This window comes from Vibrio sp. OPT24, from assembly GCF_015163545.1.
Taxonomy (GTDB): Bacteria; Pseudomonadota; Gammaproteobacteria; order Enterobacterales; family Vibrionaceae; genus Vibrio; species Vibrio cyclitrophicus.
On record NZ_JADDYI010000048.1, the window covers coordinates 518,353 to 707,863 of the forward strand.

The window sequence follows — 189,511 nt, forward strand, 5'->3', positions numbered from 1 at the left end:
GATATCCTTTCTGGCAAGAAGACAATTACTATTCGCGATGAATCTGAGCGCGACTACCAACCAGGTAGCGTTGTGGAAGTATCAACGCTAGAGCAGGGACGTGTATTCTGTAATCTTAAGATTGTTAGCGTTGAACCAATTCTGTTTGATGACTTAGGTGAGTTCCATGCTCAGCAAGAGAATATGACGCTGCAAGTACTGAAAGATGTGATTCAAGATATCTACCCAGGCATTTCTCAGCTGTACGTAGTCTCTTACGAGTTGGTAGCTTAAGCCTTGTTGGATTGGATTGACTAGCTAGGGATGGCGATTGATGAGTAATAACCAGCAGACACTGCTTCAGCTTTACTGTCGCGAACAACAAGACCAGACGTTACTGGCTAAGCATGACTTAGATAGTGATTTGAGCGAGAGTGCCGATTATTTAAAGTGGTGCGAGAGCAAAAGAAACTTTGTTGAAGAAGATGTCTTAGGGCAGACTTGGGTAAAAAGTTGTCCAGCAGGGTACATTACTGAGGTGCACTTTCATTTTGATGGTAGTTTAACGGAATATCGTTTGTTTGACCGATTTGAAACCCAAGGTCATTGGCAGTTAAGAGACGGTTTGTTACACGTCGAGATTCTGAAGGGTGAGAACCACTACCAGTTTGCTGTTGTGGCTCGCGCTGACCTTAATATCCACTCTGCGGTTGAGTATAAGAACGGTGAGTTGCATTCTTACTTGAAGCTGGTTCAAGTTGAACGCTAAACGTTTAGCGATGATTCGTTTTATGAACATATGAAAAAGCCAACAGTGATGTTGGCTTTGTTGTTTTCAATTCGACTGAGTAGTTTAAGTTATTAAGTTATTAAGTTATTAAGTTATTAAGTTATTAAGTTATTAAGTTATTAAGCTTCGAAGTTCGCCAATCGAGTATAAAGCTCGTTGCCTTGATCTTGTTTTGCACATACCGTCAATAGGTCTTCAATAAAGTACTTCAGTGCACGCGCTTCAATTCGACGAATGCCTTGTTGCTGCTCTTCAGTCAGATAACCGTAGATAGTTGCCGCTCCGAAGTCACCAAAGATCATCTGACCTTGCTCGTTAACTAAAGTGTTGTGTGCGTATAGATCACCATGACAAACTTTATTGGTATGAAGGTGTTCAAACACATCAATCATCTGTTCTGTAATACTATTGATCTGAGCAATTGAAAGCTCGAAGCCTTCGTTGAACGTATCGCGAGTGCAGCTTTCAAGAGTAGGCGGCAAACCTAGGTTGTAGTAGTTGCTCGGGATAAGCTCCATCACCAATGCTAGGTAGTTCTCTTCATCAACTTGAGCGATAGACTTCACTAGATTGCTATGATGACCAGCTTGAAGGCACGCTTCGAGTTCATCGTGTGGGTAACCGTCGCTTGTTACTTCGCCTTTGAATACTTTAACCGCCACTTCTTGTGGGAAATTAAAGTCACCATTTAACCAGTTAGCATGAGAAATCACACCAGACGCACCTTGGCCCAGCACTTGATTGAGTGAGTAGCATTGCGAGCTTACGGCAGGCACGCTATCTAAGCTGCTCGGATGTTTGCAAAACGGGTTACCCGAAAACGCTAACCAAGCCAGTTTTGGTAGCTTGATAAGGAACTCTGGGAATTCAGTCAGTTGGTTTGCAGACAGACGAACCAGTTCAAGGTTTGATAGGTTTTCCATGCTTTCTGGTAAAACGCGAATCTTGTTGCCTGCCAATGCCAGTTTCTGTAGTCGCGGTCTTTCACCTAGCGAGCTAGGCAGAACCTCGATCTCATTGTCGGTCAGGATTAACCAACGTAGTTGAATCGGCAGAGACTGCTCGCTAACGATTTTGATTTGGTTGGTTTTGAAGCCAACCATTTCGAGCTTAGGAAGTGACCCCAGAACATCAGGCAGGTGCGTGAACAGGTTATTCGACGCGAAGATAATACGCAGGTTAGTCAGCTGTGATAACTCTTCTGGTAGATCTGACAGCTGATTGCCTGAAAGGTCTAGGATCTCAAGAGAATCTGCAAGCTCGATGATTTCTAAAGGAAACTCGGTGAGGCCTTCTGACAGTTGTAAGCGCTTAATACCGTTTAGTTGCCCTGATTTTAATTGTTCTAGAGTATGCAAACCTTAGCCTTATGAATAGATGTTCGAGGCGCGTAGTTTACTTGTCTCAATCAAGAAAGGCGAGCACCGGAACGATGCTCGCTTAACTAAACTAAGTGAACGAATTTACGAAGGTTAAAGTCGTATATGGTTTTGGCTGACACCGACCTCCTCAACAAAGTCGCTGTCATGACTCACCAAGATAAATGCGCCTTGGTATTCACGTAAAGCGGACGCCAATATTTGCTTTGAGTCGATGTCTAGGTGGTTGTCCGGTTCATCGAGTAATAGAAGCGGGGAGTCTTGCTTGTGGCTAACGATCAACATCGCCAGCTTCATTTTTTCACCACCACTTAAATGTGCCACTTTTCGGTATACGGAGTCTCGCCTAAACCCGATGCCAGCTAACAAGGTGCGTGCGTCACTTTCTGTCATGCCGCAGCTATGTGTCACCAGGCAATCGAACATGGTATCGTTGGTGTCCAGCAGTCCAAAGTGTTGATCCAAGTATACTGTGGTTCCTAAGCGTTTAATGTAGCCTGTATAGTTCGAGTGTTGCCCATGAATGGCCTTTAACAGCGTCGACTTTCCACACCCATTAGCACCGGTTAAAGAAGACCGTTCCCCTTGCGATAGAGAGAAACTAATTGGTGCACCAGAGCCGTAAACAAGGCGGCAGTTTTCAACGGTTAACAAAGAACTCTTTTTACTGATATTGCTCTGCTGCAGATACAAAGTTTGCGGTTTTAACCGCTCCTTCTGCCCTTTAAGCGACTGAAGTTTATGTTGGTTTTGGTCAATGAGGTTCCTTTGGTTTGTCGCCAGTGCGGCTTGGCTTTGACCTGCTTTATCTTTCATTGCATCCAATAATATCTTGGATTGACTACCTGACTTTCTTAGTCGGTTACCCTGAGACTCACGTTGTTGTGCTTTTTCCTTGTTAGTCTGAGCTTGGCGCTCGAGTCGCTTTTTCTCCGATTGATGATGCGCGATCTGCTTGTCTAGCGCTTCGCTTTGGCTAGAAATTTGTTTGTAGTAATCGTCGTAATTTCCTTTATAGAAACGTAGGCCCAAGCTGCTTAAGTGGTAGATCCCCTCCATATGTTTTAATAAGCTTCGATCATGGCTAACAATAAGTACTTTGCCTGCAAACAACTGGCATTGTTCGAGTACCCAGTTGCGACCGTCACTGTCCAAGTGGTTTGAAGGCTCATCGAGAATTAGTATCTCGTGGTTTGATGTGAATAATTGATGAAGCTGTAACAGGGCGAGTTGCCCGCCACTCAGAGAGCAACAAAGCGTGTTCAAATCACTAATTATTTTCAATGTAGCGAGAAGCTGCTTAGTACGGGCGACTAAATCCCAATCATCGCCAATGATATTGAAGTGCTGAATTTCGCAGCTACCTTGTTCTATGGCGTGTAATGCGCCTAACTTTTTGGTGATCCCCAAGAAGTCAGCGATGGTGATGTTTGTATCCAGTAGCGCTGATGGCAACTGAGAGTAAAAACCAATCGAACCTTGGCGCGAAACATTGCCTGATGTTGGCTGTATTTGCCCGAGCAGTAACGAAAGCAGTAGTGACTTCCCAGCTCCATTTCTGCCGACTAGGCCGGTGAGGCGAGTGCTCAAATTAAAGGTGATGTCTTTGAATAACCATTCACCAGTATCAAGCTGGAATGAGAGATTGTTGGCTAATATAATAGGCATGTAAATACCTCCCTTTACGTGTAAACGAGTAAAAGGGGTGAGGCGCTTTTCTGGATAGACTCCTACGTGGGATTCTATGTCTAGATCGCCAAAGACGTTACTTAAGTAGGATGACAGCAAAAGATAGAGATTATCTTGCTGAAATGTTCTCTTTATTCAAGATACTGATCTTAAAGAGGTTGGCCTTAAATCGACGGCTCTTCAATAGCTTGATTTTTCAAGAAATAGGTGACGAAGTAACGCCCACTAACCCCCGAGTGTCCAAATGATTTTTATAAAAATAAATCGGATGTCAGGATGTTAGTACTTCATTATGGCGTTATTCTCTTTTGAAATGATGGGGTGATGTTACTGAAAGAACGTACTCTGGGTCAATATGGTGACGTGATTAAAATGTATCCAAATAATTAAAGCGCCTGTGTGGCGCTTTAATTAATTTGGTGACGCTTTAATTACTTGATAGCGGAGTATCTAGAGATCAGAAGGGCTATTGTATTTGCCCACCAACGGCTCGCCAACACATATCAAAGCTATCGTTGATGTACTTCGATGTTTTCTCTGGCGGAGATTCGCTCTGCTCAATGAGCCAGTTTGCACAAATCAAAAAGTGGCTATGGATGAAGTGCCTAACAAGATCAATGTTTAATGACATCAATTCACCGTCTTCTTGTCCTTTCAAAATGATCTCGTCTAACGATGCGAACATCTGTGAAACAATGACTTCTCGAGTTTGAGTCGTTGGGTCGAAATGAACATTGGTGAAGAACTTCATCGCAACTGGATTCTCTAGTGCCCATTCAATCCCTGTTATCCACATGAACTTAAAGGCTTGGTAGCGATCTTGTTCTGCTATACCTGTGTGTGGTTGAAGGGTCGAGAACAGTTCTAGCTTCAAATCGCGAAACAATTCGTCTATCAATAGAGATTTGTTTTCGAAGTGGTGAAACAGCGTTGCTTTCGCTACACCGGCTGTTTTCGCTATTTGTCCGGTAGATGTGCCCTCTAACCCTTGTTGAGAGAAGAGAAGGAGCGCTGCATCTAAGATTTTTTGTCTTTTCGTAATCATCTATTAAGTACTTTGAACAGAAGCTTTTTAATTGGGTTGTTGTAAGGAGGGTGCATTAACTTGGTGAAGTTAATTTTTCCTCTACTTAGAACGGTTTTGGCATGGCTAAAGGTCTTGAAGCCTTCAATGCCGTGGTAGTGTCCCATGCCTGAAGGGCCAATGCCACCGAACGGCGCATCTTCTGCAGCCACGTGTACTAGAGAGTCGTTAATACAAACACCGCCAGAATGCGTGTTCGATAAGAACTGATCTTGGATCTGTTTATCATGACTCATCAGGTACAGAGCAAGTGGACGTTCTCTGGTTGTGATGTAGTTAATCGCTTCTTCAATAGAATCATAAGGCACGATAGGCAGAACAGGGCCAAACAACTCTTCTTGCATTGCGATCATATCTTCGTTCACTTCTGTTAGAAGGTGTGGCGTCATTCTGTGGTTCACATCGTCCTGTGCTTGCTCGGTTACCGTGTGAATAACCGCGCCTTTAGATTGAGCATCTGCAATTACACCCTTCAAACGATTGTATTGGCGCATATCGATCACTGAGGTTAAATCTTTGCTCTCGATACCGTCTTTATATAGCTTGTGGAAGTAACGCTTATAAGCCGTAATGAATGCATCGACTTTTTCTCGTGGTAATAGGATGTAATCGGGAGCTACACAAATCTGACCTGCGTTTAAGCTTTTTGCAAACAGGATGCGTTCAACAGCGTCAGCCACATCAAAGTCAGGGGCGATAATCGTTGGAGACTTGCCGCCTAATTCCAAAGTGACAGGCGTTAAGTTGTCGGCTGCCGCTCTCATTACGTGCTTACCCACAGAGGTCGAGCCGGTAAATAGGATATGGTCAAACGGCAGTTGGCTAAATTTAGCAGAAACGTCAGCTTCGCCTTCGATAATTGCGACCTGATCTTCATTAAAGCCTTCAGCCAGCATGGCTTTTAAAACACGGTTGGTCGCAGGAGTAAACTCAGACATCTTGAGCATCGCAGTGTTACCCGCCGCTAACGCCGTGATCAGAGGCCCTAAAGAGAGCATGACAGGAAAGTTCCAAGGCACAATGATGCCGATAACGCCAACAGGTTGATAATGCACAGTTATCTTAGCCGGTGTTAGCATCAAACCTGCTTTACGGCGCGATGGCTTTAACCATTTCTTAAGATTCTTATCACTGTAATTAATTTGGTGAAGAGAAGGGGTAATATCAGCGATCAAGCTATCGTGTTTTGCGCGATGACCATAATCTTCAGACACTGCGTTAATCAATTGCTCTTGGTTGCGTATTAGTAATGCTTTTAAGGTGGAGAGATTTTTTCTTCTCTGCTCAAGCGTAGGATTAACATTATTGCGGTAGTGATCTTTTTGTCGGTTGAAGATCTGATCCATGTCGTTAATGCTCGACGGGTTTGGTTCAAAGTCTAGATTATGGCTCATAGTATCTCCTAAATTCGAAAGCTGACCGATTGGTTGGTCAGTTAAATCTACGCGAAGATTTCGACGTTTACAAGAGATGAACGGAAAAAGCTCAATATTTGAGCGGTCACAACGTTGAAGCGAGCGGTTTTTAGTTGGAAAAACGAGGTACTAATGGGTACAGAATCATAGGGTATATGCAGTGCTGGTGATAATGGGAGCTCTGACTGAGAAGTGCTGATATTTGTCATGACCTTGACTTAACCTCACTTATTTTTCGAAAAACTTGATGTATAACTAGCATTTTTTGCACCTAAATTTTTGTGGGAAAGTGCTTGAGTTGTGATGCATTTCAGCCTGTTTTCTAGCCTAAAACCTTGTAATTCCTTACTTGTCACTTTAAGTCGGATCGTCGATAAAAAAATGTAATCGTAACCACAAATATCAATGGTTGGACTCACTCTTAATAATATCGGTTAATGCAGCCAACAAATCGTTTTTGAGCGTTTTTTGTTGGGTTATACCTCGCTATTCCAAAGAGGTATCTTCTGTCGATGGCCCTATAGTGTGAGGTCTCTAGAATTGGAAAATTCGGTTAATTTGGAACGCATCCGTGCTGAGTATAATGTAAAGCACTGGAGCCAAGGTTTTTATGGAATTGATGATAACGGCGAGGTGTATGTTTCACCGAGCGAAACCGATCATCAAGTTCCGCTTAGTCAGATCGTAAAACAGTTAGAGCAGCGAAATATTGGTTTGCCTGCTCTTGTGCGTTTTCCTCAAATAGTGCATCAACGTGTGCACAATATCTGTAACGCATTTAACCAAGCGATCGACGAATATCAGTACGACAACCGTTACCTGCTTGTTTACCCGATTAAAGTGAACCAGCAGAAAGAAGTGGTTGATGAGATCTTAGCGAGCCAAGCTCAATTAGAGCAGAAGCAATTGGGCCTAGAAGCGGGTAGCAAGCCTGAACTATTAGCGGTATTGGCGCTGGCTCAAAAAGCGAGCTCGGTGATTGTGTGTAATGGTTACAAAGACAGAGAATACATCCGTCTTGCGCTGATTGGCGAAAAGCTAGGTCATAAAGTATTTATCGTTCTAGAGAAGCTATCAGAACTTGATCTTGTTCTTTCTGAAGCGAAAGCGCTTGGCGTGAAACCTCGTTTAGGTTTGCGTATTCGTCTTGCTTCTCAAGGTGCAGGTAAATGGCAAGCAAGTGGTGGCGAAAAGTCGAAGTTTGGATTGTCTGCATCACAAGTATTGACCGTTATTGAACGTTTAAAAGCAGAAGACCAACTCGATGTTCTCGAGTTAGTGCATTTCCATCTTGGCTCACAAATGGCCAATATTCGTGATGTGCGAAATGGCGTGAGTGAAGCGGCGCGTTTCTATTGTGAACTGCGCGATATCGGGGCTCAATTGAAGTACCTCGATGTGGGTGGCGGTTTGGCGGTTGATTACGACGGCACACGCAGCCAGTCTTCAAACTCAATGAACTACGGCTTGCTTGAGTACGCTCGAAACATTGTGATGACAGTCGGGGACATTTGTAAGCTCTACAATCAGCCACAACCTGTGATTATTTCGGAATCTGGTCGTTCGTTGACTGCGCATCACGCTGTGCTTGTGACTAATGTGATCGGTACAGAAAGCTATTTTCCGGAAGATATGGCGGCTCCAGAAGCTGACGCACCAATGTTGCTACACAACATGTGGAAGAATTTCTTAGAACTAGATGCAGGCAACGATGACCGAGCGTTGATCGAGATCTATAACGACACTCAGAGTGATATCGCAGAAGCGCACAACCAGTTTGCAACAGGCATGCTGAATCTTCAGCACCGTGCTTGGGCAGAGCAGATGTCTTTGCGTATTAACTACGAACTTAGCTCTCGTATGAGCACTAAGAACCGTTACCACCGTCCTATTTTGGATGAGCTGAGCGAGCGTTTAGCCGACAAGTTCTTTGTTAACTTCTCGTTGTTCCAATCGTTGCCAGATGCTTGGGGTATCGATCAGGTATTCCCTGTGTTGCCTCTAAGTGGTTTGGATAATGCGGACGAGCGACGCGCTGTTGTATTGGATATCACCTGTGATTCTGACGGTACGATTGATCAGTACGTTGACGGTCAAGGTATTGAAACGACTCTGCCAGTTCCTGCATGGAACCCAGATGAACCATACCTGATGGGCTTTTTCTTAGTAGGCGCATACCAAGAGATCTTGGGTGATATGCATAACCTATTTGGTGATACCCACAGTGTCGTGGTGAATGTTGATGAAAGTGGTCAAGCGAATATCGACTACATCAATGAAGGCGATACGGTTGAAGACATGATGCGTTATGTTCACATCGATACGGATCTGATTCGTCAGAACTACAAAGATTTGGTCACGGCGAAAGTACCAGATCAAGAGCAACAAAGCGTACTTGAAGAGTTAGAGCAAGGCTTGATGGGTTACACCTATCTTGAGGATTTTTAATGAACGATCTATTTACTAAACCAGATTACTCGCTGTACTCCAATGCAATGACGTTTATGCGTCGTCCATTGGTGCAAAATCCAATCGACAATGATGCTGATGTGGTTGTGCTGGGCGCGCCGTTAGATATGGCTACGTCGGGTCGACCGGGGGCTCGTATGGGGCCTGATGCGATTCGTCGTGCGTCGGTGAACTTGGCGTGGGAAGGCAAAAAATTCCCTTGGGACTTCAATGTATTTGAACATACTTCAGTGATTGATGCTGGCGACCTTGTGTTTGATTGTGGTGATGCAGAAGACCTAACTCAACGTTTGGAAGCGGCGGCTGATGCGATTCTAAGCAGTGGTAAAACTCTGTTAGGTTTAGGTGGCGATCACTTCATTACACTGCCTTTACTTAGAGCATACGGCAAGAAGTACGGTGAGATGGCTTTGATTCACTTCGACGCGCACACTGACACTTACAGTCAGGGCAGTCGTTACGATCACGGCACTATGTTCTACCATGCGCCAAATGAAGGTTTAATTTCGCCTGAACATTCAGTGCAAATTGGTATTCGTACAGAGTACAAGCAGGAAGGCCACGGCTTTAACGTTATTAACGCGATGCAAGCGAACGACATGAGCGTGGACGAGATCATTGCTCAAGTGAAAGGCATTGTCGGTGATAAGCCAGTTTACCTAACGTTTGATATCGATTGTCTGGATCCTGCTTTTGCCCCAGGTACAGGTACTCCGGTATGCGGCGGTTTGAATTCAGATAAAGTTTTGAAAATCATCCGAGGCCTGCAAGGCATCAATATGGTTGGTATGGACGTTGTAGAAGTTTCTCCAGCGTATGACCAAAGCGAGATTACAGCATTAGCTGGTGCGACGATTGCTCTCGAGCTGCTTTACGTTTGGACGGCGAGCCGCTTAACAAAATGACACTAGTGGTTAGTTGTATTTGTTAGCTAACCGAACGTGTCACCTATTTATTCAGAAGCCCATCAGGTTGAACCTGATGGGCTTTTGTTTTTAAGAGAACTAAAATCAAAGGTTTAGGGCTGTGAAAATCGTCTTGCCGTTTCCGTGAACTAATGTGCCGATAGCTACGTAACATACAAGCTATAGCATGGCTTTTGAGCGAAAATTCATCACCTTGATCTTGAGTAATGTCTCAAAGCTGGGACTTACCTCGCTTTACTAACGATGGATAGCTCACCTCAACTAATACCCTGTATTCGTTAATGATTTATCAATTTGATTACTGTATATATTTATAAAATGAAAAGGTGCAATTACATTGTGAAATCACTTGTATATTAATCGGCATCCTACTAACTTTTAGCTAGTCTTTTTAAGCTTTCAAAGAAAGCTTAAATATTAGAAAAGACGTCTCTTAGCACAGACATGGCATTTTTTATGGGGAAGACTAGGCTTAAGAGTAAGTAAACTATAATAAAACAGGTGAAATACATCTCTCCAAGGGTGGTTTGGACATAAGAACGAATTGTCATTGAAAAGAGCTAAGTATGAGTTTGATTAAAACCTGAAATTGCTATTACAAATAATTTTCACAGCTCTGAAGAACAGTGCTTTGTGACAACGGGGGATGTATGGATATTGAAGTTTCGCGCCAGGCTGCAGTAGTTGAAGCTATGAGTGGTGATGTTGTCGTAGTTAAGCCTGACGGCAGTGCAAGAAAGGTTTCAGTTGGCGATACTATCCGTGCAAATGAGATCGTTATTACTTCGAACGGATCGGAAGTTCTATTAGGTGTTCAAAACGCTGCTATTCCAGTTGGCGAGAATTGTGTCGGTTGTGTTGATAATAATGTTGCGTGGGCAGAGGTACCAATTGCCGGTGAGGTTAATTTCGATTCAGAGCAAGCGGACGCCGGAACCTTTACCGACGATGACCTTGCTGCTATCCAAGACGCAATTTTAGGTGGTGCCGACCCAACTCAAATATTAGAGGCAACGGCGGCTGGTGGCGGGCTGGGTTCTGCAAATGCTGGCTTCGTGACCATAGATTACAACTATACGCAAACTCAACCGACAACTTTTTTTGAAACCACAGGGCTAGACGACGAAGTTACAGAAGAACCTCGCGAAGAGTTCCGATCGATAACCCGCTCATCTGGCGGTCAATCAATCAGTGGAGTGCTCACTGAAGGTTCCATTTCTGATAATACCTATCCCCAGTCTATTACATCTACAGAGACGATAATTGCCGGCAGTTTAGCGCTCGCACCTGATTCTTTTACCCCAGAAACGTTATCCCTCGCGTCACTACTTAGTGAACTTAATAGCGACATTACCTCAAGCGGTCAGCCCGTCACCTTCACGTATGACGCGGTGACCAATTCTATCGTTGGTGTGCAAGGTTCTGACGAAGTATTACGTATCGACATTGAAGCCGTCAGTGTTGGCAATAACATTGAGCTTTCTTTAATCACAACGATTTCTCAGCCGATTGATCACGTACCGTCTGTTGGCGGTGGCCAGGTTTCCTACACTGGCGACCAAATTGATATCGCCTTCGATATTCAAGGTGAAGACAGCGCTGGGAATCCGCTAGCAACACTCGTCAACGCACAAGTTTCAGTGTTTGATGGGATAGATCCGTCTGTTGAAAGTGTAAATATCACTAACGTTGAAACTAGCAGCACTGCAATCGAAGGAGCTTTCTCAAATATTGGTAGTGATAACCTTCAATCAGCCGTATTTGATGCAAGTGCACTGGAGCAGTTTGATGGGTTGCTCAGTGATAATCAAAACACGCTCGCCAGACTTTCTGATGATGGGACAACGATTACTCTGTCCATCCAAGGCCGAGGTGAGGTTGTTCTCACTATCTCGCTTGATACCGATGGCACCTATAAATTCGAGCAGTTTAAACCGATAGAGGAAGTTGGTAGTGATACTCTCTCGTTTGCTTTGCCGATAACCGTTACTGATTTTGACCAAGATGTCATACAGAATATTATCAACATTGCGATTACTGATGGCGACAGTCCCGTTATTACTAATATTGACAGTATTGATGTCGATGAGTCGGGAGTCGTTGGTGGCTCACAAGAGGGGACTGCGACAGTATCTGGAAGTGGTAGTGTTACTGCGGATATTTTTGACAGTGATATCATCGACCATTATGAGCTTGAGCCGACGGAGTTTAATACTGATGGTTCTTTAACTTCTAATGGCGAAGCCGTACTGCTCGAGCTTATTGATCAAACTAACGGTGTAAGAACTTACGAAGGCTATGTTGAGGTCAATGGTTCTAGAATTACAGTCTTTGACGTTAAAGTGGATAGCCCGTCATTGGGGAACTATGAATTCACTCTATACGAAGAGCTATCTCACCAAGGTGCTGAAGATGTGCTGCTAACCTTTGCATTGCCAATTTATGCCGTTGATGCGGATGGTGACCGCTCTGCACTGTCTGGAGGTTCGAACACCCCAGAAGCTGCTGAGATTCTCGTCAATGTTAAAGACGATGTCGTTGAACTCATTGATAAGGTTGAGTCAGTAACGGAACCCACTTTAGCGGGTGATACCATTGTTTCGTATAACCTGTTCAGTTTCGAAGGCGCAGATGGATCTACAATTCAATCGTTTAACTATGATGGTGTTGATTACTCGCTAGATCAAAGCCTGCTCCCCGATGCTACTCAAACTTTCAGTTTTACTGAGGGTGTGGTCACTATCTCGTTGAATGGTGATTTCAGTTTTGAAGTCGCTCGTGATATCGACCACTCAAGCAGCGAAACTATCGTCAAACAGTTTTCATTTTTAGCTGAAGATGGTGATGGCGATATTGATACATCATCACTTGAACTAAGCATTACCGATGGTCAGAACCCAGCCATAGATCTGATTCCACCTGTTACTTTATCTGAAACAGATGTTGCCGATGGTTCTGCACCAAGCGGAAGTGCAGTGAGCGCTACTGAAACGATTACCTTTACTGCAGGCAGTGATGATGTGGCGAGTTTCCGTATTGAACCAACCGAGTTCAATGTAGGTGGAGCTCTGACGTCCAATGGGTTTGCGGTTGAGATAAAAGAGGATTCTGCTAATCCGGGTACTTATATCGGTTTTATAACCGATGGTTCGAATACTGAAATCCCAGTGTTCGCCATTAGTTTCTCGACCACCACACTTGGTGAATACAGCTTTACTTTACTTGAAGCGTTAGACCATGTGGATGGTTTAGATAATAACGATCTGAGCTTCGAACTGCCTGTTTATGCGGTTGATAGTGATGGCGACGATTCACTGGTGTCTCAGCTTAATGTGACCATCGGTGATGATGTCCAAATAATGCAAGATGGCACATTAGATATCGTTGAACCAAATCTGGCTGATGGAACAATCACAACCAATACCATTGATGTGATGCCAAATCAGAGTGCCGATGGTGCGACGATCACTCAGTTCACTTATGACGGTGTTGTAAACACACTGGACCAAAGTATTTCAGGCGAACAGCAATTTAGCTTCACAGAGGGTGAACTGTTTATTACCCTTGAAGGTGAAGTACGTTTTGAGCCGAACCGCGATCTAGACCACTCGGCGAGCGAAGACATCGTGAAGTCGATTGTCGTAACTTCAAGTGACTTCGATAACGATCCGGTGACTTCAACCATTACGCTGACCATTACTGATGGTGACAATCCGATTATTAATACGGTGCCGAGCGTCTTACTTGAAGAAGCTGATTTAATTGATGGCTCATCGCCAAGTGGCAGCGCGGTAAGCTCCACTCAAACCATTACTTTTACCAATCAAAGTGATGATGTGGTTCGTTTCCGTATTGAGCCAACGGAATTTAATACTAACGATGATCTTAAATCGAACGGTCTAGCCGTTGAGTTACGTGAAGACCCGGTAGGGTCGGGTGACTATATTGGTTTTACGACCAGTGCCACAAACATAGAAACTACAGTATTCACATTAAGCTTTAATTCTGGGGCATTAGGCGAATACACGTTCACGCTCATCGAAGCGTTAGACCACCAAGATGCCCGTGGCAACAACGAGCTTAGCTTTGATTTACCTGTTTATGCGGTAGACAGTGATGGCGATGATTCACTGATGTCTTCGTTAAGTGTGACCATCGGCGATGATGTTCAAATTATGCAAGACGGTACGTTAGATATCGTTGAACCAAATCTTGCTGATGGCACGGTAACAACTAGCATTTTCGATGTGATGCCGAATCAAAGTGCTGATGGCGTAACGGTGACGCAATTTACTTATGACGGCCAGCTTCGAACGCTTGACCAAAATGACAATGGCGAACAACAGTTCAGCTTCACGGAAGGTGAGTTGTTTATCACGCTTCAAGGTGAAGTCCGTTTTGAGCCCAATCGCAATCTAAACCACACATTGAACGAAGACATCGTGAAATCAATCGTGGTGACGTCTAGCGATTCCGATAACGATGTGGTGACTTCCACAGTAACGCTGACCATTACCGATGGTGATATCCCAGCCATTGATAATGTGCCAACAGTGACTTTGTCGGAAACGAATCTGAGTGATGGCTCTGCACCAAGCGGCAGTGCGGTGAGCTCAACTCAAACTATTACTTACACCACTCAAAGCGATGATGTGACCAGCTTCCGTATTGAACCAACCGAATTCAATGTTGGTGGCGCTCTCACATCAAATGGATTGGCAGTCGAACTGAAAGCCGATCCAGCCACGCCGGGCGGCTACATCGGTTATGTTACTGATGGTTCGAACGTTGAAACCAACGTGTTCACGATTAGTTTCTCGGATACCAATTTAGGCCAGTATACCTTTACGTTGATTGAAGCGGTAGATCATGTAGATGGCCTTGCAAATAATGATCTGAGCTTTGATTTGCCGGTTTATGCAGTTGATAGCGATGGCGATGATTCACTGGTTTCTCAGTTAAATGTAACCATCGGTGATGATGTTCAAATCATGCAAGGTGGTACGTTAGATATCACGGAACCAAATATTGCAGACGGCACAATCACAACCAACACCATCGATGTGATGCCTGAGCAAAGCGCTGACGGCGCGACGATCACTCAGTTTACTTATGATGGTCAAGTTCGAACGCTGGATCAAACTGACAATGGTGAGCAGCAATTTAGCTTCTCAGAAGGTGAGTTGTTCATCACTCTTCAAGGTGACGTGCGCTTTGAGCCAAACCGTAATCTAGACCACACGGTTAACGAAGATATCGTCAAATCGATAGTGGTGACCTCAAGCGATTCAGACAATGACGTACTGACCTCCACAGTGACGCTGACCATCACCGATGGTGATATCCCAACCATTGATGCAGTGCCAAGCGTTACACTTTCGGAAACTAACTTAAGTGACGGCTCTGCGCCTAGCGGCAGTGCAGTAAGCCAAACTGAGACGATTACTTTCACTAATCAAAGTGATGATGTGGCGAGTTTCCGTATTGAGCCAACCGAGTTCAATGTAGGTGGAGCTCTGACGTCTAATGGCTTTGCGGTCGAGATAAAAGAAGACTCTGCTAACCCGGGTACTTACATCGGCTTTATTACCGATAGTTTGAACACTGAAGTTCCAGTTTTCACGATTGCCTTTTCTACGGGTACGTTAGGTGAATATACCTTTACCTTACTTGAAGCGCTAGACCATGTGGATGGTTTATATAATAACGATCTGAGCTTCGAACTGCCTGTTTATGCGGTTGATAGTGATGGCGACGATTCACTGGTGTCTCAGCTTAATGTGACCATCGGTGATGATGTCCAAATAATGCAAGATGGCACATTAGATATCGTTGAACCAAATCTGGCTGATGGAACAATCACAACCAATACCATTGATGTGATGCCAAATCAGAGTGCCGATGGTGCGACGATCACTCAGTTCACTTATGACGGTGTCGTAAACACACTGGACCAAAGTATTTCAGGCGAACAGCAGTTCAGCTTCACAGAGGGTGAACTGTTTATTACCCTTGAAGGTGAAGTGCGCTTTGAGCCGAACCGCGACCTAGACCATTCAGTTAGCGAAGACATCGTGAAGTCGATTGTCGTGACTTCAAGTGATTTTGATAATGATTCTCTGACATCAACCATAACCCTGACGATTACGGATGGTGATAACCCTACGATTGATGTTATTCCAAGCGTTACCCTCTCTGAAACGAATCTGACTGATGGCTCTGCGCCAAGTGGCAGCGCGGTAAGCTCCACTCAAACCATCACGTTCACCAACCAAAGTGATGATGTGGTTCGTTTCCGTATTGAGCTAACAGAGTTCAATACTAACGATGATCTTAAATCGAACGGTCTATCCGTTGAGTTACGTGAAGATCCGGCAGGGTCGGGTGACTATATTGGTTTTACGACCAGTGCCACAAACATAGAAACTACAGTATTCACATTAAGCTTTAATTCTGGGGCATTAGGCGAATACACGTTCACGCTCATCGAAGCATTAGACCACCAAGATGCCCGAGGCAATAACGACCTCAGCTTTGACCTACCTGTTTATGCGGTAGACAGTGACGGCGATGATTCACTGATGTCTCCGTTAAATGTCACTATCGGCGATGATGTTCAAATTATGCAAGACGGTACGTTAGATATCGTTGAACCAAATCTTGCTGATGGCACGGTAACAACTAGCATTTTCGATGTGATGCCAAATCAAAGCGCTGATGGCGCAACGGTGACGCAATTCACTTATGATGGTCAACTACGAACGCTGGACCAAAATGACACTGGCGAGCAGCAGTTTAGTTTCACAGAAGGTGAGTTGTTTATCACGCTTGAAGGTGAAGTGCGCTTTGAGCCTAATCGTAATCTAGACCACACGCTGAACGAAGACATCGTGAAATCGATCGTGGTGACGTCTAGCGATTCGGATAACGATGCGCTGACCTCAACAGTTACGCTGACCATTACCGATGGTGATATTCCAACCATTGATAATGTGCCAACAGTGAACTTGTCAGAAACGAATCTGAGTGATGGCTCTGCACCAAGCGGCAGCGCGGTGAGTTCAACTCAAACCATTACTTACACCACTCAAAGTGATGATGTGACCAGCTTCCGCATTGAACCAACCGAATTCAATGTTGGTGGTGCTCTAACATCAAATGGATTGGCGGTTGATCTGAAAGCCGATCCAACCACACCGGGCGGCTACATCGGTTATGTTACCGATGGCTCGAACGTTGAAACCAGCGTGTTCACGATTAGTTTCTCAGATACCAATTTAGGCCAATACACCTTCACCTTACTTGAAGCTTTAGACCATGTTGATGGCCTCACAAATAATGATTTGAGTTTCGACTTACCGGTTTACGCCGTCGATAGTGATGGCGATGATTCACTCGTGTCTCAGCTTAACGTCACGATTGGTGATGATGTTCAAATTATGCAGGGCGGTGTCTTAGATATCACGGAACCAAATCTTGCTGACGGCACAATCACAACCAACACCATTGATGTGATGCCAGAGCAAAGTGCCGATGGCGCGACGATCACTCAGTTTACTTACGACGGCGGGACGGTAATAACACTCGACCAAAATGACAATGGTGAGCAGCAATTTAGCTTCACGGAAGGTGAGTTGTTCATCACTATTGAAGGTGAGGTGCGCTTCGAACCCAATCGTAATTTAGATCACACGGTTAACGAAGACATCGTCAAATCGATAGTGGTGACCTCAAGCGATTCAGACAATGACGTACTGACCTCCACAGTGACGCTGACCATTACCGATGGTGATATCCCAACCATTGATGCAGTGCCTAGCGTTACTCTGTCTGAAACCAACCTTAGTGACGGCTCAGCACCAAGCGGCAGCGCAGTCAGTCAAACTGAGACCATCACCTTTATCAATCAAAGTGATGATGTAGCAAACTTCCGCATTGAGCCAACCGAGTTCAATGTCGGTGGAGCACTAAAATCGAACGGAGCTGCGGTCGAGATAAAAGAAGACTCTGCTAATCCCGGTACTTACATCGGTTTTATTACCGATGGTTCGAACGCTGAAGTTCCAGTGTTCAACATTAGTTTCTCTACGAGTACGTTAGGCGAATACACCTTTACCTTACTTGAAGCGTTAGACCATGCGGATGGTTTAGATAACAACGATCTTAGCTTCGACCTGCCTGTTTATGCTGTTGATACGGACGGTGACGATTCACTGGTATCCCAGCTTAATGTGACCATCGGTGATGATGTTCAGATCATGCAGGACGGTACGTTAGATATCACCGAGCCAAATCTGGCTGATGGAACAATCACAACCAATACCATTGATGTGATGCCAAACCAAAGTGCCGATGGTGCGACGATCACTCAGTTCACTTATGATGGTGCCGTAAACACACTGGATCAAAGTATTTCAGGCGAACAGCAGTTCAGCTTCACAGAAGGCGAACTGTATATCACCCTTGAAGGTGAAGTACGCTTTGAACCTAATCGCGATCTAGACCACTCAGTGAGCGAAGACATCGTGAAGTCGATTGTGGTGACTTCAAGTGACTTCGATAACGATTCTCTTACTTCAACCGTTACGCTGATCATTACTGATGGTGACAATCCGACTATTGATGCGGTGCCGAGCGTATCACTTGAAGAAGCTAATCTTGCTGATGGTTCCACGCCAACTGGCAGCGCGGTTAGCCAAACGGAAACCATCACTTTCACTAATCAAAGTGACGATGTTGAGAAATTCCGTTTAGAGCCAAGTGAATTTAATACCAACAACGCGCTCAAGTCCGATGGTTTAAACATTGAGATTCGAGAAGAACCAACAGGTTCAGGCAATTACATTGGTTTCACGACTGATATTTCGAATGTCGAAACCACAGTGTTTACACTCGATTTCAGCAGTACCACTTTGGGTGAGTACACCTTCACGCTTCTGGAAGCGATTGACCACACACCAATTCAAGGCAACAACGACCTAACATTTAACTTGCCAGTTTACGCGGTTGATAGCGATGGTGATGACTCTGTGATGTCGCCACTGGCTGTAACTATTACTGATGATATTCAAGTGATGGTTAATGACTCTCTCACTATTGAAGAGCCAACGGTTGCAGATTTGGCAGCAGGTACGCCGACTACGCCAATCGTTAATGTCCTTGATGAAGAAGGAGCTGATGGCACGACCATTACTCAGTTCACTTACGATGGTGGGGCGGTATTGACGCTTGACCAAAATGACACGGGTGAGCAAAAGTTTGTGGTTGCTGACGGGTCTTTGTATATCACTCTACAAGGCGATATTCGTTTCGAACCAAGTCGTAACCTCGATCATACTGGTGGCGATATCGTTAAGTCGATAGTCGTAACATCGAGTGATTCTGATAGCGATCTTGTGTCTTCAACGGTAACGCTAACCATTACCGATGGCGATATCCCAACGATTGACACTGTGCCAAGCGTTACGCTGTCAGAAACGAATCTGAGTGACGGATCTGCTCCGAATGCAAGTGCGGTAAGTTCCACTCAAACCATTACCTTTACTAACCAAAGTGATGATGTGACAAGTTTCCGTATTGAACCGACGGAGTTCAATATTGGTGGTGCTCTCACATCAAACGGATTGGCGGTTGAGTTGAAAGCCGACCCAACCACTCCGGGTGGCTACATCGGTTTTGTGACAACCGCTCCGAATGTTGAAACTAACGTGTTTACGATTAGCTTCTCGGATACCAATTTAGGTCAATACACCTTCACCTTGCTTGAAGCGTTGGATCATGTAGATGGCTTAGCGAAGAATGATCTGACTTTTGACCTTCCTGTTTACGCGGTTGATAGCGATGGTGATGATTCACTGGTGTCTCAACTGAATGTGACCATTGGTGATGATGTTCAAATCATGCAAGGTGGTACGTTAGATATCACTGAGCCAAACCTTGCAGACGGCACAATCACAACGAATACCATTGATGTGATGCCAGAACAAAGTGCCGATGGCGCGACAATCACCCAGTTTACGTATGACGGTCAAGTTCGAACTCTGGATCAAAATGACAATGGTGAGCAGCAATTTAGCTTCACAGAAGGTGAGTTGTTCATCACTCTTCAAGGTGACGTGCGCTTCGAACCAAACCGTAATCTAGACCACACGCTTAGCGAAGACATCGTGAAGTCGATTGTGGTGACTTCAAGCGATTTAGATAACGATGTGGTGACGTCAACGGTCACTCTGACTATTACTGATGGTGATATCCCAACCATTGATGCGGTGCCAAGCGTTACGCTTTCAGAAACCAATCTCGTTGATGGGTCTTTACCAAGCGGCAGTGCAGTAAGTCAGACTGAGACGATTACTTTCACGAACCAAAGTGATGATGTAGTGAGTTTCCGAATTGAACCAACCGAGTTCAATGCCGGTGGAGCACTAAAATCGAACGGATTTGCAGTTGAGATAAAAGAAGACTCTGCTAACCCGGGCACTTATATCGGTTTTATTATTGATGGCTCGAATACTGAAGTTCCTGTCTTCACTATTGGCTTCTCTACGACCACACTAGGTGAGTACACCTTTACTCTGCTTGAAACGTTAGACCATGTGGATGGTTTAGATAATAACGATCTGAGCTTTGAACTGCCTGTTTATGCGGTAGACAGTGATGGTGATGATTCTCTGGTATCTCAACTTAACGTGACCATTGGTGATGATGTCCAAATCATGCAAGACGGTACGTTAGATATTGTTGAACCAAATCTTGCAGACGGAACAATCACAACCAACACCATTGATGTGATGCCAAATCAGAGTGCCGATGGTGCGACGATCACTCAGTTTACTTATGACGGCGTCGTAAACACACTGGATCAAAGCATTTCAGGCGAGCAGCAGTTCAGTTTCACAGAAGGTGAGCTGTTTATCACTCTTGAAGGGGAAGTGCGCTTTGAGCCGAACCGCGACCTAGACCACTCAGTGAGTGAAGATATCGTGAAGTCGATTGTGGTGACTTCAAGTGATTTCGATAATGATCCGGTGACTTCAACCATTACGCTGACCATTACCGATGGTGATATTCCAACCATCGATGCAGTGCCAAGCGTTACGCTCTCAGAAACAAATTTAGCGGATGGTTCTGCGCCAAGTGGCAGTGCGGTTAGTCAAACGGAGACGATTACTTTCACCAACCAAAGTGATGATGTGGTTCGCTTCCGTTTAGAACCAACCGAGTTCAATACTAACGATGCACTTAAATCGAATGGTTTAGCGGTCGAACTGCGTGAAGATCCTCAAGGTTCTGGTCAGTACATCGGATTTACTACCAGTTCGTCTAACGTGGAGACGACAGTATTTACGTTGGACTTTAACTCCGGAACCTTAGGTGAATACACATTTACTTTAATCGAAGCTCTGGATCATCAAGATGCGCGTGGCAACAACGATTTAAGCTTTAATCTACCTGTGTATGCGGTTGATAGTGATGGCGATGATTCGTTAGTTTCTCAGCTTGGCGTGACCATTGGCGATGATGTTCAAATCATGCAAGACGGTAAGTTAGGTATCGTTGAACCAAATCTTGCTAATGGTACGGTAACAACCATTATTTTCGATGTAATGCCGAATCAAAGCGCTGATGGCGCAACAGTGACGCAATTCACTTATGATGGCCAGCTTCGAACGCTTGACCAAAATGAAAATGGTGAGCAGCAGTTTAGCTTTACGGAAGGTGAACTGTTCATCACGCTTCAAGGTGAAGTGCGCTTTGAGCCTAATCGCGATTTAGACCACAGGCTGAACGAAGACATCGTGAAATCTATCGTGGTGACGTCTAGCGATTCGGATAACGATGTGCTGACCTCAACGGTAACGCTAACCATTACTGATGGTGATATCCCAACCATTGACACAGTGCCAAGCGTTACGCTGTCAGAAACGAATCTGAGTGACGGCTCTGACCCGAATGCCAGTGCGGTGAGTTCAACTCAAACGATTGCCTTTACTAACCAAAGTGATGACGTGACGAGTTTCCGCATTGAACCGACTGAGTTTAATGTTGGTGGTGCTTTGACATCGAACGGATTGGCGGTTGAGTTGAAACCCGACCCAACCACATCGGGTGGCTATATCGGCTTTGTGACAACGGCTCCGAATGTTGAAACTAACGTATTCACGATTAGCTTCTCAGATACTAACTTAGGCCAATACACATTCACTTTGCTTGAAGCGTTGGATCATGTAGATGGCTTAGCGAAGAATGATCTGACTTTTGACCTTCCTGTTTACGCGATTGATAGCGATGGTGATGATTCACTGGTGTCTCAACTTAAAGTCACCATCGGTGATGATGTACAGGTCATGCAAGACCAAGCGCTTAATATTATTGAGCCAACGGTTGCTGATTTGGCTGCAGGTACTCCGACGACAGCTACTGTTGATGTGATGCCTGAACAAAGCGCCGATGGGGCGACAATTACTCAGTTTATATATGATAACGGAGCAGTAATAACGCTTGATCAAAACGATACGGGTGAACAGAAGTTTGTCTTTGCTGAAGGTTCACTGTTCATTACCTTGCAAGGTGAAGTGCGCTTCGAGCCAAATCGTAATCTAAACCACACCGCTAGCGAAAACATCGTGAAGTCGATAGTGGTGACTTCGGGCGATTCAGATAACGATGTAGTGACGTCAACAGTAACTTTGACCATTACTGATGGTGATATCCCAACCATTGATGCAGTGCCAAGCGTTACCTTGTCTGAAACCAACCTTGCAGATGGCTCAACTCCAAGCGGCAGTGCTGTCAGTCAAACTGAGACGATTACCTTCACGAATCAAAGCGATGATGTAACCAGTTTCCGTATTGAACCAACCGAGTTCAATGTCGGCGGTGCACTTAAATCGAATGGATTTGCGGTTGAGATAAAAGAAGACTCTGCGAATCCGGGCACTTACATAGGTTTTATTACCAATGGTTCGAACGCTGAAGTTCCAGTGTTCACCATTAGTTTCTCTACGAGTAGTTTGGGCGAATACACCTTTACTCTGCTTGAAGCGTTAGACCATGCGGATGGTTTGGATAACAACAATCTGAGCTTTGATCTACCTGTTTACGCTGTCGACAGTGATGGCGATGATTCTCTGGTATCTCAACTGAATGTGACCATTGGTGATGATGTCCAAATCATGCAAGACGGTACGTTAGATATCACTGAGCCAAATCTTGCAGACGGAACCATTACAACCAGCACCATTGATGTGATGCCAAACCAAAGTGCCGATGGTGCGACGATCACTCAGTTCACTTATGACGGTGCCGTAAACACACTTGATCAAAGCATCGTAGGTGAGCAGCAATTCAGTTTTACAGAAGGTGATTTGTTTATCACTCTGCAAGGCCAAGTGCGTTTTGAACCGAATCGCGACCTTGACCATTCAGTTAGCGAAGACATCGTGAAGTCGATAGTGGTTACTTCAAGTGATTTTGATAATGATCCGGTGACTTCAACCATTACACTGACCATTACAGATGGTGATATTCCAACCATCGATGCAGTTCCAAGCGTTACTCTCTCAGAAACAAATCTAGCGGATGGTTCGGCTCCAAACGCTGGTGCGATCAGCTCAACGCAAACTATTACTTTCACCAACCAAAGTGACGATGTGGTTCGCTTCCGAATTGAACCAACTGAGTTCAATACCAACGATGCGCTTAAATCGAATGGCTTAGCCGTTGAATTACGCGAAGATCCGCAAGGGTCGGGCAACTACATCGGATTTACTACCAGTTCGTCTAACGTGGAGACGACAGTATTTACGTTGGACTTTAACTCCGCAACATTAGGCGAATACACATTTACCTTAATCGAAGCTCTGGATCATCAAGATGCACGTGGCAACAACGATTTAAGCTTTAATCTGCCTGTGTATGCGGTTGATAGTGATGGCGATGACTCGCTAGTTTCTCAGCTTGGCGTGACTATTGGCGATGATGTGCAACTGATGCTGGGCGGTACAATAACCAGTCGCGAGCCTGCGAGTGCTGTTGAAACATCGAATACTCTAGACGTGATGCCAAGTCAAAGTGCCGACGGAGCAAAAATTACCTCATTTGTGTTCGATGGAAACACTGCAGAAAGTCTTGATTTAAATGTGAATGGTGAACAAGAGTTCGTGTTCACGGAAGGCTCGGTATTCATTACGACAGAGGGTGAAATACGTTTTGAACCTGTGCGTAATCAAAATCATGCAGGTGGTGATATTACTAAGTCTATTGAGGTAACGTCTGTTGACCTTGATGGCGATATTGTCACATCGAAAGTGACACTGAAGATTGTTGATGGTGACCTTCCTACTATCGACCTTGTTCCTGGAATTGCGTTATCTGAAGTGGATCTGGCCGATGGCTCTGTGCCAACCGGCAATCCAGTGACAATGACACAAAACATTACCTACATAGCGGGCAGTGACGACGTAAGCCATTTCAGAATTGACCCTACGCAGTTCAATACTTCAGGGGCTTTGAAATCGAATGGCCTTGATGTTCAGATAAAAGAGCAACCAGCAGATTCTGGTAATTACATTGGCTTCGTTAAAGACGGTTCTAACGTAGAAACCAACGTCTTCACGATCAGCTTCTCGACGAGCAATTTAGGGCAATACACGTTCACACTGCTTGAGGCATTAGATCATGTAGATGGATTACAAAACAATATACTAAGCTTCGATGTCCCTGTTTTGGCGGTTGATGCGGATGGTGATGATTCTGCAATATCGCCTATGACGGTTGCGATCACCGATGATGTACAAGGTGTTCAAGATGGTACTTTGAGTATCACTGAGCCTTCATTAGCTGATTTGGCATCGGGTACGCCACCTACGACGCCAATCATTGATGTTATGCCAACACAGAGTGCTGATAGCGCGAAAGTGACACAGTTTACTTACGATGGTGGCACAGCTGTTACGCTAGACCCAAGCATCTCCACAGAACAGGTCTTTACCGTAACCGATGGCTTATTGTATATCACCATTGAAGGGGAGGTTCGTTTTGAACCGAGCCGAGATCTTGACCATTCATCCGGCGATATTGTAAGAACGATTGTCGTCACCACCAGTGATTTTGATAACGATACAGATACTGCGGATGTCACGTTGACGATCAAAGACGGTATCGATCCCGTTATTAACGTGGTTCCAGATGTTTACTTATCGGAGGTCAACTTAGCGGATGGCTCGATGCCAAGTGGTTCTGCGGTCAGTTCGACTCACACAATCACTTATACCGAAGGAAGTGATGATTTTAGTCACTTTAGAGTTGCGACCAACGAATTCAATCCTGGCGATCTGCTGAAATCAAGTGGTCTTGTCGTTCAACTTACAGAAGATCCAGCTTCAGCAGGTGACTACATTGGTTATACCGATGATGGTATGGGTAACGTTACCGATGTATTCACAATTCGCTTTGATAGTGTCAACAAAGGTGAGTTTACTTTTACCTTGATTGAGGCGTTTGATCATCTTAATGGTGTACTGCATAACGATCTAACTTTCCGTCTGCCGGTTTATGCCGTTGATACCGATGATTCTGAATCAACGAAGCGCGATGTGGTGGTTACGATAGAAGATGACATCCAGCAAATGCAAGATGGCTTCTTAACCATTACCGAACCCAATTCTGGTACGCCTACAACGGCGACAGTCGATGTGATGCCAATACCAAGTGCAGACGGCGCGAATATTACGCAGTTCACGTACGACGGTGGTTCGCCAATTTCTCTAAATCAAAACAGCATTGGCGAACAAGAGTTTGTTTTCATTGAAGGTTCATTGTTTGTGACATTAGATGGTGATGTAAGGTTTGAGCCAAATCGAAACCTTGATCACTCTTCAGGGAACATTGTTAAGTCAATCGTGTTCACGTCTTCAGACTTTGATAACGATATCTTTTCGTCGACGGTTACGCTCACCATTGTTGATGGTGATGGACCAACAATCGACGTTGTGCCGGGTGTGGCATTGTCAGAAAGCTTACTTGCGGATGGTTCGACGCCTAGTGTAAATCCTGTGAGTATCACTCAAACCATTACTTCACTTGCAAGCAGTGATGATATTGCTGAAATAGTGGTGGAAGTAGGGCTATTCAATACTAACGGCGCGTTGAAGTCGGATGGTTTGTCACTGAGTTTACGTGAAGATCCTGCAAACTCTGGCGACTACATTGCCTTTACCACTGATGGAATGGGTGTGGAGAAAACCATATTCACTCTAGATTTTGATGACACGAACCCAAGCCAATATACGTTTACTTTGCTTGAACGTTTAGATCATGTTGATGGTTTAGGAAATAACGATCTGAGCTTTGATCTTTCTGTTTATGCAGAAGATACCGATGGTGATATTTCAGCGTCTAAACCGCTGACTGTTACCATCACCGATGATGTTCAGCTGCTGCAATCAGGTGCGCTCAACATCACAGAGCCAAGTACGGGAACACCAACTACAACAGTCTTTGATGTGATGCCTGCACAAAGTGCAGATGGCGCCACAATCACTAAGTTTGTGTATGACAATCAAGCTGAAAAAGCATTGGTACAAACGAATACTGGCGAGCAAGAGTTTGTATTAACTGAAGGGTCTTTGTTTATCAATCTTGAAGGAGATGTGCGTTTCGAGCCTAACAGAAATCTAGACCATTCTGGTGGTGATATAGTCAAGACCATTACGGTGACATCGGAAGACAAAGATGGCGATGTTGTTACTTCGACAGTAACGCTAACCATCGCGGATGGCGCGCCACCAACTATCAATACTTTACCAACCATCGCTTTAGCTGAAGCCAATTTGGTTGATGGCTCTTCACCGGGCTTACCTGTGAGCCAAACTGAAACCATTATTTTCACAGCAGGAAGTGATGATGTGAGCCACTTCCGTATTGATTCGGCTCAATTCAACACATCAGGCGATCTGAAAGCTGATGGCTTGGTGGTTCAGTTAAAAGAAGATCCTCTGAACAGCGATAATTATATTGGTTATGTTGAAAGCGGCGGTGTCCAAACGGATATTTTCACTATCACTTTTGATAGCTCGGTGCTTGGCCGATATACCTTCATATTGTTAGAAGAGTTAGATCATCTGCCGGTACAAGGTAATAACAACCAAATCTTCACCTTGCCAGTGATCGCAGTCGACAAAGACGACACTGATTCAGCGATGAAACCTCTTACGGTGACCATTACCGATGATGTACCAACCATTACTGACACCACTGTCGCGAGTACGTTTGTGGTTTATGAAGATGATTTAGGCACTCTGGCACAAGCAACGGGTTCGTTTGTAACCACACAAGGTGCAGATCAAGTCGAGGTTTACGAACTCCGTAATATAGCGACTCTAGAACCTACGCTTACCTCAAGTGGTGAAGCAATTTCGATTACTGAGATCTCTGGAGCAGCGAACACAACCACCTATCAAGGAACCACCACAAGTGGAACACCGATTTTTACTCTTGTTTTGGGTAACGATGGGTCATACACATTTACCTTACTTGGTCCTCTAGATCATGAGCCTAGCTCAGAGGCGAGAAATAAGCTGCCTATCTCCTTTAATGTAGTGGCTGTTGACAGTGATGGTGATGATTCTAATCAGTATGTATTGCCAATCGAGGTGATCGATGATGTGCCAGTGATGAGTCCGCCAACGGGTGAGACGGTTGTCGATGAAGATGATCTTGCTGGGATTGGTTCGGATCAATCCGAAGATACAATTATCAATGGGCTATTCACCGTTGATGAAGGCGCTGATGGTGTTGTTAAGTACGAATTGGTCGATGAAAACTTGGTGATTACAGGCTTAACTTCTGATGGAGAAAGCCTAGAGTGGCTGCCTGTTTCACAAAGCGGCACAACCTTCACTTATGTTGCACAGACTGTAACCAGCAATCAGCCTGTGTTTGAAATCATTTTTGATACCTCAAACAACAGCTATCAATTTGAGCTGTTTAAACCACTTAAGCACCCTGATGGCGCGAATGAAAACACCATAGAGCTTGATTTCTCTATCGTGGCTGAAGATTTTGACCAAGACCAATCAGACGCGATCGATCTGAAAATCACGGTCACGGATGATGTTCCATTAGTGACAACTCAGTCGATTACTCGTCTTGAAGGGCAGGGTTACAACAACTCTAAAGTCGACATGTTTGCTGATGCGACTGATGTGGGTTCTGATGGCGCAGTACTGAGCAAAATTGAGGCCTTTGACGGAAGTGGAATTGTTTTCCGAGCTGAGAACAGTGGGCCTTACAGTAGTGACTTCGATTTAAACATTGGCAGCCAACAGGTTCGCGTTTACGAGCAAACGGATGATGGTAATGGAGGCGTTGATACTCGACAGCTTGGTCGACTTCGTATTAACTCAAATGGCGAGGTTGAATTCAGAGCTAACGGTTATCTCGATCATGACGGTCTTGACACCATCGACTTCTCGATTAACGTGATTGCGACGGACGGCGATTTAGATACCTCTGAAACACCGTTAGATATCACGATTACAGATAGGGACTCTACAAGAATCGCGCTGAAAGTGACTACCTTCGAGGATGCGGGTAGAGATTTAACGATACCTTACGCAACGGGTGATGAACCGACTCTTGAGAACGTTCAAGATAACCAAAATGGTTTGCCTAATGCACCAGCTCAAGTTGCGCTGCAAGTTAGTCTGTATGACCAAGATAATGCTGAATCTATTGGGCAGTTGACGATTAAAAGCCCGAACGGAGGTGATAGTCACCAAGGTACTTTTTATTACTTTGATGGTGCTGATTACATTGAATTGGTACCTGAGTCAAATGGAAGCATTATATTTGGTTCTCCTGAACTTGAACAAAGCTTTGCTCCAAACCCGAGTGAACCAAGACAAACTATCGCGACGATAGACAACCTGTTCTTTGTTCCGGACCAACACGCTAGTTCGGATGAAACTGGTGGGCGAGTTCGTTATGAGCTTGAAATTGAGAAAAATGGCTCCACGGATCACACCATCAACTCAAACTTCAGAATCGAGATTGAAGCGGTGGCTGATATAGCGACTTGGGATGATTCCAACAGCACTTATCATTATCAAGTGAACGAAGATGAAGACAACGTTACTTTGCAGCTGAACGCAGAGTCGCAAGATAACAGTAATACTGAGACGATTACCTATGAACTTGAAGCTGTTCAAGGTGATGGGAAGTTCGAGCTGCTTGATAAGAACGGCAATGTGCTTACGCTGACGACGGATGGTGTATATGAAATAGCGGCAGAAGACATTAACAGCACCGTAGTTAACCCGATCGATAACTTCTCTGGTCAGATTGAATTCAAAGCAATAGCGGTTACAAAGGAAACACTGAACCCTTATGAAGATACCGCCAATGGCGGAGCAAATGATAAAACTCAAGCTCGTTCTGTAGAGCAAAACATCATTATTGATGTCACTGCTGACGCCGACCCAGGAAAATTCAGTGTGAGTCGTATCAAGATCAACGAAGACAATATCGATGACCCTGATTACATTGGCCCTTTGGACAACAAAGACGCATTCACGTTAGACGAAGTCATTACCATGACAGGGTCGGTGGACACAGATGGCTCTGAAGAACTGTTTGTCCGTATCAGTAATATCACAGAAGGCGCAGTGCTTTACTTTGTAGGTACAACCACGGTAGTTCCTACCGTTAATGGTACCAATTATCAAGAAATCGCATATTCCGATTTGGCTAATGTTGAGGTTGTTCCAACTAAACACAGTAATGTAGATTTCACCTTTGATGTTACCGGTGTAGTCAAAGATACTGCAAACCTGTCAACCAACCCTCAACAAGTTGATGAAGAAATTCTGGGTACTAAGACGGTCAACGTCGAGGTTAAAGGTGTTGCAGATGTTCCGTATGGTGGGACGAATGGTACCGATTGGACCTCAATTACAGATGGTACTGCAAGCGGCGTTCAAACTACGATTCAAGAGAGTCAAAACGGCGACAGCTTTGCAGAGCTTGATTTCACGGTGTTGTCTGGTGAACGTAAACCTGATGATCTCGCGGATTCTCCTTTAACAGGAGATGGGTCTGAAGCAATCACTGTAATCCTTTCGGGTATCCCTGACGGGGTCATCCTCGAAGATGGCGATGGTACAGTGATTGACCTTAATTTTGTTGGTTATGAAACCGGATCGGGCGGTAGCCCTGACCTATCCAAACCTATCTACGAAGCGAATATTACTGATGCGGGCAAAACGTCGGGCATTCGTATCAGACCTGTTGACTCATCAACTGAGAATATCCACATCCAAGGCAAAATAGTTGTGACCGAAAATGATGGTCATACACTGACATTTGATCAAGAGATTAGAGTGTTGGTTGAGCCAGTAATTGACACATCAACGAATTACGTTAATGCGACCAATGGTAATGAAGATTCAGTAATCAATATCGATTGGCATCCTGATGGAGCCGATTATATTGATTCCGATGAGCATTTTACCTCTATCATAATCTCAGGTATTCCATCGGGGGTAACTGCTGTCGTAAATGGTGATGTTACTGTTGTTGATGATGGCGCTGGTACGTTAACGATTACACCAAAAGATAGTAATCAAACACCTGAACAATTTACCCAAATTGCATTAGCGAATAACTTTATTCAAATGACACCCCCATCTGACTCGAGCGTTGATTTTACATTGACAACGGAAGTTGAGGTCGAGGAGCGTGATAATGAGTATGTGGACTCTTCTGATTCTGGTGAGGGTATCGCTACAGCGACGGTTATGGGGACGATCAATGTTGTCGTTAGGCCTGTAGTTGAGACTGACAATGGCACTACCAATAAACTCATCGTCGATGATGTTGCAGGAATTGGTGGTTTGATAAGTGTTGTTGCCGATCTTCTTACAGGTGTAATTAAGTTTACGACCAACAGCGATAACCCATCCGCTACGGATGAGTTTGTCATCCGATACCAAGAAACGGATGCTTCATCTGCGATTGAAGAAGTAGACCAATTGGTTATTGAATTAACAAACGTGAACGATTCGGCGTTATCAGATGATGTGCTAAATCAGTTACTTGTTATTGGTGCTGCATATGAAGGCAATGGTCGCTGGGTTGTGACGAATGAGGACTTATTTAGCATCAGTGCACCGAACGGTCTTAGTTTCCCGCTAACTACTAGTACTCCTGGCTTGTTCAATGAAATAAAGATGAACATCTTTAGTACCGTAATTGATCGCGGTGATGGCGTTGAGACAGAATCATCACCAGCAGTTGAACGAGAAGGTGATGTAGTCCTATCTTTCCCTCAAGTACTTATTGGTGGGAATGAGGTTGCTGCAGATATTACGATGACACCAGATAGCGTTGTCGATGCTATAGAAGACACACAGTTAGACCTAGGAGCTGCGCTAAATAACTTGATCACTTTCTCTGGAGAAGATGCTTCAAAAGACCAAGTCACCATTATCATTGATGACTCAGTTACTATTAATCCAGGAGGCACCTTCCCAATTAGTTTGTCGGGAAGCAGTGAAGTCGATTTCGTTAATGGAAAGTATGTCTTTGAGACGACAGTCGACCAGAACGTTTTAACGGACTTTTCTGGGCTGTTACTGAATCTACCAGCGGACTACTCTGGTGACTTTAAGTTACCACTAACCATTGTGACCAAAGATCTCCTTTCAGGTGATGAAAACACCTTGGTGACCGATGTGGTAATCAAAGTCGCACCAGATGTTGAAGGCAATCCAGACATCGATGTTACGGTGGTTGGTTCGCTCGACGATTCGTTTAATCCTGTCGATACCGATGGCCAAGCTGGACAAGATCCAGTTGGCTACGAAGATACCTATATCCAGCTTGATTTCAGCTCAACTATTACTGACCAAGTAAGTGGGGTTGAAGGCGGTGACGAAAAATTCACATCTATTACGCTGACTTTAGATGACACGAGTGTCGGTGCGTTTTATACCAGCGCGGGTGTATCTCTTGGCACAGCGTTGACCTTCGATGAATCGGAGATCAACGCGGGTGCTCTAGATAACGTCTTGTTCAGAGCTGCACCAAACTACCCGACGGGTAATGACGTTAATCAGATTCAAGTGAATGTCAGCGGGACAATTACCGACACGGCTACCTACAATGAGACAGCTTCTCCTGTTGGTAGCGCGACTGACACGGATACTTTCTCTACGACTGTAAACTTTGAAGTGGTTCCTGTCGTGGATGATGTTCTTGTTACAGGGCCGGGCAGTGACCCAGATGTTATCGAGATTACAGGTAACGAAGACCAGCTTATTTCCTTGTCAGGTACGGGGCCAGTATCGATCGCATTGACTGACCTTGATGGTTCAGAGCAGTTCGTTTCAATTAAGTTTACGGGTGTACCAGATGGCTTCTTAATGAGTGCAGACGCTGCCTCAACTTACACAGTGAAGAACAACGGTGGTGGTGAATGGAGCGTTCAACTGCCTCAAGCATCAGGACTGTCATTCGACCTCAGTGAGTTGTCAATTTTACCACCGAAAAATTTCAGTGGTACGGCCGAGTTTGGTGTGGAGGTCTTCACTCAAGAATCTTTGTTGGGTGTGCCTACTGCTGCAGAAAATTTGCCAAGCTTCAAGCTGCATGTGGTACCAGTTGGTGATGATGTTGATACCAACCCAACCGATTCTGTCACCGGGAATGAAGGCCAAAACATTGATATCGAAATCAATGCGACTATTTTGGACAAAGAATTGTCGGCTACAGGAAGCGGAACGTTTACTGAAAATGCACCTGAAACACTTCGAGTTGAAGTGGCGGGAGTGCCTCAAGATGCTTCTATTTTCTATCCAGACGGCACGACATTGGCTAGCTACGATCCGGTGACACAACTTTGGACATTGGATGTATCGGCGCAGTCGCTCGATAAGATCGTATTTAATTCGGGTGAACATAATAGCGATGCAGGCAATGCGCTTGGCATCAATGGACCATTGCAAATTACGGTTCGTTCTGTAGATACAGACGCTGACAACACCGAATACTTAGGCACGCCAACCAGCTTTGATGTTGATTTAGTGATTGATCCTATCAACGATCAACCGACGTTTGTGAATGTGACCAACATTGAAACCCCGGAAGATACTTCAATTGCCTTGAGTGATATATCTGGCTTCAAGATTGCCGACTCTGATGCGGTTTATGACGATCCAACTGCGATTTACACGTTAACGCTATCTGTAGACCAAGGTACATTGAACTTTGGAGGTTTTACTGGGGTAACATCAGTTCCAGTTTCGGGAAGTGCAATCACTCTTGAGGGGACATTAGGTGATATCAACAGTGCTTTAAACTCTGGAAGTGTTCAATTTGAGTTAGGTGCTGATGAAAACTACCTAAACCAAAATGGTGTCGCAACAGTGACGGCAACGGTTGATGATGGTGGCAACAATGGTCTGATTGACGCGGGTGACCCGAATACTGCTCAAACCAATCAAACCACGTTTACCATTAAGGTGACGGAAGTGAATGACGCTCCTGTTGCGACTGATGTTGATTTGGGTTCGATTATGGAAGACGGCCAAATCGTGATTGTTGAAAGTGACTTGATTGCAGCCAGTTCTGATCTAGAAAACCATAATCTCACGGTAACCGGTGTGACTCTGACTCAAGGGCAAGGTCAGCTAACACGCTTTGAAAATGCTGGTGGTGCTGATGACGCAGCGATTACGGGACCGTACTGGATATTCATTGCAGCCAATGATTTCAATGGCGATGTGAAGTTCAAATACGACATCATTGATGATGGCACAACCAACGGTGCGGATGATTTCTTAACTGATAATGCTGAAATTAGCCTTGTGGTTACTGAAGTTAATGATCAGCCGGTGGCATCGGATATTGATTTGGGCACCATGCTTGAAGAAGATCAGTTGATCATTAAAGAGCAAGACTTGATTTCCTCAACTACTGATCCGGAAAACGACACGATTACTGTGAACAGTTTGGTGCTCGATCAAGGTCAGGGCCAATTACAACGCTTTGAGAACGTCGGTGGTGCTGATGATGCTACGATCACTGGCCCATACTGGGTATTTACCGCAGCCAACGAATACAACGGTGATGTTAAGTTCACTTATACCGTTGAGGACGATGGTACAACCAACGGCGCTGATGATTTCTTAACAGATACAGGCGAAATCAGCGTAGTGGTAACAGCAGTGAATGATCAGCCGGTGGCAACGGATATCGACTTAGGAAACATTCTTGAAGAAGGTAAGTTGATCATCAAAGAGGAAGACTTAATTGCTGCGACGAGTGATCCGGAAAATGACACGATTACCGTGACTAATCTGGTAATCGATGAAGGCCAAGGTCAGTTACAGCGCTTTGAAAACGTGGGTGGTGCTGATGACGCTACGATCACTGGCCCATACTGGGTATTTGCTGCGGCTGATGAATACAACGGTAACGTTAAGTTCACTTATACCGTCGAAGATGATGGTACAACCAACGGCGTCAATGACTTCCTTATGGATACTGCGGAGATCACCGCGATTGTCGATGGAGTGAACGATACACCTGTTGTTAATGGTGACAGCGTCACTACGGTTGTTGACGAGGATGCTGGTCAGTTATTGAGTGGTATCAATGTCAGTGACCCTGATTATGTTGATACATTTTCTGATGATCTCATGACCGTCACGCTGGCTGTGGATTACGGTACACTGAATGTATCATTACCAGCTATGACAACAGTGGTGGTAAATGGCAACAACACAGGTTCGGTTATCTTAGTCGGTACTCTAAGCGATTTGAATGCGTTGATTGATACGCCAACCAGTCCAAATGGTGTTTATCTCGATGCGAGCCTTTCACCAATCAATATTATTGGCTTGGAGGTTACCGCTAAAGACAGTGGAAACCCTTCGGGTATCGCAATAGAAACTGTACCTGTGGTTTACAACATTGCTGTTACGCCAGTTGCGAATACGCCTACTTTATCAATTGATACTGCCTCTAACTACGTGAGAAACATTACCGCGAGTCAGTCAGTCAGTGCGAGTGGTATTCCTTTGGTTGGTATTATTGCAGCCTTAACTGACATTACGGAAGAGTTAACGTTGCATATCAGCGACGTACCTGCTGGTGCTCAAATCACCAGTGATGTAGGTATAGTGACTCTTGAGAATGGTGTTTGGGTAGCAACGGCTGATGCGATTGATAGTTTGAAAGTTGTAGGACTCTCTGAAACTCCGGGTGGTTATACACTTAAAGTTGAAGCTGTTTCTGAAGAGACAGACAATAATGACACTGCCACTTCGGCTTCAATAGACCTTAACTTGAACATTGTCTCTGACGCGATTGATATTAACTTGGCTGCGGAAACGGATGATGTGCAACTATTGGCTGGCGCTAACAATACCGACCTGACTGCCGGTTCTGGAAATGACAGACTGGAAGGTGGAACGGGAGATGATACGCTTGTTGGCGGCGAGGGCAACGATACCCTTCTTGGTGGTGATGGCAACGATACGCTTATTGGCGGCGGCGGTTCAGATATTTTAACCGGCGGTGACGGTATGGACTCGTTTGTATGGCTTAACATTGAAGACGGTGTTGAAGATACCATTACCGATTTCAGCCTATCTGAAGGAGACCAGATTGACCTGCGTGAAGTGTTACCTGAACTTAAGAACACATCTCCAGACATGACAGCGTTATTGCAACAGATAGACGCGAAAGTCGATGGGGATGATATTGAGCTTACGATCAATCCGGATGGTCTAGGTACTACGGAACAAGTGATTGTGGTTGAAGACCTTGCACCTCAGTTGACGCTAAGCAGCACCATGCCGTCAGATATTCTGGATGCGTTAGTTCAGCAGAATGTTATTACTCACGGTTAAAGCTAATTAGGTGAGCGACAGCTAGTTGAGAGATCTCTAGATGGTAAATAGCTAGTTATAGATACTAATAGGTAAACGATAACTATTAGAGGCGAACCATAAAACCAAACGAAATAGGCCAGCAATGCTAATGTTGGCCTATTTTTTTGCTCTGTATAAACTACAACAAGATTATTTTAGCGAGTTGTGGATCAGGAACTCTTCTTCAACGCCTTTCAATTTCATTTCATCCATAATGAAGTTCACCGTGTTCAACAAACGTTGTTCACCTTTTGGTATCAGGTAACCGAATTGGCTGTTGGTAAACGGTGTCTCACAACGAGCAGCTTCAAGGCGCTCATCAGTCACTTGATAGAACAGTCCTTCAGGAGTTTCTGTGACCATCACATCAACTTTACCTTCCGCAACGGCTTGCGGAACGTCTAGGTTGTTCTCATAACGTGTAAAGCTCGCGTCTTGCAAGTTAGCATCCGCAAAAATCTCGTTAGTCCCGCCGATATTGACGCCAACACGCACTGAAGAAAGGTTCACTTTTTCTATACTGTTGTATTGTTCTGCTTTGCCTTTCGCGACTAAGAAGCACTTACCAAAGGTCATGTAGCCTTGAGTTTGTTCTGCGTTTAACTGACGCTGCATTTTGCGCGTAATACCGCCCATCGCAATGTCGTATTTATCGCTGTCGAGGTCGGTTAGCAGATCTTTCCATGTGGTACGAACAATCTGTAATTCGACGCCTAGCTGCTCTGCAACATGCTTAGCCACGTCAATGTCATAACCAGAGTAGGTTTTGCCGTCGAAGTAAGAAAAAGGTTTGTAGTCGCCTGTGGTGCCGACGCGAAGTGTGCCTGATTTTTGAATGTCTTCTAACTGGTCAGCTTGCGCTGCGCCGGAAAGTGCCAGAGCAATGGAAGCAAGTAATAGTGATGTTTTTGTCATTGTAATTATCTGTTGTGTTTGTGTTGTTATTCAAAGTAACAGAAACAATCCGAGAAAGAGATCAAACCATTGGAAAGTATCAAAAAAGTGAGACTACAAAAAATAGAGTTAAGAGAACTCTATTTGTACGAGGGAGTTAACGGGTGTAATAGAAAGGTTTAAAAGGGAGATAATACACATTAAAGTGCTATTCAGAGTTAAAAGTATCAGCAAGTTTGAGTGGTAAACAAATAGCCCATGTTATCGAATAACATGGGCTTCATTATGGGTTTAACTTGTTAGTTGCCTATTTAGCTACTTAGCAACTGATTCGTTGTTCATCTTAGCCGGAGCTTTAGATGCGTTAACCAGGAGGATACCAACGGTTAGTACCATTGAACCACATAGCAGGAACAACAAGCGTCCTGTTGGTTCGTTTGGAATCAGAGCCATTGCTAGGATACCGAAACCTGCTGTGCTGATAAGCTTACCAAGCATTGAACGCTGTTTAGTATCTAGGTTTTGTTGCTCTTCACCTTCCGCGACTAGCGGCGTGTTCCAGTTAGTGAATAATTGGTCAACTTCTTTCTCACGCTCTGGCGATAGGCCTTTGTAGAAGCGAGAAGTCATGATGAAGTAACCACCAGTGAACACGACGTGAGCTGCTAAGCTTAGACCAACTTTCAAGTCGCTCCATTCACGGCCAGTAAGCGCTGTTTCTAGACCAAATAGGTTTTCGATGTCTTCTGCTTGAAGCGAGATACCGAAGATGTAAGAAACGAAGCCACCAACCACTAGGGTAGACCAACCAGCCCAGTCAGGCGTCTTACGAATCCACATACCTAGTAGTACAGGGATAAGCATTGGGAAGCCAATTAATGCACCTACGTTCATTACGATATCGAACAAGCTCAAGTGACGTAGAGAGTTAATGAACAAGCCAATCGCGATGATGATAATACCCATCATGATAGTGGTTAGCTTACTTACGATAACCAGCTCTTTCTGAGTCGCGTTCTGACGAAGAATCGGGCTGTAGAAATTCATTACAAAGATACCTGCATTACGGTTCAGACCTGAATCCATAGAAGACATCGTTGCAGCGAACATTGCTGACATAAGAAGACCAACCATACCTGCTGGCATTACGTTCTGTACGAATGCTAGGTAAGCCGCATCACCTGCTTTATCACCCATTGAAGCGTACTCTAATGCGAAATCAGGCATGAACGCACTTACGTACCAAGGTGGTAGGAACCAGATTAGTGGACCGACAACCATAAGGATACATGCTAGGCCTGCCGCTTTACGTGCGTTTTCACTGTCTTTTGCACATAGGTAACGGTAAGCGTTGATGCTGTTGTTCATTACACCGAACTGCTTCACGAAAATGAACACGACCCAAAGGATGAAGATGCTCATGTAGTTTAGGTTGTTACCCAACATGAAGTCGCCGTCGAAATTAGCAACGATGTTAGTTAGGCCGCCACCGTGGAAGTAAGCTGCAACCGCACAAGTAATCGTAACCGCCATGATAACCAGCATTTGCATGAAGTCAGAAGCAACAACCGCCCAAGAGCCGCCCGTTACTGCCATCAATACTAGAACCATACCCGTTACCACAATGGTTGCTTCCATTGGGATGTTGAATACTGCTGCTACAAAGATAGCTAGACCGTTTAGCCAAATACCTGCAGAGATAAGGCTGTCAGGCATGCCTGCCCATGTGAAGAACTGTTCAGACGTTTTACCAAAGCGCTGACGGATAGCTTCAATCGCCGTTACCACACGAAGTTGGCGGAACTTTGGAGCGAAGTACATATAGTTCATGAAGTAGCCAAATGCATTGGCTAAGAATAGGATTACAATAACGAAACCGTCATTGAATGCGCGTCCTGCGGCACCTGTAAACGTCCATGCTGAAAATTGTGTCATGAAGGCAGTTGCACCAACCATCCACCACAACATTTTGCCGCCACCTCTGAAGTAATCACTAGTAGAGGTGGTGAACTTACGGAACATCCAACCAATAGCGATCAAAAAGAAGAAGTAGGCGAGAACAACAAAAGTATCAATAGTCATCTTTTCAGCCTTTTAAATATCATAATTAACTGCGCTTAGATTAACGCTTTCAAAGGTTTATTTGTACTACAATATGCCTTTAGTATGATCTAGGTCGCATTGATTTTTTAGCTTTCACACTGTTTTTAGTTAAGTTGTTGTTTTTGTTTAACTTAAATGTCTGTTTAATTTATTTCAGATCGTAAATAAAATACGTTCTAATTGTTTATATGTATTACAATATAAAAGGTTCATCTATAGATTGGGCGATCTATAAGATTTTAATTATAACCGTAACAAATGTGCTACAAATAGGTGTGATTGTGCGATGGAATTCACGTTAAATCTAAACGCTAATTTGATAAGAAGGATTTGAAAAAATTAAGTGTAGCTTATTGGTTTTTATGCTGCTATTCATTGTTAGCTTTGGTTTCTTTGTATGTAGAGCTGCTTATTATCGAGAGAAGTTATTGCCCTCGACATTTAATTTAGCTTTTTGTTTATTCTTATATGAAGCACAACGGCGGGTTGAAGAGGTCTAAGGCGGTCAGCGTAGATGTTGAGCAAGTAGTTCTAAGTGCAAAATATGAATTGACGGTAGTTAGTGGGCACTTACCGTGATTTAAGTCATAGACGATTGTTCGAGAAGCATTAATTTTAAGCTCTGAGTGGTAATTTAAGCGCCAACAGAGAATACAAGAACTGAATGTGAGTTGAATTACGTACAATCGGCGTGTGACACGTTGAGCGGGCTTCGACGGTGATATCGTTTATGGGGAGAAAGAAGCTTTATCTAAAGTCAGGTAGTTTGTGTTTACCCAGTTGTTTGTGTACCTAACAACTAACCATGTATCAGGTGCCGTATTTGGTGTTGAGTTACTGAGCCAACTAGCCACTTAGTCAGTTTGATTCGAGACCGTAGTTTACTTCAGGGTAGGGACCGATATTGAGAATACTGGTTTACAAAGCATTTACTGCCAAAGAGCAGTTCGCATTATATATCAGTTAGTTATAAGCAAAAAAAAGCCCCACCGAAGTGAGGCCTTATCACCAAATCTAAAATAGATTAAGCGTTAACGTGAGCAACTGCATCGCGAACAAGCTTGCCTAGTTCGTCCCACTTACCTTCGTCGATAAGGTTAGTTGGAACCATCCAAGTACCACCGCACGCAAGTACAGAAGGGATAGATAGATATTCATCTACATTCTTCAAGCTTACACCGCCAGTAGGCATAAATTTAACAGGGTAAACCGCTGTTAGTGCTTTAAGCATACCAGTACCGCCAGACGGCTCAGCAGGGAAGAACTTCAATGTGCGAAGGCCCATTTCCATTGCTTGTTCAACTAGGCTTGGGTTGTTAACACCCGGTACAATAGCTACGCCTTTATCGATACAGTATTGAACAGTACGTGGGTTAAAACCTGGGCTTACGATGAAATCAACACCGGCTTCGATAGACGCATCAACTTGCTCGTTAGTCAGCACTGTGCCTGAACCGATTAGCATGTCAGGGAACTCTTTACGCATGATGCGAATCGCTTCGATTGCACATTCTGTACGTAGTGTGATTTCTGCACATGGCATGCCGTTTTCAACAAGAGCTTTACCTAGAGGGATAGCGTCTTCAGCACGGTTGATAGCGATTACAGGAATTACTTTTAGGTTTGCTAGTTGTTCATTTAATGTAGTCATGAATTCTTTCTCACGTTAATTATGGGCTTGCTTTTAACTAAGCAAGCCCTTGATTAATATATAAAGTGCGTAATTATAAAGACAGATCAGGCGTCGCATCTACAGGAATGATAGCACCTGGATGCTGAATCACGGTTCCTGCCACAATATGACCGGCAAATGCGGCATCACGAGCATTACCACCGCTCAAACGCTTAGCTAAGAAGCCAGCACTGAACGAGTCGCCAGCGGCCGTAGTGTCTACGATGTTGTCAACTGGGTTTGGAGCTACGTATTGAGCACTTTGGCTTTCAACGACTAAGCAGTCTTTTGCGCCACGTTTGATAACGATCTCTTTCACACCAGACTCAGACGTACGAGCAATACATTGTTCAATGCTTTCGTCGCCGTACAACTCTTGCTCATCATCAAACGTCAGTAGGGCCGTGTCAGTGTACTTGAGCATTTTCAAGTACCAAGAAATCGCTTCTTGTTGGCTTTCCCAAAGTTTAGGACGGTAGTTATTGTCGAAGAATACTTGGCCGCCTTGAGCTTTAAATTTGTCTAAGAAGTTAAACAGCTGTGTACGGCCATTTTCTGTCAAGATAGCAAGTGTAATACCGCTTAGGTAAACCGCATCAAAAGAGAATAGCTTATCAAGTAGAGCAGGCGTGTCTTGCTGATCAAACATGAACTTCGCTGCAGCATCACTACGCCAGTAGTGGAAGCTACGCTCACCAGTTTCATCGGTCTCGATGTAATAAAGCCCTGGTTGTTTGTGATCGAGCTGAGCCACTAAGCTTGTGTCGATACCTTCAGCTTGCCACTTTTCTAGCATGTCAGTACTGAATGGGTCGGTGCCTAGTGCGGTTACATAGCTTGTTTGGATACCATGCTCTTTTGTTAAGCGTGACAGGTAAAGTGCCGTATTTAGTGTATCGCCACCAAAACTTTGCTTAAGCCCATCTTGTTTCTTTTGTAGCTCAACCATGCACTCGCCAATGACCGCGATGTTTAATGATTTCATATGCTTACCTTAGCAACTGAGGTTGCGCTATTCATTATTTTAGGAAGTCTTCACGCGCAGGGTTGAAGATATCTAGAAGGATGCTGTCTTGCTCTAGTGCAACCGCACCGTGCATCATGTGTTTACGAGCGAAGTAAGCGTCGCCTTCTTTAAGTACTCTCTTCTCGCCTTCAATCTCAGCTTCAAAGCTGCCGCGAACAACATAACCGATCTGGTCATGAATTTCGTGTGTGTGAGGATGGCCAATCGCACCCTTATCAAAACAAAGGTGTACAGCCATTAGATCGTCGGTGTAAGCAACGATTTTACGCTTAATACCGCCACCAAGTTCTTCCCACGGATTTTCATCTAGCATAAAGAAAGAGTTCATTGTGTATCTCCTAATCTGTTTAAATCTTTTAAGTGTTACTTAGCTTGCATTCATAATAAGGGAATGAGCCTAATTGTAATACAATATATCTAAAATTGTGTGATATTGATCAAGTGATACTTTATATTGCGTAAATAAATCAATAACTTAACAAATGCTCTAAATTTATCATTAGTTAACTACATCAATGACTTATGATGATTTATGTGATTCTACTCATCATTTAGCATCGAATAGGTATGATTAAAGCTCATATTGTATTACTTTATATGGAGTTTGAAAATTTAATCAAAGTTTAAACAGATAAACTCTTTATTGAGGGTGACAAAGAATATGACTACCAAACCAGTATTGTTGACTGAAGCAGAAATTGAGCAACTTCACCTTGAAGTAGGCCGTTCTAGCTTAATGGGCAAAACCATTGCAGCGAATGCGAAAGACTTAGAAGCGTTCATGCGTTTACCTATTGATGTTCCAGGTCACGGTGAAGCAGGGGGTTACGAGCATAACCGCCATAAGCAAAATTACACGTACATGAACTTAGCTGGTCGCATGTTCTTGATCACTAAAGAGCAAAAATACGCAGACTTCGTTACAGAATTATTGGAAGTGTACGCAGACAAATATCTAACGTTTGATTACCACGTACAGAAAAACACTAACCCGACAGGTCGTTTGTTCCACCAAATCCTGAATGAACACTGCTGGTTAATGTTTTCAAGCTTAGCTTACTCTTGTGTTGCTTCAACATTGACACAGGAACAACGTGACAACATTGAGTCTCGCATTTTTGAACCAATGCTAGAAATGTTCACAGTGAAGTACGCACACGACTTCGACCGCATTCACAATCACGGCATTTGGGCTGTAGCGGCTGTGGGTATCTGTGGTCTTGCTTTAGGCAAGCGTGAGTACCTTGAAATGTCGGTTTACGGCATCGACCGTAACGATACGGGCGGCTTCTTAGCGCAAATTTCTCAACTGTTTGCACCTTCTGGTTACTACATGGAAGGTCCTTACTACCACCGTTACGCAATTCGCCCAACGTGTGTGTTCGCTGAAGTTATTCATCGTCACATGCCCGAAGTTGATATCTACAACTACAAAGGCGGCGTGATTGGTAACACAGTACAAGCAATGCTTTCTACTGCTTACCCGAACGGTGAATTCCCAGCATTAAACGACGCGTCTCGCACAATGGGCATTACTGATATGGGTGTTCAGGTTGCCGTAAGTGTTTACAGCAAGCATTACTCTTCTGAAAGTGGCGTTGACCAAAACATTCTTGGTATGGCGAAGATTCAAGACGCAGTATGGATGCACCCATGTGGTCTTGAGCTATCTAAAGCCTACGAAGAGGCTTCAGCTAAACAAGAAATCGGCATGCCTTTCTGGCCAAGTGTTGAATTGAGCGAGGGTCCTGAAGGCCACAATGGTGCACAAGGCTTTATCCGTATGCAGGATAATAAAGGTGACGTTTCTCAACTTGTTATGAACTACGGTCAACACGGCATGGGTCACGGCAACTTCGATACGCTGGGTATTTCTTTCTTTAACCGCGGTCAAGAAGTGTTGCGTGAATACGGTTTCTGTCGTTGGGTTAACGTTGAGCCAAAATTTGGCGGTCGCTACCTAGATGAAAATAAATCTTACGCTCGTCAAACGATTGCACATAATGCAGTAACGATTGATGAGAAATGTCAGAACAACTTTGACGTTGAGCGTGCTGACGCAGTACACGGTTTGCCTCACTTCTTCAAAGTGGCAGATGAGCAAATTAACGGTATGAGCGCATTTGCTAACGACCATTACGAAGGTTTTGACATGCAACGCAGTGTGTTCATGCTAAACCTTGAAGAGCTTGAGTCTCCGCTATTGTTAGACTTGTACCGCTTAGGTTCGACAAAAGGCGGCGAAGGCGACCACCAGTTTGATTACTCTCATCAATATCAAGGTCAAATTATTCGCACTAACTTCGAATACCAAGCAAACAAAGAGCTAAACACACTAGGAAGTGACTTCGGTTACCAACACCTATGGAATGTAGCGAGTGGTGAAGTGAATGGTACTGCGTTAGTTAGCTGGTTACAGAACGACACGTACTATACTTGGTTGGGTACAAGTTCGAACGAGAACGGAGAAATCATCTTCACTCGCACTGGTGCTAACGATCCAAGCTTTAATTTACGTTCAGAGCCTGCATTCATTCTACGTAGCAAAGGCGAAACAACATTGTTTGCTTCTGTGCTAGAAACGCACGGTTACTTTAACGAAGAATTCGAGCAATCAGTAAACGCTCGTGGTGTTGTGAAAAACATCAATGTTGTTGCTCACACGAATGTAGGTTCAGTAGTAGAAATTACGACAGAGAAATCAAACGTGACAGTGATGATCAGTAACCAACTTGGCGCAACTGACAGCACTGAACACAAAGTAGAACTGAACGGCAAAGTATACAGCTGGACAGGCTTCTACTCAGTAGAAACGACTTTAGAGCAGGGGAAATAATAATGAGCTATCAACCACTTTTACTTAACTTTGAAGAAGCAGCAGAGCTTCGTAAAGAACTTGGCAAGGATAGCCTATTAGGTAACGCACTAACTCGTGACATTAAACAAACTGACGCTTACATGGCTGAAGTTGGCATCGAAGTTCCAGGTCACGGCGAAGGTGGCGGTTATGAACATAACCGTCATAAGCAAAACTACATCCATATGGATCTAGCGGGTCGTTTGTTCCTTATCACTGAGGAAACTAAGTACCGTGATTACATCGTTGATATGCTAACAGCGTACGCGACGGTATACCCAACATTGGAAAGCAACGTAAGCCGTGACTCTAACCCTCCGGGTAAGCTGTTCCACCAAACGTTGAACGAGAACATGTGGATGCTTTACGCTTCTTGTGCGTACAGCTGTATTTACCACACAATCTCTGAAGAGCAGAAGCGTCTGATCGAAGACGATCTTCTTAAGCAAATGATCGAAATGTTCGTTGTTACTTACGCACACGACTTCGATATCGTACACAACCACGGCCTATGGGCAGTGGCAGCGGTAGGTATCTGTGGTTACGCGATCAACGATCAAGAATCTGTAGATAAAGCACTTTATGGCCTAAAACTGGACAAAGTAAGCGGCGGTTTCTTAGCGCAACTTGACCAACTGTTTTCGCCAGACGGCTACTACATGGAAGGTCCTTACTACCACCGTTTCTCTCTACGTCCAATCTACCTGTTCGCAGAAGCGATTGAACGTCGTCAGCCTGAAGTCGGTATCTATGAATTCAACGATTCAGTGATCAAGACAACATCTTACTCTGTATTCAAAACCGCATTCCCAGACGGTACATTGCCAGCTCTGAACGATTCATCGAAGACGATCTCTATCAACGATGAAGGCGTTATCATGGCAACGTCTGTGTGTTACCACCGTTACGAGCAGTCTGAAACTCTGCTTGGTATGGCTAACCACCAACAAAACGTTTGGGTTCATGCTTCAGGTAAAACATTGTCTGACGCTGTTGAAGCAGCTGATGAAATCAAACCATTCAACTGGGGTAGCCTGTTCGTTACCGACGGCCCTGAAGGTGAGAAAGGCGGCGTTAGCATTCTTCGTCACCGTGATGAGAAAGACGACGACACAATGGCGTTGATCTGGTTTGGTCAACACGGCAGCGATCACCAGTACCACTCTGCGCTAGACCACGGTCACTACGATGGACTGCACCTAAGTGTATTCAACCGTGGCCACGAAGTGCTGCACGATTACGGCTTCGGTCGCTGGGTAAACGTTGAGCCTAAGTTTGGTGGTCGTTACATTCCAGAGAACAAGTCTTACTGTAAGCAGACGGTTGCTCACAACACAGTAACGGTTGATCAGAAAACGCAGAATAACTTCAACACAGCATTGGCTGAGTCTAAGTTTGGTCAGAAGCACTTCTTCGTAGCAGACGACCAGTCTTTGCAAGGCATGAGCGGCACAATTTCTGAGTACTATACAGGCGTAGACATGCAACGCAGCGTGATTCTTGCTGAACTTCCTGAGTTCGAGAAGCCGTTAGTGATTGATGTTTACCGCATCGAAGCTGACGCTGAGCACCAGTACGATCTTCCCGTTCACCACTCTGGCCAGATCATCCGTACTGATTTCGATTACAACATGGAAAAAACGCTTAAGCCATTAGGTGAAGACAACGGTTACCAACACCTATGGAACGTGGCTTCAGGCAAAGTGAACGAAGAGGGTTCTCTAGTAAGCTGGCTACATGACAGCAGCTACTACAGCCTAGTAACCAGCGCTAATGCGGGCAGCGAAGTGATTTTTGCTCGCACTGGTGCTAACGATCCAGACTTCAATCTTAAGAGTGAACCTGCGTTTATCTTACGTCAGTCTGGTCAAAACCACGTGTTTGCTTCTGTACTAGAAACGCATGGTTACTTTAACGAATCTATCGAAGCCTCTGTAGGCGCTCGTGGTCTAGTTAAATCAGTGTCTGTTGTGGGCCATAACAGTGTCGGGACTGTTGTTTGCATTCAGACTACTTCTGGCAACACTTACCACTACGGTATCTCAAACCAAGCTGAAGACACGCAGCAAGCAACTCACACTGTTGAGTTCGCGGGTGAGACATACTCGTGGGAAGGATCATTTGCTCAACTGTAAATGATTAACATACATGCCGTTTAACCATGGCATGTATTGATGTGGTGCTTTGCGGGAACGAAGCATCACATTGAATTCAGTCGTGATTGTAAAATCGTTCGTTGATACCAACAACGACTGAATACATCGGGAATAAGTCAAACCGAGTAACTCACTGCGAGTTGCTCGGTTTTTTTATGCGTGTAGGAAAGGAAAAATGTGGGAAAAGAAAGAGAATGCGTTAAATAATAGAAAACAGTCACTATGGTGTCGATGTGTAAGCTACAGTAAGTGTTAGGAATAAAATAACTAAGGATAAATCATGAAGTTAATGGAAGGGTTGGCGTTAATACTTACAGCTTCTTGTTCTACTTATACGCTAGCAAATGACTCGCAAAATCACGCGAATACAGATCAATTCGTGCGTTACCATTATCAAGACAAAATCAGCTACGGAAAGTTGACGAAAGGTACTATTTTTCCAATCAATGGCGACATCTTTAGCGAGTACTCCGTTGAGAAAACCTCGATTCCACTTGAATCGGTTGATCTACTGCTTCCGACTGAACCAGAAAAAGTATTTGCCGTTGGCATGAATTACGTGAGTCACGCCGCTTCTCATCCTGATTTACCACCGCCATTATTTCTGAAGCTTCCATCTTCTTTGATTTTATCGGGTGAAACTATTCATGCCCCTTTTGATGCTCAGAACGTGCATTTTGAAGGTGAGCTCGTCGTAGTGATAGGAAAAGAGATCAGTAAAGCGAGTCAAGAAGAAGCTGAGGACGCGATTTTCGGTGTCACGGTGGGTAATGACATAACGGAGAGAAGTTGGCAGAACAGTGATTTACAATGGTTACGAGCTAAGGCATCGGATGGATTTGGACCGATTGGTCATACTATTGTGAAAGGGGTTGATTATAACGATGTCGAACTTACAACACGTGTTAACGGCGATATCGTCCAGCAAGAAAATACATCTTTCATGATTCACAGCCCGCGAAAAGTTGTCAGTTACTTAAGCCATTACTTTACTCTAAAACCAGGTGACCTTGTATTTATGGGCACACCGGGGAGAACGCATGCATTGGTCGATAAAGATCAAGTATCGGTCACGATCAAAGGGGTAGGGACTGTCACTAATGAAATACGTTTCTAATTTTGAAACCTGCTTATCGTTTGTCCATGAACAAAAAAGCCTACTCTGCAAGTAGGCTTTGATAGACATCTATGATGTATTGATTAAATAAAGGCTTTTCTTGCTTTGGCTGCTAACCATTCTGAGAAGACGACTGTCACTAAAATCGCAAAGAAAATCACCGTTACTTGAGGCCATGCTAGCATCGCCATCGACTCCTGCAGTTTCAATCCAATACCGCCAGCTCCTACTAAACCTAAGACTGTAGACTCGCGGATATTGATATCCCAGCGAAACAAGCTTGTGCCGATGAAACTTGGCATTACTTGCGGAAGAATGCCGTAGTTCAATACTTGCAGGGGAGATGCACCCGTCGATTGAATCGCTGACATCTGCGTGACGTTCACTTCTTCAATCGCTTCATACATCAATTTAGCCACGAAACCAATTGAGCGCAGAGCAATCGCGATAATACCGGCCAGTAATCCAGGACCTATGATTGCCACCAACAAGAGCGCCCAAATTAGCGAGTTGATCGAACGACTTGCCGCAATGATGAACAGTGCGATAGGCCTGATAAACGTAGTGCTTGGCGTTGTGTTGCGTGCGGCTAAGAATGCAACTGGAAATGCCAGTACGATCCCTAACAGTGTGCCAAGTGTTGCGATATTAATTGTGTCCCACAAAGGGCTCCAAAGAGACTCTAAGTAACTCCACCTTGGTGGCCACATACGTGAAGATATATCAGCAAGTTGGTTCGGTGAATCCGTTACAAAGTACCAAATCGTATCTTTGTTCATGATTTGCCATGCAAAAACAGTTAAAGCAACAAAGCAAAGCCAGCCTATCCAGAGCATCAGGCTCTGTTTATTGTCGTAACGCTTCCATTGGGTACGATTGATGACGCTTGTCGGTGTGTTATTTAGCGTGCTCATTGAGTCGTTCCTTACTGCACATACTTACGGATGATAGTTGATAGGTATTCACACAACATCACAATCACGATAATAATCAATAGAATAGCAGCGGCTGCGCTGTACTCATAGCGGTCCATTGCTGTGTTTAACGTAGCGCCAATACCACCTGCGCCAACAATGCCGATTACAGCAGATTCACGAAAATTGATGTCGAGTCGGTACATCGAAAGCCCAATGAAACGAGGCATCACTTGTGCTTGAATTGCGTAATTAACTTGTTGTAGCCAACTCGCCCCTGTTGCACGCATTGCCGTCAGTGGTGCTGGGTCAATGGCTTCAATCTCATCGGCGAACAGTTTTGCGAGAAAGCCGATAGTGGCAAATGTGAGAGTGACAAAACCAGCAAACGTACCGAAGCCAAACAGAGCCACACACAAAATCGCGACAATGATCTCTTGTAAGCTACGGGCGATAGAAATAAACGCGCGGCAGAACAGGTAAACCGGAGTCGGAGCAAGGTTTTTCGCTGCACCTAATCCAAATGGAATAGAAAGAATAACACCAGCCACGGTCGATGTGAGCGTCATGGTTAAGCTTTCAATTAAACCTTGCGAGATGTTATTCCACCGTCCACCGAAATCTGGGTTCATGAAAGCCAAAATGAACTGCCAGCCGCGCTCGCTACCTTCGTAAATTCGAGTCCAGTTTACGTGTACCGATTGAGTCGCAAGGTATAAATACACCGCGACGATGATGACTAAGCTCCAACGTAACCAAGGGTTGGAAATCAGTGGCGGCTTGGTCCATTGTTTTGGATATGACTGAATCATACTGTTGCCTCAGACAAATGAGGGTGAGTGATGCTCAGGTCATCTTCCTCTTCTTCTACCTGTTGGCTCCAATCCTCTTCACCGTAGATCTGTGTGAGTACGTCTTCGGTGAGCAGGTTTGGTTGGTTATCAAATACCACACAGCCTGCATTTAGGCCGACAACTCGGTCAACAAACTGTTTTGCTAACTGAACGTCGTGAATATTGATGATGGCTGGAAGTCGTTGCTCTGAACAAATCTCGCTGATCAATCGCATGATCTGACGAGCAGTACGTGGATCGAGTGCGGCTGTTGGTTCATCAATCAGTAATAGCTTTGGTTTTTGAGCAAGCGCACGCGCAATACCGACACGCTGACGCTGACCACCTGATAAGGCATCGGCTCTTTTATTGGCGTGCTCTAATAATCCAACTCGGTCGAGTAGGGCATAAGCGGCTTGGATATCCGATTCAGGGAAACGACGAGTAAAGCTTTGCCAGAAATTCACGTATCCCAAACGTCCTGAAAGTACGTTTTCCATCACCGTTAAGCGCTCAATCAATGCGTATTCTTGGAAAATCATCCCAATTTCACGTCGAGATTGTCTTAGCTGGCGCTTAGACAGCGTCTCTAAGTTGGTATTGGAAAAGATAACTTCGCCGCTGGTGGGCTCTGTTAGTCGGTTAATACAACGGATAAGTGTTGATTTCCCTGCTCCTGATGGGCCAATTAATCCAACAACTTCGCCAGCATTCACTGACAAGCTGACGTTAGTTAGGGCTTTGTCAGAACTGGAATAGTGCTTGGTAAGCCCTTTAAGGGTAAGAGTAGACATAAAATTCCTATAAGACGGTGTACTAAGAGTTCGCCAGAGGCAGGCGTGGAGAGCAAACCGGAAAGAGTGTTGAATAACTGCAGGCGTGTTTGCCTGCAGTTAGTATTTCTGTGTTATTGGCTTTTTAGTTCGCTTGAACTTAGCTACACGTGTAAGACACTTTGTTCGCTGTATCGATAGTTCGGATCACTTCCCAGTGCTCTTGATAAGTGATTGGAACAAATTTTGCCTCGCCGTTACGTTCGAATTCTTCTTGCAGTTTGGTGCCTTCCCAATCAAACGTGAAGAATGCTTGTTGAATCTTTTCTTGTAGTTCAGGTGTTAGGTTATGTGCAGTACCGTAAGCGGTAGTCGGGAAGGTTTGTGACTTGTAGATACTTTTGATTTGGTCTTCTTTTACTACTTCACGTGAAAGCATGCGGTTCAACACCGAGTTAGCAACGGCCGCCGCATCGTAATCCTTATGTGCTACACCTAAGATAGAGTTGTCGTGCGCGCCAGAGAACGCAGGTTTAAAATCACGATCCGGTTGAAGTTGGTATTCAGCATCTAAAATTGCAGATGGAGCTTTGAATCCAGAGTTAGAAGTTTGCGCTGTGAAAGCGAGATTTTTACCTTTCAGATCTTCTACTTTTTCAATGCCAGAACTAGGATGAGTGATGATTTCCATTTCGTAACCGAAAGAACCATCTTCAGCCGCCATCATGGTAAAAGGAGCGAAACCAGCACAGTTGACCGCTAGTGGGGTAGAGCCAGTGTTGAAGCCTGCAATATGTAGACGCCCAGAACGCATGGCTTCAATTTGAGCTGCGTTATTTTGTACAGGAAAGAAACGAACCGTTTTTTCGGTTGTTTTTTCTAGGTGGCTCAAAAACTCGCTCCACACATCAGCGTATACTGCTGGATCTTCAACTGGCGTGTAAGCAAAAATCAGCGTGTTTGGGTCGACCCATTGTGATTCATCTTGGGGAACGTCAGCAACTAAGTTACCAGAACGATCTTCGTATCGTGAATCCATTGCTAATGCAGAACCAGAAAAAATCAGCGCAGCAGTAATAGCGCTTTTAAGCGTGAGATTAGTTTTTGTCGGTTTCATTGTTTCAGTCCAGTTGAGTTATCTGTTGGGAAGGGAGTATAGGAATCGACGATGACAGAACCGCTGCTTTTTGATGACGGATTTATGAATGGTGTAACATGATGTTTCTCGTTAAATGAAATTAGATGCTTTTAACTATCTGATTTAGCGGGTAAATTAATGGGCTATTCTTTGTTTGATTTTACTCAATTGGCTGTAGGTTGAAATACTGTTATAGTAATCCTTAAATAATACATAAACATAACATATAAAATAAGTGAACTTATGGTTAGCACTTTTAATTCAATTTCGGGCTCGAAGCGTAGCCTGCACGTGCAAGTAGCGCGTGAAATCGCTCGTGGAATCTTGTCTGGCGATCTGCCGCAAGGTTCTATTATTCCTGGTGAAATGGCGTTATGTGAACAGTTTGGTATTAGCCGAACGGCACTACGTGAAGCAGTTAAACTATTAACTTCTAAAGGTTTGTTAGAGTCCCGCCCGAAAATCGGTACTCGTGTAGTCGACCGCGCATATTGGAACTTTCTTGATCCTCAGCTGATTGAATGGATGGATGGTCTAACCGACATAGATCAATTCTGTTCTCAGTTTTTAGGCCTTCGCCGTGCGATAGAACCTGAAGCGTGCGCACTGGCGGCTAAATTTGCAACGGCTGAACAACGCATTGAACTTTCAGAAATCTTCCAAAAAATGGTAGAAGTGGATGAGGCTGAAGTATTTGATCAAGAGCGTTGGACAGATATTGATACTCGTTTTCATAGCTTGATCTTTAATGCGACAGGTAATGACTTCTACCTGCCATTCGGCAATATCTTGACTACGATGTTCGTGAACTTCATCGTGCACTCTTCTGAAGAAGGAAGCACGTGTATCAATGAACACCGTAGAATCTATGAAGCAATCATGGCTGGTGATAGTGATAAGGCACGAGTTGTGTCTGCTGCACACTTGCAAGATGCCAACCACCGTCTGGCGACGGCGTAATAGAAATAATCTAGAGCGTAGGTAGATGAGTCACCTCATATAGAGATGAACAGCATTACGCTCGGATAAACGACTTAAAAGGGTATGCCAAGTGCATACCTTTTTTGTTGTCTACCGTTTACGAAAATTGGCTGCTTTCATGTATGAAAAAAGCCAGAGACTGTTGTCTCTGGCTTTGAGTTGTTTCAATATTCTAGCTTAAACAAGCGGCTAATCATGATGTTCGTAAGTTTGCTTTTGTTTCTGCTTTTTCTTCATTTTTAACGTTGAATAAACCGAGAATACAGCTAACACGATAAACGCGAGAGCAATAGGACGCTCATAAAGGAAAGACCAACTGCCATCGTACATCAGCAGTGATTTTCTAAGGTTTGTTTCTGCCATTGGCCCTAAGATGATCGCAAGCAGAATCGGTGAAGAAGGGATATCCAGTTTAGTTAAGATAAAGCCAAGTAGACCGAAACCGATTGCAATACCCACATCAAACATCGAGTTGTTAATTGCGTAAGCGCCGACAATTGAAAGGAAGACAATGATTGGAATCATGATGATCTTCGGTACTTCAATGATTCGACAGAAGAAGCGAATACCCAGTAAACCAATCACTAACATCACAAGGTTAGCGACCAACATTGAGCTGAACACGCCATAAACCACTTCGGGGTTTTGGGCGAATAGCAGTGGGCCTGGTGTGAGTCCTTGTACTATAAGTGCACCAAGAAGAACCGCTGCCACGGCATCTCCAGGGACACCTAGTGTTAATAACGGAACTAGCGAGCCACCCGTTACGCCGTTGTTTCCAGATTCAGCGGCTGCAAGGCCACGAACCGAGCCTTTACCAAACTCTTCTGGGTTCTTAGACGAACGTTTTGCTTCGTTGTAACAAACAAATGCAGATATATCAGCACCAGCACCCGGTACCGAGCCGATAGTTGTTCCCATCAAACCACTTTTTATGGCCGTTGGTAGCATTTCTTTGAGATCACTTTTACTTAATAGTTTGTGGTCAAATTTCGGTGCAAAGACTTTCTTTTCAGAGAACAGCTTCTCTAGTTGGTTTAATGCCTCAGATAGAGCGAATAAACCAATTAAGACAGGGATGACATTGATTCCGCTGTAAAGATCCATGATGTCAAAAGTAAATCTTGGCACACTGCTGATTGGGTCGAGTCCAACAGTTGAAACCAATAATCCAATGGTTCCCGCAAGTAACCCTTTAAAAATGTTGTTCGAAGAAACACTCGCAATAATCGTTAAACCAAACAGAGCGAGTGCAAAATATTCTGGCGCATTAAAACGCAGTGCAAAGGTCGCTAATTTAGGCGCAATCGCGATGAGGACGATAGTACTTAACAGCCCGCCAATAAATGATGCAACAGCAGAAATACTTAATGCTCTTGCTGCTTGTCCTCTAACAGCCATAGTGTGACCGTCGAGTACACTTGCTGCAGAAGCCGGTGTTCCTGGGGTTTTAAGTAAAATTGCGGCAATTGAGCCACCGTAAATCCCACCAATGTATACACCAATTAACATCACAAGGGCTGAAGTCGGTTCCATGCCAAAGGTAAATGGAAGGAGAATTGCCACGCCCATTGTCGCTGTAAGTCCGGGTAGTGCGCCTAAAATAACGCCGCCCAGTACGCCAAAAACAAGGACAGGAAGCACTGCAAAGCTAACTGCAGTTGCGAGACCATCGATTAGATATTCAAACATATGACCTCCTAAGACCACGTTGCTTCAGGAAGCGCGATGTAGAACACCTCGCCAAATAGATAGTAAACCGCGAACACAAAGACAACGGCGACAACGTAATAGATTGGCTTCTTCACTTTGAAGTAAACGAGGTAGAACATAAATGCAATCAAACTAGCATAAAGGTAGCCAACTACACTGATGAGTAATGCGTAGCCAATAAGAAAAGCAACGCCGAAAATCGACATCTTGCTTATCATCGCTTCTTGTTGTTCAGAGGCACCTTTTAATTTGTGTTGAACGATGAGAACAATACAGATAGCAATTTGGGCAATCACAATCATCATCGGGAAGAATTTTGCATCGACACTTGCATCTTGGTACATCGGACGATCAAATTGAGTGATCAGCGCGAACGCGATTGCGCTAAGGATAATGATGATAGAAGGGAAAACGACGTTTCGGTTTAAGTAAGAGTGAGAGTTAGACATGGAGTTTACCCCTAAAAAGTAAAGCAAGGGAAAGGTACAAACTAGTAACAGAGGCACAACTGATAAAAGCTGTGCCTCTGAACAAAGGTTATTGAATTAATTGAGTCAATGATTTTGTATCTTCTGCAACAAACTCAGTGAAGGCTTTGTCATCAAGATTGTGAATCGTCATTGCACCTTTCGCCATGAAAGTTTTGAACTCTTCACTTGCCATTGCTTCATCAAATGCAGCCCCCAGCTTCTCGATTACTGCATCAGGTGTATCTTTTGGAGCACCAATACCGCGCCATGTACCTGTTACTACATCAATGCCTTGCTCTTTCAAAGTAGGAACATCTGGAATGTACTGAATACGTTCTTCAGACATGACACCTAATGCCTTTAGTTGGCCTGAACGAAGTTGAGCGATAGCTTCACCAGGAGTAACCATAGTGACGTCTGTGTGATGGCCTAGTACAGCAGGAATTGCTTCTGATGCACCGTTGTAAGGGATAGCGTTTAATTTAATGCCTTGATCTTTTTCAAGAGACATTAGGTAGAAGTTTGGCGCAGCGGTTGAAGCGAATTTTACGCTGCCTGGTTTTTCTTTGGCTTCCTTAATCAGGTCGTTAATCGTGTTGTATGGGCTATCTGCTGCAACCAATACGACCGCAGGATCTAAGTTAACTAAACGAATGAGTTTAAAGTCGTCAGCGGTATGACGCATCAAACCCATTTGAGGAAGTGAAGCGATTTCACGTGTTACTACTGTTAATGTGTAACCATCCGCACGCTGCTGAGCACCAAAGCTCATCCCAACTGCGCCTGCGCCACCAGTACGGTTCATGATTGAAATATTTTGCCCAAGAATGTCTTTCGCGCTATTTGCAAGAGTACGACCAACGGCATCGGTGCCGCCGCCCGCGCCAAATGGCACAACTAAGCGAATGTTTTTGCTTGGATAGTCAGCTGCAATTGACGTTGCAGAAACAAGTATACCGGCTGCTAGCATAATGGATTTTAATAGTTTACTCATAATAAGTACCTTCTGTTTCTAATTATTAGCGATATGTTTTTGTAGGGTTTTCTGCTTTTTCTGTTTGGTATTCGTGCATTGCTAACTGTTCAATAGCTACCGCTATCCAGCCACTGATCAGCATGTCATACCATTGTTGTACACCACTGCAGGCAACAACCACGTTTCCGTAAACAAACGAACCATAAAACAGTAAGTCTTCGTCACGTAGTGAAGATGGGTGTTGGGAGTGCAGTGTTAGATTGCTTGTCGATTCTCGCCACGCTTGTTGTGCTTTCTTACGGGCAAGGTGATCAAACTTGATTGTCCAGTTGTCAGGAGCTCCTAACGACTCTTCATATAGAATGGCGTCTTCAAAAGAGGCTTCCCAAGGCTTGAGGTGTGGATTCATAACGACAATATGCAGTTCTTTTCTATTCGTTCTTTCAAACAGCTTGTCGATAGAGGGTTTAACGATATCGATAGCGTCTTGAGTGATATCTTTCATTGATCGCATTCCACATGTCCTTACGTTTGGTAGATGAATATAGAATATTGTATGACAATAATTCTTCAATTAACGATGACTTGGAAGCGGGGAGCGATCACAAGTGAAAGTCTTCTAACAAGACTTCGATCTTGTTTTGACCATATTCTGGCGGAAATAGTGTGATTCTGGTCTTTTTTTGAGCTGGGTGTAAATGGACACAGATCCAGTTTTATTTTGGCTGATTTCCTAGATATAAATTCACCACCATATGCTCGCCGTTCTGTTAATTCATATGGGAGAAAATTTTGGATTGATAATCGAGCGTCCTATAACACTACGAGTTATATGCGAACATGTCAGCGGCTCACCTGCAAGACGCTAACCACCGTTAAGCTAAACGCGCGTTTCAACTATCATGTGAACTACTTAAACGTCCCGATGAACCATTTATAGGTTCATCAAAACCAGTCAAAAAGGTATACCAAGTGAATGCTTTTTTTGTTTTTAAGAAGTGTGTTGCACCATGTGTAGCACGGTTTTGGTTCACTCCCGATTAACTCTTTCTTAAGGCAATTTTTCTTGTATACGTTTAGCGGTAGTTCTTTTTACCATCGTAATTAAGAGAATATTGCGGCGAGATTTGTGTTTTAGACACTCGATCTCTCCTCAAATAATTATGCGCCATCCAAGATTTTTCATTTTTTATCTTTTGAATCCATCATCATCTCAACAAGATATGTGGCTTCTATATTGAGTAACTTACGTAGAATTCTAATAGAATTAGCTACTCTCAATTGATATAAAACACTGGTTTATTGTGTGATAAATGAGGGTGATTCAGCTCTGATTTGGCTTTTATTATTTTTGAGAATTTTATATTTATATGTGTTTGATTGTATTTGTTAATAAGTGTGCAAAGTCTCAATTTTTTGTAAGTCATTGATTTTTATAGGGTGGTGTTATTGATGGGTGGTTTTTCATGTTTTCACCTCAAACCCCAGTAATTTCCTTAATGGATTAGCCATATTCCATCCTATGTCATATATATAATTAACTTAATCAATCAAAATAAGATCACCATCACTTATTTGGATTATTGTACTACAAATAAGGTTTGAGATTTCCTATAGTCCTCGTATCAAATTACAACGGACAAAGGATACACGATGGAACTCAACACGATTATTGTCGGCATTTATTTCCTATTCTTGATTGCGATAGGTTGGATGTTTAGAACATTTACAAGTACCACCAGTGATTACTTCCGCGGGGGCGGTAATATGCTGTGGTGGATGGTTGGTGCAACCGCCTTTATGACCCAGTTTAGTGCATGGACATTCACCGGTGCGGCAGGTAAAGCGTATAACGATGGTTTTGCCGTAGCGGTTATCTTTATAGCCAATGCTTTTGGTTACTTCATGAACTTTGCATACTTCGCGCCTAAGTTCCGCCAACTACGTGTAGTGACGGTAATAGAAGCAATCCGTATGCGTTTTGGCGCGACTAACGAACAAGTGTTTACTTGGTCTTCAATGCCAAACAGTGTGGTTTCTGCAGGTGTATGGCTAAACGCATTAGCAATCATTGCTTCTGGTATCTTCGGCTTCGACATGACAGCGACTATCTGGATTACTGGTTTAGTAGTATTAGCTATGTCGGTAACTGGCGGTTCATGGGCAGTTATCGCATCTGATTTTATGCAGATGGTTATCATCATGGCAGTTACGGTAACTTGTGCGGTTGTAGCGGTTGTACAAGGTGGTGGTGTTGGCGAAATCGTCAGTAACTTCCCTGTAGCAGAAGGCGGTTCATTCCTTTCTGGTAACAACATTAACTACCTAAGCATCTTCAGCATCTGGGCATTTTTCATCTTCGTGAAGCAATTCTCAATCACGAACAACATGCTTAACTCTTACCGTTACCTAGCGGCTAAAGACTCAAAGAACGCTAAGAAAGCAGCGCTACTTGCATGTATTCTAATGCTTTGTGGTGTATTCATCTGGTTCATGCCTTCTTGGTACATTGCTGGTCAAGGTGTCGACCTAGCAGCAGCTTACCCAGAAGCAGGTAAGAAAGCGGGTGACTTTGCATACCTATACTTTGTACAAGAGTACATGCCAGCAGGTATGGTAGGTCTTCTAGTTGCAGCGATGTTTGCAGCGACAATGTCTTCAATGGACTCAGGTCTAAACCGTAACTCAGGTATCTTTGTTAAGAACTTCTACGAAACTATTGTTCGTAAAGGCAACGCAAGTGAGAAAGAGTTGGTAACAGTTTCTAAGATTACTTCTGCAGTCTTCGGTATTGCTATCATTCTTATCGCCCAGTTCATTAACTCGCTTAAAGGTTTGAGCCTGTTCGATACAATGATGTACGTTGGTGCTCTAATCGGCTTCCCAATGACAATCCCTGCATTCCTTGGCTTCTTCATCAAGAAGACTCCAGACTGGGCAGGTTGGGGTACGCTAGTAGTGGGTGGTCTTGTGTCTTACTACGTAGGTTTCGTTGTAAATGCTGAAATGGTGTCATCTGTATTCGGTCTTGAAGAGCTAACGAGCCGCGAATGGTCTGATGTTAAAGTTGCGATTGGTCTAATTGGTCACATCACACTAACAGGTGGCTTCTTCATCCTATCGACATTGTTCTACAAACCACTGTCTGATAAGCGTCAAGCAGACGTTGATAAGTTCTTCGGTAATCTGTCTACTCCTCTAGTTGCGGAGTCAGCGGAACAGAAAGTTCTGGATAACAAGCAGCGTGAAATGCTTGGTAAACTGATTGCAGTAGCAGGTATTGGTATTATGCTAATGGCTCTGCTAACTAACCCAATGTGGGGACGTCTAGTCTTCATCTTATGTGGTGTGATTGTTGGTGGTGTTGGTGTACTACTTGTGAAAGCGGTCGATGATGGCGGCAAGCAAGCGAAAGCAGTGACTGAAAGCTAATACATAGAAAACGTTTATAATAGAATGCGACGACTCGAAAGGGCGTCGCATTTTTTGCTTTGCGAAGCGAGTAAACGTGTCAGCCTTACAACATCAGACCTAAATCACGAAAACTGTAAAAAATTGTACGATTGAACCGAAATACATTCAATTGTCCTACAATAAGACGTATATTGTTGCTAATTCCTTTCAGTCAACTTGAAAATAAGTGAGTTAGAATGAGCGACCAAAAATCTCTTGATGCAATCAGGAAGATGAAGCTGGAGAATGATACTTCAGCAGGTAATCTTGTAGACCTACTCCCTATCGAAGTACAGAAACGTGACTTCGACCTATCATTCCTAGACAACTTGAGCGAAGCGCGTCCACGTCTTCTTGTTCAAGCTGATCAGTTAGAAGAATTCAAAGCGAAAGTGAAAGCTGATGAAGCTCACTGTATGTTTGATGATTTCTACAACAACTCGACAGTTAAGTTCCTTGAGACTGCTCCTTTTGAAGAGCCTCAAGCGTACCCAGCTGAGACGGTAGGTAAAGCCTCTTTATGGCGTCCTTACTGGCGTCAAATGTACGTTGATTGCCAAATGGCATTGAACGCGACACGTAACCTAGCTATCGCTGGTGTAGTAAAAGAAGACGAAGCGCTCATTGCTAAAGCAAAAGCTTGGACTTTAAAACTGTCTACCTACGATCCAGAAGGCGTGACTTCTCGTGGCTATAACGACGAAGCGGCTTTCCGTGTTATCGCTGCTATGGCTTGGGGCTACGACTGGTTACACGGTTACTTCACCGATGAAGAGCGTCAGCAAGTTCAAGATGCTTTGATTGAGCGTCTAGACGAAATCATGCACCACCTAAAAGTGACGGTTGATCTATTGAACAACCCGCTAAACAGCCACGGTGTTCGTTCGATCTCTTCTGCTATTATTCCAACGTGTATCGCGCTTTACCACGATCACCCGAAAGCAGGCGAGTACATCGCATACGCGCTAGAATACTACGCATTACATTACCCGCCATGGGGCGGTGTAGACGGCGGTTGGGCTGAAGGTCCGGATTACTGGAACACACAAACTGCATTCCTAGGTGAAGCATTCGATCTATTGAAAGCATACTGTGGCGTAGACATGTTTAACAAAACATTCTATGAAAACACCGGTGACTTCCCGCTTTACTGTATGCCTGTTCACTCTAAGCGCGCGAGCTTTTGTGACCAGTCTTCAATCGGTGATTTCCCAGGTCTAAAACTGGCTTACAACATCAAGCACTATGCGGGTGTTAACCAGAAGCCTGAATACGTTTGGTACTATAATCAATTGAAAGGCCGTGATACTGAAGCACACACCAAATTCTACAACTTCGGTTGGTGGGACTTCGGTTACGACGATCTTCGTTTCAACTTCCTTTGGGATGCACCTGAAGAGAAAGCACCATCGAACGATCCACTGTTGAAAGTATTCCCAATCACGGGTTGGGCTGCATTCCACAACAAGATGACTGAGCGTGATAACCATATCCATATGGTATTTAAATGTTCTCCGTTTGGCTCAATCAGCCACTCTCACGGTGACCAAAATGCATTCACGTTGCATGCATTCGGTGAAACGCTAGCGTCAATCACTGGCTACTACGGTGGTTTCGGTGTTGATATGCACACGAAATGGCGTCGTCAAACGTTCTCTAAAAACCTTCCACTATTTGGCGGCAAAGGTCAGTATGGTGAGAACAAGAACACAGGCTACGAAAACCACCAAGATCGTTTCTGTATCGAAGCGGGCGGTACTATTTCTGACTTCGACACAGAATCTGATGTGAAGATGGTTGAAGGTGATGCAACGGCTTCTTACAAGTACTTCGTTCCTGAAATTGAATCTTACAAGCGTAAGGTCTGGTTCGTTCAAGGTAAAGTATTCGTAATGCAAGACAAGGCAACGCTTTCTGAAGAGAAAGATATGACTTGGCTCATGCATACCACTTTCGCAAACGAAGTGGCAGACAAGTCTTTCACTATCCGCGGCGAAGTTGCGCACCTAGACGTAAACTTTATTAACGAGTCTGCTGATAACATCACTTCAGTTAAGAACGTTGAAGGCTTTGGTGAAGTTGACCCATACGAGTTCAAAGATCTTGAGATCCACCGTCACGTTGAAGTGGAATTCAAGGCGTCTAAAGAGCACAACATCCTGACGCTTCTTGTTCCTAATAAGAACGAAGGCGAACAAGTTGAAGTGTCTCACAAGCTTGAAGGCAACATGTTAGTGCTCAATGTTGACGGTGAAACGGTTTCGATCGAACTGTAATTCGCTGAAGTAACAGAAGCTAGATATAAAAACTCCGAGTGAAAGTTCGGAGTTTTTTTTTGCCTAGCGAAAATGACAATCTTTATTCCAATGTACCTTCATTTTACTTGGGTTAATGCTAAAGAGCATTTGATAGCCTCTCAACGGCAAACCAATGGTACGGGCTGATGGAGCTGATGTAGGGCAAGACAGGACACGTATTCGACAATAATGTTGAGTGCAAATGTTCAGGGTCGTATAAGAGGCTCGTATGTATGGCTTTGTGGTTTCCAAGAAATTTTCATCACTTATTAATAATGAAGGACCTCAGCCACTGGTAGAAAAAGAAATAGAGAACTAAAAGTAGGTTGGTTTTAGTGTGCTCATATTTATTGCGTTAACTATAATGTGCGACATTTTTTAAATGAACGGTTTCTTAAAGGGGATATCGTTCCGGTAAATATAAAACGTAAGCCATATTTTGTCGTAAATTGTATCGCCGTCACAACTTACGCCTAAGCATCAAATGAATGCCTTAAAACTATTGCGAAACGAGAAAGACGTAGTTATTATAATGAGCATATAATCATACAATACTATATTTGGAGTTTGAACATGACTAAACCTGTAATCGGTTTCATTGGCCTAGGTCTTATGGGCGGCAACATGGTTGAAAACCTGCAAAAGCGCGGCTACCACGTAAACGTAATGGACCTAAGCGCTGAAGCTGTTGCTCGCGTTACAGATCGCGGCAATGCGACTGCATTCACTTCTGCTAAAGAACTCGCTGCAGCAAGTGACATTGTTCAATTTTGTCTTACAACTTCAGCTGTTGTTGAAAAAATCGTATACGGCGAAGATGGCGTTCTTGCGGGCATCAAAGAAGGCGCAGTACTAGTAGACTTCGGTACTTCTATCCCTGCTTCTACTAAGAAGATCGGTGCAGCTCTTGCTGAGAAAGGCGCTGGCATGATCGACGCTCCTCTAGGCCGTACACCTGCACACGCTAAAGATGGTCTTCTGAACATCATGGCTGCTGGCGACATGGAAACTTTCAACAAAGTTAAACCTGTTCTTGAAGAGCAAGGCGAAAACGTATTCCACCTAGGTGCTCTAGGTTCAGGTCACGTGACTAAGCTTGTGAACAACTTCATGGGTATGACAACTGTTGCGACTATGTCTCAAGCTTTCGCTGTTGCTCAACGCGCTGGTGTTGATGGCCAACAACTGTTTGATATCATGTCTGCAGGTCCATCTAACTCTCCGTTTATGCAATTCTGTAAGTTCTACGCTGTAGACGGTGAAGAGAAGCTAGGTTTCTCTGTTGCAAACGCAAACAAAGACCTTGGCTACTTCCTTGCTCTTTGTGAAGAGCTAGGTACTGAGTCTCTAATTGCTCAAGGTACTGCAACAAGCCTACAAGCTGCTGTTGACGCAGGCATGGGTAACAACGATGTACCAGTAATCTTCGACTACTTCGCTAAACTAGAGAAGTAATCGACGTACGACCTCGTTAGGGTATGGCTTGTCTTTTTGGCAGCGATACCTCAACGAGGTTCGTTTTTATCTGCAGTTCATATTTTCTCATACAACTCTTCGTAATCGTTTTTCTTTCTACTATTCTTCCTTTCTAATTACGTTCTGTTTTGCCTAATCAAAGCTCTAATTTGATTTCAACTCTTAATGCGTTAGTTTCCAACGCCATTCAGCTTCAAGCCATTATCCTCGTATCAAACCAATCGCCTATCTTTTGGTAAACCGAAACCTTAGTCAATTAAGTTCCTAGTAAACCAAGCCGCAAACTTTAAAACCAACACTGTTGTTGTCTAGCTTTAAGCGGATTATCAGCTCGAACACCTGAAAAGAAAGCAAAAAAAAGCCCACACAGCTGGTGACTATGTGGGCGTATTCGGACGAGCCGTCTGAAAAAACGAATGAACAATCATAAGTGAAATAACGATTAACGAGATCCCCCGACAGTTTCTACGTTAAACGTGTTCAATGACCTCAAAGCAAATTGCTTCAATTACCACTTTGAATTGAACAAAAGGATTCAGAAAGAACTTAAGTTATGATTCAAATACACTATACATCAAGGCTTATTGTATTACAAATAAATCTTGGTCTTGAATGCCTTTAGTGAATGGTTGGTTTGTGAAAGTGTGAGTTCATCGTCATTTTTACGCATGATTAGATCGCAGGGGATAGTTAAAATTATTGATGATAATTATCGGCGAAAATAGGATCTTTTTATTTAAAGTTCGGACATTTTACAAAATTTTGACGATTTTATCCGACAAGGATAAAGTAAAAATGCATAAATGATACCTATGTCACAGGGTGTTTACAGTCGGTTTTAATATATCAAGATCGCTCACAGAAAGAGTTGTCAATTAAACATACAATATTAATTAAATTGTGGTTGTAGCGATGAATCGACATGGATACGTAACGTTTTACCGTATCTTCGATAATGCAAAATATGACCATTTTATTCGGATGAAAATAATAGACATAGGTTATATGGATAATGAGTTTTATGAATTCAAAATTGTCTCTAGGGTTTAAAGGAAAACTGATTTTAATGGTGGCTATCGTTAGTACCAGTGCTTTAGTATTCACGAACTGGTTTACGCTCGATTTGGCGACAGAACAAGTCAACCAAACGATTTACAACGAGATCGACCATTCGTTAACGATAGAAATTAACCAAATTGAAAATACCGTTCAGAGAACCATCGATACCGTAAATTCAGTTGCTCAAGAGTTCATGAAGTCACCATACCAGGTACCTAACGAAGCGCTTATGCACTATGCCGCTAAGCTAGGTGGCATCGACAAAATTGTGGTGGGTTTCGACGACGGACGTTCTTATACATCTCGACCTTCAGAGTCTTTCCCTAACGGTGTTGGACTAAAAGAAAAGTATAACCCAACGACTCGCCCTTGGTATCAACAAGCGAAACTGAAGTCAGGTTTATCTTTTAGTGACCTATTTTTCACTAAGAGTACTCAAGTACCAATGATTGGTGTGACGTATTCGTATCAAGACCGTGTGATCATGGCAGACATTCGATTTGATGACTTAAAAGCGCAACTCGAACAGTTAGACGGAATTTATCAAGCGAAAGGTATCATTGTTGATGAAAGAGGGATGGTTGTTGCTTCAACAATAGAGAACGTACTTCCGCAAACCAACATATCTTCTGCAGACACGCAGATGAAACTCAAAAATGCCATTGAACAGCCTGATCAATTTATCGAGGGCGTAATTGATGGAAACCCAAGGATCTTGATGGCGAAGAAAGTTGATATCGGCAGCCAAAAAGAGTGGTACATGATATCCAGTATCGATCCTGAGCTAGCGCTCGATCAATTGAACGGTGTGATGTCAAGTACTCGAATGCTGATTGTCGCTTGTGTATTTGGTTCAGTGATACTGATGATATTACTTCTGAATCGTTTTTACCGCCCAATAGTGTCGCTGCGCAAAATCGTTCACGATCTATCTCAGGGCAACGGAGACTTAACTCGAAGGCTGGTAGAGAAGGGCAATGATGACTTAGGGCACATCGCTAAAGACATCAATTTGTTCATCATTGGCCTGCAAGAAATGGTTAAAGACGTGAAATTCAAGAACTCGGATCTCGATACCAAAGTTTTGAGTATTCGAGAGGGCTGTAAAGAGACCAGTAATGTATTGAAAGTTCACACTGACGAAACCGTTCAAGTTGTCTCTGCGATTAATGGGCTTTCAGAAGCGTCTAACGAAGTAGAGAAGAGCTCTCAATCGGCGGCAGACGCAGCGCGAGATGCGGCCGTGTTCAGTGATGAAACCAAGCAAATCAATACGGTAACTGAAACGTATATCAGTGATCTTGAAAAGCAAGTGTGCACGACTTCTGATGACATCCGGTCTATGGCCAACGAAACGCAGAGCATACAGTCTATCGTTTCTGTGATTGGTGGTATTGCTGAGCAAACCAACTTGCTGGCATTGAATGCGTCGATAGAAGCAGCGCGTGCCGGCGAACACGGTCGAGGTTTTGCTGTGGTGGCTGATGAAGTTCGTGCACTGGCTAACCGAACTCAAATCAGCACTTCTGAAATAGAAGAGGCGCTATTGGGTTTACAGTCGAAATCAGATGGTTTAGTTAAATCGATTGAACTGACCAAAAGTAATTGTGAGATGACTCGTGCTCAAGTAATCCAAGCGGTAAACATGCTGGCTAAGCTAACTGAGCAGATGGAAACCGTGAGCCGTTTCAATAACGACATTTCGGGGTCTTCTGTGGAGCAAAACGCATTGATTCAGAGTATTGCTAAGAACATGCATAAGATTGAAAGCTTCGTTGAAGAGCTGAACAAGTTAAGCCAAGACCAACTGACAGAGTCGGCAGAAATCAAAACGCTTAATGGCAGCGTCAGTGAGCTTATGAGCAGCTTTAAAGTTTAGCAGGTTCACAATTAATATTTAAATTGGGCGCTAATTAATACTAATTTTCAATAGCTTAACTTAATTTATCACACTGAAAGCCACTCAATAACGTTCGAGTTTAGAGTGGCATTTCTGCGTTTTATCATATAGAAAACGCCGTATTCCTTACTCATTTCACTTGATTTGTCGCATCTCACATTCTGATAATTACACAATTGACATAAAATAGTACAAATATACATTATCACTCAACTCTTATGGATAAGTGAGATAAATGTGAATAAGCCAATTTTTGTCGTCGTGCTCGCTTCGCTTACGTATGGCTGCGGTGGAAGCAGTTCAAATAATTCAAGTGACAGCAGTGACCCATCTGGTAGCAATCCAGGAACGTCTTATGGTGTTGTCGCACCTTACGATATCGCAAAATATCAAAACATACTCTCTAGTTCCGATCTTCAGGTATCGGATCCTAACGGCACAGAGGGTAACAAAACCTCTGAAGTGAAAGATGGCGATTTCGATGGTTACATCAGTGATTACTTTTATGCAGATGAAGAGACGGAAAACCTAATTTTTAAAATGGCGAACTATAAGATGCGTTCTGAGGTTCGTGAGGGAGAAAACTTCGATATCAATGAAACGGGTGTAAGACGAAGCCTGTATGCGGAAATAAGCTTACCTGATATCGAACATGCAATGGCGAGCTCACCTGCCGATCATGATGAAGTGACGATGTTACAGATACATAATAAAGGTACGGACGAGAGCGGAACTGGTTATATTCCTCATCCGCTATTACGTGTGGTTTGGGAACAAGAACGCGATGGTATCACAGGCCACTATTGGGCCGTAATGAAAAACAACGCCATTGACTGCAGCAGTGCTTCAGACTCTTCAAACTGTTATGCCACCTCTTATGATCGGTACGATTTAGGAGAGGCAGATCTTGATAGCTTTACTAAATTTGATCTTTCTGTTTATGAAAATACATTGTCGATCAAAGTGAATGATGAAGTAAAAGTGGACCAAGATATCGCCTATTGGGAGCATCTCCTAAGCTATTTTAAAGCGGGTATATATAACCAGTTTGAAAACGGTGAAGCTACGGCCTATTTTCAAGCGTTAAGATACACCACAACCCAAATCAGTGGTTCAAACGATTGGGATATTAATGATTGGAAGTTGACGATTCCCGCGAGCAAAGATACTTGGTATGGCAGTGGCGGCGATAGTGCTGCTGAATTAGAGCCTGAACGTTGTGAGTCGAGCAAGGGCCTTCTCGCTAATGACAGCGATGTCTACCATAGCGATATTGATCTTTCTTATTTCAACACGGATGAAGGAAGAATTCACTTTAGAGCGGATATGGGGTACGGCACTACGACACAAAATTCTAGCTATATTCGTTCTGAGTTAAGAGAGTTGTATCAAAGCAATGCACAACCGGATTGCAGCACCAGCGATGAAGACACTAGTTGGTATCTGAACGATATAAGAACAAGTGCAACCACTCACGAATTGACGGCAACATTACGAGTTGAAAACTATCCAAATCTCAATAACCAAGACCCGAAAGTGGTACTCGGACAAATCCATGGTTGGAAAATTAATCAAGCACTGGTGAAGCTCTTATGGGAAGGAGAGGATAAGCCCGTCCGAGTTATACTCAACTCCGATTTTGAGCGCAACAATCAAGATTGCAGCGATTGTGAACCATTCAGTGTTGAATTAGGTACATATTCAGCCAGTGAAGAGTGGCGATATACGATTCGAACCAATCAAGACGGTGTTTATCTGGCAACTCATGATTCAGATGGAACCAATACGGTTTCGCATTTAATTCCTTGGGGCGAAGATTACCAAGACAAAGACGGGGACACTGTTTCGTTAACGTCAGAGTGGACATCTACCGATATCGCATTCTATTTCAAAGCGGGTATCTATCCACAATTTAAGCCAGATAGCGACTATACAGGTGAAGTGTTTGATGTGAGCTTCAGTTCGTTAAGGGTTGAACATAACTGATTTGATAGATGGCTAATGAGCTATTACGGTAATTTTAAGACCACATTGGTGACTAACAATGTGGTCTTTTTACTTTTCGGAGAGGTGAATATAGGGTCCGTTCACAATGATGTATGACCAGCTGCGTTGAGTTTGAAAATGGCAATTTTATCTTGGAATTTTTAAGTTTGTGAGCTCATTTCGCATTCTGAATTAATATATATTGTCTTTTATCAATAGGAAATGTGATCCAGTTAAAGTATGGAAAAACGGAAAGTGTCCTCAGTCTCATTTATTCAACGAAATGTTTTATTTGTATTATAAGATTACGTAATATTTTTGTGTTATCGCAAATATTGAGAGAGGAATCGCCTTATAGCTCGTGTTTGCAGGTTCTACTTTCACTTATAAATGCTGCCTTTGTATTATAATAATGGATTAAATATGAAACAAATTACTATAAAAACCCTACTCGCTTCTTCTATCTTACTTGCGGTTGGTTGTGCGAGCACGAGCACACCTACTGCTGATTTTCCAAACAACAAAGAAACCGGTGAAGCTCTCCTGACGCCGGTTGCTATGACGGCTAGCAGCCACGATGGTAACGGTCCAGATCGTTTGTTTGACCAAGATCTAACAACACGTTGGTCTTCAGCAGGTGACGGCGAGTGGGCAATGTTGGACTATGGCTCAGTTCAAGAATTTGACGCTGTTCAGGCATCATTTAGCAAAGGTAACGAGCGTCAATCTAAATTTGATATTCAAGTCAGTGTTGATGGCGAAAGCTGGACAACAGTACTTGAGAACCAAATGAGTTCAGGTAAAGCGATTGGCCTAGAGCGTTTCCAGTTTGAGCCAGCAGTTCAAGCTCGTTACGTACGATACGTTGGTCACGGCAACACCAAAAACGGTTGGAACAGTGTGACTGAGTTAGCTGCTGTTAACTGTAACGTTAACGCTTGTCCTACTAGCCACATTATTACCCCTGCAGTAGTAGCAGCAGAACAAACAATGATCGCTGAAATGAAAGCTGCGGAAAAAGCGCGTAAGGCAGCACGTAAAGATCTACGTTCTGGTAATTTCGGTGTCGCAGCGGTTTACCCTTGTGAGACAACAATGAAATGTGAAACACGCACTGCGTTACCTGTACCAACGGGTTTACCTGAAACACCTCTAGCAGGTAATGCTCCGAGCGAAAACTTTGATATGACCCACTGGTATCTATCTCAGCCTTTCGATCATGATAAAAATGGCAAGCCTGATGATGTTTCTGAGTGGAACCTAGCAAACGGTTACCAGCATCCAGAAATCTTCTATACTGCTGACGATGGCGGCCTAGTATTCAAAGCTTACGTGAAGGGTGTACGTACCTCTAAAAACACTAAGTACGCACGTACGGAGCTTCGTGAAATGATGCGCCGTGGTGACCAATCTATTAGCACTAAGGGTGTTAACAAGAACAACTGGGTATTTTCAAGCGCGCCTGAATCAGATTTAGAAGCGGCAGCGGGTATTGATGGTGTTCTAGAAGCTACCTTGAAAATCGATCACGCAACAACGACCGGTAATGCGAACGAAGTAGGCCGCTTTATCATTGGTCAGATTCATGATCAAAACGATGAGCCAATTCGTTTGTACTACCGTAAACTACCAAACCAAGCAACGGGTGCGGTTTACTTTGCACACGAAAGCCAAGATGCGACAAAAGAAGATTTTTACCCTCTAGTGGGCGATATGACAGCTGAAGTAGGTGACGATGGTATCGCGCTTGGTGAGGTGTTCAGCTACCGTATTGACGTTAAAGGCAACACGATGACTGTTAGCTTAATGCGTGAAGGCAAAGATGACGTTGTACAAGTCGTAGATATGAGCGAAAGCGGCTACGACGCAGGTGGTAAGTACATGTACTTCAAGGCTGGTGTATATAATCAAAACATCAGTGGTGACCTAGACGATTATTCACAAGCGACTTTCTACCAGCTAGACGTATCGCACGATCAATACAAAAAGTAATCTAAACGGATAAACAATAGCCTCCAACCTCTCGAGTTTGGAGGCTTTTTTGTGTCTGTTATTTGGGCAGAAACCATCAGTTGTTAAAGATAGGCATATAGATTAAAAGTTGGTGGTTGACCTTAACTTCTGTTTTGAGCATCCTCTTTCCGATCCCCTAATCTAATATCCAACACATAGCCTTTCATTCGTTCATAGACCTGCATCAATAAGCCATATATTAACAATCTAGGGTTAGTGTTAAACATTGGCTTAGGTTGCTTTGGGTTTGTTCAAACTGATCGCCATATCGCTATCAATACTTATATTTAACACTAGATACTAAGGGCAATTTATTGGCTGATAATACCTTGCACCTAGGATGATTAGTTCTGGAAGTCATTGAATAAACAACGGGGTTTGTATCGGTAAACTGAAATTGAGTTGGCTATTAAAAGCCCAAATAACAGGACGGGGAGGTTAGGAGGTTACTACTTTTGAAGTTAGGAGCTTTTAGAGATTTAGATGAGTAGGTTTGAGGTATATATTGGAATACCGATTACAAAAAAGCCTCTAGCAGAACTAGAGGCTATTGGCGCAATCAAAGAGTTATTACTCAGCAGTAAATTGAGCTACACGTTCTTGAATTTGTACATCAGTCAGAACTGTATTCCAAACTGCGATATTGTCCACCGACCCATCGAAGTTTTTATCACTACTAGAAGAGCCACCTAAAAGAATAAATTTGTCATCTGTTGTATTTTCAATAACAGAAAAATCGACACTTTTCGAGTGAGCAAGAGTACCATCTATATATAAGTTAGCAGTCGAATCTAAGTGGTTGTAAGTCGCTAAGATGTGATACCAATTATCTTCAACAAGATAAACGTCTCCTTCACTAGACTTCGCTTCTGTACTCAAGCCCTTGTCATCTGCATCAAGACCGCCGTAAACCTTAAACTTGATGGAGTTGTCTGATGACTCGAGGTAGAGTTTAAACCCCAAGTAGTCACTAGTTTCTGCAAAATCAACAAGTGAAACGTCGGAATCATACCCAAAACGATCTGCTTTAATAACCGTCTCTACAGAGAATGAATCCTCAATGGCTTGAGCTCCAGTAGTAGTTGTCGAAGTTGCATTGTAGTAAATGTAACCATAGCCTCCACCTGTAGCTGAATCTTGGTCAATATGCATAGCTCCAGTACCTGCAGCGCCAGAGGTCGTAGTGATCAAAGGAGAGCCTGATTTACTTGTCAAATCATTGTCGGCACTACCGCTGTCAGTTGTGTAGTCAGCGTTGTCAAAAGTGTACTCATTTAAAGCAACCGGGAAGTCACCATCTACTGGTGGCTCAGGCTCAGTATTGCCACCATCAACAACAACTGTCGCTTCCGCAGTATTGTTGTTGTACGGATTACCTGATAGCGCTTGGCCGTTCGGGTAATTGTTAAAGTTATCTTCAAACACTAGCTCATCAGAAGCTGTGTCATTCGAATAAACTTTAAAGTTGTCAGCGTTTAACTCGTAGTGTGTTGTGTTAGAAGTATCACCAAGCTTCAATGACACGATAGTAACGGCAGCTTTGTCGAAAGCCTCAAAACCGTTGCCGCTATTGTCGTATACAGTGTCATTGACTTTGAATGTGTAGTAACCGCTCGCCCAACTGATTTCAACCGCGAGATCTTCACCTAAAGTGTAAGTGCCTACAGGCTCATCAGGAATTTGAGGTTTACCGCTACTATCGGTAACCGTGGAACGGTAGAAAATTTCTCCAGCATTAAAAATAACTTCGCCGTGTAAATTAGTGTTAGAAGTACCAGAAGCGTAGAGACTAATATAAGCGTTGTTACCTGAACCATTCGCTTCTTGCTCGGTGTCTTCATCTACTTGGTAGATTAAGTCAACGGTTACCTTTCCTGATGCGATACTGTCTACTGTTGCCCCTGTGCTGCTGTCAGACAATTTCAAACGTAGTTCACCCACATCATTCTTTACACCGCCATTGTTGGTGTCCAAGATTTGAACGTAGCCATTGATACCATTTGCTTCATTGGCTTCACTGATAGCTTCTTGTACGGCGTCAGTCGCAGTTTGGTCTGAACCAGAGTAGTCTATGCCAGTGGTGTTATCTGAAATATTCAGAGCACCAGCGTCATCGAAAGAAAAAACACCATCTAGAATTTCGATCGTTGATGTGCCTGTTTCATAATATGTGAAAGAGACCGTACCGGCTTCTTCATCATAATTATTAGTAGAAGCACTTGCATCTTTAATCGTGTAAGTACCTAAGTCATCATCATCGTCATAGTATTTATGATTGCCATCTTCTTGGAAAACATAAACATTTGGTAGATCAGCGTTTGATGACGCGGAAATTGAAGAAGAGTTACCATCACTGATTTGCCAGTAACCTGTTGTTAGTACTGACTCTTGGCTGCCAGCACCTGAATCCGTCGGAATAGGTAAACCGTCACTGTTACAACCAAATAATAAACCTGTCGAAAGAGCAACAGCTGTAGCGACTTTAGAAATCTGCATAAAATATTCTCTTTATGATATTAAATCCATATGTAAATCACATAAGAAATAGATAATGAATAGTCGTTAAATATTTATTAGGATGAAACTAACGTTAATTAGAACATCCTATTATTTAAATAAAGTGCTTAAAATATGCCCCAAAAATTTACAAGAGGAGAGGGGTATTTTATAAATTGACTATTTCTAATTAGAATGAGTAAGCAACACCAACACGGTATTTTGCTTCGCGATCTTTAGAAGATGAGCTGATATCAGAAGACCAAATTTCAGCAAAAGGTTTCCAAGAACCGAACTTGTAGTTTACTTTTAAGCCAGCATCCCATTCCCAGTCATCACTATTATAAAGAAGTACGTTATCCAAAGATTTTACATAGTTTGCTTCGTAAGAAAGACCAAGCTTCGGTAGAGACTCAATTTTATATGCACCTGTTAGCGTTATTTTGGATTTTTGAGCTGATTCTAAACGTTCGCCAGTTTCTGAATCCTTATCACCAAACTGTGTATGGTTGCGGAAATCAGCATATTCATGACGGTAACGAATAGCGGTTGTTAAACCCATGTCTGCTTTGTAGCCAACGCGGAATTGTGGTTTGTAAGTGACTTTTTTCATTTTCCAGTCACCTTCGTTAGAATTAGGCTCATCCCAATCCCAAGCAATAGGCATACCCACTTGTAGATACCAATTGTTATCTATTTTGTATGTCGCAGTGTTATCGATTTCCATACCATAGATGTACCAATTGCCACCGTAAAAACTCTGGCTGTTCGCTGATTTAACTTCGCCAGAATCTGCGTCGTAGTAAGAATCGTCAGTATGGAATTTAACTTCAAGGCCCGTTGAGTGCTTCCACTTATCTGACAGTTTAAAGCTTTCACCTAGCTTCACTCGGTGTTGATGGCGAGCGTCTACGTGAGCCGTGTCGCCATTTGTTTTTGTATAATCCGTCGCAGCACGATACTCGTAACGATAATCAAGAGATGCACCAGTAGCTGTGCCCGCTAAAAGAGTACATGCAACAGCTGCAGCAATTTTTGTAACAGAATTCATACCTTTGTCTCACTATTATTTTTTTATTCTGGATACATCCAATGTACCCGTGGCTCACAAACCAATACCTTACATGGTATTAAATTAATGTATGACAAATATGGTATTTATTATTGAGTCAGATTTCTGTGAGATCTATCAAAAAGTTCTGACTAATGGCCCAAATATATAGCTAAATGTTATGAATATCTCAATTTAGGGCTTGTGTATTAAATCAATCATGACGTACTTCTCATATTCACAAACCTTAGAAACTCACTTTTTTGCATGTGTTAAAATAATACAAATATTAAGTGTTTCTATATGTTAATAATGATGATTTTAACCATCGTGGCTTAAACATAGGGAGCATGTTGAGAGGCATAAATATAAACCATAGCCAGATGTTTAATAAAAGTTAAAAAATGGCTAAATGTAAATTCTATTTATCGGTTGGCTTATTTAAGTCGAAGAGAAAATATTTAGTACTAATTCGTGTTCAAAAGTGGTTTCTGTACTGAGTGTGTACTCGGTATCTGTTAACAATAAAGGATGAGTCATGTTTAAGAAAAACATATTAGCAGTGGCGCTATTAGCGACTGTACCAATGGTTACTTTCGCAAATAACGGTGTTTCTTACCCCGTACCTGCCGATAAATTCGATATGCACAATTGGAAAATAACTATACCTTCAGATATCAATGAAGATGGTCGTGTTGATGAAATAGAAGGGGTGGCAATGATGAGCTACTCACATAGCGACTTCTTCCATCTGGATAAAGATGGCAATCTTGTATTTGAAGTGCAGAACCAAGCGATTACGACTAAGAACTCGAAGAATGCACGTTCTGAACTGCGTCAGATGCCACGTGGTGCAAACTTTTCGATTGATACTGCTGATAAAGGAAACCAATGGGCACTGTCTAGCCACCCATCTGCCTCAGAGTACAGTGCGGTTGGTGGAACGCTGGAAGCGACATTAAAAGTCAATCATGTCTCTATGAACGCTAAATTCCCAGAGAGATATCCAGCTCATTCAGTCGTTGTTGGCCAAATACACGCTAAGAAACACAATGAACTGATTAAAGCGGGAACAGGTTACGGCCACGGTAATGAACCACTGAAGATCTTCTACAAGAAGTTTCCGGGCCAAGAAATGGGCTCAGTATTTTGGAACTATGAACGTAACCTAGAGAAGAAAGATCCTAACCGTGCCGACATCGCTTATCCTGTTTGGGGCAACACTTGGGAAAACCCAGCAGAACCGGGTGAAGCGGGCATTGCACTAGGCGAAGAGTTTAGTTACAAAGTGGAAGTAAAAGGTACCATGATGTATCTAACGTTTGAAACAGAGCGTCACGATACGGTTAAGTATGAAATCGACCTGAGTAAAGGTGTCGATGAACTTGACTCACCAACGGGCTATGCTGAAGATGATTTTTACTATAAAGCTGGCGCATATGGCCAGTGTAGCGTAAATGACACTCACCCTGTTTGGGGCCCAGGTTGTGCTGGCACTGGCGATTTTGCGGTCGATAAAAAGAATGGCGACTACAACAGTGTTACTTTCTCTGCTCTTAAGCTTAACGGCAAATAGATACGGAATAGAGCAGGTAACAAGTTAGCTCAATCAAGCATTTTTAATGGCCACTTAGCTCAATGTTAAGTGGCCTTTTTTTATTCGAGCCTTTGTGTATGGCACTTGTGTTTGTTCGTGCATCTAACATATCAAGACGGCTGGTTGCTCTTGATTAATGTCATATGCGGTCTGATTATCGAGGTTTGTAAATGGCTCTCACTTAAGCTATTGAGCGTTAGTTAACCCAAGGGGGTTGATTAACTCAAAACTAGAATCCATCCAATATAAAACAAAACAGCCTTGTCAGAAGACAAGGCTGTTAATCAAACTGCTTAGAGCTTAGAGCTTAGAGCTTAGAGCTTAGAGCTTAGAGGGTACGACGGCGTTTAGTCATACATCAACTCATTGGCTTTGTTTGCATCAAACTCTTTCAAAGACTTGCGTGCCAAGTGTCTAAACGGAAATGCTTTGACTATCTCTTCAAATGGCTGGACTGCAAATGCCCAAAAGATAGAGCCATCTAAGCCGAGGATAATCAACGCACACAAAGGGATTGAAATAACCCACTGGCCAGTAAAATTAATTTTAAATACAGCGGTTGTCTTGCCCAGTGCTCTCAAAACGTTTCCGTGAACAGTATTGTAGCCACGAGCAATCGGTAAGAATATGTAGAGCGGAGCAATAACAGCTAATGCTTGATAGGTTGAAGGATCTAAATCTGGGTAGATGTCTCCAATTACTACGCTCAATCCAGCAAATAGAACCGCGCAAATAATAGAAACACCCACAGCAACATCAATACTGGTATCAACGTTTTTGGCGAGATCATCCATTTTTTTGGACCCGATCGCTTGGCTGATCGTAATAGCTGAAGAATGAGCCCAAGCAGTAATGAACTGAGAGCCAGCTCTGATCCAAGGCATCACTAAGGTAATCGCTACATAGGCGTTTATATTGAGCTGCGAGTACAGCAATTGGTAAATGGTCGCACCAATTAATAACATGGTTACATTTGCGGCGACCGGGAATATTTCAATAAAGTGGCGTCGAACGTTTGTAATGAATTCAGATTTTTGAGCACTTAGCTTGAGTGATAATGTTGAACTTAAATGAACACACAGAGCCAAATAGAGTAAGCGTATGGTGATTGCAATAATGCTACCTAGTGCAGCGCCTTGAACACCAATGCCTTCAAACGTTGAAAAGCCGTGAATAAGCACATAAGAAAGTACGGCGTTGATCGGCAGTTCAATCAAGTAACCTTTAAAGGGTACTTTAGTTCTTCCTAGTGCATTAAAAAGAGCGATGATGACTTGTGTTAATGCGGTGAAAATCACCAGATATTTAGAAATATCAAGATAGCGACTGATTTCTAATTGGAGTGCGTTATCGTCAGTTAAGGCTTGAATTAGAGGCTGTTCGAAAAAGGTTAATAGAAACCAAAATACCGTTGCTATGCCCAGGTTAATGAACAGACCTGCCCAAAATGCTTTTGAAAGAGAAGCTGCGATACCAGAGCCCACAGCACGGCTGAGTACCAGTTGTGTACCATTTGCCAGTGCCATTTGTATACCTAGCACGAATGCAACAATGGTTGTAGCAATCCCCATTGCTGCGAGTGGAATTTCTCCAAGTGGAGAAACAAGAAGCGTGTCGATCATCAACATCGACTGCATCAAAATACCATTCAAGGCTAGGGGCCAAGCGAGAGAGAAGTTTTTCCTTACGTACGATTGCGAAGACACAAACAACACCTTATGTGTATATAACCGTAAGTTTTCTCTGAGATGACCTGAGTTCAACGTATAAAGATGAAACACTACGGTAATTGATGGTTAAACAAGACTGAGAGCCAAAACAAGATTGATTGTTTAAGCAAAACTAATCGTAAAAGTAAAACTGACGGCTAGGGCACCGTAGACAGTCGAATATGAGTTGATTCGTGTCTAATTAGAAATCTAAACACAAATCAGCTCAAGTAAACTTCGGTTATGCGAACGCTAATTCAACCTTAGATAATTTTTGGTTTTCATCATCAAGTAATAATTGAGAGGCTACACGTGCCTGCTTGGCATTGCCTGACATGATCGCATCGTATATTGCTTTATGCTCTTCTAAACAGAAGCGACCACCTTCTGCTGAATGGTCGATAAACTGTTTGAAGATTGTCGACAAGATGTTTGCGAACGGGATGTAAAACTGGTTGCCAGTCGATAAGAAGATCGTCTGGTGAAATAGGTGGTCGTGCGTTGTCCACTCTTCATAGTCATAGGCGTTAGCCGCTAGAGTCATTTTTTGGAAAAGAATAGAGAGTTCTTTACGCTGCTCGACGGTTGCGTTGGTTGCCGCCAATGCACATGCTTCTGGATCTATCGCTTTTCTTAAACCCAAAAATTGAGACAAGAAAGGTTTGGTGTCTTCTAAATCTTGAATCCAATAGAGTAATTGCGGATCTAAGAAGTGCCATTGTGTTCTCGGTTTGATACGAGTGCCAACTTTGGGCTTTGATTCAATGAGTCCTTTTGCAGAAAGCAGCTTGGTGGATTCTCTAAGGGCAGTTCTGCTCACTCCAAAGATCTCGCACAGCTCCATTTCGCTGGGTAACTTCTGATTTTCTTCTAACTCGCCAGACAAGATCTTACGAGCAATTTGTCTCGCCACTTGAACATGAATTCGGCGGCTTGAATCTTCCACCAATGTAAATATTGACATTTAAACCACCTGAAATTGAAACTTTAAAAAAACAAAAAAAACCAGACGAATCTGGCGTTTTTATGTCAGTGTATACGTCTATGTTGTGTGAGGTTTTCCCTCATCTACTAAGGTCTTTGACCAAATGTAATGCGCTTATATAACGGTGTGATCTTATTAGCTTCGCGACTTTATATCGCTCTGCGATCTTATTAACTTTGTGACCTTGCTAAAACTAATTTTGCTCGCCTTTTTAATTAGGGATCTAGGGCGCTATTTGTCCGCCGTTAACATCCAGAATTTGCCCTGTGATGTAACCGCTGCAAGCATGTGAGGCAAAGAAAGCAAAAGTAGGTGCTACTTCTTCAATACTGCCAAAGCGACCCATAGGGATATTGCTAGCAATGGTCGACTTTAGCTCATCGCTTTTGCCGTCATGAAATGCGGTATCGATAGTGCCTGGTGAAACTATGTTGAAACGGATATTGTCTTTAGCAAATTCTTTTACCCAGTTCCGATGGATATCGTGTAACCAAGCTTTCGATGCGGCATATACACCAGCACCCACACCACCACCTTCACGAGCGGCAATCGAACCCGTGCTAATAACACACGATGTTTGGCCAGACTCTGCGGCAGACGCACGTAAGTGAGGAATAGAGAATTTGGTTGTCATTAACGCAGAACGAACATTTAGGTTCATTACTCGTTCATAAAATTCGTCATCGATATTTTCTAGGTTGGCACGACCGCCAAGACCGCCTGCGTTATTGATCAACACATCCATCCCACCGAAGTGTTCGGTGAACTCGTTAACTAATTTTTCGCAATCCGATGTTTCCATCAAGTTCGCAGGGAAAAATGCAACATCGCCACCAAGCTCCTTGAGTTCGGCAATAACGTCATCAACTTTTGGGCTAGAAGCACGACTATTGATACCAATTTTTGCACCATACTTTGCGAAAATACGTGCTGTAGCTAAGCCCATACCAGCAGTAGAGCCAGTAATTAGAATGCGTTTGCCTTTTAAATCGTTAAACATCACAGTCGCCTATATTGTAGATCATTCGCGTTAATAAATCATACAATAACACTTGCAGTATTCAAGGATAGTCATCTCAAAACTGATCATCAACGACATAAATAGTGAGAGTAAGAGTCGTTTTGTGAGTTTGCGCATACAAAAAACGGTGTAAATAAGAACTATTTGTATGAATAAATGTTTTTAATTAGTTTGATGAACTAAATACTTATAAAATTCATAAAATCTTCGCTAGCCTATATCATTCGTGACCTCACGTTATTCTTATACTTAGTTGGTGCAGATATAAATCAGTGCTATAGTCCGAGTTAAATAATACATATCTAATAAGTAAGTAGACACATGGCTGGCTCTTTCAATTCGATTTCAGGCTCTAAGCGAAGCCTTCATGTGCAAGTTGCACGTGAAATCGCACGTGGTATTTTGTCGGGCAATTTGCCTCAAGGCTCTATCATTCCTGGTGAAATGGCTCTGTGTGAGCAATTTGGAATTAGTAGGACTGCATTAAGAGAAGCGGTTAAGCTTCTTACTTCAAAAGGCCTACTAGAATCTCGACCAAAGATCGGTACTCGCGTTGTTGACCGTGCGTTCTGGAACTTTTTAGACCCGCAATTGATCGAATGGATGGATGGTTTGGCAGATACAGACCAATTCTGTCATCAGTTTTTGGGCTTACGTCGCGCGATTGAACCAGAAGCATGTGCATTGGCTGCTCAGTTCGCGAGCGCTGAACAACGCATTGAACTGTCGGGCATTTTCCAACAGATGGTAGAAATATCAGGTGCTGAAGAGTTTAACCAAGACAGTTGGCTAGATATTGATATGAAATTCCATAGCCTCATCTTCAATGCAACAGGTAATGACTTTTACCTTCCATTTGGCAATATCTTAACGACAATGTTTGTTAACTTTATTTCTCATTCTTCAGAAGAGGGAAGTACGTGTATTAATGAACACCGTCAAATTTATGAAGCAATCATGGCGGGTAACAGTGATAAAGCACGCCAAGCTTCTGCAAGTCATCTATTAGATACTAACCACAGATTGCCAGTAGCAAGCTAGCTTAGTGTTTTGGGTGAGGTTTCAACTCTAAGGTCTTAGCCGTTTCTATCGAGCGTTGCTCTGGATACCTAGTGGAGTCAACCTAAAATTGCTGTTACTACAGACAGTTATCTATTGAAAGCACGTTTAATACGTGCTTTTTTTACATCCAAAATTGATGAAAACTTGACCGATGTCCAATATTTAGTCTTATGTGCGTTGTTTTGCTAAAACCGCTAGTAACCAGCATTGTTAGTTATATAATAATACTAATCAAATTAATGCGAGTGTAATTATATGCCTCAGTCTCTATTGCCAAATATTCTTCAGTTCATCGGTCAGATAGACCCTTTCGATAAGATCCCTAAAGAAGCGCTTCGTGACCTCGCTTTTAATGTTCAGATTACCTATCTAGCCAAAGGGGATGTCGTCGATCTATGCGAGTCAGGAAAAGAAAAGTCGCTCTATATCATTCGAACAGGATCTATGGAGCAAAGAAAATCGGACGGTGTGCTTCGTGCACGGTTAGGCAGTGAAGATCTGTTCGGCTTCACGTTCTTAGATTCTGAAGTTAATGATGATAAAGGCTATAGAGCTGTCGCAATTGAAAACACCTTACTTTATGTTATTCCACACTCGGCGCTTCAAACACTTTTCAAAGCTTTTCCAAGTTGTGCTGAGCATTTTGCTTCACAGGCCCAAGTTCGTTTGAAATCGGCACTGGATGTGGTTTGGTCAAACAAAGAGAAAGGCTTGTTCATTCGTAAGGTTGAAGAAGTCGCAAGCGGACAGGTGGCAATTGTTAAGTCCCAGCAAACCATCCAATCGGTCGCGGTTGAAATGCTTCATCAACGCTCACCCTGTGCGGTAATTTATGAGGATGAGTCGATTGTAGGCTTAATTACTGACCGAGATATGACTAAGCGAGTGATCGCTCATGGTGTCAGTACTGATAGCCTTATTTCTGAGGTGATGACGCATTCTCCTCTTACGGTTAAACCGGACGATTTAGTGCTACACGCCGCGTCTATTATGATGCAGTTTAATATTCGCAACTTGCCGGTTGTGAAAGAGAACAAAGTCATTGGGCTTCTTACCACGTCTCACTTGGTTCAAAACCACCGTGTTCAAGCCATTTTCTTGATTGAGAAAATCAAATACGCGGGCAGTGTGAAAACCATGTCTTCATTTACCTCGGAACGACAAGCTATATTTGAAGCGCTGGTGGAAGGTAAAGTTGCACCGGAAACAGTGGGTAAGGTAATGACCATGATTATGGATGCCTACACCCGCCGATTAATTCAGATAGCAATTGACAAGTTAGGCCCACCACCTTGTGACTTTTCTTGGATTGTTGCGGGTTCTCACGCCCGCAATGAAGTACACATGTTATCGGATCAAGACAGCGCGATTGTACTTTCTGACGATGCAACCGACAGTGACCGTATTTATTTCAAGCATTTAGCGATGATGGTAACAAATGGATTGGCAAGTTGTGACTATCCGTTATGCCCAGGAAAATTCATGGCTGCGACGCCAAAGTGGTGTCAGCCACTGGGTGTTTGGAAGCACTACTACAAGAAGTGGGTAGCAAACCCTGAATATGAGCGTCTACTCAATATCAGTGTTTTCCTTGAAATTCGCACTATTTACGGCAACAGTGAATTTGAGGGCATTCTTCGTGATGAGTTGCACTCCAATATTCGCAATAATCGAGAATTTTTGAGCACGTTGGTGAAAGATGCGGTGAACACTAATCCACCATTGGGCATTTTTAACAGCTTGGTGTTAGAGAAGTCGGGAGAGAACAAGAAAACGCTCAATGTGAAGAAATACGCGATTAACCTGATTATCGATCTCGCACGTATATACGGGCTAGCCGTTGAATGTGATTTGTCTGCAACCGACGAGCGTTTTGCAGCTGCGAACGAGAAAGGTATGCTCAGTGATGACGCGTTCAAGAACATTCTGGGTGCGTATCAGTTCATTTTATCTTTCCGATTTGGTCATCAACTTGAAGCTTTGAAGAATGGGGAGGTACCAGACAACAACATCAACCCTGATAGCTTTGGTAGCTTTGAACGTAAGCACTTGAAAGATGCCTTTAGGATCATAGCTGATCTCCAAGAGGCGGCGAAGATTCGTTTTGGAGCGCGCTAATGAGAGCATTGTTAAATTATTTTCATCCGCTTGAGCGAGTCAAGCGCAAGCGAAAGCAATACCTAAATACGGTTAAACTGCCTGAAGCATTACACGATCTTGTTGAACAGCCGTGTCCAGAGATGGCGGATTTGGCTAAAGATAGTGAGTATATTGTGTTAGATCTTGAAACGACGGGCTTAGACAGTGAACAAGATCTGATTTTATCGATGGGGTGGGTTGATGTGGTTAAGGGGCGAATTGATTTGGCATCTGCCAAACACATCTATCTTAACAACGACTCTCAGATCAACGCAGAAACCGCGGTTATTAATCACATTACGCCGCAAATGTTGGAAAAGGGCGCGTCAATTCATGATGCCATGCTGACCTTTTTTGAAGCCGCAAAAGGTAAAATCATTGTTGCGCACGCTTGTGTTGTAGAAGAGAAGTTCATTAGTCAATATCTACTTCGATGTTACGGATTGAGAACGGTGCCTTTGCTTTGGTTAGATACATTGTGTATTGAAAAATCTATGGAGAAAGCGATCAGTAATCATGAAGAGGTAGATTTAACTTTGGCAGGCACACGTGACAGGTATGGTCTTCCTGAGTATAACAGCCACAATGCGTTAGCTGATGCAGTTTCAACAGCGGAGCTATTTTTGGCTCAACAGAAACGAGTGGTCCCGAATGATGAAGTGACACTATCATTTTTATATAGGATCAGTCACTAGGGAAGCCATTTGTTTCCTTATTTGAATCATTGTTGACTGAACTGATTTGAAAGCATAAAAGCCAGCGATTATGCTGGCTTTTGTTTGGGTCTTAGAAAATTAGGCAGTTATCATCTTAGACTTTTCATATAGGGAACAGCTTAGAAGCTGTAAGTAATACCTACACGGCTACGTAGTTGACGGCTTGAGTCACACACCGTATCACTTGTACATTGAACGTTGCCAAATTCTACGTATGGGCGCCAGCTCCAATCTGCTTCTTTGTAGCCGATCTTCATGTTGTAGTCCCACTCGTACTCGCCGTTGTTACCCATTTTCCATTCGTCATTAAAGAAATCTTCTTTGTAGTTTGCTTCAAAGCCAAACTGCCAAGCGTTCCAGTTGTAATCGATATTACCCGTAATTTTACCGGCATTTAATGAGTCGTGTTGCTTACCATCAAGGCCTGTTGAAGTTTTACCTGATGCATAATTGCGGAACTCATGGCGGTAACGAAGTTTCGTTGTTACACCTGAATCAAATTTGTATTGAACACGTACTTGCGGTTTGTAAGTTACCGCTTCATCACCGAAAGTAATCGGCATTGAAGTTGTTACACGCCAGTTGTTATCGAATTTGAAGTGGTAGCCGTATTCAAATTCGTTATCACCACGTTGAAGTTCGCTTAGGTTACCCTTGTGCTTCATTTCTACGCCGTAGTAATGATTACCTGTGCTACCACCAATTTTCACTCGACCAGCCCATTCTTCCGAATCGTGCTTGTACTCTTCACGAAAATCTAGTGATGCCGCAGACACGCTGCCTGCAAAAAGAGTTGCTAATACTGCAAGCGTTACTTTATTCGTTTTTATCATTTTATTGTTTCCACTGTATCTAAATAAAAAATGGTTAATAAAGGACCAACGTTGAGCCCTTTGTTGTATTGGGATTAAAGTTTTGGGTAAAGTCGTTCTACGTCGCGCTGAGCCCATATTTCCGCTAAGTTCTTTTTCATTGTGAACTTGCTAAAGTCTGTCTCAGTTGCCAGTTTCACCATTCAGGGTTTTCCCTAGCAACGCCGGCCTTTAGGTAAAGCGGAGTTATACGCTCAATGCGATGACGTTTGTTTTCGTGTGTAGGGTTACTCTTTCTTTTGAATTAAAATACTACAAATATGCTAGCGATTAGAATGGTGAGGTTCTGTGAATTAGATCGTGTTGTCATGATAAAACCACTATTTACAAAGGGTTACAAAGTTAGGGTTTAAATTAAACCTTTGTTTTTTAATGGTTATTTTTCAGGTTATGTTGATTTTCTGAGTTTTTGTCTATCAATAAATGTGCGCTACAGCAAAAAATTGAATCTTTAGTTGTCATTTTTATTTGTAATACATTATTATTTACTAACTTTATGTAGTAACACATATCGTCAGAACGTTAAATAGATGCACATGCATCTGTATGGTTTTAGGTAGTGATTCTGTCGGTTAGTTTTAAGTGACTACTGACGTGAATGGATGAACTTATGGTTCATAGCTGCATTGGGATGATGGTTTTAAGGCTAAGGCTTTGTTTAAAAGCGAAGATAGTTTAAAAGCGAAGATAGTTTAAAAGCGAAGATAGTCTAAAAGTTAACATACCTAAAAGTACGATGTATTTGCCGTGAGGGGATAAAAAGCCTCAATCAAAAAAGGTTTGAAGTGTAGTAGGCAAGGCAGTTACACAGCCTGCTATAGAGATCGGAGTTAGAACGATTGGATATAGTCGCTCTAAACTGATGAAAAAGAAGAAATCGTTGAAGTGCTTGTAAGAGCATTTTGATTATTGCTCCCAACTATTCTAATTATAACTTCTGCTTTCCTTTAGAAAGGTAGGAGATGGTAGTGAAGATCTACCTTTGCGCTCATGTTGATACAGGCAACATGAGCGTTTTTTTTGCCTAAAATTTGTATTGATCGTTTGATCTACAGATACAGACTATAGATAAGAAGGGCACCCACTGATTCATTCAGTAACCGTGAATGATGTATAGAGCGATTAAGATTTGAGGTTTATGACCGCACGTTCAAGAGATGCGGTCTGTTCTACAACCGATGTTGCGGAGGCGGCATTCTTTGAAGCGACCGTTACGTTAGCGAGTGTAAGGTGTTTAATCGAACTTACGTTGTCAATGATTTCTGATGTAACATCGCTTTGTTCTTGCATTGCATTGGCCACTTCTAAACTGTTGTTTAGAATCGTTTCCATATCCTTGATTACTGATGTGAGTCTTGAGTGCGCTTTTTCACAAGAGTTGACACTGCTATCGCCTTTTTCACAACAGTTTTGAATTGTATTAACCACCGTTTGGGTTTGGTCTTGAACCCCTTGAATAATATTGGAGATCTCTTCAGTAGAAAGCTGTGTTCTCCCTGCTAAGGTTCTCACTTCATCAGCCACTACTGCAAAACCGCGCCCTTGTTCTCCAGCACGAGCTGCTTCGATTGCTGCATTGAGAGCGAGGAGGTTAGTTTGCTCTGCAATGTCTTTAATGACTTCTAATACGGTATTGATTTTTTCTGAATGAACAGAGAGGCGATTTACTTCTTCGCTGGCGCTTACTAGGTCAGTCGAAAGAGTATTGATGGTGTCTCTGGTAAATGCGACGTCATTCAAGCCTTCATTAGCCGTTGCGAAACTGGTTTGTGCATTGGATGATGCGTTGTCACTATTTATCGCAACACTTTGGATATTACTGCCCATCTGGTTTATCGCGGTCGCAATGTTTTCTGTTTGTAGCTGTTGTTTGTTTAAGGCGCTTTCAACGTGCCTTCCGTCGTGTTGTAGCTGATTTGAAATATTACCTAGTTGTTGGATAGATCCTTGTACTTGCCCAACAAGCTGACGAATATCTGACAGTACAATATTAAAAGCTTTCGCAATATCAGCAATTTCATCTGAACCGCTCTCTTCTGCCTTTACGGTAAAGTCGCGTTGTTGGGAGACCACAAGCATCACCGAGTTCAATGATGCAATTTTTTTCGCTACACGTGATGAAATACCAAATGAAAGTGCGAGAAGCATTACTGCTACGGTTATTAGGGAGCTAATAATGAAAGTGGTAATGGTTTGTTGAATCGACTCTACTTGTTCTTCCAGGCGGCGTTCAACAGCCGTGAATATCGAAATGATGTCTTCAAACAATGTTTTCATTTCTGATTTTAGCCCCACCACTTGTGTTGGGTCTCGATCAATGGCGTTTATCATCAAAGAAAAATCTTTATTGTATTGTTTAACTTCCATTTTCAGTTTGTCTAACTCTGAAACGACAATGTCTGATTCATCAAGTAGAACAGAAAAACTTCCCATCAATTTCTGAAAGTTTGAGTATTCCTTGGTGAATACTGGCTGAAGTGATTGATCGTGGCTGATCAAAAATTCTAATTCTGTTCGATTAAGTTGCAGCATAGAGACTTCAAGCGACTTAACTTTGATCAGCGTTTTCTCTAACTTAATCAGTTTGAGGTTTGCCATTTCAGTGAATGATACAACAATCATCAGTGACAATATGGACAAACAAGTAAGGCTAAATAGGGAGGTTTTAATTTTCATGGACGGGCACCAAAGCAATATGACTCAATAACGTATTTGAAATCGCGTTTCTCTCGTCTACGAGCTGCATAATGAGATCTGACTCGCAAGGTAAACGTTTGCTTACAATATTTTAACAAAAGGCTATTCGCAAGTTAAATATTATTTATTTTCAATATCTATTGATGATGCTTTTATTACTAGTGGTGACTTTTAGTGATGAGTGAAATGAACAGTCGCGTGTTTGAAGGTACAACTTGCATTGGTCAGCGACGAAAATAATGCGTTTAAGAGGGTTTCGAAAGCAATAGGCGCTCACGCGTAGTGACATGAATGCCCATTGCTGTGGGTATCGTTGCGATAGCGCTAACTTTGTGTAGGCATCCATACCTGTTTAGATGTGATTTTGTGGCCTTTAAAGGTCAATTCTTCAACCTTATCTCCGTTTTGATTCCAACGAGTTAATGTCCCATTTGCAATTTCACCATCATCAAATTTGGCTTGACTTGCCTTGTTACCATTTGGATAGTAATCCGTTACTAGCCCGTCTTGTTGTCCGTTACTGTATTTCGCAGTAAGGCTTTGTTCGCCATTTGGATACCATCGAGAGACATCACCCGATAATTTGTTATCGATATAATTGAGCTCTGCTTTTTTCTGCCCATTCGGGTACCAGGCCTCAGCTTTGCCCTGTAATTCACCCTTTTCGTAATTCACTTTAGAAGCGATCTGGCCATTTGGATACCAGTTGGTTTCTAACCCAAGCTCTAAGCCATCAGCAAACTGAGCTTGAGTGGCTATTTGGCCGTTATCGAATTTCTCTTCAAATTGCCCAGTAAATGGCTTTGAGTGGTTAACTTGATAAGCAACGCCTTTTCGCATCTGAAGATAATCAACAGCATCTTCTCGGGTGGCTGCGTAACTCATAGAAGACATCGTACTAAGAGCAATCAATATTGGGATGTATTTCTTCATAATGACACCTTTTTTATTGGACGGGGGAAAGTGTAATCAGTGTGTTAAAAGCATTTCACTTCCATGGATGACTGTCAGCAGCTATTACTGGTTTTCAAGTTTTCATTATTGACTGTCTATTGAAGGGAACTTTTTCATACGTATTTGGACGTAGGCATTGTATTATTTGTAATACAAATGTGTTGGATTTAATCATTTTTAAAAATTATATTGAGTGTTTTTTCTTCGTTAGATTTGTTATTTTTCTTGTAACGATTGAATTCTTTTAATGACTGATTTTCATTTTTGTGTGATTTTATTCACATTTAATTGGGGTTTTATAGAGTTTTAGCCTGTCATATGGGGGGAGAGTGCCAGACTTTGCACTATGTTGATGAATTTCGCTCTTGTTCGATGCAACTTTGAACTCGATCACTTGTATGATTATTTGATGGTAATAGTCTAAGATCGCTGTCACGCATTTAAGTTATTGTAGTACAAATGTGGCTATCATCTATCTATAGTGCACCTAACAGAAAAACATAAATAAAAGGTCTAAAGATGGAACTCAATACCCTGATAGTAGGCATCTACTTCCTATTCTTAATTGCGATAGGGTGGATGTTCAGAACATTTACAAGTACAACTAGCGATTACTTCCGTGGGGGAGGTAACATGCTGTGGTGGATGGTAGGTGCAACAGCATTTATGACCCAGTTCAGTGCGTGGACATTTACTGGTGCGGCAGGTAAAGCCTTTACTGATGGTTTTGCAGTAGCGATTATCTTCATTGCTAACGCCTTCGGTTACCTAATGAACTACCTTTACTTCGCTCCGAAGTTCCGCCAACTGCGTGTGGTTACGGTAATTGAAGCAATTCGTATGCGATTTGGTAAAGTGAACGAGCAAGTGTTTACTTGGTCGGGCATGCCAAACAGTGTTATCTCTGCTGGTATCTGGTTGAACGGTCTTGCGATCATCGCATCTGGCATCTTTGGCTTTGATATGACAACGACAATCATCCTAACTGGTCTGGTTGTACTGGTGATGTCAGTAACGGGTGGCTCATGGGCAGTAATCGCATCTGATTTCATGCAGATGGTTATTATCATGGCGGTAACGGTGACGTGTGCCGTGGTTGCGATTTACCACGGTGGCGGCGTTACGCAGATCATTAGTGATTTCCCAACAGATTCATTCATCACAGGTGACAACCTTAACTACCTAAGCATCTTTAGTATCTGGGCAGTCTTCATCTTCTTGAAGCAATTCAGCATTACCAACAACATGTTGAACTCTTACCGTTACCTTGCGGCTAAAGACTCTAACAATGCACGTAAAGCCGCACTGCTTGCTTGTATCCTTATGACGCTTGGTCCAATCATTTGGTTTATGCCATCTTGGTTTATGGCGGGTCAAGGTGTTGATTTAGCGGCTGCTTACCCAGAAGCAGGCAGCAAATCTGCTGATTTCGCTTACCTATACTTCGTTCAAGAGTACATGCCTGCCGGTATGGTTGGTCTTCTGATCGCCGCTATGTTTGCTGCGACCATGTCTTCAATGGATTCTGGTCTAAACCGTAACTCAGGTATCTTTGTTAAGAACTTCTACGAGCCGATTCTTCGTCCTCAAGCGACAGAGAAAGAGCTGATGGTTGTTTCTAAGCTAACGTCTACGTTCTTCGGTATCGCTATCATCTTGGTTGCACTGTTCATCAACTCTCTTAAAGGATTGAGCCTTTTCGATACGATGATGTATGTGGGCGCACTGATCGGCTTCCCTATGACAATTCCTGCATTCTGTGGCTTCTTTATCCGTAAAACACCGGATTGGGCTGGTTGGGGTACGCTAGTTGTTGGTGGTGTGGTTTCTTACTTCGTAGGTTTCGTTATCACAGCGGATATGGTTCAAAACTGGTTCGGTCTGAACGAGCTAACTGGCCGTGAGTGGGCTGACCTTAAAGTGGCTATCGGCCTTATTGGCCACATCGTATTTACTGCTGGCTTCTTCGTTCTATCAACACTGTTCTACAAGCCTCTTGCTGAGCACCGTGAGAAAGACGTAGACAAGTTCTTCAACAACCTAGCGACACCATTAGTTGCTGAAAGTAACGAGCAGAAGAAACTGGATAATAAGCAACGTCGTATGTTGGGTTCACTTATCGCAGTGGCGGGTGTGGGCGTAATGACAATGTTCGTACTGCCGAACCCTATGTGGGGACGCATGGTGTTTGTTCTGTGTGGTGCGATTGTATTCTCTGTTGGTTTGCTTCTGGTGAAAGCGGTTGATGACAAAGTCGAGCAACAAAACGACGAAGTTACCTCTGCTGAAAGCTAATGCCTACAAGATTCTAAAAAATAGATACTCAAACATAGAGTGTTAATACATCGGCCACCCACTTGGGTGGCCGTTAATTTGATAATCCAAGATTCAATGTGAGATGTACGATGAAAAAAAAATTAATTTCGGTAAGTATTATTAGCGCGTTCACGTTAGCTTTCGCAACGGGCTGTACAAGCCAAGATACAGCGGCACCAGTGATCGACGTGGCTGAACAAGCAGCGCCTGCTATTAGCGAAATCGATCGTAGTTACTTATTGAGTAGTGATCGCTTAAACGAGGTTGATGGGAATACGTTGGCCGTTGCTTCAGACGAACAAGTGGCTGCGCTTAAAGCACAATTTGAAAATTTAAAAGATGGCGACGAAGTCGTTATCCCTAGTGGTAAATACGCGAATTTAGGTCAAGTGACTATTACCGCGAACGATATCACTATTAGAGCTGAGCAAGCGGGTTCGGCTTGGATTACTGGCCTTATTCAGTTTGAACTTAAAGGTGATGACGTCACACTAGATGGTTTAGTGTTTACTGAAGGTGGTCCAAACGAACGATTTGGTGCTGTGCGTATGATGGGTAATGGCAACACGCTTAAAAACTCAACGTTCTACTACTTCAACCACGATTACACATACGAACCAGACGATCGCCGCTCTGAATATCCAAAATACGTTTGGGTTTCGTTATGGGGCAAAGATGGCAAGGTAATCAATAACCGTTTCGAAGGTAAACAAAAACGCGGGACGCTGATTGGTGTACAAAAAGATGACACATCAGATAATCACCTGATCGCGAATAACATCTTCATGGATCAGAAACCGAACCAATTTAATGAGTTCGACATCAAAGAAGCGATTCGTTATAACGGCAACAGCTGGGAAGCCATCCGCATCGGTGATTCTAAGGCTTCACAATGGGATTCGAGCTCTAAGTTTGTTAACAACCTAATGATTGATATGGATGGCGAGCGTGAACTTATTTCTATTAAGTCGGGTGACAACACGATTTCAGGCAACACGATTTTTCAAAGTACTGCTCTAATTTCACTTCGTCACGGTAAAGGAAATAAAGTTGAAAACAACATGATCCTTGGTAACGGAAAGCGTCTAACTGGCGGTGTTCGTATTTATGATGAAGACCATGTTATCCGCAACAACTACATTGCTAACACGCGTGGTCGTGATGGTCTAATTGAAGGTAATGCTGACTTACGCGGCGGTATTGTTATCAATACTGGCATCATCGATGTTGCAAACGGCGAACAGTTAGATCAGTCGGTCAAAGGAAAAGAGCTTAACAAGCAATGGACACCTAAAAATATCACGATCGAGAATAACTCTCTTGTGGATACAGAGTGGGGCATTGTGTATGGCAACCAAAGTCATCGTGTAAGCCTGTTCAATAACGCAGAAGTGGAAAACATCTATGCAGGTGTTGATGTCGCGTTTAGCAACAACGTGGTTGATAATTCATTATCACCTGACTTTGTAAGTGTACGCGCAACAAACGACTTCCCATTAGTTGATGCTACATACACTGATGAAACGTACGTAGGTCAAGTGACGGATTCTGAGCAGATCTCAAGCTACTCAGTCGAGTTGCCGGCAGTGACTATTACTAACGGCATGAATGCTTACCAAGGCGAAGGTGCCGATGTGTCGAAACTTTCCGTTGTGACGGCTGAAACGGCGGGTCCGGACTACGTGCTCGAGAATACAACGAAGTAGCTTATTGCTTAACGTTTTAATGCTTAACGGTCTGGGCTATCAAATAAATTCAAGATAGCTGTATTAGCCGTTAACATCTAAAAAGCCTCAACGGGTAATATCTGTTGAGGTTTTATCGATCTTAGGTCGTGACCATCTCAATCTTACGTCGTGACTACTGTGATTTATACTTATGCAGCAGATCCCAAGGGATGTGACACAAATGATGATCTTCTGGGAATTGACTTAGGTGGTTTTGGTGGATGTCGTCACTGGCGACATAATGTATTAAAGGCAGTATCTCTAGAGCTATTCGGTCTGCATCATCACGCGACGCAATATAGCGCTTGGCTTCGGCAAGATGTCCATCGTTGAGACTGTAAATGCCAGTACGATACTTTTCTCCTACATCGATGCCTTGTTTGTTCACGCTGTATGGGTCAATAATCTCAAACAGGTGCTTCATCAGAATCGTTACCGACGTGATACTCGGGTCAAAATCGATTTGTACGCATTCAGCGTAACCATCATAGGTATTTGGGGTGTTATCATTTTGCGTTATTCGAGAAGTGCCATTGGCACGGCCAGCTTCGGTGCTGATGACTCCAGGAACGTACTTAATAAACTCTTGTACACCCCATAAGCAGCCACCCGCTAAATAAATTTGTTCCATACTTACCTTTTACTTCTCTGTATTTGTTGTTCGTTCGATACGTGAATCAATGTGGTGATACACGTTCTTGAAAAAGCGCACACATAAAAACAAGTGTTTAGGTATTGTAAACCAGTGCGACTGAACAAACATAAGTCTAATAGGATTTGTGATTATATAAGTCAGTATTGCATTGTCATCAACTCGAATTTCATTATCAAGTGAGCGTTAGCTTAACCATGTTTGATCAAATAAAAGATTTCATCAATCCCAGTAAGAATCCAGATCTCACTCAGGCTCAGGAGTATCAGCGTAAACATCTACCGACGCTGTGGCTTTTGGGCAAAACGGGGGCTGGAAAATCATCGTTCATTCAAGCCGTGACTGGCAATTCTTCCGTTGAGGTGGGTAACGGTTTTGCTCCTTGCACGATGACTGCAATGTCATATGAATTTCCTCAAGACAAGCCAGTAATGCGGTTTCTTGATACTCGTGGTTTGGGAGAGGCCGATTATGATCCTAAAGAAGATTTAGAAGAGATTGGTCAAGCGGGCAATGCGCTAGTCGTAGTGATGAAAGCCGATGAACCCGAACAATCATCTGTGCTTTCTGCCCTGAAACAGGTTAAAAAGCAGAAGAAGATTGAGCATTTACTTCTCGTTCATACTGCTGTGCTGTCCTCTAAAGAGACCGATCGCACAAGGCAAATTCGATTCAACACCAATCAAGTTGAAAAGGTTTGGGGTAAGGACTGTTCTTCGGTGGCCGTCGATTTTGAAACTGATGACGGCTCTATTTATAACAGCAGTCCCATCTATAACTATGACACCCTGATAGAACAGTTGACGACAATACTCCCTGTGATAGGGATGATGGTGATAGACAAAGAACACTCGACTCAAGAAGAAGCGAATTTTGATCAAGTCGAAAACGAAGTGCTTTGGTATGCAGGAAGCGCTGCCGCGAGTGACCTGATTCCAGGTGTTGGTTTGGTGTCTGTGCCTGCGATTCAAGCGAAAATGCTTCATAGCTTGGCCAATCAATATGGGGTCGAATGGAATAAGAGAGTCTTTAGTGAATTGATAGGAACTCTGGGAAGCAGCTTCGCTTTGCAATACGGAATGAAACTGGGCACTCGACAGTTGATAAAGCTGATTCCAGTTTATGGTCAAACTGTGGGCGCGGTTGCTGCAGCGGCAATGAGTTTCGGCACTTCTTATGGTTTAGGTCGCGCGGCGTGTTTTTACTTCTATCATAAGAACAAAGGTGAAGAAGTCTCTGAACAAGAGATGCAGAAGATCTACAAAGAATCCCTGAAAAAAGGAAAGGCGGCGTCGGGCTATGAAGAAAATTAGAAACCTATTTCGATTACTGGCGGTGCTATCGAGTGGCCGCTGGGGCATTACCCTGATTTCGGCTATCTTCCCAAGCATTATCATGATGGGTTTTGGTCTCTTCTTGGCGATTAAATATGGTTACCTACTGGAAATGTCCATTGCGATTGCGGTGAGTACTTTACTATTCTCTGTTCCTCTATACATTTCTAGTCGCTCTTCGCACAAATCGACCTATAGCGATTCTTCTTTGAATAAAGAGAGCGATGATGAACCTCAAGTAGAATCATTGCTTAAGAAGACTGACATCGACGATGCGCTTGTTAAAGCTTCTATTGATTGGTCTCAAAAAGAGCTGTCGATCTGGAATGAATCGAAACTCCACGTGCGGCAACAATTAATGATCGACATAGAGTGGGGCAATCTAGACCAAACCGGTTTAGAAGTTCTTGAGTTTGTCGCCACGAAGTTTGACAAGAAATCACTCGACTTCTCTATTCCAGAAGGACTGAAGCTGTTCGAAGAGGTGAGCCGACGCTATAAGTTGGTGGTGCGAGAACATATACCAGGTATTGAATATCTCAAGGTTTCCTATATCAAAGCGGGCTACGAAGCCTATGACAAATATGGCGAGCTAGGACATAAGATCATTAAAGCTGCCATTTGGGGTAATCATCTTAAAAACCTGTATTTGAACCCCCTGAAAGTCATTTCGGATTTAGGCCGTGAACAGGCGACTTCTTCAATGACAAGAGGTGTGGTTGAGGACATGCAATATGCTGCCAAGCAAGCCTTGTTAGATGAGGTGGCCGCTGTGGCGATTGATCTCTATAGTGGACGTTTTAGCATTGAAGATGAAGCACTAAGAGCGTCGGATGTTTCTGAAATAGATGAACAGCGCTTTGCACCAGAATTAGAGCCAGTAAGAATTGTTCTAGTAGGGCAAACAAGCTCTGGGAAATCCTCACTGATTAATGCGCTTAAGCAAGAGTTGGTAGCTGAAGTGGATGTACTGCCATCAACCGACACTTCAACCGTATACAACGCGTTTGTCGATGACAATGATGTTAGAGTTGTTGATCTTCAAGGGCTGGATGGCAATGCCAAAACCGAAGCTCTGATGCTTAAAGAGATGACCCAAGCCGATGTTGTACTTTGGGTTCTTAAAGCCAATCAATCGGCTCGTGAACTGGATAAGCAATTGAAGGGCAAGTTTGATGCTTTCTATGACGATCCTAAAAACATCTCACGTAAGAAGCCAATCGTTGTATCGGTTGTGAATCAGGTCGATCGATTAAAGCCTGTTGATGAGTGGCAGCCGCCTTATGATTTGGGTAATCCAACATCGCCCAAAGCGAAGATCATTGCTCAAGCACTCGAATACAACCATATATTGCTGCAGTCTGATATCGTGTTACCGCTCGCTATTGCGCCAGAAAAGACGATTTTTGGTTTAGAAGCACTCAAGCAGATGGTAATCGAAGGCATAGCTGATGCTAATAATGTGCAAAGAAACCGCCAACGTTTGGAGGCAATGAAACGGGGAACGTCGGTTAAAGGCCAACTGAACAAAGTAGTGAACGCTGGTAAGAAGGTCACACCAAGTGTTTTGAAAGCGGCGACACCAAAGCTCGCTGAAATGGCCATTAAGCAAGCTGTTAAGAAAAAAGTAGTCCTCGATAGTTTCTATAATGTTGTTCTGGTGAGGTTTAGTTCTCATCAGAACTTAGTGTTCTAGATCTTCGTTCTATATTAGCGAAGCATTAAATTTAAAAAATAGCTGCTATTATTAAGTATCTCGTTGAACTAGTTTAATAGTCTATGAACCTCTGGTATTCGAAGTTTACATAACACGCTATCAGATTTAATTGTCATTCTAAATATTGATCACATTTATACTTATCCAAGCTTTATTTATAAAACCATTGCACTATATTTAAATTTCGTTTCATCTTGATTTCAACGTAGGGATATATTGTGAACTTGTATCTGAAATGGCAATCAACAACATGGCTGACCTTGTTAGCTTGGTATACTTTAGACCACCAGCTCTCTTTTCACCTTTCTTCAGAGTAGTACCCTCTAGGCGTCACGCGCCAGCAGAGCCCTTGAGTTTTGCCAATCCTGTTAATTTTTTCTTTAAGAAATGTCGTAGTTTATGCGTCAGCTATTTTTGCTTTTGTGCATACAACTCTTTATCTCTAGTTAATTATTAATTGGAACCTAATCAATACGTATTGATTAAATAATATATTTATAGCTATTAATTATTATTGTAATTATCACGAGAATGGTTGTGCGTGAAATTAAATTAATAGTGATGACTCGTGACATCTAAAAATAATGAATTTGGCTTTCTTCTTATAAGTTGAATTTGTTGAATGGGACTATTATGGAAAACTTCAAACATCTACCAGAACCGTTTCGTATTCGCGTTGTAGAGCCAGTAAAAAGAACAACTCGCGCCTATCGTGAACAAGCCATTGTCGAAGCGGGCATGAACCCATTTCTACTTGACAGTGACGATGTATTTATCGATTTGCTGACCGACAGTGGCACCGGTTCTATAACACAACGTATGCAAGCGGCGATGTTAATGGGCGATGAAGCCTACAGTGGCAGCCGCAGTTACTATGCGTTGGCGGATGCAGTAAAGGATATCTTCGGCTATGAGCTGACTATTCCTACACACCAAGGACGCGGTGCAGAGCAGATCTATATTCCTGTTCTTATTAAGAAGCGTGAAATGGAAAAAGGCCTCGACCGTAGCAAAATGGTCGCCTTGTCTAACTACTTTTTCGATACCACGCAAGGTCATACTCAAGTGAATTGTTGTGTCGCGAGGAACGTTTATACCAAAGAAGCATTTGATACTTCAGTGAACGCGGATTTCAAAGGCAACTTCGATGTTGTTAAATTGGAAGAGGCGATCTTAGAGGCGGGCGCTGCCAATGTTCCTTATATCGTGAGCACGATTACATGCAATTCGGCTGGTGGACAACCAGTATCTATTGCCAACCTGAAAGCTGTGTATGAAATAGCTCAGAAGTACGGCATTCCTGTGATTATGGATTCTGCACGTTACGCTGAAAATGCTTATTTCATTCAGCAACGTGAAGTCGGTTATCAAGATTGGACTATCGAACAAATCACTCGTGAGTCATACAAATACGCGGATGGCTTAGCCATGTCAGCTAAGAAAGACGCGATGGTACAGATGGGCGGGTTGTTGTGCTTTAAAGACGACTCTTTCATGGATGTGTACACAGAGTGTCGAACCTTGTGTGTCGTGCAAGAGGGCTTCCCAACTTATGGTGGCTTAGAGGGTGGTGCGATGGAGCGCCTTGCGGTCGGCCTTTATGACGGCATGCGTCAAGATTGGTTGGAGTATCGCATCGGTCAGGTTCAATACTTGGTCGATGGCTTAGAAGCTATAGGCATAGTCTGCCAACAAGCGGGTGGTCATGCTGCATTTGTCGACGCAGGTAAATTGCTTCCACACATCCCGGCTGGTCAGTTCCCCGCACATGCTTTGGCGTGTGAACTGTACAAAGTAGCAGGCATTAGAGCTGTTGAGATTGGTTCTCTATTGCAAGGCCGTGATCCGACTACGGGAGAACAACATCCGTGTCCTGCTGAGTTATTGCGTCTGACAATTCCTAGAGCGACCTACACGCAAACTCATATGGACTTCATCATCGAAGCGTTTGAAAAAGTGAAAGAGAATGCAGGGCAAGTTAAGGGGCTTGATTTTACTTATGAGCCACCAGTGTTAAGGCACTTTACTGCCCGCCTAAAAGAGGTTGAAACAAGTACTAAACAATCTATAAAAAATAGTAAGCTAGAGCTCGAAGAAGCTTAGAAAAACGAGCGAATAGTCACCAATACAAAGGCTCCCGTGGGAGCCTTTTCTTGTTGTTGAGTTACTCTTAACAAATCAACCTAAATCGCTAAGTTTATGGTTACTTTAATACTGAGTTAAGCGTATCAAAAAGCCACTTGTTCAATGGCGCGTCTTTTTGTGAACGACGACAACTCATGACATAGCTGACGTCGATAATGAGCTTTTCCGGTAAATCAATACTTCTACAGCCTTCGGGTACGGTGCCGTTTAGAGTCATACCAAAATAGTCGGACTTCAATACAATATCGTGGATCATTGCTGGGTGATCAGCTTCCACTTTTGGAATAACATGAAATCCGATATTTCGAAGGCGATCGAGAATAGGGTATTTATTGTCATTCCAACCCGGCGTTTTAAATAGAATGATTGGATAGTTGGCGAGTGATTCAAAGCTTTGTGCTTTATGGTCTTCTCTCACAAAGAATACGACTTGTCCTTTTCCGATCTCCATTTGTGAAATGGACTGAGGGAGGCTGTCATCAAAGTAGTGAACAGCAATAGCTTTTTCACCGTCAATGATTCTGTTTTTGACATTGGTTCCCCACCTTACGAATGAGTAATGCGCATTGGGTGCTTCTTTAGCAAGCGTTAGGTAAAGTTTGGATCCGTAGCGCTCCCAAAAGAGCGTGTTAGCGTAGATGGTGATATCACCTCTATAAGACTCAGGGCAGAAGGCTTGGTGTTTTATCGCTTCGACACTGCTTAGTATTTGCTCAAAATTTTCGATGTTATTTTCAATAAAAGTCGTGGGTTCAAACCCGTTTTTGGTTTGAATGAACAGTGGATCGTCGAGCTGCAACTTTAACTTTGAGAGGTTCTTGCTGATCGCCCCAGAGGTTTTTCCTAGCGAATCCGCAACCAGTCCAACATTGCGAAGTTCATACATACGCTTGATGACGAGGATATTTTGAATATCTAGATTGATGTCCACAGGTTCTCCAAATGATTCCTTTATAAGCAGCAATCTCTGTGCGTTAGGCGTACAGAAATCATATGACTCTAATATCATATTAGTAGTGAAAAACTGATAAGACAGCACAGCGTCAAAACTTCGCTAATCCCTTGATTTTCCATTTGGTAAATCTTGCTTTTCCTCGAATGGCTCATGTTCGATTGTTAAAGTTACTTCAACAAAAAACAGATACCAAACGAACAAAGAACTAAAAATACAGCGAGGTGATGTATGAACAAGTTAATCACACTTGGATTGATGGCTTTATCAATGAACACGGCTTTTGCGGCTGACGGTACTTATGCGAGTACTCTCGATATGACGAGAATCGAAGGTAATCAAGTAAAGGTTGAGCGTGTGGAATCTGAGCCAGTACTTGAAGGAAGAAATGACGCCAATAATGGCGGAATAAAATTCCACAAGAGTGTTGATCAAGACCAAACGATCCAGCTTACAGGTCGTCGAGATTAACGTTAGAACTGTGCCTATTATTTTCATGAGAAATGCTGTGCTCTTGAGTGCAGCATTTTTTTGTGTCGGGATTTTGAGTATTTTATAAACTCTAGTGGTCAGCCTTGGCATGTTGTGTCACGTGTGGCATTTTGTTTTTCTCTAACTTCACACCGTTACTCGTGCTAGTTAAGGCTAAGCGTTACAAACGAACGATTCGAAAAGGACTAGGAATGACTCAAAAAGAAACAGGAATGATTCGTCATATTTTACTGATTAAGTTTAAAGAAAACGCAGAGGCTTCAGAGGTTCAAAAACTAAAGATGCTGTTTGAAGCGATGCCAAACAAGGTTGACGGGGTAACTTCAGTAGAGTGGGGGTTAAATGATAGCCCAGAGAATAAGAACCAAGGTTATACCCATTCAGTTTTAATGACGTTTACGGATGAAAAGGGGCGTCAGAACTATCTTCCACACCCAGAACATGATGCGCTGAAAGATGTATTTCGTCCGTTGTTAGACGACATCATCGTGTTTGATTACTCCCTATAATTAGTCCTCTCTGTATGCTCTCTAAAGCCTAAAGCGATAAAAGCGTATATACCTGAAGTTTATTTACACAAGGTATATACGCTGAGTCATCTCGAATAACGAAGCGTTAGGGCTTGTGTGGCCGAGCCCTAAACGAGAAGGCCCTAATCAAGAAAGTACCAACTACTCTGTAGGAGAGATAGTCAGCGGGGCGAACGAAGCTACTGCATTTCCGCCGGCACCAGGGTGATCAACATAAGAGGTGTTTTGCATTAAGGTGTAGTACACGTCCACAAAGTCATCATCATTCACTAATACACCATCAGGAATCACATCGATAATCTTGCCTGTGATCTGAGGGATGATCGCATAACCCTGAACTTCTGGATCAGGAATCATCTTCAGTATCTCTTCTGCGGCTTGAACCAAGAGCTTTGCTAGCGCTTTATAGTCTGTTCCATCATCGTGCTCCATTAAGATCATATCTGCAGCGCCCCAGCGGTAGCGAGGCCAGAAAATGACCGTTTGATTTGGGTAGTACGTCTGTTTGTCGTAGTCCAGATAAGGCATTTCTACTAGATCTATTTGTGGCTCTAAGCGGCTTGAATCGACCCCTGTCACAATGGCGTAGATTTCAGCTTTGCCAGAGATCCATGGTTCTTGGTCTACAGCCAAACGAATCTTTTTTAACTGAGTGGTATTCAACGGCTCAGGTTCTGACATAGCCATGGAGCGCGTAGCCTTACCAATAAATGTTTGTGTCTTAGTGCTACGGCTTTCACTGTTGCTGCTTGTGTTTTTGGAGCCTGAATTAATTTGTGTTGTTGTACCCAGCTTCTGCATTTCAGCCTGCATTGCCATTAAGCCTGCTTTGAGCTCTTCGGCACCGTTGCTATCAACGACAAACACTGGGACGTCTGGCATTTGGTACACATCTAGTTCATGAACCTGTCCGTACACGTCATACGCTTCAATGTATTGCCAATTCGAATCATCACCTGATGGTTCAAACGCAAATAATGGGCTTTCGCCGTTCTTCCAGGCTTCAATCATCGCTTCATCGGCCATGCGAATTTCTAACACAGAGTCGCTGAAGTTGTTGATCCCTTTCATCTTGCGATAACCAAGGTCCGCTTTCTGCATCCTGCTTGAAAATGCAGAGTAAGGCTGAGTAGAGCTCAATTTATCGACAGGCGTGGACAAGTTCTTTTCTGAAATTTGAGCCTTTAGGGAAAGCTCAAGATCGGAATAACGCTCGCTGATTTGTAACGCCAAAGATTGCTTTTGTGCTGAGGCGTTCTCCGAAAGAGAGCGTGAGTTTACTGTGTCGATATTGTTTGCATAGGACTGGAAGCCAACCACTGTCGTTGCAAGCACCATACTGATAGAAATAAATGGTCTCATAAATAATCCTTATTTTAATTTTTATCATTAATAGAGCATTTACCCTATAAGGATTAACCTATCAGTAACGTGAATGTGTTCAAAAGTTAGTCAGTTATTTTTGTTTCGTTGTGCAGCACAGGATCTCAATTTAAACTGTTTTTATAAAACAATACCTAAGCAACCTAGATATTTATAAATTAATAAACGTATCAGTAAATAATTTACAATATTATTAACTACTATGGTATTTCATGAAAAAACCTACTCAAAGTGAGTAGGTTTTTATTTCGTGGTTAACCGCTAGCTCTCTATTTTCAACTTGTTTGAGAGACTCGCTCTAACTCAATCTAAACGTAACGTTAGGCCAGAATAGTTCGAGTATCCGCGCAGTAACACATGGTAGGTGATACCCGGCTGAGCGCTCACACTACATTGCTCGTTGTTTCCAGCACGATAAGGTCGACAATCGTAGCTTGAGGTTGTCGGCTTACTGCCTGATTTCACATAAAGGTCGGCATCACCTGAACCACCAGACATTGAAACCGTTGCGCTTGATGCAGAATCAACGGTGAACGTGTAGAAGCTCTCTGAAGATTGATTCCCGCTTAGGTTCGCAATCGGTGTGCCTTTCGTTAATACATTGCCAGTTGGTGGCGTTGAACCACAGCTCCCGTTCACGCCTACCGTGTTAAAGGCATCTTCAACATCGGCAACCACATAGCCCATGTCTGCTGCGGCTTTCGCAACACCACAAGCACCAGCGTCAAAGGTACTGTTTGCCGTCCAATACAATTGGTTTGCGACTGTGAAGATCTCGAAACCCTTACGCACATCCCAGCCAGACTTATTCGCTAAAAGGTAAAAGGCACGGTTGTAAACACCGCTAGATAAGTGAACGTTCAAACCATCGTAGTATTGAGAGGCATGATCAATCGATCGACCATCTTTTGAAGGTTGATCAAAGTAACGCAAGCCACCTTCTGATTTGAAGATATCGCTACCGACCACCCAATCCACGTTCCCACGCAGATAGTATTCAGCCGCTTCGCCCGCAATATCGGAGAACGCTTCGTTAATGCCACCTGACATGTTTTGGTACACCAAACCGGAGTTTTGCTCGGTGAACCCGTGGCTAACCTCGTGAGCACTTACGTTGATATCGACCAGTGGATAAAAGGTGTTTTTGCCATCCCCAAATGTCATGGATGAGCCATTCCAAAAGGCATTTTCATAATCTGTGTCGTAATGAACTCGCATCGTCAGTTGGAAAGTTAACGGCGACGTATTCATCCACTCTTTGTACATATCAAACACGACATTACCGAAGTAGTGCGCATCGTTAAGAGGCGAGTAAGCCCCGTTGATGTATTTATGATCGGTGTAGTTGGTTCCGTCGGCACAGTTGTAGCTGTAGGCTGAACTGCCAGACGTTCCGTTCCTCAAATCGACTGTCTTAACTGATTCATTTTCTAACTTACAAGTTGTGCCTGTTTTGTCGATGGGAAAGCTAGGGAAGTCACTGCCATATTCATATCGAGTGGTTTTGAGGTTGCCACCTGGGCCAGTACCTAATGCTTTAGCGTGGTTTAGCCCATTCCATTTTTGGAGCACATCGCCAGTCGTGGCATCAATAAAGTAGAAAGGGCGCTCTGGCATAGAAGACGCGATAAAGAAATCGACCAGATACACCACTTGAGCGACTTGGTTCTCATCCAGTCTCACCATCAGTTTCGCGTTTTTATTTTCAATCGACTTTTTGCCGACGGTAAACGTGCGGTGAGCGGACAGTGCGGCTTCTATCGCTTGCTCTTGATTCAGCTTTGGTGCGATGCTGGATAGGTCTCCACTGATCCCTTGTGCCATGGAACCGAACACTTGAGTGGGTTGGTTCTTGGAAAGGGTGGCGACAACTGAGGTATCAAAGACGGGTAAACCTCGGTGAGTTTGTTGATAGCGGACTTTCGTTTTCCCATTGGGCAATACCACCCGTTTTACTTCAGAAAAACCTAATTCTAGTGGGGCAACACTCTTCGACTGAGCGGCGAGACTTTGTTGTAGTAATGCATCATTATCGACTCTGACCATTTCTGCAGCGTGTGCAGTAAAGCCAAAAGATGTACCTAGAATAGCTGCTATTTTCCAGCTTAGTTGACGTTGTTGGTTCATTTTTCGTTCCTGATTTTAATATAAACTCCTTCTTCCCAACGGCTTTATAGGAAGTCTATATGCAACACGCTAATGCCATGCATTGCGAATCAAGATTGGAAGAGCATTTGGATTTCTGACAAGTTTATCGAGGAGATTGAATTTTATGGTATGTAATTCAAAGTTTACAAAAATTCTTATTGATCAAATTGTTTTTTATAAAATATAAGTTTGTTATTTATCGTAAATATATGAGATTAGTGGCCTTATTTGAACTCAGTATTTTCTATTTCACGCCTCAAATATCCTTATGCAACAAGCTAGTTATCCAAATTTAAATAAATAACAAAATTGACAACAAAGGTTGTTTTAGGTTTTTTTGTTATGTTTTCTATCAATATGAAGGTTTTTAATACGTATTGCTAGATATGTTATTTAGTTTTTTGTAAATAACCTATTATTGGGCAGGATAATGTTGGATTTTAGTGGTTGATCATAATTAAATTTATATAACCTCTTGTTATTTATAAGGAGGGTCGTGTAAGGTTTGCATGATAATTAACTGAATTAATTCTTATTCTAAAAGAAAATTTTATGGTTGGTGACTATCTTGAGGGGAAAATTTGTCAACCTAAAATATTCACTTACCGTATTGAGTTTTTAATTTACGATTGATTATCATTTTGCAAAGTTTGGCATTCATATAGTTATGTTTAATGAAAATTAAAAGGGTTACAATGAGAAAGGTAATTTACGTCTGTGTACTGTTCTTCTCGTCAATTATTTATGCTAGTGAGCAGCCCCTTACCGAAGAAAAGTACAATAATATTATTAAGCTCATCGAGATGACCGGCTCAATTGACCTTGGATTACAGATGTCTCAAACGATGACTAGTCAGTTGGTTGTAATCGTATCAAAAAATAACCCTGATATACCCAAAGAGAAATTTGAAATAATTGAAAGAACTGTTAATTCTGTGGTTGAAGAGCAACTAAGAGGTAAAAATGGATTCTTCAAAATGATGACTCCCATTTATCACAAGTATTACACCAATCAAGAAATCGAAGAGCTTATTGCTTTCTATGAGACATCACTGGGGAAAAAGAGCATAAAAATAATGCCTAACATTGTCCAAGAGAGCTTTAGCATAGGCCAAGCTTGGGGCAAGCGAGTAGCGCCTATTGCAATTAAAGAAGTGAAGAAGCAATTTGAAAAAGAAGGTTTTACTTTATTGCTGTAATCAAGGTGTCAATTAAATTGATGCATGCTGTTTGGTATTTTTAGAACAGAGTATGGGGTGTTTGATAACGTTAATTGTTTGCGCCATTTGGGTAAGATGTTCTGTTAATTGAGAAAGGATAATTAGAGATGATGGAATCCAATGTTTTTGAACGAAAGAATACCGGTGAAAAAGAAATAAGCTCAAGGTTATATAACCTTACCATCGGAGCCGTTCTTTGTTGGGGTTTTTGGGTAAATTGGCTAATGGTATCGAGTATACCTGTCGAATCTATCACTGCGTTTAACCCTTGGATATTTTTTATAGGTTACTTCACAAGTTGCTTCTTCGGAATCTATCTGTTTAGCAAGTCATCAAACCCACTGGTTAGTTTTGTTGGTTACAATTTCGTAGTTGTCCCTTTTGGACTTATTATAAATATGGTCGTATCTAACTATTCTCCATCTCTGGTTCTCGATGCTATTAAGGTGACAGGCTTAGTGACAGGCATCATGATGTTGCTAGGTACAATATTCCCTGCTTTTTTCCAGAGAATTTCTGGAGTGCTAGCGATTTCATTAATAGCAGTTATTGTCGTTGAACTCTTCCAGGTATTTGTGCTTGGTATCCATCAAGAGTGGTTGGATTGGGCGGTCGTCATCATATTCTGCGGGTACATAGGTTATGATTGGGGGCGTGCAAATCGAATACCAAAAACCTTAGATAATGCGGTTGATAGTGCAGCAGCACTCTATATGGACATCATCAATCTCTTCTTAAGAATTGTTCGTATTATGGGGCGAAAATAGCTCCCAAGTAATGTGTTATACAGCGTGGTTTATTGTAAGTAACATTCAAACGAGGTATCGGCATTACGTTTTCCCCCTTAACAAGGCGCTGACGGATCCCCTCATAATTTCCCCAGTGAGCTTGTTCAACGTTTTTATCAGAAGTGGCCCCCGATTTTTCGGACATGACTTTAAGTTACAGATCTGTTTTGAAAATTCCCAGAATAACTTGAACGGATTATGATTAGAAACGTAGAAACCACTTTCCTGAATTTAATTGCAACAATAAATGACATACAAACATAGAGGTAGCGCACAAAATCGAAAAAGGGGATATCGCGATTACGTAATCATTGATCTAGCCGATAGTGAGATAGTGATAAGAGGTCGATAATTCGTTGTCGGATCTAAATTAGAACTTTAAATCTAATTTCTAAGTAGTTGTTATCTCAGGAAGAGTTTTTGTGCTATGCGCCCCTATATTAAATACATTATCCCTATTTTAATTCCTTTCATTATCCTCGTAATGCCGCTATCAGCATTTCCATTTGAAGGCCTTACGATTATTCAACAACGCGTTATCGCGATCTTTTTATTAGCGGCATTGTGCTGGGTGTTCGAGCCCATCCCGATCTACGCGACGTCTGTTGTTATTATCGTTCTGCAATTGTTGATGTTGTCGGATAAAGGGCTGATCTTTTTAAGGTTTGAGCATGGGCAGGAACATTTTGGTGAGTTGTTAAAATACAGCGACATCATGGCGACATTCGCCAGCCCAATCATCATGCTATTTTTGGGCGGTTTTTTCTTAGCGATGGCCGCCACTAAGTATCGATTAGACGTAAACTTAGCCCGTGTATTATTGAAGCCATTTGGACAAGACCCGAAGTTTGTGATGCTCGGCTTAATGCTGATCACTGGTATCTTTTCGATGTTTATGTCTAACACAGCAACAACGGCAATGATGCTATCTATTTTAACGCCGGTGCTGGCTGTGTTTGGCCCGAAAGACCCCGGTCGTATAGCGTTTGCGCTTTGTATCCCTGTTGCCGCTAACATCGGTGGCATTGGTACCCCAATCGGTACCCCGCCGAACGCTATCGCACTTAAATATTTAGTTGGTGATAACCTCATTACGTTCGGCGAATGGATGGCATTTGGTGTGCCGTTTGTCGTTATTATGATGGCGTTAGCGTGGTTTTTAATCGGCTTTATGTACAAAGCTGACCAAAAGAAAATCGAGCTAAGCATCAAAGGCAAATTCCTTAAAACGCCCAAAGCCATTGCGGTATACGTCACTTTTGCGCTGACCATCATTCTTTGGTTAATGGGCTCAAGCCATGGCATGAACTCTTATACCGTCGCTCTGATTCCTGTCGCTGTGTTCTCACTTACAGGGATCATCAATAAAGAAGACCTGAAAAAGATTTCTTGGGACGTATTGTGGCTTGTATCAGGTGGTATTGCGCTTGGTTTAGCTCTCGATAAAACTGGCTTAGCAAGGCTCGTGGTACACAGCATTCCGTTTGATGCTTACTCACCATATGTGGTGTTGTTCGGAGCAGCGTTCTTGTGTTTGGTAATGGCAAACTTTATGTCTCATACCGCAACGGCTAACTTGTTAATGCCAATTATGGCTGCATTAGGGTCGTCTATGGCCTCACTCACGCCACTAGGTGGTGAGTTAACGTTAATTCTGGTTGTGACTTTTGCCGCTTCATTAGGTATGTCGCTGCCAATCAGTACGCCACCGAATGCGTTGGCTCATGCCACTGGTCATGTGCAAAGTAATCAAATGGCCAGAATCGGTATTATTTTGGGTGTGGTTGGTGTGCTACTGAGTTTTGTTATGGTGTGGGTGCTACATTCAATTGGTCACATAGGATAACGATACGTGTATCAACAAAAGCTAGAAGCACTTATCGATCGTTATTTTAATCAGACAGAACGTCGGGTGACGTGCCGTGCCGGTAACACCATTATTGAACAATCAGCGTTAAACACTCGTTTATATTATGTGTTTAGTGGAGAACTGGAAGGGTTTTATACCGATGCGAATACACCGCAAGTGCGAGTATTTAGCGCAGGTCGTGGGGCTTTTATAGGTGTTCATAGCTTCTTTTCAGGTAATTGGACAGCATCTTCAACGGTTGTTGCTAAAACCGATGTTGAGTTAGCGTGGATCGATAAAGACACGCCGGCAGAAGATGAACGTAAATTTGGCCCTCTTACCGCACAGTTTACACCTGTGATTGTCAATGAGTTGTCGCGTCGTCAACGCCGTGCAACACAAGAAGCGATAGCGAAACAAAAAGCGCTAGAGAAGTTACATACTGCTGAGCAAATTACGACCTTGGGTCAATTGGCTGCAGGGATTGCCCATGAGCTTAACAACGCTATTGGTGTAGTAAATAGTAAATCTGGTCGACTTGAAACGGTCATCATGGAGCTACTTGAAGAAGTGCATCCAGAAGCCAGTCAATTTTTCGATTTTGGGTTAATGCATGGTCAGAAAACGTCGTCGTCAGAAGCGCGAACACGTGGGCGACAATTTGAAAGAAAATATGGCTTAGACAAAAACATTGCTCGCTCTCTTGCGAAGGCGATTCCAATTGACGCTTCATCTGCAACAGACATTATTTCAAAACATTGGCTGAAAAACCCAGAAGAAGCGATTCGTTTTTGGCAGATGGGCTGTGATTTACATGATTTACGTTTGGCATCTAAACACACCGTTGGCATCGTAAAATCGGTTAAACAACTTGGCAGAGTTGATATTGACACCGAAGAAGCGGTGGATATTAATGACTCCATTAACCATGCCTTATCGTTGTTACAAAGTGAGTTACGTAGAGTGTCTGTGCGATTGAGCCCTGCAGATTTGCCGACTTTTAAAGGCTCGAAAACAGAGCTCGTTCAGATTTGGGTCAACATTGTAAAGAATGCTTGTGATGCAATGTCGAATTCAGACGATGCTGCAATAGAAATTCAAACCAGATTAAGTAAGAAAAGAATATTAGTTACGATTGCGAATAACGGCCCTGAGATAGACGAGGGAACTCGTAGAAAGGTATTTCAGCCCAACTTCACCACTAAAAAAGGTGGTTTATCGTTTGGATTGGGCTTGGGTTTATCAATAGTTAAGCGGATTGTGGCGGGTTATGGCGGAAGTATTATTGTGAAAAGTGATGCTTCTAAAACGGTATTTAGAATCAAGTTACCAATAGAGGGTGAACATGGAGAAGCTTAATTTAATCTGTGTCGATGACCAGAGAGAAGTACTGAGCGCAGTGGTACAAGATTTAGAGCCGCTGGCGAGTTGGCTGAATATTGAAGATTGTGAATCAGCGCAAGAAGTGCTTGATCTCATTGATGAACTTGACGCAGAAGGCGAACACATTACCGTCATCGTGTCTGATCACGTGATGCCAGGGAAAACGGGTGTGGAGTTACTCACTGACGTGTTCCATGACAGCCGCTTTCCGAATACAAAGAAAATTCTTCTTACGGGGCAGGCCACTCATACCGATACCATCAATGCGATTAATGCTGCAGGCATCGACCGTTACTTTGAGAAGCCTTGGCAAGCAAGCACGTTGGTTGAATGCATTCGCACTCTTGTCACTGAGTACATATTTGATCAAGGGCTTGATTACACGGACTATCAGAATGAGCTTGACCAACAGGTTGTGTTAAGACGCTTACGCTAGTTTCTTACGTTAGTCTCTTGCGTTAGCCATTTACGTTAGTTTCTTGCGCTAGTCATTTATGTCAGTCGCTTGAAATTATATGTACCGAAGGAAGCTTTCTGAAGGAGTTTGTCTTTGAAAGACGTAATCATTCGGTGCATATATTGCTCCTCTCATTTTAGTCTTAAATGAGACCTCAACCTGCTTGGTTCTACGACTGATGCTGGTGTAATTTGGACAACTTAATGGAACATTGGTAAGTCTAAATTTCGAGTCGATAAATCCTTGCAGCGCTCTCAGTGGCATAGAAAAAACTCTCTTCGCCATGAACGCAATCGTGATAGCTAAATCACTGAACCGACGTGGCCTCCCGTGCTTATTATGTTTGCTTTGCGCCCACCCGCTTCTTCAGCTGATGGTTCTATGACTTCGGGTTCTTAGATTTAGGTTAATTCTCAACTTCTAGCGAATTATGTATTGCTCTATAATGGTCGCGCATTACATGAGAAGAAGATATTGATGGACAATAATAGAGAAATAATTGCATACCTTCGTGAGAGTATTCCAGCATTTGAATGCGTTAAAGGCTGCCATGATTGCTGTGGGCCTGTAACGACTTCATCTGAAGAAATGTCGCGACTACCAGTCAAATCTGACGCAGAGCATGAAGCTGCCTTAAATGAATATAATTGTGTGCATTTAGGGCCTAATGGTTGCGAAGTGTATGAAGAAAGGCCACTAATATGTCGATTGTTTGGCACAACACCTCGTATGGCATGTCCAAATGGGTGTCGTCCAGTAGAAATGGTCGATTTAAAAATTGAACGTCAGGTGCATTATTTCATCAGGAACACTCGCCAAGTTTTAGTGTAGTTGGCTCAATAGCCAACAGATCGAACTACAATCACATCAGCATCAAAGATAGCTCACTTATTCGTATTTTCAGTTTCGCAATCGCTCTTTTGAAATCTCGAATAATCATGTCTGTTTCGATGGTCACGCTTGCGATATCAAGTTACAGGGAAATATTCTTCCTTTGGTATCGGGTCTGTTATTAAGCTTTCATACACGAAAGGCGCGATGCAAAAACGCAATATTTACCTTCCTAAAGGGGCAATGAACCAAGATGAATGGAAGCGTGTATTAGCATGTCGTGCATAGTTCCACTTCTTTAGTTCGTGTTGTGCGCCAGTTTGTATTTCAGGTTCTGTTGGTGTGCTACTATCCCTTTTTTTGCACCGAGCTAATTTATGACTAACGACCATTTCCAGGGTAAATACGAAGTAGAGCTTAAGTATCGTCTCGATTCTAAATCAGAGTTTTTGAAGACATTGAATCTTATTCCCCATGAAATGATGCTCCAAGATAACTTTGAGTGCGATTGGTATTTCGATAGCCCAGACAGAAGCTTACAAGCTCAAAACAAGAGTTTGTGCATTCGTACTATGGAACCGTCGGGCATCAAACTATGGATTGTAAAAGGCCCAGAGTCTGACCGATGCGAAGCGACAAACATCACCGATGCGTCGAATGCTAAGAGTATGCTTGATAACTTGGGTTACGAAGTGATTCTTGAAGCGCAGAAAACTCGCAGTATTTACTTTGTTGGAGAGTTCCACATCACGGTCGATTCTCTTGCGGGTATTGGTGAGTTTGCCGAATTTGCGATCATGACGGACGATGAATCTAAGTTGTCTGTTTATAAAAGTGAGCTTGAGTTGTTAGCCAGTAAGTTCGGGCTGACTCAATCAGCACTGCAAACTCAATCTTACAAACAGATGTTCGAAGAAATGAACGAATAGCGCAGCGCTAAAGCGTCAGGGAGAGTTATGGACACCATTATCAAACAAGCAATCGAATTGCGAAAAGAAAAATGTATCAAGAGTCTCGTGACTTATTGGCAACGCTACTCACTGATGAAAACTATGCAGCGAAAGCACATTTGCAGATTGCGTGGTCTTACGACAACCAAGGCAAGAGCAACAGGCGATATCGCTGTTACTTGAGCTTTTAGTTTCCACGACGAATAGCGAAGCAATCAAAGAGTGCCAACGAGCGATCTCTTTGTATGCTCAAGACCTAGATAAAACCTGGTAAACGGCCGAGTCTAAAGCTCGTTAACTCACATGACAAAAAACCTAAGCATCAATGTGATACTTAGGCTTAAAGGCATAGCTTATTTAGTTAAAAAGTCGTTACGCTGAAAGCTCTTTACGTACAATCTCTGCGCCGGCACTTAGCGCATTAAGCTTCGCTGAGGCAATTTCACGAGGTAGGGGAGCCATACCGCAGTTAGTGCAAGGGTAGAGCTTGTCTGCATCAACGTACTTAAGTGTTTCTCGTAGAGTGCTCGCTACTTCTTCTGGTGTTTCAATGGAATCGGTAGCCACATCAATCGCACCGACCATTACTTTCTTGCCTCGAACCAGCTCAAGTAGCTCAAGAGGCACATGAGAGTTGTGACACTCTAAAGAGATAATATCGATATTCGATTGCTGCAGCTTAGGAAATACCTCTTCGTATTGGCGCCACTCTGTGCCTAATGTCTTTTTCCAATCCGTATTTGCTTTAATGCCGTAGCCATAACAAATATGTACTGCTGTTTCGCACTTAAGCCCTTCAATAGCTCTTTCTAAACAAGCGATGCCCCAATCATTCACTTCATCAAAAAATACGTTAAACGCAGGTTCATCGAACTGAATAATATCAACGCCTGCAGCTTCTAGCTCTTTCGCTTCTTCGTTGAGGATCTTCGCAAATTCCCACGCGAGCTTTTCACGGCTTTTGTAATGCGCATCGTAAAGCGTATCTATCATAGTCATCGGCCCCGGCAGAGCCCATTTAATTGGTTGGTCCGTTTGCTGACGTAAAAATTTAGCATCCTCGACAAAAACGGACTTCTGACGAGAAACTGGGCCAACTACTGTAGGCACACTCGCATCATAACGGTTGCGGATTTTAACGGTTTCACGCTTTTCAAAATCAACGCCATTCAAGTGTTCGATGAAGGTCGTTACAAAGTGCTGACGTGTTTGTTCGCCGTCGCTCACAATATCAATGCCTGCTTGCTGCTGCTCGTGCAGGGAGACACGCAGCGCATCTTGTTTGCCGTCTGTTAGTTCATCGCCTTGCAGTTTCCATGGCGACCAAAGCGTCTCTGGTTGTGCAAGCCAAGACGGTTTCGGCAAACTGCCCGCTGTTGAAGTCGGTAATAGTGTTTTCATATTTAATACTGCCTAATTCAGGTGGGACTAAAGTGCGTAATTTGCAGACCAGTTCTCTAGAACTGATTGGTATGGCTTAATGAAATTTTCTTCAGCGAACTTACCTTGCTCTATTGCGAGTTTGCTGCGCTCTTCTCGGTCATACACGATTTGAGTTAGCGAGTGGTCCAAGTTTTTCAAGTTTGGTTGGTAACAGTTGCCCGCAACCGCGTTCGCGTTGTAAATCTCAGGACGGTAGATTTTCTGGAACGTACCCATAGTGCTGATGGTGCTGATAAGTTCTAGGTTGGAGTAATCGTTAAGTAGATCACCAAAGAAATAGAAAGCCAGAGGAGCAACATTATTTGGTGGCATGAAATAACGAACTTGTAAGCCCATCTTCTTGAAATATTGCTCAGTTAAAGAAGACTCATTCGGTTGGTATTCAAAACCTAATACTGGGTGTTGGTTTTCAGTGCGGTAATAGGTTTTATTATCTGATACGCTTAAGCATATAACAGGTGGTTTATTAAAGTTCTTTTTGTAAGCGTCAGAGTTAACGAAATATTTAAAAAGCTTGCCGTGTAAATCCCCAAAATCTTCTGGAATGCTGAATTTATCTTGGCCTTTATTATGATCCAATAGACGTACGCTAAAGTCATAATCTCGAACATACGAAGAGAAGTTATTTCCCACAATACCTTCTATTCTCTCGCCAGTTTTTTGATCAAGAATGTTTGTTTTCAGCACTTCAATTGAAGGAAACGCTTCGCCACTACTCTCAATATCCATATCAACAGAAACGATTTCAAGCTCTACAGAGTAGCGGTCGCCCTTTGGGTTGTCCCAATGTGCTAAGGCGTTGAAACTGTTGTCAATCATCTGTAGCGCGTTGCGTAAGTTAGATTGGCGGTTATCGCCTCTCGCTAAGTTCGCAAAGTTGGTGGTGATGCGCGTGCTATCTGCTGGTTGGTAATTTTCGTCGAGGCTAATGCTTTTAATCGTAAAATTAAATTCTTTATTCATGCTGATTTAGTATCCCAATTTTTTTCTGATTCTCTCGGTCTTTAGTATTAAAACGGCTTTTATTTTTTGCTTGTGACCGGATTAAGAATCGAAGGCTATGCTGTCTTAAATTAATGCTTATTAGAATTAATTTCATATAAAGTTAATCGCTTAAGGTTTTTATACGTTGTTCAATGGGTGATTAATAATGGTATTACTTCACATTCAACATGAGGAATATTCATGATCTATTATGTTTGAAAATTTGAGCTGGTGTCAGTTATATTAATTAGCATGATGGATATATAACCACATTAAAAGTATGTTATTTGAGACGATTAATTTAATTAAGAGATGGACGAAATGAGTGAGTTGCTGTTGTTGATTTTATACTGTGCACTATTAGGCAGTGGTGTTGGGTTTCTAGCTGGTTTGTTAGGGATTGGCGGAGGGCTGATCATTGTTCCGGTGTTAAGCAGCATTTTACTTTATTTAGAAGTTCTACCGTCCGATCAAGTTGTTGTCGCTGCGATTGCGACTTCCTTGGCCTCGATTCTATTTACTTCTACTTCTTCTGCGCTTGCTCACCACAAGAATGGAAACGTGCCTTGGGATCTGGCGCCTTGGATCATGCTCGGTGTTGCACTGGGTGCACTGGTTAGTGGCTTTATGGCGGCTCTGTTGCCAGAAAAAGTTGTTCGTATTGTGTTTGCAGTGAGTGTGGTTCTTATCGCAATAAAGATGTTCTTAAGCAGCAAAAACGACGCGCCTAAAGAAAGAAAACTGCCAAATAAGGGCATCTTAACCGTCCTGACAACGATCACGGGCGGTTTGTCTGCGATGATTGGCATTGGTGGTGGTGCATTACTGGTTCCGCTGTTGACGTTTTTCTCTGTCGATATGAAAAAGGCCATCGGTTGTGCGTCTGCTTGTGGCATTGTTATCGCGTTATTTGGTTCAATCGGCTATATCAGTTCGGGCAGCAGCCACTTTGCTTTAACTGACGGTTTTGCTGGTTTTGTTTATCTACCTGCGTTGCTGGGTATAGTATGCACTTCTTGGTTTACGGCTCCGTTAGGTGCAAAAGCAACCAACCATTTACCGGTTCCAACGATTAAGAAAATCTTTTCAGTATTGTTGGTGGTTATCGCGGCAAGCATGGTTTCTCGTTAATAAAAGATCGCTCAAGTATGAATATATGGAGCAAAAACGAATAAGTTGATCAACTACCAATAATTAGAAAAGGGCAGTTTCATAACTGCTCTTTTTTATCTCTCGGTCTATGCTTATACAGCTATGTACATGAGTATATTGATAAAACTGTTTAGTTATGAACGATTCACTGCTATAGCTAAATGTATCTTGTTTGATTCAACGGAATGCTATCAATGAGTGGTTTATGGATCCTTTAACGCAGGGCGTATTAGGCGCTTCTTTGTCACAGTCGGCAAGCAGAAAACAGAACTTGGTTGTCGCTGGGGTATTAGGTCTACTCTCTGGATTGGCTCCAGATTTAGATGCACTGATTAAGTCTCAAAGTGACCCTTTGTTGGCTTTGGAATTTCATCGACAATTTACCCACTCACTTTTTTTCATCCCCATTGGCAGTTTGATCTGTGCTTTGGCTCTGCATCATCTCATTGCAAAAAGGCGCGGGCTTTCTTTCAAACAAAGCTGGCTGTTTTGTGCTCTGGGTTATGGCACTCATGCACTGTTAGACGCTTGTACCACTTATGGCACGCAGTTACTTTGGCCTTTGACCAACGCGCGTTTTGCTTGGAATACCATATCAATAATCGATCCTGTTTATACGCTTCCCATCTTAATTTTACTTGTGTTTGCAACGTTGAAACGAGCGCCTTGGCTAGCGCGTGTCGCATTTACTTGGGCTTTGGTTTACCCAACATTAGGGATGATTCAGCGAGATAGGGCAGAGGCGATTGGGTGGCAATTAGCGGAAGAAAGACAACACACGCCGATTCGATTAGAGGCAAAACCGAGCTTTGCTAACATTCTGGTTTGGAAAGTAGTGTACGAAACAGAGGCTCATTATCACGTAGACGCAGTGCGGGTTGGTACATCGGTAAGCACGTATCCCGGAGAGTCGATCGCTAAGCTGAACGTTGGCAGGGATTTACCTTGGCTTGACCTTGATTCTCAACAAGCCAAAGACATTGAGCGCTTCCGCTGGTTTTCTAATGGCTACATTGCGCAGGACCCAGCAGATGAGCTGCGTATTATCGACGTCCGATATTCAATTGTACCGAATCAAATGAAAGCACTATGGAGCATCAAGCTATCAAAAACTGTTGATGTTAACGCCCATGTAAAATACGAAACGCACAGAGATAACACTCCAGAATCGAGACAGATCTTTTTCGGTATGCTCACTGGCGATAAATGACCTAGTTCTAAACAGTAAAAAGGCTGAGTCAGATAATCTGCTCAGCCTTTGTTTTTCTGCTGTCTAATAGAAAACTATAGGTAACGACTTCTCAAATGATCTTTGAAGTATTGCGCATTTAAAGTCTCACCGGTTGCACCTTTCACTAAATCATCGGTGGTCAGCAAGCTGCCTTTGCTCCAAATATTTGATTCTAACCAAGTGAAGATAGGTGAAAGATCACCACTTTCAATCACAGAGTTCACATCAACAGTTTTCTTCATTGAAGCCATGAACTGAGCCGCGTACATCGCACCTAGTGTGTAAGATGGAAAATAGCCGAATGCGCCGTCGGTCTGGCGAACACTCATCACTATTTTATTCTCTATATGCGCATGATTTATATACAGACTTTAACTAGGGATTGTTCCTAGAAGAGTGGTTCTTAGCACTAATGTAAGAACTATAAATCACCTAGAAAAACTTTTGACAATCAAGGTAACATGCGATAGGGTTAAGTTGCTTTCTGAGAAGTCTCTCTAAAGCACTGAATAATATAATAATAGTTAAAAATAATAACGATAAAAATATAGGCTGCAAAAAGCCCCAAAAAAGTTATTACTTAAACTCATTGTATTATTCGGAGGAAACATGAGAGAGTTGAAGGTCACATCATATAAGCTGAAACACATAATTCATTACTATGTGTCTTTACGCGATAAATCAAGACCACTACAAGATTTTTATCCTTTTCTGCTTACCATAAGCAGACTTAATGATTTATACAGAACTTCATTGCGTAATTTAATAAACGTTGGGGGTCTGTGTCATGTTTAAGCCCAGCCCTTATCCAGAAGTTTATTCTTACAGAAGATTTTCTAACATCGAGCAAGAAAAAGGTTCATCTTTAGCTCGACAAGATAAATATGCTTACGACATTGCAGAAAAATATGGTCTGACAGTCAATAAAGATTTAGTCCTTACTGATAAAGGCTTGTCAGCTTTTCATGCTGAGCATAAGACAAAGGGGTCATTTGGTGTATTTCTGAGCTTAGTTAAATCTAAGCATGTTAAGTCAGGTTCATACCTTATTGTTGAGTCGATGGATAGGATGAGCAGAGAACAAGTCTTTCAAGCTCATGCGACTATGACAGAACTAATAATGGCAGGTATAACCGTAGTCGTAGCGAAAGAGGGCAAGGTTTTCAATCGTAAAACAATGAGTGCTGATCCCCTCGGTACAATGTTGTACGCAATACTGGAAATGCAACGCTCTCATGAAGAGTCTCTGAGAAAACAGGGCTTTAGTGTTGATTATATATATCAACAAGTCGCTAATTTTAAAGGTGGATTGGTTTCTGATGTCGCTGGTAGTCTTCCTTTTTGGTTATCTCGTAAACCTAAGCCTCACCCTAAAGTCAAAACAGGCTTTGAGCTAAATGAACACAAAATTACAGCTTTGATGATAGTGTCCCTATATCTTAATGAGAGAATGGGGCTTGGTGCGATCAGACAGGAGCTTAGGCGTTTAGGTATTAAGTCGCCAACTGGAAAAGCTATTTGGGGTGTTTCGACAATCAGTAGTGTATTAGCCAATCCGACACTGTGTGGGAGAAAAGTGTTTAGTATCAGTTACTTGAAGTATGGTGAGACTGAAAATGAAAACTTCGACCTTCATAATTATTATCCTGCCTTAATCTCTGAAGACGAATATGAAGCAATTCAAGCGTTAAAGAAGCGAAAGTATAACGCTATGAGTGGTGATAAGTCGGCTGTATCGGATGATGCTTTAGTATATTTGCTTACAGACTACGGTAATAAGTCATTTTGTTCAAAGTGTGGTAAGAGCATTGGTTCTCAACCACAAAAGCAAAAATATAGGATTAGAAGGCGATTAAACTGTAGCACGGAAAAAGAGTCAAAGAGTTGCTGTAAGAGCATTATTCAAGACTACTTGGAAGATGCTTTTTTGGTGGCGGTTTCAAGACATATTGATTATGACTTGATTAATAAAGATATAGATAGCACAGCTAAATTAACCATAGATGAGAAAATCAAAGAAATAGATCAAAAAATGAATAACATATTAGATACTTTGACGATTATCTCAGATGGAGAAAAGAGGGCTACTGAAAAAGCAAAATACCAAGATCTTGAGAAGAAAAAAGATGAACTGAAGAAAGAGTCTGGTGAATTTGGAACATACCGCATTAGCTCGGAGTCGATTAAAGCATTTATCTCTAATGTACAAGCAGCTCGTGACTATCAAAATCGTGATGCTCGTTTGATTGTAAAAGATGTTTTGGTGAAATCAATCAAAAAAATATCTGTTCATATGGAGGCAGAACCACTGTCATTTTATGGGTACGAAAACATTTTGGATAACAGTTTGGTCAATGTCATTGACGTTGAGTTTTACTCAGGTCGAGAAATATCGATTTTTGTATCGAGTAATAAGGATGATAGTAAATTGTTGTTTACTCGTATCCATGATGATTTTGTTGATGACGCCCGTGGTAGCTATACGTCAGCACAATTGGATAACTGGAACGAGAATGGCTTTGATGCATTACTTGAATGTTTAGATGAAGCCCAAATAACGAATGATCCGAGCGACCCTGAAAATATTTGGGGTGGCTATGATCTGGCGGGTGCTCTTGCAGAGATGGTTACTGAAGAATTGATAGACAGCGAATAAAACAAGGAATGAAAATGAGTCAATATGCAATTAATGAAGACCTGGTTTTCTCAGACCGTTTCGCTAGTTTCTGCAATCATGATCGTTCAATAATAATGAAGTTTGGACACTAAAATTATCAAAAAAATGTAAGGTAAATAAATGAATTATATAGTAGAACTAATAGAAGATTGTTATCGAGATGCGGGATATGATGAGGGTTACATTCGCTCAAAAGTCTCTAAAATGAAAGATGATGAATCAAAATATCATACGTTAGCCCTTAGAGGGGCAAATCTGGATATGCAGAATAGAGAGCGTCTTGCTCATAAAATGAATGTAGATCCGAGAGAGTTGAGTTTTGTAATCGATTTTCTCGCTCAGCGAGTGTGAGATGTATGCATTACATTGAGTATTTGGTGTGATGCATATGTCCTAATTTGGCTATTGGAAACCTGATCTGGCAAATTACCCACTTTTTGACTCGGTAACTGTTAGGTTTAAGAAGCAGCCTTGATGTAACGATACAACGTAGCAATACCCACTCCCGCAGCTTTCGCTGCCTTTTCTTTGCTCATGCCGTGCTCAACATAGCTAATTGCTTCCTTGCACTTTTTCTCCGTTTCTGGAGATGCTTGTTTACCTTTGTACTTACCAGCCGCTTTTGCCTCAGCTATTCCAAGAGCTTGTCGTTCCAGAAGTAGCTCTCGTTCCATCTGAGCAACAGAAGATAGAATGCCAAGAATCATCTTTCCCGATACAGATGACGTATCAATACCGATATTCAGGATCTCAAACTCAACTCCCTTGGCTTGATACTCTTCGATCATTAGCATCAACTCTCCTTGATAGCGTCCAAGGCGTGACATTTCTCTTACTACGACTTTGTCACCACTAGCGAGGGTATTGAGTAGTTTTTGAAGAACAGGGCGGTCAATACTTTTACCAGATGCTTTCTCTCGAACGATACTTGCACCTTCGTACTTATTAAGAATCTCATTCTCTTGAGCTGTAGTAGATTGTTCTTTAGTGCTGACTCGTACATATCCATATATCGTCATTGATACTCTCTCAGTCTATCATTTAGGATTCTTAAGATAATACTATCATATAAGTTCTTTTGTTTCTATAAGATAGGCGTGGGGAGAGCTATATGATAGGTATACCCAAATGATAGGGTAAGGTAGTAAATTGGCGATAAAAATGATTAGGTAAGAGTTACATTAGTGGTAACGAAAATGAGGTATAAGTACTTCAACAGAAAATCGTTATGCTGGCTTTAACTAGAGCAATCAAAACCTCTGGTTTTGATTTAAAGCTACATTTGATGGAGAGCAAATTAATTCTTTTTGCTATAAAATGTAACCATCTCACTCATTGAGTTAAATCGCCTGCCTACCTGCTTCCATACACAACTCCCGCAAAGAAGTCCTTTGCCATAGCTAGCGCTATTGCTGTTGCAGCATAAGCAAATAGATGTGTTGTCGTTCGGTGCAAGCTTTTCTTCGTGTTCAGATGCTTCAGCTTGCTCTGTCGTTGATTCAGGCCAGCGAAGCATTTCGACTAGGTCTTCCCAATGATTTAAGAGGTAGTTGAATACTTCTTCAGAGTTTAAGAGTTTAACTGGGCTTTTAGATGGGTAAAGCTGCCGAGCCATCATGTGTGTATCCACCTTTAGGATTATGTCGATATCTTTTGGGACAGCTTCTGGTAATAAATCAGGGCTGCTCTCAAAAGGGATATCCATTATTACCGATACATTAGAGGTTAAGTCCTTAGTGTATGCGTCAACTTGAATGCCATGCTTAGTGCATTCAATGTCCCATTGCACATCATTGAAGTCCCACTCATCTAAATCAAAGTTAACTAGGGTTGGAAGTTGCTGTCTTACAATTAATGCCAGCGCTGTAACGGGGGAGAACTCACATTCAGAGCTTGTTGTATTATTATCGGTGCGGTGAGCAAAGTGCCACTGATTGATGTTACCCAACCTCGCTGTTACAGGAGTTCCACATGACAAACAGTGGCAGTTACAGCCATCACCACGCTTCACTTGCTCAATTCCTACTATTTGGTTTGAGCTGTTACTACGAGCAAATGGCATCAATACTTGAAATGAAGACATACATAACCCCTTTATACAGCTTGTTTTAGATGGTCAGTAAACTCGATCTGTTTGATAGATGGGTCTGTGTTGGGTGAGTTACTAATGGATACGCCCCACGGATAGGGAATTTTGTGATCTTTTTCGTATTGATAAATCGTAATCTGAGGAAGATTTCGTCTGTCATACGCTTGACCAAATCTGAACGCTACACTGTTTTGAGAGGCTAATATGAGGTGTATATCATCATAGCCTTCTTCCATGATTTTTTTAACTTCTTCAATGAAATCATAAGCTAATCGAGTTTGTTTTTTGTTCGACCAGTGATTATCAAAACGTTTTTCTTTTAGTTTTAGGTGTACCTGTGGAATGTTTGGAAAGCAAAGGTTAATGGCTTCTTCATCTACATGGTAGGAGAATGAGACAGCAAGAACGATAGAACCTTTGTGGCCAGCATGGTTGGTTGTTTTCTCGAACTTCTCATTATCGTCATTAATAGGATCGAGTTCTTTCCAGCTTGATAGTTGTCGATCCCAGTCGAGCACCTCAATTTTTGATTCATCATCCAGCATATATCCTGATAAGAAAGCAAAGGGAATAGGAACTAAACCACTATAAATAATGTGAAAATCTTTAGCCGAAACACTATTCCTACGCTCTGCAACTGAATGTTCAAGGTTGAGGAATTTCTTAAGTGCTAATGCAGGTTGGCTGACAGTACCGTTCGCAAGATTATCTCGAATATCTATCACAATTTCTGAAATGCTTTTTCCTTTATGTTTCTTCTGAATGTAATCAGATAGGGGAGAATCTGATGTGTTTACCAAGCCTCTTTGCTCAATGGCGAACACTAATTTTTTAGTGAGCCTTCTGTGCTCTATAATTGAACGTACTACTTCCCAAATTAATCCAATTAGTATCAGGACTGTACCAAGAGCGAAACCGCCAAAAACGAGTACTGTAGGTACATCAGAGCCAGCGACATCGAGTTTGATAAGTTGAGTAGCCGTTTCATACTGAACATTGAATGCCATGCCTCCCACTAGCGCTATCGGGATAAAAGAGGCTCCAGTTCTGAAAACTAACAAAGCAGGAGAGCGTTTTCTGAATAACCAGTTGATGGTTTGAACAATGATATAAGTTAGCAGCTTCATAGCGTTCCCTTATTTTGTGCCTGATGAAGAGAATTTTTTTGTTGTGCAATGTATTGTTCTATCGTGAGTTCTCCAGGGTGAACACCCCCACCACGCCATTCACCATCCGAGAGCCACAGCTCCCAGTACCAAAGCCATTCTTGTGTCCAGGGGATGATTGATTCGGCAATTAACATATTGGGAGTCCAGTCCTTGGAACTACCGTTATTAAACATGAGACACGGCTTGGTATTTCCTTTGGAGAAGAATTCATGAGGTGAACGCTTTCCTCCTGATAATTCTTTAAGGTTTGGGGACAGTATTTCTACTTCTGGGAGGCAACCTAATCCCGCCCAGTGGACGAGTACCGAGTATTCTCGGCTAAGTCTCGAAGGTTGCAATTTCTGTCTCCATTCTAGCTTTAGGCCTGTTTTGCTTTTAGTAATTCGGCCTTTACCACCTTGATAACGCTTTTGTAGGGCATCAAGCTGTTTGCTGAGGTCATAACTCATCGATTACTACCGTAGAAATCATGTTTAGGTACGGATTTTGCCGTTGCTGAATTAGATAGACCTAAGCCTACAGAGGACACGGTTGCACGTTCCATAGCTCTGCGAGTGGTGAGAGTATCTGCCAATTTTGTTTCTAAACCTTTCGCAGCTTGGTTACCAAACATTGATTTCGTACGTGTGATCGTATGGTCGAGGCCTTGCCCGAATTCTAGCAGTGCAGTTAAGTCACGAGTAGCTTGCTGATACCAAGCTCTAAATGCCTGAGCTAGCATTGGTTTTTCATGCCATTTGTCAGCAAAGTTTTCTGTCGGTAAAGCTGGATTGAGAATCGTATAGGTTAGAGTTCCATCGGACTGGCACTGCTGGGAAATATAACTTGGCATAGCTTCAAGCACGTCAAGCATCAGATCAAATGGGTTCTCGTATTCTTTTTTTGACCTTGAGCATTGCTCATAAGCAAGTCCTGCAAGTGTGGTAATGATAATGCTGATAGGTGCGTACTGGGCGTACACGTTATTCATGTCCTTCTTCCACATATCTCTATGTCTCTTAAGAAGTTGAACAACGATCTGAAGTACGGTCTTTCTTCTTTGTCCAGGTAGTTCTTCTACAGTTCCAGCATAAATCTGGCGTTGGGCTTTATAGCTACTCTTCCTGCTCCATCGAATATCTTGACTACACGCACTCCGAAACCAACTTCTATAGCCATAAGGGTGGGACGGGCTATTCGCATCTTTAATATCAGCAACTCTTACGTTGTTCTTATAATTAGGAAAGTCAGCGTTTTCTGGCATGCTAGGAGTGATATCCATGTGAAACCCTTGACCTTCAATACCACCATATTGAAGAGTTACACATCTTCGTTTCGGCAAGCCTTCAACTTTGTTGCCATACCGCTGCGAGTGCTTTAGGACATGGATCACACTGAAAAGTAATTGGTTCGCTTCATCTGTGGTCAATGGATACTCTTCGTTTGGTAAATGGAGTACAAGGTCTATATCCATGTCAGAATCTTCATCGATTGGTTTCACTGAAGTCCCAATCCCGACACTTCCCTGAGCATAAACATGACAATCAGCGAACTTACCTCCTTGGTTAGCTAGATAGGAGCCGATTGCACGATAGGCTGTCGTTAGTTGTGATAATTGCGTTTCCGTAAGATCTAAGTTGGATGTGATCTTTGATATCATCTCGAAACAAAACTCTTTATCACTTGAATTTAGTTTTCTTAATGATTTGAAGTCTTGGTTTTGCACAAAAATTCCCTCGTCAAATTTGGTTTAATAATGACCATCGGCTCGATAGGGTTTATATTAACAGATCGAAATGATACGTTTCAATGATCTTTTTGTGTATTTTGGTTGTATTTTTATTGCACGTAGATCGTTTGTTGTTATGATGTTAGTAATGATTAGATAGTGATGGAAAACATCATGGAAAACAGTTCTCAACCTGACATAACAGTAGAGACAACTTCTACGAATGCTCGACTGGCGTATATCGACTTTAAATTGCTTTTCACAGGGCGTGTTACTAGAGCGGATCTTAAAGAAGCCTTTGGGATTGCAGAAGCGGCAGCATCTCGTGTTTTAAGTGAATACTCTAAACGTAGGCCTAATAACAAGACACAGAAAACGAATGCTATTGTGAGAAGTTCATTTTCACCATTAACTAATATTGATGGGGAACTGGCTTTGGGAATGCTTGCTAACGGTTTTAATAGCAACAAAATTTTCGGTGTAACAGAACTTGCTTACGAGAAGATTGGTAAAATCCCGAATCAATTAAACACGAATGAAGTTGCCATGATTACCCGTGCGATATCTGGAAAATATGCGATTTCATGTAATTATTATTCTGAAAATAGTTCTAACCATCAAATGAGAACTCTTGTTCCTTTAGCCGTTATGCATGATGGGACAAGTTGGATGTTTAGAGCGTATGATCGCTCTGAGAGTAAAGAAAACAAGTTTAAGAACTTTCACTTTGCTCGTGTTAGGAATGTGACGGAAGAACATGATAGCAAGGAATTTAAACAGCATGCTTACGAAGCTATATCACAAGATCAATTATGGAATTTGAGGTTACCTTTAATCTTGAAGTTACATCCTTCTCTATCAGAAGTAGAGAAAACCAAAGTCAGGATTGACTTTGGTATTGCTAGCGATAAGGATGAAATCTGCATTACAGAGAGAGCTGCTTTTAGATGGATTCTAGAGAAGAAATGGTATGTAGATGCTCGAACAGCCGAAGAAAAATCAAACAATCAACAGAATCGTTTCTACAAGTTTGAGTTGAATAATTTGGACATGATTAAAATGATGGAGCAAGCTACCAATTGATTTTTCGGTCACCATATTCTTTTAAACCGTAAGCATTACAGGTCACGGACTTTCTATGCGTTTTCATTCATGGGTTCAAGTAGTGAGAAAAGAAACATATTACATAGTGCTTTTTACGCAATTATCAACTTAGCTAGATTAGTCTTAACCGATCAAGACTAAAATTAGTTTGTAGAAGATCGGGTTTCTACATAAGAGTTAGATTATCGACCAAATTCAGTGGCTAAATAATCAGTGCGCAATAGAAACCTCGAACTGGAGCTAAAAGTAAGATTAACTTCAAGTACGAGCGGGTAATCGAAAATACCAAGCGTAGTATCCCTTTAATAGTGATATCTCATGCTTTCCAGTTTCGTTTCGCTCACCGTATAGCAGCGTGCGGCACACTTTAATTTAGCTAAGTTTTAACAGGGTATTTATGTTATCTGTAGAAGAGAAAAAAAGGCTTGAAGAGCTTGATGATTATGGTATTGAAGAGCTTTTTACTAGTCAATGTGAATCATGGTTCACCGCAGATGTAGCATGTTGTGAGCTATGTGTTGATGATTATTTAAAGTCTTGGCCTTTTTCTGCAGGGACTGAAGACTTTCAAAACAACGCTATGGATATCGAACATTTTTATGCATCCACAATTTTACGAGACTGCTATTCACTTGAGGACTATAAGCAACTGATGCAGTTAGTAGAGTGTCCTAGATGTGATGAGGCACTTACAGGATATTTCTATCCATATAGTTTTCCATTTCAACCTATTGATTTTTTTGAGGATATTCTTCATGAGTTGAGTGCGCTTGCTCACAAATCGCCGTTTGTTATGTTGAAGCACTATTTTGCGTCTCAAATTTTAGAAGCTATCGGAGAGTTGTCAGAGCAAGCTATAGCTACTTCAATCGTAGGAAACTTGTTCAGAGCACGTGTTGCTTCTCAGATAGCAGACCCCAAAGCTGATGATTTTGATATTACACCCAAGCAATATGCGTCTGAGGGGCGTTATAATCATGCAGGGTTACCTGCATTTTACTTAGGTAGTGACCAGCAAACTTGTTATGAGGAAATGCGCCAAGAAAATTGTTATATCGCAGAAATTAAGATCAATAAACAAGTAAAAATCTTAGATCTTTCTGCTACATACGACAATCATAAGAAACATAGTGATATGCTAGATACCATGGTTCACTCAGCTTTAGTGAGTGCCAAGCATAATGATGAAGGGCAATATAAGCCGCAATACATTTTTTCTAGATTCGTTGCTGATTGTGCGAAATTTTCAGGTTTTGATGCTATAAAGTATCCATCAACTAGAACAGTTCATGGTTGTTTTAATATTGTATTTCTCAATGCTGACTTTGGGCTTGGCAAAGGCTGTGAGCTAGTAGAGATACATAATTATCCACCTAAAAAATAAATCATATAAAGGTCTAAGCGGAGTTAGGTTAACCAATAGGAGCTGTCTAGATGCAACGTCCGATTATAATTGAAAACAACATGTTAGAAAGTGACTCAGAGCATCACTTCAGAGCTGTTTTACCTAGAGGTTGGACTGCACATAAGCCTAATCCTGATATTGGTGTAGATCTGGTCGTTGGGGTTATTGAAAACAACCGCGCTTCATCAAGAGAATTGCTCGTGCAATTAAAAGCATCACAAGAATCGAATGTAACCGCTGATGGGGCATATGAACGAATTATATTAGATGTATCAACGTATAACTATTTATGGGATCTTTTGCCAGTTGCGCTACTTGTGAAATATGTAGCTTCTGAACAAACGGCTTATTGGCAGTTATTGAGTCAAGTGCCAGCTCCCAATCAAGATAACTTGACCATGACAGTCAAGATACCTAGGAATCAGGAGCTTGATGAAAGTAGCTGGCAGATTATTCGTAGGTATGTAGAAGCGGTTCACTTGAGGAAACTAGGTGCTAGAGAGAGAGTTAATTTGTCAGAGTACACCTAATAAATTATTGTCCAGCTGTGACTTACACACGGGTGTCTAAGCTCGGGAGTGAGTCACTATACCTCTTAGTCCTCATCAAGTAGATCTATCCTGTCTTCAGGCAATAAGTCATTCACATCGCACTCCAACACGCGTGCAATCATATATAGTTTCTCAACCGTAATTCTTACCCCGTCTTTTTCTACTTTATTCATATAGCTGCGGCTAAAGCCCGCTTGGAGGCTAAGCTGTGTACTTGATAGGTCAAGCATCTCTCTTTGGCGCTTGATGTTTTGAGCGATCTCTTTAGCTAGTTGATTCATTGATTGTTTTGAAGTTTTATTATTTCCACTACTTTATGATATTTGGTTGACTAATACTATAGTGCATAATATATTATGCAATGTCAGCAGTGGAAAGGAGTTCGTGAAGATGAGAATAAGCACCTACAAGTTGTTTAAGATTGGCACCAGTTTGATAGATAAACTCGAAGAGGGTGCTAATTTTGATTTGTACTATTTTCAGTCACTGTTGAAGCCGCTCATCGAGCCTTACTACGATCCTGATAAGCAGCTTGACCGATTTCGCAATCATTCATATCGTATGATGAAGGTACTCGAAAGGAAAGGGATTGTGATACGTTTGAGTGGAGCTTGTGTTAATAATGCCAAATACTCGATTATTGCAGAATCTTCTCAACTTGAAGTTGAGTTTGAAACGGAGAAAAGGCCTACTATTATAAGTGAAGAGTTATCGTATCAAGCCCAATTAAGGTCAAGTAAACTGCAATTAAATCATTTAGTTATTGCACATAAACAGCTCTTAGAGAAGTTCCCTTGTCATTCTGCCTATCTCAATGAAGAACTAGTAAAGCTTGAAAAGGAGATCTCAATATTAGAGTGTAAAGCTCTCGTAATTGGAAAAATAATTAAGCGCAATGAAAAAGGGGCTGCCCTTTAAACTCGCTGTAGAGCTGTAATTTAAACATAAATTAATTGTAGCAGCTATTTTTGAAGAGGCCTGGAACACTGTTCTAAGTGCGTTAAGTATAGAGTTCACACTGCCGTGGCAGTGTGATTATCGTGAAAAAGCCAAGAAATTTTATGGTAGGGTATATCATGATTGTCTGAGGTGATTTTTGAGTGCTATTGTCCATATCTACGTTCTATATAGAGTTGTTATTATATAAGCGATCATTTGGAGGTTTAAATGGAAAAAAAGCTGATCAAAATTGGAAATTCGACAGGGTTGACAATTCCTTCGCAGTGGCTGGCAGAAATGAATTTAAGTTCTGGATCTAAAGTCACGTTAACCCGTGAGTGTGGGGGAATTACTGTTAAGGCATCAAATGTAAAGACAAAGCCCAACCTAGAAGATCTTATGGCGAACACTGATTTCGAAGCACAGCGCAACGATCCACACCTTCAGGCTTGGGCTAATAAGCACAAGAATGGTCGTGAAAATTCATAAAATATCAGCTCCAAGTGTGGAGCTGATTGATCGTAGATGCAAAAATGCTATACCGTTAATTAGCGTTGTTTTCTACTGATCCAAACTTAGCTATTGAAGAGTTGACTACACTCGATCAAGGTGTTGTCTTTTGGCATGCGTATGCACAGTGTATTCTAAACTTCGTAGCAGAACGTTATCCACAAACATCCAAGCAACTACCTAAGGTTGTTGGTGGCTTGAGCTTTGATTGTCAGTTTTACAAAGATCTTGGGCGATGTCCGTAGTGAAAACTGGATCTAACTCAGGAAGTCAGGTCGATGCTTCTAAGCATGCGATTACAAATAGACTACTCGAAGAAAAAGAATTAGATAACTTAATTTCTGTTTCTTATATCGCAAAATAGTCAGATTTATTACGACCCGCTATATATAACATAGCTGAAAATAGGAAAGTATAATAATGTTTCAATTAATACTATAAATAGTATTAATGTTCGTAATTGTTTCCATTTTTAAATTTTTTAAGATCTATTATAAAAATATTACCACTGAAATAAATAATTTGATCTATTTTAGATCTTCATTCCCTCAAAAAAATGTGTTATAACTATTATAACTGTTATAACTATTTTAAAGTTATAATTTTAATATAAGGCTCATTGAAAAAATCCTTAATTAAATTCTAAAACATGTCAATTTTTTTTAAAAAAGTAGTGCGTCAAAACGCACTTCTAGTGCGCGAAACAGCATTTCCACTGCGTGAGAGCGCATTTTTAGTGCGTTATTAAGTACTTTGCTCAAAGCGGCACAATAATTCGGAAAATCTGTGTTGCTATACCCTATAGCGAACACCTTTGATGTGTCGCTTAGGTAGTAAGCGTACAGTTTATTTCTGTTGCTTTAAATTTCCATTTAAATAGGTGAGAGTTTATTTGTTTTTCTATAAGGAAAGCTTATCTTTAATGTTTAAGTGATTGACCTATCTGGTCACTAATATCTAATAAGAATAGAAAAATTTAAACCTGTTATTGTTTCATAAACAGTGATTTTTGGTTTAGATAAATCATTAAGGCACATAGAACACTGTTCACAGATTTGTTGATTTATTCTTTTATCGATGTCTAATAAAAAACAAAAAGATTCAGTTTATTAAGTACACTAAAACAGTGTTCAAGCTCTTTTCTGGACAAAGGCGTGTTAGTGTAATAACACTAACACAACCATAGTAGACTTAGAAAAAGTACCGTAGACCTAAGCAGTTGGTTCGGCGATTGTTTCTTCGGTGGACTCTTCTTCCGCGCTAACATCACCACTTGAGATACCAAGCATTAAATTTATCATTTGTACTAGGGAGCATGCCTTTTGCCCATCCTCCCAAGCCAACTCTAACGCATGTGATACTGCTAGAGGGTTTTTCAATAGACCTTTAGCTTGACCATATTTAGATACCGCTGAATCTCTATGTCCTTTCCACTTTTCACCTAATTCTTCTTCGAGCAAGTCTGTTATATTTGTTTTCCAAATGGTTATATTATCGAGAAAAACATGCTCTTCTGTAGGCCACTTGAACCCTTCAGGTTGCCCACAAAGTTGCAATATTGAGCCATTATCTTTTTTGTGTTTAGTAATCTCCCCATTTAGGAAATTAGCCTTATCGGCTTTTTCTGGATCATCCTTGATAGCATCATATGATGTTTGTTTATTTGTATCGCCATCAATTAGCACAAATGTCGGTATGTCCAGCAACCGAGCAATACATAGAGGTCTTAAAATCTCGCTTTTCCCATGTACTGGCACAATATGACCACCTTGACGCCTAAATTCTCCATATACACCCATTAAATGCATATAGGTCGTCAATATAGAAACGTCTTCTACGCCTTCAACAAATATTATCTTTTGTGAAAAGAACATTTCATTCAATTCAGGGCTTAATGTTGGTGATACCTTAGCGACTAAAGCTGAAGGGTTAGTTGGCTTAGATTCTACCGTATTTAATTTGTCAGCGATTTCCTGATAAGTAACTCGCGAAATTATTGATTCACTTGGATTTCCAGTTTCACGAACCATTCGAATACTTGAAACATTATTCGATGGTACAAAGTATGGGCTATGGGAACATAGTAAAACCTGAGCTGTATCCTCAGAAAGTTTGAACAGGGTTTCAGCTAAATACCTAACTTGAGGAGGGTGTTGATACAACTCTGGTTCTTCGATTGCCATCAATAGCTTGGGACTTTCCGAGCTATCTATGTTTACAAGCTCTTGTAGCAAAGCAAAAATGTACGAGCGCTGCATTCCATGTCCGAAGCGTGCCAATTCACCTTCATATCCATTATCTCCAATAACTACTTGTGCTATAGGTTCCTCGACCTTAATTGTTTTTTGCTCTTCATAGTTCCATTTTACATAAGCTTGTATATCGGGCTTCGACCATATTTTTAGTCGCTCCTCTATAGAATTGGAGACAGATGCAAGCACACTTTGTTGCGCTGCTAACATTTGATTATATGCACTTCGAGCATCGTCATAAATTTTTGCCAACTCAGTATCAAATGTAATTTGAGAGCGCACAGTCCTGTCTAGCAATATGCCTAAGGCTGAGTTTTTAGATTCTTCTGCTTCCTTTGAAATATCCTTAGTTGCAGGGATAAATACCCACTGTATATGAGTAGCAAGACGGTTACTGCCTTTTGACGCACCATAGAACTGATCTTCACTAGGAACATATGTACAAAGTAGAGGATTTGCCTCTTCAAATTCACGAAGTGCAGCTTCCATATCCGCCTTTGTTTTAACATTAGCCAAAGTGCTGAACGGTGACTGTGCTTTAATACCCTCATATATAGATTTTAGAACAGGTACTTTTTCACCAGACTTTTGAGCTGAAAACCAAGAGGCAAAGTCAGCAATTACTTTTCTTTGACCGTATTGTTTTACCACTGCATTGCCGCTATTGGCGTCATAAGTAGCTTCGGCAGTAATCGTGAGTTCGTCTTGGCGAACATAAGCCGAAAGATCATCTTTAGCTTGATCCGAAAGCTCTCCAAACGTTACGGTAATTCTTATTGGATCATTTGTATTTTTGTGGTGGAAATCATCTTCTGAAAGTTTAATCAAATCGGTTTGCGAGTTTTTGTTTTCTCTAAAGAAAAGGTTTAGCGCATTAATTACCGTTGATTTACCTGAACTATTTGCCCCAATGAAACAACTATAATCAGATATATCCACCTCTTGTTCTTTAAATGCTCTGAAGTTCTCGATTTTTAATTTTGTAATTTTCATGATAATCCCTAACAAAACATGCTGATTTATGAGAGCGCCTAACGCTCTTGCATAATGTCCATGGTGAAGATATTGGTTATGAAACTCAATGATTTACTATCTATATTGTGAGTCTAGAGCACAGCATAGGATGAAACCGTACTTGGATTAGATAAATGAGACCAAGCAGTAAGCTGTAGAACTACTGTGTGAGTAACTAATCTCGCAAACTTTGGGGAAAAGGTGAGTTTATTGAAGACTCAGATCAAAGTTGAACAGTGTTCATAGGCTGCATTAAAAATTTATCTCAATGAAGACTCTAAATCTCAACGTGATTGATATTTAGAATCAATACCCTTTAAGAAGGGGGCTGTTTGCCTAATTCTTCCATGGAAGCTCTCTCAGAATATATGAGTTTATAATCATCAAGACGAGTTGAGTGCCTCTTCTAATTTATCAAGCCCTGAACGCCTTGCATTCATGCATATCATAATGTTTGCTAGACATACCATTGCTTGCATGGAGTGATTGATAAACTATTCTTCGAGAAAACGAACTCTTCAAAAAAGCAAGAATCAGAAACATATTCGCCATCAGCAAAAGTGTGTTCAAAAGCACTTTTACCATGCAATGTGCGATGTAGTCCGTCATATCGGAAGACCAGATGTAGGATAGGGGATAATTTCTAAGATTGACGGTCATAATTGCGATGTCTTATTTTCTAAAGCAGAGCGGTACTGTAAAGCCTAGTCGATTGAGTAATAACTGAAAGGTCGACAGCACCTTCATGAGCTGAACTTTACCCGTGGCATTTCCTAGCACGAAAATGTCCCCAAGCTTGCTACAGCAATATTGTGAATGATTTACTGACCTACAAAGTCGACCAAAGTATGGTACTACGGCAAAATATGCTGCAAGCGTCTGGTTTTCTGAGTTATTTTCTGATGAACTGAAGGTAAAGAGGATAAACTAAACTGATTTAACTTTGATGATTAGTGAATTGCAACGCATAAATCAAAAGTATACGGGCGAATTATGAGCGCGAAAAAACAAACAACAGCTCAAAGTAAGTTAATCGGTGAACATCCTAAGTCGGGTTTGTTTTTTGATTGGTTTGAGTGTGAAGATACACTTGCAACAGCCAACAAAAAACATAGAAAGCTTACAAATAAAGGTATAAGCAGCGCTACTCTAGTTGAGCATTTGTCGCAATGGGTAATTAAACATCATGCAACCGAAGCTCGTATCGCTAGGATAGAGAGGAAAAAACAAATCCTAGCTAAGCATGGCTTCGCTCAGTATATGGAAGGAAAAGTTCCTTTTCCGATTAAGTCTGCAACTACGCAAAAAGGTAATCTAGGCGAAATAATCCTTGCAGAATACCTTACTGAAACATCAGGTTTAGAAATCCTTGTGTACAAACTGAGGTACAACCCGAATGTAGAGCAGTCTATGAAAGGAGACGATTTATTACTATTTGAAAAACAGAATATTCAAAATAGAGTAATAATGGGAGAAGCAAAATTCCGTTCGACTAAAAACAAAAAAGCTTTAGATGATATTGTTGAATCGTTATCGAATAAAAATTTACCCATATCTTTGACCTTTGTTAGTGACAGACTGGAAGAAATGGGAGATGACCTTTTAGCAAACGAAATTGATGATTTGATCACGAACCTCCATACCCAAAAAACTCCAGTTACATATGTTGGCTTTTATCACAGTGAAGCTTCTACATATAAGACTATAGAGAAACACTTAAACTCTAATAATAAAAACCTTGTCATAGTATCTTATGGTGAAGATAACCCAGCTCAGCTTGTTAAGAATAGCTTTGACGAAGCACTAAAAATGGTGATGGAGTAGAAATGGATACCGTAAAAGCTCAGAAGCTGTTTGATAAGCTTGAAAACGATGAATTCGCTCAGAACTTAATTGCGCAATCCAACGCGAAGAATATTCTTTTAGCTGTCAAAGAAGATGAAGCTAACTTTCCAAATTTTACAGAAGGATTAACGGATAGGGTTAATAGTATTGCCTTCGCATATTTGTCTATAGGTTGTGCCATAACTGAAAAAAGTGAAATTGATGATGTTGCTCTGCAAGCATTTGAGAAAGCAGGCGACATTATACATTACATTCACGCCCCTAATACTGAGCTTAGCAAGAAAAGTAGCTTTTACTTAGTTGTTAGTAGTTTATCTTTTTACCTAGCTTCTCAATATTCAAAATCGTTTATAGCGATTAAAAATGTCAAAGCTGAAACGCCATTAATTAATCTATTTAGCAGTTTTCTGAGAAAAGATCTGCAAGCACTTATTCACGAAATTAACAACATTCAGTTTGACGATGAATATGATAAAGTTTCTGAGGACGAACTGGAACAGAACAACAAGCATTATGCAATTATCTTATCTAAATCCCTCAATTTAGTGCTGGAATACATTTACTCGGGCAAAGAAGAATATCTTTATCTCGGACAAGAATCTTTAACTGACTTGAAAGAATTGGCTTCTATTGATGACGAACCTGCTATTTGGTGGTTATCGAGGTTGTTAATAATATTGCTTGATGTATTCAAGCAGTACTCATTTTGGAATGTGATACCAAAATTAATTAAGAGTGATATTACAAATGATTATGTAGCACAACTAGCATTACGAACACCACCAATTACGGAGTTATTCTTTGCTCAATATAATGCACTACAGGCGATGCAAGATGAAAATGATATTGTCCTGAGTCTACCAACAAGTAGTGGCAAAACCAGAATAGCTGAGATCGCTATTTTGGAAGCTTTGATTGATAACCCTTTTTCCAAAGTACTATATCTTGCTCCATTCCGTTCATTATCTTATGAGGTAGAGGAATCAATGGAGAAGACATTAGCCCCCTTGGGGTTTTCTACTACGTTCCTATATGGCGGAGGACAATTTAGTAAGCTAGATAAAGCACTAATCGAAAACTCAAATGTGATTATTGCAACCCCTGAAAAAGCCAAGGCGATAGTCAGGGCAGATGAAGATATCGCCAATGGAATTAGTTTGCTTATTATTGATGAGGGTCACCTTCTTGGGGCAGAAGAAAGGTTAATTAAAATTGAGTTGTTTATCGAAGAGCTAAAGCATCACGTCAATAAAAATGATGGCAAGATTATGCTTCTTTCCGCTGTCCTACCTAATACAAATGATATTGCCCAATGGATAGCCGAGGATAGTAGCAGTGTTTATCAAACCGATAAGACAATTGCAGACAAGCGATTTGGAACAATTAAGTGGACTCACGCTAAAAATGTAACAATAGAATGGTTTGGCGAACCAACCTCATTTAACAAAAATTTTGTCGAAAAGTTCTTACCACCTCGGGCAAGAACTAAATATTTTCCGAGTGACAAAAATGAAGGAATTGCAGCTACAGCATTAAAGCTATCGCAACTTGGGACTGTCTTGATGTTTGTTGCTCAGGCCAGATATGTTGTATCTTCAGCTAATAGGGTACTGAAGGCAATGGGAGGTACTCCCGAATTACACAACTATAACAATGAAGTACTTTTTGAGTCATTTAGGCTCGCTTGCGATGAAGCTGGTGTTAGTAACATATATGAGCTGGCTCGATATGGAATTCTATGTCATTTCGGAAAATTACCTACCGATGTCCGAATTTTGACTGAGCAACTAATGCGAACGGACAATGTTAAGGTTATTGTTTCGACCACTAGTCTAGGGCAGGGAGTTAATATAGGCATATCAACAGTAATTTTTGCTGATGTATTTATGAATCACCAAGACGAAGTGAAAATAGATTCAAAAGATTTTTGGAATATTGCTGGTCGAGCAGGAAGAGCCTTTACAGATATTGAAGGAAAAGTATTGTATTGTATTGATGAGACTAATTGGAGTTATCAAAGGGATCTTGGTTTTTGCCATGAATACTTTGACTCATCGAAAATGGAACATGCAAAGAGTGGATTGCTGGCACTAGTAAAATATTTAAAGAATATATCAACAGAATGTAATGTTAGTTTTGAATTATTGTTAGATTTAGTTGCTACTAATGATTTCTCTCAGTTTAAATCTGATAATAAAGATTACTCAAATATATTTCCGCAAGTATTCGACTGGGTTGATGACACACTGTTAGCATTAGACTACAAAAATAAAGCACACGAATTACAAGATCCTTCGAACTGGATTGACACAGTTTTTAGGAACTCATTGGCTTATATTCAAGCAGGAGATGATGAGGTGGTATCTCAAGAAGATATCATTAATTTTCTTAAAAGCAGAAATAGAGCAGTGATCAACATTGCTGGTGATTATGTGAATTGGGAAGGTATGGTTAAGTCTGGCATTCCGTTAAGCTCGTCAAAAGCATTAGACGATTATATTGACCCAATAAAAGAGAGCATAAAGGTTTACAAAGAGTCAGAAGGTTGTGCTACTGACCTAGCTGAATTTTCAAAAAGTATTGAAAAGATAGTTCAACAACTCCCAACAGTTACTTTTAAGCATGATTATGAAGAAGCAGAGTTGGATGAAGTCCGACTGAAATGGTTTAGCGCAAAACCACTGTCACAAATAGCTATTCACGAGAATGGTCAAGAGATATGTGTTTCCTATTTTTCAATGACGCTACCTTGGGCTATTAATGCAATTACAAGAAAGTTATTTGATTTAGAACTAGATGACGAAGCTAAATTGCTTGAAGAATTAGCGCTTTATTGCGAAATAGGCGTTCCTAATATGGATTCGGTGAAGATCTATTTGGCGGGATTAAAATCACGAGTAGCAGCATTCGAACTTTCTAATATACTCGTAGGAAAACTTACCAGTTTAAAAAAACTAAAGTTAGTCAAGTTGCTAAAAGATAATTCAGTAAACATTGAATTACTCTGCGATGAAGTAACAAAAAAATGGGTAGAGTTGTTTACTAGGGAGCAAGATGGCAAAGAAGAAGATGAATTGACTCAAATTAGTAATTTTGTTTTAAAAAATACTGAGCCTGAAAGCCATCAGCTAAATGTTCGTAGTTTCAATGGTAGCCTATATTTATGCAATGCAGATTTGACTGAGAAAATATTGATATCTTCCAGTAAAAAATTCCCGTTTAAATCCATCGCTGACAACCCTAAAGTCTACTTTGAAAAAGAAGCCTCGTACTGGGCTATGAGAGTCAGAGCCAGTCGGAACTAAACAATATAGTATTGAAGTCTAAAGGTGTCTTCTCCAGTGTATATCAAATGAGTTAGCTTTTTTCTAACTCTCTCTTTTTTTGTCCAGAATCGATTTAGGTTCTAATTCTCGCTGAACAGGAAGGGGTGGGTTTCAATAAATCTGGAAGAGAAGCTCGCTTCTCTTTTTCTATCCATAGTCGTACGATTGATTTCTACTGAGTATTTTGGGCAGAAGTTGTTTCATTTAGCTCATCATTATAGATTGTTGCTGAGTTTATGTTGAGTATTGAGATGGTGTTCACAATTACTTAAGCTAGTCTGTGTTTTCTTGGTTACATAATCACTCAAATAATTATGCATGTTATACGAATGCCAACCCAACCAATGACGGGTTGTGTCTCACACAGCACGCAGAATAACCCCAACCTATGCTGGGGTTATTTAAACTATAAGTAACGATTCCTTAAGTGCTCCTGGAAATGCATAGGGTTTAAAATTTCACCTGTAGCTTGTTTAACTAACTCATCAGTAGTTAGCAACGACCCTTTCGACCAAATATTTTCTGATAGCCACGTAAAGATTGGAGTCATATCTCCAGAGCGAATCGCCTCATCAACATTAACGGTTTGCTTCATTGATGCCATGAATTGAGCCGCATACATAGCGCCAAGCGTGTAGCTTGGGAAGTAGCCAAAACTTCCATCGCACCAATGAATGTCCTGCATGCAACCATCTCTATAATTATGTTTTATAAGTCTTTTATCTGATTTTGAAGAGCTTGATAAATTAGTGTTTAGTGTTCGCTCGCCGTCTGTCCAGTGGAGGATGTGACCTGCATTTTAAGGTAGTTGCGGCTGTCCAAATTCTTGCTAGCGGGGCGAATTAACTCAGAAATGCCCCTCTTCTGCTTTAAAATATTTTACCTGATATTTAACTTACGTGAATTTGACTTACTTTTACTCATGTTACAAGTTGTTTGATGATGCAGAAAAAGACAACTTGTAATATAACTGTACGAGTAATCAGAGTTACGATATCTGTGACTAAACTTCTCTGAACTATAACTAATCTTTTATCCATATGACCATTTTTCATCAGAGCTAGGCTCCTCGATAAATCTAAACTGCATTTTATAAAAAAAGTCAATCATGAGAAGTTTACTATCTTACATTCATCACACTTTCCAAGTTATCCACTATGCAACCAAGAGGGTAGGCTATTATTTAAACAATTTATGCGCGGAAATACTTAAATTTACTGAGTTTAAGGAATTTATATGAGCGATTACTTATATATGGATGAATGGAGTGAAGAAGAAGTAGCAAAGTTCAAAGAAGAGGGGATCGAACAGCAGGAACTTTTCGGAGCAAGAGGTCAAAGTGAACCTCTCTCTTTGTTAAAGCACCCCCAACTAGTCGCAGAAGGAGACTCATGGTTCGACTATTTACCTGGTACTGACCTCATAGATTGTCTTCGTAAACATCATGGGTACTTGATTAAAAATTACGGTGACGCTGGTGATACATTGGAAAATATGGTTTACGGTACTAAGTTTAATTCACGGTCGTTTCAACCAACAGAACCAACCATTTATAAAGTTTTACGAAAAGTAGAACAGATTAAGCCAAAGGTATTTCTTTTTTCGGGTGGGGGTAACGACATAGCGGGAGATGAGTTTGGGTCTTACCTGAATCACTTCGAAACTGGTTTACCACCCCACCGAAGCGATTACATAGAATACATGATTAACGTCGTTTTCAAAAAGTGTTGTGTTGATTTGATGTCAAAAATTTCAGAAATTTCACCTCAAACTCATATAGTTATGCATGGATACGGCCATACACTGCCGAGTGGAAAAGGCGTATCACTTTTGGGGTTCAATTTTTCAGGGCCATGGCTGCGCCCTGCACTAGTATCAAAAAGAATTAACAATAAAATAGATCAAATGAGGGCAGTCGAAGTGATGATTAACTCTTACAATGAAATGTTAAGTAGCCTTGATAAAACTACGCCCAATTTCCATCATGTAGACCTTAGGTCGATTATTGATCCTAAAAACGACTGGGCTAATGAATTACATCTCAAGAATAGTGCATATGCAAGGGTTGCAGATAAAATAAATAATATCGTTAGTAAAATTGATTGCAACCAAACTAGTAAATAAATTTAAAGGTTTATGCTTGTTGATTAAGCATAATGACGAGGGTAGAAATAATAGTTTTATTATTTCTACCTGCTTTTAATCATAACATAAAGGTGTGAGAAATGGCCTGGATCGGAAAAGATGGAAAAGATGACGTTGCCAAGTTAGCTGTACTAGGTGGTAATCAAGTTATTAGAGCTTTAAATGTTGTGCCTGGATTGGCTGTAACTTCTCGCTATCACAGAGTAGATTATGACTTAGCAAATGTCCCAACCCCCGATATAGTAAGTGATCATGTTGACTTTATTGAACGTTTAACACTTATTGGATATATCGACTCTTATGGTGGCAATGATCCGCTTAAACCATTCGTTATTGTCCATTCTGATGATGCAGCAATGTCAGAGTCTTTGGGTAAAGCAAGTCCTCTCGTTACTCGAGCGGGAGCAAAAGTTAGCGTATCAGTGGCTTAGTTTTTAAATCTATTTGTCTTCCTCTTGTTTGCATTAGCAATAAGGGGAAGTCAATTTTCTGAGTAGATAAGCAAGTATGAATCCAGATAGCTTCATTTTAGTTCTTGGTAGTGTTGATAGATTATCAAAAAACATCATATCATATATGAATATAAATAAGCACCCATACCTTATGTTAAATGAGAAAACAGTTAATACTATTAAGGACATACCTTGCGGACAATCGTTAAATGATTTTAATATTGAGTATTTGGATGGTAAAAAAATATCTTTTAGTAATTGTACTGGAATATTAGTAAATCACTTTTCTGTTCCACTTAATTCAGGAGTGAACGAAGAAAGGTTCTGGTCTGAATGGAACGCATTTTTCGGCGGAGCTATACTTTCTTCTCATAATAATGTTCTTAACCCTCCATCATCAGGTTCGTGGTGTGGTGAGTTTCCAACGATATTTCGCCAAATAGAACTACTAGAATCAAGTAAAATAGGTAATATTATATTCCCTAGCGTTGAAAAGTATTTCGAGTTTTCTTTTGGTAATGGAATATTCAAAAAAAATATGATTAATGAAGCCTTTTATATTCCATGTGAATATTGGGAGGCGGTGTTTTATGAAGAATTGAAACACGAGACAATATTAGAAGCATCGTGTTGTTTTGTAGATGACGAATTTATTTTTGAAGGAGTACAGTTTGATGAAACGAAAAGAATACTTGAGAAACTAGCTTCATCATTTGCAAAGAAAACTAATTCTAGGATTGGAGAAATAGGTGTCTTTATTATCGGAGGAAAGCATTGCTTCCGCTACGCTCTAACACGTCCAATACTCAATAGTTTTACAGGGATCAGAAGGTATGAAATTGTTGAAAAAATTTATGCTGCCTTAGTAAATGAGAAAGGAATCATGATATGATCTTACTCCTTTCGTCGAGGAATGATAAAACAACAGAATATTTTTATCGCTATATTAATAAAAATAACGGGAGTGTTATCAACTACTATTGGGATGAGTTTTTTGTTGCACCCCAAAATGTATTTAAAGAGTTTCTACGTGATGTACAGGTAGCGACAGGTGTCTATGTTAGAGAACCTACTGATTTTGATATAGATATTCAAATTTTAATAGATGGAATTTATTTTTGCTTAAGCGCACATCCAAATAAAATTATTCCAAGAGGAAGGTCATCTAATTGGAGTAAATTTTATCATCACAAGTGTTTAGAGAAAAATATCGAAGAGCTAGGGTTGAATTTAATGTTGCCAGAAACATTTATTGGGACAATAAATTATATAGATGAGTTCGGGGAGGATAGTGTATATAAGCCAGTAAGCAATATGCCAGGAATAGCAGTACGTTCTAATAACATGCTTCGATACCCTTATGAAACTAGTTATCCAACTCCTTTTATAGTCCAAAAAGAAATTATAGGTACAGAAGTACGAGTTCATGTTATTGATGACAAATTAGTGTCAATGCAATTGTTGAGAAGTAATGAAACTGCACTAGATAATCCTACGATGTGTTCTTGTAAACAGGTGTTACTTCCCGATAGTATTAAATCTGATCTTGTCACCTTAACAAATGTGGAGGGTTTAAGGTTTGCGGGTATTGATCTGTTTATAGATTGTAATAACGTATTCTGGCTTCTTGAAGTTAACCCAATGCCTGGCTATCATAGTTTTGATGAATACTCCGTTAACTCAGGTGACCCAAACTCAGATCTATTATATAAAAAGTTAGTAGGTTGAGTTATATACTCTCAAGCGCGATAAGGTTATTTTTTCTAGTTTTTAATTAGGAGATGTTACCTATTGTTTTGTGTGGATCTTCATCCTCAACTATTCTCGATAGTGATCGTAAAGCTCTTTTACCATTTATAGTGGACGCGTGAATTTGGCTACCTGATTGGCAATTTTGCAATACAATAGATAATCCGTAAATGCTAATTTAGTAAAAGTACTGATACATTTCTGTCCAGAATCGATTTAGGTTCTAATTCTCGCTAAACAGGAAGGGGGAGTGGGTTTCAATAAATCTGGAAGAGAAGCTCGCTTCTCTTTTTCTATCCATAGTCGTACGATTGATTTCCACTGAGTATTTTGGGCGGAAGTTGTTTCATTTAGCTCATCATTATAGATTGTTGCTGACTTTACGTTGAGTATTGAGATTGTGTCTCACACAGCACGCAGAATAACCCCAGCCTATGCTGGGGTTTATTTAAACTATAAGTAACGATTCCTTAAGTGCTCCTGGAAATGCATCGGGTTTAAAACTTCGCCTGTAGCTTGTTTAACTAACTCATCAGTAGTTAGCAACGACCCTTTCGACCAAATATTTTCTGATAGCCACGTAAAGATTGGAGTCATATCTCCAGAGCGAATCGCCTCATCAACATTAACGGTTTGCTTCATTGATGCCATGAATTGAGCCGCATACATAGCGCCAAGCGTGTAGCTTGGGAAGTAGCCAAAACTTCCATCGCACCAATGAATGTCCTGCATGCAACCATCTCTATAATTATGTTTTATAAGTCTTTTATCTGATTTTGAAGAGCTTGATAAATTAGTGTTTAGTGTTCGCTCGCCGTCTGTCCAGTGGATGTCTTGCATACAGCCATCAGTGAAGTTGCCTTGAGTGCTTAAACCAAGGTAAGACTGCATCTTAGTGTTCCAAAGTTCAGGGACATCGGTGTGTTTGATCTTACCGTTGATCAAATCACGCTCAATCTCGTAACGTAAAATGACGTGTGCTGGGTAGGTCAGCTCATCGGCATCAACACGGATGAAGTCTTTCTTCACGCGAGTATAAATCTTCTGGAAGTTATCTTTTTCAAATTCAGAGCCTGAGAACTGTTGACCAGCCATGTTTGCTAAATGTCCAATGAACGGGTCGCTGCGACCAACTTGCATCTCGAAGAACAAAGACTGAGATTCATGGATACCCATCGAGCGAGCTTCACCCGCAGGTTGACCTGCTAGGTGTTTTGGTAAGCCTTGTTCGTAACGTGCGTGTCCTGTTTCATGTACGATCCCCATTAAGCTTTGAACGAACTCAGCTTCGTCGTAGCGCGTTGTGATACGCACGTCAGAAGGCACACCGCCACAGAATGGGTGAACACTTTCATCTAATCGGCCGTGTTCGAAATCGAACTGAAGCAGCTTCATAACTTCTAAGCCCAGTGCTTTCTGTTTCTCGGTCGAATAGATACCAGATGGCGCGTTAAGTTGCTCGCTTGATTGCTTTTCGATTACTTCGTCTATCAAACTTGGTAGCCAGGTTTTAACGTCTGCAAATAAGATATCCAGTGAAGCAGAGCTAGTGCCCGGTTCATAGATATCAAGCATGGCATCATATGGTGTTAGGTTAGCGGCATCTGCGCGGATTTGTGCTTCTTCACGAGATAACTCAACCACTTCACGCCAGTTCTTTTCGAATCCAACCCAGTCGTTGTTACCACGTTGGCTACGCCATGCATGTTCACACTTTGAACCTGCGAGAGATTTTGCTTCAACCAGTTTTTCTGGAAGTAGGTTAGCTTGTTGCCATTGGCGTTTTATTTCACGCAGAGATGATTGTTGTTCGTTATTCAAAGTTTCGTTTTCAGCGGCTGAAATCCAATCACCAAGCTGTGGCTGAGTCATTAGGCCGTGAATATGAACAGATACCTCGGCCATCGCTTCACTACGAGCTTGGTTTCCCCCAGATGGCATCATGGAAGCTTGGTCCCAACCACAAATAGAGGCGAGATGTTGAAAGCGTGAACACTTTTGAGAGTGTTCGACTAGTTTTTTGAATGCGCTCATTTGACTACTCTTAATTTGGTTTCTTTAAATGATTTTAATGGCAGGGCCAAGGCATGAACTCTTTTCTAGTGTACTTGGATTATGGCTCTGCTTTTAATAATGTTGTATTTCACAGTAGAAGATATAGTTTTAAAAGTATGAAGCAGTACGATGCCATCAATTTACTATTTTTTAACAAATTAGACTGTACCATTGTGCACAAAATCAGTGAGTTGTATAGACAATGGCAATTGTTACTTGCGAATTATCCAGATACACGGTATTGATGATAACTCGCTGAACAAGAATGATAATGATATGGATATTTTGAACTTTGAGGCATTTCTGATTGCCATCACTATTTTAACGCTAACACCGGGTTTAGACACGGCATTAGTGATTCGTAATACTAGCCGCTCAGGCTTAGCCGATGGCTGTATGACGAGCTTTGGTATTTGTAGCGGCCTTTATGTGCATGCGTTTTTCTCTGCTGTGGGGATCTCTGCGATTCTTGCTCAATCAGCTGAACTTTTTCAAGCTGTTAAAATGGTAGGCGCGGTTTACCTAATTTGGCTTGGTTTAAGCAGTTTACGAGCTTTGATGAAAAACGGCGGTGGAATGAATGTTGGTGAGCAAGCTCAACAGGCATACAGTACAAAACGCTCGTTGCGAGAAGGCTTCTTGTCTAATGTTTTGAACCCGAAAACGGCGGTATTTTATTTGGCTTTTCTGCCTCAGTTTGTAAACCCAGAAGGTTCGCCTTTACTACAATCTATGTTGATGGCTTCCGTGCACTTTATGATTGCGATGGTATGGCAATGTAGCTTGGCTGGCGCACTTAACTCGGCTAAGAACTTGTTAAAGAATGCAAGCTTCATGAAATGGATGGAAGGGGTCACTGGTATGGTACTGGTAGGACTGGGTGTTAAGCTTTTGATGGAAGACCCTACCTAAGCTAATTTAGTTTCAATGAAAACCCGCATATCAATGCGGGTTTTTTGATCGTCCAATTTAAATTATGTTCTAACGGCTTCGCAATCATTTGAGGAAGCTAAAGGTTTGAAGAATAGCTTGGTTTCTTCAATGACGACGTTACGTAGCAAGATAAGTCCGATTAGGTTCGGAATTGCCATTAGGCCATTCACGATATCAGCCATTATCCAGATCATATCGAGCTTCAAGAATGCACCAGAAGCAACCAATGCGATGAAGATGATTTTGTAAGGTAACACTGCTTTGGTACCTAGTAAGAAAACAACGCAACGCTCACCGTAGTAGTTCCAACCTAGGATGGTTGTAAACGCGAAGAAGATCAGGCCAATAGAAACCAACATTGGACCTAAAGTATCGGCATTCAAACCCACAGCGAATGCATGAGTGGTCATTGCAGCACCAGATAGGTCTGTTTGCCAAGCACCCGTTAAAATAAGTGCTAACCCCGTCATCGTACAGATGATGATGGTATCAAAGAAGGTACCTGTCATCGAGATAAGGCCTTGCTTCACGCACGAGTCCGTTTTTGCCGCTGCTGCAGCCATAGGCGCACTACCTAGGCCTGACTCATTCGAGAACACACCACGAGCAATGCCAGATTGTATAGCAAGCATGATACTTGCTCCAAAGAAACCGCCCGTTGCTGCTGTGTTGGTAAATGCAGAGGTGATAACAAGGGTAATAGCATTCAGTAGTTGATCGGCGTTTGAAATCAGAACGCTTAAACACGCAACGATGTACATGATAGCCATAGTAGGTACTACTTTTCCTGCCACCTTAGCGATAGATTGAATGCCACCAAGGGTTACCACTGCCACCAATATCGTAAGAACGACAGCAGACATTTCACGCGAAGCACCAAAGGAAATTTCAGTCGCGTCTAAGATAGCGTTAACTTGTGGGAAGGTACCAATACCGAAGCAGGCAACACCCAAAGCGAAAACAGCGAACATCACCGCTAAGACTCTTGAGCCGACACCGTATTGCAAGTAGTACATTGGGCCGCCAACCATTTCGCCATTACTATCGGTTCTACGGTATTTAACAGCAAGTAGACATTCTGCGTATTTGGTCGCCATACCAAATACAGCAGCAAGCCACATCCAGAATAGGGCACCAGGGCCACCAATCTTGATTGCGGTCGCTACACCAACGATATTACCCGTACCAATAGTTGCTGAAAGCGCTGTACACAAAGCGGCGAAGCTAGATACGTCACCTGTACCAGATTTGTCTTTGCTAAATACCATTTTTAGCGCGGTTGGGAGGTGTCTAAACTGGAGTAGGCCTAAGCGAAAAGTAAAATAGATACCTGTACCCACTAGCAGAATAAGCAGTGGTGGTCCCCAAACGAATTGGTTGATGGTTTGTAGTGTAGCTTGTAGGTGGTTCATAGATTCCCCTTAATAAATTAAAAATTTAAGGAGAAGAGGGAAGGCAGTGCAGATCACAGGGATCGATAGCACCACTTAATACATACTGATTTCTAGATAGAATTCTTCTGGTAATTAAGGCTGTTGCTTTCCACTCCTCTGTCCTTTTGCCTGAGAGTTTCACTTAGCGAATCACTTATAGATAAGTAATGGGCACTAAGCTTGCTCCTTCGGCGACCGTTTTCTACAACAAAGTAGTACGATTCTCTCCAGAGGTTCCTCCAACAACAGTCCTCACTTTTCTGGATTTCTCCAGCACAAAGCGCCTGAAAGATTTACTTCTTCGGCGGGTTAATCTAACTAAATGTTAAAACTTAGTTAAAAACCACTCTCCTGCAGTCTTCATCGGAACAATTACCTAAATGATTAGGTAATCTGTAGGCGTATCCTAGATCATATAAAATGTGATGTCAGCTACAAAATGTCTGTTTGCACAAATGTTGTTCAACTAAATGATCAAACAACGAGACTCTGACGTAACTTGCTTATTTAAATGGTATAAAATAGAAAAACAAGGAGGAGTTATGACTCGACTAATAGCGATTGTTTTTTTATTGGCTTTGGCATTCGTGCTGTTTCGTTTCCGGACAAACGAAAAAGTACAAAAAGGGGTAGTTATCGTTATTGTTAGCAGCTTTCTTTTATATACCGCCAGTTTGATGATTTCGGAGCTAGCTCGTTAGACGCTGTTGCGTTCAAATGATAGCGAACGAGTGGATATGGAACCTAAGTGATGTATCGACAACTTAGGTGATAGGATCAGTATTGGTAATTAGTACCAGTGACCGCGTAACGTTAAACATATTTTTGGGAGTACCCGCTAGTGAACCAGCAATCTGGACAAAGCGAACAAGATGAAGTGGTTGTTATTGAAGAACGAGATAAGCGCAGTCAGCTTTACATAGGTATTGCCGCTGTTATTGGTCTGGCTTTAGGTGGCTTGATCGGTTCTACAATCACGGCGTCAAAGTGGGAGTCCACTTATCAAGTACTCGAAACACGTTACCAAGAACTGAATGAAAGTAAAAAGCAATTAATGACATCAGTAGAAACTAAGGTGGCAAAAGTTGACACGGAAATCGATGCGAAAGTAGAAACTGCGCTAAAGCAACAATCAGCAGAGCATCAAAAAGAACTCCAAGATTTAGCGAAACAGTCTGCAGTTTTGGAGAAGGCGAACTACTCGCTAGAACAGCAGATAAACGAACAGAAACAAGCGTTAGAGAAAACTCAACAAGACAATCAGAAACTCAATCGTCAGGCTGATATGCAGTCCACCTTGTTTGAACGCTCACGTGAACTTTTTCGCAAAGAACTACAGATATCTCAAGAACTTGAAAAACTCGAGAAAGAAAGAGATGACATCGAACAGAAACTTGGTTCTTTGAAACAAGCATGTGATGTTTTCTTAGACGGCACGTCATGGGATGCGAAATCTGACGCTTGTGAGAAACAAGATAATGCTAATTCTCGATTGAGTGATATCAGACAAATGATTGAAGTTCATACGATGGACCTCAAACAAATCAAAACACTAACCGAAGAGATGGGCTTATAAGCTTAGTGCTTAATCTCATCAGCAATTAACTTGTTTGACTGCTAGTATTCAAACGCCCACATCATGTTAAAGATGTGGGCGTTTTTGCGTTACTTAACGCGACAATCTGTGAATTGCCCCCTAAAATTTATTATCATATGCAATTAGTTGATTTTTTGGTGACTTTGCATACATATTTAGGTAACCAGAAAGCAGCATAATAGTCGCGCTCAAGGATAAGACCGCGGTTTACTATTACTTCGTGACTCAATAGATGTCTAAGGAAGGATGAAATAATGCATGAATACGAATGCGAAAACTGCCCAATAGTTTATTGCTTTGATGATTGCCATTCGGCACTTAAAGAGGCGAAAATCATAGATATTGAAGCGCTAGCGAAAAGAGTTGATGAAGAGACATCACAAAGCGCAAGAGTGAATAAAGTTCCTCAGGAGCTCGATCATCAGCAATAGGTTATATGTGACGGCTATTACTTAACAGCACACAAGTAAACTATTCATTTGAGTCAAACATAAAAAATCCCCACCAACAAAGTTGGCAGGGATTCCAGATTAGTAGCATTATTGTTCTCGCTTTCTCAAGCAAAAGGGTAACTTCCTAGAAGTGACTGTTTTAGAACAATATCATTTTGCTACAAACTACTTCTCGTAAGTTTTGATTTCGCCTGATTTAACGCGAGCAACAAATGATTGCAGTTCTTTCTTCACAACTGGCATCAAGAAGTATAGGCCAAGGATGTTAAAGATAGACATCGCAAAGATAGCCGCATCAGAGAAGTCGATTACCGCGCCGAATTGAATCGTGGCACCAATAACAACAAACACACAAAACATCACTTTAAAAATTAGTTCTGTTGTTTTGCCTTCACCAAATAGGTAAGTCCACGCCTTAAGACCATAGTATGACCAAGAAATCATCGTCGAAAATGCAAACATGATAACAGCGAGTGCTAGTGTGTATTTAAACACTTCTGCAGTTTCAGTAAATGATGCAGCAGTCAGTGTTACACCTGTTAAACCTGTTCCATCGTATGGGCCAGTGTTCAAGCCGGCGATAGTGATAACCAATGCTGTCATTGTACAAATGATTACCGTATCAACGAATGGTTCTAATAATGATACAAGACCTTCTGTGATTGGCTCTTTCGTTTTTACTGCTGAGTGAGCGATTGCCGCTGAACCTACACCCGCTTCGTTTGAGAACGTAGCACGTTTCAGACCTTGGATTAACGCACCTATAAATCCGCCTACAACACCTTCACCAGTAAATGCACCTGAGAAGATAGCGCTAAATGCATTACCAACTTGATCAAGATTAGAACCGATAACAATGAGCGCCATACCAATGTAAAGAGCAGCCATCCAAGGAACAACTTTTTCCGTTACCGATGCAATCGAAGGCATACCACCAACAATCACAGAAAAAACTAAAGCGGCTAGTACAAGGCCAGTAATGACACCGTATTCGCTCGGTACATCAAATGCGTAAGTTAACATGGCATGTGCTTGGTTAGCTTGGAACATGTTACCGCCACCAAGTGCACCCAAAATACACATTAACGCAAAACCAATAGCAAGGGCTTTACCTAATCCACCTAATCCTCTTTCGCTTAGACCTTGGCTTAGGTAGTACATTGGACCACCTGAAACAACACCAGAAGGTAGGATAGTTCGGTATTTTACACCTAAGGTACACTCACAAAACTTAGAAGCCATACCTAGCAGGCCACACAAGATCATCCAGAATGTCGCACCCGGACCACCAATCGCAAGCGCAGCACCAACGCCGGCAATATTACCAAGCCCTACGGTTCCAGAAAGCGCTGTTGTTAACGCTTGAAAGTGGGATACTTCCCCGTCTTCTTTGGTGTTAGGGTCGGTATATTTACCTTTAATAATGTCTATGGCCATACCAACGCGTTTAAATTGAACAAAGCCAAAATATACAGTGAAGATAATAGCGGCGAGTAAGAGCCAGCCAACAATGACTGGGAAGTTTGCTTCTCCAACCGGTACACTTTTAAATATTAATCCAACAAACCACCCCGTGTAGTCGTTGAAAAAGCCATCAACACTTTGACTTAAATTGCTAATTGACTGCTTAAATGATCCAGCTTCTTCTGCAAAAGCGCTGGTACTAAATAATAAGATTAACCCCAAGAATAGTTCACGTATATTTTTCATGGTTTTCCCTGTCTTTATTTTATAAATTTCGATTGTCATACTGAATTTATTTTTTATTTTCAATTTGTCGTTAGTTCAATAACTTATCTATTTCTTTAGACAGCAACAAAAAGGGATGTAGCTAAGTCAAAATAAGAAATAGATATGAACATTGGTCACACTTTATATGAACATCCTTTCAATAGAGTTTATGTTATCAATACCTCTGGTGTTGGTTATACCAAAGTCTTATTGATAATCTTATACACAAACGCAATGGCGTTAAAGAATTTTTTACAATAATTTTACATTTGGTCATGTTTTGTAATTATTTGCTGATCTATGACCACTTTCTAGTCAACAGGACTGACTTTTAAAGCTATTGGCAGAGCATCTAAGTGGGCTAGATACGTAACTCTGATTAACCTGCCGCTGAGTGGACCTCGTAAGGTTTTGATAATTGGTGGTCATGTTTATGACCCAAATATGAAGCTCACAGCAATTTGGATGTTTAAAAGAGATAAAAAGTTGATAAGTTAGTGGCTTGAGACTTTCGAGCTTTCATCATGGGTGATGAAAGATGAAAGATGAAAGATGAAAGAAAATGAAGGGGAGGCTGAAACTGACTTATGAAAATGTTGCTATTGATTTTATCGCGTATGTTGATTTTGTTGTGTATAGCTCGCCGGACTACTTATTTAAATACTATCCCGATAGGAAGACAAAAAGCTCTTTATAAGAGCTTTTGTGTCACTGCTTTCTGATGATCAATAAACGTGTTGTTTAAACATTCCCATTAATCAAATCATCGATTTTCTGGACTTGTAACTGCATTGATTGACACATCTACGTGATGGGCGCCTCTGAACGACTTAGGCTTTTACTCGATTTATGAAAAAGCTTAAGTGCCAATAACGATCCCCATAGTAGAACCTGTCCCCATAACAGCGTCCATTGAGGTGCTATTTCTTGCCAAGATGCACCCATCTGATTAAGCGCTAAGAAACCTTGGATTGCAGGTGTGCTCGGGAATAACTGTGATAGTAGTACTAACCACTCAGGCATCATCTCAACTGGCCAAATAAAGCCTGAAGAGAAAATGAGTGGCATTGAGCTAATTAACACTACGACCGTGACTAATTCTCTTCTTGGAACCAACTCACCGATAAGAATCCCGACTAAACAACTGGCCAATAAGAAGGGCAGTAGTAAGGTCAAAATTTGTGTCATTGAGGCGAGCAAATTTATCCCATACATCGAAAAGCTTGCACCGAAGTAATACATCGATAACAAGTAATAGATGCCGATTAATGTACAACAACGAGCAAGTATCAGTTTCGCCGAAGAGATCTTACTCCAATAGCCAAACGTTGATTGCGCGTTTTGGGTTGCACCAACTAAACCTGAAGCCATGGCTAAGGTTTGTTGCAGGATCAACACAAAAACAGCAGGAACCACGTAATCAATGTATCCCATGCGACTATTGAAGGTTGGTTTTAGGTTTAAGCTAAATGCACTGTAGCCTTTGGCAGCGGATTCTAAAGGCACACCTTCGACTAACAAGTGACTAACCTTAACTTGCGCAGCTAACGTGCCTCCTGCCTTAGCTAGGCCTTCAACAATTGTCCCGTAGACCAAGAAGTAAGATGCGTCACCAGCATAAGAAAGCGTCGGGCTTTTACCGAGCAGCAAGTCTTTATAGAAGTCTTCTGGAATGACGAGAAATCCGCCAATCTCCTGATTAAGTACGGCTTGTTTAGCATCGGCGATAGAGGAATCTCGACGTACCAATTCGATCTGAGAGGTGGCATCTACCATACGTTCTAATTGGTAGCTGCTTTGGCTCTTATCCAGATTCACAACGGACGCTTTAAGCTGTTGAGGTACTTGGTTTGCGTAAGGCAATGGATATAAGAATGAATAAAATACCACGCCGCCGAATACGGTGAGCAATACAACAGGGTTGCGAAGTACCGCTAACAGTTCTTGTTTCAGCAGTTGAGTAAAGCTCATTGTTTTACTCCTCGTTGCTCAGCTTGTTTTGACGATATATATCGTGGTGATTGCGCCAAGTGTTTCTTAATCAACAACATCACCACGAAAGCAGGGACTGCGTACCACAACATTGAGGAGAGGCTGATTAAAGATTGTGCCGCGCTCACGCCATAACTAGACTGTGCCGTTTGTACTTCTATGTAATGGCTGACTGGCAGTAAGCTTCTCCAAATTTGAGCTGCCGTGTTCATGTCTGTCACTGGAAAGGTAATGCCCATGAACGCGAAACTCGGTGCAGTAAAGGCACCTGCGAAACTCATCGCCCTTGCAGGATCAAGAGTTAAGAAGAAAAACAAACAACCCATGATGATACAACTGATCACTGTCAGTATTTGGGCAATGGTCAATGCTACAAAGCTGCCATTAAATGGCCAGTCTAAGAGAGCATAGAACCAAAAGCTAAATGCGATACCAAACATTAAAAATAAGACAGCATAAGGTATTAATGTTGAGGTTAGCGACTTCATAGGTGCGTTGGATAACCAAGCTTGAAGGCCACGTGCTCTAACGTTCGCCGTTAAAACTAATATCGTGCCGACCACAACCATGATCTGCCACAGTGCAGGAATAACTGCAGACACCAAGAACTGAGCATAACTGCTGTTCTTGTTAAACAGTGGCGTGATCTGGCTTTGCACTGTTACTGCTTGGCCTAATGCTGATTGGACTGTGGTATCACCGAGTGACAGTTGTTTAACCACTTCAAGTTGAGCGTTAAACGTACCTTGAGCTTGTAGCAGAGCCGAGTTCACTAATTTGCCGATCAAGATAAATTGGCTGTTGTAGAACACGGATACCTGCGGGTTTAAACCTAGGTAAATATCTCGGTCAAAGTGTTTAGGTATTACAACATAGCCGTAGATATCACGTTCGATCATCGCTTTTGCCGCTTCACTCGCTGAGCTGTATTTCTGAGTGACTTGCAGTGTTGGTGAAGCATCAACGAGGCGCGTGAACTGCTGTGAAATTTGGCTGTGTTCAAGATCAACAACAGCCACCGGTAAATCACGAGCGATACCTTGTGCAAATATAAGCCAAATGCTTGCAGCAAGAAGTAAAGGAATCCAAGTTAGGCAAGACAACAACCATTTATCTTTACGAACAATAGCCCATTGCCTTAGTAATGGGCTCGTCACTTTGTGATGCTCAGTTGATTGCGAGCCTGTAGATCGGAAGTTAGCAGACATAGGTCACCTAAAGCTCAACCACAAGGCTCATACCCATTCGTAGTGTCTCGCCGGTATCGACAGGTTGCGCTTCTACTTCAAAAGTTCGTAAGTCGAAACCTTGTGCTGCGTCTGTTGAACGCCAAGTCGCGAAATCACCCATTACGGCGATGTGTGTGACTTGGAAAGTTAGTGACTTATCCAAAGCCGGTAGGTATGCCTCAAACTGGCTGCCTTTCTCGAAATGCTTAAGCATATCTTCACGCACATTGAGTACTGCCCATGCATCGTTGGTGTCGATAACAGTCACAACAGGGAAACCTTGTGGTGCTAGCTCACCGCTGCTCAATAGAACTTGAGATACTTCACCATTAAACCAACTGTGGATCTGTGTGTCTTTTGCGTACGCTTCAACTTCTGCTACTGCACCCGCCGCCATTAATGCTTTTTGAGCAGCAGCCACCTTAGTCTCGTCACGAACACCTTCTTGCGCTAATTTGTACATTTGGAATGCGGCACTTTCAGTGTATTTTGCGGCTTGCCATTGTGTTTTGGCTTCATCACGTTTTTGTTCTGCGACAACGCCATCGTTGTAAAGGCTGTTTACACGTTGGTACGTTTTGTCCATCAGATCAGCTGCAGCCTTGGCTTTCAGCCATTGATCTTTGGCTGCTTGGATCTGTTGAGTACGCGCGCCATTCTCTGCTTCTTGTGCTAATGCACCAGCGGCTTTCTGACCGGCTTTTGCTTGCTCTAGCTTCGCGTCAATCTCAGGGCTAAGAAGAGAAAAGATCAATTCGCCTTTTTCAACTGAGTCACCTTTACGTACGAATATTTCATCAATTCTGCCAGGTACTTTCGATGAGATACTGTATTGCTGCGCATCGATTTGGCCTTGAAGCTTAACAGGCTGAGGTTGATAAGCTTGATAAAAACTGTATCCGACCCAGCCAATGACGCCGATACCAACTAAAGATAGAAGAAGGGGCTTAATAGGTTTCATGAATTATCCTTTTGACTGGCTATCGGTGTCTGTTCTTGAATCGAAATCAGACGAAACAGAAGACGTTAAGTAACTTGAGTAAGCATTCATTTCGCTGGTTAGCGCCAACAGCTTATTAAGAGAGATGAGGTATTTGAATCTCGCAGCAGATTGCTGTGTTTTAATGCTGGCAAGGTATAACTCAGCATCAACCACTTCTAATGAGTTAGAAAGCCCTTGAGTGAATGCCTTTTTACGGAGCGATAGGTTTTCTTGCGCTAACGACAAGCTAGAGTTGAGGCCTTGAACCTCTTCAATTGCTTGGTTTGCTTCCAGATAGGTTTTTTGTACTAACACGGTTAAGTCTTGTTTAGCTTGTGATTTAAGGAATTGAACCTGAGAAACAGCACTGTGAGCTGCTGCGACTTTATCTGAACGGCCAGAGGTATCAATCAGCGGTACATTGACACCAATGCCAACTAACCAATCAGGTTTCATTTCACTCGCGAGAGAATCGTCTTCATAAAGGCTGTAATCACCGTAAAGATAAACTTCTGGGTAGTATTTACCTTTTTCTGCTTTGATTAAGCTGCTTGCTTGTTTCTCTTTTGCATCAAGGATCTTAAGGCCAGGGTAGGTCATGAGTGTTTGATCAATGAACACATCCATATGAGGGAGGTTCTTATTGATAAACAGTTGCTCTGAAGGTTCAACACTTTGGCTTTGGCCAAGTATTTGAGTTAACGCTAATTGAGCAATTTTAAGATCGTTTTGAGCTTTAGTCCGCTCGACAACCGCTTTGTCTAGTGAAGCATCCGCCTGCAAGCGTTCTACTCGTGCGATTTGTCCTTGTTGTTCAAGTTTGATGGCGAAATCACGATGCTGAGTTAAGCCAGCTTCAACGGCTTGACGCGTTTTGACGACGTCTTCCGCTAAGATCACCGAGAAGTAGTATTTGCTTAAGTCTTCGTAACGAGCCTGCTTTTCCATCAACAGTTGGCTTTGAGCCTCTTCGCTTTTACCTTCTGCGGCATTTTGCGCAGCGGTAATTCGCCCACCAGTAAAAATAGGCCAAACCGCACGAATGGAAGAACTAAAGATGTCTTGCTCGGTAATAGTAGAGGTGATGCCACCGAGAGCTGAAGTTAACCCAGGAAGCGCGGCTCCAATGCCAGACAAACCTGCTGGTACGCCACTCAAGCTATCGGCAAACTGTTCGCCATTGATGGTTACGTCACTATCGAGGTGCGTGTAGTTAGCCCCTAAGGTGATAGAAGGCAAGTTGAGGCTACTCGTTGAGTTTTGAAGGTGCTGATAACGCTCAACATTGGCTTGTTGAGCGGCAAGAGAGTTGTTGTTCTCTTGGAGTATTTGCCACGCTTCAGTAAAAGAGAGTGGGGCTGCGTAGCTTGGCGAACTGATAGTACCGATAAGAATACTGGCAATTGCAAGGCATCGGAATTTCGGTTTAGTCATCTGAACTCATTTACCAATTTAGAGTATTAACTCTAATATTAACAGGGCGATCATCATTTGTCTTGAACAGATTGTCGCTATATATACACGTTCTTTTTATAAACAGATTCTTTCTATAAACCGAAAACGCCGACTAAATCACGAGCTCTTAGAAATTAGAAGCGAATCATTATAGAGAGACAGCTACCGCTATAGAGAGACAAATATACACAGATAGTTTCACATTAGCACATCAGCAAAAATTAATACCATTCGTTAACTTGGTGTGGATAAGGTTAAGTGTATGGTCCCAGAGACAAATAATACGAAAAGAGCACGGCAAAGCGTGCTCTTTACATTCAGTATAGAGGTATTTGTTACAAAATGAAGCGGTCTATTTAAAGCTTGGACAATGGTGGTCGGCACGCCACACTAGTTGTCTTGAACCTTGCATAGTTTGCAGTAAATCTCTGCCTGACATTTGCGGGAAAGCTAACAACACTTTTAAGTCGAGTGGGGATGTCTCGTCTTTCTCATAGGCTCTTACATGAGTAAAAGTAGATTGTAAGTTATTAAACAGCATCGCCTTAGTCAGGCAAATTCCAAAATTATCGCGTTTCATTGTCTGGTTTCCTTTTCAACAATGTTTATACGTTATGTTTTTTTATCCTATGTCTGTTGGACAGTGCTACTGGGCGACACACCCTGCTTACCAGTGCTTAATCGTGGTCAACTGATTTTTATCAGCTCCCTGTGTTGTCATGCCAGTCAGCTGTATGCTTAAGTCTCTATATGTTTAGATATCTATAGATGATCCAGTTCGTTCAGCATACGTCGAGGCGAGCAAGCAACTTATTATTATTTGCACGTCCAGTGAGTAAATAATTGTTGCTCTTTTGTTAACCGAATTTCGATTGAGATAGCAGTCTTTAAAAGGCGACGGATAGCTTGGCAACAATAAATTTCTTCATATGCAACTATTATAATTGTATTTGTTTTGAACAACCTAAAAAACACCTAAAACCTTAGTGATCTAGCTCAATATTTATTCGTTTATTTGCCTTTTTAAGCTAATCAGTTCTAAAAATGAGCAGTTTTTTGAGCGGTATAACGTAAAGGAATATCAATTAATAATCGGGTCAATTATTTAGTTGAGTAACAGTCACAAATTCGTATAGGTGAAAAGGTCATTTGATTAACTTGGTGTTAACATTAATCGTTAGCATTAGGGACGATTTTATATGAAATGGAGTAGTATCAGCTTCAGAAAAAGGTTGCTGATTATCATGACGGTCACTGGCCTCGTTGAACTGTTGATACTTTCAGCTGCGGGTTTTTCGTATATCAAACAATCTCAAGAACAAGAGATGGGTTTGAAAGCACTCGGTGTTGCTGAATTTCTGTCTGAATCGCCACTTGTCGCCAGTATTCTCCAAGATAAACAGTCTTTAGCTCCTGATGGCGCTCCTTATTCTCTGTCTCAAGAAACCCAAGTTAAATTTCGAAACCTTACCCAACTTATTGGCGCGGCCTTTATTGTTGTAGGCGACGAAAAAGGCATTCGCTTGGTTCATCCTTATGACGACAGGCTCGGTAAACCAATGCGCGGTGGCGACAATCAAAGGGCGCTCGCACTAGGTGAATCTTATGTCTCGACGGCTAAAGGTTCGCTTGGTTTTTCTGTTCGTGGTAAGTCGGCGGTTAAGGATCAGCAAGGCGCGGTCATAGGTGTGGTTTCAGTTGGTTATCTATTGGATTCTTTGCAAGATCGAATTGAACCTTACTTGGCCTTTTTGATTGTAATGGCGTTGCTGGTGGTTGCAGTTAATGCTGTGATCTCAAGCTACGTATCTCGTCGTTTTCAACGTTCTATTTTGGGGTTTGAACCTGAAGAAATTGGTCGATTGTACGTTGAACTTGATGTGACCATGAGTACAGTGAAAGAGGGCATCTTAAGTATCGATAAGAACGGTATTTTACGTTCTATAAACAAAAGTGCCTGCGATATTTTGTCTATAGATAGGGACTCAGCACTCAATCAACAGCGCCTTTCTGATGTGTTGGCGGGCAGTGACTTAGAACACCTGTTATCAACCGGCGACACGGACCATGATGTCGAGCTGTACCTCAATAATAAGCGAATTATTGCAAACCGAAGTCCGATTGTTGTTGCTGGTGAAGTGGTTGGAGCGGTTTCTAGTTTCCGTTTAAGGGATGAAATTAATGACTTAACAGACCAATTGTCTCAAACCAAAGAGTACGCCGATCTATTGCGTTCTCAAACACACGAACATCAGAACAAGCTCAACACGATCAGTGGCTTGATTCAGATGGGAGAGTTGGAATCGGTTCAGCAATTGATTGGTCAAGAAACGGCGCACTATCAAAGCCTCATCGAGTTCTTAAGAGAAACGGTGAAGGATCCGCTGATTGCCGGCATGTTGTTAGGTAAAACTGAGCGAGCGCGTGAGATTGGTCTGGAGTTGAAAGTTGAAGAAGGCTCAAGATTAGAAGCGCTACCAAGTCGACTAAACGCCGATGACGTTGTCACTATTCTCGGTAACCTCATTGATAACGCTTTTGATGCCACCATGATGGCGATTAAACAAGAAGGGCAAATAACACCAGTTCGCCGGGTAATCGTTGTATCGATCAGTGATTTTGGTAATGAAATCATTGTTGAAGTAGAAGATAAAGGATGTGGTTTGCCAAAGCATTTGGCGACTGATGCACTAACCGAAAAAGGTGTATCAAGCAAAGCCAAGCAGAACCGAGGTGTCGGTTTGTATCTTATTAAGCAGCTTGCTGACCGCTATCAAGGGCAGCTAGAAATGATTGATAATCCCGATTTTGGGTCACGCATGACGGTGTATTTGCCGAAAGAAGAACAATAATAATTGAGTACGAAGCGATCGAGTGAAGAGCAACGTGACAGGAATACAATGGTTAAAGGAAGAACATAAATGAAGGCAATCACGAGAGTCATGGTCATTGAAGATGATATTGCGATTGCAGAGTTGCACCATCGTTATTTAGAACAGATGGGGGGCTTTGATGTGATCGGTATAGCGACCACACAATCTGAAGCGTTAATGCAATTGGATATTTTAAAGCCCGATCTAGTGCTTCTGGATGTGTATTTACCTGATGGGTGCGGGCTCGATATTCTAAATTACGTGCGTGGCAGCAACCAAGGTTGTGATGTGATCTTAATTACAGCCGCTCGTGACGTCGATACATTGCAACAAGCAATGCGCGGCGGAGTGGTTGACTATCTGCTTAAGCCAGTGATGTTTCCTCGCTTAGAAGCCGCGCTGAAAAAGTACCAATCACAACAGCAAGAGTTTGAAAGTGTATCGGATCTTAACCAAGGTTTGGTGGATAAGATGTTGCAAGCTAATGCCAAAGCGGACTCAGGAAAAGTATCAACCCTACCCAAGGGTATTGATGGTGTTACATTGGATAAGATTAGAGCAATTTTCCAACAAACTGATGCTGTTAACATCACTGCTGACGAGGCCGGTGAACGAATTGGTGCAAGCCGAACCACAGCCAGACGTTACTTAGAGTTTTTGATTACGACGGGTGAGTTAGTCGCTGACCTAAAGTATGGGACAGTTGGTCGCCCTGAACGCTGCTACAACAAAGCTAGAAGATAGATTTAGCGACAACAAGTCACAAAGACAAACGCGATGCTGTCAAATAAATATAAAGCCAGTTGAATAGGCTGGTTTTGCCTTTCTCTCCATTTCCTATTATCCACTCCACAGACCAGATGCCATTCTTTGTTGACTACAATGTTTGAGAATGCCGATTTACGGCTATCTCAGGCTTTGTGAGCCCGGGTATTGAATAGAATTCGTTCGAAATGAGTCAATATTTAATCGATTGCCTTCACAGTGGTTGATGTAAATCAAATACTCATAGACAATACTGACCCGAATAGAGGTGATAGCATTCACCCTCGTTTACCAAACGCATTCTCAAGTGTAATAGGCTCTCGCTATTGATGTAATAGTTAAGACCTATTATCAATTTTCGTATGTCGCTGATACCTTTGGCGAATACTAAAAACCTTGCTTTTATAGGAAAGATGATGGTAATACCTGAAAACAGCAGCATCGTTATTTTTGGTGCGTCGGGAGATCTGACTTACCGTAAGTTAATTCCTGCTTTGTACCACCTGTATGCTAGCAATCAACTACCAGAATCCTTTGCGATTCTTGGAGTGAGCCGTACTGAGTACAGCGATGAGTCTTACCGTGAGAAGCTGAAGAAGTCTCTTCAGGAAATGGAAAAAACTGAGCCAGAGACGCTGAATGCATTTATTGAACATCTGCATTACCAAGCGATCAACACTTCAGATGTAGACGACTACGCTCGTTTAGCACAACGTCTAGACAAGCTTGAGCAAGACTACCAATTCGAAAACCATAACACATTGTTCTACTTGGCAACCCCACCAAGCCTGTACGGTGTGATTCCAGCAAACCTTGCTGCGCATGGCCTGAACGATGAAAAGAACGGCTGGCGTCGCCTGATCATCGAGAAACCATTTGGTTACGACTTAGCATCAGCTCAAGCATTGGATGAAGAGATCCATCATCACTTCCAAGAACACCAGATCTACCGTATCGACCATTACCTTGGTAAAGAGACGGTACAAAACCTTCTAGTGCTTCGTTTCTCAAACGCGATGTTTGAACCACTGTGGAACCGTAACTTTATTGAATACGTTGAAATCACAGGTGCTGAGTTCCTTGGCGTTGAAGAGCGTGGCGGATACTACGACGGTTCTGGCGCAGTTCGTGACATGTTCCAAAACCACCTGCTACAAGTGCTAGCAATGGTTGGTATGGAGCCACCAGCTCAAATTAATGCTGATTCTATTCGTGACGAAGTGGTTAAAGTTCTTCAGTGTCTCAAACCGCTAGAAGAAGACGACCTGCGTAAAGATTTAGTGCTAGGTCAATACACAGCGTCAGACGTTCGCGGCCAGCAGTTGCTTGGTTACCGTGAAGAGCCGGGTGTTGCGGATGACTCTCGTACTGAGACGTACATTGGTCTTAAAGCACACATCAACAACTGGCGTTGGAATGGTGTTCCTTTCTACGTACGTACTGGTAAACGCTTGCCGACACGTGTGACTGAAATCGTGATTCACTTTAAGAACACACCACACCCAGTATTTGGTCAAGATGCACCAGAGAATAAGCTGATTATCCGTATTCAACCGGATGAAGGTATTCAAATGAGCTTTGGTTTGAAAGAGCCAGGTGCAGGCTTCAAAGCTAAAGAAGTGAAAATGAACTTCTCTTACTCTGACTTGCCTGAAACTCAGATGCTAACAGCTTATGAGCGTCTTCTTCTTGATGCACTGAACGGTGATGCGACTCTGTTCGCACGTACTGATGCAGTAGAAGCATGTTGGAAGTACGTTCAACCAATCTTAGACTTCAAGCAAGACCCTCAAGCACTGTTTGGCTATGCTTGTGGTACTTGGGGCCCACAAGAAGCCGATGAGCTTCTGCAACGTGATGGCCGCGCATGGCGCTTCCCATGCAAGAACTTAACAGACACGGATTACTGCGAACTATGATCAATCACAAGATCTTTGCAACGCCTGAACTAGTCGTTGAAAACCTAGCAAACGAAATGAAAGCTTACAGCGAGCTTGGTAAACCTGTTCACATTTCACTGTCGGGTGGCAGCACGCCAAAAATGCTTTTCAAGCTTTTAGCTGAAGCACCGTACGCAGAAGGCATTCAATGGAATAACCTTCATTTTTGGTGGGGCGACGAACGTTGCGTGGCACCAGATGACGCTGAAAGCAACTTCGGCGAAGCGAATGCGCTGCTTTTCTCAAACGTGAACCTTCCGGCAGAGAACATCCACCGCATCCGTGGTGAAGATGAGCCTAAAGCAGAAGCTGAGCGTTTCGCAAAAGAGATGGCAGACGTGATTCCAACTGAAAACGGCACGCCCGTATTCGATTGGATTCTGCTAGGTGTTGGCGCAGACGGCCACACAGCTTCATTATTCCCGGGTGTAACTGACTACCAAGATGAGAACCTATCTGTATTAGCTTCTCACCCAGAGTCGGGTCAGATCCGTATTTCTAAAACAGCGAAAGTTTTAGAAGCAGCAAAACGAATCAGCTACCTAGTGCTTGGCGCAGGTAAAGTCGAGATCGTTAAAGAAATTCATACAACTCCTGCTTCAGAACTGCCTTACCCGGCAGCGAAAATCCAGTCTAAAACTGGCGAAACAGAGTGGTTCCTAGATTCAAATGCAGCAAGTGCTATCGCATAAGTGCGAATAGCCGCAAGGAGATATAAATAATGAAAGGTGATATCGGTGTAATTGGCCTAGCAGTAATGGGTCAGAACCTTATCCTAAACATGAACGACCACGGCTTCAAAGTTGTGGCTCACAACCGTACTGCTGCGAAAGTAGACGAGTTCCTAGAAGGCCCAGCTAAAGGTACTAACATTGTTGGTGCATACTCTCTAGAAGAGCTAGTTGAGAAGCTAGAAGCGCCACGTAAAGTGATGCTTATGGTTCGTGCTGGTGACGTTGTAGACACGTTCATCGACAAGCTTGTCCCACTTCTAGACAAAGGCGACATCATCATTGATGGTGGTAACACTAACTTCCCAGACACTAACCGTCGTGTTGCTGCTCTTCGCGAGAAAGGCATCCACTTCATCGGTACGGGTGTTTCTGGTGGTGAAGAAGGCGCTCGTTTCGGTCCTTCTATCATGCCAGGCGGTTCTCCTGAAGCTTGGGAAGCGGTTAAGCCTATCTTCCAAGGTATCTCTGCGAAAACTGACGCAGGTGAGCCTTGCTGTGATTGGGTTGGTAACGACGGTGCTGGTCACTTCGTTAAGATGGTTCACAATGGCATCGAATACGGTGACATGCAGCTTATCACTGAAGCATACCAGTTCATGAAAGATGGCCTAGGTATGAACCACGACGAAATGCAGGCTGTATTTGCTGACTGGAACAAAACTGAGCTAGATAGCTACCTAGTAGAAATCACTGCTGACATCCTTGGCTACAAAGATGAAGACGGTGAAGCACTAGTTGAGAAGATCCTAGACACTGCTGGCCAAAAAGGTACGGGCAAATGGACAGGCATCAATGCACTAGACATGGGTATCCCACTGACTCTAATCACTGAGTCTGTATTCTCTCGTTGCCTATCTGCACTTAAAGATCAACGTGTTGAAGCTGAGAAACTGTTCGGCAAGACAGTTGCTCCAGTTGAAGGCGATAAGCAAGAGTGGGTTGATGCAATCCGTCAGGCTCTACTGGCTTCTAAGATCATCTCTTACGCTCAAGGTTTCATGCTAATGCGTGAAGCGTCGAACGAAAACGGCTGGGATTTAAACTACGGTAACGTTGCACTTATGTGGCGTGGCGGTTGTATCATCCGTTCTGCATTCCTAGGCAACATTCGTGATGCTTATGAAGCGAACCCAGAGATCGCATTCCTAGGTTCAGATGCATACTTCAAAGGCATCCTAGACAACTGCATGGGCGCTTGGCGTAAAGTTGCAGCTAAGTCTATGGAATCAGGCATCCCAATGCCATGTATGACTTCTGCACTAACGTTCCTAGACGGCTACACAACAGCTCGTCTTCCAGCGAACCTTCTACAAGCTCAACGTGACTACTTCGGTGCTCACACTTACGAGCGTACTGACCGTCCACGTGGTGAATTCTTCCACACAAACTGGACTGGTACAGGCGGCGACACTGCTTCTACAACTTACGACGTATAATCGTTAGTTAGAATCAGTAGAGAACAAATTTGTTCTTTCAGCTGCAAACTAGAAAACAAAAGGATGCCTCAGTGGCATCCTTTTTTGTTGGTTTGCGTATTTTTAGATGGTCACTTCAAACACACAACTAATTATCGCTTAGGCGGTCATGATATGTGGTTGTACATCGTCGTTGTATTGATCTCGAATGGACATAAAGCTGTCTAGGTTTTGTTTAGGCGCTTCAACCCACTCTGGGTCAAACATTCAACCAGTGTTTGCTTCTATATAGGCCATCACCTCATTCAGTGACCAAGCGTGTTTATAGGCTCTTTTACTCATTAACGCATCGAATACGTCTGCCAGTTAATAGCGTATGCGCTATTGCTTAACTAAAGTGCTGTTAATGATGATCTGGACGTTAAATAACCATTTTGAAATTAAATGAAAAGATAAATAGGATAACGCACATGCTTTATGCCATCATAAAGACATAAACAAGGGCAATGGAAATAATGCCCAAATGATTGAGCTAGAAGCGGTCAGTGATGACGGTGTTCTAGAGTATATTCAAGGCCGTGAGCTGCCTTGAAAAAGGTAATGTTATGACTGAAGAAGAAAGAATCGAACTGCAACAAAACAACCCTCTACATGGCTTAAAGCTTGAAACCATGATTACTGAGTTAGTCGATCACTATGGTTGGGAAATTTTGGATGCAGCAATGCGCATGAACTGCTTTAATACTAAACCAACGGTAGCAAGTGCGGTTAAATACCTGAAGAAGACAGAATGGGCTCGTGAGAAGGTTGAAAACTTCTACCTTTACCGTTTTAAGCGTATGCCTAAAGCTTCAGATATTGAGTATCAGATGCCACCACGCTCACGCACGTTCCGTCACGGGTTAGAACCTCGTGAACCAATGGAGTTGACGGTTGAGTCTATCCACGCTTCTCAAGCTAAAGCTGCATCTGCATTTAAAGAACGCCGAGGCGGTAACGGTCGTAACTTTCGCCGTTAGCAAGAGCCGTCTTTAAAAAATGGCATTGTTAGCCGCCGTTAGATAAGGCGTAGATAATTAATGCGCCTAATTAGACAAGCGAAAAACACAAAAGGAGCCTAAGCGCTCCTTTTTAATACGTATAACTATTAAATCCGTCTAAAGCTTATTGTTCTTGAGCCTTAAGCTTCGCGGTGCTTTCTTTGATTCTTCCAAAGGTCAACGACATAGACAATGGCGCTGATCAGTAAGAATAGCGCTGACACAGAAAACAGAGCGGGCATCTTTAGGATCCACGCGAATGTGGCAGCAAGAAAAGCGACAAAGCAAATGAGTCGACTTGATGACATGACATGACCGAGTTTAATGTTCATAACGCCTCCTAATGAAGTCTCACTTTCGACAGGAGAATTATCCCATGTCTATTGGAATAAAGGCTAAAAAACAGTCTAAATTGTTATCAAATTTACTAATTGACAAACTCGCCTCACACATTTTAGCTTGGCTATTTTATAGGGCGTAAAATAACCAATTGAGGGGATTTGTCACTTCTTCATGCTTAACGATTTACGTTGTGTTTTGCTAACGAAAGGCGTGATTACTGTACGAAGTAATTTGAATAAAAGCTAGTTGATATAAAACCTAGTTAGCATAGAAGAAGTAAGCGGTGATCAAAAAGCTAGCGATGATCACAGTAGTACGGACATACTGTTGTGGGATACGACGAGAGATTTTAGCTGAATAGTAACCACCGACCAATGTCCCAAATAAGACAGCTATGCCTGATGGCCAATCAATCGAACCATTCACGATAAAGAACACGATTGCCGCGAGTGACGCGCATGCCGACACCAACAGTTTGATGCCATTCATCACATTGATATTGGTATATCCAGCCAGTGCCAAGTAACTCAATGTCACAATGCCTAATCCTGCATTAAAATAACCACCATAAACACACACGATAAGTAACATCAAAGCAGAAAATAATGCTCCAGCGCTGTTGGCGTGTTTGTGTTTAGCTGTGAGTTTCTTAAGCCATTGATTAAGTGTTCCACCGAAAGTAAAAAGAAGTGCTGCAAAAAGCAGTAACCAAGGAACGGATTGAGTAAACAATGCTTCTGGTGTGTGTAGCAATAAAAACGCACCGATACCCCCACCAACTACACACAAAGTGATGACGATCTTGAGCTGCTTAGTACCTGATTTAATCTCGTGTCTAAGTGCATATGCACCACTGATGTAGCCCGCACATGAGGCAAAGGTGTTGGTCGCATTAGCGGCTATCGGAGGGACACCAGCGAATAACAGAGCTGGAAATGTGATGAAACTGCCGCCACCAGCGATGGAGTTAAGTACACCACCGCTAACACCTGCTGTAAATAAGATGAGCCAATCCAAAAGCAAAGACCAATCGAGTTGCATTATAATTTCGTTCCTTCTGGTTATTTTGTAACGGAATTGTGACTAGACTATCACTAAGTATTTATTTTGTTTATTAAATATATGATCTTTCATAGAAGACGTTTCGTTTGATGAGAATGTAAATTGAACTAATTGTCACAGTCTATAATCATAAATCTGTGACTTTTTATTTTTGAACAAGGGAATGACAATGGAAAAACGAGTTAAAAACGCGAATTTAGGACAAGATCAAAGACCTATCCCTCAGGAAGCTTTTGATTGGTATGACGAATATGCTCATGGGGTAATCGACAGAAGAGAATTTATGCGTAGGCTTGGTGGCCTTGCTGTACTTGGTTTTACTATGTCCACATTAACCAGTGCTTTGATTCCTAATTACGCACTCGCCGAGCAAGTTTCATTTAACGATCCTTCTATAACGGCGAGCTACGCTCAGTTTTCGTCTCCCAAGGGGCATGGAGAGTGCCAAGGTTATTTGGTTGTACCTAAAGATCTTCAAGGTACGGCTCCCGTTGTTCTTGTGGTGCATGAGAACAGAGGTCTAAACCCGTACATCAAAGATGTTGCGAGGCGCTTAGCTGCGCAAGGTTTCATTGCGTTTGCACCTGACGCTTTATTCCCTATCGGTGGTTACCCAGGAAACGATGATGAAGGGAGAAGCATGCAGAAAGGAATGGACAAGTCTAAGCTTGAAGAGGACTTCATAGCAGCTGCGCTGTTCTTGAAAGATCATGAACTCAGCAATGGGAAACTTGGTGCGGTTGGCTTCTGTTATGGTGGTTATGTGGTAAACATGCTTGCTGCTACGATACCTGAAAAGCTCAATGCTGGAGTGCCTTTCTATGGTACACCTGCGGCTGATGAAATTCGCGAAAGAGTGAAAGGCCCGCTGATGCTTCAGTTTGCTGAGTTAGACAAGAGAGTAAACAGTACATGGCCGGATTATGAGAAACGTCTAAAACTGAATGAAGTTGATTACACCGCTTACGTTTACGAAGGTGTGAACCATGGCTTTCATAACGATTCGACAGGGCGTTATGCCGAGCAAGAGGCCGAACTGGCTTGGAGTCGTAGCTTAACATTCTTTAAGGAGCATCTAAGCGTTTAGAAGCATGTGAGCTTGATGAATTGAAGCGACATACAAATGATATAGATAACTCACGAGTTGTTAGTTAGAAGGTCGTGCATCAGAAAAGCCCTAACAGGACAAATGTCTGTTAGGGCTTTTTAGTAACGTGAGATTATGCTTCTACGGGTTTAGCTTTAAATTTTTGAAATAACTTGAGGAGTATAGGGCTGCTTAACACGAGCACCGCTAAAATAGTGAAAGTCATTGTAATTGGACGTTCCCACAAGAAGCTTAACTCGCCATCGCTGATCATCAACGCACGTCTTAAGTTCTCTTCCATCAAGCCTCCTAAAATAAACCCAAGCAGTAATGGTGCGAGAGGGAAGTTTGCTAACCTCAGTGCTATAGCAGCTATCGCGACGATTAACATCACAAACACATCCATCGTGTTGAACGACACCAAATAGACACCTGTGATAGAGAAGAACAGTATCATTGGTAATAGCACCGTTCTTGGTACAGCAAGCAGTTTAGATATGTAAGGGATAAGCGGTAGATTCAAAATAACCAGTACAATGTTGCCAAAGTACATTGAGATAATTACAGACCAAAATACATCTGGGTGCTCAACGAATAATCGAGGTCCCGGTTGAATACCGTAAGCGATTAGGGCACCAAGCATGATTGCGGTAGTACCAGAGCCGGGAATACCAAGCGTCAGTAGCGGAACGAATGAACCACTTGAAGCTGCGTTGTTTGCTGATTCAGGAGCAACAAGACCACGGATACTGCCTTTACCAAATTCTTTCTGTTTGTCTTTCGGTGCCAAGCTTCGCTCCATACCGTAACTCAAGAAAGCGGCAATGGTTGCGCCAGCACCGGGTAAAACACCAGTAAAGAAACCTAGGATCGAAGAGCGAATCGAAACGGGGGCGACTTCTTTAAACTCTTCTTTGGTCACTTTCATACTGCCAATATCGGCCATTTTCTGGCTTTCTTCGCCGCTAGTGTCTTTTTCTGGTTTTAAAATACCCATTAAAGTCTCACCTAGAGCAAACGTTGCCATTGCCAATAGTAAAAAGCTAAAGCCATCCATTAGATCGGTTAAGCCAAAAGTAAATCGCTCAACACCAACGCCTTTATCGATTCCAACGGTGGAAAGCATTAAGCCTAGGATAGTCATCATCCACGCCTTCACCACTTGACCAGGGCCTGCAAATGCGGCTACGGCTGATAAACCTAGTAGCATTAGTGCGAAGTAGTCAGAAGACTGAAAGCTCAATGACACGCTTGCGAGTGCTGGCGCTGCAATCAACAGCATAATGGCTGAGAGCGTGCCACCAGTGAAAGAAGAGTAAGCCGCGAGTGCGAGTGCTTTACCCGCTTGTCCTTTCTGCGCCATTGGGTAGCCATCGAACGCGGTGACGACCGTTGAAGAACAACCTGGAGCATTGATTAAGATTGATGACGTAGATCCACCAAAAACCGCGCCGTAATACACACCAGCCATTAAGATGAGGCCAGAAGAAGGGTCTAAGCCGTATGTAATAGGGATCATCAACGCAATGGCTGAAATTGGTCCTAATCCCGGAAGCATCCCGATAAAGGTACCGACGAAGCAACCCACGATGACCATCATGATGTTCATTGGCATCACAGCGGTCGAAAGCCCTTGTAAAATTCCATCTAACATAATGTTATCCCTACCAAAGAGTGAAGATTAAACCAGGCTCTAGGTAGATATCTAAGCCTTGAGTTAATAGAAGAAAGAACGCGATAACGAAAGGAAACGACGCGCCAAATAAAACAGCTTTACGGCGTTCACCCAATAAGTAAAAGCCAGCAAGCAAGAAGAAGCTCGTTGCCAGAACAAAGCCAAGGTAAGTAAGACCAACACCGTACAGTGCCATCAATACTAAAAAGCCAATCAGTAGTTTCCAATCAAAGTCAGAAATAGCTCCGCTGTCTTTGTCTACTTGTCCGGTGACAAGCAATACTAACGATAAACCAATACCTGCAATGGTTAGTAATGTTGGTAATGTGCGAGCCGTAAAGGGTTCGTACTCGTCGCCAGGGAAAAGGGGAATGAGTGTGGTTTGATAGCCGTAGCAAAGGCACACGAGTAAAAAAATTATTGCCCCGACGCGATCGCGACATAGCAAGTATTCTTTACTTAAAAATTTGGTTGGTAGGTCCGACATATCCAACTCCGTTTAGGGTGGTATAGAAAAGTAAAAAACCGTACATGAGCGAGTTAATGAATAATGTCTGGGATCACTAACCTAAGGTAAGCGGATTACAGTGCTTAATGTTCAAGCCACTTGCGTCTACAACGATTCGACAAGTTTTAGTAATTCGATACGGATAAACAAAGGAGTTTGAAGTTAACTCATGTACGGCGAAACAAGAGAATAGTGAAGAGGGTATGGGTAAGATACCCTCTCTAGTCTTGGTTATTTCAAGAAACCAAGCTCACGCATGAGGTCGCCCATTTGCTTTTCTTGATCTTCTAGGAAGGCGTAGAAGTCTTTGTCAGCTTTGTAGTTGTCAATCCAACCATTACGGTCACGAACCACCTGCCATTCGTCGGTCTTGTACATCTTGCCAAGCGCTACATTCCATTCATCAATCTTTGCTTGGCTCGTGCCTGGAGCTGCAAAGAAACCACGCCAGTTAGCAAATACGGTTTCGTTGCCATATTCCGTGAGCGTCGGGATGTTTGGTGCAGCATCAAGTCGTTTTGGTGCCGTGACTGCAAGCACTTTAACTTGACCCGATTTAGACATCTCTAGCACTTCACCAAGGCCTGTCGAAAGCAGCTGTGTTTCGCCAGATAGTAGAGCAGCCATCGCTTTACCACCTGCATCATAGGCGATGTAACGTACTTTCTTAGCGTCGAAACCTTCGCCTTTAAACGCTGCAGCGACTACTAGATGGTCCATACTGCCACGAGCTGAGCCGCCTGCAATTTTTACTTTACGGGGATTAGCTTCAAATTCTTTAACCACGTCTTTCCAGGAGTTGTATTTAGAATCCGTAGACGCCACGATTGCACCGTAGTCGGCAATGGTTGCAGCAACTGGCGTTAGATCTCGGAAAGATTGAGGGAAAATCCCGGTCAACGAGCGTACAACGATAGGAGTCGAGTTAACCATCAGTGTATCTTCCTGACGCTTAGCGGTTTCGATTAGATGAGCAATAGCTTTACCGCCACCACCACCAGACAAGTTTTGGAAAGAGACATTTTCTACGATGTCTGATTTGACCAATACATCACCCGTACCACGAGCTGTCATATCCCAACCTCCACCAGCGCCGCCAGGGATTAGGAAGTGGATTTTCTCTACGTCAGCAGCAAAAGTGTTGAAAGAAAAGGTAGCTGCGATAATAGAAGCCGCAAGAGTAGGTTTCAGTGCCTTGAACATGGTTCACGTTCCTTATGTAGGGGATCTCTTCAATGGAGAGAAACTTATGTTTTATATATAGCTGCTAAACACGAGTAGGACATTGCTTAGCAGGTAAGGTTAAAGTTAACGATGTGTTAATGAATTGTCTTTAATGCGGCGATATTGAGAATAAAGAACATTGGGTGAATAAAGTTCATAAAGTTTACGGGGAGGGATTAATGTCACTATTCGCTGTGAGACATAAAAAGAAGGGCACATCAGCCGTCTTCTTTGTCTCTGTATGCTGGCGAGCAGGTGCCTATGCGGAAAATGAGCTGCGTTTGACTAGTTCGGCTGTAAGTTGTCGACACATCGTTTTTAAATCATTTTGGAATAGGCAGGGGGTTTAAGGGCTATTTTCTTATTATATTCATAAAAAACAAATATTTAAGTTATTTATCGTTCCTTTTTAGCAAGTTTTGTTGTTTATAAAAAATACTACCTTAGTCTAAATTGTCGACAATCTACTTGATTGTCGACAATTTGATCGTGTATTTTATGTTCATGTTATGAAATTGTTGACAGTTAGGGTCGGCAATCAGAAGTGAGCAGCGTGAATATGAATACTGCGATAAAAGATCTCACCTTAAGTGCCAACAAGAAAACACGTGTGAGCGACAAAGAAAACACCAAGTCGGAAAATCTGACAGAGTATCTCGTTGAGGCGATTGTTAACGGTGAATTAGCACCGGGCAGTAAGATCTCGGAGCCTGAACTGGCTAAACGCTTCGAGGTAAGTCGAGGTCCTTTGCGTGAAGCGATAATGCGGGTCGAAGGGCTTGGCCTGATCGAACGTATTCCTCATGTCGGAGCTCGAGTTATTACCTTTTCTGCAGAGAAACTGCTAGAGCTGTACGCGGTGAGAGAAGCATTGGAAGGTATGGCTGCGCGATTAGCTGCGAGGCACATCACACAAGATGAGTTGATTGGGCTTGAAGGCTTATTGTCGACACATTCTAAACATATCGATGAAGTCGAAGGTTCATCATACTTCCATCAACATGGCGACTTCGATTTCCATTACCGCATTATCAAAGCGAGTCGTAACAGCAAACTCATTTCGCTGTTGTGTGACGAGCTTTATCACCTATTACGAATGTACCGCTATCAATCGCCTAGGGCTCAGTCTCGACCAAAAGAGGCGCTCGATGAACACAAATACATCCTACAAGCGATTCGTAATCGCGATGAAGAGCTAGCAGAAATGCTAATGCGACGACACATCTCGGGCAGTCGATTACTGATAGAACAACAAATTCAATCCAAAGATCTTGATTAAGCGACCATTGGAATCTGTCAGCGGATCAGTGCTGGCGATAACCAAAAGCCGCAAGTCTTAAAGGTTAGCTAGAAATAAACAATTAACAGGGAGCGTCATTATGAAGTTATCAGCAGGAGCAAAGTTCCGACAAGCTGTGCAAGACAACGACCCATTGCAGATCGTCGGTACGGTGAATCCGTATTGCGCGATGATGGCAAAGAACTTGGGGCATCAAGCTATTTACCTATCTGGTGGAGGCATCGCCAATGCGTCTTATGGTTTGCCTGATTTAGGTATCACCACATTGAACGATGTGTTGGTGGATGTTGAACGTATTACCAATGCGTGTGATTTGCCTTTGCTGGTGGATATCGATACGGGTTTTGGTGGCGCATTTAATATTGCACGTACCATTCGCGCTATGGAGAAGGCAGGCGCAGCTGCAATTCATATGGAAGATCAAGTGGCCCAGAAACGCTGTGGTCATCGACCAAATAAAGCGATTGTTAGCCAGCAAGAGATGGTCGATAGAGTCAAAGCGGCAACCGATGCTAGAACCGATGAGAGCTTTGTGATTATGGCGCGTACGGATGCATTGGCGGTTGAAGGTATTGATAGTGCGATTGAACGAGCGATTGCGTGTGTTGAAGCGGGCGCTGACATGATTTTCCCTGAGGCGATGAATCAGCTAGACCAATACGTGAAGTTCTCGGCGGCGTTGAAATCAGCAACGGGTAAGCACGTGCCTATTCTTGCGAACATCACTGAGTTTGGCCAAACGCCACTCTACAACTGTAACGAGTTGGCCCAATCAAGTGTCGACATGGTGCTTTATCCATTGAGTGCGTTCCGTGCGATGAACAAAGCGGCGGAGAATGTTTACAAGCACTTGTTAGTTGAAGGCAATCAAGAAGCTCTGTTGGATTCAATGCAAACCCGTAAAGAGCTTTACGAACACCTGAATTACCACGACTACGAAAACAAGCTTGATCAGTTGTTTTCAAGTGAAGGGTAAATCCCGTTTCAATTAATCCAAAATCAACTTAATCCAATAACGTGAAATGGTTAGTCGCCATATCCAGTACCGATGATAAAGATCATCGGACATATAAACAGGCAGCACCAAAGAGTGCAGGCGGCTAATACAGAAAAGGAGTTCATCATGTCTGTATCTTTGAGTGATAAAGCAGCTGTCGAAAAGGCTTCAACAGAAAACCAACAACAAAGCGAAAAACCCGAAAGCAAACCAGCAAGCGCACCTGCAATCGGTGGTGCTGGTCTACGTGGTCAGAGTGCGGGAACTACGGCGCTATGTACGGTAGGAAAATCAGGAACCGGCTTAACCTACCGTGGTTATGATATTACCGATCTTGCTAATCACGCTCAGTTCGAAGAAGTGGCGCACCTGCTACTAAGAGGTCACTTACCCAATGCCAAAGAGCTAGACGATTACAAAACATTGTTGGTTGGTCTACGCGGCTTACCTCAACCTTTGAAAGCAGCACTAGAGCTTATTCCTGCAGACGCTCACCCAATGGATGTGATGAGAACGGGTTGTTCAATGTTAGGTAATCTAGAGCAAGAGTCTGACTTCTCTGAGCAACTGTTCGCGACCGAACGAATGCTTGCGCTTTTCCCTGCGATTATTTGTTATTGGTATCGCTTTAGCCACGATGGCGTGCGCATTGATACTGAAGATCAAAGCGAAGTCTGTCTGGGTGGCTACTTCTTGAAAATGCTAACAGATAAAGCGCCGAGTGAACTGCATAAGCAGGTAATGCACTGTTCTCTAACGCTTTACGCAGAGCATGAGTTTAACGCATCTACTTTTGCTGCCCGTGTCTGTGCATCAACACTGTCAGATATTCATTCGTGCGTTACAGCAGCAATTGGCACACTAAGAGGTTCTTTACATGGCGGTGCGAATGAAGCGGCAATGGAAATGATCCAAGATTGGAAAACCGCCGATGAAGCAGAAACTAACATCATGCAGATGCTTGCTAACAAAGACAAAATCATGGGCTTCGGTCATGCCATTTATCGTGAAAGCGACCCACGAAATGCTCTAATCAAGCGTTGGTCAAAAGAGCTAGCTCAAGATGTCGGTGATAAACAGCTTTACGCCGTTTCAGAGCGTGTTGAAGCGGTTATGAAGCGCGAGAAAGGCTTGTTCTGTAATGCTGACTTCTTCCATGCATCGGCATATCACTTCATGGACATCCCAACCAAATTGTTTACTCCGATCTTTGTGATGAGCCGCCTTACAGGTTGGACGGCGCATGTGTTCGAACAAAGAGAAAACAATCGCATCATTCGTCCAAGTGCAGACTACACCGGGCCAGAGCATCAAAAATGGTTACCTATTCATCTACGTTAGCCCTCTATAACGAGCCGACTTATGTCTTGAGGTGACTTCCGTCTTCATACGACAAGGCCTCAAGAACCAACGAATAGAATTTAACAGATAATGGTGGATGTATGTCTGATGTAAAACTTGAACAAGCTCAGTACCTTGATAAAAATCAGTACCGGAAACTTTTACCCGGAACTCATTTAGAGTATTTCGATGCTTGCGAAGCGGTAGAAGCGATATCTCCGGGCAGTTATAAAACCTTGCCTTATACGTCGAGAGTATTGGCAGAGCAATTAGTAAGACGCTGTGATCCTGAAATCCTTGAAGACAGCTTAAAACAGATCATTGAACGCAAGAGTGACCTTGATTTCCCTTGGTATCCTGCGCGTGTGGTGTGTCATGACATTCTTGGTCAAACAGCCCTAGTAGATTTGGCTGGATTAAGAGACGCGATTGCCGACCAAGGCGGAGACCCTGCCAAGGTGAACCCAGTGGTCGAAACTCAACTGATTGTTGATCACTCTTTGGCTGTGGAACATGCCGGGTTTGATAACGAAGCATTTGATAAAAACCGCGCGATTGAAGAGCGCAGAAACGAAGACCGTTTTCATTTTATTGAATGGTGTAAAACCGCGTTTAAAAACGTGAGTGTGATTCCTGCGGGTAATGGAATTATGCACCAGATTAACTTGGAGAAAATGTCTCCAGTGATTCAATCTAAAGAAGGAATCGCGTTTCCTGATACCTGTGTCGGCACCGACAGTCATACTCCTCATGTTGATGCTCTGGGTGTTATTGCAATAGGTGTAGGTGGTTTGGAAGCCGAGACTGTGATGCTCGGTCGTCCATCGATGATGCGCTTGCCTGATATCGTGGGCGTTAAACTGACGGGTCAACGACAAGAAGGGATAACCGCAACGGATATTGTGCTTGCGATTACAGAGTTTCTTCGTAATCAGAGAGTGGTTTCCAGTTATTTAGAGTTCTTCGGTGAAGGGGCTCGTGCACTGACCATTGGTGACCGCGCAACTATATCGAATATGACGCCAGAATACGGCGCGACAGCAGGTATGTTCTATATCGATGAACAGACCATACAATACCTAAAGCTGACAGGACGCGAGCCTGAACAGGTTGAGTTAGTTGAGCTATACGCTAAGCAAACTGGCTTATGGGCCGATGATTTAGATTCCGCTCAATACGAGCGTGTGCTTGAGTTTGATTTGTCTAAAGTTGAGCGCAACCTTGCAGGGCCATCCAATCCCCATCGTCGTTTACCAACCAGTGAACTTGCCAAACAAGACATTAGCCAATCATCGTGGAAAGAACAACATTCGGCGAAATATAGCGATGAACAAATGCCCGATGGTGCTGTGATTATTGCTGCAATTACTTCTTGTACAAACACCAGTAATCCAAGAAACGTAGTCGCCGCAGCATTGGTGGCTAAGAAGGCGAATCAGCTTGGGTTAGTTCGTAAGCCATGGGTGAAAACCTCTTTTGCTCCGGGTTCTAAAGTTGCCAAGCTCTATCTTGAATCTGCAGGTTTGCTTCCTGAGTTGGAACAGCTTGGTTTTGGTATCGTGGGCTATGCGTGCACTACCTGTAACGGAATGAGCGGGGCCTTAGATCCTAAAATCCAACAAGAAATCACCGACCGCGACCTGTATTCAACCGCTGTGTTATCTGGGAATCGAAATTTCGATGGTCGAATTCATCCTTATGCTAAACAAGCGTTTTTAGCCTCACCGCCATTGGTGGTTGCTTATGCCTTGGCAGGCACGATTCGCTTTGATATCGAGAAAGACAGCTTAGGTAATGACAGCAATGGTAAGCCAATCTATCTAAGTGATTTGTGGCCAAGTGATGCCGAAATTGATGCGGTTGTCGGTGAGCATGTTAAGCCTCAGCAATTCCAACAAATCTACGTGAAAATGTTCCAGCCAGACGAAGAGCAGGTGACTACTGAACCGCTTTATGATTGGAGACCTAAAAGTACCTATATTCGCAGACCACCTTATTGGGAAGGAGCTCTTGCGGGTGAACGAAGCCTTTCAGGTATGAGACCGTTAGCGATTCTTGGCGACAACATCACCACGGATCATCTATCACCTTCAAATGCGATTCTCGCTTCGAGTGCGGCAGGTGAGTACTTGGCGAAAATGGAAGTGCCAGAAGAAGACTTTAACTCTTATGCGACTCATCGAGGTGATCACTTAACCGCGCAACGAGCAACATTCGCCAACCCTAAGCTGTTTAATGAAATGGTGAAGGACGCTGGGGAAGTCGTGCAAGGTTCATTGGCAAGAGTTGAACCCGATGGGCAAGTTACGCGAATGTGGGAAGCGATAGAAACCTACATGAACCGTAAACAGCCTTTGATTGTCGTGGCGGGTGCGGATTATGGACAAGGTTCATCACGTGATTGGGCTGCCAAAGGTGTGCGCTTAGCGGGTGTTGAAGTGATTGTGGCTGAAGGGTTTGAACGAATTCACAGAACCAACTTGGTTGGCATGGGCGTGCTGCCTTTGCAATTCAAAGCGGGGACCAATCGAAACACTTTAGAATTGGACGGTACCGAGCTTTACGACGTTTATGGTGACATCCAAGCAGGTTCTGATTTGGCTCTAGTCATTACTCGTAAAAACGGTGAAAAGCTTGATGTTCCCGTGACCTGTCGACTAGACACTGCAGACGAAGTGAACGTGTACAGCGCTGGTGGTGTATTGCAGCGTTTTGCCAAAGACTTTCTTGCACAGTAGGAACTGGTTATGAACATCAAACAGATAAAAGTACCTGCAACCTATATGCGGGGTGGTACAAGCAAAGGCGTTTTCTTCAACCTAAGTGACTTACCTAAAGCTGCGCAAGTCGCCGGAGAAGCGAGAGATACATTGTTGTTGAGAGTCATTGGCAGCCCAGATCCTTATGGTAAGCAAACCGATGGTATGGGTGGTGCAACATCGAGTACCAGTAAAGCCGTGATTGTTTCGAAAAGCAGTAAAGCCGATCACGATGTTGACTACCTATTCGGCCAAGTTGCGATAGACAAGCCGTTTGTCGATTGGAGTGGTAACTGTGGGAACTTGTCTGCAGCGGTCGGTCCGTTCGCTATTCATAGTGGCTTGGTTGACTTGACTCGTATCCCTGAAAACGGTGTTGTTGAGGTGCGAGTATGGCAAGTGAACATCCAAAAAACCATTATTGTTCATGTGCCTATCACCAATGGTGAAGTCCAAGAGTTAGGTGACTTTGAGCTTGATGGTGTGACTTTTCCTGCGGCTGAGATCCAAGTCGATTTTCTAGATCCAGCCGATGCGAATGGCTCTATGTTCCCTACAGGGAATGTTGTCGATTTTTTAGATGTTCCCGAATTGGGCTGCATCAAAGCAACATACATCAATGCAGGGATACCAACCATTTTTGTTGATGCTGAATCGGTTGGTTATCAAGGTACAGAGCTTCAATCTGATATCAATAGTGATGCCAAAGCTTTGGCTCTGTTTGAATCCATCCGAGCACATGGTGCAGTAGCGATGGGGCTGATTGATTCTTTAGAACAAGCTGAATCACGCCAACACACACCTAAAGTCGCGTTTGTTGCTAAGCCTCAAGCGTACCAAGCTTCCAGTGGTAAATCGGTCGCTGCCGAAGATACTGATCTTCTGGTGCGTGCTTTGTCTATGGGACAACTGCATCACGCCATGATGGGTACGGCTGCGGTCGCCATTGCTTCAGCGGCGAGTGTGCCAGGTACGTTAGTGAACTTGGCAGTCGGTGAGGGTTCCCGAGATTTTGTTACCTTTGGTCATCCATCAGGAACCTTAAAAGTGGGTGCTAAAGCTATTCAGACGGAAAGCGGTTGGAAAATAGAACGGGCGATAATGAGTCGTAGTGCCCGAGTGATCATGGAAGGTGCCATCCGTGTGCCTTTTCCTAAGTAAAGCAATTGTCGTGAACGGTTAAATATCCACGAACACAACGCTGAGAAAAGAGTGCACCCAAGTGAACAGCCAAAAGCAAGGCGCTTGGACTAATGGATTAATCATGGAGGAGGCACTATGTCTGCTACGAATCGAATGAACAGAAAAACAGACTATATCACCGAGTACCAATGGGCGAGGGAAGACCCTAATTCGTTTTGGGAAACACAATCACAAGCGATAGATTGGTTTGAGTCACCGAAAACGATATTACAAACTGATGATAACGGTATTGAACGTTGGTTTCCTGATGGGGTGATGAATACGTGTTGGTTGGCGCTGGATTATCATTGTGAAAATGGTCGCGGTGATAAAGTGGCGTTGATTTACGACTCGCCTGTAACGGGTACTCAGTCGTCCTACACTTACAACAAATTACGTGACCAAGTGGCAAAAGTCGCAGGCATGTTGGCAACACAGGGCGTGACCAAAGGCGATCGTGTGGTGATTTATATGCCAATGATTCCGGAAGCGGCTATGGCCATGCTGGCCTGTGCTCGACTCGGTGCGGTGCACTCAGTGGTGTTTGGTGGCTTTGCCCCTCATGAATTAGCAGTTCGTATCGAAGATGCTGAACCAAAAGTGTTGATTACAGCGTCTTGTGGGATCGAGATAAACAAGGTTCTGCCATATAAGCCAATGGTCGACAGAGCGATCATGGACAGCCGTTGGAAACCAGAAAAAGTCGTGCTATTCCAAAGAGAGCAATGCCTGGCTGAACTGAACCAAGATAGAGATGTACTCTGGCAGCAGGCCGTTGCGGATTCTCTGCCACATAGCTGCGTTCCCGTTTTGGCAACCGATCCTTTATATATCCTCTATACATCGGGAACCACCGGTAAGCCGAAAGGCGTAGTCCGTGATAATGGTGGTCACGCGGTCGCGATGAAGTACTCGATGAGCACTATCTACGATATGCCGCAAGATGGTGTTTTTTGGGCGGCATCTGACGTGGGTTGGGTGGTTGGGCATTCCTATATTGTGTATGCGCCACTGATTCACGGTTGCACCTCTATTCTGTTTGAAGGTAAGCCGGTGAGAACACCCGATCCAGGAGCGTTTTGGCGTGTGTGTGAAGAGTACAAAGTGGACGTGTTGTTTTCTGCACCTACAGCATTTAGAGCAATCAAGAAAGAAGATCCCGAAGGCGAGTTACTTACCAAATATGACTTATCATCGCTCAAGTCGATTTTTATGGCAGGAGAGCGTTTGGACCCGCCAACATTGGATTGGGTCGAGTCTCATACCAATAAACCGGTTATCGATCACTGGTGGCAAACCGAAACGGGTTGGGCTATTTCTGCAAATCCGACAGGGCTTGAATCTTTGCCTGTAAAAGCGGGTTCTTCAACCAAGCCAGTACCCGGTTACCAAGTAGAAATTCTTAATGAATTAGGTGAGCTTGCTCTGCCCAATCAACAAGGTTTTGTGGCGCTCAAACGCCCGTTGCCACCCGGGTGTCTACCCACGGTATGGCGTAATCATGATCGATTTGAATCCGGCTATCTGAGCCAATTCCCGGGTTACTATGTCTCCGGTGATGGCGGCTACCTCGATGATGAGGGATATTTGTTTATCATGGGGCGCATTGATGATGTGATCAACGTTGCAGGGCATCGCTTGTCTACTGGGGAAATGGAAGAGATCGTTGGTGGTCACCCCGCGATTGCAGAATGTGCCGTTGTCGGTATTCATGATGACTTGAAAGGGCAGCTACCGCTTGGCTTAGTTGTGCTAAAGGACGGAATAAAAGTAGATGGCATTGAGCTACAAGCCGAACTGGTTGGTAAGGTTCGTAACGAAATCGGCGCTGTTGCCTGTTTCAAACAAGCTTTAGTGGTAGAGAGATTACCGAAAACTCGTTCAGGTAAGATCTTGCGTAGAACTATTCGACAGATCGCAGAAGGTGAACAGTACGTGGTACCTTCGACGATTGACGACCCTACCAGCTTAACTGAAATTGCTGAAAAGCTCGGTAAATAGGCTTAGCTGTTTGGGCAATTTGATCTTCGGCTTGTTGATTTATGCATAACCCAGCGTGATGGTTTACCTAAACTCTACTTTCTTCATCCGCTTATCTATTTCGTCTACTATGACCTCATTATGAACCCCACATATTGAGGTCTTTTTTATGCGAGTTTACTTTTTATTGATTACTTTACTGGTCAGTGGTGCTGCTAGTGACAGTATTTCAAAGGATGAAGCGAGTAGAGTGTTGTTAGAGCCATTGAGTCATCCCAAGATATTTAAATGTGTGTCCAAGACTGGCGTCGATCTCTATCAAGCGGTTTTTGATATGGGCGTGGGGTATGAAGCCGACCCTATTAACTCGAAGATGATCGTTAATTCAAGGAAAGGTCGCTACGAATATCAAATCCTAGGCGCTGTAAGATCTGAAAGAGCGAGTGAAATTGTCGTGTTGACTCGGCATATTGGAGACGGTGTTAAAGTGGCTGCGATGATTGATGAACGAAATGGTAAAATACTGGGGATTGGTGATAAAAATCACTATCGAGATTGTGGTGTAAGACCGCCTCCAAGCGCAGAAAATATTCAGAAATTTTGGTCGAGGAGCTAACGCTTACCACCCAGTCACAAGAGTTATTGAGACGGCCCTACTGATCGTCTTTTTGTTTTTGCGGAGTGACTAATAAATCAAATGTTTCCCAATCCTGAAGTGTTGAGCGACTAATACATAACCAACCGTTATATATTATCTAAACTGGTCTTTATTTATGTTGTTAGGTGTTCTGTTTAAGATGACTTCATTCCAAACGAAACCAAAGCGAGACACCTATGACATTCACTAAACCTTTTCTTTTAGCGACACTGATTGTGACTCTTTCTGGCTGTGCATCTCCTGCCACTGATAACGAAAATGAAAATGCAGCGCGTAATCGTGGTGCTATTGGTGGTGCCTTAATAGGAGCAACGGCTGGAGCGTTGACAGGAGATGCAAGCTTAGCGGTTAAAGGTGCAGCACTAGGAGGTGTGACAGGTGGCGTAGCTGGTTCGATGAAAGATACGGATGACGCAAGAAATGCTCAAAGAACTCAAGTGACTGCTGATGGCTTAGCACAAGATAATCGCACCGATGCTGAAAAGCGAGTTGCTGAAGTTGAGGCTGAAATTAAACTTATCGAACTAGAACAACAGCTTGCTGAACTCAAAGAAGAGAAAGAAGATAACGGCGCATAAAGCTAAAGCCTAGATATTCGTTTAATTCTAAATTATTTAAACAGAATGGCCACGTAATGTGGCCGTTTTTGTATCTAAAATACGCACTTCAAACAATGAATTAATTCAATAACTTGTATAGATACTCGCGGCAAGTAAACTAGACTCAGTTTAAATATTAATTTGGTTTGAGAAGCACAATAGTCATGAATGTCACCTTAAGGGCCGCAAAGCACACGGATTTGGAACATCTTAACGAGTTAATGTTCGATCTCCACCATCACCATCACCTCGCTAGCCCAGAGCACTTTAAAACGGCAGAAGAGATTGAGCAGGAAAAAAGCATTGCACGTTACTTGGATGATCCTGAATGCTTAGTCTACGTGGCATTAAAAGGTGAGCTGATTGTTGGCTTTATCTCTGGGCATTTTTGTGAGCTTATCTCAACGGTAAGTAAACCAGTGCCGATGGGGAGTGTAGATGAACTGTTTGTCTTGCCTGATTATCGCAAAGAATCGATTGCTGAAAAGTTGTTTAGCAAAGTTGAAGCTACTTTTGATGATTACGGTGTTGAACAAGTCTTTGTAGAGGTTTGGGACTTTAATTCGCCTGCCAAGCACTTCTATCAAAAAATGGGGTTCACTCCTCACATTCAATGGATGAGGAAGTCTCTGCGCAAAACATAGACAGCGATTTTGTGCCGCTTTGATTACAATAGACGTGATGCATTAGCAGTCTTAAACTTCTTCCTTTATTTTAGGTAAATTCGTTGATTATTCGACATTTATTCGTTTTTATTTTATCTCTTTTGAGTGCTACTTCCGCATGGGCTAATAACATTTTGCCTGACCATATTGCGGGCGCTTTGTGTGTAGTACGTGCTGATAACCAAATCGTTTTAGTTGACGAATTGATCACAGGTCATTTATCTCTTCCGGGTGGTACTGTCGTTGCTGGTGAATCGCCAGCCGTAGCAGCGCAGCGTGAAACATGGGAAGAGGCGGGTTTGTCGGTAACGGTCGGTGATGTGCTGGGTTATACCGACAGTGCCGTCGTGTTTGATTGTATCTCCGATTCTGAAGTGATCAGCTACAAAGCTCGAAATGAGTTGGGTGGCTTTGAGCTGCCGATTTGGTTTGCGCCTCATTACGGCGTGGAAGTCAGCCGAGCGATGTTACTTCCTCCTGCTGAATTGCAAGATCATCAGTACCGCTATCCAGAACAGTGGTCTGAGATTAACGAGCTGTTTTTATCCGCGACGGACCAACCGGTGACGTATGTGACTGAGCTGGTGGGTGCAGCACCCAAAGTTCATCAATTTGAATTAAATTGGATTGTGTCGATCCAAAACGAGTTCGATAAGATGCCAAGCGTGTTTGCGAATACTGTGCTTTTAACTGACTCGTTAGCGAAGCCATGGGTTTTCATCGTGATATTGCCGCTAATTGCTTGGTATTTTGGCCGTAACTTCGCGTTGAAGTTTGGCTTCACTTTGATATCTGTAACGTTACTGACATTGATCGCCCACCAAGGTTTTGGCTTTCCTCGTCCTCATGCCTACCTTCCAACTTTAAAGTTAGTGATGAGCAGTGGGTATAGTTTCCCAAGTCTCTTAGCTGCGTTATGGGTAAGTTTAACCTTGTTAGTCTTTTGGAAACTAAATCGCCTCTTGGAGCAAAAAGCTATTCTGATAGTGCTCGCTGGCCTGCTGTGGATCATGCTATTTAAGTCTTATTCAGGCAGTGCGTTTTTTAGTGATGTATTAATGGGTGGAGTATTAGGTGCATTAGCGACGTGGCATATCGTGAGATTAGACGCGAAACCGGATGTAGATATCAGTGCCTTATTAAGTTCTAAAGGTGTTTGGTGGGCATTGTGCTTACTGTCGGTTGTTCTCACGGTGATATGGCCATTGCCAACATTCTCATTCTGGGTGGCGATTTTGATGACGATTGCATGCCTAGTTACGTTAACAGACTCGAAACCTTTGGTCGGTCAGTTCTCATTCAAGATCGTTCTTGGAGTGATGGCTATGTTGTTAGCGGGAAATCTGCTGATTAGCTGGGCAGGAAGTTTTGTCTCTTTCAGTGGTATTGCTTCATTTATTATTGAAACGTTACGTTTCCCAATCTTGATTTTGTTTGGTGTGGTGGCATTTCGTCTGCCTTGGGCTAGAAAATAATAAGTAGAACGATTCATGTAAAAAGAAGGCTGTGCAATGCACAGCCTTCTTTATATCAATGTATTTTAGGTGAGTTAGATAAAGTAGAGGGCTCTATCTAGTGCTTACGAGTTGAAGATAAACTTCTCAATCGCGACAGCTACACCATGGTCGTCGTTGCTCGCTGTGATGTGATCCGCCAGTTTCTTGGTTTCTTCCATTGCGTTGTCCATTGCAATGCCAAGGCCTGCATATTCAAGCATATGGTGATCGTTTTCAGCATCACCCATGCAGATTACTTCTTCCGATTTAATGCCTAAGTGTTTCGCTATCGCTTCAATACCGACACCCTTGTTTGATTTTGGGTTTAGGAACTCTAAGAAGAATGGTGCACTTTGTACGATAGTAAACTGAGTTTTAAGCTCTTGTGGTAACTTGCTGATGATTTCGGTGAGTTTGTTTGGCTCTGCAACAATCATGGTTTTGATGATTTCGTGGTCGTCTTCTAGTTGAGAAAAGTCGAACTCGGTAATTGCTAAACCATTAATACGCGCTTCAATAGCGGTGTACTCATTGTTTTCAGGGGTGATTAAACCATGAACCTTGCTGAATGCATGAACATAGCCACCAAGTTGCTTAGCAAGAGTTGCGATTTCTTTCGCTGCTTTACCGTTACTGATTTCGCTGTGGATGATCTCTTTAGTCGAAACGTTCTGTACCATAGAGCCGTTGTAAAAGAGTACAAAGTCATCTTCGCCGTTAATTGAAAGCTCGTCTAATTTGCTTTGCATACCTTCTAAAGGTCGACCAGAAGCGAGAACCACTTTTACTCCTGCAGCACGAGCTTTGGCTATCGCCTCTTTATTTTCTGGAGAAATCGTTTTTTCTCTGTTGAGCAGTGTTCCATCCATATCAAGAGCTATCAGTTTGTACATGTTTTTCCTTACCAAAAAATTAAAAGTTAACCAAATCTAATGGACGAAAGGATAAGGGAACTTGAAACTTCAGGCTAGGGCTTTGATCAACTCATTTATCAGTACTCATTTGTTTGACCAAAGGGGGTAAGTGCTTTAAGGTCTGCGGTTGATTTATTTGACCAAATGATTGAGCTGAGGAAAAGTTGTACAAGATTAATGAAATGTTTGAAACCATCCAGGGTGAGGGCGTGTTTACTGGCGTTCCGGCTGTTTTTGTTCGTCTACAAGTTTGCCCAGTAGGTTGTTCTTGGTGTGACACGAAACAGACTTGGGAAGCATTACCTGAAGATGAAACCAGCCTTGGCGATATCATGGTGAAGACAGAGGATTCACCAACTTGGTCAGCAATTGATGCTCAAGGAATTGTGAATGAATACATCAAGCAAGGTTACACTGCGAAGCACATTGTGATTACTGGTGGTGAGCCGTGTATTTATGATCTTGTCCCGCTTACTGAAGCATTTGAGCAGCATGGTTGTCGCTGTCAGATTGAGACTAGTGGAACATCAGAAGTTAAAGTGACACTTGACACTTGGGTTACGGTGTCACCAAAAGTGGCGATGAAAGCGAAACTGGATATTTTAGATAGTGCCTTACAACGTGCTAATGAAATTAAGCATCCAGTGGGTACAGGCAAAGACATTGAACAGCTTGACGGTTTATTGGAGCGAGCGGATGTTTCGAGTGAAACGGTCGTCGCTCTGCAACCAATTAGTCAAAAAGAACGCGCAACACAACTTTGTATTGATACCTGCATTGAGCGCAATTGGCGCTTATCAATCCAAACTCATAAGTATTTGAGTATCGCTTAGTTGGTCAGCAGTTTGCGTGTTTGCGGACAGTTTTCCCATTTATGATAGTTCGCCAGTTTTAGATAGGTATGGAAATGAAAAAAGCAGTTGTAGTATTCAGTGGTGGTCAAGACTCAACTACATGTCTTGTTCAGGCACTAACAGAGTATGATGAAGTTCATGCGATTACTTTTGATTATGGTCAGCGCCATAAGTTAGAGATCGAAGTCGCTCAGTCATTATCGAAAGAGCTTGGTGTGAAAGCGCATAAAGTGATGGATGTGACGCTGCTAAATGAGTTGGCTATTAGCTCTCTGACTCGTGACGATATCCCTGTATCACATGAGCTACAAGAGAATGGATTGCCGAACTCTTTTGTTCCTGGTCGTAATATTCTGTTCTTAACATTGGCGGGTATTTATGCATACCAGATCGGATCTGAAACTGTGATTACTGGTGTGTGTGAAACAGATTTCTCTGGCTATCCTGATTGCCGTAATGATTTTGTAAAAGCGATGAATTCTGCGCTTGTGCAAGGCATGGATAAGAAGCTTGATATCAAAACACCACTGATGTGGCTGAACAAAGCTGAAACATGGGCGTTGGCAGATCAGTACTCAGCTCTCGAACTTGTTAGAAACAAAACACTGACCTGCTACAACGGTATTATCGGTGATGGCTGTGGTGATTGCCCAGCATGTGAACTACGAAAGGCCGGCCTTAACGATTACTTAGTTGACCGTCAAAGTATTATGACTGAGTTGGTTCGTAAACAGACTGAGTATAAATAGCTTCAGGTATGTCAATTGGTTCGTTATAAGCGTCAATGATACAGTTTCGACCATTACTCTTTGCTTGATACAATGCTTGGTCAAGAACAGAGTAGAGATCATCAAAGTCACTTAGTGCGTTTGAGGTTGCTAGATAAGCAAAACTCGCGGTTACATTAAGTGGCTTTTTGCTTTCTGACAGGAAAATACTGTTTGATATTGCATAATGCAGTTCTTCAACGCGTTCACGGACCTCAGACGGCTTGGTATCGGTCAGCATAATAAGAAATTCTTCGCCGCCCAAACGTCCAAATAACTCACCTTTTACTAAATGCTTTCTTATTTGGTTACTGACATGAACAAGTGCTATGTCACCCGTTGGGTGGCCATGCTCATCATTAATCTCTTTAAATTTATCTAAATCCAGTAAAACGAGTACGTGTTGTTTTTTGTTTTTTTTGCAATGTCTAACTCGCTTGATCCTGCGTATTATTTCGGTCCTGTTGTAAGCTTTGGTCATTGCGTCAATCGCGGCTCTCGCTCGGATGGTCTTGTTTGCCAATACCGTAAAGCTGGCAGCGCAGAGTAATACAAACATGATGATGTTGTACATCCACCTTTGGTGCTCCATCTTTTCAATTCGAAGGCGATCGAGTTTTGTCTGGTGTGTTAGGAAAGAATTCTTCAGTTCTTGCTCATATTTGGCATGAGTAAGGTCAAGAGCCTCAAAAGCTAACCTGTTATCAATGTCTCTGGCCTTTAATTGTATTGCTGAGTGTCTCTGATAGTAATAAAAAGCCTGTTGGTAACCATTGAGTGACTGGTGAATATCAGAAAGCTGAAGAAGAGCTTGGGCGACGTATTTAAGTCTTGTGACCTGCTCAGCTAACTCCAACGCTTGCTGTGCGTAGTTTAGCGCTTCAGTTGTCAGCTGTTGTTCTTCGAACATGTCACTTAATGCCAAATAAGCGTTGATACGAATAACGTTATTGTTAAGTTCATTAGAGGCAGAAAGAGACTCAACCAAATAGGTTTTTGCTAACTCATAATCATGTGTTTGTGTGTAGGCTTTTCCCAAGCCTAAGTTTGTCAAAGCGATGCCATAGTTATGGGGAGATGCGCTTAGCATTGTCCTCGCTTTTTGAAAGTGCTTAATTGCTAGGTTACTTTGGCTTTGACTTAAATACAGTTCGGCTAAGCTATGGTGCACTTGAGCTTTCATTAGAGCAGAAGTATCGGCTCTTAGTATGAGTGCTTCTTTGAGGTATTGTTCTGATTTTTCATATTGTTTTAGTTCTTTGAGCAGATTGCCAACATCGTTATAAATGCCCGATATATCATGCCCTTGTGGGAATACTTTGATCAAAGACAGGTAAGTATTTAACGCTGTTTGATAGTCACTACGAAAATGGTGGTTGTTGGCGATGACTCGATATGTCACGAATTTGGGTAATACTGGGTCAACGAGGTTTTGAAAATCGCTCTGAAGTGCAGAACAGTAATAGTTAGCTTGGTGATATTTGGCTTGTTCATTGAGAGAGCGACACAGTTGGTACTTCAACAGTGCACGCCCCGTTATATCATTGCGTGATTGCATCTTAGTGAGTAGCGTCAAAAAGCCCTGTTGAGCGTCTTCGTAGTGACCTTGTCTGTCTTTTACTAACGCTGAAATGAACGCTTTTTCTATTGCTTGATATTCACTGTTGTTTGAAGCAATACCATAAAATGGTTGTGAGCGATGACTCATGTATTCGTACAATAATGAAGAAAGGTATAGCTTATCTCCATAGTGATTTAAGCTCGTATAACGTGTTTGCAGCATGTTCAGTGCGCGGGAAGGGGAACGAGTTAAAGTGGATAAATAGAGAGCATTCCAGTCAGCGTTGGGAGTAGAATCAAGATTTATGTTTGAGTCACTGACGGGGAAGCTGTTATGGCGATCTAATGTAGGTACTTGGCCATAAGAATAGAAGCTGGTTAAAAGCAGAAAAGTAATAAAGACGGAGTGAATCACGAGGAACTATCAATCAGATAAAGAACGACATTCTATTATTAGTTTGAGGTTGCTTCAATTTTTGAATGATACTTACAGTGATTTATGCGAGTTGTATCTCTGATTTGTTGATGGTTATCAGGGTAATAGCGGTCGTACTTATTCGCACGACCGCTATTGGAAATTAAATGTACAATTTCGCTAGATCAGAAGGTTCAAGCTCTTTGCCTTCTAATGTTGCATTCCAGTTCGTACCAACAAGAACGCCGTCTTCAGCAAGAGTCAGTAGCCAGTCTTCTACAAAGATATCTAGTGGGATTTCTAATACTTCAAAATCAGCCCACTCTTCAACGTTGTGAGTCTGAGCATCTTCTTTTGAAGACCAAAATGGCATCACTTCGCTGCTTTCGAATTCACTTGAGTCACATGCTAGCCAACCTTCTTCGTTACGAAGGCCCCATACAAGTTTAGTTTCTTGTGTTTCAGAAACGAAAAGTTCTAGATTTGCTTGAGTATCAGCGGTTAGTTTGCTCATGGATTAATTCTCTATGTTGATAACGTGACAAGATTAACATTATAGACGGCTTAGGTATATGCTATTTAAGGAATTATAAGCGTACTGAAACGCTACCTAAAGATAACGTTTCAGATGAGGCATAACTAAGAGTGGTTACTTTCCAATTTTTGTAAAAATATGCCATTCTTCTTTGATGTTGCCTTTGAATCCGGCGACAGAAGCGACAACTTTTCGATTGAGCGCATGGTTGATTTTGGTTCCCTCTTCATTAGAAACGGTATCCCCGTAGCCAACGATTGTCACTCTAGATGGTTGTATACCATTACTTATTAGGGCTCGCCTTACATTTGATGCTCGTTCTTTCGATAAGTCTAAGTTGTGAGCCGCGTTTCCGACTTTACTCGCGTAGCCTTGTAGACGAATGGTTGTGCTTTCATACCGCTTTAAAAACGCGGCCATTTGACGAATTTGGCCAAGAAAAACAGGATTGATTTCTGTTGAATTGTTGGCAAATAAGATGTGAAGTTCTTTCTGTTCCGTTGACTCGAAATAAGAGCCGCAGCCGTCATTATCGATTTCAGCGCCAATCTGTGTATCAACACATAAATCACGGGCGTTGATAACACCATCATTGTCGTCGTCTTCTAGATCGTAACTTTGTACGCTCTCTGGGAGCGCTCGATACTCGAACTCTTCATCGTTTGTTTCAGCTAAAATGTTGGCAGAAGCAACCAATAGACAGAGTGGAAATACAGCTTTTAGCAGCTTCATTAATATTCTACCTTTTCATTCCATTCTTGGGGGATATCGACACGTAAACCTGTCAGTAAATTACCGGTTGCGTTCATGACCCGGTATTTAGCATATTGTTCATCGTACTTGGCATCTAAATAGCCTTTACGAGCTTCAAAGAGCTCATTTTCAGTGTTAAGTAAATCGAGAAGTGTTCGTTTACCTATGCGGTATTGCTTCTCGTAAGAGATAACCGTATCTGATGCTGAGTCTACGTGATCTGATAAGAACTCTTTCTGTTGTACGGTTAAATCAAGTGCGCTCCATGACAAGCGTAGGCTCTCTTCTACATTACGATATGTACTTTCACGCAGATCTTTGGCCTTATTTAATTGGTAAGCAGCACTTTCAGCGCGGTCTTGATCAGAGCCGCCGTTATACAAGTTATATCTCAAGCGGACCATTGCGGAAAATTCGTCACTACTCCCTTCGTTGCCACCTGCGTCATCACGCCAGGTTTGCGCGGCTTCGAAAGAAACAGTCGGATAATTTGAACTTTTAGACTGTTTATATTGGAATTTAGCGGAGTCCACATCGGCTTGTGCAATTTTAATAACAGGATGTTGGTTGAAAGCTTTCGCAAGAGCGCCATCTACGGTGTAAGGAATTGCTCCAGTGTCTGCTCGCGGAAACACTAACCCCAAAGGTGACTGTCCAACAATACGTTTAAATTGAGTATGCGTATCAAACAAATTATTTTGTGCTGCGAGCAAGTTACCATGAGCTTTCGCAATACGAGCTTCTACTTGGGACATATCTGCTGTAGAGCCAATGCCAGATTCGACACGTTTTCGAATATCTCTATAGATATCCTTGTGTGTTGCCAGGTTGTTTTCAGACAGGGTGAGGACTTCATAAGCTTTCACTGCATCAAGGTATACTTTGGTGACCTCGAGAGCGATATCTTGGGCGTTGGAGAGTAATTGGTAACGAACAGATTCTGCATCAGCCGCGGTACGATCAATATCGTTGGAAGTATTTGCTCCATCCCAAATTAACTGAGTCAAAGTAATCGTCGCTTCTTTACGCGTCAGATCTGTTGAATTTGTATTGGTCACTAGATCGGTATGCTCATAACCAATCCCACCATCTAAATCTATACTCGGACGATAAGCACCGCCAGAAGCATCGTTAACGTAACGTTTACTTACGTACTCATTATAAGCACTTTTAATTTCAGGATTGCTTTCCAACGTAAAAGCGACGGCTTGCTCAAGAGTTTGTGCCGCAGCTGGAAAGGTCATTGCTATAGCTAGCCCTAAGGTCGTCGTTTGAATCCTATTCAATTTGCATCTCTCCAAAATGAGTCACACCTGAGTCTTAATTTTGCACGATGATATACAAAATTCAGATGAACCGCCAAAAAAATTACGATCGCTACAACTGGCGCTCGCAAATGGTTGTAAATTTGTTAACCGATCACTGTGCGTATTGTGATATTTTAATGCACTTAGAACACCTATTAATATGTCAATTATTTTTCGTTAGCACAATAACTTATATCAAATTTAAGAGCGCTTTAAGTATTGATGAGTGTGACCATTGTCATCATGGTGTATACGACCTTGTTAAAATATGCATTCATAACTATGAATTATATGGTGTTAGGTGTTATATTTTACCTAATATTATAAATACAATGTCACTATTTTGACGTTTTGATTGAAAAATGAGTTTTAGGGGTTTATATGGACATGACAGTATTGAATGCGAGCGGTGCATTGGCACTTGGTCAACGCATTGTTGTTTCGGTAGATGGTACAATTAAAGTCCTAGAAGACGGCCAGCCATTACAAGCAGGGGATGTCATTCTTGAATCCCAGAGCGAAAACTCTGAATCTCCAATTTCAGTCAAGCGTTTTTCGCCTGAAGATGGCGGTGAAGTTGAACTAGACCAAGACATTGCAAATATCTTTGCGGCTTTAGAAGAAGGTCAGGATCCGACGGAGCTAGGCGAAGAATTTGCAACGGCAGCTGGTGAAAGTGGTTCAAGCCTAGTAAGTAGCGGGACTATTGAGCGCGACGGTGAAGAAACCATTCCAGGTACTGAATTTGTAACGACGGGCTTTGAAGCGCTGGGAATGTCTCGTACTCAAAGCTTGAGTCTTCTTGATGCTTTCCGTTCGGTTGACCAACCTAACAATCCTCCTACCTTTGTTGATAACAACAATGACCCTGCTGGCGACACTCTCTCATTTACAACCGATGAAGATACCCCAGTAAACGGAACCCTTTCAGCTTCAGACGAAGACGGTGACTCCCTGTCTTTCACCAAAGCCACTGATCCCTCAAACGGAACTGTTGTTGTCGATGAAAACGGTGACTGGACCTACACACCTAATGAAAACTACAACGGTGATGATAGCTTTACGGTTGTTGTCTCCGATGGCCAAGGTGGCACGGACACCATAACCGTCAATGTCGGCGTTACTCCAGTCAATGACTTACCTGTCGGTGAAGATGTCTCAGTCACCACGGATGAAGATACTCCAGTAAGTGGCTTACTCACTGCAACAGACGCGGATAACGACCAATTAACGTTTAGCAAAGGCACAGAGCCATCGAATGGCTCGGTAGTCGTTGACGAAAATGGTAATTGGACATACACCCCAGACGAGAACTATAACGGCAGCGATAGCTTTACTGTTGTGGTCACCGATGGAAACGGCGGCATAGACACTATTACTGTTAACGTTGGTGTGGTGCCTGTTGTTGACACTACCACAGTGAGCTTGTCAGCGGATGCGTCAGTCACCGAAGGCGAGAACATCACCTACACGGCGACACTGACGAATCCTGCGGATGGCGCGGTGACGGT

The 189,511-nt window shown here is 42.5% G+C and carries 128 protein-coding genes, 6 pseudogenes and 1 riboswitch (1 of these 135 cut by a window edge); of the genes and pseudogenes, 74 read left to right on the forward strand and 60 right to left on the reverse strand.

The genetic code is table 11. The annotated features are described in order from the left end of the window. Both yqfB and IQO02_RS12080 read left to right on the forward strand, forming a co-directional pair. On the forward strand, nt 1–273 hold the 3' portion of the coding sequence (gene yqfB, locus IQO02_RS12075) for a N(4)-acetylcytidine aminohydrolase (protein WP_016787141.1). It extends 45 nt beyond the left edge of the window; only the last 273 of its 318 coding nucleotides appear in the window; its start codon lies off the left edge, out of view; its stop codon occupies nt 271–273. Between the two features lie 40 nt (nt 274–313). Continuing rightward, nucleotides 314–748, forward strand: coding sequence for a hypothetical protein (locus IQO02_RS12080; RefSeq protein ID WP_010438294.1), 435 nt, complete (start codon nt 314–316; stop codon nt 746–748). Nucleotides 749–888: 140 nt separating this feature from the next. Here IQO02_RS12080 and IQO02_RS12085 read toward each other — a convergent pair whose 3' ends face one another. The 4 genes from IQO02_RS12085 to IQO02_RS12100 all read right to left on the reverse strand — a co-directional run bounded on the left by IQO02_RS12085 (nt 889) and on the right by IQO02_RS12100 (nt 6,315). Then, nucleotides 889–2,127: a leucine-rich repeat-containing protein kinase family protein gene (locus tag IQO02_RS12085; protein ID WP_010438297.1), complete on the reverse strand. Its 1,239-nt coding sequence runs from the start codon at nt 2,125–2,127 to the stop codon at nt 889–891. 114 nt (nt 2,128–2,241) lie between these two features. Continuing rightward, nucleotides 2,242–3,816 carry an ATP-binding cassette domain-containing protein gene (locus IQO02_RS12090; RefSeq protein ID WP_010438299.1) on the reverse strand — a complete coding sequence of 525 codons (1,575 nt, stop codon included), beginning with the start codon at nt 3,814–3,816 and terminating at the stop codon, nt 2,242–2,244. 487 nt (nt 3,817–4,303) lie between these two features. Continuing rightward, complete coding sequence (locus IQO02_RS12095) at nt 4,304–4,882, reverse strand: TetR/AcrR family transcriptional regulator (RefSeq protein WP_010438304.1); 579 nt, start codon at nt 4,880–4,882, stop codon at nt 4,304–4,306. Then, nucleotides 4,879–6,315, reverse strand: a complete 1,437-nt coding sequence (locus IQO02_RS12100) for a coniferyl aldehyde dehydrogenase (RefSeq protein WP_010438305.1) — start codon at nt 6,313–6,315, stop codon at nt 4,879–4,881. Before IQO02_RS12100 ends, IQO02_RS12095 begins: the two co-directional genes overlap by 4 nt. 561 nt (nt 6,316–6,876) lie before the next feature. On the opposite strand from IQO02_RS12100, the gene speA reads away from it, so the two are divergent. From speA to IQO02_RS12115, 3 genes are all read left to right on the forward strand, one after another. Beyond that, nucleotides 6,877–8,784, forward strand: a complete 1,908-nt coding sequence (speA, locus tag IQO02_RS12105) for an arginine decarboxylase (protein ID WP_010438309.1) — start codon at nt 6,877–6,879, stop codon at nt 8,782–8,784. Then, nucleotides 8,784–9,710 (forward strand): agmatinase, encoded by a 927-nt coding sequence (gene speB / locus IQO02_RS12110; protein WP_010438310.1) that lies wholly within the window; start codon nt 8,784–8,786, stop codon nt 9,708–9,710. The genes speA and speB overlap by 1 nt, the downstream gene beginning before the upstream one ends. Before the next feature lie 671 nt (nt 9,711–10,381). Continuing rightward, complete coding sequence (locus tag IQO02_RS12115) at nt 10,382–35,647, forward strand: retention module-containing protein (RefSeq protein WP_193838547.1); 25,266 nt, start codon at nt 10,382–10,384, stop codon at nt 35,645–35,647. A 171-nt stretch (nt 35,648–35,818) separates the two neighbouring features. Here IQO02_RS12115 and IQO02_RS12120 read toward each other — a convergent pair whose 3' ends face one another. From IQO02_RS12120 to IQO02_RS12140, 5 genes are all read right to left on the reverse strand, one after another. After that, nucleotides 35,819–36,583, reverse strand: a complete 765-nt coding sequence (locus tag IQO02_RS12120) for a transporter substrate-binding domain-containing protein (RefSeq protein ID WP_010438317.1) — start codon at nt 36,581–36,583, stop codon at nt 35,819–35,821. A 294-nt stretch (nt 36,584–36,877) separates the two neighbouring features. Continuing rightward, a complete protein-coding gene (locus IQO02_RS12125; RefSeq protein ID WP_010438320.1) occupies nt 36,878–38,644 on the reverse strand; it encodes a sodium:solute symporter family transporter in 1,767 nt (588 codons plus the stop codon). Nucleotides 38,645–39,689: 1,045 nt separating this feature from the next. Then, complete coding sequence (locus tag IQO02_RS12130; protein WP_010438323.1) at nt 39,690–40,316, reverse strand: bifunctional 4-hydroxy-2-oxoglutarate aldolase/2-dehydro-3-deoxy-phosphogluconate aldolase; 627 nt, start codon at nt 40,314–40,316, stop codon at nt 39,690–39,692. A gap of 73 nt (nt 40,317–40,389) precedes the next feature. Continuing rightward, nucleotides 40,390–41,322, reverse strand: coding sequence for a sugar kinase (locus IQO02_RS12135; protein ID WP_010438326.1), 933 nt, complete (start codon nt 41,320–41,322; stop codon nt 40,390–40,392). Nucleotides 41,323–41,356: 34 nt separating this feature from the next. Then, on the reverse strand, nt 41,357–41,692 hold the full coding sequence (locus tag IQO02_RS12140) for a cupin domain-containing protein (protein WP_010438329.1): 336 nt from the start codon (nt 41,690–41,692) through the stop codon (nt 41,357–41,359). 333 nt (nt 41,693–42,025) lie between these two features. Here IQO02_RS12140 and IQO02_RS12145 point away from each other — a divergent pair, with 333 nt between their 5' ends. From IQO02_RS12145 to IQO02_RS12155, 3 genes are all read left to right on the forward strand, one after another. Next, the gene (locus tag IQO02_RS12145) at nt 42,026–44,200 is read left to right on the forward strand and encodes a heparinase II/III domain-containing protein (protein WP_016768615.1); all 2,175 of its coding nucleotides are present in this window, start codon (nt 42,026–42,028) and stop codon (nt 44,198–44,200) included. Nucleotides 44,201–44,202: 2 nt separating this feature from the next. Next, nucleotides 44,203–46,356: a heparinase II/III domain-containing protein gene (locus IQO02_RS12150; protein ID WP_016791657.1), complete on the forward strand. Its 2,154-nt coding sequence runs from the start codon at nt 44,203–44,205 to the stop codon at nt 46,354–46,356. 301 nt (nt 46,357–46,657) lie between these two features. After that, nucleotides 46,658–47,494, forward strand: coding sequence for a fumarylacetoacetate hydrolase family protein (locus IQO02_RS12155; protein ID WP_016787924.1), 837 nt, complete (start codon nt 46,658–46,660; stop codon nt 47,492–47,494). Nucleotides 47,495–47,577: 83 nt separating this feature from the next. On the opposite strand, the gene phnE (IQO02_RS12160) is transcribed toward IQO02_RS12155, so the two are convergent. From phnE (IQO02_RS12160) to phnD, 4 genes are all read right to left on the reverse strand, one after another. Continuing rightward, a complete protein-coding gene (phnE, locus tag IQO02_RS12160; RefSeq protein WP_010438340.1) occupies nt 47,578–48,408 on the reverse strand; it encodes a phosphonate ABC transporter, permease protein PhnE in 831 nt (276 codons plus the stop codon). Between the two features lie 11 nt (nt 48,409–48,419). Next, the gene (gene phnE, locus IQO02_RS12165; RefSeq protein ID WP_010438342.1) at nt 48,420–49,220 is read right to left on the reverse strand and encodes a phosphonate ABC transporter, permease protein PhnE; all 801 of its coding nucleotides are present in this window, start codon (nt 49,218–49,220) and stop codon (nt 48,420–48,422) included. Next, the gene (gene phnC, locus IQO02_RS12170) at nt 49,217–50,035 is read right to left on the reverse strand and encodes a phosphonate ABC transporter ATP-binding protein (RefSeq protein ID WP_010438343.1); all 819 of its coding nucleotides are present in this window, start codon (nt 50,033–50,035) and stop codon (nt 49,217–49,219) included. Before phnC ends, phnE (IQO02_RS12165) begins: the two co-directional genes overlap by 4 nt. 139 nt (nt 50,036–50,174) lie before the next feature. Further along, nucleotides 50,175–51,131: a phosphate/phosphite/phosphonate ABC transporter substrate-binding protein gene (gene phnD, locus IQO02_RS12175; RefSeq protein WP_010438345.1), complete on the reverse strand. Its 957-nt coding sequence runs from the start codon at nt 51,129–51,131 to the stop codon at nt 50,175–50,177. 264 nt (nt 51,132–51,395) lie between these two features. Between phnD and IQO02_RS12180 the strand changes: the two genes are divergently transcribed. Continuing rightward, on the forward strand, nt 51,396–52,112 hold the full coding sequence (locus IQO02_RS12180; RefSeq protein ID WP_010438348.1) for a FadR/GntR family transcriptional regulator: 717 nt from the start codon (nt 51,396–51,398) through the stop codon (nt 52,110–52,112). A 210-nt stretch (nt 52,113–52,322) separates the two neighbouring features. Here the strand turns inward: IQO02_RS12180 and IQO02_RS12185 are convergent, their stop codons facing one another. The 4 genes from IQO02_RS12185 to IQO02_RS12200 all read right to left on the reverse strand — a co-directional run bounded on the left by IQO02_RS12185 (nt 52,323) and on the right by IQO02_RS12200 (nt 55,806). Then, nucleotides 52,323–53,825: a tripartite tricarboxylate transporter permease gene (locus tag IQO02_RS12185; protein WP_016791658.1), complete on the reverse strand. Its 1,503-nt coding sequence runs from the start codon at nt 53,823–53,825 to the stop codon at nt 52,323–52,325. 8 nt (nt 53,826–53,833) lie between these two features. Further along, nucleotides 53,834–54,295, reverse strand: coding sequence for a tripartite tricarboxylate transporter TctB family protein (locus IQO02_RS12190; RefSeq protein WP_010438352.1), 462 nt, complete (start codon nt 54,293–54,295; stop codon nt 53,834–53,836). Nucleotides 54,296–54,383: 88 nt separating this feature from the next. Continuing rightward, a complete protein-coding gene (locus IQO02_RS12195; protein WP_010438355.1) occupies nt 54,384–55,310 on the reverse strand; it encodes a tripartite tricarboxylate transporter substrate binding protein in 927 nt (308 codons plus the stop codon). Nucleotides 55,311–55,335: 25 nt separating this feature from the next. Beyond that, nucleotides 55,336–55,806 carry a hypothetical protein gene (locus IQO02_RS12200; RefSeq protein ID WP_016785024.1) on the reverse strand — a complete coding sequence of 157 codons (471 nt, stop codon included), beginning with the start codon at nt 55,804–55,806 and terminating at the stop codon, nt 55,336–55,338. Nucleotides 55,807–56,945: 1,139 nt separating this feature from the next. Between IQO02_RS12200 and IQO02_RS12205 the strand changes: the two genes are divergently transcribed. The 6 genes from IQO02_RS12205 to IQO02_RS12230 all read left to right on the forward strand — a co-directional run bounded on the left by IQO02_RS12205 (nt 56,946) and on the right by IQO02_RS12230 (nt 69,455). Continuing rightward, nucleotides 56,946–58,724 carry a sodium:solute symporter family transporter gene (locus IQO02_RS12205; RefSeq protein WP_010438360.1) on the forward strand — a complete coding sequence of 593 codons (1,779 nt, stop codon included), beginning with the start codon at nt 56,946–56,948 and terminating at the stop codon, nt 58,722–58,724. Between the two features lie 218 nt (nt 58,725–58,942). Further along, nucleotides 58,943–61,021 carry a DUF4962 domain-containing protein gene (locus IQO02_RS12210; protein ID WP_016785026.1) on the forward strand — a complete coding sequence of 693 codons (2,079 nt, stop codon included), beginning with the start codon at nt 58,943–58,945 and terminating at the stop codon, nt 61,019–61,021. A 594-nt stretch (nt 61,022–61,615) separates the two neighbouring features. Continuing rightward, a complete protein-coding gene (locus tag IQO02_RS12215; protein ID WP_004733521.1) occupies nt 61,616–62,497 on the forward strand; it encodes an NAD(P)-dependent oxidoreductase in 882 nt (293 codons plus the stop codon). Nucleotides 62,498–63,584: 1,087 nt separating this feature from the next. Beyond that, on the forward strand, nt 63,585–65,456 hold the full coding sequence (locus IQO02_RS12220) for a methyl-accepting chemotaxis protein (protein WP_010438366.1): 1,872 nt from the start codon (nt 63,585–63,587) through the stop codon (nt 65,454–65,456). Nucleotides 65,457–65,714: 258 nt separating this feature from the next. Continuing rightward, nucleotides 65,715–67,463, forward strand: coding sequence for a polysaccharide lyase family 7 protein (locus IQO02_RS12225; protein WP_016791659.1), 1,749 nt, complete (start codon nt 65,715–65,717; stop codon nt 67,461–67,463). 423 nt (nt 67,464–67,886) lie between these two features. After that, entirely contained in the window at nt 67,887–69,455 is a 1,569-nt protein-coding gene (locus tag IQO02_RS12230) for a polysaccharide lyase family 7 protein (RefSeq protein WP_102282563.1), read from the forward strand. A gap of 591 nt (nt 69,456–70,046) precedes the next feature. On the opposite strand, the gene IQO02_RS12235 is transcribed toward IQO02_RS12230, so the two are convergent. Together IQO02_RS12235 and IQO02_RS12240 are read right to left on the reverse strand one after the other, a co-directional pair. Continuing rightward, the gene (locus IQO02_RS12235) at nt 70,047–71,972 is read right to left on the reverse strand and encodes a LamG domain-containing protein (RefSeq protein WP_016785029.1); all 1,926 of its coding nucleotides are present in this window, start codon (nt 71,970–71,972) and stop codon (nt 70,047–70,049) included. 190 nt (nt 71,973–72,162) lie between these two features. Beyond that, the gene (locus tag IQO02_RS12240; protein ID WP_016785030.1) at nt 72,163–73,023 is read right to left on the reverse strand and encodes an oligogalacturonate-specific porin KdgM family protein; all 861 of its coding nucleotides are present in this window, start codon (nt 73,021–73,023) and stop codon (nt 72,163–72,165) included. Nucleotides 73,024–73,561: 538 nt separating this feature from the next. On the opposite strand from IQO02_RS12240, the gene IQO02_RS12245 reads away from it, so the two are divergent. After that, the gene (locus IQO02_RS12245; RefSeq protein WP_016785031.1) at nt 73,562–74,599 is read left to right on the forward strand and encodes a polysaccharide lyase family 7 protein; all 1,038 of its coding nucleotides are present in this window, start codon (nt 73,562–73,564) and stop codon (nt 74,597–74,599) included. A 368-nt stretch (nt 74,600–74,967) separates the two neighbouring features. On the opposite strand, the gene IQO02_RS12250 is transcribed toward IQO02_RS12245, so the two are convergent. From IQO02_RS12250 to IQO02_RS12260, 3 genes are all read right to left on the reverse strand, one after another. After that, nucleotides 74,968–76,335, reverse strand: a complete 1,368-nt coding sequence (locus IQO02_RS12250; protein WP_080572738.1) for an MATE family efflux transporter — start codon at nt 76,333–76,335, stop codon at nt 74,968–74,970. A gap of 235 nt (nt 76,336–76,570) precedes the next feature. Then, on the reverse strand, nt 76,571–77,293 hold the full coding sequence (locus tag IQO02_RS12255) for a FadR/GntR family transcriptional regulator (protein WP_010438380.1): 723 nt from the start codon (nt 77,291–77,293) through the stop codon (nt 76,571–76,573). A gap of 244 nt (nt 77,294–77,537) precedes the next feature. Beyond that, complete coding sequence (locus tag IQO02_RS12260) at nt 77,538–78,314, reverse strand: SDR family NAD(P)-dependent oxidoreductase (protein WP_016787918.1); 777 nt, start codon at nt 78,312–78,314, stop codon at nt 77,538–77,540. Nucleotides 78,315–78,656: 342 nt separating this feature from the next. On the opposite strand from IQO02_RS12260, the gene IQO02_RS12265 reads away from it, so the two are divergent. The 3 genes from IQO02_RS12265 (at nt 78,657) to IQO02_RS12275 (ending at nt 82,231) form a co-directional block, all read left to right on the forward strand. Continuing rightward, entirely contained in the window at nt 78,657–79,376 is a 720-nt protein-coding gene (locus tag IQO02_RS12265) for a FadR/GntR family transcriptional regulator (protein ID WP_010438385.1), read from the forward strand. A 276-nt stretch (nt 79,377–79,652) separates the two neighbouring features. Then, nucleotides 79,653–81,515 (forward strand): DUF294 nucleotidyltransferase-like domain-containing protein, encoded by a 1,863-nt coding sequence (locus tag IQO02_RS12270; RefSeq protein WP_010438388.1) that lies wholly within the window; start codon nt 79,653–79,655, stop codon nt 81,513–81,515. Further along, on the forward strand, nt 81,515–82,231 hold the full coding sequence (locus tag IQO02_RS12275; RefSeq protein ID WP_102282562.1) for a 3'-5' exonuclease: 717 nt from the start codon (nt 81,515–81,517) through the stop codon (nt 82,229–82,231). The genes IQO02_RS12270 and IQO02_RS12275 overlap by 1 nt, the downstream gene beginning before the upstream one ends. A 140-nt stretch (nt 82,232–82,371) precedes the next feature. On the opposite strand, the gene IQO02_RS12280 is transcribed toward IQO02_RS12275, so the two are convergent. The 3 genes from IQO02_RS12280 to IQO02_RS12290 form a co-directional block, all read right to left on the reverse strand. Further along, complete coding sequence (locus IQO02_RS12280) at nt 82,372–83,085, reverse strand: oligogalacturonate-specific porin KdgM family protein (protein ID WP_010438391.1); 714 nt, start codon at nt 83,083–83,085, stop codon at nt 82,372–82,374. A gap of 1,161 nt (nt 83,086–84,246) precedes the next feature. Beyond that, nucleotides 84,247–85,800 (reverse strand): methyl-accepting chemotaxis protein, encoded by a 1,554-nt coding sequence (locus tag IQO02_RS12285; RefSeq protein ID WP_102282561.1) that lies wholly within the window; start codon nt 85,798–85,800, stop codon nt 84,247–84,249. Between the two features lie 345 nt (nt 85,801–86,145). After that, nucleotides 86,146–86,754 carry a toxin-antitoxin system YwqK family antitoxin gene (locus tag IQO02_RS12290; protein WP_010438394.1) on the reverse strand — a complete coding sequence of 203 codons (609 nt, stop codon included), beginning with the start codon at nt 86,752–86,754 and terminating at the stop codon, nt 86,146–86,148. 540 nt (nt 86,755–87,294) lie between these two features. Here IQO02_RS12290 and IQO02_RS12295 point away from each other — a divergent pair. Beyond that, a complete protein-coding gene (locus tag IQO02_RS12295; RefSeq protein ID WP_016768627.1) occupies nt 87,295–89,070 on the forward strand; it encodes a sodium:solute symporter family transporter in 1,776 nt (591 codons plus the stop codon). Nucleotides 89,071–89,180: 110 nt separating this feature from the next. Further along, nucleotides 89,181–90,797, forward strand: a complete 1,617-nt coding sequence (locus IQO02_RS12300) for a polysaccharide lyase 6 family protein (protein ID WP_102282560.1) — start codon at nt 89,181–89,183, stop codon at nt 90,795–90,797. A gap of 154 nt (nt 90,798–90,951) precedes the next feature. Here the strand turns inward: IQO02_RS12300 and IQO02_RS12305 are convergent, their stop codons facing one another. Further along, the gene (locus tag IQO02_RS12305) at nt 90,952–91,449 is read right to left on the reverse strand and encodes a peptide-methionine (S)-S-oxide reductase (protein WP_016768629.1); all 498 of its coding nucleotides are present in this window, start codon (nt 91,447–91,449) and stop codon (nt 90,952–90,954) included. A 218-nt stretch (nt 91,450–91,667) separates the two neighbouring features. Between IQO02_RS12305 and IQO02_RS12310 the strand changes: the two genes are divergently transcribed. From IQO02_RS12310 to tnaA, 3 genes and pseudogenes are all read left to right on the forward strand, one after another. Continuing rightward, complete coding sequence (locus tag IQO02_RS12310) at nt 91,668–92,783, forward strand: YcjF family protein (RefSeq protein WP_102282559.1); 1,116 nt, start codon at nt 91,668–91,670, stop codon at nt 92,781–92,783. Beyond that, nucleotides 92,770–94,431: pseudogene (locus tag IQO02_RS12315) on the forward strand (GTPase family protein); the annotation flags it as partial. The gene IQO02_RS12310 and the pseudogene IQO02_RS12315, both read left to right, overlap by 14 nt. Nucleotides 94,432–95,154: 723 nt before the next feature. Further along, nucleotides 95,155–96,624 (forward strand): tryptophanase, encoded by a 1,470-nt coding sequence (gene tnaA, locus IQO02_RS12320; protein ID WP_193838548.1) that lies wholly within the window; start codon nt 95,155–95,157, stop codon nt 96,622–96,624. A gap of 100 nt (nt 96,625–96,724) precedes the next feature. Here the strand turns inward: tnaA and IQO02_RS12325 are convergent, their stop codons facing one another. Continuing rightward, entirely contained in the window at nt 96,725–97,597 is an 873-nt protein-coding gene (locus tag IQO02_RS12325) for a LysR family transcriptional regulator (protein ID WP_016768227.1), read from the reverse strand. A gap of 252 nt (nt 97,598–97,849) precedes the next feature. On the opposite strand from IQO02_RS12325, the gene IQO02_RS12330 reads away from it, so the two are divergent. Continuing rightward, complete coding sequence (locus IQO02_RS12330) at nt 97,850–98,089, forward strand: hypothetical protein (RefSeq protein ID WP_010438426.1); 240 nt, start codon at nt 97,850–97,852, stop codon at nt 98,087–98,089. Between the two features lie 212 nt (nt 98,090–98,301). Further along, the gene (locus IQO02_RS12335; protein WP_016767095.1) at nt 98,302–98,619 is read left to right on the forward strand and encodes a Dabb family protein; all 318 of its coding nucleotides are present in this window, start codon (nt 98,302–98,304) and stop codon (nt 98,617–98,619) included. A 162-nt stretch (nt 98,620–98,781) separates the two neighbouring features. Here IQO02_RS12335 and IQO02_RS12340 read toward each other — a convergent pair whose 3' ends face one another. Both IQO02_RS12340 and IQO02_RS12345 read right to left on the reverse strand, forming a co-directional pair. Continuing rightward, a complete protein-coding gene (locus IQO02_RS12340; RefSeq protein WP_016791260.1) occupies nt 98,782–100,002 on the reverse strand; it encodes a DUF3103 domain-containing protein in 1,221 nt (406 codons plus the stop codon). A gap of 324 nt (nt 100,003–100,326) precedes the next feature. Continuing rightward, a complete protein-coding gene (locus IQO02_RS12345) occupies nt 100,327–102,150 on the reverse strand; it encodes a M4 family metallopeptidase (RefSeq protein ID WP_016791261.1) in 1,824 nt (607 codons plus the stop codon). A 695-nt stretch (nt 102,151–102,845) separates the two neighbouring features. On the opposite strand from IQO02_RS12345, the gene IQO02_RS12350 reads away from it, so the two are divergent. The 5 genes from IQO02_RS12350 (at nt 102,846) to IQO02_RS12370 (ending at nt 107,847) form a co-directional block, all read left to right on the forward strand. Next, a complete protein-coding gene (locus IQO02_RS12350; protein ID WP_010438433.1) occupies nt 102,846–103,370 on the forward strand; it encodes a DUF2059 domain-containing protein in 525 nt (174 codons plus the stop codon). Nucleotides 103,371–103,498: 128 nt separating this feature from the next. After that, entirely contained in the window at nt 103,499–104,158 is a 660-nt protein-coding gene (locus tag IQO02_RS12355; protein ID WP_010438436.1) for a Bax inhibitor-1 family protein, read from the forward strand. Nucleotides 104,159–104,606: 448 nt separating this feature from the next. Next, nucleotides 104,607–106,025: an SLC13 family permease gene (locus tag IQO02_RS12360; RefSeq protein WP_004733551.1), complete on the forward strand. Its 1,419-nt coding sequence runs from the start codon at nt 104,607–104,609 to the stop codon at nt 106,023–106,025. 6 nt (nt 106,026–106,031) lie between these two features. Then, a complete protein-coding gene (locus IQO02_RS12365) occupies nt 106,032–107,387 on the forward strand; it encodes an ATP-binding protein (RefSeq protein WP_016791262.1) in 1,356 nt (451 codons plus the stop codon). Further along, nucleotides 107,374–107,847 (forward strand): response regulator, encoded by a 474-nt coding sequence (locus IQO02_RS12370; RefSeq protein WP_010438444.1) that lies wholly within the window; start codon nt 107,374–107,376, stop codon nt 107,845–107,847. Before IQO02_RS12365 ends, IQO02_RS12370 begins: the two co-directional genes overlap by 14 nt. 141 nt (nt 107,848–107,988) lie before the next feature. On the opposite strand, the pseudogene IQO02_RS12375 reads toward IQO02_RS12370, so the two are convergent. Next, nucleotides 107,989–108,225 (reverse strand): annotated as a pseudogene (locus IQO02_RS12375) (transposase); the annotation flags it as partial. Between the two features lie 120 nt (nt 108,226–108,345). On the opposite strand from IQO02_RS12375, the gene IQO02_RS12380 reads away from it, so the two are divergent. The 4 genes and pseudogenes from IQO02_RS12380 (at nt 108,346) to IQO02_RS22460 (ending at nt 109,923) form a co-directional block, all read left to right on the forward strand. Next, nucleotides 108,346–108,699, forward strand: a complete 354-nt coding sequence (locus tag IQO02_RS12380; RefSeq protein WP_010438450.1) for a YkgJ family cysteine cluster protein — start codon at nt 108,346–108,348, stop codon at nt 108,697–108,699. Between the two features lie 64 nt (nt 108,700–108,763). Beyond that, nucleotides 108,764–108,987, forward strand: a pseudogene (locus IQO02_RS22180) (hypothetical protein); the annotation flags it as partial. 89 nt (nt 108,988–109,076) lie between these two features. Then, complete coding sequence (gene cyaB, locus IQO02_RS12385; protein ID WP_016791263.1) at nt 109,077–109,628, forward strand: class IV adenylate cyclase; 552 nt, start codon at nt 109,077–109,079, stop codon at nt 109,626–109,628. Between the two features lie 27 nt (nt 109,629–109,655). Continuing rightward, nucleotides 109,656–109,923 (forward strand): annotated as a pseudogene (locus IQO02_RS22460) (hypothetical protein). Between the two features lie 98 nt (nt 109,924–110,021). On the opposite strand, the gene IQO02_RS12395 reads toward IQO02_RS22460, so the two are convergent. Beyond that, the gene (locus IQO02_RS12395; protein ID WP_010438456.1) at nt 110,022–111,050 is read right to left on the reverse strand and encodes a methionine synthase; all 1,029 of its coding nucleotides are present in this window, start codon (nt 111,048–111,050) and stop codon (nt 110,022–110,024) included. 27 nt (nt 111,051–111,077) lie between these two features. Then, on the reverse strand, nt 111,078–112,055 hold the full coding sequence (locus IQO02_RS12400; protein WP_010438459.1) for a DUF1852 domain-containing protein: 978 nt from the start codon (nt 112,053–112,055) through the stop codon (nt 111,078–111,080). A 342-nt stretch (nt 112,056–112,397) separates the two neighbouring features. Here IQO02_RS12400 and IQO02_RS12405 point away from each other — a divergent pair, with 342 nt between their 5' ends. Further along, complete coding sequence (locus IQO02_RS12405; protein ID WP_016783918.1) at nt 112,398–113,207, forward strand: sulfite exporter TauE/SafE family protein; 810 nt, start codon at nt 112,398–112,400, stop codon at nt 113,205–113,207. 226 nt (nt 113,208–113,433) lie between these two features. Next, nucleotides 113,434–114,438 (forward strand): metal-dependent hydrolase, encoded by a 1,005-nt coding sequence (locus IQO02_RS12410; protein ID WP_016791265.1) that lies wholly within the window; start codon nt 113,434–113,436, stop codon nt 114,436–114,438. Between the two features lie 74 nt (nt 114,439–114,512). On the opposite strand, the pseudogene IQO02_RS12415 reads toward IQO02_RS12410, so the two are convergent. Next, a pseudogene (locus IQO02_RS12415) lies at nt 114,513–114,776 on the reverse strand (carboxypeptidase M32); the annotation flags it as partial. 470 nt (nt 114,777–115,246) lie between these two features. Between IQO02_RS12415 and IQO02_RS12420 the strand changes: the two are divergent. Beyond that, nucleotides 115,247–117,115 carry a recombinase family protein gene (locus IQO02_RS12420; RefSeq protein ID WP_193838549.1) on the forward strand — a complete coding sequence of 623 codons (1,869 nt, stop codon included), beginning with the start codon at nt 115,247–115,249 and terminating at the stop codon, nt 117,113–117,115. Nucleotides 117,116–117,256: 141 nt separating this feature from the next. Next, entirely contained in the window at nt 117,257–117,487 is a 231-nt protein-coding gene (locus IQO02_RS12425; protein WP_017088331.1) for a hypothetical protein, read from the forward strand. 107 nt (nt 117,488–117,594) lie between these two features. Here IQO02_RS12425 and IQO02_RS12430 read toward each other — a convergent pair whose 3' ends face one another. The 5 genes from IQO02_RS12430 to IQO02_RS12450 all read right to left on the reverse strand — a co-directional run bounded on the left by IQO02_RS12430 (nt 117,595) and on the right by IQO02_RS12450 (nt 122,099). After that, on the reverse strand, nt 117,595–118,155 hold the full coding sequence (locus IQO02_RS12430; RefSeq protein ID WP_193838550.1) for a recombinase family protein: 561 nt from the start codon (nt 118,153–118,155) through the stop codon (nt 117,595–117,597). A gap of 278 nt (nt 118,156–118,433) precedes the next feature. Beyond that, complete coding sequence (locus IQO02_RS12435) at nt 118,434–119,219, reverse strand: competence protein CoiA family protein (protein WP_193838551.1); 786 nt, start codon at nt 119,217–119,219, stop codon at nt 118,434–118,436. Nucleotides 119,220–119,230: 11 nt separating this feature from the next. Further along, the gene (locus tag IQO02_RS12440; RefSeq protein ID WP_102538409.1) at nt 119,231–120,352 is read right to left on the reverse strand and encodes an SAVED domain-containing protein; all 1,122 of its coding nucleotides are present in this window, start codon (nt 120,350–120,352) and stop codon (nt 119,231–119,233) included. Continuing rightward, entirely contained in the window at nt 120,349–120,843 is a 495-nt protein-coding gene (locus tag IQO02_RS12445; protein ID WP_102538410.1) for a hypothetical protein, read from the reverse strand. Before IQO02_RS12445 ends, IQO02_RS12440 begins: the two co-directional genes overlap by 4 nt. After that, entirely contained in the window at nt 120,840–122,099 is a 1,260-nt protein-coding gene (locus tag IQO02_RS12450) for a cyclic GMP-AMP synthase DncV-like nucleotidyltransferase (RefSeq protein WP_193838552.1), read from the reverse strand. The genes IQO02_RS12445 and IQO02_RS12450 overlap by 4 nt, the downstream gene beginning before the upstream one ends. Nucleotides 122,100–122,276: 177 nt before the next feature. Here IQO02_RS12450 and IQO02_RS12455 point away from each other — a divergent pair, with 177 nt between their 5' ends. The 3 genes from IQO02_RS12455 to IQO02_RS12465 all read left to right on the forward strand — a co-directional run bounded on the left by IQO02_RS12455 (nt 122,277) and on the right by IQO02_RS12465 (nt 125,141). Further along, nucleotides 122,277–123,185, forward strand: a complete 909-nt coding sequence (locus tag IQO02_RS12455; RefSeq protein WP_017088325.1) for a WYL domain-containing protein — start codon at nt 122,277–122,279, stop codon at nt 123,183–123,185. 418 nt (nt 123,186–123,603) lie between these two features. Then, the gene (locus IQO02_RS12460) at nt 123,604–124,590 is read left to right on the forward strand and encodes an RES family NAD+ phosphorylase (RefSeq protein WP_102538412.1); all 987 of its coding nucleotides are present in this window, start codon (nt 123,604–123,606) and stop codon (nt 124,588–124,590) included. 50 nt (nt 124,591–124,640) lie between these two features. After that, a complete protein-coding gene (locus IQO02_RS12465; protein ID WP_102538413.1) occupies nt 124,641–125,141 on the forward strand; it encodes a DUF4365 domain-containing protein in 501 nt (166 codons plus the stop codon). A gap of 65 nt (nt 125,142–125,206) precedes the next feature. Here IQO02_RS12465 and IQO02_RS12470 read toward each other — a convergent pair whose 3' ends face one another. Further along, the gene (locus IQO02_RS12470; RefSeq protein ID WP_102538414.1) at nt 125,207–125,443 is read right to left on the reverse strand and encodes a helix-turn-helix domain-containing protein; all 237 of its coding nucleotides are present in this window, start codon (nt 125,441–125,443) and stop codon (nt 125,207–125,209) included. 109 nt (nt 125,444–125,552) lie between these two features. Here IQO02_RS12470 and IQO02_RS12475 point away from each other — a divergent pair, with 109 nt between their 5' ends. Then, on the forward strand, nt 125,553–126,080 hold the full coding sequence (locus IQO02_RS12475) for a hypothetical protein (RefSeq protein WP_102538415.1): 528 nt from the start codon (nt 125,553–125,555) through the stop codon (nt 126,078–126,080). A 249-nt stretch (nt 126,081–126,329) separates the two neighbouring features. Continuing rightward, nucleotides 126,330–126,590, forward strand: coding sequence for an AbrB/MazE/SpoVT family DNA-binding domain-containing protein (locus IQO02_RS12480; protein WP_102402344.1), 261 nt, complete (start codon nt 126,330–126,332; stop codon nt 126,588–126,590). 1,232 nt (nt 126,591–127,822) lie between these two features. On the opposite strand, the gene IQO02_RS12485 is transcribed toward IQO02_RS12480, so the two are convergent. After that, the gene (locus tag IQO02_RS12485) at nt 127,823–129,856 is read right to left on the reverse strand and encodes an ATP-dependent nuclease (protein ID WP_193838553.1); all 2,034 of its coding nucleotides are present in this window, start codon (nt 129,854–129,856) and stop codon (nt 127,823–127,825) included. Nucleotides 129,857–130,870: 1,014 nt separating this feature from the next. On the opposite strand from IQO02_RS12485, the gene IQO02_RS12490 reads away from it, so the two are divergent. Both IQO02_RS12490 and IQO02_RS12495 read left to right on the forward strand, forming a co-directional pair. Next, a complete protein-coding gene (locus tag IQO02_RS12490) occupies nt 130,871–131,701 on the forward strand; it encodes a Hachiman antiphage defense system protein HamA (RefSeq protein WP_193838554.1) in 831 nt (276 codons plus the stop codon). A gap of 2 nt (nt 131,702–131,703) precedes the next feature. After that, a complete protein-coding gene (locus IQO02_RS12495; RefSeq protein WP_193838555.1) occupies nt 131,704–135,027 on the forward strand; it encodes a DEAD/DEAH box helicase in 3,324 nt (1,107 codons plus the stop codon). Nucleotides 135,028–135,454: 427 nt separating this feature from the next. On the opposite strand, the pseudogene IQO02_RS12500 reads toward IQO02_RS12495, so the two are convergent. Further along, a pseudogene (locus IQO02_RS12500) lies at nt 135,455–135,832 on the reverse strand (carboxypeptidase M32); the annotation flags it as partial. Nucleotides 135,833–136,284: 452 nt separating this feature from the next. Here IQO02_RS12500 and IQO02_RS12505 point away from each other — a divergent pair. The 4 genes from IQO02_RS12505 to IQO02_RS12520 all read left to right on the forward strand — a co-directional run bounded on the left by IQO02_RS12505 (nt 136,285) and on the right by IQO02_RS12520 (nt 139,373). After that, nucleotides 136,285–137,172, forward strand: a complete 888-nt coding sequence (locus IQO02_RS12505; protein WP_193838556.1) for an SGNH/GDSL hydrolase family protein — start codon at nt 136,285–136,287, stop codon at nt 137,170–137,172. Between the two features lie 101 nt (nt 137,173–137,273). After that, complete coding sequence (locus tag IQO02_RS12510) at nt 137,274–137,624, forward strand: hypothetical protein (RefSeq protein WP_193838557.1); 351 nt, start codon at nt 137,274–137,276, stop codon at nt 137,622–137,624. A gap of 76 nt (nt 137,625–137,700) precedes the next feature. Continuing rightward, nucleotides 137,701–138,537 carry a hypothetical protein gene (locus tag IQO02_RS12515; protein ID WP_193838558.1) on the forward strand — a complete coding sequence of 279 codons (837 nt, stop codon included), beginning with the start codon at nt 137,701–137,703 and terminating at the stop codon, nt 138,535–138,537. Next, the gene (locus IQO02_RS12520; RefSeq protein WP_193838559.1) at nt 138,534–139,373 is read left to right on the forward strand and encodes a hypothetical protein; all 840 of its coding nucleotides are present in this window, start codon (nt 138,534–138,536) and stop codon (nt 139,371–139,373) included. Before IQO02_RS12515 ends, IQO02_RS12520 begins: the two co-directional genes overlap by 4 nt. Nucleotides 139,374–139,847: 474 nt before the next feature. On the opposite strand, the gene IQO02_RS12525 is transcribed toward IQO02_RS12520, so the two are convergent. Beyond that, nucleotides 139,848–141,428, reverse strand: a complete 1,581-nt coding sequence (locus tag IQO02_RS12525) for a carboxypeptidase M32 (protein ID WP_193838560.1) — start codon at nt 141,426–141,428, stop codon at nt 139,848–139,850. 297 nt (nt 141,429–141,725) lie between these two features. On the opposite strand from IQO02_RS12525, the gene IQO02_RS12530 reads away from it, so the two are divergent. Next, nucleotides 141,726–142,361: a LysE family translocator gene (locus IQO02_RS12530; protein ID WP_010438470.1), complete on the forward strand. Its 636-nt coding sequence runs from the start codon at nt 141,726–141,728 to the stop codon at nt 142,359–142,361. 62 nt (nt 142,362–142,423) lie between these two features. Here IQO02_RS12530 and IQO02_RS12535 read toward each other — a convergent pair whose 3' ends face one another. Next, nucleotides 142,424–143,794, reverse strand: coding sequence for an alanine/glycine:cation symporter family protein (locus tag IQO02_RS12535; protein ID WP_010438473.1), 1,371 nt, complete (start codon nt 143,792–143,794; stop codon nt 142,424–142,426). 128 nt (nt 143,795–143,922) lie between these two features. Continuing rightward, a riboswitch (glycine riboswitch) is annotated at nt 143,923–144,056 on the reverse strand. 301 nt (nt 144,057–144,357) lie between these two features. Here IQO02_RS12535 and IQO02_RS12540 point away from each other — a divergent pair. From IQO02_RS12540 to IQO02_RS12550, 3 genes are all read left to right on the forward strand, one after another. After that, nucleotides 144,358–144,516, forward strand: coding sequence for a hypothetical protein (locus IQO02_RS12540; protein WP_010438476.1), 159 nt, complete (start codon nt 144,358–144,360; stop codon nt 144,514–144,516). Nucleotides 144,517–144,656: 140 nt separating this feature from the next. Beyond that, nucleotides 144,657–145,391 (forward strand): chromosome segregation ATPase, encoded by a 735-nt coding sequence (locus IQO02_RS12545; protein ID WP_010438479.1) that lies wholly within the window; start codon nt 144,657–144,659, stop codon nt 145,389–145,391. Nucleotides 145,392–145,666: 275 nt separating this feature from the next. After that, nucleotides 145,667–145,843: a hypothetical protein gene (locus tag IQO02_RS12550; RefSeq protein WP_016791268.1), complete on the forward strand. Its 177-nt coding sequence runs from the start codon at nt 145,667–145,669 to the stop codon at nt 145,841–145,843. A 186-nt stretch (nt 145,844–146,029) separates the two neighbouring features. Here the strand turns inward: IQO02_RS12550 and IQO02_RS12555 are convergent, their stop codons facing one another. The 6 genes from IQO02_RS12555 to IQO02_RS12580 form a co-directional block, all read right to left on the reverse strand. Continuing rightward, nucleotides 146,030–147,574: an alanine/glycine:cation symporter family protein gene (locus IQO02_RS12555; RefSeq protein ID WP_010438482.1), complete on the reverse strand. Its 1,545-nt coding sequence runs from the start codon at nt 147,572–147,574 to the stop codon at nt 146,030–146,032. An 825-nt stretch (nt 147,575–148,399) separates the two neighbouring features. Continuing rightward, complete coding sequence (locus IQO02_RS12560) at nt 148,400–149,566, reverse strand: ABC transporter permease (RefSeq protein WP_010438485.1); 1,167 nt, start codon at nt 149,564–149,566, stop codon at nt 148,400–148,402. Further along, nucleotides 149,563–150,795, reverse strand: coding sequence for an ABC transporter permease (locus tag IQO02_RS12565; protein ID WP_016768671.1), 1,233 nt, complete (start codon nt 150,793–150,795; stop codon nt 149,563–149,565). The genes IQO02_RS12560 and IQO02_RS12565 overlap by 4 nt, the downstream gene beginning before the upstream one ends. A 7-nt stretch (nt 150,796–150,802) precedes the next feature. Then, nucleotides 150,803–151,777 (reverse strand): HlyD family secretion protein, encoded by a 975-nt coding sequence (locus IQO02_RS12570; protein WP_016787911.1) that lies wholly within the window; start codon nt 151,775–151,777, stop codon nt 150,803–150,805. 3 nt (nt 151,778–151,780) lie between these two features. Continuing rightward, nucleotides 151,781–153,232, reverse strand: coding sequence for a TolC family protein (locus IQO02_RS12575; protein WP_016783920.1), 1,452 nt, complete (start codon nt 153,230–153,232; stop codon nt 151,781–151,783). 373 nt (nt 153,233–153,605) lie between these two features. Beyond that, a complete protein-coding gene (locus IQO02_RS12580; RefSeq protein WP_010438494.1) occupies nt 153,606–153,833 on the reverse strand; it encodes a hypothetical protein in 228 nt (75 codons plus the stop codon). A 619-nt stretch (nt 153,834–154,452) separates the two neighbouring features. On the opposite strand from IQO02_RS12580, the gene IQO02_RS12585 reads away from it, so the two are divergent. The 5 genes from IQO02_RS12585 (at nt 154,453) to gnd (ending at nt 161,001) form a co-directional block, all read left to right on the forward strand. Next, nucleotides 154,453–156,105, forward strand: coding sequence for a sensor histidine kinase (locus IQO02_RS12585; RefSeq protein ID WP_032545211.1), 1,653 nt, complete (start codon nt 154,453–154,455; stop codon nt 156,103–156,105). Nucleotides 156,106–156,174: 69 nt separating this feature from the next. Then, complete coding sequence (locus IQO02_RS12590; protein ID WP_016799266.1) at nt 156,175–156,870, forward strand: response regulator; 696 nt, start codon at nt 156,175–156,177, stop codon at nt 156,868–156,870. A 437-nt stretch (nt 156,871–157,307) separates the two neighbouring features. After that, on the forward strand, nt 157,308–158,810 hold the full coding sequence (gene zwf / locus IQO02_RS12595; RefSeq protein ID WP_010438503.1) for a glucose-6-phosphate dehydrogenase: 1,503 nt from the start codon (nt 157,308–157,310) through the stop codon (nt 158,808–158,810). Then, the gene (gene pgl / locus IQO02_RS12600; protein ID WP_102282558.1) at nt 158,807–159,523 is read left to right on the forward strand and encodes a 6-phosphogluconolactonase; all 717 of its coding nucleotides are present in this window, start codon (nt 158,807–158,809) and stop codon (nt 159,521–159,523) included. Before zwf ends, pgl begins: the two co-directional genes overlap by 4 nt. 29 nt (nt 159,524–159,552) lie before the next feature. Next, nucleotides 159,553–161,001, forward strand: coding sequence for a decarboxylating NADP(+)-dependent phosphogluconate dehydrogenase (gnd, locus tag IQO02_RS12605; RefSeq protein WP_004733587.1), 1,449 nt, complete (start codon nt 159,553–159,555; stop codon nt 160,999–161,001). Nucleotides 161,002–161,139: 138 nt separating this feature from the next. Here the strand turns inward: gnd and IQO02_RS12610 are convergent, their stop codons facing one another. After that, nucleotides 161,140–161,247: a hypothetical protein gene (locus IQO02_RS12610; RefSeq protein ID WP_016791272.1), complete on the reverse strand. Its 108-nt coding sequence runs from the start codon at nt 161,245–161,247 to the stop codon at nt 161,140–161,142. A gap of 338 nt (nt 161,248–161,585) precedes the next feature. On the opposite strand from IQO02_RS12610, the gene IQO02_RS12615 reads away from it, so the two are divergent. After that, nucleotides 161,586–161,999, forward strand: a complete 414-nt coding sequence (locus tag IQO02_RS12615) for a VF530 family DNA-binding protein (RefSeq protein ID WP_010438513.1) — start codon at nt 161,586–161,588, stop codon at nt 161,997–161,999. Between the two features lie 161 nt (nt 162,000–162,160). Here IQO02_RS12615 and IQO02_RS12620 read toward each other — a convergent pair whose 3' ends face one another. Both IQO02_RS12620 and IQO02_RS12625 read right to left on the reverse strand, forming a co-directional pair. Beyond that, a complete protein-coding gene (locus tag IQO02_RS12620; RefSeq protein WP_010438515.1) occupies nt 162,161–162,352 on the reverse strand; it encodes a hypothetical protein in 192 nt (63 codons plus the stop codon). Nucleotides 162,353–162,620: 268 nt separating this feature from the next. Beyond that, a complete protein-coding gene (locus IQO02_RS12625; RefSeq protein ID WP_016783923.1) occupies nt 162,621–163,403 on the reverse strand; it encodes a sulfite exporter TauE/SafE family protein in 783 nt (260 codons plus the stop codon). Nucleotides 163,404–163,593: 190 nt separating this feature from the next. Here IQO02_RS12625 and IQO02_RS12630 point away from each other — a divergent pair, with 190 nt between their 5' ends. Further along, nucleotides 163,594–164,511: a dienelactone hydrolase family protein gene (locus tag IQO02_RS12630; protein ID WP_010438518.1), complete on the forward strand. Its 918-nt coding sequence runs from the start codon at nt 163,594–163,596 to the stop codon at nt 164,509–164,511. Between the two features lie 133 nt (nt 164,512–164,644). On the opposite strand, the gene IQO02_RS12635 is transcribed toward IQO02_RS12630, so the two are convergent. The 3 genes from IQO02_RS12635 to IQO02_RS12645 all read right to left on the reverse strand — a co-directional run bounded on the left by IQO02_RS12635 (nt 164,645) and on the right by IQO02_RS12645 (nt 167,897). After that, a complete protein-coding gene (locus tag IQO02_RS12635) occupies nt 164,645–166,165 on the reverse strand; it encodes a tripartite tricarboxylate transporter permease (RefSeq protein ID WP_010438519.1) in 1,521 nt (506 codons plus the stop codon). Nucleotides 166,166–166,175: 10 nt separating this feature from the next. Continuing rightward, complete coding sequence (locus IQO02_RS12640; RefSeq protein ID WP_016768680.1) at nt 166,176–166,673, reverse strand: tripartite tricarboxylate transporter TctB family protein; 498 nt, start codon at nt 166,671–166,673, stop codon at nt 166,176–166,178. A 252-nt stretch (nt 166,674–166,925) separates the two neighbouring features. Then, the gene (locus tag IQO02_RS12645) at nt 166,926–167,897 is read right to left on the reverse strand and encodes a tripartite tricarboxylate transporter substrate binding protein (protein WP_102282557.1); all 972 of its coding nucleotides are present in this window, start codon (nt 167,895–167,897) and stop codon (nt 166,926–166,928) included. Nucleotides 167,898–168,477: 580 nt separating this feature from the next. Between IQO02_RS12645 and IQO02_RS12650 the strand changes: the two genes are divergently transcribed. The 10 genes from IQO02_RS12650 (at nt 168,478) to IQO02_RS12695 (ending at nt 180,874) form a co-directional block, all read left to right on the forward strand. Next, the gene (locus tag IQO02_RS12650; protein WP_102282556.1) at nt 168,478–169,197 is read left to right on the forward strand and encodes a GntR family transcriptional regulator; all 720 of its coding nucleotides are present in this window, start codon (nt 168,478–168,480) and stop codon (nt 169,195–169,197) included. A gap of 100 nt (nt 169,198–169,297) precedes the next feature. After that, nucleotides 169,298–170,194, forward strand: a complete 897-nt coding sequence (gene prpB, locus IQO02_RS12655) for a methylisocitrate lyase (RefSeq protein WP_009846616.1) — start codon at nt 169,298–169,300, stop codon at nt 170,192–170,194. Between the two features lie 147 nt (nt 170,195–170,341). Next, nucleotides 170,342–171,556, forward strand: coding sequence for a 2-methylcitrate synthase (gene prpC, locus IQO02_RS12660; protein ID WP_102282555.1), 1,215 nt, complete (start codon nt 170,342–170,344; stop codon nt 171,554–171,556). A gap of 101 nt (nt 171,557–171,657) precedes the next feature. Beyond that, nucleotides 171,658–174,294: a Fe/S-dependent 2-methylisocitrate dehydratase AcnD gene (gene acnD, locus IQO02_RS12665; protein ID WP_102282554.1), complete on the forward strand. Its 2,637-nt coding sequence runs from the start codon at nt 171,658–171,660 to the stop codon at nt 174,292–174,294. A 9-nt stretch (nt 174,295–174,303) separates the two neighbouring features. Continuing rightward, nucleotides 174,304–175,476, forward strand: a complete 1,173-nt coding sequence (gene prpF / locus IQO02_RS12670) for a 2-methylaconitate cis-trans isomerase PrpF (protein WP_102282553.1) — start codon at nt 174,304–174,306, stop codon at nt 175,474–175,476. Between the two features lie 117 nt (nt 175,477–175,593). Continuing rightward, entirely contained in the window at nt 175,594–177,498 is a 1,905-nt protein-coding gene (locus IQO02_RS12675; RefSeq protein ID WP_102282552.1) for a propionyl-CoA synthetase, read from the forward strand. Nucleotides 177,499–177,646: 148 nt separating this feature from the next. Then, nucleotides 177,647–178,093 (forward strand): hypothetical protein, encoded by a 447-nt coding sequence (locus IQO02_RS12680; RefSeq protein WP_102282551.1) that lies wholly within the window; start codon nt 177,647–177,649, stop codon nt 178,091–178,093. A gap of 218 nt (nt 178,094–178,311) precedes the next feature. Continuing rightward, nucleotides 178,312–178,713 carry a glycine zipper domain-containing protein gene (locus tag IQO02_RS12685; RefSeq protein ID WP_102282550.1) on the forward strand — a complete coding sequence of 134 codons (402 nt, stop codon included), beginning with the start codon at nt 178,312–178,314 and terminating at the stop codon, nt 178,711–178,713. Between the two features lie 185 nt (nt 178,714–178,898). Beyond that, nucleotides 178,899–179,378 (forward strand): GNAT family N-acetyltransferase, encoded by a 480-nt coding sequence (locus IQO02_RS12690; RefSeq protein WP_029189209.1) that lies wholly within the window; start codon nt 178,899–178,901, stop codon nt 179,376–179,378. A gap of 83 nt (nt 179,379–179,461) precedes the next feature. Further along, on the forward strand, nt 179,462–180,874 hold the full coding sequence (locus IQO02_RS12695; RefSeq protein WP_102282549.1) for a bifunctional NUDIX hydrolase/phosphatase PAP2 family protein: 1,413 nt from the start codon (nt 179,462–179,464) through the stop codon (nt 180,872–180,874). Nucleotides 180,875–180,978: 104 nt separating this feature from the next. Here IQO02_RS12695 and IQO02_RS12700 read toward each other — a convergent pair whose 3' ends face one another. Continuing rightward, nucleotides 180,979–181,788: a Cof-type HAD-IIB family hydrolase gene (locus tag IQO02_RS12700; protein WP_016794582.1), complete on the reverse strand. Its 810-nt coding sequence runs from the start codon at nt 181,786–181,788 to the stop codon at nt 180,979–180,981. A gap of 185 nt (nt 181,789–181,973) precedes the next feature. Between IQO02_RS12700 and queE the strand changes: the two genes are divergently transcribed. After that, nucleotides 181,974–182,642: a 7-carboxy-7-deazaguanine synthase QueE gene (gene queE, locus IQO02_RS12705; RefSeq protein WP_315897537.1), complete on the forward strand. Its 669-nt coding sequence runs from the start codon at nt 181,974–181,976 to the stop codon at nt 182,640–182,642. 74 nt (nt 182,643–182,716) lie between these two features. Beyond that, nucleotides 182,717–183,412 (forward strand): 7-cyano-7-deazaguanine synthase QueC, encoded by a 696-nt coding sequence (gene queC, locus IQO02_RS12710; protein ID WP_010438554.1) that lies wholly within the window; start codon nt 182,717–182,719, stop codon nt 183,410–183,412. Here queC and IQO02_RS12715 read toward each other — a convergent pair. The 4 genes from IQO02_RS12715 to IQO02_RS12730 all read right to left on the reverse strand — a co-directional run bounded on the left by IQO02_RS12715 (nt 183,372) and on the right by IQO02_RS12730 (nt 187,937). Further along, nucleotides 183,372–185,405: a tetratricopeptide repeat-containing diguanylate cyclase gene (locus IQO02_RS12715; protein ID WP_193838561.1), complete on the reverse strand. Its 2,034-nt coding sequence runs from the start codon at nt 185,403–185,405 to the stop codon at nt 183,372–183,374. The genes queC and IQO02_RS12715 overlap by 41 nt on opposite strands. A 163-nt stretch (nt 185,406–185,568) precedes the next feature. Next, a complete protein-coding gene (locus IQO02_RS12720; protein WP_010438559.1) occupies nt 185,569–185,919 on the reverse strand; it encodes a DUF2750 domain-containing protein in 351 nt (116 codons plus the stop codon). Between the two features lie 135 nt (nt 185,920–186,054). Continuing rightward, nucleotides 186,055–186,672, reverse strand: coding sequence for an OmpA family protein (locus tag IQO02_RS12725; protein ID WP_010438560.1), 618 nt, complete (start codon nt 186,670–186,672; stop codon nt 186,055–186,057). Beyond that, a complete protein-coding gene (locus tag IQO02_RS12730; protein ID WP_193838563.1) occupies nt 186,672–187,937 on the reverse strand; it encodes a TolC family outer membrane protein in 1,266 nt (421 codons plus the stop codon). The genes IQO02_RS12725 and IQO02_RS12730 overlap by 1 nt, the downstream gene beginning before the upstream one ends. A gap of 444 nt (nt 187,938–188,381) precedes the next feature. On the opposite strand from IQO02_RS12730, the gene IQO02_RS12735 reads away from it, so the two are divergent. Then, nucleotides 188,382–189,511: Ig-like domain-containing protein (locus IQO02_RS12735; RefSeq protein WP_193838562.1), on the forward strand; the 1,130-nt coding region annotated here is incomplete at its 3' end.

What these genes read in the sequence shown, in the direction of transcription:
- IQO02_RS12295 (WP_016768627.1), top strand. Translation starts at nt 87,295, where the DNA reads ATGGAACTCAATACCCTGATAGTAGGCATCTACTTCCTATTCTTAATT.
- IQO02_RS12650 (WP_102282556.1), top strand. Translation starts at nt 168,478, where the DNA reads ATGAATACTGCGATAAAAGATCTCACCTTAAGTGCCAACAAGAAAACA.
- gnd (WP_004733587.1), top strand. Translation starts at nt 159,553, where the DNA reads ATGAAAGGTGATATCGGTGTAATTGGCCTAGCAGTAATGGGTCAGAAC.
- IQO02_RS12565 (WP_016768671.1), bottom strand. Translation starts at nt 150,795, where the DNA reads ATGTCTGCTAACTTCCGATCTACAGGCTCGCAATCAACTGAGCATCAC.
- IQO02_RS12635 (WP_010438519.1), bottom strand. Translation starts at nt 166,165, where the DNA reads ATGTTAGATGGAATTTTACAAGGGCTTTCGACCGCTGTGATGCCAATG.
- IQO02_RS12140 (WP_010438329.1), bottom strand. Translation starts at nt 41,692, where the DNA reads ATGAACTCTTTCTTTATGCTAGATGAAAATCCGTGGGAAGAACTTGGT.
- IQO02_RS12575 (WP_016783920.1), bottom strand. Translation starts at nt 153,232, where the DNA reads ATGACTAAACCGAAATTCCGATGCCTTGCAATTGCCAGTATTCTTATC.
- IQO02_RS12490 (WP_193838554.1), top strand. Translation starts at nt 130,871, where the DNA reads ATGAGCGCGAAAAAACAAACAACAGCTCAAAGTAAGTTAATCGGTGAA.
- IQO02_RS12355 (WP_010438436.1), top strand. Translation starts at nt 103,499, where the DNA reads ATGATGGAATCCAATGTTTTTGAACGAAAGAATACCGGTGAAAAAGAA.
- IQO02_RS12095 (WP_010438304.1), bottom strand. Translation starts at nt 4,882, where the DNA reads ATGATTACGAAAAGACAAAAAATCTTAGATGCAGCGCTCCTTCTCTTC.
- IQO02_RS12520 (WP_193838559.1), top strand. Translation starts at nt 138,534, where the DNA reads ATGATCTTACTCCTTTCGTCGAGGAATGATAAAACAACAGAATATTTT.
- IQO02_RS12530 (WP_010438470.1), top strand. Translation starts at nt 141,726, where the DNA reads ATGGATATTTTGAACTTTGAGGCATTTCTGATTGCCATCACTATTTTA.
- IQO02_RS12685 (WP_102282550.1), top strand. Translation starts at nt 178,312, where the DNA reads ATGACATTCACTAAACCTTTTCTTTTAGCGACACTGATTGTGACTCTT.
- IQO02_RS12510 (WP_193838557.1), top strand. Translation starts at nt 137,274, where the DNA reads ATGGCCTGGATCGGAAAAGATGGAAAAGATGACGTTGCCAAGTTAGCT.
- IQO02_RS12180 (WP_010438348.1), top strand. Translation starts at nt 51,396, where the DNA reads ATGGTTAGCACTTTTAATTCAATTTCGGGCTCGAAGCGTAGCCTGCAC.
- IQO02_RS12460 (WP_102538412.1), top strand. Translation starts at nt 123,604, where the DNA reads ATGTTATCTGTAGAAGAGAAAAAAAGGCTTGAAGAGCTTGATGATTAT.
- IQO02_RS12090 (WP_010438299.1), bottom strand. Translation starts at nt 3,816, where the DNA reads ATGCCTATTATATTAGCCAACAATCTCTCATTCCAGCTTGATACTGGT.
- IQO02_RS12455 (WP_017088325.1), top strand. Translation starts at nt 122,277, where the DNA reads ATGGAAAACAGTTCTCAACCTGACATAACAGTAGAGACAACTTCTACG.
- IQO02_RS12410 (WP_016791265.1), top strand. Translation starts at nt 113,434, where the DNA reads ATGGATCCTTTAACGCAGGGCGTATTAGGCGCTTCTTTGTCACAGTCG.
- IQO02_RS12440 (WP_102538409.1), bottom strand. Translation starts at nt 120,352, where the DNA reads ATGAAGCTGCTAACTTATATCATTGTTCAAACCATCAACTGGTTATTC.
- IQO02_RS12445 (WP_102538410.1), bottom strand. Translation starts at nt 120,843, where the DNA reads ATGAGTTATGACCTCAGCAAACAGCTTGATGCCCTACAAAAGCGTTAT.
- IQO02_RS12690 (WP_029189209.1), top strand. Translation starts at nt 178,899, where the DNA reads ATGAATGTCACCTTAAGGGCCGCAAAGCACACGGATTTGGAACATCTT.
- zwf (WP_010438503.1), top strand. Translation starts at nt 157,308, where the DNA reads ATGGTAATACCTGAAAACAGCAGCATCGTTATTTTTGGTGCGTCGGGA.
- IQO02_RS12540 (WP_010438476.1), top strand. Translation starts at nt 144,358, where the DNA reads ATGACTCGACTAATAGCGATTGTTTTTTTATTGGCTTTGGCATTCGTG.
- IQO02_RS12700 (WP_016794582.1), bottom strand. Translation starts at nt 181,788, where the DNA reads ATGTACAAACTGATAGCTCTTGATATGGATGGAACACTGCTCAACAGA.
- IQO02_RS12235 (WP_016785029.1), bottom strand. Translation starts at nt 71,972, where the DNA reads ATGCAGATTTCTAAAGTCGCTACAGCTGTTGCTCTTTCGACAGGTTTA.
- IQO02_RS12610 (WP_016791272.1), bottom strand. Translation starts at nt 161,247, where the DNA reads ATGTTTGACCCAGAGTGGGTTGAAGCGCCTAAACAAAACCTAGACAGC.
- IQO02_RS12515 (WP_193838558.1), top strand. Translation starts at nt 137,701, where the DNA reads ATGAATCCAGATAGCTTCATTTTAGTTCTTGGTAGTGTTGATAGATTA.
- IQO02_RS12215 (WP_004733521.1), top strand. Translation starts at nt 61,616, where the DNA reads ATGACTAAACCTGTAATCGGTTTCATTGGCCTAGGTCTTATGGGCGGC.
- IQO02_RS12260 (WP_016787918.1), bottom strand. Translation starts at nt 78,314, where the DNA reads ATGTTTAACGATTTAAAAGGCAAACGCATTCTAATTACTGGCTCTACT.
- prpB (WP_009846616.1), top strand. Translation starts at nt 169,298, where the DNA reads ATGAAGTTATCAGCAGGAGCAAAGTTCCGACAAGCTGTGCAAGACAAC.
- IQO02_RS12285 (WP_102282561.1), bottom strand. Translation starts at nt 85,800, where the DNA reads ATGAAAATTAAAACCTCCCTATTTAGCCTTACTTGTTTGTCCATATTG.
- IQO02_RS12290 (WP_010438394.1), bottom strand. Translation starts at nt 86,754, where the DNA reads ATGAAGAAATACATCCCAATATTGATTGCTCTTAGTACGATGTCTTCT.
- IQO02_RS12275 (WP_102282562.1), top strand. Translation starts at nt 81,515, where the DNA reads ATGAGAGCATTGTTAAATTATTTTCATCCGCTTGAGCGAGTCAAGCGC.
- IQO02_RS12550 (WP_016791268.1), top strand. Translation starts at nt 145,667, where the DNA reads ATGCATGAATACGAATGCGAAAACTGCCCAATAGTTTATTGCTTTGAT.
- IQO02_RS12680 (WP_102282551.1), top strand. Translation starts at nt 177,647, where the DNA reads ATGCGAGTTTACTTTTTATTGATTACTTTACTGGTCAGTGGTGCTGCT.
- IQO02_RS12730 (WP_193838563.1), bottom strand. Translation starts at nt 187,937, where the DNA reads ATGACCTTTCCAGCTGCGGCACAAACTCTTGAGCAAGCCGTCGCTTTT.
- queC (WP_010438554.1), top strand. Translation starts at nt 182,717, where the DNA reads ATGAAAAAAGCAGTTGTAGTATTCAGTGGTGGTCAAGACTCAACTACA.
- IQO02_RS12305 (WP_016768629.1), bottom strand. Translation starts at nt 91,449, where the DNA reads ATGGAACAAATTTATTTAGCGGGTGGCTGCTTATGGGGTGTACAAGAG.
- IQO02_RS12265 (WP_010438385.1), top strand. Translation starts at nt 78,657, where the DNA reads ATGGCTGGCTCTTTCAATTCGATTTCAGGCTCTAAGCGAAGCCTTCAT.
- IQO02_RS12120 (WP_010438317.1), bottom strand. Translation starts at nt 36,583, where the DNA reads ATGACAAAAACATCACTATTACTTGCTTCCATTGCTCTGGCACTTTCC.
- IQO02_RS12625 (WP_016783923.1), bottom strand. Translation starts at nt 163,403, where the DNA reads ATGCAACTCGATTGGTCTTTGCTTTTGGATTGGCTCATCTTATTTACA.
- phnC (WP_010438343.1), bottom strand. Translation starts at nt 50,035, where the DNA reads ATGTCTACTCTTACCCTTAAAGGGCTTACCAAGCACTATTCCAGTTCT.
- IQO02_RS12615 (WP_010438513.1), top strand. Translation starts at nt 161,586, where the DNA reads ATGACTGAAGAAGAAAGAATCGAACTGCAACAAAACAACCCTCTACAT.
- IQO02_RS12335 (WP_016767095.1), top strand. Translation starts at nt 98,302, where the DNA reads ATGACTCAAAAAGAAACAGGAATGATTCGTCATATTTTACTGATTAAG.
- IQO02_RS12580 (WP_010438494.1), bottom strand. Translation starts at nt 153,833, where the DNA reads ATGAAACGCGATAATTTTGGAATTTGCCTGACTAAGGCGATGCTGTTT.
- IQO02_RS12210 (WP_016785026.1), top strand. Translation starts at nt 58,943, where the DNA reads ATGAGCGACCAAAAATCTCTTGATGCAATCAGGAAGATGAAGCTGGAG.
- cyaB (WP_016791263.1), top strand. Translation starts at nt 109,077, where the DNA reads ATGACTAACGACCATTTCCAGGGTAAATACGAAGTAGAGCTTAAGTAT.
- tnaA (WP_193838548.1), top strand. Translation starts at nt 95,155, where the DNA reads ATGGAAAACTTCAAACATCTACCAGAACCGTTTCGTATTCGCGTTGTA.
- IQO02_RS12125 (WP_010438320.1), bottom strand. Translation starts at nt 38,644, where the DNA reads ATGACTATTGATACTTTTGTTGTTCTCGCCTACTTCTTCTTTTTGATC.
- IQO02_RS12465 (WP_102538413.1), top strand. Translation starts at nt 124,641, where the DNA reads ATGCAACGTCCGATTATAATTGAAAACAACATGTTAGAAAGTGACTCA.
- IQO02_RS12240 (WP_016785030.1), bottom strand. Translation starts at nt 73,023, where the DNA reads ATGAATTCTGTTACAAAAATTGCTGCAGCTGTTGCATGTACTCTTTTA.
- IQO02_RS12135 (WP_010438326.1), bottom strand. Translation starts at nt 41,322, where the DNA reads ATGAAATCATTAAACATCGCGGTCATTGGCGAGTGCATGGTTGAGCTA.
- prpF (WP_102282553.1), top strand. Translation starts at nt 174,304, where the DNA reads ATGAACATCAAACAGATAAAAGTACCTGCAACCTATATGCGGGGTGGT.
- IQO02_RS12200 (WP_016785024.1), bottom strand. Translation starts at nt 55,806, where the DNA reads ATGCGATCAATGAAAGATATCACTCAAGACGCTATCGATATCGTTAAA.
- pgl (WP_102282558.1), top strand. Translation starts at nt 158,807, where the DNA reads ATGATCAATCACAAGATCTTTGCAACGCCTGAACTAGTCGTTGAAAAC.
- IQO02_RS12205 (WP_010438360.1), top strand. Translation starts at nt 56,946, where the DNA reads ATGGAACTCAACACGATTATTGTCGGCATTTATTTCCTATTCTTGATT.
- IQO02_RS12270 (WP_010438388.1), top strand. Translation starts at nt 79,653, where the DNA reads ATGCCTCAGTCTCTATTGCCAAATATTCTTCAGTTCATCGGTCAGATA.
- IQO02_RS12360 (WP_004733551.1), top strand. Translation starts at nt 104,607, where the DNA reads ATGCGCCCCTATATTAAATACATTATCCCTATTTTAATTCCTTTCATT.
- IQO02_RS12645 (WP_102282557.1), bottom strand. Translation starts at nt 167,897, where the DNA reads ATGTTCAAGGCACTGAAACCTACTCTTGCGGCTTCTATTATCGCAGCT.
- IQO02_RS12675 (WP_102282552.1), top strand. Translation starts at nt 175,594, where the DNA reads ATGTCTGCTACGAATCGAATGAACAGAAAAACAGACTATATCACCGAG.
- speB (WP_010438310.1), top strand. Translation starts at nt 8,784, where the DNA reads ATGAACGATCTATTTACTAAACCAGATTACTCGCTGTACTCCAATGCA.
- IQO02_RS12345 (WP_016791261.1), bottom strand. Translation starts at nt 102,150, where the DNA reads ATGAACCAACAACGTCAACTAAGCTGGAAAATAGCAGCTATTCTAGGT.
- IQO02_RS12155 (WP_016787924.1), top strand. Translation starts at nt 46,658, where the DNA reads ATGAAGTTAATGGAAGGGTTGGCGTTAATACTTACAGCTTCTTGTTCT.
- IQO02_RS12100 (WP_010438305.1), bottom strand. Translation starts at nt 6,315, where the DNA reads ATGAGCCATAATCTAGACTTTGAACCAAACCCGTCGAGCATTAACGAC.
- IQO02_RS12555 (WP_010438482.1), bottom strand. Translation starts at nt 147,574, where the DNA reads ATGAAAAATATACGTGAACTATTCTTGGGGTTAATCTTATTATTTAGT.
- IQO02_RS12280 (WP_010438391.1), bottom strand. Translation starts at nt 83,085, where the DNA reads ATGATAAAAACGAATAAAGTAACGCTTGCAGTATTAGCAACTCTTTTT.
- IQO02_RS12115 (WP_193838547.1), top strand. Translation starts at nt 10,382, where the DNA reads ATGGATATTGAAGTTTCGCGCCAGGCTGCAGTAGTTGAAGCTATGAGT.
- IQO02_RS12340 (WP_016791260.1), bottom strand. Translation starts at nt 100,002, where the DNA reads ATGAGACCATTTATTTCTATCAGTATGGTGCTTGCAACGACAGTGGTT.
- IQO02_RS12535 (WP_010438473.1), bottom strand. Translation starts at nt 143,794, where the DNA reads ATGAACCACCTACAAGCTACACTACAAACCATCAACCAATTCGTTTGG.
- IQO02_RS12640 (WP_016768680.1), bottom strand. Translation starts at nt 166,673, where the DNA reads ATGTCGGACCTACCAACCAAATTTTTAAGTAAAGAATACTTGCTATGT.
- IQO02_RS12145 (WP_016768615.1), top strand. Translation starts at nt 42,026, where the DNA reads ATGACTACCAAACCAGTATTGTTGACTGAAGCAGAAATTGAGCAACTT.
- IQO02_RS12150 (WP_016791657.1), top strand. Translation starts at nt 44,203, where the DNA reads ATGAGCTATCAACCACTTTTACTTAACTTTGAAGAAGCAGCAGAGCTT.
- IQO02_RS12480 (WP_102402344.1), top strand. Translation starts at nt 126,330, where the DNA reads ATGGAAAAAAAGCTGATCAAAATTGGAAATTCGACAGGGTTGACAATT.
- IQO02_RS12400 (WP_010438459.1), bottom strand. Translation starts at nt 112,055, where the DNA reads ATGAATAAAGAATTTAATTTTACGATTAAAAGCATTAGCCTCGACGAA.
- IQO02_RS12720 (WP_010438559.1), bottom strand. Translation starts at nt 185,919, where the DNA reads ATGAGCAAACTAACCGCTGATACTCAAGCAAATCTAGAACTTTTCGTT.
- IQO02_RS12220 (WP_010438366.1), top strand. Translation starts at nt 63,585, where the DNA reads ATGGTGGCTATCGTTAGTACCAGTGCTTTAGTATTCACGAACTGGTTT.
- IQO02_RS12525 (WP_193838560.1), bottom strand. Translation starts at nt 141,428, where the DNA reads ATGAGCGCATTCAAAAAACTAGTCGAACACTCTCAAAAGTGTTCACGC.
- IQO02_RS12395 (WP_010438456.1), bottom strand. Translation starts at nt 111,050, where the DNA reads ATGAAAACACTATTACCGACTTCAACAGCGGGCAGTTTGCCGAAACCG.
- IQO02_RS12425 (WP_017088331.1), top strand. Translation starts at nt 117,257, where the DNA reads ATGAATTATATAGTAGAACTAATAGAAGATTGTTATCGAGATGCGGGA.
- IQO02_RS12350 (WP_010438433.1), top strand. Translation starts at nt 102,846, where the DNA reads ATGAAAATTAAAAGGGTTACAATGAGAAAGGTAATTTACGTCTGTGTA.
- IQO02_RS12590 (WP_016799266.1), top strand. Translation starts at nt 156,175, where the DNA reads ATGAAGGCAATCACGAGAGTCATGGTCATTGAAGATGATATTGCGATT.
- IQO02_RS12570 (WP_016787911.1), bottom strand. Translation starts at nt 151,777, where the DNA reads ATGAAACCTATTAAGCCCCTTCTTCTATCTTTAGTTGGTATCGGCGTC.
- IQO02_RS12190 (WP_010438352.1), bottom strand. Translation starts at nt 54,295, where the DNA reads ATGTCTAACTCTCACTCTTACTTAAACCGAAACGTCGTTTTCCCTTCT.
- phnE (WP_010438342.1), bottom strand. Translation starts at nt 49,220, where the DNA reads ATGATTCAGTCATATCCAAAACAATGGACCAAGCCGCCACTGATTTCC.
- prpC (WP_102282555.1), top strand. Translation starts at nt 170,342, where the DNA reads ATGTCTGTATCTTTGAGTGATAAAGCAGCTGTCGAAAAGGCTTCAACA.
- IQO02_RS12370 (WP_010438444.1), top strand. Translation starts at nt 107,374, where the DNA reads ATGGAGAAGCTTAATTTAATCTGTGTCGATGACCAGAGAGAAGTACTG.
- IQO02_RS12330 (WP_010438426.1), top strand. Translation starts at nt 97,850, where the DNA reads ATGAACAAGTTAATCACACTTGGATTGATGGCTTTATCAATGAACACG.
- acnD (WP_102282554.1), top strand. Translation starts at nt 171,658, where the DNA reads ATGTCTGATGTAAAACTTGAACAAGCTCAGTACCTTGATAAAAATCAG.
- IQO02_RS12380 (WP_010438450.1), top strand. Translation starts at nt 108,346, where the DNA reads ATGGACAATAATAGAGAAATAATTGCATACCTTCGTGAGAGTATTCCA.
- IQO02_RS12585 (WP_032545211.1), top strand. Translation starts at nt 154,453, where the DNA reads ATGAAATGGAGTAGTATCAGCTTCAGAAAAAGGTTGCTGATTATCATG.
- IQO02_RS12245 (WP_016785031.1), top strand. Translation starts at nt 73,562, where the DNA reads ATGTTTAAGAAAAACATATTAGCAGTGGCGCTATTAGCGACTGTACCA.
- IQO02_RS12495 (WP_193838555.1), top strand. Translation starts at nt 131,704, where the DNA reads ATGGATACCGTAAAAGCTCAGAAGCTGTTTGATAAGCTTGAAAACGAT.
- IQO02_RS12435 (WP_193838551.1), bottom strand. Translation starts at nt 119,219, where the DNA reads ATGTCTTCATTTCAAGTATTGATGCCATTTGCTCGTAGTAACAGCTCA.
- IQO02_RS12195 (WP_010438355.1), bottom strand. Translation starts at nt 55,310, where the DNA reads ATGAGTAAACTATTAAAATCCATTATGCTAGCAGCCGGTATACTTGTT.
- IQO02_RS12130 (WP_010438323.1), bottom strand. Translation starts at nt 40,316, where the DNA reads ATGACTACATTAAATGAACAACTAGCAAACCTAAAAGTAATTCCTGTA.
- IQO02_RS12725 (WP_010438560.1), bottom strand. Translation starts at nt 186,672, where the DNA reads ATGAAGCTGCTAAAAGCTGTATTTCCACTCTGTCTATTGGTTGCTTCT.
- IQO02_RS12620 (WP_010438515.1), bottom strand. Translation starts at nt 162,352, where the DNA reads ATGAACATTAAACTCGGTCATGTCATGTCATCAAGTCGACTCATTTGC.
- IQO02_RS12300 (WP_102282560.1), top strand. Translation starts at nt 89,181, where the DNA reads ATGAAAAAAAAATTAATTTCGGTAAGTATTATTAGCGCGTTCACGTTA.
- IQO02_RS12230 (WP_102282563.1), top strand. Translation starts at nt 67,887, where the DNA reads ATGAAACAAATTACTATAAAAACCCTACTCGCTTCTTCTATCTTACTT.
- IQO02_RS12185 (WP_016791658.1), bottom strand. Translation starts at nt 53,825, where the DNA reads ATGTTTGAATATCTAATCGATGGTCTCGCAACTGCAGTTAGCTTTGCA.
- IQO02_RS12470 (WP_102538414.1), bottom strand. Translation starts at nt 125,443, where the DNA reads ATGAATCAACTAGCTAAAGAGATCGCTCAAAACATCAAGCGCCAAAGA.
- IQO02_RS12430 (WP_193838550.1), bottom strand. Translation starts at nt 118,155, where the DNA reads ATGACGATATATGGATATGTACGAGTCAGCACTAAAGAACAATCTACT.
- IQO02_RS12405 (WP_016783918.1), top strand. Translation starts at nt 112,398, where the DNA reads ATGAGTGAGTTGCTGTTGTTGATTTTATACTGTGCACTATTAGGCAGT.
- phnD (WP_010438345.1), bottom strand. Translation starts at nt 51,131, where the DNA reads ATGAAACCGACAAAAACTAATCTCACGCTTAAAAGCGCTATTACTGCT.
- IQO02_RS12505 (WP_193838556.1), top strand. Translation starts at nt 136,285, where the DNA reads ATGAGCGATTACTTATATATGGATGAATGGAGTGAAGAAGAAGTAGCA.
- IQO02_RS12255 (WP_010438380.1), bottom strand. Translation starts at nt 77,293, where the DNA reads ATGTCAATATTTACATTGGTGGAAGATTCAAGCCGCCGAATTCATGTT.
- IQO02_RS12475 (WP_102538415.1), top strand. Translation starts at nt 125,553, where the DNA reads ATGAGAATAAGCACCTACAAGTTGTTTAAGATTGGCACCAGTTTGATA.
- phnE (WP_010438340.1), bottom strand. Translation starts at nt 48,408, where the DNA reads ATGAGCACGCTAAATAACACACCGACAAGCGTCATCAATCGTACCCAA.
- IQO02_RS12630 (WP_010438518.1), top strand. Translation starts at nt 163,594, where the DNA reads ATGGAAAAACGAGTTAAAAACGCGAATTTAGGACAAGATCAAAGACCT.
- IQO02_RS12420 (WP_193838549.1), top strand. Translation starts at nt 115,247, where the DNA reads ATGTTTAAGCCCAGCCCTTATCCAGAAGTTTATTCTTACAGAAGATTT.
- IQO02_RS12310 (WP_102282559.1), top strand. Translation starts at nt 91,668, where the DNA reads ATGTTTGATCAAATAAAAGATTTCATCAATCCCAGTAAGAATCCAGAT.
- IQO02_RS12560 (WP_010438485.1), bottom strand. Translation starts at nt 149,566, where the DNA reads ATGAGCTTTACTCAACTGCTGAAACAAGAACTGTTAGCGGTACTTCGC.
- IQO02_RS12080 (WP_010438294.1), top strand. Translation starts at nt 314, where the DNA reads ATGAGTAATAACCAGCAGACACTGCTTCAGCTTTACTGTCGCGAACAA.
- IQO02_RS12485 (WP_193838553.1), bottom strand. Translation starts at nt 129,856, where the DNA reads ATGAAAATTACAAAATTAAAAATCGAGAACTTCAGAGCATTTAAAGAA.